The sequence below is a fragment of the Novosphingobium sp. MD-1 genome, from assembly GCF_001014975.1.
GTDB lineage: Bacteria > Pseudomonadota > Alphaproteobacteria > Sphingomonadales > Sphingomonadaceae > Novosphingobium.
In genome coordinates, this window is the sequence record NZ_BBXA01000027.1 from 56731 (window position 1) to 250095 (window position 193365).

At 65.3% G+C, this 193365-nt stretch carries 179 protein-coding genes, 2 tRNA genes, 1 pseudogene and 1 CRISPR repeat array (1 of these 183 only partly in view); of the genes and pseudogenes, 76 read left to right on the forward strand and 106 right to left on the reverse strand.

Annotated features, from left to right (window positions below; all coding sequences use genetic code 11):
* The 13 genes from gmd to NMD1_RS10105 all read right to left on the reverse strand — a co-directional run.
* Nucleotides 1–129, reverse strand: the 5' portion of a protein-coding gene (gene gmd, locus NMD1_RS10045) for a GDP-mannose 4,6-dehydratase (RefSeq protein WP_125954640.1). It extends 906 nt beyond the left edge of the window; 129 of the gene's 1035 nt are visible here — the first part of the coding sequence; the start codon lies at nucleotides 127–129; its stop codon lies off the left edge, out of view.
* 1 nt (nucleotide 130) lies between these two features.
* Nucleotides 131–1369, reverse strand: coding sequence for a class I SAM-dependent methyltransferase (locus NMD1_RS10050; RefSeq protein ID WP_125954641.1), 1239 nt, complete (start codon nucleotides 1367–1369; stop codon nucleotides 131–133).
* 69 nt (nucleotides 1370–1438) lie between these two features.
* The gene (locus tag NMD1_RS10055; protein ID WP_125954642.1) at nucleotides 1439–4084 is read right to left on the reverse strand and encodes a glycosyltransferase; all 2646 of its coding nucleotides are present in this window, start codon (nucleotides 4082–4084) and stop codon (nucleotides 1439–1441) included.
* A 14-nt stretch (nucleotides 4085–4098) separates the two neighbouring features.
* On the reverse strand, nucleotides 4099–7134 hold the full coding sequence (locus NMD1_RS10060) for a DUF4214 domain-containing protein (protein ID WP_125954643.1): 3036 nt from the start codon (nucleotides 7132–7134) through the stop codon (nucleotides 4099–4101).
* Nucleotides 7135–7146: 12 nt separating this feature from the next.
* Complete coding sequence (locus tag NMD1_RS10065; protein ID WP_125954644.1) at nucleotides 7147–8919, reverse strand: hypothetical protein; 1773 nt, start codon at nucleotides 8917–8919, stop codon at nucleotides 7147–7149.
* 213 nt (nucleotides 8920–9132) lie between these two features.
* Nucleotides 9133–10359 (reverse strand): glycosyltransferase family 1 protein, encoded by a 1227-nt coding sequence (locus tag NMD1_RS10070; RefSeq protein WP_158453936.1) that lies wholly within the window; start codon nucleotides 10357–10359, stop codon nucleotides 9133–9135.
* Between the two features lie 29 nt (nucleotides 10360–10388).
* A complete protein-coding gene (locus tag NMD1_RS10075; RefSeq protein ID WP_125954646.1) occupies nucleotides 10389–11045 on the reverse strand; it encodes an ABC transporter ATP-binding protein in 657 nt (218 codons plus the stop codon).
* Nucleotides 11042–11839: an ABC transporter permease gene (locus tag NMD1_RS10080; protein ID WP_125954647.1), complete on the reverse strand. Its 798-nt coding sequence runs from the start codon at nucleotides 11837–11839 to the stop codon at nucleotides 11042–11044. Before NMD1_RS10080 ends, NMD1_RS10075 begins: the two co-directional genes overlap by 4 nt.
* Nucleotides 11839–12768: a hypothetical protein gene (locus NMD1_RS10085; RefSeq protein WP_233497512.1), complete on the reverse strand. Its 930-nt coding sequence runs from the start codon at nucleotides 12766–12768 to the stop codon at nucleotides 11839–11841. Before NMD1_RS10085 ends, NMD1_RS10080 begins: the two co-directional genes overlap by 1 nt.
* Before the next feature lie 576 nt (nucleotides 12769–13344).
* On the reverse strand, nucleotides 13345–14367 hold the full coding sequence (holA, locus tag NMD1_RS10090) for a DNA polymerase III subunit delta (protein ID WP_125954648.1): 1023 nt from the start codon (nucleotides 14365–14367) through the stop codon (nucleotides 13345–13347).
* Nucleotides 14368–14404: 37 nt separating this feature from the next.
* Nucleotides 14405–14920: an LPS assembly lipoprotein LptE gene (lptE, locus tag NMD1_RS10095; RefSeq protein ID WP_125954649.1), complete on the reverse strand. Its 516-nt coding sequence runs from the start codon at nucleotides 14918–14920 to the stop codon at nucleotides 14405–14407.
* Entirely contained in the window at nucleotides 14910–17468 is a 2559-nt protein-coding gene (gene leuS, locus NMD1_RS10100; protein ID WP_125954650.1) for a leucine--tRNA ligase, read from the reverse strand. Before leuS ends, lptE begins: the two co-directional genes overlap by 11 nt.
* A gap of 86 nt (nucleotides 17469–17554) precedes the next feature.
* Entirely contained in the window at nucleotides 17555–17965 is a 411-nt protein-coding gene (locus tag NMD1_RS10105) for a DUF3576 domain-containing protein (RefSeq protein WP_223806761.1), read from the reverse strand.
* A 425-nt stretch (nucleotides 17966–18390) separates the two neighbouring features.
* On the opposite strand from NMD1_RS10105, the gene NMD1_RS10110 reads away from it, so the two are divergent.
* The 4 genes from NMD1_RS10110 (at nucleotide 18391) to NMD1_RS10125 (ending at nucleotide 20713) form a co-directional block, all read left to right on the forward strand.
* Nucleotides 18391–19173: a hypothetical protein gene (locus NMD1_RS10110; RefSeq protein WP_233497513.1), complete on the forward strand. Its 783-nt coding sequence runs from the start codon at nucleotides 18391–18393 to the stop codon at nucleotides 19171–19173.
* 217 nt (nucleotides 19174–19390) lie between these two features.
* On the forward strand, nucleotides 19391–20113 hold the full coding sequence (gene phbB, locus NMD1_RS10115; protein WP_124810662.1) for an acetoacetyl-CoA reductase: 723 nt from the start codon (nucleotides 19391–19393) through the stop codon (nucleotides 20111–20113).
* 50 nt (nucleotides 20114–20163) lie between these two features.
* Nucleotides 20164–20415 (forward strand): ribbon-helix-helix domain-containing protein, encoded by a 252-nt coding sequence (locus tag NMD1_RS10120; RefSeq protein ID WP_124810672.1) that lies wholly within the window; start codon nucleotides 20164–20166, stop codon nucleotides 20413–20415.
* Entirely contained in the window at nucleotides 20405–20713 is a 309-nt protein-coding gene (locus NMD1_RS10125; protein WP_124810661.1) for a DUF1905 domain-containing protein, read from the forward strand. Before NMD1_RS10120 ends, NMD1_RS10125 begins: the two co-directional genes overlap by 11 nt.
* 10 nt (nucleotides 20714–20723) lie before the next feature.
* Here NMD1_RS10125 and murA read toward each other — a convergent pair whose 3' ends face one another.
* The 5 genes from murA to NMD1_RS10150 form a co-directional block, all read right to left on the reverse strand.
* Nucleotides 20724–22007 (reverse strand): UDP-N-acetylglucosamine 1-carboxyvinyltransferase, encoded by a 1284-nt coding sequence (gene murA / locus NMD1_RS10130; RefSeq protein WP_124810660.1) that lies wholly within the window; start codon nucleotides 22005–22007, stop codon nucleotides 20724–20726.
* Between the two features lie 100 nt (nucleotides 22008–22107).
* The gene (locus tag NMD1_RS10135; protein WP_125954651.1) at nucleotides 22108–23406 is read right to left on the reverse strand and encodes a cytochrome P450; all 1299 of its coding nucleotides are present in this window, start codon (nucleotides 23404–23406) and stop codon (nucleotides 22108–22110) included.
* Nucleotides 23407–23457: 51 nt separating this feature from the next.
* Entirely contained in the window at nucleotides 23458–25008 is a 1551-nt protein-coding gene (locus NMD1_RS10140; protein WP_125954652.1) for an acyl-CoA synthetase, read from the reverse strand.
* An 89-nt stretch (nucleotides 25009–25097) separates the two neighbouring features.
* Entirely contained in the window at nucleotides 25098–25568 is a 471-nt protein-coding gene (locus NMD1_RS10145) for a nuclear transport factor 2 family protein (RefSeq protein WP_124810657.1), read from the reverse strand.
* Nucleotides 25561–26199: a pyridoxamine 5'-phosphate oxidase family protein gene (locus tag NMD1_RS10150; protein ID WP_125954653.1), complete on the reverse strand. Its 639-nt coding sequence runs from the start codon at nucleotides 26197–26199 to the stop codon at nucleotides 25561–25563. The genes NMD1_RS10145 and NMD1_RS10150 overlap by 8 nt, the downstream gene beginning before the upstream one ends.
* Nucleotides 26200–26285: 86 nt before the next feature.
* On the opposite strand from NMD1_RS10150, the gene NMD1_RS21235 reads away from it, so the two are divergent.
* Nucleotides 26286–26450 carry a hypothetical protein gene (locus NMD1_RS21235; RefSeq protein ID WP_158453937.1) on the forward strand — a complete coding sequence of 55 codons (165 nt, stop codon included), beginning with the start codon at nucleotides 26286–26288 and terminating at the stop codon, nucleotides 26448–26450.
* Between the two features lie 15 nt (nucleotides 26451–26465).
* Here NMD1_RS21235 and NMD1_RS10155 read toward each other — a convergent pair whose 3' ends face one another.
* From NMD1_RS10155 to NMD1_RS10170, 4 genes are all read right to left on the reverse strand, one after another.
* Entirely contained in the window at nucleotides 26466–27170 is a 705-nt protein-coding gene (locus NMD1_RS10155) for a M23 family metallopeptidase (RefSeq protein ID WP_125954654.1), read from the reverse strand.
* Between the two features lie 193 nt (nucleotides 27171–27363).
* Nucleotides 27364–28161, reverse strand: coding sequence for a ferritin-like domain-containing protein (locus NMD1_RS10160; protein ID WP_125954655.1), 798 nt, complete (start codon nucleotides 28159–28161; stop codon nucleotides 27364–27366).
* The gene (locus NMD1_RS10165; protein WP_125954656.1) at nucleotides 28161–28634 is read right to left on the reverse strand and encodes a peroxiredoxin; all 474 of its coding nucleotides are present in this window, start codon (nucleotides 28632–28634) and stop codon (nucleotides 28161–28163) included. Before NMD1_RS10165 ends, NMD1_RS10160 begins: the two co-directional genes overlap by 1 nt.
* The gene (locus tag NMD1_RS10170) at nucleotides 28631–31339 is read right to left on the reverse strand and encodes a bifunctional [glutamine synthetase] adenylyltransferase/[glutamine synthetase]-adenylyl-L-tyrosine phosphorylase (RefSeq protein ID WP_125954657.1); all 2709 of its coding nucleotides are present in this window, start codon (nucleotides 31337–31339) and stop codon (nucleotides 28631–28633) included. Before NMD1_RS10170 ends, NMD1_RS10165 begins: the two co-directional genes overlap by 4 nt.
* 225 nt (nucleotides 31340–31564) lie before the next feature.
* On the opposite strand from NMD1_RS10170, the gene NMD1_RS10175 reads away from it, so the two are divergent.
* Both NMD1_RS10175 and NMD1_RS10180 read left to right on the forward strand, forming a co-directional pair.
* The gene (locus NMD1_RS10175) at nucleotides 31565–33202 is read left to right on the forward strand and encodes a M28 family metallopeptidase (protein ID WP_125954774.1); all 1638 of its coding nucleotides are present in this window, start codon (nucleotides 31565–31567) and stop codon (nucleotides 33200–33202) included.
* A 16-nt stretch (nucleotides 33203–33218) separates the two neighbouring features.
* Nucleotides 33219–34208 carry an agmatine deiminase family protein gene (locus NMD1_RS10180; RefSeq protein WP_125954658.1) on the forward strand — a complete coding sequence of 330 codons (990 nt, stop codon included), beginning with the start codon at nucleotides 33219–33221 and terminating at the stop codon, nucleotides 34206–34208.
* A gap of 9 nt (nucleotides 34209–34217) precedes the next feature.
* Here the strand turns inward: NMD1_RS10180 and NMD1_RS10185 are convergent, their stop codons facing one another.
* The 7 genes from NMD1_RS10185 to NMD1_RS21710 form a co-directional block, all read right to left on the reverse strand.
* Nucleotides 34218–35771 carry an MFS transporter gene (locus tag NMD1_RS10185; protein WP_125954659.1) on the reverse strand — a complete coding sequence of 518 codons (1554 nt, stop codon included), beginning with the start codon at nucleotides 35769–35771 and terminating at the stop codon, nucleotides 34218–34220.
* Entirely contained in the window at nucleotides 35758–36474 is a 717-nt protein-coding gene (gene queC / locus NMD1_RS10190) for a 7-cyano-7-deazaguanine synthase QueC (RefSeq protein WP_125954660.1), read from the reverse strand. Before queC ends, NMD1_RS10185 begins: the two co-directional genes overlap by 14 nt.
* Nucleotides 36475–36545: 71 nt before the next feature.
* Nucleotides 36546–36986, reverse strand: coding sequence for a hypothetical protein (locus tag NMD1_RS10195; protein WP_233497515.1), 441 nt, complete (start codon nucleotides 36984–36986; stop codon nucleotides 36546–36548).
* Between the two features lie 110 nt (nucleotides 36987–37096).
* Nucleotides 37097–38005: an Hsp33 family molecular chaperone HslO gene (locus NMD1_RS10200; protein WP_124810648.1), complete on the reverse strand. Its 909-nt coding sequence runs from the start codon at nucleotides 38003–38005 to the stop codon at nucleotides 37097–37099.
* A 21-nt stretch (nucleotides 38006–38026) separates the two neighbouring features.
* Complete coding sequence (gene argF / locus NMD1_RS10205; RefSeq protein WP_125954661.1) at nucleotides 38027–38953, reverse strand: ornithine carbamoyltransferase; 927 nt, start codon at nucleotides 38951–38953, stop codon at nucleotides 38027–38029.
* Nucleotides 38950–40143 (reverse strand): aspartate aminotransferase family protein, encoded by a 1194-nt coding sequence (locus tag NMD1_RS10210; RefSeq protein WP_125954662.1) that lies wholly within the window; start codon nucleotides 40141–40143, stop codon nucleotides 38950–38952. Before NMD1_RS10210 ends, argF begins: the two co-directional genes overlap by 4 nt.
* A 136-nt stretch (nucleotides 40144–40279) precedes the next feature.
* Nucleotides 40280–41053 (reverse strand): cold-shock protein, encoded by a 774-nt coding sequence (locus NMD1_RS21710; RefSeq protein ID WP_125954776.1) that lies wholly within the window; start codon nucleotides 41051–41053, stop codon nucleotides 40280–40282.
* A 384-nt stretch (nucleotides 41054–41437) separates the two neighbouring features.
* Here NMD1_RS21710 and NMD1_RS10220 point away from each other — a divergent pair, with 384 nt between their 5' ends.
* From NMD1_RS10220 to NMD1_RS10230, 3 genes are read left to right on the forward strand one after another with little or no spacing between them, the layout of a single operon-like run.
* Nucleotides 41438–41872: a TIGR01244 family sulfur transferase gene (locus NMD1_RS10220; RefSeq protein ID WP_125954663.1), complete on the forward strand. Its 435-nt coding sequence runs from the start codon at nucleotides 41438–41440 to the stop codon at nucleotides 41870–41872.
* Nucleotides 41873–41887: 15 nt separating this feature from the next.
* Complete coding sequence (locus NMD1_RS10225) at nucleotides 41888–42322, forward strand: hypothetical protein (protein WP_233497517.1); 435 nt, start codon at nucleotides 41888–41890, stop codon at nucleotides 42320–42322.
* A 4-nt stretch (nucleotides 42323–42326) separates the two neighbouring features.
* Nucleotides 42327–43250: a sterol desaturase family protein gene (locus NMD1_RS10230; protein WP_125954665.1), complete on the forward strand. Its 924-nt coding sequence runs from the start codon at nucleotides 42327–42329 to the stop codon at nucleotides 43248–43250.
* A gap of 194 nt (nucleotides 43251–43444) precedes the next feature.
* Here NMD1_RS10230 and NMD1_RS10235 read toward each other — a convergent pair whose 3' ends face one another.
* The gene (locus tag NMD1_RS10235; RefSeq protein ID WP_124810642.1) at nucleotides 43445–44056 is read right to left on the reverse strand and encodes a TetR/AcrR family transcriptional regulator; all 612 of its coding nucleotides are present in this window, start codon (nucleotides 44054–44056) and stop codon (nucleotides 43445–43447) included.
* Between the two features lie 195 nt (nucleotides 44057–44251).
* Between NMD1_RS10235 and NMD1_RS10240 the strand changes: the two genes are divergently transcribed.
* Nucleotides 44252–46585, forward strand: coding sequence for a TonB-dependent receptor (locus NMD1_RS10240; RefSeq protein WP_125954666.1), 2334 nt, complete (start codon nucleotides 44252–44254; stop codon nucleotides 46583–46585).
* Nucleotides 46586–46744: 159 nt separating this feature from the next.
* Here the strand turns inward: NMD1_RS10240 and wecC are convergent, their stop codons facing one another.
* Nucleotides 46745–48076 (reverse strand): UDP-N-acetyl-D-mannosamine dehydrogenase, encoded by a 1332-nt coding sequence (gene wecC / locus NMD1_RS10245; RefSeq protein WP_125954667.1) that lies wholly within the window; start codon nucleotides 48074–48076, stop codon nucleotides 46745–46747.
* Nucleotides 48057–49187, reverse strand: coding sequence for a non-hydrolyzing UDP-N-acetylglucosamine 2-epimerase (gene wecB / locus NMD1_RS10250; RefSeq protein WP_125954668.1), 1131 nt, complete (start codon nucleotides 49185–49187; stop codon nucleotides 48057–48059). The genes wecC and wecB overlap by 20 nt, the downstream gene beginning before the upstream one ends.
* Nucleotides 49188–49382: 195 nt before the next feature.
* Between wecB and NMD1_RS10255 the strand changes: the two genes are divergently transcribed.
* Both NMD1_RS10255 and NMD1_RS10260 read left to right on the forward strand, forming a co-directional pair.
* Nucleotides 49383–50699 carry a nucleotide sugar dehydrogenase gene (locus tag NMD1_RS10255; protein WP_125954777.1) on the forward strand — a complete coding sequence of 439 codons (1317 nt, stop codon included), beginning with the start codon at nucleotides 49383–49385 and terminating at the stop codon, nucleotides 50697–50699.
* Between the two features lie 100 nt (nucleotides 50700–50799).
* Nucleotides 50800–51798 (forward strand): GDP-mannose 4,6-dehydratase, encoded by a 999-nt coding sequence (locus NMD1_RS10260; RefSeq protein WP_125954669.1) that lies wholly within the window; start codon nucleotides 50800–50802, stop codon nucleotides 51796–51798.
* 24 nt (nucleotides 51799–51822) lie between these two features.
* On the opposite strand, the gene NMD1_RS10265 is transcribed toward NMD1_RS10260, so the two are convergent.
* From NMD1_RS10265 to NMD1_RS10355, 20 genes are all read right to left on the reverse strand, one after another.
* A complete protein-coding gene (locus tag NMD1_RS10265) occupies nucleotides 51823–52371 on the reverse strand; it encodes a superoxide dismutase family protein (RefSeq protein ID WP_125954670.1) in 549 nt (182 codons plus the stop codon).
* Between the two features lie 94 nt (nucleotides 52372–52465).
* Nucleotides 52466–53560, reverse strand: a complete 1095-nt coding sequence (locus tag NMD1_RS10270) for an OmpA family protein (RefSeq protein ID WP_125954671.1) — start codon at nucleotides 53558–53560, stop codon at nucleotides 52466–52468.
* 197 nt (nucleotides 53561–53757) lie between these two features.
* Nucleotides 53758–54210 (reverse strand): DUF2793 domain-containing protein, encoded by a 453-nt coding sequence (locus tag NMD1_RS10275; protein ID WP_125954672.1) that lies wholly within the window; start codon nucleotides 54208–54210, stop codon nucleotides 53758–53760.
* Between the two features lie 32 nt (nucleotides 54211–54242).
* On the reverse strand, nucleotides 54243–56450 hold the full coding sequence (locus tag NMD1_RS10280; RefSeq protein WP_125954673.1) for a phage tail protein: 2208 nt from the start codon (nucleotides 56448–56450) through the stop codon (nucleotides 54243–54245).
* A gap of 6 nt (nucleotides 56451–56456) precedes the next feature.
* Nucleotides 56457–56852, reverse strand: a complete 396-nt coding sequence (locus tag NMD1_RS10285) for a peptidoglycan endopeptidase (protein WP_125954674.1) — start codon at nucleotides 56850–56852, stop codon at nucleotides 56457–56459.
* Complete coding sequence (locus NMD1_RS10290; protein ID WP_125954675.1) at nucleotides 56849–57673, reverse strand: DUF2163 domain-containing protein; 825 nt, start codon at nucleotides 57671–57673, stop codon at nucleotides 56849–56851. The genes NMD1_RS10285 and NMD1_RS10290 overlap by 4 nt, the downstream gene beginning before the upstream one ends.
* A gap of 1 nt (nucleotide 57674) precedes the next feature.
* The gene (locus NMD1_RS10295; RefSeq protein ID WP_125954676.1) at nucleotides 57675–60041 is read right to left on the reverse strand and encodes a DUF2460 domain-containing protein; all 2367 of its coding nucleotides are present in this window, start codon (nucleotides 60039–60041) and stop codon (nucleotides 57675–57677) included.
* A 26-nt stretch (nucleotides 60042–60067) separates the two neighbouring features.
* The gene (locus tag NMD1_RS10300; RefSeq protein WP_125954677.1) at nucleotides 60068–60640 is read right to left on the reverse strand and encodes a tail tape measure protein; all 573 of its coding nucleotides are present in this window, start codon (nucleotides 60638–60640) and stop codon (nucleotides 60068–60070) included.
* Nucleotides 60633–60845 carry a phage tail assembly chaperone gene (locus NMD1_RS10305; protein WP_125954678.1) on the reverse strand — a complete coding sequence of 71 codons (213 nt, stop codon included), beginning with the start codon at nucleotides 60843–60845 and terminating at the stop codon, nucleotides 60633–60635. The genes NMD1_RS10300 and NMD1_RS10305 overlap by 8 nt, the downstream gene beginning before the upstream one ends.
* Nucleotides 60842–61171, reverse strand: coding sequence for a gene transfer agent family protein (locus NMD1_RS10310; RefSeq protein WP_233497518.1), 330 nt, complete (start codon nucleotides 61169–61171; stop codon nucleotides 60842–60844). Before NMD1_RS10310 ends, NMD1_RS10305 begins: the two co-directional genes overlap by 4 nt.
* A complete protein-coding gene (locus NMD1_RS10315) occupies nucleotides 61168–61575 on the reverse strand; it encodes a phage major tail protein, TP901-1 family (protein WP_125954679.1) in 408 nt (135 codons plus the stop codon). Before NMD1_RS10315 ends, NMD1_RS10310 begins: the two co-directional genes overlap by 4 nt.
* A gap of 25 nt (nucleotides 61576–61600) precedes the next feature.
* Nucleotides 61601–61996: a DUF3168 domain-containing protein gene (locus NMD1_RS10320; RefSeq protein ID WP_125954680.1), complete on the reverse strand. Its 396-nt coding sequence runs from the start codon at nucleotides 61994–61996 to the stop codon at nucleotides 61601–61603.
* Nucleotides 61997–61999: 3 nt separating this feature from the next.
* Nucleotides 62000–62158 carry a hypothetical protein gene (locus tag NMD1_RS21240; protein ID WP_158453938.1) on the reverse strand — a complete coding sequence of 53 codons (159 nt, stop codon included), beginning with the start codon at nucleotides 62156–62158 and terminating at the stop codon, nucleotides 62000–62002.
* Nucleotides 62155–62715 (reverse strand): hypothetical protein, encoded by a 561-nt coding sequence (locus tag NMD1_RS10325; protein WP_125954681.1) that lies wholly within the window; start codon nucleotides 62713–62715, stop codon nucleotides 62155–62157. Before NMD1_RS10325 ends, NMD1_RS21240 begins: the two co-directional genes overlap by 4 nt.
* Before the next feature lie 133 nt (nucleotides 62716–62848).
* Nucleotides 62849–64003: a phage major capsid protein gene (locus tag NMD1_RS10330; protein ID WP_125954682.1), complete on the reverse strand. Its 1155-nt coding sequence runs from the start codon at nucleotides 64001–64003 to the stop codon at nucleotides 62849–62851.
* A gap of 82 nt (nucleotides 64004–64085) precedes the next feature.
* Nucleotides 64086–64505: an HK97 family phage prohead protease gene (locus NMD1_RS10335; RefSeq protein ID WP_125954683.1), complete on the reverse strand. Its 420-nt coding sequence runs from the start codon at nucleotides 64503–64505 to the stop codon at nucleotides 64086–64088.
* Complete coding sequence (locus tag NMD1_RS10340) at nucleotides 64502–64810, reverse strand: DUF6127 family protein (RefSeq protein WP_125954684.1); 309 nt, start codon at nucleotides 64808–64810, stop codon at nucleotides 64502–64504. The genes NMD1_RS10335 and NMD1_RS10340 overlap by 4 nt, the downstream gene beginning before the upstream one ends.
* A complete protein-coding gene (locus NMD1_RS10345; RefSeq protein WP_125954685.1) occupies nucleotides 64807–65973 on the reverse strand; it encodes a phage portal protein in 1167 nt (388 codons plus the stop codon). The genes NMD1_RS10340 and NMD1_RS10345 overlap by 4 nt, the downstream gene beginning before the upstream one ends.
* 23 nt (nucleotides 65974–65996) lie before the next feature.
* Nucleotides 65997–67325 (reverse strand): DNA-packaging protein, encoded by a 1329-nt coding sequence (locus tag NMD1_RS10350; RefSeq protein ID WP_125954686.1) that lies wholly within the window; start codon nucleotides 67323–67325, stop codon nucleotides 65997–65999.
* Entirely contained in the window at nucleotides 67315–67830 is a 516-nt protein-coding gene (locus NMD1_RS10355) for a hypothetical protein (RefSeq protein WP_125954687.1), read from the reverse strand. The genes NMD1_RS10350 and NMD1_RS10355 overlap by 11 nt, the downstream gene beginning before the upstream one ends.
* Before the next feature lie 205 nt (nucleotides 67831–68035).
* On the opposite strand from NMD1_RS10355, the gene NMD1_RS10360 reads away from it, so the two are divergent.
* Both NMD1_RS10360 and NMD1_RS10365 read left to right on the forward strand, forming a co-directional pair.
* On the forward strand, nucleotides 68036–68686 hold the full coding sequence (locus NMD1_RS10360; protein ID WP_124810589.1) for a YqaA family protein: 651 nt from the start codon (nucleotides 68036–68038) through the stop codon (nucleotides 68684–68686).
* Nucleotides 68687–68810: 124 nt separating this feature from the next.
* Complete coding sequence (locus NMD1_RS10365) at nucleotides 68811–69080, forward strand: usg protein (protein WP_124810588.1); 270 nt, start codon at nucleotides 68811–68813, stop codon at nucleotides 69078–69080.
* 51 nt (nucleotides 69081–69131) lie between these two features.
* Here the strand turns inward: NMD1_RS10365 and NMD1_RS10370 are convergent, their stop codons facing one another.
* Nucleotides 69132–70331, reverse strand: a complete 1200-nt coding sequence (locus NMD1_RS10370; RefSeq protein WP_125954688.1) for an aminotransferase class I/II-fold pyridoxal phosphate-dependent enzyme — start codon at nucleotides 70329–70331, stop codon at nucleotides 69132–69134.
* 8 nt (nucleotides 70332–70339) lie between these two features.
* A complete protein-coding gene (locus tag NMD1_RS10375) occupies nucleotides 70340–70579 on the reverse strand; it encodes an acyl carrier protein (protein ID WP_124810586.1) in 240 nt (79 codons plus the stop codon).
* A gap of 130 nt (nucleotides 70580–70709) precedes the next feature.
* Between NMD1_RS10375 and NMD1_RS10380 the strand changes: the two genes are divergently transcribed.
* On the forward strand, nucleotides 70710–71357 hold the full coding sequence (locus tag NMD1_RS10380) for a Pycsar system effector family protein (protein WP_375600798.1): 648 nt from the start codon (nucleotides 70710–70712) through the stop codon (nucleotides 71355–71357).
* Between the two features lie 10 nt (nucleotides 71358–71367).
* Here the strand turns inward: NMD1_RS10380 and NMD1_RS10385 are convergent, their stop codons facing one another.
* On the reverse strand, nucleotides 71368–71730 hold the full coding sequence (locus NMD1_RS10385; RefSeq protein WP_125954689.1) for a response regulator: 363 nt from the start codon (nucleotides 71728–71730) through the stop codon (nucleotides 71368–71370).
* A gap of 75 nt (nucleotides 71731–71805) precedes the next feature.
* Here NMD1_RS10385 and NMD1_RS10390 point away from each other — a divergent pair, with 75 nt between their 5' ends.
* The 5 genes from NMD1_RS10390 to NMD1_RS10410 are packed head-to-tail and all read left to right on the forward strand — an operon-like array spanning nucleotide 71806 to nucleotide 75033.
* Nucleotides 71806–72072, forward strand: coding sequence for a DUF3572 domain-containing protein (locus NMD1_RS10390; RefSeq protein WP_371433174.1), 267 nt, complete (start codon nucleotides 71806–71808; stop codon nucleotides 72070–72072).
* Entirely contained in the window at nucleotides 72069–72698 is a 630-nt protein-coding gene (locus NMD1_RS10395; protein WP_125954690.1) for an HAD family hydrolase, read from the forward strand. The genes NMD1_RS10390 and NMD1_RS10395 overlap by 4 nt, the downstream gene beginning before the upstream one ends.
* Complete coding sequence (locus tag NMD1_RS10400) at nucleotides 72691–73158, forward strand: RidA family protein (protein ID WP_125954691.1); 468 nt, start codon at nucleotides 72691–72693, stop codon at nucleotides 73156–73158. Before NMD1_RS10395 ends, NMD1_RS10400 begins: the two co-directional genes overlap by 8 nt.
* A complete protein-coding gene (locus NMD1_RS10405; RefSeq protein ID WP_125954692.1) occupies nucleotides 73130–73906 on the forward strand; it encodes a glycerophosphodiester phosphodiesterase family protein in 777 nt (258 codons plus the stop codon). Before NMD1_RS10400 ends, NMD1_RS10405 begins: the two co-directional genes overlap by 29 nt.
* Nucleotides 73903–75033: a GNAT family N-acetyltransferase gene (locus NMD1_RS10410; RefSeq protein ID WP_125954693.1), complete on the forward strand. Its 1131-nt coding sequence runs from the start codon at nucleotides 73903–73905 to the stop codon at nucleotides 75031–75033. Before NMD1_RS10405 ends, NMD1_RS10410 begins: the two co-directional genes overlap by 4 nt.
* 42 nt (nucleotides 75034–75075) lie before the next feature.
* Here NMD1_RS10410 and NMD1_RS10415 read toward each other — a convergent pair whose 3' ends face one another.
* Nucleotides 75076–75429 carry a sel1 repeat family protein gene (locus NMD1_RS10415; RefSeq protein ID WP_124810579.1) on the reverse strand — a complete coding sequence of 118 codons (354 nt, stop codon included), beginning with the start codon at nucleotides 75427–75429 and terminating at the stop codon, nucleotides 75076–75078.
* Between the two features lie 305 nt (nucleotides 75430–75734).
* Between NMD1_RS10415 and dksA the strand changes: the two genes are divergently transcribed.
* From dksA to NMD1_RS10435, 4 genes are all read left to right on the forward strand, one after another.
* Nucleotides 75735–76193 carry an RNA polymerase-binding protein DksA gene (gene dksA / locus NMD1_RS10420; protein ID WP_124810578.1) on the forward strand — a complete coding sequence of 153 codons (459 nt, stop codon included), beginning with the start codon at nucleotides 75735–75737 and terminating at the stop codon, nucleotides 76191–76193.
* A gap of 196 nt (nucleotides 76194–76389) precedes the next feature.
* The gene (locus NMD1_RS10425) at nucleotides 76390–76758 is read left to right on the forward strand and encodes a PilZ domain-containing protein (protein ID WP_190287332.1); all 369 of its coding nucleotides are present in this window, start codon (nucleotides 76390–76392) and stop codon (nucleotides 76756–76758) included.
* Nucleotides 76759–76860: 102 nt separating this feature from the next.
* Entirely contained in the window at nucleotides 76861–78330 is a 1470-nt protein-coding gene (locus NMD1_RS10430; RefSeq protein WP_124810576.1) for an ABC transporter substrate-binding protein, read from the forward strand.
* A 5-nt stretch (nucleotides 78331–78335) separates the two neighbouring features.
* A complete protein-coding gene (locus NMD1_RS10435) occupies nucleotides 78336–78767 on the forward strand; it encodes a DUF4112 domain-containing protein (RefSeq protein ID WP_125954695.1) in 432 nt (143 codons plus the stop codon).
* A gap of 26 nt (nucleotides 78768–78793) precedes the next feature.
* On the opposite strand, the gene NMD1_RS10440 is transcribed toward NMD1_RS10435, so the two are convergent.
* Complete coding sequence (locus NMD1_RS10440; protein ID WP_125954696.1) at nucleotides 78794–78970, reverse strand: DUF1674 domain-containing protein; 177 nt, start codon at nucleotides 78968–78970, stop codon at nucleotides 78794–78796.
* A gap of 70 nt (nucleotides 78971–79040) precedes the next feature.
* Here NMD1_RS10440 and NMD1_RS10445 point away from each other — a divergent pair, with 70 nt between their 5' ends.
* Nucleotides 79041–80303, forward strand: coding sequence for an RsmB/NOP family class I SAM-dependent RNA methyltransferase (locus tag NMD1_RS10445; protein WP_125954697.1), 1263 nt, complete (start codon nucleotides 79041–79043; stop codon nucleotides 80301–80303).
* 3 nt (nucleotides 80304–80306) lie between these two features.
* On the opposite strand, the gene msrA is transcribed toward NMD1_RS10445, so the two are convergent.
* Entirely contained in the window at nucleotides 80307–80834 is a 528-nt protein-coding gene (msrA, locus tag NMD1_RS10450) for a peptide-methionine (S)-S-oxide reductase MsrA (RefSeq protein ID WP_125954698.1), read from the reverse strand.
* 112 nt (nucleotides 80835–80946) lie between these two features.
* On the opposite strand from msrA, the gene NMD1_RS10455 reads away from it, so the two are divergent.
* The 4 genes from NMD1_RS10455 to NMD1_RS10470 all read left to right on the forward strand — a co-directional run bounded on the left by NMD1_RS10455 (nucleotide 80947) and on the right by NMD1_RS10470 (nucleotide 83335).
* The gene (locus NMD1_RS10455; protein WP_125954699.1) at nucleotides 80947–81798 is read left to right on the forward strand and encodes a class I SAM-dependent methyltransferase; all 852 of its coding nucleotides are present in this window, start codon (nucleotides 80947–80949) and stop codon (nucleotides 81796–81798) included.
* Nucleotides 81799–81877: 79 nt separating this feature from the next.
* A complete protein-coding gene (gene aguB, locus NMD1_RS10460; protein WP_125954700.1) occupies nucleotides 81878–82729 on the forward strand; it encodes an N-carbamoylputrescine amidase in 852 nt (283 codons plus the stop codon).
* Entirely contained in the window at nucleotides 82726–83247 is a 522-nt protein-coding gene (folK, locus tag NMD1_RS10465; RefSeq protein ID WP_125954701.1) for a 2-amino-4-hydroxy-6-hydroxymethyldihydropteridine diphosphokinase, read from the forward strand. Before aguB ends, folK begins: the two co-directional genes overlap by 4 nt.
* Nucleotides 83248–83259: 12 nt before the next feature.
* Nucleotides 83260–83335 (forward strand) — tRNA-Lys (locus NMD1_RS10470).
* Between the two features lie 106 nt (nucleotides 83336–83441).
* On the opposite strand, the gene NMD1_RS10475 is transcribed toward NMD1_RS10470, so the two are convergent.
* Nucleotides 83442–84083: a hypothetical protein gene (locus NMD1_RS10475; RefSeq protein ID WP_125954702.1), complete on the reverse strand. Its 642-nt coding sequence runs from the start codon at nucleotides 84081–84083 to the stop codon at nucleotides 83442–83444.
* A gap of 233 nt (nucleotides 84084–84316) precedes the next feature.
* On the opposite strand from NMD1_RS10475, the gene NMD1_RS10480 reads away from it, so the two are divergent.
* The 7 genes from NMD1_RS10480 (at nucleotide 84317) to NMD1_RS10510 (ending at nucleotide 95857) form a co-directional block, all read left to right on the forward strand.
* Nucleotides 84317–84826 carry a hypothetical protein gene (locus NMD1_RS10480; RefSeq protein WP_125954703.1) on the forward strand — a complete coding sequence of 170 codons (510 nt, stop codon included), beginning with the start codon at nucleotides 84317–84319 and terminating at the stop codon, nucleotides 84824–84826.
* A 287-nt stretch (nucleotides 84827–85113) separates the two neighbouring features.
* Nucleotides 85114–86628 (forward strand): IS21 family transposase, encoded by a 1515-nt coding sequence (gene istA / locus NMD1_RS10485; RefSeq protein WP_125953070.1) that lies wholly within the window; start codon nucleotides 85114–85116, stop codon nucleotides 86626–86628.
* The gene (gene istB / locus NMD1_RS10490) at nucleotides 86615–87343 is read left to right on the forward strand and encodes an IS21-like element helper ATPase IstB (RefSeq protein WP_125953069.1); all 729 of its coding nucleotides are present in this window, start codon (nucleotides 86615–86617) and stop codon (nucleotides 87341–87343) included. Before istA ends, istB begins: the two co-directional genes overlap by 14 nt.
* Before the next feature lie 202 nt (nucleotides 87344–87545).
* Complete coding sequence (locus tag NMD1_RS10495) at nucleotides 87546–88451, forward strand: hypothetical protein (protein ID WP_125954704.1); 906 nt, start codon at nucleotides 87546–87548, stop codon at nucleotides 88449–88451.
* 314 nt (nucleotides 88452–88765) lie between these two features.
* On the forward strand, nucleotides 88766–89104 hold the full coding sequence (locus NMD1_RS10500; RefSeq protein WP_125954705.1) for a hypothetical protein: 339 nt from the start codon (nucleotides 88766–88768) through the stop codon (nucleotides 89102–89104).
* Between the two features lie 117 nt (nucleotides 89105–89221).
* Nucleotides 89222–95050 (forward strand): DUF3320 domain-containing protein, encoded by a 5829-nt coding sequence (locus NMD1_RS10505; protein WP_125954706.1) that lies wholly within the window; start codon nucleotides 89222–89224, stop codon nucleotides 95048–95050.
* Between the two features lie 231 nt (nucleotides 95051–95281).
* Nucleotides 95282–95857, forward strand: a complete 576-nt coding sequence (locus tag NMD1_RS10510; RefSeq protein WP_125954707.1) for a recombinase family protein — start codon at nucleotides 95282–95284, stop codon at nucleotides 95855–95857.
* Between the two features lie 6 nt (nucleotides 95858–95863).
* Nucleotides 95864–97947: a CRISPR direct-repeat array (repeat unit 36 nt; unit sequence GCCGTGGTTTCCCTACCGATTTGCCCATGGTAGGAC).
* Nucleotides 97948–98004: 57 nt separating this feature from the next.
* On the opposite strand, the gene cas2 is transcribed toward NMD1_RS10510, so the two are convergent.
* From cas2 to NMD1_RS10585, 16 genes and pseudogenes are all read right to left on the reverse strand, one after another.
* Entirely contained in the window at nucleotides 98005–98334 is a 330-nt protein-coding gene (gene cas2, locus NMD1_RS10515) for a CRISPR-associated endonuclease Cas2 (RefSeq protein WP_125954708.1), read from the reverse strand.
* Between the two features lie 2 nt (nucleotides 98335–98336).
* Nucleotides 98337–99239: a type II CRISPR-associated endonuclease Cas1 gene (gene cas1, locus NMD1_RS10520; protein ID WP_125954709.1), complete on the reverse strand. Its 903-nt coding sequence runs from the start codon at nucleotides 99237–99239 to the stop codon at nucleotides 98337–98339.
* Entirely contained in the window at nucleotides 99197–102373 is a 3177-nt protein-coding gene (gene cas9, locus NMD1_RS10525) for a type II CRISPR RNA-guided endonuclease Cas9 (RefSeq protein WP_125954710.1), read from the reverse strand. The genes cas1 and cas9 overlap by 43 nt, the downstream gene beginning before the upstream one ends.
* A gap of 224 nt (nucleotides 102374–102597) precedes the next feature.
* On the reverse strand, nucleotides 102598–102990 hold the full coding sequence (locus tag NMD1_RS10530; RefSeq protein ID WP_125954711.1) for a hypothetical protein: 393 nt from the start codon (nucleotides 102988–102990) through the stop codon (nucleotides 102598–102600).
* A 79-nt stretch (nucleotides 102991–103069) separates the two neighbouring features.
* A complete protein-coding gene (locus NMD1_RS10535) occupies nucleotides 103070–103555 on the reverse strand; it encodes a hypothetical protein (RefSeq protein WP_125954712.1) in 486 nt (161 codons plus the stop codon).
* Between the two features lie 21 nt (nucleotides 103556–103576).
* The gene (locus tag NMD1_RS10540) at nucleotides 103577–104827 is read right to left on the reverse strand and encodes a hypothetical protein (protein WP_125954713.1); all 1251 of its coding nucleotides are present in this window, start codon (nucleotides 104825–104827) and stop codon (nucleotides 103577–103579) included.
* A gap of 322 nt (nucleotides 104828–105149) precedes the next feature.
* Entirely contained in the window at nucleotides 105150–105503 is a 354-nt protein-coding gene (locus tag NMD1_RS10545) for a DUF3768 domain-containing protein (protein ID WP_125954714.1), read from the reverse strand.
* A 95-nt stretch (nucleotides 105504–105598) separates the two neighbouring features.
* Nucleotides 105599–106237, reverse strand: coding sequence for a hypothetical protein (locus NMD1_RS10550; RefSeq protein WP_125954715.1), 639 nt, complete (start codon nucleotides 106235–106237; stop codon nucleotides 105599–105601).
* 411 nt (nucleotides 106238–106648) lie between these two features.
* Entirely contained in the window at nucleotides 106649–107329 is a 681-nt protein-coding gene (locus NMD1_RS10555; protein WP_125954716.1) for a lysozyme inhibitor LprI family protein, read from the reverse strand.
* Between the two features lie 54 nt (nucleotides 107330–107383).
* Entirely contained in the window at nucleotides 107384–107554 is a 171-nt protein-coding gene (locus tag NMD1_RS21245; protein WP_158453939.1) for a hypothetical protein, read from the reverse strand.
* A 181-nt stretch (nucleotides 107555–107735) separates the two neighbouring features.
* Complete coding sequence (locus NMD1_RS10560) at nucleotides 107736–108977, reverse strand: site-specific integrase (protein WP_125954717.1); 1242 nt, start codon at nucleotides 108975–108977, stop codon at nucleotides 107736–107738.
* 313 nt (nucleotides 108978–109290) lie between these two features.
* Nucleotides 109291–110466 (reverse strand): acetyl-CoA C-acyltransferase, encoded by a 1176-nt coding sequence (locus NMD1_RS10565; RefSeq protein ID WP_125954718.1) that lies wholly within the window; start codon nucleotides 110464–110466, stop codon nucleotides 109291–109293.
* Complete coding sequence (locus tag NMD1_RS10570; RefSeq protein WP_125954719.1) at nucleotides 110459–112057, reverse strand: class I adenylate-forming enzyme family protein; 1599 nt, start codon at nucleotides 112055–112057, stop codon at nucleotides 110459–110461. The genes NMD1_RS10565 and NMD1_RS10570 overlap by 8 nt, the downstream gene beginning before the upstream one ends.
* Before the next feature lie 26 nt (nucleotides 112058–112083).
* Nucleotides 112084–113328: pseudogene (locus tag NMD1_RS10575) on the reverse strand (3-hydroxyacyl-CoA dehydrogenase NAD-binding domain-containing protein); the annotation flags it as partial.
* Nucleotides 113329–113380: 52 nt separating this feature from the next.
* Nucleotides 113381–114613, reverse strand: a complete 1233-nt coding sequence (locus tag NMD1_RS10580) for a serine hydrolase (protein ID WP_125954780.1) — start codon at nucleotides 114611–114613, stop codon at nucleotides 113381–113383.
* Nucleotides 114614–114630: 17 nt separating this feature from the next.
* Nucleotides 114631–115410, reverse strand: coding sequence for a thioesterase family protein (locus tag NMD1_RS10585; RefSeq protein ID WP_125954721.1), 780 nt, complete (start codon nucleotides 115408–115410; stop codon nucleotides 114631–114633).
* Nucleotides 115411–115735: 325 nt separating this feature from the next.
* Between NMD1_RS10585 and NMD1_RS10590 the strand changes: the two genes are divergently transcribed.
* Both NMD1_RS10590 and NMD1_RS10595 read left to right on the forward strand, forming a co-directional pair.
* On the forward strand, nucleotides 115736–117505 hold the full coding sequence (locus NMD1_RS10590; protein ID WP_125954722.1) for a class I adenylate-forming enzyme family protein: 1770 nt from the start codon (nucleotides 115736–115738) through the stop codon (nucleotides 117503–117505).
* Nucleotides 117506–117510: 5 nt separating this feature from the next.
* The gene (locus NMD1_RS10595) at nucleotides 117511–118764 is read left to right on the forward strand and encodes a TetR/AcrR family transcriptional regulator (RefSeq protein ID WP_125954723.1); all 1254 of its coding nucleotides are present in this window, start codon (nucleotides 117511–117513) and stop codon (nucleotides 118762–118764) included.
* On the opposite strand, the gene NMD1_RS10600 is transcribed toward NMD1_RS10595, so the two are convergent.
* On the reverse strand, nucleotides 118731–118916 hold the full coding sequence (locus tag NMD1_RS10600) for a hypothetical protein (RefSeq protein ID WP_125954724.1): 186 nt from the start codon (nucleotides 118914–118916) through the stop codon (nucleotides 118731–118733). The two genes, NMD1_RS10595 and NMD1_RS10600, sit on opposite strands and share 34 nt — an antisense overlap.
* A gap of 99 nt (nucleotides 118917–119015) precedes the next feature.
* Between NMD1_RS10600 and NMD1_RS10605 the strand changes: the two genes are divergently transcribed.
* The gene (locus NMD1_RS10605) at nucleotides 119016–120320 is read left to right on the forward strand and encodes a dicarboxylate/amino acid:cation symporter (RefSeq protein ID WP_124810562.1); all 1305 of its coding nucleotides are present in this window, start codon (nucleotides 119016–119018) and stop codon (nucleotides 120318–120320) included.
* A 6-nt stretch (nucleotides 120321–120326) separates the two neighbouring features.
* Here NMD1_RS10605 and NMD1_RS10610 read toward each other — a convergent pair whose 3' ends face one another.
* Both NMD1_RS10610 and NMD1_RS10615 read right to left on the reverse strand, forming a co-directional pair.
* Nucleotides 120327–121673, reverse strand: coding sequence for a C13 family peptidase (locus NMD1_RS10610; protein ID WP_125954725.1), 1347 nt, complete (start codon nucleotides 121671–121673; stop codon nucleotides 120327–120329).
* A 97-nt stretch (nucleotides 121674–121770) separates the two neighbouring features.
* The gene (locus NMD1_RS10615; RefSeq protein WP_124810560.1) at nucleotides 121771–123189 is read right to left on the reverse strand and encodes a short-chain fatty acyl-CoA regulator family protein; all 1419 of its coding nucleotides are present in this window, start codon (nucleotides 123187–123189) and stop codon (nucleotides 121771–121773) included.
* A 113-nt stretch (nucleotides 123190–123302) separates the two neighbouring features.
* On the opposite strand from NMD1_RS10615, the gene NMD1_RS10620 reads away from it, so the two are divergent.
* The 17 genes from NMD1_RS10620 (at nucleotide 123303) to NMD1_RS10700 (ending at nucleotide 144155) form a co-directional block, all read left to right on the forward strand.
* The gene (locus NMD1_RS10620) at nucleotides 123303–124829 is read left to right on the forward strand and encodes an acyl-CoA carboxylase subunit beta (RefSeq protein ID WP_125954726.1); all 1527 of its coding nucleotides are present in this window, start codon (nucleotides 123303–123305) and stop codon (nucleotides 124827–124829) included.
* 26 nt (nucleotides 124830–124855) lie between these two features.
* Complete coding sequence (locus NMD1_RS10625) at nucleotides 124856–126034, forward strand: acetyl-CoA C-acyltransferase family protein (protein WP_125954727.1); 1179 nt, start codon at nucleotides 124856–124858, stop codon at nucleotides 126032–126034.
* A 1-nt stretch (nucleotide 126035) separates the two neighbouring features.
* Nucleotides 126036–126473: a methylmalonyl-CoA epimerase gene (mce, locus tag NMD1_RS10630; RefSeq protein WP_125954728.1), complete on the forward strand. Its 438-nt coding sequence runs from the start codon at nucleotides 126036–126038 to the stop codon at nucleotides 126471–126473.
* A gap of 89 nt (nucleotides 126474–126562) precedes the next feature.
* A complete protein-coding gene (gene scpA, locus NMD1_RS10635; RefSeq protein ID WP_125954729.1) occupies nucleotides 126563–128698 on the forward strand; it encodes a methylmalonyl-CoA mutase in 2136 nt (711 codons plus the stop codon).
* A gap of 33 nt (nucleotides 128699–128731) precedes the next feature.
* Nucleotides 128732–130015 (forward strand): O-acetylhomoserine aminocarboxypropyltransferase, encoded by a 1284-nt coding sequence (locus tag NMD1_RS10640; protein WP_125954730.1) that lies wholly within the window; start codon nucleotides 128732–128734, stop codon nucleotides 130013–130015.
* Between the two features lie 32 nt (nucleotides 130016–130047).
* Complete coding sequence (locus NMD1_RS10645) at nucleotides 130048–132069, forward strand: acetyl/propionyl/methylcrotonyl-CoA carboxylase subunit alpha (RefSeq protein WP_124810554.1); 2022 nt, start codon at nucleotides 130048–130050, stop codon at nucleotides 132067–132069.
* 47 nt (nucleotides 132070–132116) lie between these two features.
* Nucleotides 132117–132863 carry an electron transfer flavoprotein subunit beta/FixA family protein gene (locus NMD1_RS10650; RefSeq protein WP_125953194.1) on the forward strand — a complete coding sequence of 249 codons (747 nt, stop codon included), beginning with the start codon at nucleotides 132117–132119 and terminating at the stop codon, nucleotides 132861–132863.
* Nucleotide 132864: 1 nt separating this feature from the next.
* Nucleotides 132865–133797, forward strand: coding sequence for an electron transfer flavoprotein subunit alpha/FixB family protein (locus NMD1_RS10655; RefSeq protein WP_125954731.1), 933 nt, complete (start codon nucleotides 132865–132867; stop codon nucleotides 133795–133797).
* A gap of 51 nt (nucleotides 133798–133848) precedes the next feature.
* The gene (gene sucC, locus NMD1_RS10660; protein ID WP_124811465.1) at nucleotides 133849–135048 is read left to right on the forward strand and encodes an ADP-forming succinate--CoA ligase subunit beta; all 1200 of its coding nucleotides are present in this window, start codon (nucleotides 133849–133851) and stop codon (nucleotides 135046–135048) included.
* A gap of 3 nt (nucleotides 135049–135051) precedes the next feature.
* Complete coding sequence (gene sucD / locus NMD1_RS10665; RefSeq protein WP_124811464.1) at nucleotides 135052–135933, forward strand: succinate--CoA ligase subunit alpha; 882 nt, start codon at nucleotides 135052–135054, stop codon at nucleotides 135931–135933.
* A 400-nt stretch (nucleotides 135934–136333) separates the two neighbouring features.
* Nucleotides 136334–137218, forward strand: coding sequence for a UTP--glucose-1-phosphate uridylyltransferase GalU (galU, locus tag NMD1_RS10670; protein ID WP_124811463.1), 885 nt, complete (start codon nucleotides 136334–136336; stop codon nucleotides 137216–137218).
* A 105-nt stretch (nucleotides 137219–137323) separates the two neighbouring features.
* A complete protein-coding gene (locus NMD1_RS10675; RefSeq protein ID WP_233497520.1) occupies nucleotides 137324–138205 on the forward strand; it encodes a glycosyltransferase family 2 protein in 882 nt (293 codons plus the stop codon).
* Nucleotides 138198–139025 (forward strand): ChbG/HpnK family deacetylase, encoded by an 828-nt coding sequence (locus tag NMD1_RS10680; RefSeq protein WP_158453940.1) that lies wholly within the window; start codon nucleotides 138198–138200, stop codon nucleotides 139023–139025. The genes NMD1_RS10675 and NMD1_RS10680 overlap by 8 nt, the downstream gene beginning before the upstream one ends.
* The gene (locus NMD1_RS10685; protein ID WP_255352095.1) at nucleotides 139022–139579 is read left to right on the forward strand and encodes an RNA polymerase sigma factor; all 558 of its coding nucleotides are present in this window, start codon (nucleotides 139022–139024) and stop codon (nucleotides 139577–139579) included. Before NMD1_RS10680 ends, NMD1_RS10685 begins: the two co-directional genes overlap by 4 nt.
* A complete protein-coding gene (locus NMD1_RS10690; RefSeq protein WP_158453941.1) occupies nucleotides 139569–140525 on the forward strand; it encodes a FecR domain-containing protein in 957 nt (318 codons plus the stop codon). Before NMD1_RS10685 ends, NMD1_RS10690 begins: the two co-directional genes overlap by 11 nt.
* A gap of 25 nt (nucleotides 140526–140550) precedes the next feature.
* On the forward strand, nucleotides 140551–142845 hold the full coding sequence (locus NMD1_RS10695) for a TonB-dependent receptor (RefSeq protein ID WP_158453942.1): 2295 nt from the start codon (nucleotides 140551–140553) through the stop codon (nucleotides 142843–142845).
* Between the two features lie 140 nt (nucleotides 142846–142985).
* A complete protein-coding gene (locus NMD1_RS10700) occupies nucleotides 142986–144155 on the forward strand; it encodes a hypothetical protein (protein ID WP_125954735.1) in 1170 nt (389 codons plus the stop codon).
* Between the two features lie 234 nt (nucleotides 144156–144389).
* Here NMD1_RS10700 and NMD1_RS10705 read toward each other — a convergent pair whose 3' ends face one another.
* Nucleotides 144390–145652 carry a Rieske 2Fe-2S domain-containing protein gene (locus NMD1_RS10705; protein WP_125954736.1) on the reverse strand — a complete coding sequence of 421 codons (1263 nt, stop codon included), beginning with the start codon at nucleotides 145650–145652 and terminating at the stop codon, nucleotides 144390–144392.
* 115 nt (nucleotides 145653–145767) lie between these two features.
* Here NMD1_RS10705 and NMD1_RS10710 point away from each other — a divergent pair, with 115 nt between their 5' ends.
* The 3 genes from NMD1_RS10710 (at nucleotide 145768) to leuC (ending at nucleotide 149507) form a co-directional block, all read left to right on the forward strand.
* On the forward strand, nucleotides 145768–146937 hold the full coding sequence (locus NMD1_RS10710; protein ID WP_125954737.1) for a Gfo/Idh/MocA family protein: 1170 nt from the start codon (nucleotides 145768–145770) through the stop codon (nucleotides 146935–146937).
* Nucleotides 146934–147926: an ABC transporter substrate-binding protein gene (locus NMD1_RS10715; protein ID WP_125954738.1), complete on the forward strand. Its 993-nt coding sequence runs from the start codon at nucleotides 146934–146936 to the stop codon at nucleotides 147924–147926. The genes NMD1_RS10710 and NMD1_RS10715 overlap by 4 nt, the downstream gene beginning before the upstream one ends.
* A gap of 168 nt (nucleotides 147927–148094) precedes the next feature.
* On the forward strand, nucleotides 148095–149507 hold the full coding sequence (gene leuC, locus NMD1_RS10720; RefSeq protein ID WP_125954739.1) for a 3-isopropylmalate dehydratase large subunit: 1413 nt from the start codon (nucleotides 148095–148097) through the stop codon (nucleotides 149505–149507).
* Between the two features lie 15 nt (nucleotides 149508–149522).
* Here leuC and leuD read toward each other — a convergent pair whose 3' ends face one another.
* Nucleotides 149523–150107 (reverse strand): 3-isopropylmalate dehydratase small subunit, encoded by a 585-nt coding sequence (gene leuD, locus NMD1_RS10725; protein ID WP_125954740.1) that lies wholly within the window; start codon nucleotides 150105–150107, stop codon nucleotides 149523–149525.
* A 175-nt stretch (nucleotides 150108–150282) separates the two neighbouring features.
* On the opposite strand from leuD, the gene NMD1_RS10730 reads away from it, so the two are divergent.
* Nucleotides 150283–150789, forward strand: coding sequence for a MarR family winged helix-turn-helix transcriptional regulator (locus NMD1_RS10730; protein ID WP_124807862.1), 507 nt, complete (start codon nucleotides 150283–150285; stop codon nucleotides 150787–150789).
* Nucleotides 150790–150801: 12 nt separating this feature from the next.
* Here NMD1_RS10730 and NMD1_RS10735 read toward each other — a convergent pair whose 3' ends face one another.
* The gene (locus NMD1_RS10735) at nucleotides 150802–151236 is read right to left on the reverse strand and encodes a MarR family winged helix-turn-helix transcriptional regulator (RefSeq protein ID WP_125954741.1); all 435 of its coding nucleotides are present in this window, start codon (nucleotides 151234–151236) and stop codon (nucleotides 150802–150804) included.
* 177 nt (nucleotides 151237–151413) lie between these two features.
* Here NMD1_RS10735 and NMD1_RS10740 point away from each other — a divergent pair, with 177 nt between their 5' ends.
* From NMD1_RS10740 to NMD1_RS10770, 7 genes are read left to right on the forward strand one after another with little or no spacing between them, the layout of a single operon-like run.
* Entirely contained in the window at nucleotides 151414–153048 is a 1635-nt protein-coding gene (locus tag NMD1_RS10740; protein ID WP_125954742.1) for a long-chain-fatty-acid--CoA ligase, read from the forward strand.
* 36 nt (nucleotides 153049–153084) lie between these two features.
* Nucleotides 153085–154212: an alpha/beta hydrolase gene (locus NMD1_RS10745; protein WP_125954743.1), complete on the forward strand. Its 1128-nt coding sequence runs from the start codon at nucleotides 153085–153087 to the stop codon at nucleotides 154210–154212.
* Nucleotides 154212–155198, forward strand: coding sequence for a phosphotransferase family protein (locus NMD1_RS10750; RefSeq protein ID WP_125954744.1), 987 nt, complete (start codon nucleotides 154212–154214; stop codon nucleotides 155196–155198). The genes NMD1_RS10745 and NMD1_RS10750 overlap by 1 nt, the downstream gene beginning before the upstream one ends.
* Complete coding sequence (gene eno / locus NMD1_RS10755; RefSeq protein ID WP_125954745.1) at nucleotides 155195–156493, forward strand: phosphopyruvate hydratase; 1299 nt, start codon at nucleotides 155195–155197, stop codon at nucleotides 156491–156493. Before NMD1_RS10750 ends, eno begins: the two co-directional genes overlap by 4 nt.
* Entirely contained in the window at nucleotides 156490–157410 is a 921-nt protein-coding gene (locus NMD1_RS10760; protein ID WP_125954746.1) for an NAD(P)-dependent oxidoreductase, read from the forward strand. Before eno ends, NMD1_RS10760 begins: the two co-directional genes overlap by 4 nt.
* Nucleotides 157410–158111, forward strand: a complete 702-nt coding sequence (locus NMD1_RS10765; protein ID WP_125954747.1) for an alpha/beta fold hydrolase — start codon at nucleotides 157410–157412, stop codon at nucleotides 158109–158111. Before NMD1_RS10760 ends, NMD1_RS10765 begins: the two co-directional genes overlap by 1 nt.
* A gap of 34 nt (nucleotides 158112–158145) precedes the next feature.
* Entirely contained in the window at nucleotides 158146–159711 is a 1566-nt protein-coding gene (locus tag NMD1_RS10770) for a long-chain-fatty-acid--CoA ligase (RefSeq protein ID WP_125954748.1), read from the forward strand.
* 164 nt (nucleotides 159712–159875) lie between these two features.
* Here NMD1_RS10770 and NMD1_RS10775 read toward each other — a convergent pair whose 3' ends face one another.
* From NMD1_RS10775 to NMD1_RS10805, 7 genes are read right to left on the reverse strand one after another with little or no spacing between them, the layout of a single operon-like run.
* Entirely contained in the window at nucleotides 159876–160469 is a 594-nt protein-coding gene (locus NMD1_RS10775) for a VOC family protein (protein WP_233497521.1), read from the reverse strand.
* A gap of 20 nt (nucleotides 160470–160489) precedes the next feature.
* On the reverse strand, nucleotides 160490–161107 hold the full coding sequence (locus NMD1_RS10780) for a glutathione S-transferase family protein (protein WP_125954749.1): 618 nt from the start codon (nucleotides 161105–161107) through the stop codon (nucleotides 160490–160492).
* A gap of 47 nt (nucleotides 161108–161154) precedes the next feature.
* Nucleotides 161155–162078 (reverse strand): SMP-30/gluconolactonase/LRE family protein, encoded by a 924-nt coding sequence (locus NMD1_RS10785; protein ID WP_125954750.1) that lies wholly within the window; start codon nucleotides 162076–162078, stop codon nucleotides 161155–161157.
* On the reverse strand, nucleotides 162075–162722 hold the full coding sequence (locus NMD1_RS10790; RefSeq protein ID WP_124807850.1) for a carboxymuconolactone decarboxylase family protein: 648 nt from the start codon (nucleotides 162720–162722) through the stop codon (nucleotides 162075–162077). Before NMD1_RS10790 ends, NMD1_RS10785 begins: the two co-directional genes overlap by 4 nt.
* A 13-nt stretch (nucleotides 162723–162735) precedes the next feature.
* Nucleotides 162736–163131 carry a nuclear transport factor 2 family protein gene (locus tag NMD1_RS10795; protein WP_125954751.1) on the reverse strand — a complete coding sequence of 132 codons (396 nt, stop codon included), beginning with the start codon at nucleotides 163129–163131 and terminating at the stop codon, nucleotides 162736–162738.
* On the reverse strand, nucleotides 163124–164029 hold the full coding sequence (locus tag NMD1_RS10800) for an SDR family oxidoreductase (protein ID WP_125954752.1): 906 nt from the start codon (nucleotides 164027–164029) through the stop codon (nucleotides 163124–163126). The genes NMD1_RS10795 and NMD1_RS10800 overlap by 8 nt, the downstream gene beginning before the upstream one ends.
* Nucleotides 164026–165327 carry an MFS transporter gene (locus NMD1_RS10805; protein WP_125954753.1) on the reverse strand — a complete coding sequence of 434 codons (1302 nt, stop codon included), beginning with the start codon at nucleotides 165325–165327 and terminating at the stop codon, nucleotides 164026–164028. The genes NMD1_RS10800 and NMD1_RS10805 overlap by 4 nt, the downstream gene beginning before the upstream one ends.
* Before the next feature lie 107 nt (nucleotides 165328–165434).
* Between NMD1_RS10805 and NMD1_RS10810 the strand changes: the two genes are divergently transcribed.
* Nucleotides 165435–166202, forward strand: a complete 768-nt coding sequence (locus NMD1_RS10810) for an SDR family NAD(P)-dependent oxidoreductase (protein WP_125954754.1) — start codon at nucleotides 165435–165437, stop codon at nucleotides 166200–166202.
* Nucleotides 166203–166240: 38 nt separating this feature from the next.
* Here the strand turns inward: NMD1_RS10810 and NMD1_RS10815 are convergent, their stop codons facing one another.
* Both NMD1_RS10815 and NMD1_RS10820 read right to left on the reverse strand, forming a co-directional pair.
* A complete protein-coding gene (locus NMD1_RS10815) occupies nucleotides 166241–166951 on the reverse strand; it encodes a glutathione binding-like protein (RefSeq protein WP_125954755.1) in 711 nt (236 codons plus the stop codon).
* Nucleotides 166952–167050: 99 nt separating this feature from the next.
* Complete coding sequence (locus tag NMD1_RS10820; RefSeq protein ID WP_125954756.1) at nucleotides 167051–169282, reverse strand: TonB-dependent receptor; 2232 nt, start codon at nucleotides 169280–169282, stop codon at nucleotides 167051–167053.
* Nucleotides 169283–169403: 121 nt separating this feature from the next.
* On the opposite strand from NMD1_RS10820, the gene NMD1_RS10825 reads away from it, so the two are divergent.
* Nucleotides 169404–169910: a DUF3237 domain-containing protein gene (locus tag NMD1_RS10825; protein ID WP_158453943.1), complete on the forward strand. Its 507-nt coding sequence runs from the start codon at nucleotides 169404–169406 to the stop codon at nucleotides 169908–169910.
* A gap of 18 nt (nucleotides 169911–169928) precedes the next feature.
* Here NMD1_RS10825 and NMD1_RS10830 read toward each other — a convergent pair whose 3' ends face one another.
* The 4 genes from NMD1_RS10830 to NMD1_RS10845 all read right to left on the reverse strand — a co-directional run bounded on the left by NMD1_RS10830 (nucleotide 169929) and on the right by NMD1_RS10845 (nucleotide 173667).
* Nucleotides 169929–171086 (reverse strand): CaiB/BaiF CoA-transferase family protein, encoded by a 1158-nt coding sequence (locus NMD1_RS10830; RefSeq protein ID WP_125954757.1) that lies wholly within the window; start codon nucleotides 171084–171086, stop codon nucleotides 169929–169931.
* Between the two features lie 292 nt (nucleotides 171087–171378).
* Complete coding sequence (locus tag NMD1_RS10835) at nucleotides 171379–172296, reverse strand: hydroxymethylglutaryl-CoA lyase (protein ID WP_125954758.1); 918 nt, start codon at nucleotides 172294–172296, stop codon at nucleotides 171379–171381.
* A 326-nt stretch (nucleotides 172297–172622) separates the two neighbouring features.
* Nucleotides 172623–172698 (reverse strand) — tRNA-Val (locus NMD1_RS10840).
* 78 nt (nucleotides 172699–172776) lie between these two features.
* Nucleotides 172777–173667, reverse strand: coding sequence for a LysR family transcriptional regulator (locus tag NMD1_RS10845; RefSeq protein ID WP_125954759.1), 891 nt, complete (start codon nucleotides 173665–173667; stop codon nucleotides 172777–172779).
* A 112-nt stretch (nucleotides 173668–173779) separates the two neighbouring features.
* Between NMD1_RS10845 and NMD1_RS10850 the strand changes: the two genes are divergently transcribed.
* Nucleotides 173780–174565, forward strand: coding sequence for an SDR family NAD(P)-dependent oxidoreductase (locus tag NMD1_RS10850; protein ID WP_125954782.1), 786 nt, complete (start codon nucleotides 173780–173782; stop codon nucleotides 174563–174565).
* A gap of 53 nt (nucleotides 174566–174618) precedes the next feature.
* Here NMD1_RS10850 and NMD1_RS10855 read toward each other — a convergent pair whose 3' ends face one another.
* The 10 genes from NMD1_RS10855 to NMD1_RS10900 form a co-directional block, all read right to left on the reverse strand.
* Entirely contained in the window at nucleotides 174619–175578 is a 960-nt protein-coding gene (locus NMD1_RS10855; protein WP_125954760.1) for a TauD/TfdA family dioxygenase, read from the reverse strand.
* Between the two features lie 34 nt (nucleotides 175579–175612).
* Nucleotides 175613–176986 (reverse strand): MFS transporter, encoded by a 1374-nt coding sequence (locus NMD1_RS10860; protein WP_124807837.1) that lies wholly within the window; start codon nucleotides 176984–176986, stop codon nucleotides 175613–175615.
* Nucleotides 176987–177003: 17 nt separating this feature from the next.
* A complete protein-coding gene (locus NMD1_RS10865) occupies nucleotides 177004–178359 on the reverse strand; it encodes an LLM class flavin-dependent oxidoreductase (RefSeq protein ID WP_233497522.1) in 1356 nt (451 codons plus the stop codon).
* Between the two features lie 2 nt (nucleotides 178360–178361).
* Entirely contained in the window at nucleotides 178362–180803 is a 2442-nt protein-coding gene (locus NMD1_RS10870) for a TonB-dependent receptor (RefSeq protein ID WP_125954761.1), read from the reverse strand.
* A gap of 477 nt (nucleotides 180804–181280) precedes the next feature.
* Nucleotides 181281–181904, reverse strand: a complete 624-nt coding sequence (locus tag NMD1_RS10875; RefSeq protein WP_125954762.1) for a riboflavin synthase — start codon at nucleotides 181902–181904, stop codon at nucleotides 181281–181283.
* 11 nt (nucleotides 181905–181915) lie between these two features.
* Entirely contained in the window at nucleotides 181916–182926 is a 1011-nt protein-coding gene (gene ribD / locus NMD1_RS10880; protein WP_233497525.1) for a bifunctional diaminohydroxyphosphoribosylaminopyrimidine deaminase/5-amino-6-(5-phosphoribosylamino)uracil reductase RibD, read from the reverse strand.
* Entirely contained in the window at nucleotides 182901–183359 is a 459-nt protein-coding gene (locus tag NMD1_RS10885) for a hypothetical protein (protein ID WP_124807834.1), read from the reverse strand. Before NMD1_RS10885 ends, ribD begins: the two co-directional genes overlap by 26 nt.
* 52 nt (nucleotides 183360–183411) lie before the next feature.
* Nucleotides 183412–184149, reverse strand: coding sequence for a M48 family metallopeptidase (locus NMD1_RS10890; protein ID WP_125954784.1), 738 nt, complete (start codon nucleotides 184147–184149; stop codon nucleotides 183412–183414).
* Nucleotides 184146–184604, reverse strand: a complete 459-nt coding sequence (locus NMD1_RS10895) for a YcgN family cysteine cluster protein (RefSeq protein WP_124807833.1) — start codon at nucleotides 184602–184604, stop codon at nucleotides 184146–184148. Before NMD1_RS10895 ends, NMD1_RS10890 begins: the two co-directional genes overlap by 4 nt.
* 1 nt (nucleotide 184605) lies before the next feature.
* On the reverse strand, nucleotides 184606–185214 hold the full coding sequence (locus NMD1_RS10900) for an SCO family protein (protein ID WP_125954763.1): 609 nt from the start codon (nucleotides 185212–185214) through the stop codon (nucleotides 184606–184608).
* A gap of 64 nt (nucleotides 185215–185278) precedes the next feature.
* On the opposite strand from NMD1_RS10900, the gene NMD1_RS10905 reads away from it, so the two are divergent.
* The 5 genes from NMD1_RS10905 to ssb all read left to right on the forward strand — a co-directional run bounded on the left by NMD1_RS10905 (nucleotide 185279) and on the right by ssb (nucleotide 189476).
* Nucleotides 185279–185920: an ankyrin repeat domain-containing protein gene (locus NMD1_RS10905; protein WP_223806444.1), complete on the forward strand. Its 642-nt coding sequence runs from the start codon at nucleotides 185279–185281 to the stop codon at nucleotides 185918–185920.
* Between the two features lie 13 nt (nucleotides 185921–185933).
* A complete protein-coding gene (locus NMD1_RS10910) occupies nucleotides 185934–186593 on the forward strand; it encodes a COQ9 family protein (protein WP_125954764.1) in 660 nt (219 codons plus the stop codon).
* A 92-nt stretch (nucleotides 186594–186685) separates the two neighbouring features.
* A complete protein-coding gene (locus tag NMD1_RS10915; RefSeq protein WP_206694687.1) occupies nucleotides 186686–186967 on the forward strand; it encodes a FeoA family protein in 282 nt (93 codons plus the stop codon).
* Nucleotides 186964–188820, forward strand: coding sequence for a ferrous iron transporter B (locus NMD1_RS10920; protein ID WP_125954765.1), 1857 nt, complete (start codon nucleotides 186964–186966; stop codon nucleotides 188818–188820). Before NMD1_RS10915 ends, NMD1_RS10920 begins: the two co-directional genes overlap by 4 nt.
* A gap of 95 nt (nucleotides 188821–188915) precedes the next feature.
* Nucleotides 188916–189476 (forward strand): single-stranded DNA-binding protein, encoded by a 561-nt coding sequence (gene ssb / locus NMD1_RS10925; RefSeq protein ID WP_125954766.1) that lies wholly within the window; start codon nucleotides 188916–188918, stop codon nucleotides 189474–189476.
* A gap of 34 nt (nucleotides 189477–189510) precedes the next feature.
* On the opposite strand, the gene NMD1_RS10930 is transcribed toward ssb, so the two are convergent.
* Both NMD1_RS10930 and NMD1_RS10935 read right to left on the reverse strand, forming a co-directional pair.
* Entirely contained in the window at nucleotides 189511–190254 is a 744-nt protein-coding gene (locus NMD1_RS10930) for a 7-carboxy-7-deazaguanine synthase QueE (RefSeq protein ID WP_125954785.1), read from the reverse strand.
* A gap of 108 nt (nucleotides 190255–190362) precedes the next feature.
* Nucleotides 190363–193332 carry a valine--tRNA ligase gene (locus NMD1_RS10935; RefSeq protein ID WP_125954767.1) on the reverse strand — a complete coding sequence of 990 codons (2970 nt, stop codon included), beginning with the start codon at nucleotides 193330–193332 and terminating at the stop codon, nucleotides 190363–190365.
* Between the last annotated feature and the right edge of the window lie 33 nt (nucleotides 193333–193365).

Here is a 193365-nt window from a genome sequence, read left to right on the forward strand (position 1 = left end):
CGTGCGCCAGAAGTTGGTGGATGCAGCGCGCCGATACGCACCATATACCTCGTACCCGTTGTTGAGCAGGAGCTTGGCGAGATACGCGCCGTCCTGTCCCGTCAACCCCGTGATAAGCGCTTTTTTCATTTTAGATAATCTCGATCTCGGGGAAGGGGAAGATGAACTTTCCGCCGTCATTCATGTACTGCTTTTCGCGGCGCAGGATCGAATCCTTGAAGTGCCAGGGCAGAACCAGGAAGTAATCGGGATCCATAGCTCGGGCTTCAGCTTCACTGATGATGGGGATGTGACTGCCCGGCGTCACGCGGCCGAACTTCTCCGGATTCACTTCCGCAATGGCAGGAATGTCTTCCTGGGTGAAGCCGCAGAACTGAAGGGCAACATTGCCCTTGGTCGATGCGCCATAACCTAGCACGTTCTTGCCGTCCGCGCGCAGCGAACGGATCAGCCGGGTCAGATCGTCGCGATGCCGGAACACGCGCTCCTCGAAATCCCGGTACGGCTTGGGCGTGTTGAGGCCCATCCGATCTTCCTGCTCGAGCAGCCAGTTGATCACTGCATCGTTGACGCGGACTGCCGTGTTCGACTTCTTGGCTGCCGTCACAGCGAAGCTGCCGCCGTTGACGTTATTCATGATGACATCGACGAGCTTGAGATCCGCCGCTTCGAGGATCAGCTTAACGACGCCCAGCGAGTAATATTCGAGGTGCTCGTGGCAGATCGTGTCATAGGAATTGAGTCGCAGCATCGACGGCATGTAGCTCTGCTCGAAGTGCCACAGACCGTCGCTCGCCAGCGACTGCTCTATCTGCCGGGCGAACGCGATGGGATCGTCCAGGTCGTAGAACATGGCGATCGAGGTGATCAGACGCGCCGACGCCGCACCAGTCTGCGCATAGGCAGCTGCCGAGAAGAAATCAGGAACGAGCTTGACATCATCCGGATAGTATTGCGCGAACTTCCGGCCGGTCGGATCGATGCCGACGCGATGGATACCCGAGATCGAGTAGGCCTTCAGCGTTGTGCAGTCGTTCGAGCCGATGTCGAGTACCGTATCGCCCGGCTTCAGGTCAACCAGACGCTCCAGATAGGCGACCTTGGAGGTGAGATGGTCCACCATCGACTGGTTAAGACCGGAGCGATACCCATAGTTGTCGCCGTACATCTCCGAAGATTCGTAGGTGTGGCGCAACTGCAGAAGCCCGCTGTCGGGGGCCCAAACGAGCTCAAGTGGCCCGCGCGTTACGCTTTCTTCCGCCGATCCGGGAAATACGCCGGTCAGTTCTTGGAGTCCGAGGTTCAGAACCGAAACCAAGTTCTCCGACTGGCTGACGCGACACCTTTCGATCGTCTTGTAAGAGTTCATGTGATTCTCCGTGGAAATTGCAGTCTCGCCCGCAGTCAGCTGGCAGGCAACCAGTTCGAAATTGCGGGGTCAGTGGATGGCGGGCGCCTTCACTCCCGAAACCCACTGCTTGATCGAGGCGGGTGCCGCAAGAGCAAGCCTCTCGTCCAGCGCAAAAGCCTTCCGAAAACACCATTGTGCGCGATTTAAATCTTCGGGCACATGGATGTTCGCCGTCTCGCTGCGATCGATCGAGATCGAGACGGCATCCTCGAACAGCGCATCGTGAACCTTGAGCCACGTCCAGACCTTCTCCTCGTCGACACCTGAATCCCGCGCCAGTTGTAGGACGAGTGGCATCAGCACGAGGTGCCAGCGCGGGCGATGCGCAGACCAACTGTTGTGCGCGTTTCCGACAATGCCCACCTCGGCAAACCAGCGCGCCGGGCAATAGGCGTAGCTGCCAAGCAGAAGCTTCGTCGTCGGCACACATTCCGTCAGGTCGCCGAACGGTATGCCGGTGAACGGATAGTCGAAACAGGCTGCCAAGACGTCAGCCCGGAAAACGAGCGGATAGATTGCGGTGAACATGTTATCATGCTCTTCTGCAATCTTGTTGATCGGGCGGACCCCGTCTCCACGCGGGTCGGGTGCAAGCCGTTGCATCTCCGCAAGAAATTGCGTCGCATGATCGGTCGGGGAAAACTGCATGCGATGATAGACGGCGAAATTGTGCACCATGAGCGGCAGGCCGGGCGTGCTGTCGATCGCCTCCAGCACCGCTTCGATGCGTCCCGGCACGATATAGTCATCATCGCCGGTAAGCCACACATAAGGCGCGAACAATCTGCCGCCACACACATGCAGATTGCCGAGCATGCCGACATTGTTGGGATTTTCCACAAGGCTGAAGCGGGGGTGATGCACGAACCGCTGCAGTCGATGGAAGCTGTCGTCTGTCGACGCATTGTCGACGACCACGCATCGTACCGACAAACCACGTGAATCGATCTGGTTGAGCAACCACTCGACGTTATGCTCGATAAAGCCGGCGCGATTGAAGGTGGACAGCACGATCGCGAGCTTTTCGGGCGGGTGCGGGATTTCTGACCAGAAGGCGCGCAGCATCGTGCATCGCATATCGGTTTTGTCGTGAAGCGCGAGCGCGCGGGCGCGCTGGCGAGTCATTGCAATCGCGCGTTCGACGGCTTCGGCACTCGCCGCCATGCCAAAAAACGCGCTGGGGGGCAGGATACGGCGAACCGATTCCCTCTCCGCGGCCTCTATGATTGTAGCTTCGGCTTCGGGATGCGCCGTCAGCAATACGTCCGCTGCCGCCACATCCTCAATATTCGCCCCATTCAGTTCACGGAAAAGAAGAAAGCTCGCGCGTTCGCCACTCTCGCGATCGGTCGATGCTGCCGCATCGGCGGCGTTATCGGTGATTTTCCAGGTAACGCCGTGCAGGTCCGTCGCCAGCGCGGTCGCGCTCGGCGCAGAACAATATTCGAGTGCGGCCGCACGGAACGCTTCTTCCGCCCGTTGCTGCGCCGCCGTCGCGTCGCGAAATGCGCCTAGCATCAATTCCACGTAATCGCTCCAGCTGAAGCGAGGGCGCTTGGCGATGTCGCGTTTTAAGTCCGCGATCAATTCCGGCTCGTTGAGCATCCGAAGGACGCCTTGAACCATTGCCTGATCGTCGAGCGTATCGACGGTCAGGCAGCCGCCCTCATTCGCGACCTCGGCCATCGCACCGAAGGACGCGGTCAAGCAGGGCACGCCGCGCTGGAGACTTTCGACGATCGGAAGACCATAGCCCTCATGTGCCGAGACGAAGGCGCTGAATGAGGCGCGTTCGTAGGCAGCCGCAACTTCCACCTCCGGGGCATATTGATGGTAATGGATGTTCGGGTTCCGCCTAATCTCCGCATGGAGCGCCATTGCGCAATCCGGGTGGAGCGAACCGAACAGGTCGATGGTCAGGTTCTCGAGTTCCGGGTGCCGGCGGCGCGCATCGTTGAGCGCCTTGAGCAGGCGTACCTGCTGCTTTCGCGGCTCGATGGTTCCTACCATCACCATGTGTGGGAGCGGTGCGCTAGAAGATACGGTCAGCGTTTGCCCCCAGGCTTCGCCTTCGCGATATTCGCCGAGCGGTGCCGGGATCACGCGCGCACGGATCGCGTCGAGCTGCTTGACGCTGAGCTCGGTCTCATCCGCGAGAAACTCCATCAGGCTCGCCGCGGAGAAGTGCGAAATCGGAAAGATGCGGTCGCACAGCGCAAGTTCGACCATATACTCCAAATGCGGCGGTCGACCCGCCGCATAGGCTGGCTCGACCGCGGGAATCAGATCGTAAAAGACAGCTGCGGAACGGATGCCTGCCTCCGCACACTGCGCGCGCATGGCCGCGAACTGCAGGGTGCCGCGATCCACGAAATAGAAGATTTCCGGGTTCAGCAACCACGCGGTTTCAGGGTTCTCGACGGTGTCGACGAACCGATAGCGCACGCGATGGCATGCGGGATGCGGTCCGATCGGTGGGTCGTCGCTGCGGAACAATGCCCGCAGGTCGCGCAGGTCGAGATCCCGCAGCTGCCCATCAAGGACGTCCCATTTCACTAGCCGCAGATTGCAGCGGCCGATCAGCGCCCTTGCAGCCTCCACCACCACCCGTTGGATGCCGGAACGGACGTCCTGCCGGACGGTGTGCCCGCAATAAAGGAGAACAGTCGGCATGTCGTTTTCAGTAGTCACTTCGCCACCTTGACAGCCCTCAGGGTTTCATCCTGCAGGTCGAGGCTTCGATTATGATAATAGTCTGACCAAATTTCATCGGACCAACGCGCCCGGAAAAGCGCATATTCCCGGTCCCTTCGCCGCAAGACAGATTCGTCCGTCAGTGTCTTCTTGATCGAGACAGACTCAAGATGGAAAAGGATCGACCGCGGGTCCAACACCAATTCGACGCCGCTGTAGAGCGCGCGAAGCGAGAGATCAACGTCCTGTAACATCGTCGCAAGCAGCGCATCGAACCCATTCAGATTATCGAAGGTTTCCCGCTTCATTAGCAGGCAGGCCCCCGTCAGGCTGCTCACCCGCCTCGGCGCCACCAGCTCGAACATCGGCGCATCATGCGGCGCGGTGAGGTGCCGGAAGCTGTGCCCGGCACAGTTGTTGAAGCCCAGGTACATGCCGCCATGCTGGATCGTCTGGTCCGGATACAGTAGCAAAGGGCCGACGATACGCGGACGTTCGTCATGAACCAGATCCATCATGCGATCGAGCCAATCCGTCCCGATCGGACTGATATCGTCATTGAGGAAGAGCAGATACTCACCCTCGGCGCTCTGCACGCCGAGATTGTTCTGCTCCGAGAAGTTGAACGGCTTATCGTAGACCAAAATTTTGCAACGAGCATCGCTACTGAGTTCGTCGAGATAGGTCTTCGAATAGTCCGACGACGTGTTGTTAGATACGATCACGACGTCCTTGATATGCGGCATCGTGAGCAGCAGGCTGACAAGCCCGCGTAGCAGATACCCACTATCCTTGGTACAAATGATGGCGCTGACGGTGCCCGGTGCAGCAGCTTCCGCATCCCCGGGAATCTGCAGATCGCGATGCAGCGCGACGCGGTGGGCGCGAAGAACTTCGTCCGTCAGGCTGCCATTGAGAATGAACGGAAACGGAAGATGCGCCTGCGCGTCGCGCCGATCGCCGATATGTGCGAGCGCGACCTGCGCAACATGGTAGGCGGAAGCCGCGGCCTTGTCGCGAACTGCGCGAAAGGCGGAAAGGGAAAGGAGGAAGCGCGACTGCATGTAGTCGGCGAACTTGAGATGAAGTGGGTCGATCCCATGGAAGGAGACAAGGAGCAGGTCGCCATTTTCTACGATCCCTTGGTCGGTGAGGATGAAGTCACGCGACCAGCCGCCGGTCTTGAGAAGCGTTTCGCCGAGACGAGGATCTATTTCATCCGACGCGTCCAGGAACAGAAGCAGATCGCCGTCGCTGGCTTTCGCTTCGATCGATGCGAAGTCGAGCGCTCCTACCCCGCGCTGCGCGGCACCCAGTTCGACGACATTGATGGTAAAGGCTGATGCTTGCCGCAGGCGTTCCAGGCTCTGCTGCAATCGTGCGGAGGCCGGGCCACCCGATACTACCACGAGCAATCCGCCAGCGCGCGCAGATGGCCGTTCGGTCGTCGCGGGCCAGAGCCGATCGAGGATTGCAGGCGCGTTTTGAGACCAGATGTGAAGTGGGACGCGTCGCCCGGCATCGAGCCTGATGCAGTCCATATCCTGGCCCAATGACGCGTCAGCGAGCGGATCCGGCAGGGGTGCCATTGCGGGACTGTCGACCAATCGCGTAGCCGCAGGGGCGGGCGCAACGGGGGGCGGCGCGGGAGAGATCATTGTCCGCGGGCGAGACTGGGTCATCTGGTCCAGCGCCGACAAAGCGCGCGCCACGCCATTTTCTACCGCACGCAGTCTGGTATGCTGGCTGTGATCCACACCACCCCACCATCGATTCCAGAGAGGAGGCGCGGAGAGCGCGCGGCGCACTCGAAAGGCTCGCAGTGCCCGCTTCATGCCCGGCACGGTGGCATCGATGAGTCGTCCCTCACCCGAGCGCGATAGATCCGCCAGCACACGCAGCCGGCTCTCACCCCCGCGCAATAACGCGACATAATGGCGGAGGCCTTCCCGATCCGCATCGCGGCGGAGCAACGTCCGATAGGCCAGGCGCACAAATTGTTCGTCGTGATAACCAAGTAAATCGTGGATCGTCATGAAATCGCTCTGCACTTGCTCGACGGGTGGTGCCGCCTCTTCCACCGAGGATGTTTCTGCCGTGGCTTCAGTGGCTACCCGTATCGGTCTGGCGGAGATCGCTGCAAGCGCTTCCTCTAGTCCCTGCAGTTCTGCTCCTGCTGCCCTGCCTTCGTCCGAGAAAGCAAGGTTCCCTAAGACGCTGATCCGGCTCATTCCACGGTCCAACGCATCGGAAAAGAATGCACGGCCCTCCGCATCCACCGGGCGGTTCAATAATCGCTCGTAGCTATATTCGAGGAACTTCTCAGGTTCGGCAGCGAGAAGGTCGCCAAGCGCGAGCTCCGGAACCGGCCTTTCCGCCAGTATCGGATCCTGGGCCAGCGCCTCGCGTGCCGCAAGCGCCCGCAATTGTTCTTCTTTAACCTCCGATAGCTGACCCGAGAGATCAGAAAGCCGACGTTCCAGCCGCTCGCTAGCAGCACCCAAATTGCGCAGTGCCAGCGAAACCTGTCTTGCCTGCGCAGATGCATCCGTCTCGTCGAACCGAATACCGAGCTGCGCCACGGCCGCCCCCAATGCGCGCTGGCCGGCATCGATTTCTCGCAACTGGCATCGTATCGCATCTACTGCCGACGGGTCGCTGATCTGGGCGCGAACCTGTCGCACCTCATCGGTCAAATGCGCAAGAACTACCTCCAGCTTGCCGAGGCTGCCACGCAAGCTTGCGACCTCGCTTCGAGCCTCCAAATCTTCAACAGACGGGAGGGCGCTCAAAGTGAGAGCGATGCCCGACAGGTCTCCGAGCAAATCGGCAATCTTGGCATGAATGGCATCAAGCGCGGCTTCGTTTCTGGTGGAGATCCCCCGCACATCCGAAAGTTTATCGTACAGCTCTGCGCGACGATTCTCTGCATCATCGGCAATGCGCTGTAACATTCCGGTAACCCAAGAATTTATTTGCTCCAGCTGAACAAGAAAAGTATCTCGTTCATCATAGATTGCTTTGGTCAATGCAACCTCCGGCTATTGTACGCCTGCCCAGATGAGCTTCGCCGAACTGTCGCGAAATGACGAGGATCTCACTTCTTCTGCGACATACACCTCAAAATTCTTGAGGCAGATACCTAATTCTCGCTTGTCCTCACTTTGATACAAAATTGAGGGGCTGGCAAGTTGCGTGAATGCAAATTTCACCGCGCAGCAAGGCGTTGCGGGTGCGACCGGGATGTCAATCTCCGCATGCGCGCCGGTAAAGGGGTTAAACATCACGTAGGCCACGACCTTCCCGTCGATGCTTACGGAAAGCGCCGGCGACCTCGGCAGGATTCCGTCCAGCACGGATATGCTCGCCCGCAGCCGAAGCCTTCCGCCGGCGGCAGCGCTGGCCGGGATGGGAGGGCGAACTACGGCCGCACGTGCGCTGCTCCAGACGTGTGTACCCTCGATTTCATGAAATCCCTCAAGATATTCCGATCCAATCGGCGTGCAGAGCGGAAGCCGCCACCCACTTCCGGGGGACGGCCAGCTCGGATGGCAGTCGATCCGAATATCTGGAAATGAGGCGATACCGGGCTGGGGGATGGAGTCTCTCGCTGAATCGAGATGGTGCCCGAAGACGTTCAATACCGACTCCGGCAATTTCGCTACTTTGCCCGGGAAAAGGCTTTTATGCGCGACCTCCACCGGGCTTCCACTCTGCAGGACCCCGTATCCCCATTTGTCCATCGTGAAGCGGATGAAGTCTGGGCCCAATGCAAAGGTGCTGGCCGGGTTGATGCGGGCGGCATATCCTAGCGCCAGATCCCAGAAGGGCTGTTCCAGAAGTTGATGGCCGACCGCGAAATAGCCCAGCTTATCGACCGCCGCGTCGCGGAAGCTCGACCGAGGGTCTCCGTGTAAAAAGGTTACATCGTGCCCCGCGGCCTCCGCCTCGACGCCTAACGAGGAGGATAAGGTCGCCACCTTGAGCTTTCGGTCATATTGAAAGAGGTGCGCGTAGCTGTTTCCGCGATTGACGATCACAGGTATCTCAATGCCGGCGGCCAAGATGCCTTTTAGGAATCCCTCGGTTGACCCGTAAGGATGGCGCTGGAAGTACAGGGCCTCTTTAGAGCCTGCTAGCTTCGAAAGCTCCGCTCCGAAGTCACTCCACCGTGCGAAGCCGTCACGCCGCAAGAGCGACGCATCTTTGTCGGTCTGGCCGATGACGAACAAATGTTCCGGAGCAACCCGTGCATGCGCTATATCGAGGTGCCCGAAAAGAGCGCGCAGTCGGGCGATCTGCGCCGGCAGGCCGAGTTCCACCGGATCTTCCGCAAGGGCGGTGGCAAGCTCGAAGACGTTGGTCGTCAGGCCGAAGATCTGGTCGGCCAAAAAGCGTAGCGGATGCTGGTACAGACTAACATAGCTGGTGCCACATCGATCGAAATGCTGCTTCATTCTCGCCGGTAACTCGAAGCCCACGACGAGATCATACGCCGTCAACCTGTCGAGCCAGCGCTGGAAACCATCCAACTCCACGCGGCCCATCGCTTCCACCCAAGCGGACTGGGGATCTTCGATATAGCGTTGCTGCAAGTCGGCATCATCACAAAGGGACGCGAGCAAGCCTTTGTCGCCGGACGGGTAGACAATGTCTAGCACCCCCCGGTCTTGTAGCGTGCTGCCAAGCAACCCAGCCAACCACCGGACGTTTGAAAACTGCGGCCCGCCCAGACTGCCGTTTTTCAGCTCCAACCGGAAGATGTTCGCCGTAAGTGCGATACGTCTAGTACCCAAAACCAGCCTTCCAATCACCGCAGGCCTACATAGCCGCCGCGCTTCCCGCACCGCCCGCTCGCGCCGAGCCTATCGCCCGACGCCGGTGAAAGCTGTAGAGGACCGCAGCGCCAACGCCAAGGCTACGAAAAGCAGCAGTTCGCCGCATTGGCCACTCCCGACAGCCGCCGCGGGGCCGGGGGCGCAAGGCCCCTGTAGGAAGTAGACGCTCCCTCTTGCCGAATATAGGTATCAGATCACGGGACGGTCCGAAGTTTCTCCCGCGTGAGACATGGACTGCCGCAAACGAAGAACGGCTGTGACCAGCGTCATGGCAGCGCGCTCCCAGCCATCGTCTTCGCTCGATTGCGATGCGGCCTTGTGAGACTTGCTCTGGGCGAGAATCTCTTTCCCAAGGGAGGTGGCTGAGTCGTCAGAGAAGAAGCGCATGAGCGGAGAGTCGAACTCGCGCAACACTGGCAGGTCGCGGGCCAACACGGCCTTGCCATGGGCCAAGGCTTCATGCACCGGAAGGCAATAGCCCTCATCGAACGAAGCGACCAATACCATTGCGCATTCTCGATATAGCATATCGAGAAATTCGTCGGAAACCATGGGCAGCCACAAGGCACCGTGACTCTCGAGGCTGAGCGCAGATAGCGATTCCTGCAGGGACTCCGTCTTCCAACCCGGCTTGCCGACGATGACCAGGTACGGCGCATAAGCAGGCGATCGGCTCCACAGCTGGTGATGCGCAGCCAGGGCCACCGCATGCCCCTTCCTCGGCTCGATCGTACCCACCATCAATACTGTCGACCGGGAGCGCAGGGCATCGATGATCTCGACCGCATTCTGCGGCATCCCGCAGGACGACATCGTGCCCTTGATGCTGCCGCCCAGCCTCAAGACCTCGCTGCGAATATGTCGCGCACGTCGCGGAAACGCCCGTTCAAGATAACCACGAAGATCGGCGCCTACCGTTTGCGAGATGGGCAGTACCAAATCGGCTTGATTTCCGATCACGCTCAGCCAGCGCCGGAATACCTTGCTTGTTCTGGCGTTGAACCAGTCTGGTCGCCGATAAGGCAGAAGATCGTATACGACGATCCCTACCACGGCACCTGCCCGTCGCCAGCGCCGCAATTGTCGACGATGGCGGAAAAGGAGATGTGCGCTGAGATCTAGGCCGACGAACGCATCCCCATCCCGAAGAGCCAATGGGCCACCGGCACCTTCATCGCACGGCACCTCCGGCAGATAGGGCGTGTTCACGATGCGGAATGCAGATCGCTTCGACGCCGCGACGGCAAAGATCTGCACCCCATGGTCGCCGACCGAGAGTTGCTCGCATATTGCGCGAACGACCCGCTGTATGCCGGTGCGTGCGTCCCCATGAATGATGGTTGAAACATCGAGGAAGATGCGCGTGATCGGTTGGCGCGAAGACGGCGGACGAGGCTCAGGGAGCAGCGCGCTCAACAACCGGGAAATCATCGTTAAAGCAACGCTCAGGCAGTTTGGCCACGGGCATAGAAATCCAGGGCTTCCCCGACATCTTCGAAATGCGTCAGTTTGCCGTCGATCAGCACCGAAGCGGAATCACAATGCTCCCGGACATAGCCCGTATCGTGCGACACGAAGATCTTGGCACGATCACCCCGCTTCTCGAAAAGCTCGACGTGACATTTTTGGTGGAATTTGGCGTCGCCGACGGCGACGACTTCGTCGATCAGGAAACAATCGAATTCAACGATCATCGAAATCGCGAAAGCCAGCCTTGCGCGCATACCGGACGAGTACGTCCGAACGGGCTCCTTGAGATACAAGCCTAGTTCGGAAAACTCCTCCACGAACTCAATCTTATCGGTAGCGTCGGTACCGTAGATGCGGCAAATGAAGCGCATATTGTCGAGCCCGGTCAACGAGCCCTGGAAGGCGCCGCCAAACGCTAGCGGCCAGGAAACGCTCATGCTGCGAGTGACGCTTCCAGAAGTTGGCATCTCGGCGCCGCTGATAATACGGATCAGCGTCGATTTACCGGCACCGTTTCGCCCCAGGATTCCTAGTTTCTGCCCGGGGGCGATGGTTGCGCATACGTCGCGCAAAACCTGCACGCGGCCTTTGCGGGTCACATACTCTTTGTGAATGTTGGATAGCCAGATCATTCGGGGGTGATCAGTCCACTGATTTTACGAATTTGGCTGAACGCCATGATGGTTAGGCCCGCACAAAAAAATGCCATGTATGCCATGTCATAATGTGCGACCATCTTGGAGCCGAAAAATCCTTCGCGCAGGTACTCGACGCCGTTCACCATTGGCAGGTACAAGGCAAGATTCTGCACGCTAGGTGGGAGGATATCGACCAAGAACGCCGCTCCGGACAGCGGAAACAGCAAATAGGCAAACGGATGCCAGAGCTTCTCGATCAGTTCGTACTCCTCCGAGAGTGCGCCGAGCAACATCGCGAGCGACATGCCGAACCAAGCGAGCATGAACCAGCCGCCGGTCACTTGAAGCACGTCCTCGGGCGGGTTCATCCAGTCGAGATACGAAAATACTAGGGTCAGGATGACAAATGAAATCGACGCGCCGGCGAACTCGAGGATGAGCCGTGCCAGCAAGATGTCGATGACGCGTACATTGCGGTGATACATCAACGCCATGTTGGGGGCGATCGCCGAAATGCAGCGACCCGGCATGTTACGCCAGAGTAGTACGCTCGAATAGCCGGTGATCGCAAAGGCGACGATCGGGAGATTGGATCCGTGCACTGATTTGGTCGCGGTCCACAATGCCGTGACCCCGAGGGTGAACAGCATAGGTTCAACGAACAGCCACAGAAACCCAATATTGTGCCGCCCGAACCGCGTCAGAATCTCCCGCATCAGCAATGCGTGAACGACCCGGCGCTGGATACGAAAAGAGCGTGCCAGAGAGGGCGGAAAGGGAGCGGACATCAGTCCTGGTGCTCCCGAATTCCCGCCAGCAGCATCGAGGCCACGCCCCATATGATCAGGCCCACGACCAGCGTCGCCAATATCCCGCGGAAGCGCCGCGGCTCGATCGCCTTGTCAGGCAAATTGGGCTCGACGATCCTTTCGACATAGGCCTGCTTACGCCGCGCTTCGTTCCGGGCCTCTTCGAGCGATGCCATCGCGCTAGCGAGATTTTTGTCGGAAAACTGCGCCTCGAGCGCCAGTCGCTGATACTCCGCCGCCGTCGACGAAAGCGACTTGCTGTTGCCTGCAACCTTGCCGAGTTGCTGATCAATTTCGCGCGACAACCCCTTTGCCCGCGTGGAAAGCACCTCGATCTGGGGATTCTGCGGCGTGTAGGCACGAAGCTGCAGCAGTTGATTATTGGTCTCGATCAGCGCATCCTGCAGCTTGGATATCATTTGCAGCTGAACCTGCGCCTGGCGCTCTGGATCGATGACGCCTTCGCGGTTTCGATATGCCGACAGGGCCGCCGCAGCATTGCGCGCCTTCTGTTTTGCATCATCCACCTCGGCCTGTGCGAAGCGAATGAGGTCCTGACGTCCGCGGATGTTCAACTGGTTGACCATCGCCTCGGCCATTTCCAGCAACTGCTCATTGAAGCGGCGTGCATCCTGCGGCGTGAACGCGCGAACCGTTAGTGTTGTGATCGAAGAGGTTGTGTCATGCTCTACGCTGACTTTCTTTTTGTAGTATTTATATAGATCTTCAAAAGAACTCCCCGTTACCGGCGAGTTAAACTTATCGAAAAACGATATTTGGCTTCTTGTATAAGCCGTTTGGAAAGTATCGCCCCTGTTGAGTGCCTTCAACGCGTCCCGCGATACCACATAGTCCTGCGCGACGAAAACCTCGTCTCCACCCCCGTTGAAACCGGTGGATTTCAGCAAGATCCCCAAACCGGTGGTCGTAGGCTTGTCCGGGCTCCGCACCACGAAACGCGATTCCGATATGTAAACGTCGGACGCAAAAATACCAAAGTATAGCACCGCTGCTATAAATGGTAAAAGAACCGTGAAATAGAAAAGAAGCCCAAAAGACTTGACCTTCTTTAACTCTGATCTAATCATCACACCTAAATCCGCGATTCGTTATGGTGCAGCTCCAAAGATTTTAAACGTATCCATGAAGCCAACGCTTTGGAAAGGGTCGGGGCAGGTTACGATCCTTTGGTTTGGCAGCTTAACTAGCATGCGGCTTTAGCGATGCCGACACATAACGTCCATAGCGTTTGAGAGATCGTCGTGCGGCACACACGCTCGAACGGAAATCAAGTCCGACATGTCCGGCGCCCTCGCGTCAGTGAAGCGTCCCGGGTTTTTCGGAGTCTCCTATCTGTGAGATGGAGTTGTGATGAGCGTTACGAGGAACAAGTTTTCGCCTGAGTATCGCGACCGCGCGGTATAAAAGGCGCTGACATCCGAACCCAATGGAGCAAAATGTCGCCCCATGATCGGGGTTACGATTCACCGCCCCGCCACCCGCGCAATCTCCGCCAGGCCCTGGGCCAGCGCCAGTTCGCTGTTCTGGCTGTCGCCCAGCAGGGTGCGGTGCAGGGCGAGCAGGCGGGCGAGGAGGCGTTCCAGCTTGCGGCCGCGCCAGCGGCGGAGCTGGTTGGCGAGGTCCTGGCGGTCGCGGAAGAACACGCGGCGCGAGGTCACTTCGTCTTCCATGAAGGCGCTCATGTCGCTGCGGTGGCCGAGCCGGCCGGCAAGGTCGGCGAGTTGCACCGCGCGCCGTTCGAAGGCGAGCAGCAGGCCGACCGGATTGAGCGCCATTTCGCGCATCCGCGCCAGTTCGCCGGGCAGGCGCGCGGTATCGCCGCCCAGCACGGCGTTGACCAGCGGCATGAAGCCATCGTCCTCGTTGACCGCGCCGATCGCGTCGAACGCGGCGGCGTCGGCGGTGCGCGGGGCCTGGGGGCTGGCGTCGAGGTAGAGTGCGAGCTTCTCGATCTCGCTGCGCGCCATGCGCGTGTCGAGCCCCGTACCGCGCGCGATGCGTTCGGCCAGTTCCCCGGTCAGGCGCACACCGGCGGCATCGGCCATGACACGCACGGCCTCGGTCACCGATTTGACGTCGGGCGGATGGAACATCGCCACCAGCGCATCGGGCCGGTCGCCCAGCAGCTTGGCCACGCGCGACTTGTCGGTGGCGGAACTGGCGACGATCAGCACCGGCCAGCCGTCCACCGGGCTGGCGAGCAGCGTTTCCACCGCGTCGTAGGCCTCGTCTCCGGCGGTCCGCACGTGAATCTGCCGTTTGTCGCCGAACAGCGAGACCGAACGCGCCTCGTCGGCCAGCTTCACCGGATCGCGCTTCAGCTCCGATCCAGAAATTTCGACCCGCTCCGCCTCGCCCAGCAATCCCGCGATCTTCTGCGCGGCATCGCCCGCGCCGGCTTCGTCGGGGCCGCAGAAATAGAACACGCGGCATTCGCGCGCGGCGCGGGCGGCGGTGCCGGCGAAGTTCTTCTGCGTGGCTTTCACGGCCGGCGGTCCGGTCCGGCGGCCCGCGCGGCGTGGATCATTGCGGCTTGCGCAGCTTGACCGCGACGCGGGTGACGATCTGGTCGGCCACTTCGCGCGAAAGGTTTTCGAGCGCGGTCTGTTCCGCCGCGATCACGGCGTATTCGCTGGAGACCACGTCCAGCCCGGCATCGGCGCCGGCGGTCGCGTCCAGCACGACATCGCCGCTGGCGAGATCGACCAGCTGGAAACGCGCGCGCAGCGTGCGCCGTTCGCGGGTGACGGTATCGTCGGAAAGGATGCCGAGGCCCTGCAGGCGCTCGTCCAGCCGCACGTCTAGCCGGTAGCGCGCGCCATCCTTGCCGCCCGCGCCCAGCCGGTCGACCAGCGCGTTGCGCACCAGCCAGCCGGACTGGCCCTGGATCGAGGGCACTTCCACCCCGCTCAGCGCCCGCGCCACGGTGCCGCTGCCGCCTCCGGCGTACATCGGGCTGAGCCCGCCGCACCCGGCAAGCAGTGCCGTCAGCAGCGCGCCGGCCAGCAGCCGGGGGAGGGGAGGCGTGTTACGCGACAAGGTTCACCAGCCGATCGGGCACCACGATCACCTTCTTCACTTCCGCCCCGTCCAGCGCACGCTGCACCTTGTCGCTGGCCAGGGCAAGGCGTTCCAGCTCCTCGCGCGCGGTGCCCTTGGGCACGGTCAGCGTATCGCGCAGCTTGCCCTTGACCTGCACCGCCACGGTCACCTCGTCATCGACCAGCAGCGCCGGATCGACGGCGGGCCAGGCCGCGTCGGCCACCAGCCCTTCGCCGAAGTGCGCGAAGGCTTCCTCGGCCAGGTGCGGCATCATCGGCGAAACCAGCAGCAGCAGCGCGCGGATCGCGGCGGAGCGGCTGGCCGAAGGCGCGGCCTTCTCGATCGCGCCGGTCAGCTCGTAGATGCGCGCCACGGCCTTGTTGAAGCCCAGCGCCTCGATGTCCTGCGCCACGGCCTGCACGGTCTGATGCGCCTTGCGGTCGATGGCCTTGTCCTCGCCGATGGCCGAAGCGTCGTATTGCGCGAACAGGCGCCACAGCCGCTGGACGAAGCGCGCGCAGCCCTCGATGCCGGCTTCCGACCACGGCAGGTCGCGCTCGGGCGGGCTGTCGGACAGCATGAACCAGCGAATCGCGTCGGCGCCGTACTGGCCGACGATCTCATCGGGATCGACGACGTTCTTCTTGGACTTCGACATCTTGATGACGCGGCCGATCTCCACCGGCGCGCCATCCGTCTTCAGTGTAGCACCATCTGCGGTCCGCTCGATTTCAGATGGAGAATAGTAGGATTCCAGGACGCTCTCGCCCTTGATAACCCCATTCTCATCCTTCTGAACTGAGTGCTTAGCGCGATAATATACTTCGTGCGTCACCATGCCCTGCGTGAACAGGCTGGCGAAAGGCTCCTTCACGTCCAGCTTGCCGATCCGGGACAGCGCGCGCGTCCAGAAGCGGGCATAGAGCAGGTGCAGGATCGCGTGCTCGATCCCGCCGATATACTGCTCCACCGGCATCCACTGGCGGATCTGTTCGGGATCGAACGGACGGTCGGCCGGCTGGCTGGCGAAGCGCAGGAAGTACCATGACGAATCGACGAAGGTATCGAGCGTGTCGGTCTCGCGCCGGGCGGGCTTGCCGCATTGCGGGCAATCGACATGCTTCCAGGTGGGATGGCGGACCAGCGGGTTGCCCGGCGTCTGGAAATCGACATCCTCGGGCAGCGTGACCGGCAGGTGCTTCTTGGGCACCGGCACCACGCCGCAGACTTCGCAATGGATGAACGGGATCGGCGTGCCCCAGTAGCGCTGGCGGCTGACGCCCCAGTCGCGCAGGCGCCACACCGTCTTGCCTTCCCCCCAGCCTTCGCTTTCGGCGCGGGCGATCACGGCCGCCTTGGCGTCGGCCACGGCCATGCCATCGAGGAAGCCGGAGTTCACCAGCAGCCCATCGCCGGCTTCGGCCTCGCCCGCGAAGGGCTTGCCGGCATCGGTCGCGTCCGCCGCGACCACGCGCAGGATCGGCAGGCCATACTTGGTGGCGAAATCGAAGTCGCGCTGGTCATGCCCCGGCACGGCCATGATCGCGCCGGCGCCGTAATCCATCAGCACGAAGTTCGCGATATAGACCGGCAGGTCCGCGCCCGTGAACGGGTGCTTCGCGGTGATGCCGGTATCGAAGCCCAGCTTTTCCGCCGTTTCCAGTTCGGCGGCGGTGGTGCCGCCCTGCTTGCACAGCGCGATGAACTCCTGCGCGGCGGTGCTGCCGGCGGCCACGGCCTGTGCTACCGGGTGATCGGCGGCGACCGCGACGAAGCTCGCGCCGAAGATCGTGTCCGGGCGCGTGGTATAGACGTCCAGCTTCTCGCCGCTGGAAAGCGTGAAGGCGAATTGCAGGCCCTGGCTCTTGCCGATCCAGTTTTCCTGCATCAGCCGGACCTTTTCCGGCCAGTTTTCCAGCGTGCCCAGGCCTTCCAGCAGTTCCTCGGCGAAATCGGTGATCTTGAGGAACCACTGGTTGAGCTTGCGCTTTTCCACCAGCGCGCCCGAACGCCAGCCACGCCCGTCGATTACCTGTTCGTTGGCCAGCACGGTCTGGTCGACCGGGTCCCAGTTGACCGCCGATTCCTTGCGATAGACCAAGCCGCCTTCGTAGAGATCGAGGAACAGGGCCTGTTCGTGGCCGTAGTATTCCGGCTCGCAGGTCGCGATCTCGCGGCTCCAGTCGAGCGCGAAGCCCAGGCGCTTCAACTGCGCCTTCATGTTGGCGATGTTGTCGCGCGTCCAGCCGCCGGGGTGGACGCCCTTTTCCATGGCGGCATTTTCGGCCGGCATCCCGAAGGCGTCCCAGCCCATCGGGTGCAGCACCTCGAAGCCCTTCATCCGCTTGTAGCGGGCCAGCACGTCGCCCATCGTGTAGTTGCGGACGTGGCCGATGTGGATGCGCCCCGAAGGATAGGGGAACATTTCCAGCACGTAGCTGCGCGGCTTGTTGCTCGCGTCGTCGGCGCGGAAGCTTTCGCGCTCGTCCCAGACGCGCTGCCAGCGGATATCGGCGGAAGAAGGATCGAAACGGTCTGCAGTCATGCCCGCTCCTCTAGGGAGCGCGGGGCGCACGTGCAAGGCGCTCTCTGCCGGCGGGAGAGCCCCGCCGGTGTTCTAATTTTGCCGCTTCAGCCCTTGATCGTCTGGCGGCGCAGGTCGCGCGCCTTGGTCAGGATCACGTCTTCCAGCTTCTGCACGGTGGCGGCTTGCACCGGCGCATCGACCCATTGGCCGTTTTGCGAAACCTGTCGGCTGGCGGCAACGCGCAGGGCATCGGCGCGCAGGTCCTGGTCGAGAATCGACACGGTAACCTTGACGCGTTCGCCGGGGTTCTTCGGGTTGGCGTACCAGTCGGTCACGATCACGCCGCCGTTGCTGTCGGTCTGCAGCATCGGCATGAACGACAGCGTTTCCAGGCTGGCGCGCCAGAGATAGGCGTTGACGCCGATCGTCGTAACCTTGCTGGCGGCAAGGTCCAGCTGGGGGCGCTGCTTCTTGTGACCGCAGGCGGACAGCCCGAGCGCCAGCGTGCCGAGCACGGCGCATGTGACAAGGACGCGACCGGACGCGAGGCGTTTGGCACGGCGGAATCCAGAGGCGCTGACGGTCACTACACTTCGTCCTTGCTGGCGGGAGGGAAGCGGCTGGCGCATCCTTCCGGTCCTGATATGAAGCGCGCTTGCGGCACGCCGGTCCGGGGCCTCTATCACCCCGGCGCCGCGGGCCGCAAGCGCGATGAAACAAGAGTCCACATAGCAGGCGCGCGGCGTGAACCGGTCCTGAATGTCGCGGGGGTTGTGGACATCGTGCAACAGCTTGCCAACAAGCGGTGCCGGACCCACATGGAGACTCGCCTTCGGGCCGTAATGGTTATAAGGACAAACAAAGAGATCGCCTTTGTCACGAGAATCACATATTCCGCGTCAAGGGAGGCTCTACAACAGGGCTGAGGGACTGTTTCGAGATGACTGGCAGGGTTGACGGCAAAGGCAAAAAGCGCGGCTTGCGCCGTATTTTGCGTGCGCCCCTGCTGATCGGCGCGGCGGCGTCCGCCGGTCTTCTGATCGCTCCCACTGTCAGCAGCGCTTTCGCGAGCCATTTCGATGCTTCGCCCGTCAGCCTTGCCGCGCGTGGCGGGATCGGCTCTTTCACGCCGGCCTCGATTGATCCGCGCCTTGCCGCGCAGATCACCGTGCGCGCGTTGTCGAATGGCAAGCTGTTCCGGTTCACGCCCGCTGGCACCGAAACGCGGCCGGACCGCGCGGTGACCGTGGCGGTTCGCGTGAACGACGATACTTCGCGCGTCGTATCCGTTCGTCAGGCGTTTGCCGCCGCCGCGACCACGCTAGGCGCGGCCACCGTGCGGATTGCGCCAACGGCCTATAACTTGGGCCTCGCGCGCGGCTATCAGAGCTTTGCGATCGATGGATCGCAACCGCGCGAAGCCGCGCGTCTGGAAATGCCCGATTTCCAGGCTTTCAAGCTGTCCGGTCCTGCACCGACGGCACCGGGCCGCCTTTCGCCGCGCCTGGAACTGGACCAGAAGGAACGTGCCGGGCGCGCGCCACGCACGCTTGAGAACCAGGGTGATTACCAGGTCGATCTGGGCGGCAGCTATCGCCTGACCGGCAATCTCAACGTCATGGCAGGCATCCGCTATTCGTCGGAGCGCGATCGCCTGCGTCCCCTCACGGATGGCAAGCAGGATAGCCAGGCTGTCTACGTCGGAACGCAGTTCCACTTCTGATTTCCCGACATCGCCGGTTTCTGCGCATCGGAGGCTTTCCGATGGTGCCGCGTTATTTGCACGTTTCTTCGCGCGTGCAGTATTGCTGGCAGCATTATGCCGCGATGCAGCAATATATCGCGCTGCAATAATTGGATTTTGATCCGTAAAGCGCTTGTAGCTCCGCGCCCATATCCTTACGCTTGATGGCGAGAGGGGCGATTACTGGAGTTTTGACATGGCGCGTGTTGCAATTGTTACCGGCGGTACTCGGGGTATTGGCGAGGCGATCAGTCTTGCACTCCGGGATCTCGGTTTTACGGTCGCCGCCAACTATGCCGGCAATGCCGAGAAGGCCAAGGCCTTCACCGACGCCACGGGCATCAAGGCCTATCGCTGGGATGTCGGTGATCATCAGGCCTGCCTTGACGGGTGCGCGCAAGTGGCCGCGGATTTCGGCTCTGTCGATGTCGTGGTGAACAACGCGGGCGTGACGCGCGACGGCGTGCTGCACAAGATGACGTTCGACGACTGGAACGAGGTCATGCGCATCAACCTGGGCGGGTGTTTCAACATGGCCAAGGCGACATTTCCGGGCATGCGCGACCGGGGATGGGGGCGCATCGTCAACATCGGTTCGATCAACGGGCAGGCCGGGCAGTATGGCCAGGTCAACTATGCCGCGGCCAAGTCCGGCATCCACGGCTTTACCAAGGCGCTGGCGCAGGAAGGCGCGAAATACGGCGTGACCGTGAACGCGATCGCGCCGGGCTACATCGATACCGACATGGTCGCGGCCGTGCCGCCGGCGGTGCTGGAAAAGATCGTAGCCAAGATTCCGGTCGGCCGGCTGGGCCATGCCTCCGAAATCGCGCGCGGCGTGGCGTTCCTCTGTTCGGAAGAGGCAGGCTTCGTCACCGGATCGACGCTGTCGATCAACGGCGGCCAGCATATGTACTGATCGCTGCACGGGCGGCTTTGCGGCCGCCCGTGGCGCTGGTAAAACAGGGCGTGGCTTCGCTCTACCATCCTCCCGTCAAGCGCTCGGTGGAAATCGCCGGGCACAAGACCTCGATCAGCCTGGAACCGCTGTTCTGGGAGATGCTTCGCGCCACAGCGGAGGCGGAAGCGCTGCCGATCAACGCGCTGGTGGCGCGCATCGATGCCGAACGCATCGCCAGCCCCACGCCGCCCGGCCTTGCCAGCGCCATCCGGCTGTGGCTGGTGGCGCGCGTGGGGATTGGCCTTGCGCATGACGGATAGGCGCGGTCCGCTGGTGCGCGTCGATTTCGAAGCGACCCTGATCGAATGGCGCGGCCCGGCGCCTTTCGTTTTCGCACCGATTGCCGATCATCATTATGGCGAGATCGCCCACGCGGCGCGTCAGGCGAGCTACGGCTGGGGCGTAGTGCCGGTGGCGGCCGTGATCGGGACCACGCGCTTCACCACATCGCTCTTTCCGCGCGACGGCGGTTATCTGCTGCCGGTGAAAGTGGCGGTGCAGCGCGCGGAACGCATTGGCCCGGGCGCGCGCGTTTCCGCGCGGATCGAGATCGGCTGAGGCGCCGCGCTCAGTCCCCGCCGACGCGTTCCACATCGGCGCCGAGCAGCGCGAACTTCTCTTCCAGCCGCTCGTAGCCGCGATCGAGGTGGTACAGCCGGTGTACCTGCGTTTCGCCTTCGGCGGCGAGGCCCGCGATCACGAGGCTCATAGAGGCACGCAGGTCGGTCGCCATCACTTCGGCGCCGGTCAGCTTGTCGACGCCGTGGACGATCGCGGTGCGGCCCTTGGTCTCGATGCGCGCGCCCATGCGGTTCAGTTCGGGAACGTGCATGTAGCGGTTTTCGAAGATCGTTTCCGTCAGCACGCTGGAGCCTTCGGCCAGGCACAGCATGGCCATCAGCTGCGCCTGCATGTCGGTGGCGAAGCCGGGGTAGGGGGCGGTGGAGATGGTCACGGGGCGCAGCGGGCCGTCGGCGGCCACGTGGATGCCGCCCTTGACCGGCTCCACCCGCACGCCCGCGTCGCGCAGCGCCTGCACGGTCGCTTCCATGTCCTCGATCCGGGCGCCGGCCAGCGTCACTTCGCCGCCGGTGATCGCAGCGGCGCAGGCATAGCTGCCCGCTTCGATCCGGTCCGGCATGACCATATAGGTCGCGCCGTGCAGGCGATCGACGCCGTGGATGGTGAGGTCGGACGTGCCGATGCCCTCGATCTGCGCGCCCATGGCGACGAGCAGGTTGCACAGGTCCACGATTTCCGGTTCGCGCGCGGCGTTGTGCAGCGTGCTTTTGCCCTTGGCGAGCACGGCCGCCATGACCGCGTTCTCGGTCGCGCCGACCGAGACCACGGGGAAGCTGTAACGCCCGCCGGGCAGGCCGCCATCGGGGGCGATGGCACGGACGTAGCCGGCGGCGAGTTCGATCTGCGCACCGAAGGCTTCGAGCGCCTTCAGGTGCAGGTCGATCGGGCGGTTGCCGATGGCGCAGCCGCCGGGCAGCGAAACGGTCGCCTCGCCGGCGCGGGCCAGCAGCGGGCCGAGCACGAGGATCGAGGCGCGCATCTTGCGCACGAGGTCATAGGGGGCGACCGTGGACGTCAGCCGCGTGGCCTGCAGCGTCATCACCCGACCGAAGTCTTCGGGCCGCGCACCGGCGATCGACGTCGACGTCCCGAACTGGTTCATCAGGTGCTGAAAGCCGTCGATATCGGCCAGGCGCGGCAGGTTGCGCAGGGTGACCGGCTCATCCGTCAGCAGCGCGCAAGGCAGCAGGGTCAGCGCCGCGTTCTTCGCGCCGGAGACCGGAACCGTACCCGAAAGGCGCTTGCCGCCGCGAATGATGATCTTGTCCATCGCGGTCGTTTAGCCGGTTTGCCATGGCGCGCAAGAGGACGCCGGCGCGAGGCCGGGCGTCCGCTTGCGAACCGTTGCCGTTGTGGCGGTTTCGGCCGGTTCAGGACGCCTTCCAGCGCAGCGGCAGCGCCTTCAGTCCGCCCACGAAGGTGGAACTTGCCCGGCGCGGTTCGCCAGCCAGTTCGATGCTGTCGAGTCGGTCCAGCAGGGTTTCGAACAGGATGCGCATTTCCAGCCGGGCAAGATGCAGGCCCAGGCACTGGTGCGCGCCCGCGCCGAAGGCGATATGGCGATTGGCCTGGCGCGAGGCATCGAACCGGCGCGGGTCCTCGAACCGTTCGGGATCGTGGTTCGCCGCGACGTAGTTGACCATCAGCCAGTCGCCCTTGGCGATGGCCTGCCCGCCCACTTCGGTATCTTCCGCCGCCGTGCGCATGAAGTGCTGGACGGGCGAGGTCCAGCGGATCGCTTCCTCGACGATGCCCGCCAGCAGGCCGCGATCGGCCTTCACCCGCGCGAACTGTTCCGGATCGCGCGCCAGCGCCAGCATTGCCCCCGCGGTGGAGGCCGATGTCGTATCGTGCCCCGCGCTGGCGGTGATGATGTAATAGCCGGCGGTGTCCCGGTCGCTCATCGGCTCGCCATCGATCACCGCGTTGGCGATCACGGTGGCGAGGTCGTCGGTCGGGTTGGCGCGGCGATGGCGGGCGAGTCCGGCGAAATAGCCTTCGAAATCCTTCACCGCGCCGGCCACGATCTGCGCGATCTGTTCGGGCGTCAGGTTCTTGAGGCCCGACTGGCTGAGGTCCTCGTCCTGTCCGCCGAACATCTGCTGGGTCAGCACCAGCATCCGCCCCTCGTCCTCCTCGGGCACGCCAAGGATCTGCATGACGACGTGCAGCGGATAGGGCGAGGACACCAGCTTGGTGAAATCCCCCTCGCTGCCATGCGCGAGCAGGCGATCGACCGTGGCGTTGGCGATCTTGCGGATCTCGCCCTCCAGCTTGACCAGGTTCTTGGGCATGAACCAGTCCTGCGTCAGCCGGCGCAGCTTGGGGTGCTTGGGCGCGTCGATCTGCACCAGCGATTCGACCAGATGCGGGCTGCCGCCGGTGATCTCCTTGATCAGGGCTTCGCTGGACTTCAGCCCGAACACGCTGGCGCGCGGGTGGTTGAGGAAGGTCGTGTTGGCCTTGCTGACCTTCATCGCGTCGTCGAAGCGGGTGAGCAGCCAGAACGGATCGTGCGAATCGTCCGGCGCCTCGATGCGCGCCACCGGCATGTTCGCGCGCAGCCAGTCGAACCGGTCGAGCAGCGGGTCCCACGCGGCATAGGCGTGCGGATCGATCACGGCGCGCGCATAGTCGGCGGGGGCTACGGGCGTGGTGGTGGAAGCCATAGGGCGGGTTCCTTGCTTTGTATCCGTCTGCGGGCGATCAGGCGCAGGTGTTCAGGCGGCGGGCGATTTCGCGGCTTCGGCGGTGGCGCGGTATTCGTCGCGCAGCAGCCGCTTGAACAGCTTGCCCGTGGGCTCGCGCGGAAGTTCCTCGCGGAAATCGATCGTGCGGGGCATCTTCACCCGCGAAAGCTGCGGGGCGAGCCATTCGGTCAGCTCGGCGGCCAGCTCCGGCCCCGCATCGGCCATGTTCGCGGGCTGGACCACGGCGATCACGCGTTCGCCCATGTCGGGATCGGGCGCGCCGATCACGGCGGCGTCGGCAACCTTGGGGTGATGCACCAGCAGGTTCTCGATCTCCTGCGGATAGATGTTCACGCCGCCCGAAATGATCATGAAGCTCTTGCGGTCGGTGAGGAACAGATAGCCTTCCTCGTCCTGGATGCCCACGTCGCCCAGGCTCGTCCAGCCATGCTTGTTGGTGGCGTCGCGCGTCTTGTCAGGATCGTTGTGATAGCTGAACACGCTGCCGCCTTCGAAGAAAACCTGTCCTTCGGTGCCGCGCGGCACCTCGTCGCCGTTCTCGTCGCAGACGCGGATCGTGCCCAGCAGCGCGCGTCCGACCGAGCCCGGCCGTTGCAACCATTCCTCGCTGGAAATGAACGTGAAGCCGTTGCCTTCGGTGCCGGCGTAGTATTCGCGCAGCACCGGCCCCCACCATTCGATCATCGCCTTCTTCACCGGCACGGGGCAGGGCGCGGCGGCGTGGATCGCGTTCTTGAGCGAGGACACATCGTAACGGGCGCGGACGTCTTCCGGCAGCTTGAGCATCCGGACGAAATGGGTCGGCACCCACTGGCTGTCGGTGACCTTGAGCGTCTGGATCAGCTCCAGCGCCTTTTCCGGATCGAATTTCTCCATGACGACGACGGTGCCGCCAAGGCGATGCACCGTCATCGACCAGCGCAACGGCGCGGCATGATAGAGCGGGGCAGGGGAGAGATAGACGGCGTCCGGCCCGATGCCGAACGCCTGCGAGGCGAGCGCCAGCAGCGAATTCGGCGCGCCGATTGCCGGGTCTTCCGGCAGCGGCACGCGCACGCCTTTGGGCTTGCCCGTGGTGCCGGAGGAATAGAGCATGTCACAGCCCGCGCGCTCGTCGGCGATGGGCGTGGCGGGCATGGCCGCGAACGCCGCTTCGGCGCTGAGATCGCCTTCTCCGCCGAACCGCAATTGGGGCAGGCCCGGATCAAGCGCGGCGACTTCATCGAGAACGGGGGCGAGATAGTCCGAACCGATCAGCAGCTTCGCCCCGCTGTCCTTGGCAATATAGGCGATTTCCGGCGCGGTGAGGCGGCTGGAGACCGCGACATAGACCAGTCCGGCCCGCTGGGCGCCCCAGGCGACGGAGAAGAAATCGGGATGGTTCTCCAGGCAGATCGCGATCGTATCGCCGATCTTCAGCCCGCGCGAGCGGAACAGTTGCGCCGCCCGGTTGCTGGCTTCGTCCAGCTCGCGATAGGTGATGGTCCGTCCGCTCCCGCCCATGATAACCGCCGGTCGATCGGGATTGGTCCGGGCATGGAACGTCGGATGGTATTGCATCGTATCGGCATCCTTCTTCGCGCGGAGTCTTCGGGGACTCCTTTGCGAAGCACTTTAAGCGATCGATTAAATTGCGCAATGGCTGACGATCAGAATCCGAACGCGGAAAGGTTCTCATAATCGTCGGGCCGCCGTCCTTGCGGCCAGTGGAAGCGCCTGTCGGCTTCGGCAATCGGCGTGTCGTTGATGCTGGCGATGCGCCGCCGCATCAGCCCATGTTCGTCGAACTCCCAGTTCTCGTTTCCGTAGGACCGGAACCATTGCCCCGCCTGGTCGCGCCATTCGTAAGCGAAGCGCACGGCGATCCGGTTTTCCCGAAAGGCCCATAGTTCCTTGATAAGCCGATAATCCTGCTCGCGCTGCCACTTGGCGGTCAGGAACGCCACAATGGCCGGGCGCCCTTGCAGGAAGGTGTCGCGGTTGCGCCAGAGACTGTCCGGCGTATAGGCCAGCGCCACCCGTGCGGGATCGCGGCTGTTCCAGGCGTCCTCCGCGAGCCGTACCTTGGTGATGGCGGTCTCTTCGGAGAACGGGGGCAGCGGAGGGCGGTGTTCAGTCATCGTGGTGTCCTTCCTGGGTGGCAATGCGGGCGCGGAGCGCCGCGTTTTCCGCTTCGAGCGTGGCAAGCTGATCGCGCAGCGGCTGGATGGCCAGTGCCACTTCGTGGTCGGTGTAGCGTGGCGTGATATGCTGCGGGCAGTTCCAGTCGAAGGCGCGCAGCCGCAGAACGAAAATCCGTTCCGGCTTCGCCTTGTCGCGCGGTTCGATCACTTTGGCTGTCAGTTCCGGATCGGCGTCGAGCGCCACCACCTCTGCGTGGGCATAGATTTTCATGCGCCGCCGACGGGGATAGTCCATGAGGATCAGGGCAACCCGGTCATCGGCCGACAGATTGCCCAGGCTGATGTACTGTCGGTTGCCGCGATAGTCCGCGAAGGCAAGCGTGCGATCGTCGATCATCCGCAGGAAGCCGGGTGCTCCGCCCCGGTGCTGAACATAGGGCCAGCCGGTTTCCGAGGTGCTGGCCATGTAGAAGCTGTCGCGCGCGGCGATGAAGGCGGCTTCCGCTTCGGTGAAGCGATCGAAACTGCGATCCGTGCGGATATCGGTCCACATGTCGGCGCTGCCCATGGCGCGCTGCGCCGCGCGCACACTGGGCGTGATCGCGATGTCGAGAAAGCCGTAAGCCATGGGAACCCCCGTTCGCCGGCCCTGTCGCCGGCGTTGGGAGTCGTTGTACGCTCCGGAAACCTCTTTGATAATCAGCCAGGAAAGGAATGTATTCTTCCGATTTATGGAAGAACATCCCGGTGGCCTCGGGTGTAACGCCGGCGGAGGGCTGTCAGAAGGAACAGGCTCAAGGCAAGGACGATACGAACGCCAAAGAAAAAGGCGACGTCACCGCCGCCTTTTTCCGCACCCTCTCCAAGATGCTTCTTTAAAACCGGGACGGCTTGTTATTCGGGTCCGCCGCGTCCTTCGGCCGGGTCGTTGGTGACAAGCAGGCCGCTCGCGGGCGTCTGCATGTAAGGCAGCGGGTTCACGGCTTCGCCGGCAACCCGAACTTCATAGTGCAGGTGCGGGCCGGTGGAACGGCCGGTCGAACCGACATAGCCGATCACGTCGCCCTTGTGGACGATCTGGCCTTCGGCAACGGCAATGCGCGACATGTGGCCATAGCGCGTTTCCATGTTGCCGCCATGTTCGAGCTGAACATAGAGGCCGTAACCGCTGAACCAGTCGGCGCGGCCGACGACGCCATCGGCGGTAGCATGGATCGGTGTGCCAGTGGGCGCGGGAAGATCGATGCCCTTGTGGGCGCGCAGACCGCCGAGAACCGGATGGACGCGCAGGCCAAAACCGCTGCTCATCGAGCGGCTGCTGGTGACCGGGATCAGCGAGGGGATGGAAACCGGGCCGGAGCGGCGCACGGGCGCTGCGGTCGACGAACCGGTATCGAGAGCCTGCCAGCTGGCGAAAAGCTGGTGAAATTCCTCGTCGCCGTTGTCCGAAGCGCCGGTCTTGGCGGCTTCCGCGGCGCGGAGCGGAGCGGCGATATCGGCGGCAGCGGCGCTGTTGGCAAGAGCCGGAGCGGCCGAGAAAGCGAAGGTTACGGCAGCGAGAGCACCGAAGACCGACTGGAAGGTTTTGTTTTGCGACATTACGACCCGAACAACCCTTTTATCCGATCCGCAGGAAGGCGTAGCGCCTCTGTCCGGATCACGATTTTCCCCAGTACAATTCTGCCCTCAGGCCGCAGACAGGCATTGCCCGCTGCCATCGGTTCTTGTGTCAGAGTTGGTCGGAAGCCCCCCCGCCATCTCGTGAAGCAAGGGGTAGAGGGGGGTGTTGCGGTTAGGCAACCCCTTCCAGGAAATCATACGATAAACCGGCTGATCGACGCGCCGAGTCGTTGAACGGTGGCTTAACAGTGCCGCGGAAATGCCGCGCAACCAGCGTTCGCCACAAGTCTGGCGGTGATTCATCCCGTTCTTCGCAGACTTGCGCGAAATGCGATGTGCCGAAGCGCACATGGCGAATTTCATCGGCCAGGATGCGGGACAGGATGCGCGCGCTGCGTTCATCGCCCGCGGCGGTGAAGCGTTCGATCGTCGTCGGCGTCACATCCAGCCCGCGCGCTTCCAGCACCATGGGCACCACGGCCAGGCGCGCGGCGATATCGTGCGCCGTCTCGCGCGCGGCGTCCCACAGGCCGTCGTGGGCGGGCATCGCGCCATAGAAGCTGCCCAGCGTGCGCAGCCGCCGGGCGAGCAGGGCGTGGTGCATCGCTTCGTCGGCGGCCACCGACAGCCAATCCGAGACAAACTGCGGACCCCGCTCCGCGCCGAACCGCCCGGCGGCGTCCAGCGCCAGATCGATCGCGACGAATTCGATATGCGCCAGCGCGTGGAGCAGGGCGATGCGGCCGCGTTCCGATCCGCCGCGTCCGCGCTTGGGCATGGCGTTGGGCGGCAGCAGGACGGGGGCAGCAGGCCGGGCCGGCATCTCGGGCATCGCGGCCTCGAAGCGGAACGCCAGCCGCCCCGCCGCCCAGTCGCGGGCCACGGCCCGGGTGGCCATGACCTTGGCGTCGGGCGCGGCGGTCAGCATGGCCGCGCGGATCGCGGCGGCAACGCTCGGGCGATCGGCCATCAGAGCGCCTTGGCGGCGGCGAGCACCTCCTCGGCGTGTCCCTTGACCTTCACCTTGTTCCAGACCCGCGCGATCCGGCCGTCCACACCGACCAGGTAGGTCGTGCGCTCCATGCCCATGTAGGTGCGGCCGTACATCGACTTTTCGGTCCAGATTCCCAGGGCATCGGAGAGGCCGCCTTCCTCGGCATCGGAGGCGAGCGGCGCGGCGAGGCCGTGCTTCTCGATGAACTTCGCGTGCTTCTTGGGCGGGTCCTTGCTCACGCCCAGCAGCGCCACGCCGGTGGCGTCGAATTCGCCGGCCAGCGCGGAGAAATCCTTGTTCTCGGTGGTGCAGCCGGGGGTATCGTCCTTGGGGTAGAAGAACAGCACCAGCTTGCGGCCCGCGAAATCGGACGTGCGCACCGTGCCGCCATCGGGCGTGGTCAGGGCCATGTCAGGCAGGGCATCGCCCGGGCCGGGTCTCTCGCTCATTCCTCGATCTCCAGTTCTTCGTCGAACATCTGCTGCCACGCGGCGGCGATGCGCTGCCGCGCCTGCCGCACTGCGTCAAGCAGCGCGTTCCAGTCACCGCCGCCACTTTCCAGGCAGCAAGCGTTGGCGACGATACAGCGGCTCGCCTCGGGCGGGAACATGCCATCGGGGGCGACCAGCCGCACCACGATCAGCAGGCGCACCAGCAGATCATAGGCCGCGCGCAGATCGGGGGGCAGCAGGCCGGCGGCGGAAAGCGCCTCGATCGCGCGGCCCAGATCCGGGTCCAGCCCCGCGTGCTCGCGCAGTTGCAGATAGTGGACGATGAACTCCAGGTCGACCAGCCCGCCACGCGCCAGCTTGACGTCGAGCGGCCCCTTGGGCGGCTTGTGCTTCGCCATCTCGCCCCGCATGTGCAGCACGTCCTCGCGCAGCTTTGCGGCATCGCGCGGGGCGTGCAGCACCGTGTCGATGATCGCGTGCAGTTCCGCCCGGTCGTCTGCGGTGCCGAACAGCGGGCGGGCGCGGCACAGCGCCATGTGTTCCCAGGTCCAGGCGTCTTCGCGCTGGTAGCGCTCGAAGCTGTCGAGGCTGACCGCGATTGGCCCCTGCGCGCCCGACGGCCGCAGCCGCGTATCGACTTCGTAGAGCGCGCCCGCCGCCGTCGGCACGGAGAGCGCGGCGATGACCCGCTGCGCCAGCCGGTTGTAGTACAACGTGCCGCCCAGCGGCCGCCTTCCGTCGCTTTCGCGCATGTGGTCGCCGCTGAACAGGAACACCAGGTCCAGGTCCGAGGCGTGCGTCAGCGCGGCGCCGCCCAGCCGGCCAAGGCCGAGGATCACCAGCCGGCTGTCCGGAACCGCGCCATGATTCGTCGTGAATTCGCTGACGGCGGCCGCGCCCAGCACCTCGATCGCGGCTTCGGCCACGCGCGAGAGCGCGGCGGCCACCTCCAGCGGATCGTGCTGCCCTTCGATCAGTTGCACGCCCAGCGCGAAGCGCAGCTCGCTGACCTTCACGCGCACCGCGTCGAGCAGGCGCTGGTAATCGTCGCCCGCCTCGCCGCGCGCCAGCTCGGCCATGATCTTCTCCACGCTGCCGGGCAGGTCGAAGGCGGAGCGGTCGATCAGCGTATCGAGCAGGTCACTGCGCCGCGCGAGTTCGTCGGCCAGCGTCGGCGCATGGGCCAGGATGCGCATGACCACCGCCAGCAGCCCGGGGCGCGCTTCGAGCAGGCGGAACACGTTGATCGCCGATGGCAGGCCGCCCAGCAATTGCTCCCAGCGCAGCAGGGCGCGTTCCGGATCGGGCGCTTCGGCCAGCGCGCGCAGCAGCTGCGGGCGCAGCCGGGCATAGGCGTTGCGCGCTTCGGCGCCGCGCAGGGCGCGGAACTGGCCGCCTTCCCACCCTTCGATGCGGGTGGCCAGCGCTTCGGCATCGGCAAAGCCCAGTTGTTCCAGCTCGCCCACCAGCGGCCGGGCTTCGACCGCGACCGCGCCGGTCGGGGCATAGATGCGGATCAGCGCGTCGAACCGGGTGCCGACCGCTTCCGAAATCGCGGCCAATTCATTGACCAGCGCCTTGCCGTCCGGCAGTCCGTCGAGGCGGGCCACGCTGTCGAGCGCGGCGGCATCGGTCGGCAGGCTGTGGATCTGCTGGTCGGCCACCATCTGCAGGCGATGCTCCAGCACGCGCAGGCGGTCATAGCTGTCGCCGAGCACGCGGGCATCGCTGGCATCGATGATGCCGGCCTGCGCCAGCGCGTCGAGCGAGGCGCGGGTGCCGCGCAGGCGCAAGGACGGATTGCGCCCTCCATGGATCAACTGGTGCGTCTGGGCGAAGAATTCCACCTCGCGAATGCCCCCGCGCCCGCGCTTCAGGTCATAACCGGGGCCGATCGCCTGCCCGCCGGCGTAGTGATCGCGGATGCGGGTGGTCAGGCGGCCGATCTCGGCGATCGCGCCGAAATCGAGGCTGCGGCGCCAGACGAAGGGGCGGATCGTGTCGAGGAAGGCCTGCCCCGCGGCGACATCGCCGGCGGCGGCGCGCGCGCGGATGAAGGCGGCGCGTTCCCACGCCAGCGCGCTCGATTCGTAATGCGTGATCGCGGCTTCGAAGGGCAGGGCGAGCGGGCTGACTTCCGACGCTGGGCGCAGGCGCAAGTCGATCCGGAACACATAGCCATCGGCGTTCACGGTGGAGAGGATTTCGACGATCGCCCGCGCCACGCGTTGCGCGGCTTCGCCCGGCTCGTCGCGATCGCGGCGGGGCAGGGTGAGCGGATCGTAGAGCAGGATGGGATCGATGTCGGACGAATAGTTGAGTTCGCCCGCGCCGTGCTTGCCCAGCGCGATCGCGGAAAAGCCGCGCGGCTCGGCATCGGGCGCACGGCGCCGGATCGCGGCCGCGATGGCGGCGTCCAGCGCGCGGTCGGCAAACGAGGAAAGCTCGCCCACCACCCGCTCCAGCGGCAGGGCGCCGGCAAGATCGCCGATCCCCAGCGCCAGCGCCAGCGCTAGCCGCTCGCGCCGGAGCGCGACCCCGGTATCGTCGATGCCCTCGCCCATGGCCGTGGCGGCGGCTATGGCATCCTCGATCCGGCCGGCGGCGAGCAGGGCTTCGATGTCCGGCAAGCGGTCCAGCGCGCGGCACAGGAACGGGGCATGATCGCGTGCGCGCCCGATCGCATCTTGCCAGTCCGTCATCGTCTCTGCGCCCCCTCGTCGCGGTGTCTCCCCGCGATGCCCCGTGATGGCGACGCGATCAAGCGAGCGCGTGCCTTGCGCGCCTTTCCGCGCTCTGCCAAGGTCCGCGCATTACGCGCCGGAGGGGCTCTGGCGCAGGATCGATTTTCGAAAGGTTGCTCAATGACATATCGCAAGGTTCGCGGTTCGTCCGCGCGATTTGCGGCGCGCTTCGCCGGCTGTGTGATGGCCTCCGTTCTGGTTGCTTCCGCCGCGATGGCCGCCCCCGCGCCCAAGGTGCCGCCGGTCGACCAGACGCTGATGCGCGACATGGTGAAGACGCTGGCGTCCGACGCGCTGGAAGGGCGCGGCCCCAGCACCGCCGTCGAGCCCAAGGTGCTCGATGCGATCATCGCGCGCTTCAAGCAGGCGGGCCTGCAACCCGGCAACAAGGGCGGCTGGCTGCAGGATGTGCCCACGGTGGAAGTCACCGCAAGCAACGTCAGCCCGCTGGTGGTGACGGGGGCCGCGCAGCCGCTGACGTTCACGCGCGGCAAGGATTTCGTCGCCGGCAGCTACCGCATCACCCCGAAGACCGACGTGCGCGACAGCGAACTGGTGTTCGTGGGCTATGGCGTCAACGCGCCGGAGCTGGGCTGGAACGATTATGCTGGCGTTGACGTGAAGGGAAAGACGGTGGTCATCCTCGTCAACGATCCCGACTATGAAACCGCGACCGAGGAGGGGCCGTTCAAGGGGCGCCGGATGACCTATTATGGCCGCTGGACCTACAAGTTCGAGGAAGCGGCCGGGCAGGGCGCGAAAGCGGCGCTGATCGTCCACGATACCTTCCCCGCCGCCTATGGCTGGAACGTGGTGGAATCGAGCTGGGCCGGCGCGCAGTATTTCGTCCAGACGCCGAACGACGGCATGGACCAGACCGAAGCCAACGGCTGGGTGCAGAAGCCGGTGGCCGAAGCGATCTTCGCGGCGGCCGGCCAGAACCTTGCGCAGCTCACCGCCGCCGCCAAGCAGAAGGGCTTCAAGGCGGTTCCGCTGGGGCTCAAGGTCAGTTTCTCGTTCGACAACGCGATCCGCCGGTCGGTTTCGCACAACGTGATCGGCATCCTGCCCGGCAAGACGCGCCCGGATGAATACGTGCTCTATACCGCGCACTGGGACCACCTTGGCCATTGCCAGGCCGATGCCAAGGGGGACGACATCTGCAACGGCGCGGTCGACAACGCCACTGGCGTGGCTGCCCTGGCGGCGCTCGTCAAGATGAACCGGGCGGCGGGGCCGGCGCAGCGCAGCGAAGTGTTCCTGGCGGTGACGCTGGAGGAATCCGGCCTGCTTGGATCGGAATACTACGCGCGCAACCCGATCTATCCGCTGGCGAAGACGGTGGGCGGCGTGAACATGGATGCGCTGTCCCCCTATGGCCCGACGCGCGACGTGCAGGTGACGGGTGGCGACAAGTCCGAACTGACCGCGATCCTCCAGCGCGTGGAACGCGAGATGGGTCTGGTCGAAACGCCCGAGGATCACGCTGAGCGCGGCCACTATTACCGTTCGGACCACTTCAGCATGGCCAAGCGCGGCGTGCCGATGTTCGCGGTGGGCCGGGGCACCGACCTTGTCGTCGGCGGCAAGGCCGCAGGCGATGCCGCGTCGGAGGACTACACCAACAACCGTTATCACCAGCCCAGCGACGAATATTCGGATAGCTGGGACTTTTCCGGCATGGCGCAGGAAGTGGAACTCTACTACCGGCTCGGCCGCGCGCTGGCCGACAGCACGGTCTGGCCGAACTGGCATCCGGGCGATGAATTCCGGGCCATTCGGGATCGGAGCCTGGCCGAAGCGGGCGTGAAGACGAAGTAACGGGACAAGACGGACGATGAGCGGGAATGAAATGCGGATGCCGCCGGAATGGCATCCGCAGGACTGGCTGTGGATCGGCTTTCCGCATCTGGCGGAAGAATGGTCCGGCGTGATCGATACGGCGCAGGCGCAGATCGCCGCCTTCGCCAGCGCGGTCGCGGAAAGCGGCCAGGAAGTGCGCCTCATCGTCCGCGACGAAGCCAACGCCGCGCGCGCGCGGCAGCTCGTCAGCGGCTCTGTGCGGCTGGAACAGCGCGTCTATGGCGATGTCTGGCTGCGCGATACCGGGCCGCTGGTGGTGCGCGATGCGGCGGGGAACCGCCGGGCGCGGCTGTTCGGCTTCAACGGCTGGGGCGGCAAGTACCTGATGGACGGAGACACGCTGATCGGCGCGGATCTGGCCGAAAGCGCGGGGCTGGCCGCCGATCGTTGCGACTGGATTCTCGAAGGCGGTGCGCTGGATGGGGACGGCACCGGGCTGGTCGCCACCACGGGGCAATGCCTGCTCAATCCCAATCGCAATCCGCATCTCTCGCAGGCCGATCTCGAAAGGCGGCTGGCGCGCGATCTCGGGTTTGACCGGGTGCTGTGGCTGGGCGATGGCCTGATCAACGATCATACCGACGGGCACGTCGACAATCTCGGCCGTTTCGTCGCGCCCAACCGCATCGCCCTGCCGCGCGCGACCGGGGCGGACGATCCCAACGCCGCGATCTATGCCGATGCCGCGGCGCGCGCGCGGGCGATGGGCGTGGAGGTGGCCGAAGTGCCGTCTCCCGGCCGGATCGAATGGGACGGCATGGTCCAGCCGGCAAGCTACATGAACTTCGTCGTCACGACGAAGCTGGTGGTCGTTCCGGTCTTCGGTTCGCCCCATGACGACGTAGGCGTGGCCGCCATCTCCGCGCTGTTTCCGGGGCGCGATACCGTGGGGCTGATGGCCGATGCCGTGCTGGCGGGGGGCGGCGGCTTCCACTGTTCCAGCCAGCAGATGCCGTCCGCCTGAAGCGTTCTCCTACCCTTCGCCCTGGTGCTGGCGGTTCAACGCCCGCCATGCGATGAACAGCGCGGCGAAGGCGATCGGAACCACGGCCAGCACCCCCACCAGCCCGACCTTGAGGCTGCCGAAATCGGTCGACAGGCGGCCGGCGGCGTAGGGGCCGAGCGCCAGCCCCAGCATCGTCGCGCCGAGCAGGAACGCCGCCGTCGCCGTGGCGCGTACCTGTGGCGGCACGATGTTGACGATCGTCCCCGAAGCCCCGCCCAGCGCGGCGCTCAGCAGGAACCAGGTGGGGAAGACCATGGCATAGAACACCGCCTTGCTGTCGGTGGTCAGCATCACGGCATAGGGCAGCAGACCGGCCGCCAGCCCGCCGATGACCACCAGCACGCGCCGCGCGTTGTCATGGCCCCGGCTCAGGCGGTCCGCCATCGCGCCACCGGCGATCACGCCCGCCGCGCCGCCTGCCGCCGCCAGCCCGCCGACCATGATCGCCACTTCGTCGGTGCTGGCGTGGAAGGTGCGGATCGCATAAAGCGGGCCGAACGCCGAATTGGCGTAGGATACGAAGCTGATCAGGCCGTACCCGATGGTCACGCCCAGCACCGAAGGCGATTTCCAGATCGCGGCGAAAGCGGCCGGGTCCTGCACCCGCAGGCTCGCCGCCCACGAGAAGATGGCATAGCTGCCCACGCCCAGCGCGATCCACTGCACCGGATCGCCCAGCAGCGCGGTGATGCCCGCCGCCAGCGCCGCGATGATCGCCGCGGCCGCGATGTTGGCCGTCAGCGCCCCGCCGCCCCGCCGCGCGGCGGCGATCAGGGTGAAGGGCGGCACGATCGTGCCAAGGTCCGCCAGGAACGCCTTGAACGGCGACCCTTCCGGCGGCGCGCGGCGGTGCGCCGGCGGATCGTAGCGGCCACGCGCCGGCTCGCGCAGGCTGTTGACCCATCCCGCCAGCAGCAGGCCCGGCAGGCCCACGGCCAGGAACGCGACCTGCCATCCCGCCAGCCCGAACGGATGTGCGCCCGGCGCGAAGCCGCTGTTCCAGGCATTGGCGATGGAACTGCCGATGAACAGCGAAACGCCGCCGCCCAGGTAGATGCCGGCGGAATAGATCGCGATCGCGGTGGCGCGGCGCCGCGGCGGGAAATAGTCGGACAGCAGCGAATAGGCGGACGGGCCGGCGGAAGCTTCGCCTACGCCCACCCCGATCCGGGCGAGGCCCAGTTGCGTGAAGTTGCGGGAAAGGCCGGATAGCGCGGTCATCGCCGACCACACGGCGAGGCCGATCGCCAGCAACCGGGTGCGCGTCCAGCGGTCCGCCAACTTGCCCAGCGGAATGCCGAACAGCGCATAGAACACGCCGAACGCCGTGCCATAGAGGAAGCCGAATTCGCTGTCGGAAATGCCCAGATCGCGCTTCAGGTCCACCGCAAGGATGGTCAGCAACTGGCGATCGATAAAGTTGAGTATATAAACAATGACCAGTACGCCCAGCGCGTACCAGCTATAGGGTTCGATCCGGGGGGCTTTTTCGCCTCTCGCCGGGGTTTCAGGATCCTCCATACCGCGTGCCGTCCTCCAGTCCCGCTTCGGCAAATCCCGCCTGTCGCAGGCGACAGCTGTCGCACAGGCCGCAGGCGGTCCCATCGGGCAGGGGATCGTAGCAGGACCAGCTTTCGCTCGTGTCCAGCCCGAGCCGCACGGCTTCGCGCGCGATCCCCGCCTTGGTCAGGTACTGGAGCGGCGCGTGGACGCGCACGGTGCCCCCTTCCGATCCGAACTTGGTGGCAATGCGCGCCAGTCCCTCGAACCCCGCCACGAATTCCGGGCGGCAATCCGGATAGCCGGAATAATCGAGCGCGTTGACGCCGATGAACAGGTCCTTGGATCCCGCCGCTTCGGCCCAGGCGAGCGCGAGCGAGAGAAACACGAGGTTGCGCGCGGGCACGTAAGTGACCGGGATGTCCGGCCCGACGCCGTCCTTGGGCACATCGATGGCGTCAGTCAGTGCCGAACCGCCGAACTGGCGCAGATCGAGCGGCAGCACGACGTGGCGGTCCACCCGGAGCCGGGCGGCGATCTTGCGCGCGGCGTCCAGTTCAATGCGGTGGCGCTGGTTGTAATCGATCGTCAGCGCCAGCACGCGGAAGCCCTGTTCCAGCGCCAACCCCGCGCAGACCATCGAATCCAGCCCGCCGGACAGCAGCACCACGGCCAGGGGAGCCGCACCGGCATTCTTCACTTGCACGTCAACGTGTTCGACCATCCCCTTGGGCTAGCGGGGCATAGCCGCGCTGGCAATGGCAAGCACGAACAGGACGGGGATGCGCGACAGGGTCAGCGCGGCGTGCAGCTGCCCACGCGGCGCGCTTCGGCCGAGTAGTCGAAAGGCAACCCTTGCGCGATGCCCTGCGTTTCGATCTGCGCCAGCCGCGCGTTCTCCATGCGGATGCGCGTGCGGCCATAGCCGTTGCCGGGGCAGGTGTATTGAATGGTGACGGCACTGGGCGTGTCCTCGATCACCACGCTGCGGCAGGCGGCGCCGGCGTGGCGCAGCTGGACCAGGTCGCGTCCGTTGTCGATGCACAGCGAACTGCGTGTGGTCGTGGTATCGCGTACGCGGACGTCCCATTGGCCGGCTTCGAAGCGATCGAGCATCAGCAGGCCCGAACGCTGCGCCAGCAGCGATGGCGCGGCGAAGGCCAGCGTCGCGATCCCGGCAAGGACCGCACCGCGCCCCAGGCGCGCAATGATTCGCTCGTTCCAGTTCATGGCCATTAACAATGACATCCCCACGTCCGTTGTCAGTGCGGGATTTCACAATATTTCATGACAAAAATAGGGCGGTCCGGACCAGATTCAATGGCCCGCGCCGGCGCGGCATGACCTCAATCCAGATCGATTGCGAAATCGCGCGAACAGAACGCGCAATCGACCACGATCACGCCATCTTCGTTGCGCATTTCGGCGCGCTCACTTTCGGGAAAGCGCGACAGTATCGATCGGTAGTGCTCGACGGTGCAGCGACAACCGCGTTCCAGCGCCGGTCCGCGTTCGACGCGCACTTCCCGCTCCTCGTGAAACAGGCGCCACGCGATGCTTTCCATGCTCAGCGCGGGATCGAGCAGCTCCTCGGCCTTCACGCTGCCGCCCATGGTCGCGATATGCTCCCATTGCGGATGGTCCAGCCTTGCATGCAGCCGCTCGCGGCCTTCCTCGCCTTCGGGCAGATGCTGCAGCAGCAGGCCGCCGCCGACGCAGCCCGTGGCATCGTGGCGCACGGCGGACCGGATCAGCGTGGGCACCTGCTCGGACTGGAGGAAATAAGCTTCGCAGGCTTCGGCCAGGCACGAACCTTCCAGCGGCACGATGCCTTGATAGCGCTGGTCGGTGGAGGGAAGATCGAAGGTCACCGCCAGATAGCCATCGCCGAACAGGGCGTGCAGCGTGGGGGCCGGCCCCAGCTCGTCCAGCCGCGCCTTGTCGAACCGCGCATAGCCGCGCAGCTCGCCACCCCGGTAATCGCAGACCAGCAGGTCGATCACGCCCTCCCGCGTCTGCGCCTGCATGGTCAGCTGGCCTTGCTCGTCCTTGAGCAGCGAGCCGAGCAGCGCGGTCAGCACCAGCGCTTCGGCCAGCAGATGCTTGACCGGTGCGGGATAGGCGTGCGCCGAAAGGATGCGGTCCAGCACCGGGCCAAGCCGCACGACCCGGCCGCGCGCGTCGCGATCGGGCACGGTGAACAGCAGCGTCCGGTCGAAGCCGGTTTCGCCATCGTGAATATCAGGAGCGCTCATCAGCCGTGTTCACCGTTGCCTTCAGATCTGGCCGAAAACCCAGCGCAGCACCGACTTCTGGGCATGGATGCGGTTCTCCGCTTCATCCCATACCACCGACCGCGCGCCGTCGATCACCGAATCGGTCACCTCTTCGCCGCGATGCGCGGGCAGGCAGTGCAGGAACAGGGCGTCCGCTTTCGCCTGCGCCATCAGCGCATCGTTGACCTGGTAGGGTGCCATGGCCTGCAGCTTGGCTTCGGCGTGCGCCTGCCCCATCGAAATCCAGGTGTCGGTCACCACCACATCCGCGCCGCGCGCGGCTTCGGCGGCGTCGCGGTGAAGCGAGACGCGCGCGCCGCCGGCCTGCGCGCGGGCTATGAACCCGGCGTCGGATTCATAGCCTTCGGGTACGCCGATGCGAACGTTGAACTTCATCAGCCCCGCCGCTTCGACGATCGAGTTGAGCACGTTGTTGCCATCGCCCAGCCAGGCGACTTCCAGGCCGGGCAGGGCCTTGCCGTGTTCGATCACGGTCAGCAGGTCTGCCATGATCTGGCAGGGGTGCGACAGGTCCGTCAGCCCGTTGATCACCGGCACGGTCGCGTGGTGCGCCAGTTCCTCGACCTTGGCGTGATCGTCGGTGCGCAGCATGATGGCGTCGGCCATGCGGCTCAGCACGCGCGCGGTATCGGCGATCGTCTCGCCCCGGCCAAGCTGGGTGGTACCGGCGTCGAGCACCAGTGCGCTGCCGCCAAGCTGGCGCATCGCCACGTCGAACGACACGCGCGTGCGGGTGGAGTTCTTCTCGAACACCATGGCCAGCACGTGCCCGGCGAGCGGGGCATCGCCATCGGCACGCCCCTTGGCGAAGCCCTTGCGCGCCGCCTTCCGGTCGATCGCGTCGTTGAGCATCGCGGCGAGGGCATCGCCGCCCGCGTCGGTCAGGTTCAGGAAATGCCGGGTCATGATGGCGTGGCCTCGACCTTGTAGCTCGCGGCGCCGGCCGAGAGCTTGTCCATGAATTCATCGATGTGCGAATCGTCGATCACCAGCGGTGGCAGCACGCGCAGGGTGTTGTCGCCGGCCGAAACCGTCAGCAGTTGGTGGTTGTCGCGCAGATGCGCCACGAACGCGCGCGGCTCGATCTTCATCTTGACGCCCAGCATCAGCCCGCGTCCGCGCACCAGTTCGAACAGATCCGGGTAGTTGCCGATGAACTGTTCCAGGCGGCCGCGCAGGCGTTCGCCGGTGGCGCGCACATTGGACAGGAATTCGGGGGTGGCGACGATGTCCAGCACCGCTTCGCCGGCGGCCATGGCCAGCGGATTGCCGCCATAGGTGCTGCCGTGCGTGCCGAAGACCATGCCGCGCGCGGCCTTTTCGGTGGCGAGGCAGGCGCCCATCGGGAATCCACCGCCGATGCCCTTGGCCGTCGCCATGATATCCGGTAGCACGCCATACTGTTCATAGGCATAAAGCGTGCCGGTGCGCGCCACGCCGCACTGCACCTCGTCGAACACCAGCATCAGGTCGTTTTCGTCGGACAGGTCGCGCAGGCCCTTGATGAACGCGTCGGAGCCATCGCGGATGCCGCCTTCGCCCTGGATCGGTTCGACCAGGAAGCCGGCCGTGTTGGGGCCGATCGCGGCTTTCGCGCCTTCCAGATCGTCGAACTCGACGTACTTGAAGCCGGGCAGCAGGGGCAGGAAGCCCTTGTGCATCTTGTCCTGATTCGACGCGCTGATCGTGGCCATCGTGCGGCCGTGGAATGCGTTCTTGAACGTGATCAGCTCGAACTTGTGATCGTCGCCGGCATGCTGGTGATAGGCGCGTGCGGTCTTGATCGCGCATTCCACCGCCTCGGCGCCCGAATTGGTGAAGAACACAGTATCGGCGAACGTCAGATCGACCAGCCGCTGCGCAAGATGCTCGCCCTGCGGGCTGCCATAGAGGTTCGACACGTGCATCAGCGTCGCCGCCTGCTGCTGGATCGCGCCGATCAGGTGCGCGTTCGAATGGCCGAGCAGGTTGACGGCGATGCCGCTGGCGAAATCGAGATAACGGGTGCCGTTCTCGTCAATGAGATGGCAGTGCTCCCCTCGCACAGGTCGCACGCCGCACCGGGGATAGACGGGCATGAGCGGTGTGATCGACATGGGCAGCTCCTGTTTCATTCACGCAAATCGGAAGACGGGAATCGCAAACGACAAATGGCGGCCGACTGGCCGCCATTTGCGCGCGTTTATTGTGTTGCAGGCCCCCGGTCAAATGCCGGGGGCGGTGCGGACCGGATCAATCCTGACGCGGCACCAGGTTGACCGCCGAGTACTTGCCTCGTCGATCGACCTCGAGATCGAATTCCAGCTTGTCGCCTTCATTCAACTCGCGCATGCCCGAACGCTCCACAGCGCTGATGTGCACGAACGCGTCCGGCTGGCCGTCATCACGCGTGATGAAGCCGAAGCCCTTCATCGCGTTGAAGAACTTGACCGTGCCGGTCGCCTTTTCGCCCGTCAGTTCGCGCTGCGGCGCGGCCGGCTTGGAGGCAACCTCGATCACGTCGCCGACGACCTGAAGGTCCGCCGCCGAAATCTTGCCGCCGCGATCGACCAGGTTGAATTCGAGTTCCTGACCTTCGGCCAGGCCTTCCAGCCCGGCGCGTTCAACCGCGCTGATGTGCACGAAAACGTCTTCGCCGCCTTCGTCGCGCTGGATGAAGCCAAAGCCCTTCTGGGCATTGAAGAACTTCACCTTGCCCTTGCCGGTGCCGACGACCTGCGCGGGCATGCCGCCGCCACGGGGGCCGCCGAAGCCGCCACCACCGCCGCCGCCACCGAAGCCGCCGCCACGGTTGCCACCGCCGCCGAATCCACCGCGATCACCGCCGCCGAAGCCGCCGCCACGGTTGCCGCCGCCGAATCCGCCGCGGTCACCACCGCCGAATCCGCCACGATCGTAACCGCCGCCGAAGCCGCCGCCACCGCCGCTGTAGGGATCGAAATTGTCTTCGCCGAATCCGTCGCGCTTATCCCGTCCGCGACCCCGCCGCCCTCTGTCAAAACCCATAAACTTCAATAGACCTTCGTTCCGCCCCTGCTTTCCCCGGCGCCGCGGGCCGGATGCGGAGACCGGCGGCACGACAAGGAATCCGCGCCGGACAAAAGGCCGACCTTCTTCATTGCACTCATCTCTATAGCGAAGAAAAAGCCATAGCGCGAATGGAATCGGCAAAAGAGACCGGATTTCCGGGAACTTTCGTTGATCCGCCGTTTCGGAGGCAATTTTTCCGATCCCGGAGGCGGTTGCGAATGCTTGCTCTTGGCCAGTGGTTTGGGCAGAAGCACTGTCAATTGCGTGCCGTTTCGGAGGGCGAGCCGGCGCGATCACCTGCACGAGTCCTGCCACGACCGGCATTCGCCGTCGTCAGCCTCAATCCGGGAGTAGGCACCGTTGTTCCGCAAGATCGATGATCGCACTTATGCCAGTCCGCAGATCACGGTGGCGGACGTGGCCGAGGCGAAAGCGCTGGGAATCGCCGTGATCATCAACAACCGTCCCGAGGACGAATCCGACGATCAGACGCCGGGTGCCGCGATCGAGGCAGCGGCGCGCGAGGCCGGGATCGCCTATCACGCGATCCCCGTGACGCACGCGGGCTTCGCCGCCTGGCAGGTGGAGGCGATGCGCAAGGCGCTGGACCAGGCGGGCGACCAGCCAGTGCTCGCCTACTGCCGATCCGGTACGCGCTCCACGCTGCTCTGGGCGCTGGCCGAGGCGGCGGCTGGCCGCAATCCGTCGCGGATCGCGGCGGGTGCGGCCGGCGCGGGGTATGACATCACGCCGGTTCGCGCGCAGGTCGATATGCTCGCGGCGCAGGCCGGCTGAGCCGGGACAGCGATCGTGAAAGTGGTGCAGGCGTTTCTTGCCCAACCCGGCGTGCTTCTCGTGCTCAAGACGCTGGCTTCCCTGGTCGGGGTGCTGTTCGTGGTGCAACTCGCGCGCTGGATGAATCTGGGCGGCGACGTGCGGATTCGCGACGAGGATCACGCGGGCGCGCTGGCCGACGAGGCGATGTGCGGCTTCGTGCCGGTGGCGGTCGGGCTCGACAAGGCGCGGATTGGCGCGCTGGTGCGCGATGCGCAGGGCAGGGTCATGCTGATTCGCCGCCATGGCAGCCACTTCGCCGCGCGCCTTCTGGAAAGCCACGCCGGCGTTCGGCTCGACCAGCAGTTCCTGACCGTTTCCACCGGGGACAGTCGTTTCGGCACGATCACGCTCAACCTTGGTCCCGATGCGCAGGCCTGGGCGGCAAGCCTCCGCCGGCTGGAAGGATAGGGCCATGACGCCGGACATCCATCCTTTCGATATCGTGACTTACGCGGTGCCGTTCTTCATCCTGGCGATGATCGCGGAAATGGCGTGGGCGCGCCGCCGCGCGCCGGAAGCCTATGAACCGCGCGATACCTGGACCTCGCTGGCGCTGGGGCTGGGCAGCACGGTTGCCGGCGCGCTGACCGCCGGGGTGGTCTATGCCGCCGCGATGTGGCTCTATCAGCATCGCGTGGCCACGGTGCCGTTCGCCTGGTGGGCCTGGATGGCGTGCTTCGTGCTCGACGATTTCAACTATTACTGGGCGCATCGCACCGGGCATCGCATCCGCTGGTTCTGGGCGAGCCACGTCAACCATCACTCGAGTCAGCACTACAACTTGTCCACCGCGCTGCGGCAGACATGGACCGGCTTCGTGGCGCTGTCGTTCGTGTTCCGCATCTGGCCGGCGCTGCTCGGCTTTCACCCGGCGATGCTGGTGACGGTCGGGGCCGTGAACCTGGTTTACCAGTTCTGGATTCACACCGAGGCGATCGGCCGGATGCCGCGCTGGTTCGAGGCAGTGTTCAACACGCCGTCGCATCACCGGGTCCACCATGCAACCAACCCGGTCTATCTCGATCGCAACTATGCCGGGGCGCTGATCGTTTGGGATCGCCTGTTCCGGACGTTCCAGCCCGAACTGGAGGACGAACGCATCCGCTACGGCATCGTCCGCCAGCTCGGCACGTTCGGCGTGATGTGGTCGGTGTTCCACGAGTGGGCGGGCATGTTGAAGGACTTCGCGGTTGCGCCGCTGCGCTACAAGCTGGCCTACCTCTTGCGCGAGCCGGGATGGAGCCATGATGGCAGCCGGGACACGTCCGCCCGCATCCGGGACCGCTGGCGCGAACGGCCGGACGGGGAACGGCCTAGGGCCGTGCGCTTGGATTGAGACCCCATGCGGCGTGGATAAATGCAGGAGCGAGTGGAGCGACCGAGAATGGGCGACAACCGTCAAGACCCCCTATAAGCCTCTCCATCTTCCCCCGTCATGCCAGCGTAGGCTGGCATCTCTGGCCTCAGGCAATCCGGCATGAGATCCCGGCCTTCGCCGGGATGACGGGATTTGATTTTGGGCGACGGGCTCTAGATTGAAAGCCCGTCGCGCAGCAGGTCCGCGGCCACCCCGGCGATGTCCTCCACCGGGCGGCTGGCGTCCCACACGCCGAAGCGCAGGCCCAGGAATACGTTCATGCCCATCAGCGCCCAGGCCCGCACTTCCTGATCGCCTGCGCGCAGCGTGCCCTGGGCGACGCCATCGTCCAGGCGCGCGGCGATGCGCTGTGCGGTGCCTTCGTAGTGCGCGCGGTAACTTTGCGGATCGGCGAACTCCGCCTCGTCGATGATGCGGTAGATTTCCTTGTGCTCGCGCGCGAAGCGCAGGAAGCCTTCCAGCGCCTCCCGCTCGCGCACCAGCCCAGTTGCTCCCGCGCTGACGGCCGCGGCCGCGGTGGTGGCGACACGGGCGGACATGTCGCGCACCAGCGCGGTGAAGATCGCGTCCTTCGAATCGAAATAGGTATAGAAGCTGCCGAGTGCCGTTCCCGCGCGGCGGGTGATCCCGCTGATCGAGGCTTCGTGGAAGCCGCGTTCGCCGAACTCGGCCGCCGCGGCATCGAGCAGGCGCCGCAGCGTTTCCCGTCCGCGCGCGGTACGCGGAGCCTTGCCGGGGCTCGCCTTTTCCGGATCTACCGACACCCTGCTCTCCCATCCGTGGCCGATCGTCCCTCCGATCGCCCGAGCCCGGTCCTTAGTGCCGGGGCTGTTGCGCTTTCGCCACGTCCTATCGATGGATTCGATCCGCCTCAAATGAAAAGTTGAAACATGGTTCAACTTTCAATATCGGTTCGGGCAGACGGGCCTTTCATCGGTCCGTGAGAGGGAGCCTGATCCATGAACCGTTTTCGCGTGCGCGCCCTTGCGGCCGCTACCACCGCGCTTGTTGCGCTGCCCGCCATGCCCGCTTTCGCGCAGGAAGCCGCTGCATCTGAAGCTTCGGCGAATGATTCGGGCGAAATCGTCGTCGTCGCCCGCAAGCGCGAGGAACGCCTGGTCGACGTGCCCATCGCCATCACCGCCCTGTCCACCGAAGGGCTGGAAAAGGCCGGCGCCAAGGATCTTTCCGGCGTTCAGGGCGCGATCCCCAACGTGAACATCGTGCAGGGGCGCGGCTCGGCCTCGTCCGCCAATTTCTACATCCGCGGCATCGGCCAGCCCGATGCGCTGCAGACCTTCGACCCTGCCGTCGGCGTCTATGTCGATGGCGTCTATCTCAGCCGCATCCAGGGCGCGCTGCTCAACCTGTTCGACGTGCAGCGCGTGGAAGTGCTGCGCGGGCCGCAGGGCTCGCTTTACGGCAAGAACACCATCGGTGGCGCGGTCAACGTGGTGTCGAAGAAGCCTGATCTGGACACGATCCGGGGCGAGGGCGCCTTCACTTATGGCCGCTTCAACGAAGTGACCGCCAAGGGCTATGTCACCGCGCCGCTGGTGACCGACAAGCTCGCGCTGTCGCTGGCCGGGGTCTATGACAAGCGCGACGGCATCGTCACCGATCCCGCCACCGGCAAGAAGTACAACGATCGCGACAACCTGTCGGGCCGCGCGATTCTGCGCGCCAAGCCGTCCGACCGGGTCGAGGTGCTGATCTCGGGCGACTACACCCGCCAGCGCAACGCGCTCACGCTGGGGCAGGCCACGGCCAACCTTATCGGCTTCAATTACAATTCCACGTTCACCAACGTCACGCCGTTCGTCATCGCCACGGCGCCGACGGGCCGATACAACTACACGGCATCCACCAGCTTCAAGAACGGCGAAGGCCAGCGGCTCGATCACTGGGGTCTTTCGGGCACGATCAATGTCGATCTGACCGACAACCTCCAGCTCACCTCGATCACCGCTTATCGCAAGCTGAAGACGAACTTCTACGTCGATATCGATGCCACGGCGGCGGAAGTGGGCGATGTGTTCGTGGGCACGCGCCAGCACCAGTTCAGCCAGGAACTGCAGCTCAAGCTGGATACCGAAAAGCTGAAGGGCGTGGTCGGGCTCTACTTCCTCGACGAACAGGTCAATTCGCACCAGGAAGCCTATGCCGACAGCTACCTCCAGTATGTCGGCACGCCGCTGAACTTCCTGCGCACGATCGATGACCGGCAGAACACCAAGAGCTATGCCGCGTTCGGCCAGCTGACCTACAACTTCACCGAGAAGCTCGCGCTGACGGCGGGCCTGCGCTACACGCACGAGAAGAAGAAGTACTTCCGCACCACGACGGCAACGACCACCAGCCCGGTGTTCCCGGCGATCCGCATCGTCAGCACGTTCGCGTTCCCCACCAGCCTGCCGGCGCCGTACAACACGCTCGACGAAGTCAGCTATGATGCGTGGACGCCATCGGCCACGCTCAGCTACAAGCCGACCACCAACACACTGGTCTATGCCTCGGCCAGCCGGGGCTTCAAGTCGGGCGGTTTCAACGGCCGCGTCAACAGCCTGGCCGACGTGACGCTGGCGGTGAACGGCACCACGCAGATCGTGCCGACGTTCAAGCCGGAAACGGTGTGGACCTATGAAGCCGGCGCCAAGGGCACGTTCCTGGACGGGCGCGTCTCGCTGTCGGCGGCGGCGTTCTATTCCGACTACAAGGACTTCCAGGCGCGCGTTGGCGGCGGCAACACCGGCATCAACGGCGGCAGCTTCCCCGTCATCAACGCCGGCAAGTTGCGCATCCAGGGCTTCGAGTTCGAAGCGGCGGTGCGCCCGTCTACACCGCTGACGCTGACCGCGTCGGTCGGCTATCTCGATGCCAAGTACAAGGAGTTCAACGACGGCCGTCGCGCGCCTTCGTTCAGCTGCAACCCCACCGGCACGAAGATCACCTGCAAGCCGGCCTTCGCGCCGCCGCTCACCATGCGCATCGGCGCGGACTACCGCATTCCGCTGGGCGAAGCCTCGCTTAGCTTCGGCGGTGATGTCCGTTTCGTCGATAAGCAGTACCTTTCGGTCGACAACCGTCCCGGCCTGACCGAGGACGGCTATCTGCTGGGCAATGTCTATGCCCAGCTCGATTACGACCGGTTCTACCTGCGCGGCATGGTCAAGAACGTGGGCAACGCGCTCTACAAGACCGACGGGCAGGAGTTCAGCTCGGTGGGCAACATCCAGACCGTGTACTACGGCGATCCGCGCACCTGGAATCTCACGCTCGGCGTGCGCTTCTGACGCACGCGATCCCCGGCGCCCCTTTCCCCCTCCTCTCCTCCCTCGGCGGAAGGGGCGCCAACGGTGCCGGTGGTTCGCCCGCAAGCTGGCCCATGCGCAAAGGCCGGAAGCAGGTGACCCTGCTTCCGGCCTTTCCTCTCGGGGAACTGTCGAGCGGTTCTAGCTGGCGAGGCGCAGCGATCCGGCTGCCGGCGCTTCCGCTACCGGCTGATCGGGCCAGATGCCGCGGGTATCATACACCGCCTTGCCGCTGCGTTCGGCCAGCGGCACCACGCGGAACACGTCGTGATCGACCAGCACGATCAGCACGCCGCAATCCTCCAGCGCGGTGTCGAGGTCGATCAGCGCGGCGCCGGTGTCGGTGAACTCGATCGGCAGGGCGGAGGCATAGGGTTCGACCACGCTGATGCGATCGCCGAACCGGCGCGCCAGCGTCGCCGCGACATAGCGCGCCGGGCTTTCGCGGAAATCGTCGATGTTGGCCTTGAAGGCGAGGCCGAGGCAGGCGACCTTCTCGCCCGGATGCGCTTCCAGCAGCGCGGTCGCCTTGGCGATCACGTGGTGCATCTTGCCGTCGTTCACTTCGCGCGCGGTGCGGATCAGCGGCGTCTGTTCGGGCGCGCCGTGGACGATGAACCACGGGTCCACCGCGATGCAGTGCCCGCCCACGCCCGGGCCGGGCTGCAGGATGTTGACGCGCGGATGGCGGTTGGCCAGCCGGATCACTTCCCACACGTCCAGCCCCATCTTGTCCGCCACCACCGACAGTTCGTTGGCGAAGGCGATGTTGACGTCGCGGTAGGCGTTCTCGACCAGCTTGGTCATTTCGGCCGAACGGGCATCGGTGGTCACGCAGGTGCCGCGTACGAAGCGCTTGTAGAAGGCCAGAGCCTTGCGCGCGCAGCGCGGGGTGATGCCACCGATCGAACGGTCGTTGTTGGTCAGTTCTTCCAGAATGCGGCCGGGAAGCACGCGTTCGGGGCAATAGGAGATCGAAACGTCGGGCGTTTCGCGCGTCAGGCCCGGAAATTTCAGGTCCGGGCGTAGGCCGGCCATCAGATCGCGCATCTTCTCGGTCGTGCCCACCGGAGAGGTGGATTCGAGGATGACGGCATCGCCCGCCTTCAGCACGGCGGCCACTTCGGTCGCCGCTGCCAGCACATAGGAGATGTCGGGCGTGTGGTGCTCGTCCTTCTCGAAGGGCGTGGGCACCGCGATCACGAAGACGTCGGCAGGCTCGATCCGCGTGGCAGCGCGCAGCAGGCCGCGCTGGACCACGCCATGCACCAGCCCGTCGAGATCGACTTCCTCGATATGGATTTCGCCGCGGTTGATCGTTTCGACCACGCGCTCCGACACGTCGAGGCCCAGCACCCGGCAGCCCGCGCGCGCGATGATCGCGGCGGTGGGAAGGCCGATATAGCCCAGTCCGACAACACAGACGTCCGGCTTCACTTCACCGGCTTTGAGGTTACCGGGCTGGTTCGACATGTCCCAAAAGCTCCACGATGCGGCGCGATGTCTGCCCATCCCCGAACGGGTTGTGGGCGCGCGCCATGGCCGAATAGGCAGCCTTATCGTCGAGCAGGGTGAAGATTTCGGAAACGATACGGTCCGCATCGGTTCCAACCAGCTTGGCCGTGCCGGCCGCCACGCCTTCGGGCCGTTCGGTCGTCTCGCGCATGACCAGCACCGGCTTGCCCAGCGCGGGCGCTTCCTCCTGCACGCCGCCGCTGTCGGTCAGCATGATCTCGCTGATCGCCAGCAGACGCGCGAAGTGCGGGTAGTCGAGCGGTTCGATCATGGCCACGTTGGCCAGGCCGGCCAGCGCCGCGTCCATCACCTTGCGCACATTGGGGTTGGGATGGACGGGGAAGATCAGCGCCACGTCCTCGCGCGCGGCGATGCGGCGGATCGCTTCGGCGATGTTTTCCAGGCCGCCGCCGAAGTTTTCGCGCCGGTGGCTGGTCACGCCGATGATCCGCTTGCCGGCAAAGCGTGCTTCCAGCTCGCCGAGGCCTGCCGCCAGCGCTGGTTCGGCGCCGATCCGCGCGGTGATCCACTGCAGCGCGTCGATCACGGTGTTGCCGGTCACATGGACCGTGTCGGCGGGGACGTTCTCGGCATGGAGCGCCGCGGCGGAGGTTTCCGTGGGGGCGAAATGGAGCGCCGCGATCGAACCGATGATCTTGCGGTTCACCTCTTCCGGCCAGGGATGGTAGATGTTGTGGCTGCGCAGTCCGGCCTCGATATGCGCCACCGGCAGTTTGCGGTAATAGGCTGCCAGCGCGCCGGCCATGGCCGTGGCGGTATCGCCCTGGACCACCACCCAGTCCGGCTGTTCGGCGTCCATCACCCGGCCCAGCCCGGTCAGCAGCGCGGCGGTCAGCCCGTCGAGCGTTTGGTCCGGGCGCATCAGGTCCAGATCGTGATCGGGCACGATCCCCGCGATTTCCAGCACCTGGTCCAGCATGCCCCGGTGCTGCGCCGAAACGCAGGTCACCACGCGAAAGCGCGCGTCCGCGCGCAGGGCGTGGATTACGGGAAACACCTTGATGGCTTCGGGGCGGGTGCCGAATACGACGAGGACGGTCTTGGTCATCGGCACGCTCTTACCACCCAGTCGTTAAACCCGTGTTATGGGGCCGTCGGTGCGGCAACCGTCTTGCGGTATGAATTGGCGCTGATCCGCCGGCAAATCGCGCCGGGCCATTAACTACGAAATAAGAGCCTTGGCCTAAAGCGGGCAAACAGCGGCGTGCGCGCCGCGCGAAGGAAAGGCTTGCCTGTGACTGCCATGTACCCGCCGATTGCCGCCACGCCACAGCCCCGGGCCGATGGTTCCGTCTCTGCGGCGACAAGGGTGACCGTGGTGGGGCTGGGCTATGTGGGGCTGCCGCTGGCGGTGGCGCTGGCGCGGCAGTTCTTCGTTACCGGCCTGGATATCGATCGCCGCCGCATCGCCGAACTTTCCGAAGGGCACGACCGCACGGGCGAGATCGAGGCCGGGCAGCTTTCGCTCTCGGGTCTCGGGGTCACCAGCGATGCGCAGGTCTGCCCGCCCAGCGACTTCTACATCGTGACCGTACCGACCCCCATCGACGCGGCGAATCGCCCGGACCTGCGCCTTGTCGAGGCCGCCTCGCGCACGGTCGGCGCGCTGCTGCCGGCCGCCGTGCAGGAAGGGCGCGCACCGGTGGTGGTGTTCGAAAGTACGGTCTATCCGGGGGTAACGGAGGAGATTTGCGGGCCATTGCTGGAAGAGGCGTCGGGGCTCGTCTGCGGCCGGGATTTCTTTCTCGGCTACAGCCCCGAACGGATCAATCCGGGCGATCGCGAACATACCATCGACCGGATCACCAAGGTGGTATCGGGGCAGACGCCCGAGGTGCTCGACCGGGTTGCCGATCTCTATGGCGCGATCACCAGCGGCGGCGTGTTCCGCGCCGCCTCGATCAAGGCGGCCGAAGCGGCCAAGGTGATCGAGAACGCCCAGCGCGACATCAACATCGCGTTCATGAACGAGATTGCGCAAATCTTCTCGAAAATGGATATCTCCGTGTGGGACGTGCTCGAAGCGGCGCGCACCAAGTGGAACTTCCTGCCGTTCACGCCCGGGCTCGTCGGCGGGCACTGCATCGGCGTTGACCCGTACTATCTCTCGCACCGGGCCGAGGCGCTGGGTCACGATCCGCAGGTCATCCTTGCCGGGCGCGGCGTCAACGATACCATGGCGCAATGGGTGGCGGACGAACTGCACGCCAAGCGCGGCGGGGCTGCTGGCAGCGTGCTGGTGCTGGGGCTGACCTTCAAGGAAAACGTGCCCGATCTGCGCAATTCCAAGGTCGCCGATGTCGTGCACGCCCTGGCTGGCATGGGGCACGCGGTCACGGTGCATGATCCGATGGCCGATGCCGGCGAGGCGCGGCACGAATACGGGCTGGACCTCTCCGCTGATGCGCTGGAACGGACTTACGATCTTGTCCTCCTCGCCGTGCCGCATCAGGCCTATCTGGCCATGGGCGAAGATGCCATCGCGGCGCTCGTTGCGCCCGGAGGCACGCTGGCGGATCTCAAGGGCATTCTGAACGGCAAGGCGGACTGGAAGCTCTGACCGTGCGGAACGCGGCAGACTTTGCCTGTTCGCCAGCGTTGTCCCCAACCTGTTTTGACTGACATATGGATCGGCCCCGGCTTGGGGTCTGGAGAACACGATGCGCGTACTGGTTACCGGCGTTGCCGGCTTCATCGGCTTTTCGCTGACGCAGAAACTGCTCGCTCGCGGCGATACGGTCATCGGGATCGATTGCGTGAACGATTACTACGACCTGCGGCTCAAGGAAGCACGACTGGCGCGGCTCAAGGAACTGGGCGGGAATCGTTTCACGTTCCTGAAGGCGGATTTCGCGGACATGGCAGGGGTGACCATCGCCCTGGATGGCCTGGAGTTCGAACGGATCGTCCATCTCGGCGCGCAGGCCGGGGTGCGTTACTCGATCGAGAACCCGCACGCCTATGTGCAGTCAAACCTCGTCGGCCATCTCAACTTGCTGGAAATCGGCCGCCACCGTGGGGTCGAGCATATGGTCTATGCCAGCTCCAGTTCGGTCTACGGCGGCAATGAGAAGCTGCCGTTCTCGGTCGATGATCGCGTCGATCATCCGCTGTCGCTCTACGCCGCCACCAAGAAGGCGGACGAGTTGATGAGCGAGACTTACGCGCATCTCTATCGCCTGCCGCTCACGGGCTTGCGCTTCTTCACGGTCTATGGCCCGTGGGGGCGCCCGGACATGATGATGTGGATCTTCACGCGCAAGATTCTCGCCGGCGAACCGATTCCGGTGTTCAACCATGGCGATATGTACCGCGATTTCACGTATATCGACGATATCATCGCCGGCGTCATGGCGTGCCTCGACAACCCGCCGCCCGATGATGGCGCGCCCAAGGCTGGGGGCAGCCTCAAGCCTCACCGGCTCTACAACATCGGCAACCACCGCTCGGAACACCTGATGAAGGTGGTCGAGATTCTGGAGGCGGAATGCGGCCGCAAGGCGCAGGTCGAACTGCTACCGATGCAGCCGGGCGACGTTCGCCAGAGTTTTGCCGACATCGACGCTATCGCGAACGACCTGGGATACCAGCCCACCACCAGCATCGACGTTGGCGTGCCGAACTTCGTCGCGTGGTACAAGCAGTACCACGGCCTCTGAAGGTGCGCCTCTAGGGTCCTGACCCTAGGGGTGTGCGAATACGCCGCAGGCGATGCGGCCGCCGCTGTTGCCGCTGGGGTCGGTCTTGTAGTCGTCCGGCCCCGCGTGGATGACGATGGCGGTGCCGTCCGGGTCGAACACGCGGGCATCGAAATCGGCGCGCGCCACGCTGACCGGCACGGTCAGTTCGCCGGTGCCGTCGTCCTTCACGATCAGGTTGGGCAGATCGCCGAGATGGGGGCCGGCGGGGTTTTCGGTGCCATGCTGATGCCCGGCCGGATTGAGATGACCGCCAGCGGTCGTGAAGCCGGGGGCTTCGCAACGCCCTGTCGTATGCAGGTGGGCGCCATGTGCGCCGGCCGGTAGGCCCGATGCGGTCAGATGCAACAGGATATGATCGCCGCTGGTCACCAGTTCCGCACGCCCCGCGGGATGACCGTCCGCGGTCGCCAGCGGCGCGGTTGCAAGAACCGTGGATGTAGCCGCCTGTCCTGTCGTAGCGCAGGCGGTCAGCGCTATCAGCGAAACGGCGGTCAATGACAGCGGCGTAAGGGAACGAGTCAAGCGGATCATCTCTGGCCTCCTCGGCATGGTGCCTTGTCAGCCATAACGAAAAAGGGGCCGGATTGCTCCGACCCCTCGTTCGATTTCGGCAAAAAGCCTGAAATTACATGCCCGAACCCGGACCGTAGGTGATTTCCACGCGACGGTTCTGGAGTTCACGGACGCCGTCCGCGGTCGGAACGCGCGGGTTGGCTTCACCGAAGGCCTGGCTGGTGATCGAACCATCCGGGATACCGTGCGAGGTGAGGTACGCACGGACCGAGGTGTTACGACGAGCCGAGAGGCCGAGGTTGTACTTCGGCGTGCCCGAACGGTCGGTGTAACCGGCCAGCATGATCGGCACGCTGTTGCAGTTGCCATACGCGGTGATCGCGTTGTCGAGGATGGTCGCTGCTTCCGGCGTGATGTCCGACTTATCCCAGTCGAAGAACACGATGTACGGACCCTTGTTGCACACGGCCACCGGCGGAGGCGGCGGAGGCGGCGGGGGAGGCGGCGGCGGGGGCGGCGGCGGCGGCGGGGGCGGCGGCGGAGCAACCGGTTCTGCGCCACCGAAGTTGTAAGCCAGCGTCGCCATCAGCGAGTGCGAACGGAAGCGCGTGCGCACGTTGGCGCCAGCGTTGTTCACCAGATCGTTGTGGTCCTGGTTGTAGAAGCGATACTTCAGACCCACGTCGACGTGCTTGCTGATCGGCGCGCGGATACCCGCGAGAGCCTGCCAGGCGAAGCCGGTGTCCGAATCGACAACGTTCACCGAGGTCGGGCCGGTCACGGGCGTGATCACCGCGTTCTTGACGCGGCCAACGCCAACACCGCCGCCGACGAAGCCCTGCAGGCCGTCATCGGGACCGAAGTCGAGCAGGCCGTTGGCCATGAAGCTCAGCGCGCTGGCGCCGCCACCCAGCTGGGCGTCGTTGTAGTTCTGGGTCGAGCTGCGATAGCCCTTTTCCTCGGCGCGACGATAGCTGGCTTCGGCTTCGAGGCGGAACGGACCGAAGTCGTAGCCGACGATACCGCCGAAGTCGTAGCCGGCCTTGGTGTCCAGCGTGCCGTCGTTGTTCTTGCCGGTGAAATTGTAGATGTCTTCCACAATCATGGCACCCGCGTCACCCTCGACGTACCAGGACTTATCCCGGGCGAGAGCTGGCGTAGCCAGGGCGCTCGACGCCATGGCCAGGCCTAGGACCAGTTTCCGCATTATTGATTCCCCTTTTAGCGATAATCTTGCCACGTCGTGGCGGTTGTCTACCGGTTCTCAAGTGCTCATGCAAGCGGGCACGCTTGCCAGGTGTTGCGAAAATACAACGCTGTTGCGCTGCGCATCTTCGTAAACCGCGGCAGAAATACCCTCATGTTCCGCCGAAATGATTAAAGCGGGCGTTTGTTCCCGCGATTTCAGCGGAGCAAACCGCAATCCCGCAAACTTTGAACCAGATCGGCGATGAAGGCGCGCGCTTCCACGTCGATCGTGCTGCCGCCCGTGGGCAGCGCCGGTGGGTCGAACCCGCCCCATATGTCCGCAAACAGGCGGAAGCATCGCTGTTCGCGATCGAACACCCGCATGCCTTCGCGCGGAGGAAGAAAGCGCCAGCCGCCTTCGCTCCAGATCGCAAGACTATGGTCATGCCCGCCGAAAGCGTCCGTTGCATCCGTCGCCACGAGCCAAACCTGTCCGTTTTCCGGCGTTTCCGGCGGCGTCGCGGTTTCTCCCTCAACCGCCGTGTGCGCCAGGGCGTCCAGCAGGAGCAGGCTTTCGTTGACCGTCACTTCCTTCTGCGCCTGCCCCGCATGGAGCAGCGGCAGGTTAAATCGAGCCGTTTTGGACGCGAAATTTGTCGGGTCGGTCATGGTCGTGCTCCGATCGTAAAGGAAAGGGCGTTTCAGTCCGGCAGGAAAATGGTGAGCGGCCGGGAGAGCGAGGCGCGCCCGCTCTGGCGGATATGGAATTGGCGTGGCGCGTCGGTGGCAAGGAGCGACTCGGCCTGCGCGGTCGAGAGGTCCAGCATGGCGACACCCGTTTCCCACCGCACCGCCGGTGTCGCCGCATCGCCGTAACTTATGGTCCAGCGTTCCTCGTCCTCGTTCAGCGGTACGTCGACTGTCTCGGGCCACCCCCATGCGCCGCGCGCGCGCCTCACCCATGTCAGGGTGATGCCGCCCGTTCCGCTTTGCCGCACCGCGCCGTGAACCGGCGCAAGCGGGCGGCAGGTCGTTCCGGCGCCCGCGATCGGCGCGCTGACGGCCGCCTCGTCGCCTGATCCGATGGCTGCGATGCTTGCGCTGGTGGCGTCGCCGACGATCCTTGGGTCAAGCGTGATGATGCGGTCGTCGAGCAGGACAAAGTCCTCCCCCACCGCGTGCGTGTCGATCGCCCATTCGCTCCCGCCGCGTCCGCGCAGCAGGCCCGATAGGCGCCACAGTGCTCCACCCAGCGCCTCCGCGTGCATGAACTGCACGATTTCGGCGCCGATCAGCGCGCGGTTGGCGCCGTCGAGCAGGCCTGCCAGCGTTGCGTCGGCCAGTGCAAGATCGGCGGCGGCCAGGCGGACATCCACGGTCGAGCGCCGGTCCACCAGCAGCGGCGAGGCCGGGGGCAAAGCCGACTCGCCCCGTCCGACGATGGCGCGCTGCCGGCCGCTGCCGGCCAGCGGGCGCATGGCGTTTCCGGTCGCCGTGGCTGCGAACAACGCCGCGCCGCGCCAACCGGCGTTCGTGCCGGACACCCCGGCGAACAGCGCGGGCGTATTGCCATCCCCGATGCCGTCCCAGGGCAGTTCGAACGCCACCAGCCGCGTGGGCGCGGCTGGCAAGTCGATCGCGCCGAGGCTGCGCCCCGGATCGGTGGCCATCGCCCCGCTGCCTGTTCCGGCGCCCATGCGCAGCGCGACAAGATCGAGCATCACCCCGTCCTGCTGCCATTCCCACTGCTCGATCCGCCACAGGCCGGTTGCAACCGGCACGCGCACGATCGCGCCGGGGGTGGTCGCGGGGCCGATTTCGTTCACGCGATAACGCATGGTGTCGCGCGGGCGGCTCACCCGCTGGCTGGCCGCCTCCGCCAGCGATCGGGCCTGTGCGGCATCGATTGCCGCGGGCAGTTCGATCACCGCCAGCGTGCCCGCCTCGCTGCGCCCGATGCCACGTTGTAGGCCCGGTTGGTAGTCGCGCGCGGGGTCGTAATAGCGCACGCCGCACTGGCGTACAGTTGGCAGCGGTTCGCGCCGATGCGTCCATCCGTCGCCATTGGTATCGTCGGGGCTGCCATCGCCCGTCGCGGCCGGCTCGGGAAGCAGCGGGGCGGGCGGGTCCCCGATCGCGTCGGCCAGCCGGATGTCCAGAATGCCATCACGCGTCACGCAGGCGAGGGGGATCGCGTCGGACAGGGTGGCAAGGATGTCGCCGCACGTTCCCTGATCCACGCTGAAGCCGGACAATGTCGTGTCGATGGCGGCGTTCAGAGTCCCGGGCAGCAGCGCGGTGATGATCCGCGTCATGGTGCAGCCATCGCTGTCCGCCATGACCTCGAACGTGAGCGAGGGAATGCGGTTGCTGAAGTCGGCCAGTTCCAGGTCCTCGAACACCACATAGGCGGTGTGGCGGAAGGCCGGGCAGCGGTCGATTCCCTCGGCCTGCGCGATCAGCGGATCGACCGGCTGGTCACCGTGCCCCGCGTGGATGCGCATGGTGCCGCCCACCTTGAGGTCGCCCGCCGCCCCGCGCAGCAGGTTGCCGTCCGCCCACACGCGGCCGATCCCGCTGACCGGGCGGCTGGCGAGCGCCACCGCGAATGACGCGGTATAGCTGTAGCGCGTTGCGGTGGGGCGTCCCTTGCTGCCCTCGCGCGTCGCATGTTCCTGCAGGTCGGTCGCCCAGATCACGCTCCCGGCGGCGCGCATCGTGCCGAAGTGCAGCGGCAGCGGCGAGCCATAGCTCGATGTCTGGACTGCTAGGTCCTTCAGGCGCGGGCCTTCGATCTGGCGGGTGCCGATGATCGCCGCATCGATTTGGCGCCCGGCGAGGGCACCGATCGCGCCGCCCAGCGGCCCGCCGATCGCGGTGCCGGCGGCAGTCAGAAGTAGCGTTGCCATGATCGTTCAGGGCCTTTCGGACAGGACGCGCCATTCGCGCGCCACCGGCCAGGGAAGAGGACCGGGCAGGAAGGTTACCCGGCCCAGGCCGGCATGGGCGTGGACGAAGCCATCGGGCGCGGCCACCAGCAGGTGCGCCTGAACCGGGCTGACGCGCGCCAGCACCACGTCGCCATCGTCCGGCACGGGCACGAGGCTGCTGGCCCCCGCATGGGGAACCAGCGCGTCGACGGACAGGGCGCGCAGGCCGTAGCCGCCGGGCGGAACCGGATGGAAACCGGCGCAACGCATCGCCTCGGCCACAAGCCCCACACAATCCAGCCCCGTTGCCGGATCGCGCCCGTGCAGCCGGAACGGCGTGCCGATCAGGTTCAGCGCGGCGGCGGCCAGATCGGCGTTCATGCCGGGGGATAGCGCGTCAGCAGATCGTTGCCCGGCAGGAACGGCTCGCCCTGGAAATTCACCGCGTTGCCGAAACGGTCCGCGCAGGTCTGCAGCGTGTGGTCGCATCCTTCGCGTACCAGCAAGCGACCGCCTTCGGACATGGCGGTGAAAACCGGTTGGTCCAGCGTGATCCAGTCGTCATCGAGTGCGATGGCGTGCCGCCTCAACCCCGCGTTCGGCCCGTCGATCCAGCGCACGCCGCCGAACAGCAGGGCATCCGCAGGAACGGCGCAGGCAATCCGGATCGCGTCCCCCCCTTCCGCGGTTTCGATCAGCGTGGCGTCGTGCTCGAACCGCGCTGCGGAAAGCGTGCAGCCTTCCCCGCAGAATGCGGCGCGGCAGGTCGGCGCCGTTCTGGGCACCACATCGCGGTTGAGCTGGTCCTTCAGCGAAAGCAGTTCGGCGGAAAAGCCGGTGCTCTCCCGCCCGACCGTGCCGATCGCGCCGCTGTGCAGCGTTGTCGTTTCCAGCGTTTCCCAGTCCACCAGCCCCATGGCGATGCGCGCGCCGTCAAAGCGCCCGGCTGCGAGATCGGTCTCGCTGATGGCGTCGTGGCTCAGCGCGCCGGTGATTTCCGCGCTGTCGGCCTCGAACGTCGCCGTCCGGCGGATGGCGGACGGCACCATACCGGGCGCGGTGCGATGCGTCAGGCCGTCGAACGCCAGGTCGCGGTCGTGGCTGGTGAAGCCCAGCGTCACGCCGTCGGCGCGTTCGATGCGCCACCAGGTCGCCACCGTTTCCAGTGGGCCGGTGAACCAGGTGCGGGTGCTCCCGGCCATGTCAGGCGTCCTCGCGCAGTTCGATCAGCGGTACGCTCGGCGCTTCGCCGGCGGCAAAGGCTGCGCCGGAGATGTCGAGCCGGTCCTCCGCGAAGCGCACGGGCACATCGAACAGGAAGCCCGCGCGGATCGCCGCGCCTTCGGCCGGCGCTTCGGCAAACAGGATTACGCCCTTGTTCTCCAGCGACCACCCGCCTGCCGTGACGCCATCGATGCTTACGGTCACGCTGTCCGCGCGTGGCCGGGTCACGCGCCGCCGCTGCGCCTCGCTGCCTTCGCCATAATGCTTCGCCAGCGCGAAGCGCGCGGTCAGGCCGTCGCCTGTGCCGATCCGCTGGTCCAGCGGCGTTGGCGCGCCGGTCATCCCGCACGAGCTGTGGTCCGACGGATCGCGCAACCGGAAGCCGCGCGCCTGCCCGCGCCGGGCGCGGAAGAAACCGATCAGCGTGCCCAGCTCCGCCTCGGACCGCACGCCGGGGCCGACATCGAAGCGCAGCCGCGCATCGGACCACAAGCTGTTGCGCCGCTCGAAGCCCGATGCAGTGATCGTCACGCTGGTCGCGAATTCGGGCGTCACCGTGGCGTCACGGCCCAGCGCCAGCGGGAACAGCACGTCGTCGAAAGCCTGCATGGTCAGTTCCTCGCCTGAAAGCGTTTCCGGAAGCGGCACGGCGGGATCGGGCAGCCGCGTGAAGCCGTCGCGGCACACGTGCGGCAAGGCCCAGACGAAGCATTGCGCCACGCCCAGCGCCTGCGCCTCGCTCGCGGCGGCATCGATGCGCGGCCACTGGCGTTCCGCGCCGCCGGCATCGGGCACGAAGCCCGCAAGATAATGCTGCTGCGCGCGGGGATACCCCAACCGCGCTTCCGTCATGGCGCGGCCTTGCGTCCGCAAGGCTTCGGCGCCGGCGGTGACCCAGTCGTAGTCCTCGATCTGCAGCACGTCGAACGCGGGCGATGCCCAGCCCACGGGCAGGTTCGCGCGCCGCGCCTCGGGCATGGCGGGATCGAGCACGGCGGGCAGGAACGCGAGAAGATGGATCGTCGCGCCCGCGCTCCCGGCGGCCTCGCGCACGGCATCGGCAAGGTCCGCCGTTGATTGCGCCAGCAGCGCGCCGGCCGCGTCGAGCAGCGCTGTCTGCGCGGGCGATAGCGCGGCCGCCATGTCGGGAATGTCCACCGGATCGCCACCGAAAGCCGCGCGCGCAGCATCGTCGTACAGGCAGATGCGGCGATCCGGCGTGATCCACCACCACGGCTCGCCCACCTGGTATAGCACCGGCTGCCCGGCATCGCGCAGCAGGCCGGCCAGCGCCACCGCCACCTTGCGCGCCCAGGCCATCGCCGGGGCACTCGCCGGGGAAAGCAGCGCGGACGGCGGCGACCATCCGGTCCGCGCCGGCTCGCCATCGGCGGTGCGCTGCTGCCAGTCCGCCGGGCAATGCTGCGCCAGCACCTCGTAGGATTGCGAGAGGATCACGGCATGGCCGGCCGCTTTCGCCCGCGCCAGAAAGTCTCGGTGCCAGGCCTCGGCGGCGGCGTTGAGCGTCGGCAGATCCGGATCGACCACGAAGCCGCCCGTGCCGTCCGCCGCCAGCGCGAGGAAATGGCTCATCCCCACGTAGTGGTTGATGCTGCCCCGATAGCCGAGGCCCCGCACCGCGCGCAGCACGCGTGCCGGGGTCTGGTTATAGGCATCGTCGTATCCGGTCGCGATGGACAACCCGTGGGGGGGCATCATCACGTCGCCCACCGTCAGCATGGGCCTGTGCCCCTGGCAGCGGATTTCGGTCATTTCCACCCAGCCGTTCGCGGCGGCGGCGAACGGCGTTTCGTCACCCACGCCATAGCCCGGCGCCATCAGCGAGATGAACAGGCGGTCGATATCCGCCGGATGGACCGCATCGGCTTCCGCCGGCAGCAGGAATCCGCTGGCAAGATCGGAGAAGCGCAAGCTAATCCGCGCGTCGGTCGGGGTGCCCGAGGCATAGTTCCACAGCCGCACGTACCAGGTGCGCGGGCTTCCCGCCGCGTCGCGCCCCTCGATCGTCAGCGTCGGGCCGTTGAGTGCGTCGAGCGGCATCACGCCCGACGACTGCCAGCGGAACGCCAGCGTCAGCCGGCTGTAGTCGCGGCTGGTTTCGTAGGACAGCAGCGGATGATCCCACCGGTCCTCGCTTTCCCAGATCAGGCCGACCATGTCATCGGCCTTGTGGAACACCGCGTCCACGCGCAGCCCGTCGGGTGCGATCGTGGTGACGGCGGCCATCGCCGGGCGCGGGAAATCGACCGTCCAGAAGCGCGGGTCGAACCGCTGGATCGTGTCCGTCTGCTGCACCGTGCGGCGTTTGGCGAGCCAGAAGCTCATGTCTCGTGCTCCCGTGGCAGGCGGGGTCAATAGTCGGTCAGCGCGCGGCGCACCGCCTGCGCCACCTGGCGGCTGGACCGGCGCAGGCTTTCGGGATGGCTGCTCCCCGCCGGCGAGACCACGCGGATGGAGACGTTGACGTTGCGCCCGCCGTCGCCGCTGCCGGCATCGATGCGGCCGGCGGAGGTCGGCACGAACAGTTCCGGTCCGCGTTCCCCCACCACATAGCCGCGCCCCGGCGCCACCGGCCCGCCGGTCGCGCGGCCCGGCAGGCCGAACAGCGATCCGATCAGGCTGCCAAGGCCCAGGATGCCACCGCCCGCATCCGTTCCGCCCCCGCTTGCGATTGCTCCCACGCCGTTGCGCACCGCCTGCGTGGCGATATCGCCCACCACGTTCAGCGCGGTGCGGCGCAAGTCCTCGAAGCCCAGGCTGCCGCGCCGGATCGCGCCCAGCAACCCGCGTTCCAGCGTGTCCCCCGCGCGCGAGAAGCCGTCGACCAGCACGGAATCGAAGTTGCTGCGCATCTGGCCGATGTCGGCGGTGAAGCCGGCGGTGTTGGCGCGCACGTCGATTACCAGCGAATCCAGTTCATCCATCGCAATCGCGCTCCATCATGGCATTGAGTGTGGTGCGGTCGATGCCGTCGGCCTCGGCCGGCGCGAACGCCGCCAGCACCGTGCCAAGCTCCTCCGGCGTGGCCTTCCAGAACGTTTCCGGGGTCCAGCCCAGCAGCAGCGCGGCATGGCCGGAAAGCCGCGCTGCGCCAGGGCCGAAGCGTGCGTCGGCCGGATCGGCGCTCATGCCTTTCCGCGCAGGATCTGCACCAGCAGCGCGCGCAACGGCGCGGTGCAGGCGGCAAGGCCCTCGGCGCAGACCGCTTCGGCGAAGGCGTCACGCGCCAGGTCGTCGCGCCGCTTCCGGCAGTGCCAGAACAGCGCGATCATTTCGCCAAGGCGCAACTGCCCCGCGCCCGCCCGTTCGACCAGCGCGAACAGCGGCCCCAGTTCCTCCTCGGCCGCGGTAAGCGCGGCGAAGCTGGGGCGCAGCACGTGTTTCACCCCGCCCAGCACCAGCGCGGTTTCGCCGCGATGGGGATTGGCGGGATCGTTCATGCCAGAGCCGTTCATGCCGGCGCCACCGCGCCGGAACTTTCCAGCGTCATCGTGTAGTTGCGCTCGCCGTTGAAATCGCCCGAATAGTCGAGCCGCTGAACCAGGAAGCGGCCGTGCATCTTCTCGCCGCCCTCGAACGAAAGCTCGTAGTCGGCGATCGTGCCGGACAGGGCGTTGGCGCGGATCTGCGCTTCGGCCGTGCTGCCCAGGAAGATGCCGGCCGCGCTGACCGTGACCGAGCGCGTGCCCGCGCCGGACAGCAGTTCGCGCCAGCCGCCCGAATCCTTGCTGGTGACAACCACCGTTTCGCCGTTGATCGACATCTGCGTGGTGCGCAGGCCGGCCACGGTGTTGTAGGTCGGCGTCGGCGCCCCATCGCTGATCTTCAACAGGAAGGCGCTTCCCTTCTGGGCTGCCATGTCGGGTCTCCTTGGCAAAGATGGGTCAGGCGGCCAGCAGGCGTGCCCGGTATTCGAGGCGGAGCGCGCGCAAGGCTTCGCCACGCTGTTCGGCGCGGGCGCGCAGAAACAGCAGGCTTGCGATGCGGAAGCCGGCGGCGGACTGCTCGGCCGGCAGGCTCTCCACGCGCCGTTCGATCGCGGCGATCAGCCCGCTGTCCGCCAGCGGATCGTCGCCGCGATAGTTGAGTTCCAGCGCCACCCGCACCTCGCGTCCTGTGGCGTCCTTGGTGCTCCAGTCGGTGCTGGCGCTGGCGGTCAGCGCCAGCCAGGGCAGCGCCGCGCGCAGCGGTGCTTCCTCGACGATGGCATTGAGAGCGCTCGCCAGCGCCACGTCTGCCGCCAGCCAGGCCAGCAGCACCGCGCGAAAGGCCGTTTCCATGGCTTACTCCTGTCCGAACAGCGGCCACAGCAGGCGGGCTGAGCGCCAGCGCCGGGGCGATGCCCCCTGCGCGCGCTGCGCTGCGCGGGCCTGCGCGATCGCATCGGCCTTGCGCGTCAGCCGCGCGAGAAGGGCGGCGAAGTCTGCCTGTGCTGCGATCACGACAGGCGCATCCGCCGCCAGGGGCGCCACAGTGCGGCCACGGCGGCGGGCGGAGCGGCGGAGGGCGCCTTGCCGTCCTCCGCATCGTCGCGCGCGCGGTGATGATAGGCTGCCAGCCGGATCACGCCATGGCGCAGCGCGTCAGGCAGCGCGGTCCAGTCGGCGGCCAGCCCGGCGGTATAGCGCACCACCGCCCGCGCCGGATCGCCGGGCGCGCGCAGACGCACCGTGCCGGTGCCGTCCGCATCGATGTCGATGGCATAGGCCCCGGCCGCCAGCGTGGTGCGGGTTCCGTCCACCGCCAGCATCCACACGCCGGTGATGGCCTGAACGGGGCGGGTGGACAGCGCTTGCCGCGCGCCACAGGCGGGCACCGTGTCCTCGCACGTCGCCACCAGCGGCATCGTGCCGGTGAAGCCTTCGCACAGTTCCAGCGCGGTCATCAGAAGGGTGGTCAGCTCCGCGTCGTCGGTGCCGGTGGCAATGCCCAGCCACGCCTTCAGTTCGGAAAGCGCCGCCGGCGAAAGCACGGGCGGCGTGACGATGGCCCGCATCATGGCAATCTCCGGAAATGGTCGTCGGGAAGGGCGGAAGGGACGCCCGCGATCGGCAGGGGGGACCGATCGCGGGCGCCAGTGCCGGCGCGCCAGGGGAGGGGAAACGCGCCGGAAGCCATGCGGGTGCCCGCGATCAGGCGGTGATCTTCAGCAGCTTGATCGCGTCGCTGTCGAGCAGCTGCCCGCCCACGCGCTTGGTGGCGTAGAACTGGACGTAGGGCTTGTTGCTGTAGGGATCGCGCAGGATCGTGGTTTCGCGGCGTTCGGCGATCAGGTAGCCCGCCTGGAAGTTGCCGAAGGCGATCGGCAGCGCGCCGGCTGCCACGTCGGGCATGTCCTCCGCCTCGATCACCGGATAGCCCAGCAGGCGGTTGGGCTGCCCTTCGGCGATGCCGGGCTGCCACAGGAACGCGCCGTCGGCGCTCTTGAACTTGCGCACCGTGGCCATCGTGGTCGAATTCATCACCCAGACCGAACCCTGCCGCAGCGGGGCCTTCAGCGCGAAGATCATGTCGATCAGCTTGGCTTCGGGGCTGGTGTCGAAGCCCGCCGCCGCGCCCGAGCCGATGTGCTGGAGCGTGCCGAAGGTCCGCGCGGCATCGCCCGCGGTGCTCGTCGCGCCGGTCAGGAAGCCCTTGGGCTGGCTGGTGCCGCTGCCGTTGATGAAGGCCGCGCCTTCGGCCCGCGCGAACTCGGTCGCGATCTCGCCGGCCAGCCACTCCGCCACGTCGAACGCGGCATCATCGAGCATGGCCTGCGTGGCGGACGGGTTGGCATAGAGTTCGCCCCACGGCGGCGCGATCTCGGCCAGCTTGGGGCTGGCGGTCTCGGGCCGCGCGGCGGTTTCGGAAACCCAGCCCGATGCCGTGCCGCCGATCGAGATCAGCCGGCGGAACCCGCTGGTGCCGGTGCGCACGACCGACGCGATCGACCGGATCGGGCTGATTTCGGCGAGCCGCTTCGCCAGCACCTCGTCGATCTCGCGCGGCACGGCATAGCCGCCATCGGCCGCCACGCTCTGCGACAGCGATTTGAGTTCGCTTTCGCGGCCATGGCGCAGGTAGCCATCGACGAAGCCCTTCATCTCGGCGCCGGTGGGTGCGCCGCCGGCCAGCAGCGGGCGGATCGCGGCGCGGCCGACTTTGTCGAGCCGGCCCTTCACGTCCTCGATGTCGGTGCGGATGGTGGCGAGCGCCTCGTCCTGGGCGTCCTGGCGGGCGACGATGTCGAACGAGGCATCGAAGGCGTCGTTCTTGGTTTCGATGGGGGCGGGGGTTTCGCTGTTCATGGGGTCGAACGTCCTTTCGGCAAGAAAAGGCCGCCCGACGAGACGGCCCGAAGAAACGGGGTAAGGGAGGGAAGCGAGCGGCTCAGCCTGCCAGATGCACGCGCGCCGATGGCTGCATCGGGTGGGAGACGAGGCTGACTTCCAGGATGTCTACCGCGTGCAGCTCGCGCCCGTCCGGCGTGGCATGGCCCGCCGTCACGCGGTAGCCGAACGACAGGCCGTTCACGGCGCGGGTGGCGAGCGCCTGCGCCGGCAACCCGGCCGCCGCGTCGATCGTGCCAGTCACGCGCAACCCGCGCTCGTCCTCGATCGCGGCATCGATCCAGCCGATGCGGCGGTCCGGGCGGTGCTGCCAGTACACCGGCAGCCGCTCGCCACGCTCGGCGCGTTGCGTCAGGCTGCGGGCAAAGGCGCCATGCCGGATCACGTCGCCGCCGCTGTCGCGCCGGTCGAAGATCGCGGCATAGCCGGCAAAGCGCAGCGGCGCTTGCGCGGCGCTCACCGGATCATGTCCCACAGGCCCAGCCGCACCACGATCCCCACCAGCAGCAGCGCCAGCACGGCGCGGACGGCCCAGTCCACCACGGCCTGCCACGCGCTCGTCTTGGCATCGCGCCAGGCTTGCAGCAGTTGCCGCAGCTCGATCAGGTCGGCGTGGGCGGTCTCGTCGGCAAGGCCCATCCGCTCCAGCACGCGCGCCGCGCCCAGGTCGCAGGCTTCCTCCACCACCGCGCGCAGCGTCACCAGGTCCGATCCCTCCGCTTCCGCCTGCACGATCAGCCGCGCCAGCATCTCCTCGCGCATCACGGCTGCACCGGTGCGATGCCCAGCAACGCGCGCTTTTCGTCGGCGGAGAGGAAATCGGCGGCGTTCACTTGCGACCACAACCGCTCGCGATCCTCGGCCAGCGCCGGAATCCCGTCCACGTCGACCGCAAGGCTGGCATCCGCGAACCACGGCGCCAGCCCTTCGCCCAGCGCGTCCAGGATCTTGGCGGCCAGCGGCAACAGCGTCAGCCGCCACAGCGCGCGGTTGGCCTCGCGGTAGTTGGCATAGGTGCTGTCGCCCGGCAGGCCGATCAGCATCGGCGGCACGCCGAAGGCCAGCGCGATGTCGCGCGCGGCGGCGGCCTTCAGCGTGGCGAAGTCCATGTCCGCCGGGGTCAGCGCCATCGCCTGCCATTTCAGGCCGCCTTCCAGCAGCATCGGCCGCCCGGCGTTGGCCTGCCCGGAAAAGGCGCTCGCCAGCTCGGCGCGGATGCGCTCGAACTGGTCGGCCGAAAGCGCCGCGCCCGGCTCGCCCGGATCATAGACCAGCGCGCCCGATGGCCGCGCCGCGTTTTCCAGCAGCGCCCGGTTCCACCGCGCCGCCGCGTTGTGCAGCGCCACGGCCTCGTCCGCCGCTTCCAGGCAGCCGGCGCCATAGTGATCGTCGCCGGGATGGTAGCTGCGGATATGGATCAGGTTGGGCAGGCCCAGGTCGTCCACGGCGTCGATCGTCAGCGATCGTTCGCCCACCTTGTAGAGGAACGCCGCCGGCCAGCCCGTCGCGTCGGGTACGATCGTCACCCGCTCCGGGCGCAGCGCGAACAATTCGGCGGGGTTGCCTTCCGCGTCGCGCAGCACCTGCACATAGCCGTTGCCGTGCAGCAGCAACTGGCTGGCCAGCGTTTCCAGCAGCGCCTGCCCCGCGCTCGTAGCCGCGATCAGCACGGCCAGTTCGGGGTGCGAGGCGCGCACCGGGGCGCTGCCCACCCCTTCGGCCACCAGCCGCACCGCGCGCTGCGCCACCGGGTTGCGCAGATAGGCTTCACGGATCGCGGTCGGATAGTGGATCGGCGTCCGCGTGCCCGCCACGCCGCGCCCATCGAACGCCTCGACCCAGGGCGAGACGAAGCTGCGCCCCAAGGGCGCGCGCGGGGTCACCGGCTCACCCTTGAAGGCGGCCGCAAGCGATTGAAAGAAGGACATGAACGGCCTTTCTGTCGGAAGTGTCAGTCGAACCACACGCGCGGTTCGCCCGCGCGGCCCAGCATCAGTTCGGTCAGCGCCCACACGCAGGCGTCGGCCCGGTCGGGCGATCGCCCCGGCCCCTGGTAGGCGCCGCCCGGCATCAGCCCGCACAGCTCGTCCTCCAGCCGGGCGAACATCCCGGCATGGCGCACGCGTCCGGCTTCGTAGAGCGCGGCGACCGGCTCGGCGCGCGCCACCTTGCCCCGGCTGGCATGGACCAGCCGCAGCGGCAGCGTGGCATTGGCCGCGCGCAGCACCGCGCCCACCATGGCGCCGCCCTGGTTGGCTTCGGCCACCACCCGGTCCGCGCCCCATGCCCGCGCCGCATCGCGAACCGCACCGGCCCACCTTTCGGGGCTGGCCCGCTCGACCGTTGCATCGGCGAGCACGCGCGCGATCCGGTCTTCGCCCAGCCCGCAGACCACGATCCCGCAGGCATCGCCTTGCGCGCTGGCCGGCGGATCGACGCCCACGATCACCCGCGTCATCGCTGGCACCGCGCCATCACGGCACCGTTCCAGCAGCGCGCGCGTCCACAGCGCGCCGGGCAGGTCCTCGATCAGTTCCCCGTCCAGTTCCTGCCGGCCCAGCAGCGTGCCGCCGAATTCGCGTTCGACATCGGCGATGAACCGTGCGGGCAGATGCGCGATATTCTCCCGCGTGCCGCCGCGCGTCACCGCCACGTCGGCCTCGCTTCCCGCCTGCTCCAGCAGCCGGCGTACCAGCGGCACCGCGCGCGGGGTGGTGGTCGCCACGATGCGCGGAGACTCGCCCAGGCGCAGGCCCAGCAACAGGTTGTCCCAGCTGCGCCGGGCCTGCGCCTGTCCGTCATCCCATTTGGCGATCTCGTCGCACCAGGCATGGCTGTGCTGCGGGCCGCGCAGCGATTCCGGCTCGCCCGCCGAATAGAGCATCGCCTGCGCGCCGTTGGGCCAGATCACGCGCCGCAGCGAGGGTTCGAAGCGCGGGCGGCGGTGCGGCGGGCAGACCGCCATCACCCCGCTTTCGCCCTCGACCATCACCGCCCGCGCCTCGTGCAAGGAAGCGCCCACCAGCGCGATGCGGGCCTCGTGATCGGCTTCGGCGATCGTCCGCACCCATTCCGCGCCGGCACGGGTCTTGCCGAAGCCGCGCCCCGCCATCACCAGCCAGACGCGCCAGTCGCCCTCGGGCGGCAGTTGCGCGGCGCGCGCCCACAGCGGCCAGTTCCAGTGCCATTCGTCCCTTTCGCTCTGGTCGAAGGTCTCGCCGATGTCCGCGCTCAGCCCGCCATGATCCTCGCGCAGGAAATCCAGCCGATCAGCTGGCATCGCGCGGCCGTTCGGAAAGCGCCTTCGCGGCCAGCACGCGCTGACGCAGTTCCTCGACCTTGCGGTCGATCGAGGCGCGGATGTCGGCGGCGCTCACCTGGTCGCGGATGGCGCGCTGGCGCGCCGCGCTTTCGCGGTGGGCGGCCAGCAGGCGGAACGCGGTGGCGTTGTCGAACGACCGGGCCGCCCGTTTCGCGCCGGGGGGCGGCTTCACTTCGCCGGTGCGCAGCCGGTGCAGCAGTTCCATTTCCAGGTTGTCGTATCCCTCGCACAGCGCGATCTGCCACTGGCGGTTGAACTCGGCATCGTTGCGGCGGCGCTGGTAGGCGGCCGAGGTATCGATCTTGGCCTTGCGCGCGGCGGCGGCGACGTTGGATGTGTCGGCCAGCGCGGCCAGGAACGGCTTGACCCAGCGCGGCGGCGCGGGTCCACGTCGCGCGGACGTTTCGCCCGCACGCGCTTTTGCGGCACGCGTCAGCGACGCGCCCGGTGATCTGGCTGCCATGAAATATCCGTATCTGGGGAAGGTTTCGCACCGGTCGCGACGGGGGGCTGGCGACTCGGTCTTTCGCGATGTTCCTGTTATGTACTCATTCAGCGTCACGTTGTCAAGGCCGAACTGCGGGCCGGATATTCCGCCTATGGCACTTTGCCGCCCGCTGCCCTAAGCACCCGCGCGATACTCAGCCGCGTTAACGGATGCCTTGCCCATGCTTCGCCGCCTCTATGACTGGACCATGGCCAAGGCCGCGCATCCGCGCGCCGAATGGTGGCTTGCCCTGTTCGCGTTCGTCGAGGCCAGCTTCTTCCCGATCCCGCCGCATCCGCTGCTGGGGCTGATGTGCCTGGCCGAACCGAAGAAGGCGGTCCGCTTCGCCGCCATCACCGTGATCGCCTCGGTCATCGGCGGGATGCTGGGCTATGCGATCGGCCATTTCCTGTTCGCCAGCGTGGGGGAACAGCTGCTTTCGGCGCTGCACCTGACGCAGAGCTTCCCCTACGCCGCGTGCAAGCTGCGGGGCGAGGCGGGCTTTCTCGCGATCATCGCCAAGGGCGCCACGCCGATCCCGTTCAAGCTCATCACCATCACCGCCGGCTTCATCGGCATGCCGATCGGCAAGTTCCTGCTCGCCAGCCTGATCTCGCGCAGCATCGGCTTCATGATCGTGGGCGTGCTGTTCCGCCTGTTCGGCGCGCCGATCAAGGCGTGGATCGATCGCTACCTCGGCCTCGCCGTGGTCGGGTTCATCGCGCTGATCCTGGCCGGCTTCGTCGCCGCCGCGATGCTGGGCGGGCACGGGCAGAAGGGCGCCGACGAATGCAGCGGCGCCACGATGCAGTCGGTCACCGCCAGCGCCTGAGCCACGCGCGTTCCTGCTTGCTGCAATGCACAAAAAGGGCGGCGGACCCCGTTGACGGTCCGTTAACCATGAAGGAGCATGCTGCTTCCCGGTATTTCTTCACCAGCGAGGGGGAAGGAGGACTATGGAAGACAGCGACTTTCGGCTTCAGTTGGCCGGTTACGGGCTGGCCACCTGGCAGATCCATTACTACATGCCCGATCATCCCAGCCTGCTGCAGGAATTCGTCCTGCAGCGCTACGACGTCGCACCCCGGTTCCCGGAACTGAAACGGTTCCTCGATTTCTGGCGGCGCGATATCGAGGCGGTGATCCATTCGGTCCGCGTGGCGCACAACCACCTGATCCGCCCCAGCGAATGGCGGGCGGTGGACGGCGAGATCCGGCTGCACTGACGAAATGGCACCAACCGGCCGGCCGGAATATCCTCCGGCCAGCCATCACGGTCAGATGATTCCGGCTTTCTTGCCGGCGCGTTCGAACATGCCGATGATCGTCTGCACCTGTTCCGCCGTGTGCTCCGCGCACAGCGAACAGCGCAGCAGCGTCATCCCCGCGGGCGTCGCCGGCGGGCGGGCCAGGTTCACGTACAGCCCTTCGTGGAGCAGCGCTTCCCACATGCCCGCGCCGCGCTCCAGATCGGGCATGATGACCGAGATGATCGCGCTCTGCGGTTCCTCGGTGCCAAGCTGGAAGCCCCGGTCGCGCAGGCCCTTGTGCAGCGTGCGCGAATTTTCCCACAGGTGGGCGCGCTTGTTGCCCGCGTGCATCAGCTTGCGGATCGATGTCGCGGCGGTGTGGACCACGCTCGGCGGCAGGCTGGCGGTGAAGACATAGGGGCGGCAGACCAGCCGCAGGATCTCGAACTTGGGGTGGTTGGACACGCAAAAGCCGCCGACGGTGCCGACCGACTTGGAGAACGTGCCGATCACGAAGTCCACGTCGTCCAGTACGCCCTGCTCTTCGGCCACGCCGCGCCCGTTGGGGCCGATGAAGCCCATCGAATGCGCCTCGTCCACCAGCACCATCGCGCCATTTTCCTTGGCGATGGCGATCATTTCCTTCAGCGGCGCGATGTCGCCCAGCATCGAATAGACGCCTTCCAGCACCACCAGCTTGCCCGCGCCTTCGGGAATGCGCTTCAGGCGCTTTTCCATGGCCACGATGTCGTTGTGCTTGAACGGCACCACTTCGGCATCGCCCATCTTGCAGCCGTCCCAGATGGAGGCGTGGCTGTCGATATCGAGCACGATGTAGTCGCCCTTGCCGGCGACAGTGCTGATGATGCCCAGATTGGCCTGGTATCCGGTGGAGAACACCATGGCGTGCTCCATCCCGTAGAAGTCCTTGAGCGCGTCCTCCACGGCGCGGTGCCCGGCATAGGTGCCGTTCAGCACGCGGCTGCCGGTGGTGCCCGAACCGAAATCGTCCAGCGCCTGCTTGCCCGCCAGGATCACGTCGGGATCGAACGTCATGCCCATGTAGTTGTAGGTGCCCAGCAGGATCGTCTCGCGCCCGTTGCATACGGCCACGGTGGGCGAGAGCACGCGCTCCATCACCAGGTTGAACGGGTCTTCCACGCCACCGGCGAGAAGGGCGCGGCGCTGTTCGATCAGCGGGTCGAACTTGCTGAACAGATCGGTCATCGTGGGCGTCAGCCTTGCAGTTTGGTCACGGCGTCGATCAGCTGGCCGTAGGTTTCGATCTCGGCCTGCTGGTTCATGGTGATGATGATGTCGAATTCGTCCTCGATCGCCGCCACGAAATCCATCACCGTCAGGCTGTCCCATTCAAGGTCACCGGCAAAGGTCGTATCCTCGGCGATCGCGATGCCCTTCTTGTTGAACGGCTCGATCAGCTCGGCGATCCGGTTTGCGGTTGCGGCGCGGTCCATCGGTATTCTCCACTGTGGGGCAAGCCCCCTGCCAGACGATTGCGGCTGAAAAGCGGCCACGCGGTCCGCTTGTCAAGCCGGACCGTCCTGTGTCATCCCCAGCCGCGATGCCGCATCAAGGGGAAATGCGTTGAACCAGCCGTCGCCGTTGCCGCCGCCACCGTCATCGGGCGCTTCAGCGGAAACCGGGGATACGGTCGGAGCGCAGCCGGTCCGCGCCACGCCCTCGCCGCTCTCGCCGTCGGGTTTCTCCAACCACGCCATCCATCTCGTGCGCACCTCGCAGCAGATGAACCTCACGCTCAGCCAGATGGCCGATGCCAAGGCTTCGCTGCTGATGGGGGCCACCTTTCTGGTGTTCACCATCGCGGTCGGGCAGGCGAAAAGCGGAACGATGCCGTGGTCGCTGGGCGTGCTGGCAATGTCGGCGTTCATTTCCGCGATGTGCGCGGTGTTCGCGGTGCTGCCCTCGATCGGCGGGCCAGACCGAGGCAAGACGGGCAGGGGGCAGGCTGGCCCGTCGTCGCCCAACAAGCTGTTCTTCGGCTATTTCACCCACGTCGCGGAAGAGGAATGGATCGACAGCGTGCTCGATGAACTCCACGCCGATGAAACCGTGTTCCGCACGATGCTGCGCGACATCTACCAGAACGGCCAGGTGCTCCAGCGCAAGAAGTACCGCTTCCTCGGCTATGCCTACCGCGTGTTCATGGTCGGCCTGTGCCTGACGGTCGTGACGTTCGCGATCGAGCACCTGCGCGCCTACGTGCCCTCCTGACAGGGCCGGCTCACACCAGCTTGTTCACCGCCGCCATGAACGGGCCGATCGACACCGGCTTGGCCAGATAGCCTTCGGCACCGGCTTCGCGGATGCGTTCCTCGTCGCCCTTGCCGGCATAGGCGGTCACGGCCAGCACCGGGATCGTGCGCAGTTCGGCGTCGCCTTTCAGCGCCTCGATCAGTTCCAGGCCCGACACGTTGGGCAACTGGATGTCCATGATGACGAGGTTGGGGACGAACAGGCGGGTCCGCTCGATCGCCTCGCGCCCGTCGGCAACGGGTTCGACGGTGAAGCCGTTGGCCTTCAGCAGGTCGCAGAACAGCTTGCGATTGAGGTCGTTATCCTCGACAACCAGAATTCTTTTTGCCACTGAGCCCTCGGGTGCGAGCGCCGGAAGCCGGCTGCGCCGTTGACCCTCTATTGACCCGGAAAGGCCCTGACAATCATTCGTGAACCCGCCCCGGTTTCTGATGCGCGCACCGTGGCCTTGCAGGCGCTTGGCTGGGTGCTGGCGGATAGTGGCCGGGCCGACCGGTTCCTGGCGCTGACGGGGCTGACGCCCGAAGCCCTGCGCGCCGGCCTTGGCGATCCGGGCGTGCTGGGCGCGGTACTGGATTTTCTCGCCAACCATGAATCGGACCTTGTCGCGGCGGCGGAAGCACTCGACATTGCACCCGAAGCCCTTGCCGCCATCCGGGAGAAATTGAGATGAGCCGCCCGCTGATCATCAGCGATTGCGATGAAGTGCTGCTGCACATGGTCGCGCCCTACAAGGAATGGCTGGCCGAACGGCACGGCATCGATTTTGCCATGCAGAGCAACGATTTCGGCAAGGCCATGCGCTATGCCGATGGCGGGTATGTCGAACCGGCCGAAATCTGGCGCCTGCTCAACCTGTTCTTCGATACCGAGATGTACCGGCAGCAGCCGATCGCCGGCGCGGTGGAGGGCGTCAACGCGCTGGCGGAACATGCCGACGTGGTGATCCTCACCAACCTGGGCGACCACCGGCGCGAGGATCGCGCGCGGCAGTTGCGCGATGTGGGCATCCACGCGCGGGTCTTCACCAACACCGGACCCAAGGGGCCGGCGCTCAAGGCGATTCTCGATGAATACCGCCCGGAACGCGCGGTGTTCATCGACGATCTGCCGCAGCACCATGGATCGGTTGCCGAACTGGCACCCCATGTCACGCGGTTGCACTTGTGCGGAGAGCCGATGCTGGCCCCCCATATCGACTGCGCGCATCAGCAGGGGCACGCGCACGCCCGGATCGACGAATGGTCCGCCGCGCTGCCCTGGCTGTTGGCGCAAATTCATGGAGCGAATGATGACTGATGCCGTTGCCGCGAAGATTGCCGAACTGGGCTTCGCGCTTCCCCAGGCCGCCGCGCCGGTTGCGGCCTATGTGCCGACGGTCGAGGTCGGGGGGCTGCTGCACGTGTCGGGCCAGTTGCCGTTCGTCGATGGCAAGCTGGTGACCGGGCGGCTGGGCGAGGATGTCTCGCTCGAACAGGGCGTCGTCGCTGCGCAGGCCTGCGGTCTGATGCTGCTGGCGCAGGTCAAGGCGGCGCTGGGTTCGCTCGATCGCGTGGAGCGCGTCGTCAAGCTGGGCGCGTTCATCAACTCCGCCGGGACGTTCACCGATCAGCCGAAGGTCGCCAATGGCGCGTCGGAACTGATGGTCGCCGTGTTCGGAGACATTGGCCGCCACGCGCGCAGCGCCGTTGGCGTTCCTGTCCTGCCGCTGGGCGCGGCCGTGGAAGTCGATGCTGTATTTGCTGTTCGCCCTGCTTGACCGGTGGCTCGTCCCCGTTCCGCCAGCGGAACGGGTCGGCTGGCTGCGCGGGCGTGTCTATGCCCATCGTGGTCTGCACCGCGCGGGCGCGCCGGAAAACTCGCTCGCCGCCTTCGCGCTCGCCATCGAGCGCGGGCTGGGGATTGAATGCGATGTGCAGCGCACCAGCGATGGCCAGGCGATGGTGTTCCATGACTGGGACCTCGATCGCCTGACCGACGCTGCCGGCGCGATTATCGACCACAGTTCCACCCAGCTTGGCGCGATCGCGCTGAGCGGTGCCGAAGGGGAGCACATTCCTACCTTGCGCCAGATGCTCGATCTGGTCGCCGGGCGCGCGCCGCTGCTGATCGAGATAAAGTCGCGCCGCGATCTGCGCGTGGCGCCGTTGTGCCTGGCGGTGCGCCGGGTGCTGGAAGGCTATCGCGGCGATGTCGCGGTCATGAGCTTCGACCCGCGCGTGCCGGCGTGGTTCCGCCGCTATTCGCCGCACATCGTCCACGGCCTTGTCGTGACCGAGGAAGGGCGCCGCACCCTGTTCGCGCGCGCGCGGCGGCATCTGGCGCTGTGGCACGGCAAGCCGCAGTTCCTTGCCTACGACGTGCGCGATCTCCCCAGCCGTTTCGCCGCGCTCCAGCGCCGCCGGGGTCTGCCGGTGCTGACCTGGACGGTGCGCTCGCCCGAACTGGCGGAAAAGGCGTCTGCCCACGCCGACGCCCCGATTGCCGAGGGCGCCGGCCTGCCGTGAGCGTCACCGCGCGTATCCATCATTCCATCAGCGAGATCGCGGCCGAAGACTGGGATCGGCTGGCGGGCGGCGGCAATCCGTTCACCGCGCACACCTTCCTGTCGCTGCTGGAGGAATCGGGCAGCGTCGGCGGGCGCAGCGGATGGTCCCCGCTGCCGGTGGTGATCGAGGACGAGGCCGGCCGCCCGGCGGCGGCCCTGCCCGCCTATCTCAAGGCGCACAGCCAGGGCGAATACGTGTTCGATCACAGCTGGGCCGATGCCTGGCAGCGCGCGGGCGGCAGCTATTACCCCAAGCTTCAGATCAGCGTGCCGTTCACGCCCGCCACCGGGCCGCGCCTGTTGCTGGGGGACCGGCCCGACCTTGCGCCGTCGTTGCTGCGCGTGGCCGAGCGCCTGTGCGAAGGCAACGAACTGTCATCCGCCCACGCCACGTTCATCGAACCGGCCCAGTTGCCGCTGTTCGAGGAGGCGGGCTGGCTGTTGCGCTCCGACATCCAGTTCCATTGGGAAAACCGGGGCTATGCCTCGTTCGATGATTTCCTGGCCGCGCTGTCGTCGCGCAAGCGCAAGGACATCCGCAAGGAACGCGCGGCGGCGCAGCAGGGCGTGGAGATCCGGGCGCTGACCGGCGACGCGCTGCGGCCCGAACACTGGGATGCCTTCTGGCAGTTCTATCAGGATACCGGCGCGCGCAAGTGGGGGCGGCCCTATCTGACCCGGCAGGCGTTCGATCTGCTGGGCGATCGCATGGCCGATCGGGTGCTGCTGGTGCTGGCCTTCCTGGATGGGCAGGCCGTGGCCGGGGCGCTCAATTTCATCGGCGCGGACGCGCTCTACGGCCGGTACTGGGGCGCGATCGTCGACAGGCCGTTCCTGCATTTCGAGCTGTGCTACTATCAGGCGATCGACGCGGCGATCGCGCTGGGCCTCGGCAGGGTGGAGGCGGGGGCGCAGGGCCAGCACAAGCTGGCGCGTGGCTACGAGCCGGTGCGCACGTGGTCGGCCCACTACATCGTGGACCCGGGATTTCGGGCCGCCGTCGCCGATTTTCTCGAGCGGGAAAGGCAGGGTGTGGCGCAGGACCAGCTGACGCTGGGCGAGCATACGCCTTTCAGAAAAGGATAGCCGTCCGGCGCGTGCCGGCCGATAGACCAGGCAACAGGTCGATCAGGCGGCGCGGCGGCTGGAGGCGCGGATCCATTCGCGCGCACGGCGTTGCGCTTCGGCGATTTCGCGCGCGGTCATTTCCTCGGAGATGTCGGCGCGGCACTGCGCGGCATCGTCATGGCCACCCACGGCGGCAAGGTTGAACCACTTGTGCGCTTCGATCAGATCGCATTCCACTCCGTGGCTGCCCGTCGAAAAGGCCACGCCCAGGTCGAACAGTGCGTTGGTGTCCCCTTGCGCGGCGGCGGCCAGGCAGGTTGCCACCAGAAGGTCGGCGCCTTCGTGCAGACCGGCATTTTCGGCGTATGTCATGGCCGCGTCATCGGCGACCAGCTTGATCCAGGCTTGTCCCATTTACCAATACCCCCGGTTGAAAACCAAGTTATCCGGGCCTTTCACGGGTCCCGGCGTGTCAGACAGTCACCAAGTTTGCTCAACAAATGGTTAACGCCGGGGTGGGGCGGCTCCGGAAAACCCGCCAAAACGGCGATTTCTGACGCTTTGGCGTTCCGCCGGGCTTCAACTTCCTTGTGCCATCACCCGCATGGAATGGCTTGTGCCGGTTCCGGGCGGCTCCTATAGGGCGCCACAAACCGGGAACGCGCGATGCGTCGCGGCGATTGCCGGTCGGGTCGGAAGGCGTTTATCTGGAGGGCCGGATGGCTGGCGTTTTGAGTGACGAGATTGACGTTCTGGCCAAGGCTCGCCGGGCCATGCCGGGTGATTACGTTCCCAGTGATGACGAACCCTATATGGGCGAGGCGCAGCTCGATTATTTCCGCCGCCTTCTGCTCGAATGGAAGAAATCGATCCTGTCCGCGTCGGCTGGCACGCTTTCCGCATTGCAGGACGGACCGTTGCGCGAACCCGATCTCAACGATCGCGCCTCGAGCGAAACCGACTGGGGCATCGAACTGCGCACGCGTGATCGCCAGCGCAAGCTGATCGCCAAGATCGATTCCGCGATGCGCCGGATCGACGAAGGCGAATACGGTTTCTGCGAGGTGACCGGAGAGCCGATCGGCCTGGGCCGTCTGATCGCCCGCCCGATCGCGACGATGACCGTCGAAGCGCAGGAAGCGCATGAACGCCGGGAAAAAATCTCGCGCGATATGTGAGTCAAACCTTTCCGCCCCGGACCATGCGGACTGTCCGGAAATGGCACGTTTGCTTGGTTAATCGGGGTGCGTTTAACGATTTCTTTGCCACATCCGTATAGGACGTGGAGAGGGAATCATGCGATTTGTCCAAGGTGCCGGCTCGGAATCCATTGCGGAGCATTTTCGGCGGTTTGCAGGAGTGGTCGGTTTCGCCGTGACAGAGCTTGAGCATCGTCAGATCGGGCGCGACAGCCTGTTCCTTATGGCGGATCTGCGTCTTGATGGCGTGGATGGCGAACACAAGGTCAAGGTCCGCAACCTTTCGGCTGGCGGGATGATGGCCGAAGGCAACGTCCGCGTGGTTGTCGGGAAACGGCTGGAAGTGAACCTGCGCAATCTGGGCTGGGTCGAAGGCGTCGTCGCCTGGATTCAGGAAAACCGCTTCGGCATCGCCTTCATCGAGGACATCGATCCCAAGGTGGTGCGCGCCACCGCCTCAGGGCCCACGGCGGACGAACTGACTCCCCGCTTCGTGCGACCGCCGCTGCCGACGCATGAGCGCGGCCGGATGCGCAAGATCTGAGTGGTATCGGCGTCCCGCGCCATTTGGCGTTCTCCGCCATGCGCACATTTCTCGGCTTTGACCGCTGACCACCTGATTGCCTTCTGCTAGGTCGGTATTGAAATGCCGCGTCTTTCCCGCCTTGCCCTGGCCATTGCCCTTGCCGCTTCGGCATCGGGGTGCGGCTGGCGCGGTGACGGTGCGCTCCAACTCGGCCTGGTGGGCGATTCGGATGCGTTCAAGGCGCAAGGCGTGCGGCTTTCTCCCGCCGGGCAGACATTGCGCGCCGCCACGGTGGAAGGGCTGGTGGGGTTTGACGCCGAAGGGCGGGTGGTGCCGGGGCTGGCCGATCGCTGGATCGTGACCGACGATGGCCAGAGCTATATCTTCCGCCTGCGCGACGGCACCTGGCCCGGTGGCGCCAGAATCGATGCCGAAGATGTCGCCGCTTCGCTGCGGCGCGCGCTGGCCGCCCTGCGCGGATCGCCACTGGGCCTCGACCTTGCCTCGATCGACGAGATCCGGGTGATGACCGATCGCGTGATCGAGGTTGATTTGCAAAGCCCGCTGCCCGATCTGCTGACCTTGTTGGCGCAGCCCGAACTCGGCCTTCCCCATGCGCGACAGGGCGGCGGCCCTATGGCGATGCAGCGCACCCCGCAGGGCGCGGTGCTGTCGCTTATCCCGCCCGGCAAGCGCGGGCTGCCGGCGCAGGAGGATTTCGCCCGCCGCGCTCGCTCCGTAATCGTCGAAGTAGCGCCCGCCGAAAAGGCGGTGGCCCGCTTCAACGACGGCTATATCGACGTTCTGCTGGGCGGCCGGATCGATTCCCTGCCGCTGGCGGGCGTCGGCGGACTGGTCCGCGGCAACGTGCAGATAGACCCCGTCAGCGGCCTGTTCGGATTGATGGTCGAAAACGCGCAGGGCTATCTGGGCGAGGCGGCCAATCGCGAGGCGCTGGCCATGGCGATCGATCGCGATGCGTTGCTGGGCGCGTTCAATGTCAGCGGCTGGTCGGGGACCACGCGGATCGTGGCCCCGGAAACGCCCGGCGATCTGGGTACCATCGGCGAACGCTGGGCCGGAATGGGGATCGAGCAGCGCCGGGCGGCGGCGGCGGAACGCGTGGCGCGCTGGAAGGCGGCGGGCAACCCGCTGCCGGTGCTGCGCATCGCCATCGGCGGCGGTCCCGGTTCGCAGGTCGTTTTTGACCGGTTGCGCGCGGATTTCGCCGCCATCGGCCTTCAGGTGCAGCGGGTGGACGAAACCGCGCCGGCCGACTTGCGCCTGATCGATTCCGTCGCCCGCTATGGTCGCGCCACGTGGTTCCTGAACCAGTTGGCGTGCGCCGCACGGCGGCCGGTGTGCAGCCCGGCGGGCGATGCCCGGCTGGATGACGCGCGCGCCGCGAAAGATCCGCAGCAGCGCGCCGCCCTGCTGGCGGAGGCCGAAGCGGAAATAACCGCCGTCAACGGCTATATTCCCATCGCCCGTCCGCTGCGCTGGTCATTGGTGCGCAGCCGCGTGACGGGCTTCGCGCCCAACCCCTGGGGATGGCATCCCTTGCCGCCGCTGGCCCTGCTTCCCAAATAGGGGGCATGGCACAGGTATTCCGATCCCGCGCCCGTCCCGTGCGGATGGGCATCGAACTGCCCGGCACCGGTCGTGATCCGGCGTCAGTGCGCCAGCGCATCGAACTGATGGAGCACGTGCTTGAACGCAGCTTCGTGATCCCCGGCATCAATCGGCCGGTGGGCCTCGATGCGCTGGCCGGCCTGATCCCGGTGGTGGGGGATTTCGTGACGGCGGCGATGGGGGCGTGGATCGTGTGGGAAGCCCGCAATCTGGGCCTGCCCAAATGGAAGCTGTTGCGGATGGGCGCCAATGTCGCGTTCGACGCGCTGCTGGGCGCGGTGCCGGTTGCCGGCGACGCCTTCGATTTCCTGTTCCGCTCGAACACGCGCAACCTGCGCATCATCCGCAAGCATCTCGACCGCCATCATCCGCAGACGCGGATCATCGAAGGCTGATCGCGTCAGTAGTCAGACGTCAGCGATCAGAAATCGATCGCGATTCCGTTCTTTTCCCAGTCGCCGAAGCGCGTGGGATCGAGCCCGTCGGGGTCGTCCGTCGGAACGGCCGCTTTCGGTTCCGGCACGGGCGGATTGGTCCAGTAGTCGGGCGGCGTGAAACCGGCCGGTCGCTTGGTCGCGCGGGGGGGGGGCTTGTCCATGCGCTCCATATCGACCTTCCCGGCGCCGAGTTCAATTGCCAAGCGCGGCCGGACGCGCGATAGGCGCGCGATGTCGCGTCCCCCCGTTCAAGACGATACGCCCGGCCTGCCGGTTCGCCGCGCCGCCCTGCGCCTGCTCGATGCCGTGCTGCGCCGGGGCGATCCGCTGGACCAGATCGCCCCCCCTGTCCTGCGCGGGATAGAGCGTGGGGACGATCGCGCGCTGGTTATGGCGATCACGCAGGAAACGCTGCGCTGGATGGAGGACCTCGACCGCCTGATCGATGGGGCCACGCGCCAGCGCTTGCCGGACGACTCCAAGGCGCGCACCGTGCTGCGGCTGATGCTCGCGCAGGCCCTGCGGTTGGAGCTTCCACCCCATGCCGTGGTGGCCACCGGCCTGCCGCTGCTGGCGGGTGGGCCGCGCCGGCTGGCCCATGGCGTGTTCTCGGCGGTGATCCGCGGTCCGGCAAAGCTGCCCGCGGCGCCAACTCTGCCCGCGCTGGTGGACGAACGCTGGCAAGCCGCCTGGCACAGCCGAGTGGGAGCGATCGCCACGGGCCTGGCCGATCCGCCGCCGATCGACCTGACCCTGCGCGATCCGGATGCCACCGCCGAGTGGGCCGAGCGGCTGGGCGGCGTCTCGCTGATGGCCGGCCATGTTCGCCTGCCGCGCGCGGGCGCGGTGGAAGCGCTGCCGGGGTTCGGCGAAGGCGCGTGGTGGGTGCAGGACCTTGCCGCCACCGTGCCGGCAAGGCTGCTGGGGCAGGGGGCCGGGCGGCGCGCGCTCGATCTCTGCGCCGCGCCGGGCGGCAAGACCATGCAACTCGCGGCTGCCGGCTGGCAGGTGACCGCGCTCGACAAATCGGCCCGCCGGCTTGATCGTCTGCGTGAAAACCTGAAGCGCACCGGCCTGGAGGCACAGGTCGTTGCGGCCGACGCGCACGCCTGGCAGCCGGAGGAACCGTTTGACGCGATCCTGCTCGATGCGCCCTGTACCGCCACCGGTACCTGCCGTCGGCATCCCGATGTGCTGCACCGCTTGCCGGCAATCGAGGAACTGGCCGTGCTTCAGCGCTCGATGCTCGCGCGCGCGGCAGAATGGCTGCGCCCCGGTGGCGTGCTGGTCTATGCGGTCTGTTCGCTGGAGCCGGAGGAGGGCGAGGCGCAGGCCCGCGCCTTCACCGCGCTGGCGCCCGATCCCATCGCTGCCGAGGAGCTTCCCGCCGGCATCGCGCCGACGCCGGAAGGCTGGTTGCGCAGCGATCCGGGGATGCTGGCCGATGCGGGCGGCATCGATGGCTTCTTCGCCGCCCGCTGGCGCAAGCTCTGAAGCTTACGCCTTGACCTTGTTGGCGAAGCTCTTGCGCAGCTTCATCAGCTTGGGCGGGATCACGGCCAGGCAATAGGGATTGCGCTGCCCTTCGCCTTCCCAGTATTCCTGGTGGTAGTCCTCGGCCGGATACCATTCCGCCGGCCCTTCTATCGTGGTCACGATCGGCTCCGCGCGATCGGCTTGTGCACGGGCGATGCCGGCTTCGGTTTCGGCTTGCTGCTCCTCGTCCAGCGGGAACACGGCGGAGCGGTACTGCGTGCCGATGTCGTTGCCCTGCCGGTTGAGCTGCGTCGGATCGTGCGTGGCGAAGAAGATATCGAGCAATTGCCCGTAGGAAATCGCATCGGGATCGAACGTCACCCGGATGGCTTCGGCATGGCCGGTGTTGCCCGAACAGACCTGCTTGTAGGTCGGGTTCGGCGTCACCCCGCCGATATAGCCGCTTTCCACGTTGCTGACGCCGATCACGTCCCGAAATACCGCTTCAGTGCACCAGAAACACCCGCCTGCGAAAATGGCCTGGGCCATCGCTTGTCCTTTCCTGTTTGTATGCAGGCTAGATAGGAAGGCGACCGGCGCTTGTCATCGCTTCCCACTCGGCTACCTTGCGCGCGATCCCAACCGAGAGAGGAATTTGCGCGTGCGCACTGTCCTGACAGCCCTTGCCGCCAGCCTGACCATGGCGGTCGCCGGCCTGGTTCCCCAGACCTCCGTCCAGGCCGAAACGCTGGCCCCCGCCGCAACATCGCCGGCAATGGCGACGGTGCTGGCCGATCCGCGCCGCGATGGTGACCGTGCCCGCGATATCTGGCGTCACCCCGCCGAAACGCTGGGCTTCTTCCGCGTGCAGCCGGGCATGACGGTGGTGGACTACCTGCCGTCGGGCGGATGGTACACGCGCGTCCTGGTGCCCTACCTCGGGCCGCAGGGCCAGTATATTGGCCTCAATCCCGGTGTCGCCAACGCGCCCGAACGGACGAAGCAGGCCTTCGGCAACCTCGGCGCGACCTTCCCGGCGAAGGCGGCGCAGTGGACCGGCGTCCCCGCCGAGCGCATCCTGGCCTTCAATACCGACAGCCTGCCCGCCGATCTCGACGGCAAGGTCGATCGCGCGCTGATCTTCCGCGAAGTGCACAACATGTGGCGCGGGGGCTGGCTCTATCCCGATCTGCTGGCGATCCGCCGCCTGCTCAAGCCCGACGGGCTGCTTGGCATCGTCCAGCATCGCGCCCGGCCCGATGCCCCGGCCTCCTACACCGATGGCAGCAAGGGCTATCTGCGCGAAAAGGACGTGATCGCCATGGTCGAGGCGCACGGTTTCGAACTCGTCGGCAAGAGCGAGATCAACGCCAACCCCAAGGACCCGGCGAATCACCCCGCCGGCGTCTGGTCGCTTCCGCCCACTTTCTCGCAAGGGGATGCCGATCGCATGCGCTTTGCCGGCGTGGGGGAAAGCGACCGGATGACGCTGCTGTTCCGCAAGCGGCCCTGACCCCAGGTCCTGACCGTGGCGGCGCTTTGTCACAGTCTTGCCGTTGAATTGCAGGGCCGGGGGCAATAAGTCCCCGGCCATGAGCAAGATCACCGTCGCCGCCCTGCAACTCGCCCTCAACGCCGGCGAAGCGCAGAACATCGCCGCTGTCGCCGCGCTGGTGGAACAGGCCGCCGCGCGCGGGGCGCAGGTCGTCCTGCCGCCGGAACTGTTCGCCGGCCCCTATTTCTGCACGACGGAGGACGAAGCCCGCTTCGCGCTGGCCTATCCGCTCGACCAGGACCCTTCGGTGCGCGCGATGCGCCAGCTGGCGAAAGCGCTGGGCATCGCCATCCCCACCTCGTTCTTCGAGCGCGATGGCCATCATTACTACAACACGCTGGCGATGATCGGCCCCGGCGGGGAGATCATGGGCATCTACCGCAAGAGCCACATTCCCGACGGTCCGGGATACGAAGAGAAGTTCTATTTCCGCCCCGGCAACACCGGCTTCAAAGTGTGGGACGTGTTCGGCACGCGCATCGGCGTGGGCGTGTGCTGGGACCAGTGGTATCCCGAATGCGCGCGCGCGATGGCGCTGATGGGGGCGGAACTCCTGTTCTACCCCACCGCGATCGGCTCGGAACCCTATGATGCCAGCTTCGATACCAGCCGCATCTGGCGCCGGGCCATGCTGGGCCACGCCGCGTCGAACTGCATGCCGGTGATCGCCGCCAACCGCATCGGCAGCGAAGAGAACGAACAGCGGTTCTACGGGCACAGCTTCATCAGCAATCAGTGGGGCGATTTCCTCGCCGAATACGGGGCGGAGGAAACCGGTGTGCTGGTGGCGGACATCGATCTGGCCGAAGCCGCGAAGCACCGCGCCGGCATGGGCTTCTTCCGCGATCGCCGCCCGCAGCTTTACGCGCGGCTGGCGCAGGACGTGTGACCGCTTCGCCGCCGCAGCGTTACTTGGTCGCGCTGGGCTCCAACGTCCGCCACGCGCGGCATGGCGCCCCGGCCGCCGTTCTGCGCGCCGCGGTGCGCGCGCTCGCGGCGCAGGGGCTGGCAGTGGAGGCGGTTTCGCCCACGATTGCCAGCGCTCCGCTCGGGCCTTCGCACCGGCGCTATGCCAACGCGGCGGCGATCGTGGCTGGCGATCTGATGCCTCCCGCGCTGCTGCGGCTGCTCCAGCAGATCGAGCTCGATTTCGGCCGCGTGCGACGCGGCCAGCGCTGGCGAGCGCGCACGCTCGATCTCGATGTGATCCTGTGGAGCGGGGGTGTCTGGCGGCAGGCGCCGGGCGCCACCCCCGCTCTGCGCGTTCCGCACCCGGAATACCGCAAGCGGACGTTCGTCCTCACCCCGGCCGCCGCCATCGCCCCCGGCTGGCGCGATCCCGAAACCGGCTTGCGCATAAAACACCACAACGCCCGCTTGACCCGCCGCACCCCGCGCCCTAGGTGACCGGCCTTGGTCGGGCCCTTAGCTCAGTCGGTAGAGCAACTGACTTTTAATCAGTAGGTCGCTGGTTCGAATCCAGCAGGGCTCACCATTTAAAATCAATAGCTTGCTGGAGGGCGTGGTCAGCTGCGCAAAGTCGATAGCAACCACATGGCAACCACGCGGCAAGGCATCTCCGGGTACTCCAGGGTAAATGGTTAGCGCTTAGGAAGCGCCCTTTTTGCCTTTGTGGCCTTACTCTTGGGATGGCTAAATCCAGGCTCAAGTTCGTCACAATGCAGCCTTGATTTGATTCGTGTCATGCCGACATATCGCCAAAACGCGTTGAAGTACTTTGATGTCACACCATGCTTGTAGGCGTATGCCATTGCGTCGCCAAGATCAGCGCGCCGCTGCCGATCTGAGAGAAGCTTAGGCATTGCTAACTTCGGAGGGCTGTTTGCATTCGCGATGGCTCTCCCCACCGGTTTCATTGCCGGCAAAGCGTGCATCAAAAGCAGGCCCTGCTTAAAGGGTTGACGTGCGATGCTCGGCCCCCGTTTGTGCTTCCCATCCAAGTCCTTCAGCAACCGGGTTATGACTCGAGGTGTCTTCTCAATCACTCGTTTGAGATAGAGGTAGGTGGTCCTCCGCATCCAATCATCCGGATCTTCGATAGGAATCTGGCGTTTGTCATTGACGCGCTTTTTCTCCCCAACCCGCTTTAACCATTCCCGAAGCAGGCGCTGGCCGTCCCGAATGAACTTCCGTTCAGCAGCGATAGCCTTATTCGCTTTAGCCAACGCGGGCGTCGGGCGCGTGCCGTTGCCTTTCGTAACGAGTTTTGCCGGTTGTGTCATAATGTCCTCTCGATAGAGGACATTAATTCTCGTTACAATATGTCCTCTTGGAGGCGGACAATCCAGACTTCGCAGATTTATGTCCTTATATGATAGGACATAAAGAGATAAAATAATATCGTTATATTATATATATTTAGACCTAAAATCACAAAGACGAAAACCCATTCGGTAAACAATATCCGGAGCCCCGCGCGGGGCTCCGCTTTTGTAGCAACAGAATGGAGTTGAGTATGAAATCGAAGTTTGCACCAGCCAAGAATGTTGAAGCATTCCGGACTGCCCGTAGGAAGCGCAATGCTGCTGCAAAGCGGCGTGCGGAGAATCGCAAGATATCGGCCGAGCGGAAGGCAAAGCCTGATATCGTAGCTGCATTTGATGGCAAAGCGAATCTGCAGGCTGCCAGCCGGACAAAACATTCCGCTGCGGAACGGATCGAAACGGTCATGCAAAGTAAGGCCGATTGCCGAAAGGAGCTCACCAGGCTGTATGCGTTGGTAGCCAAGCTGACCGCATCGGTTGAGAGCGAAACGCCAAGGCCGCATTACGTTGACGAAAAGGCCCTTGCCGCCATGTGGGGGGTGTCGGTGAAGTTCCTTCGAAATTTGCGTTCCAAAGGTGATGGACCGATGGTGACCTACTTTGGAAGAAATGTTCGGTATCGACTGAAGGATGCTCGGGCATATGCAGCCGAGAATGCCTTCGCCAGCCGCACTGCAAGGCAACACGCGATCAAGGTGTAAACTCGGCGCATCATCGGAGGGGGCCAATGCCCCCTCCGAATTGGTCGACACATGCAATATACGCAGGTGGGCAGCCTAAAGGGGCCAACTTCCTAGGTCTGACGCTCTCCAGAGCTTTGCTGATGCTCTGGAGCTACACCTGCATTGGCGGGATTTTTCAAAATGCGGAAATACCTGTGGATCGGCGTGCAAAAAGGACCCCGTTAGCGGGGTGATCGGCGTCTAAAAGGGACCCCTCATTTCGATAGCTTACACAGCCGCGTGGAAGTTCATGCGGCGAGATCGGGATGTTGGTTTTGGAGACAGTGGTTCGTATCCGGCGTGAGTATGCCGGCGGGAAGGCGATCAAGGCGATCGCGCGTGATCTGCATGTGTCGCGGAAGGTAATCCGCAAGGCGATCCGGGCGCCGGAAGGCGCATTTGATTATCGGCGCAAGGTTCAGCCGCTGCCGCGGATCGGTCCGTTTCAGGATCGGCTGGATGTGCTGCTGGAAGAGAACGAGTTACGGGGCCGACGTGACCGGCTTCGGATGACCCGTATCCACGACCTTCTGGTGCGTGAGGGTTTCGAGGGCTCTTACGATGCCGTGCGCCGCTATGCGGCACGGTGGAAGATCGAGCGGCGCAGGGATGTCGGAGACGGGACGACTGCCTTTATTCCGATGCTGTTCCAGCCCGGCGAGGCCTACCAGTTCGACTGGAGCCACGAGGATGTCGAGATCGCCGGCAAGCCGATGCGGGTAAAGGTCGCGCACATGCGGCTGTGCGCATCGCGGGCTGTGTATGTCCGGGCCTATCCACGCGAGACCCAGGAGATGCTGTTCGACGCGCATGCGCGCGGCTTTGCCTTCTTCGGCGGCGTGCCCCGGCGCGGCATCTACGATAATATGAAGACGGCGGTGACGAGCGTGTTCACCGGCAAGGACCGGGTGTTCAACCGGCGGTTCCTGATCATGGCCAACCATTATATGGTCGAGCCCACGGCCTGCTCGCCGGCGGCGGGATGGGAGAAGGGTCAGGTCGAGAACCAGGTGCAGACGATCCGAGGGCGCTTCTTCCAGCCCCGTCTGCGGTTCGCCAGCCTCGAGGAGCTCAATGGCTGGCTGGAAGCTGAGTGCCGACGCTGGGCCGAACGGCAGGCCCATCCTGAGCAGGGCGACCAGACCGTGGCGCAGATGCTGGAGATCGAACGTCCTGCATTACAGTCGATGCTGGGGCCGTTCGACGGCTTCAACGAGAGCGAGCACGGCGTGTCGGGCACCTGCCTGATCAGCTACGATCGCAACCGTTACTCGGTCCTCTCGACAGTGGCGCGGCGCACTGTGCAGGTTCGGGCCTATGCCGACCGTATTGTCGTGCGATGCGGCGATGAGGTCGTCGCTGAGCATCCCCGCTTCTTCGGGCGGAACCGCACCATCTATGATCCCTGGCACTATCTGCCGGTGCTGGCCCGCAAGCCCGGCGCTTTACGCAACGGAGCACCCTTCCAGGACTGGGAACTGCCGCCGGCGCTCGCCCGATTGCGACGCAAGCTGGGTAACGGCGATGATGCCGATCGGCGGTTCGTGCGCGTGCTGGCGGCCGTGCTGACCGATGGCCTGGAACTCGTCGAAGCCGCCGTGCGGGAGGCACTGGCAACCGGCACGGCGAGCGACGACTTGATCCTCAATATCCTGGCACGGCGCCGCGAACCGCCGCGACCGCTGACGATCGTCACGTCGGAGGACAATGCCCTGCGGCATCCGCCGATCGCCGACTGTGCCCGTTACGACCAACTGAGGAACTTTCATGCAGCGGCATGACATGATCGACGCGATGCGCGGGCTCGGACTCAAAGGGATGGCCGGCGCGTTCGATGAGACCGTCACCACAGGGCTTCAGCGCCAGCGCACGACGATGGAGATACTGACCGATCTGCTGCGTGCGGAGGCAACGCACCGCCACGCCGCCTCGATCCGATACCGGATGGCGGCCGCCAAGCTGCCGGTGGTGAAGGACATTGATGCTTTCCACTTCGAGGGGACGCCGATCAACGAGGGGCTGGTCCGTTCGCTGCACGGCGGGGCGTTCCTCCCCGCACGGCGCAATGTCGTCCTGGTCGGTGGCACCGGCACCGGCAAGACCCATCTGGCCATCGCCATCACCGCCAATGTCGTCCGCGCTGGAGCGCGGGGGCGTTACTTCAACACCGTTGATCTGGTGACCCGCCTCGAAGAGGAAGCCCGGATCGGCAAAAGCGGCGCGCTTGCCGCCCAGCTCTCTCGCCTCGACCTCGTCGTGCTCGATGAGCTTGGCTATCTTCCCTTCGCCCGTTCAGGCGGGCAGTTGCTGTTCCATCTGGTCAGCAAACTTTACGAGCAAACCAGCGTCATCATCACGACCAACCTGGCGTTCGGAGAATGGCCGACGGTGTTCGGCGACCCCAAGATGACCACCGCTCTCCTCGATCGCGTCACCCATCATTGCGACATCATCGAGACCGGCAATGACAGCTGGCGCTTCAAGAACCGAAACTGATCCCTGCCGCACGCAGGATTAAGGTGCCTTGCGCTGCGCGCGCCTCCGGTCGGGCTCCGCCCTCCCTACGCCGCGCGCAGCGCAAGGCGCGTTCCTCGACCGTCCTGCCATCGTTGAGAGGGGGTCCCTTTTGCGCGCCGATCGGGGGTCCCTTTTGGACGCCGATTGACAGAAATACCCAAAGAGGTCTCCCCGGGACACTTTGCATCACCAGCAGCAGAAGGCAGAAGCATTCCTTAACCGTGTCCTTCATGGGGTGGAACTTATCAAACCACCTTTGCTCGGGCGTCGAAAGTTGCATGCTCTGCTAGGTGTCAATGAATGCCGTGCCGATTTGCGTCTGTGCGATGTATCGGCAAGAAAGAAGAGTGCCGAAATACTCTTCGACGTCGTCGGCGGTTTGAGGGCTAGATTTGATAGCTCTGGCGTCCAGTTCCGCCATATCACGTTTATCGATGATATCGGCATAACGTCCGACCGCTATCCGCTCCTGAGATTTTGTGCTCTGAAGCGCAAGGTGGACAAGGCCATTCGAACTCTGGGTTTGTCAGCGCTTGTCTTCATCGAGATACAGCCTCTCTTGAACTACCCTGCACTTGGTGAAGGGCGCACGCTGATGTTGCATGCTCACGCTCTATGTTGGGGCTCGACATCTCGCCGGGCTTACAGGTCCGCGAAGAGGGCGCTCAACCAATCAAGATCTTGGCAAAATAAGTTCGGGGCCGAACCTGTGAAAGATCGTCACCTGAGAAAATTTGACGATGTCCTTCGAATCGCCTGCTATGTGGCAAAGCTTCCGCACGACGGAAAAATTCGTGTACCCGTCGGCGAGGACAAGTGGCGCTTCCGTCCGACATTGCAGGGCTATCCCAATCGGTTGGCGCTCAGGATCGCCGAAGGCCTCTCGCACTATTCCATTTTCGACGCTGTTTTTAGTGTAGGAGAGGGAAGGTTTTATCGGCTGGATTGGAAGCGGCAGTTAGTCGATTGGCACCAAAAGAGATTGCTTCGCTATGGGAAAGGTCGCCGCTTTGACCTAGCCGATTTTTGGCAGCGAAGGCATAGGAGTGGCCGTTTTGGCTACGACAAGCCGTTCAGCGTGGATTAGTTGCTAAGCGCAGTATGTCCGTGATGGGCGATACACGATGATACTCTGTGTTTCGCCCATCAAGCTTGAGAGTTCTGGAGTGTTTACTGAAGCTGATAACGAAGGACTCTGACTTACTCCAGCCGTCTGGCGCGACAGGGAAGGGCACCTTGGTTGCCGTCGTTCAACGTAGATTTGAAGCGGTTCGATAGCGGTCATTTGAAGTGGGATGCCTTTGCAGTGGAGATCGCGCCGGTCGGAGACACGGGTGTGGCAATACCGACATCACCCGTTATGAGGCGGCTACCACAAGCTCAGGCAATTCAGGCAGACCAATGGCCCGCAAACATTCGAAGCACGGCCCTTATGAGGACCTCCATCAGGACGAAGAGGCTCCCGAGGCCGTGGTGCTCTGCTGGCTCTGTGGCCGACCGACCGGCAAGACCATTGTCTGGCACCACCCCGTGCCCAAGAGCCGGGGTGGGCGCGATGTGGTTCCCATGCACCCCATTTGCCAGCAGACGCTGATCACCAATTTCACCAATTCCGAACTGCAGCGCCACGGCATGGAAGTAGAGGGTCTGCTCGCCAACCCGGCCGTGCGCAAATTCGTCGATTGGGTAGCGAATAAGGACCCCGATTTCACGTCCACCATCGCCAAGAAGAAGCGCTGATCCGGCTGCGCTTTCGGCATCCGCCACAAAAGCGGCTGTAACGAGGTCATTTCGCGATGCTGATAGCCCTTTACTTACGCCTTCATTCGAATGACCAGTAGAACGAAGGGGTAAGAAATGACGTTATCGATCGAGGCAACCATTTCCGGCAAAGTCGGCTTTGCCTCGCATCAGAACTCGGCGCCAGTCATCCGGGATCTCATCATCCGCAACGGGGGCGACAGGCCAGTTGACGGATGCCGCGTGATCTTGCGCGCGGACCCACCTTTTCTGGCCGAAAAGACCTGGCGCATCGATCGAGTTTCCGCGCTGGATGAGATCGTCATTTCAGATCGCGACGTCCATCTCAACGGCACCCTGCTGTCGGGGCTTACCGAGGCGATGACTGCCTCCGTGATTCTTACACTGCTGGACTCCGCCGATCATGAACTTGCATCGGCCCGCCAGCCGTTGGAACTTCTTGCTCATAACGAGTGGGGCGGCGTGGGTGAAATGGCCGACCTAATCCCGGCGTTCGTCATGCCGAATGATCCCGCTGTTGACCAAATTCTCAAAGCAGCGTCCGACTGCCTGCGGCGAACCGGCAAACCCGATACGATCGATGGGTATCAAAGTCGGGAGCGGACCCGGGTGTGGCAGCTAGCCGCCGCGATATGGTCGGCGGTGGCGGGACTTCGGCTGTCCTATGCCCTGCCGCCAGCCAGCTTCGAACGCAGCGGGCAGAAGATCAGAACGCCGTCCCAGATTCTGGACGGCCGGATGGCCACCTGCCTCGACACGACCCTGCTTTTCGCTGCCGCTCTGGAGCAGGCAAGCCTTAATCCCCTGGTGATCCTCACCAAGGGCCACGCCTTCGTCGGCGTGTGGCTTCAGCCGACCGAGTTCAGCTCGCTCATCATTGATGAAGCGGCGGCAATTAGACGGCGGTTCGACCTCGATGAACTTATCGTCTTCGAAACGACGCTCATCACCCAGGATCACCCGCCCAGTTTCTCACAGGCTATCGCCGCTGGCCACGGGAAGCTCAACGAAAGGTTAGATGAAGAATTCGAGATGGCGGTCGATGTCCGCCGCGCCCGGATGCAGAAAATCCGGCCGCTGGGCGTTGCCCTAACGCCGAAGGAACCGACGGAGCGGGCCATATCGGTGGCGGAAGCGGTCGAAGAAGCTCCCTCCCTTCCGTCATTTGACTCTGACGTCGTGGAGGAGGTTGTCACGCCCGGCGGCCGGGTGCGCCAATGGCAACGCAAACTGCTTAACCTGACGACTGCGAACCGGCTTCTGCATCTCTCCGATACTGCAAAAGCTGTGCGTCTCTTTTGCCCTGATTGCGGCAGGCTGGAAGACCTGCTCGCCGCAGGCAAGAAGGTCCGCATCCGTCCCATGCCCGATCTCGATACCGGCGACCGCGACGAGGAACTCTACAATCAGCAAAATACCTCCAGCCTACGGCGGGAGGTCGCGGCGGAGGCGCTGGACCGGAATGAGGTGCTGGCGCTCATCCCTAGGGACAAGCTGGATGGCCAGCTTGTCGACCTCTACCGCAAGGCCAATTCCGATATTGAGGAGGGCGGCGCCAACACGCTTTTCCTCGCGATCGGCTTCCTCAAATGGAAGAAGTCAGACAAGGAAACGAAGGTCTACAGGGCACCGTTGATTCTCTTGCCGGTCAAGCTGGAACGCAAAAGCGCCCTTTCCGGCGTGGTAATGGTCCAGCACGAGGATGAACCCAGATTCAACCTCACTCTGCTGGAGTTGCTCCGGCAGGATTTCGAGCTGACCATTCCCGAACTCGAGGGGGAGCTTCCGCGCGATCACTCCGGCATCGATGTCGCCCGGATTTGGCGCTCCGTGCGCCATGCGGTCAAGGAAATGCCGGGCTTCGAGGTCGTAGAGGACGTGGCGCTGGGAACCTTCTCCTTCGCCAAATACCTCATGTGGAAAGACCTCGTGGATCGCGAGGCACTGCTGCGCGAAAGTCCGTTGGTACGGCATCTCATAGATCGGGATGGCGCGGTGAATCTCGATCAGGGCGGATTGCCGCGTGTCGAGGATCTGGACCGGGATATCACGCCGGCCGAGCTGTTCACCCCTCTGCCGGCCGACAGCTCCCAGATACGGGCCGTGATCGCCTCGGCGCGCGGCCATAATTTCGTGCTGGACGGACCTCCGGGCACCGGCAAGTCGCAGACCATCGCCAACATGATCGCACACAATCTGGCACTTGGCCGGCGCGTTCTGTTCGTTGCGGAAAAGAAGGCGGCGCTGGATGTCGTCCACCGGCGCCTGACGGACAAGGGGCTGGCGCCATTCTGCCTCGAACTGCACTCCGCCAAGGCCACCAAATCGGCTGTCCTGAGGCAGCTCGGCACAGCTTGGGATACTCGCGATGAAATGTCGGCGGCCGTTTGGGACATGCGCGCGGGTCAGGCGAAATCGCTTAGGGACCAACTGAACGAAACCGTCGCCCTGCTCCACCGGCAGGACTACAACGGCTACACCATCCATCAGGCGATCGGCCGCGTCGTCCGCGACGGCAAGGAATACACGCCTAAATTCAACTTCCCGCCCACAGCCCGCCATTCGAAAGCGGACATGGATGCGATGCGCGATGTCGCGCGGCGTCTGGGCATTGCCTATCAGGCCGTGAGCGACCTTCCGGTCGAACTGGATGGCGTAACCCATGCCGATTGGACCAACGGCTGGCAGGAACAGATCGTCGCGTCCGCCCGCGCGCTGCCGGCCGTCCTCGACGATTTCGAGGAGGCGGTGGCGGGGCTGGCAAAAGCCAGTCAGCTTCCGACTAATGGAGACAGCCGGCAGGATGGCAAACGGCTGATGGTGCTGGCCAATGCGTGCTTGGCCGCGCACGGGCACGATCTGCGTTTCGCGTTCAGTCCCGACATGGCCGAGAAGGTCGAGGCGGCTCGAAAGGGAATCGATTTCGTCGAGGCATACCTCGCGGAGGAGCGCGCGCTGAGCGCCAGCTATGCTTCCGAGGTGGCGAGGCGGCTCGATCTCGAGGGACTGCGGGAGGCCTGGACGCAGGCTGGCACGAAGTTCTGGTTCCTCTCGGCGCTGGCGAAGCGCAAGGTGGCGCGGGGCCTTGCCCAGGCTGGCGGCGCGACTGGCAAGGTCGATCCGGAAAGCGACCTGCCACATCTGACCGCAATGCATGATCTGCTGGAACGGATCGAGGCGCTGGCCGGAAAGGCCGCGGCGGTACCCGGATGGCACGGACTGGCCACCAAGAGGGAGGATGTCGAGGTCGCGATCCAGCGGGGCGAACAACTTCGCCATTCGCTTGCCGCCGAGGCCTACGGGGCAGATGATCTGATAGCCCTGCGGGGCGCTGTGGCCCGCTTGGTCGTGGACGCCAATGAACTTCTTGGACCTGACGGCGCCATTGATCGAGCGGCGAAACGCCTTGATCGGGCAACGGCCGAGATGGCCGAGGCTGTGGAAGCGTTCGACCGCCTGAGCCGTGCGGAAAGCGAAGCAGGTCTGGCGGAGCTTCGTGCCCGCGCCTCTGTAGTTGTCGCGCAAGAGCGGCGCTTGCGGGACTGGGCGAACTGGCAACGTGTCGTCGAGGAAGCGATCCGGCTCGACCTGTCGCCACTGGTGGAGGGACTCGAAAACGAGGACTTCGCGGTTGCCGACGCTGTGCGCGAGTTCGAGACCGGCTATGCCAGATGGTTCGCGTTCCATCGCATGGACGCGGAACCCCTGCTGCGGAACTTCATGCCGGGCGAGCATGCCGACCGCATAGAACGCTTCCGCGACATCGATGACCGCATGAGCGAACTGGCTTCGCAGTATATCCGGGCAAAGATCTGCGGGTCGATCCCGGACAAGGAGGGTGTCGGCAAGAACAGCGGCTATGGCGTCCTGCGCCACCAGCTTCAGCTTCAGCGCCCAAGCAAGCCGATCCGGCAGTTGGCGAGCGACATGGGCGACGCGTTCACGCGCCTTGCCCCGTGCATGCTGATGAGCCCTCTGTCGATCGCGCAATATCTGCCGCCGGATCAGGCGTTGTTCGACATCGTGATCTTCGACGAGGCGTCGCAGATTACCCCCTGGGACGCCATTGGCGCCATGGCGCGAGGCAAGCAGGTCATCATCGCCGGCGATCCGCGTCAGATGCCGCCCAGCAACAATTTCGAGCGGCAGGGCAACTCGGTTAGCGATGACGACGATACCGAGGAGGACATGGAGAGCATCCTCGACGAGTGCCTTGGCGCCGGGGTGCCCCAGATCAACCTCGACTGGCACTATCGCAGCCGGCACGAGAGCCTGATCACCTTTTCCAACGTCCGCTATTACGAGAACCGTCTGGTCACTTTCCCCGCCCCCGACACTAGGCCGAGTGCCGTCAAGTGGCGCCGCGTCGACGGCGTTTTCGCCAAGGGCAAGGAGCGCACCAATGGAGTCGAGGCCCAGGCGATCGTCGACGAGGCCGTGCGCCTGCTGCGCGATCCCGCCTTTGTCGACGAGCGGGGAAAAAAGCTGAGCCTTGGCATCATCACCATGAACATCCAGCAGATGAAGCTGGTGGAAGACCTGCTCGACAAGGCCCGAAGCAGATATCCGGCCATCGAGAAACACTTCAATCCGGATGCCACTCTGGAACCGGTGTGCGTCCGCAATCTGGAGACCGCGCAGGGCGACGAGCGTGATGTCATCCTGCTGGGCGTCAGCTTCGGCCCCACCGAACCCGGCGGGAAGACCATGTCGATGAACTTCGGCAAACTGAACCCCAACGGCGGCTGGCGGCGGCTCAACGTGGCGGTCACCCGGGCGCGGCGCGAGATGCAGGTGTTCACCTCGTTCGACCCCGGCATGATCGATCTGACCCGCACCAATGCCGACGGCGTGCGCGATCTCAAGGCGTTCGTCGAGTTCGCCCATCGCGGCAAGGACGCTATCGCGTCGGCTGACCGGGGATCACAGGGCGGTTATGACTCGCCTTTCGAGGAAGCGGTGGGCCAAGATCTGCAGCGACGGGGCTGGCAGGTGGTTCCACAAGTGGGCGTCTCGAAGTTCCGCATCGATCTCGGCATCGTCCATCCCGACTGGCCGGGTGATTTCCTGGTCGGCGTCGAATGCGATGGCGCGGCTTACCATAGTGCCGCGACGGCCCGTGATCGTGACAAGGTGCGCGCGGCCATCCTGGAAGGATTGGGCTGGAAGCTGCTGCGCATCTGGTCGACCGAGTGGTGGTTCAACCGCGAGCGGGCCGCGGATCAGCTGCATCAGGCCCTGCTTCATGCACTGGAAGAAGACCGCAAGGCCAGAGCCGAGGCCGCCGAAACGGAAGCGGCTCAGGAAGATGCGGAGTCCGAAGACGCGGCAGGAGATGCGCGCGATGACTTCACTCAAGACGAGGAAGCCGTTGTTTACGCGAAGCAGGCTACGGTCGACGACCTCCTGCCCATGGCGTTTCCGTCGGCATCAGGCTCGGAACCCGGGGTATTCAGGTTTACCGATTTCGGTGAACTGACCAGCCTTATCGACGCTGCCACCTTCTATGAGCCCAGCTACTATCCGACCTTGCGCAAGCTGGTCGCTCGAGTTGTTGAAGCCGAAGGCCCCATCGCCGAAAGCCAACTGGTGAACCGGATTGCCAGAGCTCATGGCTTCCAGCGCTCCGGGAGCCGGATTCACAACAGGGTGATGCACCTTGCGCGCCAGCAACATCACGTGGCGTCGGACGGTGGTCGCGAGGCATTCATATGGAACAGCGTGAAGGCGCTGGCCATGGGGGTGACCGCCCGGTTCCCCGCCAGCGAGGATCACATCAGGCAGATAGAGGATGTTGCTCTCATTGAACTACGCGCGACGGGTTGCGATGATCCCGTTGAGATCGCTCGCATGTTCGGGATACGCAGACTCAGTGCATCCGCGCGAGCGAGGATTGAGGCAGCAATTGGTCACAAACTGACTTAGGCCTGCGCCAGCACGAAAGGCAGATTGTGGCCTTCTGCGTTTCCAAATCCGCCGTTTCGGAATGACCGCAGCAGTTGCCATTGAATCGAAGCGGTGAGCCATCAAGGGCGTGAATTCATGTATTGAAAACGAGCATTTTCAATACAGGGAAGTGCGCCGTTTCGAAAAGTAGCTTGCTCCTAATTTCGATACAATACATAATTCGAGACACATTTTCAATACAGGTGTGTCATGTCGCGCGTATTTGCATATTGCCGTGTCAGCACGGTTGAACAAACCCACGAAAACCAGGTTCTCGAAATTCAGGCTGCGGGTTTCCAACTCGAGCCGAGACACATCGTCGCTGAAACGGTTTCGGGCTCGACACCAGCCATGGAGCGGGAGGGCTTTCGCAAGCTAATCGTTCGGCTCGACTGGCATGACGTGTTGGTCGTGACCAAGCTCGATCGTCTGGGGCGCAATGCGATGGATGTTCGCGCCACGGTCGAGAAGCTCGCTGAAATGCGTGTCCGCGTTCACTGCTTGGCATTGGGCGGCGTGGACCTGACGAGCCCCGCCGGCAAAATGACCATGGCGGTGATCGCCGCTGTGGCTGAGTTCGAGCGTGACCTCTTGGTCGAACGAACCCAAGCGGGCTTGTCGCGCGCGAAGGCGCAAGGGAAGAAACTGGGTCGTCCTAGCGCTTTGACGGTTGAGCAGCAGCAAGCGGTCCGCAGGCGGCGCAAAGAGGGGGCATCGCTTGGCGAACTCGCCAAGGCATTCGGGGTTAGCCGTTCCGCAATTCAGCGTGTTGAACAGGCGCAATGAGTGAGCCCCGGATGATGGTATGCTCTTGGTTCATGGTAGGACGTTGTTGTGCTTCTTGTCGCTCTCGATGATGCCGTGGTTTCCCTTACCGATTTGCCCATGGTAGGACATGAGACGCAGGTGTGTGCGCTTATGGTGCGCCGTGGTTTCCCTACCGATTTGCCCATGGTAGGACAGGATGGCAGACTTACGGCCCCCGGTGGTGGCCGTGGTTTCCCTACCGATTTGCCCATGGTAGGACTCCGCGATCGACACCAGCACCGGCGGCACGGCCGTGGTTTCCCTACCGATTTGCCCATGGTAGGACGCGGACCGTCGCACCGCTGGGTGCCCCGGAGCCGTGGTTTCCCTACCGATTTGCCCATGGTAGGACTTGTCGTTGTTCCGGCCGGGGCGAATGCGCGCCGTGGTTTCCCTACCGATTTGCCCATGGTAGGACGGCACCCGGTTCCGGATGCCCACGAACGTTGCCGTGGTTTCCCTACCGATTTGCCCATGGTAGGACCCCAGCTCGCGCTAGCGCCCCACCCAAACCGCCGTGGTTTCCCTACCGATTTGCCCATGGTAGGACAACGACAAGTCGCAGGACTGCATCTTCTGCGCCGTGGTTTCCCTACCGATTTGCCCATGGTAGGACCGCCGGGTGTCCAGCATGGCCTGCGCGCAGGCCGTGGTTTCCCTACCGATTTGCCCATGGTAGGACATCTTCGGGATTGGATGGACCGTGTAGGCGGCCGTGGTTTCCCTACCGATTTGCCCATGGTAGGACGCCTGTGCATTGGCCTCGGCCGCCTTGGCGGCCGTGGTTTCCCTACCGATTTGCCCATGGTAGGACTCGGCGCGGACTACATCGATGACGCCGGCCGCCGTGGTTTCCCTACCGATTTGCCCATGGTAGGACCAGCCGCACGTCGATCAGCGAACGCTTCCAGCCGTGGTTTCCCTACCGATTTGCCCATGGTAGGACTCCCGCTCCTTGGTCAGCCGCTCGTTTTCCGCCGTGGTTTCCCTACCGATTTGCCCATGGTAGGACGATCGCGATCAACCGGCTTGGCGCGGAACTGCCGTGGTTTCCCTACCGATTTGCCCATGGTAGGACAAGGCACGCTGCACGCCAGCGGCCAGATCGGCCGTGGTTTCCCTACCGATTTGCCCATGGTAGGACCCGGTCGCCATGCAACGCGCTTGCGGTGCGCCGTGGTTTCCCTACCGATTTGCCCATGGTAGGACAAATCTTCGATATCATGGATACTGTTAAGAGCCGTGGTTTCCCTACCGATTTGCCCATGGTAGGACGCATCTCGACCGGCTGAACATCAGCAACGGGGCCGTGGTTTCCCTACCGATTTGCCCATGGTAGGACGCATCTCGACCGGCTGAACATCAGCAACGGGGCCGTGGTTTCCCTACCGATTTGCCCATGGTAGGACGCGCTGTTCGTCAACGCCGCGCGGCTGATCGCCGTGGTTTCCCTACCGATTTGCCCATGGTAGGACTGAACAGATCGTCCTTGGCCAGCTCGGGCTGCCGTGGTTTCCCTACCGATTTGCCCATGGTAGGACTCTCAATCACGGCATAGAGCGTCGGATATTGCCGTGGTTTCCCTACCGATTTGCCCATGGTAGGACACCGCCTCGCCGCGCAGCGCGCGTACCACGGCCGTGGTTTCCCTACCGATTTGCCCATGGTAGGACCTAAGCGCCGCTCGCTATCGCAAGGGTTAAGCCGTGGTTTCCCTACCGATTTGCCCATGGTAGGACCATACCCGCCAGCCGCATACTTAAATCGAAGCCGTGGTTTCCCTACCGATTTGCCCATGGTAGGACTCGCACTGTTCTGCCATAACCTCGCCGGCAGCCGTGGTTTCCCTACCGATTTGCCCATGGTAGGACCCACCTCGTGTCGCACTGTTCCATCGGCATGCCGTGGTTTCCCTACCGATTTGCCCATGGTAGGACGGCTGGCGGGCGAAGGCGGCGAACCGCTGGGCCGTGGTTTCCCTACCGATTTGCCCATGGTAGGACGTCGAACGATGCCACCACCGCACCGGCCACGCCGTGGTTTCCCTACCGATTTGCCCATGGTAGGACTGCTCGACGGTAACGGATTGGTTCTGCTGTGATTTTCGTGGAAATACTCCACCGAAATCACAGCAGAACCATCTGGGATGGCCCGACTTGTTCAGTTTTTGCCGCGGTCCCTAACATCAATTCCATTCTGCCATACTGCTTGTCCGTAACCTGGAGCGTCCTCACGCTGCCTTCCTTGGGCAGGCTGCTTCGCACCCGGCGGATATGCTTATCCACAGCATCTTGCCCCCGGCAGACCCTCGCGTAAACCGAAAGTTGCAGCATCATGTAGCCGTCCTTCTTGAGGAACTGGCGAAATTGGCTGGCTCGCCGTCTCTGCGGTTTTGTTTTCACCGGCAGGTCGAAGAATACCATCAACCACATGAAGCGTACCTCGTCGGCCTCCATGCTTAGTTGCGCCGGGCCAGCGGAAGCGCCGGTGTGTTTAGCGGTGTGGCGTTGCCGGCTTCGATCGATCTGACCAGGCTGGCGGCGACCGCCTCTGTTGCTGCAAGAATCGTCAAGCGCTCTTCGCCGATCGAGGTGTTCTCGCTCAGGATGCCCGCCATATGGCGGCGATCCTCGACGTCCATCTCGTCGCGTTCTTCGGCGGTTACCCGTGCACGGGCCATTCGATCGACGACCGGTCGGAATGGTTCAATGAGATCATCGACAAGATTGAATGGGTTTGTTCTGGATCTGTGATGAATGCCGAAGGCGGGAAGCAAGCCGGATGCAGCGCAGGACCGTGCAAGAGCGGCGCGGACCACAGCATATCCGTAATTCAGCAGGCCATTTCGCCGGTCTTCGTCATGGCGCCGGAATCCTTCGAAAAGGCGCTGCCAATAGGCACGGGCAGCCTGGGCCTCCAGGTTGTCAGGATCGCCCGAGCCAACCCGTCCCGCCATGGCGGACAGAGCGGTTGCATGATCACTTCCAATTCCGCGCAGGACGGCGGCTTGGTTTTCAATCTTGGCGGAAACGAGCTTTTGCCACAGCCGCTTTTTCAGCGGCTGGCTCATCCCGATCTGAGCGTGGGCGATGGCGGCTTGCGCATGATGCTGGTGGAATGACATGAGCATTCCAGCCGGATGGTGTTTCGCGTCTGGCACCACCATCGCAACACCGTTTTCCGCCAAGGCGCTTAGCAGGGAGCCGCTTACGGAGACTTGCGGAGTATCGAGAATTATCCAGGCGATGTCTTCGACCGGGAAGGTGAGCACCTCATCGCTATCTTCAGGATCGACAACGATCTGACGGCTGCGATGCGTCAGTCTGGCGGGATTGGAGATGTGCAGACCACGCCATGCCATGTGCGGACCTCGGATTTCACTTCGGAACGCACGCCGAAGCGATCCACATTATATTTCGAAAATCTTTTTAGGGTCTTTACACCCGAGCTCTTTTCAACTGGCTTGAGTGTATGGTGCTCATAGATCTTCAGAGCTGCCACAGATCGATCAAACGACACCACGTATCCAGCAACCACCCGACCGTCCCGCTTCTCGATCTCAACATAGCTTCGATTATAAATGCTCATCTTGAAGATATGATCGGAAGTAAGAGACTTCTCTTGGCCGTCCGTCGTCATGAAGGCTGCCGGAGGAGTCTTGCTATGAACCTCATGTGGGTAAATCGGCACTAGGTAGAATTCGTCCTCTCCCTTCTTGTTTGGCAAGGTGAACACATCGATTCGAACAAATTCCCCTCGGTCAGCGACGCCACCGCGAACGCCCACGGCTGGCTTCTTCTCTGTAGCGAGGCGGACCTTTAGAATGGGGTGACGTGGTGCGTCGGGCTCTTTCGAAACGGGTAGCCCAAGTGGAGGATTTTCCACGGGACGCCCCCTTTCGATCCAGTTTTCGATTGCCTCTGCGACCGCGAGGTTGCGTTCACGATCCTTCAGCATTGAAAGTTGCTTCAAAGCCTTGGCCTTGGAAAACTTACCCTTTTCCATGCCAAGGTCGATCACAGCCTTCCGTTCATAGACGATAAGCGCGCCATCGCGCTCCTTAACTTGGCGGATGGTTGCGGCGTGACCCTCGCCGCGCGCACGTCTCCGTTCCGGCCTTGCGACAAAAACACTGTCATATGCTTCCTTGACCTCCCGGCGGAAGCTGGCGGCATCGCCCCATGGCGGATCAACCTGGCGTAGCGGGCGGGCAAGGCCTTTCTGTTCCCATTCCTGATAGGACCGGGTGAGCCGCTGCACTTCCCATTCTCCGATCGCAGCAACGACGAGTGCATCGAGAGCGTGGTGGCGGGCATCCTCGACGCGCTTGCCGTCAACCTTTTTCAGGGACTCGACGCCCCACGCATGGCGCAGGGCTGAGGTCAGCCCGCCCGGCCGCGTGAACACTCGGCGGTTGCCGCCTTTTTCCTGCCGGTCACCTTCCGGGTAGAAAAGCTTCACTGCTTCGGCGAGCAGGCGCGATGCATAACGAGTGTCATTCAGGTTGCGTGTGCGGAAGCGTTCTTCCGCCTCCTTCGCGTTCTTGAGGACGTAGTTGCGCTTCTTCGCGCCCCGGAACGCGGTGTTCCCTTCGATCCGGGCTAGAAAGGTATTCCAGGCATCCTCGCCTTGCGATGACATGATCCATTCGAAGGGTGTTTGCCCCTTCTTCTCCTGATTTGCCCGCGCAGTGCAGAGCACCTTGTTGGAGTAGCTGTCATCCCCGAACCGCGACCATGGAAGGATATGGTCGACCTGATGGCTGTTGTCGGTTGCAATGATCGCCGTCGCTGGAATCGCTTTGTCCGTGTATGGGCAGCGCCCGGCCTGTTCCTTCCATAGACGGTAACGCAGCAACGTATCGCCGTTCACGTCCTCAATGCCCAGCAGCTCGCGGACTTCATCGCGCTGGCGTTCGCGCTCTGCCGTATTCTTGTCGATGCCGCGCTTGATCTCGTTGCGCTTTTCAAGGCTGTTGCCGACATCGCGCGCTATCTCGATGTGCACAGCATCGGGCAAACCCCAGCGATTGCGCATCGCCCAAAGCTGCTTCAGCCCTTCAGTGAGGGATTTTCGCGCGACGGGATTGGCTATTTCGTCGCCCATCGATTTGACCAGCGCATTGAACCCCGCCTTGTCCGCTACCTGCTCGCGCTTCGACCAGCGGGACGCCGCATGGTCATATCCGACGGCCTCGCAAGCCTGATCGTAACGCAGCCCCGCTTCGAGGTGCGGGATCAGTGCGCGCGCCGCCTTTGCGGAGATATGACCCGCCCCCTTGAACCGCGAAAATGCAGCAAGGTCTTCCAGCAGCGCGTCCACCGCTGCGGCGCGAAGGCCGAGCTTGCGCAATTCCTCGCCAATCTTGTCAGCCGTTTCGTGAAAGCTGATGATATGAGCGATCTGGTCAAGCTGCTCCGGCTTGTCCTGTAATTCCACCCAGAGCACTTCGCCAAGCGCGTCGCGCAGCTTCCTGGTACCGTGCATCGCCTCGCCGGTGCGCGCTGCGATGTCTTGCGCTTCTTCCTCCGGCTTGAATGCGGTGAATCGCTGATCCGCTGGCAACCCGATCCGCTTGCGCACCTCCTTGACAGAGAGCTTGGCCGTTTTGCCCAGATCGCCCGTCGCCAGTCTGACCTCCTCAGGCGTGAGCGGGCGCTCACCCTCCGGCGTAGTAATGCGCAAGTTCACCAGCTTGCCGAGCAGGCGGAACTTTTCGAAAGACGGGGCAAATCTGGCGGCGCGCTTCTCCTTGGGCTCGAACTGGCACATGCCGACCAGCTTTTCGCTGTCCTGCATTTCCAACTGGCGAAAAGCGATGGCAGTGAACTCAGCTTCAAGGGCGGTTGAAGCCGTATCATTGCCCAAGCGACGCTGCGCTTCGAACAACTTTCCGACCTCATGGATCAGATCATCACGGCTTTGGGTGCGGTCAAACAGTCCATCGCGATTGCGCTTGCGATCACGGAAATCTGCATCGCGGCCAAACATCTCGCCAACGGTTCGATAGCGGCCGAGCCGCTCGCGGGTCGCCTCCAGCGCCCTGAGCATCTTCTGATCGTCGCCGGCGGTATTCGCCTCCTTGCCCTTTCTGGCCGATTTGAACCCACGTCGCTTGGCGATGTGCCCCAGGGCAACGGCGAATTCGGCGGGGGAAAGTGGCTTGTCCAGCCCTCGCGCGCGCAGTTCCCACGGATCAAGTCCGGCGCGCTTCAGAGCATCCGGTTCGTTGCCAGCCAGCAATCCGCGCTGGGTAAACAGGCGGCGGATTTCTGCCATCCGCTGCGCGCGACGACGGATGACCCGGCGCAGCAGGCGGTTGCCGCGTCTGACCTGGTTGGTGGGCGTCCGTTCCTTGTCGGTTTCGGGAACATCGAACATCCATGATCCCATGGCGACAATCTCGCCGGATGAATCACCGGAGGTGGGATGGCGCAGCGCGGCCCACCCACAAGATGCAATGCCCAGATCGATACCAAACACGAGGCCGTTCATTACTTTCCCCTTTCTTTCGAAAGAAGCGCCTTGACCCGGCAAGGTCAATCGGCAATCGTGATTGCGGCAAATCGGTAGGGAAGCCACGGTAACAGAGCTTCACTGTGAAGGATCATCCCGAAGGGGAAATTCCTTGTTGGAGCACTGATACAGAGGCTTCTGTATTCACAAGACCCTCCCTGGGTTACCGGGGAGGGTTTTGTTGTTGGAGAGCGAAGTAGCAGTCACATCTCCCAGGTGTCGCCGTTGCTTTGAGCTTTGCCTGACGCGATGTTTCTTTGCCGGTATCGATGATACGCGACTTCGCCAGCAAGGATGATGATGCCGCAGCTGACCGGCCCCATCACCGAACGCACGTGGCGCGATACCATCGGGGGCAAGGCAAGGCCATCCACGAGCACTTCGATGGCGATGATGAAAACGGCAACAGCCAAAATCTTCCATGCCGGGGGGCTTGTGACCATGGCGTGCAAGTCCGGTCCAAGGAGACCTTCGCGCGCCCATCGGGCCAGTAGAAGAGGTATGGCCAAGATTAGGGTCAATCGTGCGGTGTCCGGACTATGCATCTGTATGCTGGCGATGCTTGCGATCAACAAGGCAAGGATAGCATATGGCATCGCTCTTTCTCCTGCGTTCGTGCGCCATGGGGGACAAGGGCGCAGCTTTGCGCGTTGGCATCACACCCGTTGCCCGGCATCACTGCCTTTTGCCTTCGATGCGCCGCTGGTTCTCCGCCAGGATGTCGGCGTAGGGCCTGCCATTGATCTTGAAGCGCCCGATCAATTCGCGGCTGGTCATGCCGGTGCCCTCGAGCGAGTCCGGGAGATCCTCGAGGCTGACCTGATAGCCTTCGCCCGTGCCGGTGATGCGGAAGTAGAAGCGATCCATCGTGACGCTGTAGGCCCGGCCGTCGCGGCCGACCTTGATCAGGTTGTACGACGCCGCGCACACGACAAAGTTTGCCCCCGTCACGGCGGGGTGTGGCACGCCCAGATCGCCATACTGCCCATCGCTGCCGATGATGACGCGGGCGAAGGGATAGTTCTGCGACCACGCGCCGACCAGATCGGCGGCCACCTTGCGCATGCGGCTGTCGAGACAAAGGTCCGCGGCCTTGGCGGGACTGATGGCGCTGGCCGGCTGTAGCCCTGCGGCGAGAACGGCCAAGGTGCTCAAGAGCATCGGCATGTCCTCCAGCGCCAGTCAGTTGCTATGCGGCGCATAGAGGTCGTCCTCGGTCGGCTCGGCAGGACGGGGCGTCGGCCGCCCCATCGGTCCGGAGTTGGCTGGCTGCTGTGGCGCCTGAGGCTGCAACTGGGGGCGCTGGCTTCGGACGGCATTCACCGGGCCTTCAAGAATCTGCCCGGTGAGAAGCGGTTGATCCTTGACGAAGACCATGACGTCACCGCTTTGATCGGCGGTTGGGCGCAACGTGAACTCGATCGACGTGGCATCGCTGTCCCCGTAGTCGAGCTTTCCAATGCATCTGATCTCGTGAATGTCATCGCGTATGTCATCCATCGTCACTTGCGTGATCACGGTCGTGGCCATGCGCTCGGCCTTCCTCAATTCGGCGGGCGTCAAGCCGAACGGTTCTGGCCGCAGCCCATCGGGCAGGAGGATGTTCCGAACCGTCTCGATTATTCCGGAGTCGGCACAGGCCCGGCTATCGCCATCCATGACCAGTTGAGAAACGGCTGGTGGAACCTCGGCCGGGCTGAACGCCGCCTCGCTGGCTTCACCGCTGGCTTCTCCCGTTGCGGCCGAAGAGGCTTGCTCACCCGCATCTGGCGTGGCCCCTTCATTGCGTGAACACATTGCCAAGACCGCGATCACGATGACGGCGATCAGGATGATCTTGCCCGCCAAGGGCATGTCCTGCCACCATCCCCCAGTGGGAAGGCTGGCGATGGGGTCATGCGGTGGCGTGTCCTGCCGGGGAGCTTGCCTGTAGTACTCATAAGGGCCGGAAGAACCCGCGTTGCCGTATCCGCCGCCATGGGAAGACGAAAGGTCGTCGATCCGCTGGAGCGTGTTGCGCGTCGGCTCCGATCCGGAACGCTGCGCAGGGTGTGCCTGCGATACGCGATCCTGTCCCCGGTTGCGCTGTGCCGCCATTGCCAGTTGTTCGAGCGAAGGTGTGGCGATGGCATCGCGGATGGCATGGACGATCTGCTTGAACTGGTCCGCCTGCCCCTTGGCGAAGAACACGGTGTTGACATCGGATTCCGTTCCCGGATGTCGGGACGGGTTGCCGGCAAGCGTGAGGATCATCCGTCCCCGCGCCACCAAGCCGGCCGGATGGAATTCCACCGACTTGATGCTTGAGAGCGGAATGAACTGTTCCGACGCGGCCGCATCGAAGAGCATGCTGCCGCGTCGACGCGTGATCACCAGATGATGCTCGAACAGATCGACGGCGGCGTTGTGGCCATAGGCTCGGATCAGCACCATGACCGGCCTCCACCGTGATCATCGGCGTGGGGGAGGTCAGACCTGATGGCGAATGGACTGGATCGTGAACGATACCCCTGCTGCACACGTGCCTCCCTGTTCAACGGAGGCGCCGGGCAAAGCCGGGCGCTAGTAACCCCGAGCGAACCCAAGGCGTCGCCGCCTTTAGGCGAGCCCTGGACATGCGCGGACGACCGCCCGGCCGAAAAGCTCGACCGGCGTTCGCTGTTTGAGGTTACTAGGCCTCCCCCGTGGGACTGACCACAGGTAAGGGTGCTATGCGGCGAAGGCCGCGATTTTTCAAGATGGCGCCGGCCCATGGTCACAGGTCCATCGCGGTCATGACGGTAAGGACCCGTTGCGTTACCGCCTCGTCGGCCGGATCGGGCGAGCCGAATTCGAGATTGATGTCATAGGCGTCTATCTTCCAGAAGAAGCGCTCCCCGTTGAGCGTGACCTCGCCGAAGTCATGTTCGCCCCACGGGTCGTTGCCCGCCCTGAAATCGTCAAAGGCGCGGATCAGGCGCAGCAGCTCGGGCAATTCCCCGGCCGCCCGCACCGTCACCGTCCGGGTCAGGACATACTTCCCGCCGATCCCGGTCTTGCGCAGCCGGTCGTTCAGTTCCCGTATCCTGCGCGTCCTCGGATCGCGCGTCACATCCTCATGGCCAGCCATGATCAATATCCCTCTTGGCAAATAATGATGGGGAGACGCCGCGCGGCGGACGAGCCTCCATGAAGAAGACCGGTCCGCCGCGCGGCCCGCTATTCCTACTTGCGCTTGGCGGCGGCGCGGACCTGCTCGAGCAACGTGTCGAGCGCGGGCTTGGCGGCGATGGCCTGCGCCATGGCCTTGCCGAAGGGGGCCACGGTCGCGGTCAGGTCGTTCTGCTCGAACGCCTGCGCCAACTTCTCGGCGGGAATGTGGATGGGCACGAACAGCGCGAGGCTTTCCTCGTCCCGGGCAAACCCCTGCTGCCACAAGGCCGCCACCGCCTTGTCATCGCGGATGATCGCTTCGGCATATTCCTGCAGGCCCCTGCGGAACACCAGCTCGACGCACAGGAACGAGGGACCGGTCTTGGTCGCGGCGGCGATCCAGGTATGCTCGTTGCCTTCCTCGTCTGCCGAAATCTCCGACACCTGCAGCCACATGTCGCCGGTGCCGACGCCCCGGGTCATCTTCCAGTCCGGGCAGACCACTTGTGTCATCCAATCGTTCTCGATGACCTGCCACGGGTCCTTGGCGACCTTCTCGATCGCCAGCAGCCCCTCGGTCATCATTCGCTCGCTCAACGGTCCGGCGGCGTGGAAGAAGTCCGCTTCGATCTGGCCAATGGTGCGCACCACCCGGGCGGCCCATTCGTGATCCTGCCGATCGGCGGCCTTGGCGCGGTGTTCGTGGTCCATGTTTGTCAATCCCTTTGCAGAAGTGGAGGCCACCAAGGGGACCTCCTCCGGTGTGACACCGGTCTTGCAGCAGGGTGCGATGGTCGCGGGGAACATCCCCCGACGGCACGCACATTGACCCGGCCGGGACCATCCCGACCATCCCCTTCGTGGACCGCGTTTCGAGAATGCGCCAACCCCGGTTCATCCGGCGGCGACAATGGCTGGCGCTGCGCCATACTAGCGGAGGGGGCCGAAAATGTCAAAAATGGCCAGTTTGCTGGCGCTAAAAAGGATATTCTATTCAATAACTTATGGAAATTTCATTGCAAATATTGCCCTCTACCAAAGGCTATGCGTGAGGTCATGCATGCTCACTTTCCGTGCGCATATAACAGATGTGTCGTTTCGACGGGAGCGCGCAATCTGGGCTCAGTAGCCATTGTCGTTATCGTGATAGGTGAAGCGGCGAAGCTGTCCCGACCGTTCGTTGTTCATCCGCGTCTCACAATTTAGCCTCGCTGCTTCTCTCACGGATGGCTCTATTGATTGCGAAGCTGCTTCGATTTTGCAGTCTGCAGTCTTCCGCTTGATCCATGCGCGTTGGACGGGAAGGAGTTGATCACGTTGGTCGCTTGGGATGGCTCCCCAGATCGTGTTGATCGTCTGATTCGAAAGATCGAACTCCGCCTTGGCCTCACCGAGTGTGGCCTGCTTCTGCTCGGTCAACGCTGCTTGTTCCTGCTGTTCGGCGAGTTGGGCCTGCTGCTGCTCTTGTTGATGCGATTGCTGGATAGACCTGTAGCCGAGGTGTCCGCCCAAGATCGCGCTGATGAATGTGGGTGTCGCGTCAGCATTTTCGAGTTCGGAATAAACCTTCTGGCCATCATCGGTCGGCTGCACGTTGAAATCGATATCAATTTTAAATGCATTGGCTTCACGCTCAGCGCCGCTGTTGTCAGCCAATTCTGAGACTTTGTTCAGGCCTTGCATCTCTCGTGTTTTATCAGCATCCGTAATCATCGCGTCTGGAAAAACGACCTTCAATTTGCCGGTGCAGAATTTCTTCGTGCTGTTCGGATCTTCTTTCGATGTGCGCACATCCTCTATCACGAATTTGATCTGTTCGAGAGCTGCTCGAATTTTTGATTTTGAAATAATCGATCCCTAAATTCCTTCACTCTCAGAAGAAATCTTCTTTTCGATCTGCTCTTTAATGATCGATATCGTAGTCTCTTGGCCCGAGGAGGAGGTGCAGCCGAGTTTTTCGCCGAAGGCGCTGCCGCAACCCGACAGGCATGCGGTGGCAAACAAAAGCAGAGCAGCCGAACGAACCATTGTGTCCCCCGTTTGCAACGCACTCCCGTGCATTCGATTAATCGTTAGTAAATTATGGGGATGCGTCAATATTATGGGATGCCGTAAGGCAATTACCTGCCATTATGGATGTTAATTGCCCGCTGCCGCGACGGTCGCCAGATTCTTCGATAGCGTGTCTCCAAAAGGGGGGGCGTGATGCTTAAATGATCTCAATCACGTCCGAGGTCCTTTTTACCCGCACCTTCGCTTTGGCCCTCTTCTTTGCGGGAGTAAAAGCGGTTGAAATGAACGTCCCGATCTCGTTCGCGGCTTTGAGTGCTGGGTCGGAGTCGACGTGGGCATATCGCTGGGTGGTCTGGGCCTGCGAATGACCGAGGAGGCGGCCGATGACTGGCAGGGATGCGCCCTGCGAAACCGCGATGCTGGCGGCTGTGTGCCTCAAATCGTGCAGTCGCACTTCATTGATCTTTGCGTCCACGCATACCCGCTGCCAGGGCTTGCGCAGGTTGGCGAATGGCTTCTTGGGGTCCGAGGCCGAGGGAAAAACATAAAGTTTCCGACCGGATATGCTCTTCTGGCGCTTCAGCACGACTTTAGCCTGGTCGCTGAGGTAGACCGGCTTTGCCCCTGTCTTGCTATCGGGCAGGTTCAGCACGCCATGCTTGAGATCGACCCACTTCCACTGTGCGGTCAGTATCTCGTTCAGGCGCGCGCCCGTGAGCAGGAGGAGTTCGATCGCATTCCGGGCCGTCTGGGTTATCGTGCCGTCCGTTGAAAGCTTCGACAGCGATGCGCCAAGGCGCTTGAGTTCGGTCCCGGTCAGATACCGTGTACGTGACCGCTCCTCGAAACGGGCAACGTGCTTGCAAGGGTTGGTTCCTTGGGAGCGCCATTCCCATGCTTCAGCTAGCGACATCAATCTGGAGAGCAGGGCAAGTGCTCGGTTGGCGCGGTAGGGTGCGTCACGGTATCCTTTGTGGAACCGATCGATGTCGCTTCGGGCAAGGGTTTCGACCTTGGAGGTCCCGAACCGGGGGGCAATCAGGTCGTTCCAGATTGCCTTATAGTCGCGCTGGGTGAGTGGCTTCTTCCGGGGCAGTTCCTCTTTCTCGAATCGCGCCCATGCGTCATTGAGCCTTGGCGCGGCGCGCAGCAGGCTTCTTTTGCCTTGTGGGTCTCCGCCTCGCGTTATCTCTGCGTATGCCTGCCTTGCGAGGTCACGCGCTTGATCCAGCGTTAGCGCTCCGTAGGTGCCGATAGTGTACCATCGCTGCTTGGCGCTGCGTCCGCCGCCATCGGTGCGGTACTTCAGGATGAAACGCTTCTGACCACTGGGCAGAGCCTTGACGCCAAACCCGGGTACGGCCTCGTCCCAGAGGAAGACGGGAGCCGGGCCACCAGCCTCCAGCGCATCGATTTCACGTTTGGTTAGCTTGCTCATTGACGCACAAATAGCAACCACATAGCAACCACGCAACATGGCATATGGTGGCATTCAATGGCAAAGCGGCGTTGCCGTATGAATAGAAAAATTACGTAAAATCAGTAACTCCATGGTGGGGAGAGGTAAGCGGGGGCAAACCGCCGTAGTCCCAAAAAACTGACTTTTAATCAGTAGGTCGCTGGTTCGAATCCAGCAGGGCTCACCATTCCAGCATCGACGGTTTTGCACGCAGCGCCCCATCCGGACGGGGCGCCAACGCACCATATGCGCGCCGATCGGAGGGAGCGCGGCTGCGCCCCCTCCGCGTGGTTCACAGCACTTCGAACAGGCCGGCCGCGCCCATGCCGCCGCCGACGCACATCGTTACCACGACGTACTTGGCGCCCCGGCGCTTGCCTTCGATCAGGGCGTGCATGGTGCAACGCGCCCCGGTCATGCCATAGGGGTGGCCGATCGAGATCGAGCCGCCGTTGACGTTGAGCAGATCGTTGGGGATGCCCAGCTTGTCACGGCAGTACAGCACCTGCACGGCGAAGGCCTCGTTCAGTTCCCACAGGCCGATGTCGTCCATCTTGAGGCCGAAGCGGTTGAGCAGCTTGGGGATGGCGAAGACCGGGCCGATGCCCATCTCGTCCGGCTCGGTGCCGGCGACCGCCATGCCGACATAGCGGCCCAGCGGCGTCAGGCCCTTTTGCGCGGCCACGGCGGCTTCCATGATCACCACGGCGGCGGAACCGTCGGAAAGCTGGCTGGCGTTGCCGGCGGTGACGATGCCGCCTTCGATCACCGGCTTCAGCGCGGTCAGGTTTTCCAGCGTGGTCGAGGGCCGGTTGCCTTCGTCCTTGGCGAGGTGGACGTCCTGATAGGTGACTTCCCCGGTTTCCTTGTTGACCACGGCCATCGAGGCATCGGCGGCGACGATCTCGTCATCGAACTTGCCGGCCGCCTGCCCCGCAGCGGTGCGCTGCTGCGACTGGAGCGCGTACTCGTCGCAGGCTTCGCGGCCGATGCCATAGCGTTGGCCGACGATTTCCGCCGTCTGCAGCATCGGCATGTAGATTGCCTTGTGCATTTCCACCAGCGAACGGTCGGGCATGACGCGCATGTCCTTGGTCTGGACAAGGCTGATCGATTCCTGTCCGCCGGCGGCGACCACGTCCATGCGGTCGATGATGACCTGCTTGGAAGCGGTGGCGATGGTCATCAGGCCCGACGAGCACTGGCGGTCCATGCTCATGCCCGATGTGGTGACCGGCAGGCCGGCCCGCAGCGCGACCTGGCGGGCGATGTTGCCGGCCTGCGCGCCCTGTTGCAGCGCCGCGCCCCACACCACGTCATCGACTTCGCCCGGCTCGATCCCGGCGCGCGCGACGGCGGCCTGCAGCGAAAGCGCGCCCAGCGTGGCGCCGGGGGTGGCATTGAACGCGCCCTTGTAGGCGCGCCCGATCGGGGTGCGCGCGGCGGCGACGATAACGGCATCACGCATGGTCGTTCTCCTTGATGTTCCGGGTCATTGATGTGGCTTGGGCAATGGGATTTCCGCCGAAGCGGTCGCGCAGCTCGCGCTTGAGCACCTTGCCGATCGGGCTGCGCGGCAGTTCGTCGACCACCTCGATGGCGGCGATGCGCTGAGTCTTGCCGAGGCGGCTGTTGGCTTCGGCCAGGATCGCCTGCGGATCGGCGGCGGTATCGGCCAGCACGACCACCGCGAGCGGGGTTTCGCCCCACTTTTCGCTGGGCACGCCGACCACCGCTGCTTCGCGCACGGCGGGCTGGCGGGTCAGCTCCGCTTCGAGGTCGGTCGGGAAGATGTTGAAGCCGCCCGAAATGATCATGTCCTTGGCGCGGTCCATCAGGATCAGGAAGCCGTCCTCATCAAACTTGCCGATATCGCCGTGGCGGATGTAGCGGCGCCCTTCGCCGTCGAACCATTCGACTTCGCGCGTCTTCTCGTCCTGACCGTGGTAGCCGTTCATCATGATCGGGGAATGGCCGACGATTTCGCCGACTTCGCCCTGCGGCAGCTCGTTGCCGTCCTCGTCGATGATCTTGATGACATGGCCGGGGCTGGGCTGGCCGACGGTGTGGAGCTTGTCCGGGTGGAGGTGCGCCACCAGGATCGCCGTCGCGCCGCCTTCGGTCATGCCGTAGCCGTCGGTAAGGCCGCCGGGCCAGCGACGCAAGACATCGGCCTTGAGCCAGGCGGGGAAGGGCGCCGAGGTCGAGGACTTGAGCCGGTAGGACGACAGATCGAAGCGGTCGAAATCGGGCACTTCCATGATGCGGCGGTACTGCACCGGCACTAGCATGGCGTGCGTGACGCGTTCGCGCTGGGAGAGTTCGAGAAAGCCGCGCGCGTCAAACTTCTTCATCAGCACCACCTTGCCGCCCGCAGTGAGCGTGGGCAGGAAGCTGACCAGCGTGGTGTTGGAATAGAGCGGCGTGGAGCAGATCACGCAGGTATCGTCGTCATAGCCGCCGACGATCGTGCGCCGCGCGTATTCGTGGCGCATCTTGTGGCTTTGCACGATGCCCTTGGGTGATCCGGTGGTTCCCGACGAATAGATGATGTTGAACGGATCGCCGGGCGCGGGCAGGCGTTCCTCGGGCTGTGCGCCTTCCGCGGCAAGCCACCGCGAGAAGGGTTCCCCGGCGGCGCTGTCGTCCAGCGCGATGCGCCGGACGCCGGCGGGAAACGGCAACCCTGCCAGGCGGTCCGCCATCTCGGCATCGAGCAGCAGCACGCGGCTGCCACTGTCGGCCAGCATCGCCAGCACCGTTTCGGGCGCGGCGGTGGAGGTCAGCGGCGCGGCCACGGCGCCGGCGCGGATCGCGCCGAGGAAGGCAAGGCCCGTGCGCACCGAATTGAGCGCGGCAATGGCGACGGGTTCGTCCTTGCCCACGCCTTCGCGCTGGAGCGCGGCGGCGACGCGGTCGAGCAGCGCGTCCAGCTCCGCCCAGCTCACGCTGCTATGTTCGTCGGCAATGGCGGTGGCATCCCCCCTGCGCGCGGCGTGCGCGCGCAGGATGGTGGTGAGCGGCACGAACTCCGCTTCGGCGATGTCTTCGATCCGCAAGGCTTCTCTCCCGCCGCCGTGGTGGATCAGGCGTTGAACGTTTCGCCGGCGGCGGCCTTGCGCGCCAGCAGCGGTGCGACCGGCAGGCCGTACTTTTCCAGGCCGGCGGCGACCGTATCCAGCCCGATGTGGTCGGCCCAGAACATCGGGCCGCCGGTCCAGGCTGGCCAGCCATAGCCGTTCAGCCAGACCGTATCGATGTCCGACGCGCGCTGGGAAATGCCTTCCTCCAGGATAAGCGCACCTTCGCTGACCATCGGATAGAGCAGGCGTTCGCGGATCTCGTCCTTGCCGATCGTGCGCTGGGGCTTGCCTTCGCGCGCGGCCCATTCGGCGATGATCGTCTTCACTTCTTCCGACGGCGTGCGCTGACGGTTCTCGTCGTAATCGTAGAAGCCCTTCTTGGTCTTCTGGCCCCAGCGGCCGACCGCGCAGAGCGAATCCCGCAGCGTTTCGATGCGGTTGGGATCGCGGTGCCAGCCGATGTCGACGCCGGCGAGGTCCGACATCTGGTACGGTCCCATCGGGAAGCCGAATTCGAGCAGAGCCTCGTCCACTTCCCAGTAGTTCGCACCTTCCATGATCAGCGCGTGCGCCTGGGCCTGGCGCGGTGAGAGCATGCGGTTGCCGATGAAGCCGTGGCACACGCCCGAAACCACCGGCACCTTGCCGATCTTGACCGACAGAGCCATGACCGTGGCGAGCTGCTGCTTGCCGGTCTTCGCGCCACGCACCACTTCGAGCAGCTTCATCACGTTGGCGGGCGAGAAGAAGTGCATGCCCAGCACCGCTTCGGGACGCGACGTGGCGCCGGCGATTTCGTTGACGTCGAGATAGCTGGTGTTGCTGGCCAGGATCGCGCCGGGCTTGGCGATGCCGTCGATCCGGCCGAAGACCTCCTTCTTGACGTCCATGTTCTCATAGACCGCCTCGATGATGAGGTCGGCTTCGGCCAGCGCGCCGAAGTCCAGCGTCGGCGTGAGGCGGCCCATGGCCGCTTCGGCTAGCGCGGCGTCCATCTTGCCGCGCTTCACCGTGTTCTCGTAGTTCTTCCGCATCGTGGCCACACCGCGATCGAGCGCTTCCTGCGTCATTTCCACGATCGTCACGGGAATGCCGGCGGTCAGGAAGTTCATGGTGATGCCGCCGCCCATGGTGCCCGCGCCGATCACGCCTACGCGGTTTACGGGCAGCAGCGGGGTGTCGGCCGGAATGTCGTCAACGCGCGCGGCGGCGATGCGGGCCGCGTCGATGTGTTCCTTGGCGCCGGAAATGGGGTCGGACATGATGTACCTCTCCTGAGTATGGGGTCTGGTTGCGGGTTCAGGCGCGGCTTTGCGCCATCGCGCCGTAGATCAGGGTCTTGAGCTGCCGCCGGATCGGATAGGCGGAGGAGGGCAGAAGCTGCGTCATGAAGACCATGTGCAGCTTCTCCACGGGATCGATGAAGAAGGCGGTCGAGAAGATGCCGCCCCAGAAGAATTCGCCGGCGCTGCCGGGCACCAGCGCCTTGGCCGGATCGAGCAGTACGCCGAAGCCGAGCCCGAAGCCGGTGCCGGCGTTGTTCGCTTCGCTGAACAGCGAGGTGGAGACCTGGGTGAGATCGACGCCGCCCGGCAGGTAGTTGCGCGCCATCAGCTGCAGCGTCTTGGGCGAAACGATCCGCGCCCCATTCGCCGCGCCACCTCCGGTCAGCATCGCGCAGAAGCGGTGGTAGTCGGCCGTGGTGGACAGCAGGCCGCCACCGCCGCTTTCGAAGCGGGGTTCGCGGGTGAGATTGGTCTTCGCCGCTTCGTCGAGCAGTTCGGGCGGCTTGCCGGGCACGTAGTTCCAGGCGTCGGTCAGCCTGTCCTGCTTTTCGGGCGGGCAATGGAACGCGGTATCGACCATGCCCAGCGGTTCGAAAATCCGCGTGCGGAAGAATTCACCCAGGCTCAGGCCCGAAACGCGCGCCACGATCACGCCCAGCACATCGGTGGATACCGAATAATTCCAGCCGGTACCCGGCGCGTATTCCAGCGGGATCTTGGCGAGTTCGGTCACGAAATGGTCGTTGCCCGGCAGGCTGGCGTGCCCGTCCAGCTTGCCCTTGCGATAGGCGGCATCGACGTTCGTGCGGTTCTGGATGCCATAGGTGAGGCCCGACATATGCGTCAGCAGATCGACGATCCGCATCCCCGTGGCGGGCCTGCCCGGCACGAACGGCGCTTCGCCCCCGCCGCCCGCATAGACCGTCAGGTTCGCGAACTCCGGAACGAAGCGGGTGACAGGATCGTCAAGCGCGATCAGCCCTTCCTCGACCAGCATCATCAGCGCGATGGAGGTGACCGGCTTGGTCATCGAAGCGATGCGGAAGATGGCATCCTCGCGCAGCGGCGTTCCATCGGCACGGGCCTTGCCCAGCGTGGCGCGGAAGAACGGCAGGCCATCGCGCGCCACCAGGACGTCGGTTCCTGCCAGCTTGCCGGGGGCAAGGTAGCGTTCTTCGAGAAAGGCCGGGATGCGCGCGAGGCGGGCGGCGTCGAAACCGGCGTCTTCGGGGCGGATCAGGTCCATCGCTTGCTGGTTCTCCATCAGCCGAAAATGGCCACGCTTTGCAGGCCGCGCATCACTTCCACGCCATCGGCGTTCCACATGCGCAGGGTTTCGCTGCTGAAGCCGTCGGCCATGTAGTTGGACGCGGTTTCCAGCAGCCACCAACCGTCGCGCGTCTGCGGAGCGTCACCCAGCAGCGTCAGCGACCAGTTGATCGAACTGATCGGGCCGCGCCGTTCCATGGCCCGGACCGCGCCGGGCGGCAGGGCATCGCCGATGCCCACCAGTTCCGCGATGGGATCGAGACCCTTGCGATCGCGCAGGCGCACCCAGCGGCGGATGGCACCCGGTCGCGCCCCGCCCCGGGGTTCCGCGCGGCGCATTTCGAAATTGTGGATGAACTGCGGCGCATCGCCGGTCGCGGTTACGGGAGCGGCCTCTTCGACGGGGATGGTTTCGTCGGCTCGCATGGCAGGCACGCCGCCGTTGGTCGGCCGCGCGGCCCCGAACAGCCACAGCGCGCGCAGCACCGGCGCGCCTTCGCAGAACAGGTCGGTCGTCACCTGCGCCACGCTGCGCCCTTCGCGCAGGACGCCAACGCGCGCTTCCACATCGCTGCCGACCGGCGCGACGAAGCCGATTTGCGCGCCGCGTAGCGGTGGCAGGTCCGGTCGCTGCCTGCGCGCGGCCGCATAGGCGATCAGGGCGGATGCGCCGCCATACATCGTGCGTCCCTGCATCCAGCCGTCCGCGTCGGACAGGACCAGCCTGTCAGTGCCATCCGGCTGCAGCCGCGCGATCAGTGCGCCCATGCTCATGGCAGCAGGCTCATGCGGCGGAGGTTTCCAGGCTTGGTTTCATGATGACGCAATCTCTCCCGCGGGCACGTTAAGCCCGAATCCCATCCCGTGGCTAGTCCATACCGTCTTTTCAGAAAAGGGGATTCGCACGGTGATGCAGGCGGCATTTTCATGCAAAAAACAGATAATTTCATGCTTTACGTTACGGAATCCGGTGCTTCGCGCAGGCCATACCCTATTCATGAAAATTTGCTTCGACGGGTTGCCGGAACGGGGGTGGCGCAGATAGTCTGCGCGGCGAACGACAATCCGGGCAGGATGGCCCGATCGGGGCGGGATCACCATGACAGAGCAACGCCATGCCACCGACCATGCGGCCAGAGACGAACGCTTGCCCGCCATCCCCGCCGGCTGGCCGGCGATGTCGCTGGAGGAGGTGCGGGCGAAGCTTTGCGCTCCGGGCATGCCGTTCGAGATGGAGACGGTGACGATCCGGGGCGTGCGGACGCGCGTGTGGAAGAACGCCCTGCCGCATCTCGGCGCTCTGGCCGCCTTGGCCCGCCAGCACGGGGACAACACGTTCCTTGTGTATGGTACGGAGCGGGTTTCGTTCGATGCCTGGCATCGCGCGGTCGCCACGCTAGCCGCCCATCTGGCGGAACTGGGCGTGGGCAAGGGGGACCGCGTCGCGATGGCCATGCGCAACCTGCCCGAATGGACGGTGGCCTTGTTCGCCGCCACGGTTCTCGGCGCGATCGCGGTGCCGCTCAACGCCTGGTGGAAGGGCGACGAACTGGCCTTCGCTTTGTCGGATAGCGGTGCACATGTCCTGATCGCGGATGCCGAACGGTGGCAGCGCATCGCTCCCCATCGTGCGGACCTGCCGGGTCTGGCGCATGTGCTGGTGTGCCGCGCGGACAAGGACACCACGGCGCCGGAAGGCACCCGTTTGCTGGAGGACGTGATCGGCGGTCCCGATGGCTATGCGGCGCTTCCCGACCGTCCCTTGCCCGACGCCGGAATCGCTCCGGACGATCCTGCCACGATCTTCTACACCAGCGGCACCACCGGGCGGCCGAAAGGCGCGCTGGGCACGCACCGCAATCTCACCACCAACATCCTGTCCAGTGCCTTCAGCGGCGCGCAATCCGCGTTGCGCCGGGGCGAGATGCCGCCCGCGCCTCAGCCGCGCACCATCCTGATGGTGATCCCGCTGTTCCACGTCACCGCGTGCAGCGCCACGCTGATGGGTTCGCTGGCCAGCGGCAGCAAGCTGGTGCTGATGCACAAGTGGGATACGGTCGAGGCGTTCCGGCTGATCGAGCGCGAGAAGGTCACGGCCACCGGCGGCGTGCCCTTCATCGCCTGGCAACTGATCGAGCATCCCGACCGAGCGAAGTACGATCTCTCCTCGCTGGAAGCGATCGCCTATGGCGGCGCGCCATCCGCGCCGGAACTGGTGCAGGCGATCTGGCAGACCTTCGGCGCCTTGCCCGGCAACGGCTGGGGCATGACCGAGACGATGGCGACGCTGACGCACCATGCCGCGGAGGATTACATTAACCGTCCGTCGAGCTGCGGCCCGGCGGTCGCCGTCGCCGATATCGAGGTGCGTGCCGACGATGGCGTGACCGTGCTGCCGGCGGGCGAGATCGGCGAATTGTGGGCGCGCGGGCCGATGATCGTGGCGGGATACTGGAACCGGCCGGACGCGACCGCGCAGACGTTCGTCGACGGCTGGGTGCGTACCGGTGACCTTGCCCGGATCGACCAGGAAGGCTTCTGCACGATCGCCGATCGCGCCAAGGATGTGATCATCCGGGGCGGCGAGAACATCTATTCGATCGAGGTGGAGAACGTGCTCTACGAACACCCGGCGGTGACCGACGCGGCGCTGGTGGGCATGCCGCACCGCACGCTGGGCGAGGAACCGGCGGCGGTGGTTCACCTTGCGCCGGGCACGCAGGCGAGCGAGGAGGAACTGCGTGCCTTCGTGGCGGCGCGGCTGGCGGCGTTCAAGGTGCCGGTGCGCGTGGTGTTCAGCGCCGAGACGCTGCCGCGCAACGCCAACGGCAAGATCCTCAAGTCCGAACTGCGGCGGCACTTCGCCTGAACGGCATGGCAAGCGAGGCGCATCCCGACAACGACGCCGGGCGGTTCGAGCGCCGCCGCCGCGATATCGTGCGCGCGGCGACCGACCTCATCAACGAAAAGGGCGTGAAGGGCACCACGTTCAGCGAAGTGGCGGCGCGCGTCGGGCTCAACACCAGCAGCGTTGCCTACTACTTCGGGCGCAAGGAGAACCTTGTCCACGCGGTGTTCGAGGCCACGATCGACCGCCTGATCGCGCTGGCGCGGATCGCGGCGCAGGCGCCCACCCCGCGCGCACGGCTGGCCTGCTGGATCGACGGACACGTCGATCTGCGCGCGATGATCCGGCGGGGCGAGGAAGGGCGTATCGCCGTCCTGTCGGAAATGCGCACGCTGCCCGAAGCGCTGCACCGTCCGTTGCAGGAACGGTACATCGAACTGTTCCGCGTGGTGCGCGATCTGCTGCCGGCCGGGGCGGGGGAGCGCGATCATGCCGTGCGCACCGCACGGGCGCACATCCTGTTGCAGGTGATGTTCTGGCTGCCGGCGTGGACGCCGCTCTATTCCGAGCAGGATTTCCCGCGCCTCAAACAGCGGCTGCTGGCCGTGCTGGCGGACGGCATCGCGCCGCGCGATGCGGCATGGCAGCCGCAAACGCTCGGCGGCGGTGAGGCGCCATGGCGGACCCCACCGGCGGGGCTGCGCAATCCCCACGGCGAATTCCTGCGCATGGCCACGCTCACGATCAACCAGCGCGGGTACAAAGGCGCCTCGGTCCATCGCATCGCCAGCGGGCTGAACGTGACCAAGGGCAGCTTCTATCACCACAACGAGGCCAAGGACGATCTGGTGCTGGCCTGCTTCGAACACGGCAACGAACGGATCGCGGCGGTGCAGTTCGCCGCCGCCACGCTGCCGCGGAACGGCTGGGGGCGGATTTCGAGCGCGGTGGCCGAACTGGTGGCGTTGCAGCTTTCCGATCCCACGCCTCTGCTGCGCACCACGGCGTTGCAGGCCCTGCCGCAGGAGCGGCGCGGCGCGGTGCTGAACAGCGCGCAGCGCATCGCGCGGCGGTTCGCCGGGATGCTTTCGGACGGGATTGCGGACGGTTCGCTGCTGCCGGTCGATCCGCTGGTCGCCGCCGAAGTGCTGGCGGCGACGATCAATCCCGCCAACGAATTGCGGAGCTGGGCGGCGGGTTTCGACGATCCCGCGCAGGCGGTGGAATGCTATGCCGCCTGCTTTTGCTATGGCTTGCTGTCGGGCGTGGAAACCGTTTGACGCCAACGGCCTGGTTTGCGGTCCTGCGCATCCGGCGATCCGCCTTTGCCTTCGACCAGCGGATCGCGATCGAGATCAGGCCGGTGCAGCAGGCGCCAGATCATCAGAGCCATCAGGAAATGTGGCACAAGGACGGTGATCTTGTCGATCATGGCCCGCTTTTTACCGTGCCCGGGTTAACGCCGGGTATGCACGTTTTTGACGGTGCGATCGGATGACAAGCGGCGCGGACTGGGCAATGGTCCGTGCCCATGAAACTTCACGACGAAACGCTGGCCGATGCGCCCGCCGCGCCGCGCCGCTGGTATGGGCACCTCTATCTGCAAGTGCTGGTCGCGATCGCCGCCGGCGTGCTGATCGGCCATTTCGCGCCGGCCACGGGCGAAGCGCTGAAGCCGCTCGGCGATGCCTTCATCAAGCTGGTGAAGATGGTGATCGCCCCGGTGATCTTCCTGACGATCGTGACCGGTATTGCCGGGATGCGCGACCTTGCCTCGGTCGGCCGGGTGGCCGCCAAGGCGTTCGCCTATTTCCTGTTCTTCTCCACGCTGGCGTTGATCGTGGGGCTGATCGTGGGCAACATCGTGCGGCCGGGCGCGGGCCTGAATATCGATCCCGCCTCGCTCGATGCCGGCAAGGTCGCCGCCTACGCCGCCAAGGCGCACGAGGCGAGCGTGACCGGCTTCCTCATGGCGATGATCCCGGAAACCTTCCTGTCGTCGCTGAGCGAGGGCAACATCCTTCAAGTCCTCGTCGTGGCGATCCTGTTCGGCATCGCGCTCGCCACCACGGGCGCGCGGGGCGAGCGCGTGGTGGCGCTGCTGGAAGACGTGTCGGTCGCGTTCTTCCGGCTGGTGGCGATCGTGATGAAGGCGGCGCCCGTCGGCGCGTTCGGCGCGATGGCCTTCACCATCGGCAAGTATGGCATCGACAGCCTGGCGAACCTCTTCCACCTCGTGCTCACGTTCTATCTTACCTCGGCGCTGTTCGTGCTGGTGGTGCTGGGCGTTGTCGCGCGGCTGGCGGGCTTTTCGATCCTGCGGCTGATCGCCTATCTCAAGGAGGAACTGCTGCTGGTGCTGGGCACGTCCTCGTCGGAAAGCGCGCTGCCCGCGCTGATCGACAAGATGGAGCGCGCCGGCTGCCCCAAGGCGGTGGTCGGCCTGGTCGTGCCCACCGGCTACAGCTTCAACCTCGATGGCACCAACATCTACATGACGCTGGCGGCGCTGTTCATCGCGCAGGCCTGCAACGTGGAACTGACGCTGGGGCAACAGGTGCTGCTGCTCGGTGTCGCCATGCTTTCGTCCAAGGGCGCGGCGGGGGTGACCGGCGCCGGTTTCATCACGCTGGCGGCGACGTTGTCGATCGTGCCCTCATTGCCAGTGGCGGGCATGGCGCTGATCCTGGGCGTCGACCGCTTCATGTCCGAATGCCGCAGCCTGACCAACTTCATCGGCAACGCCGTGGCGACGGTGGTCGTCTCGCGCTGGGAGGGCAAGCTGGATGAAGCCGCGCTGCGGGAGGCGCTGGGGCGTGGTGGGCACGTGGATTGATCGACTCTAGCGATCGACAGCGACGCTGCTTGCTGCGGCCCATATTTCCCGCATCCGGTCGCCGACATAGGCTTGCGGCAGCGATGGCGTCGCTCCTTCCTTGGCCTCCTCTGCCGCCACGCGCTTCTTGAGATATTCGAATGCTTCCTGAAGCGACGCTCCGCCACGCAACGGTCCGCTGATGAATGCTTCGCCGAATACCGTGTATTGGCGGCGATCATCGCATCCGAACGAAGTTCGGTCGGCTGCGGCTGCGGTGATAACGATGGTATCGGGCGAAGCGAGTGGCTTGATCCATGTCCCCGCATAGCAGGCCGACACGATGACGATCCGCCGCCTAATGCCGGCTTCATCGAGCGATCTCGCCAGGCTTCGCGCCGATATTGGGATTAGTGGCTGGTAGTCGGGCAAATCCGTTCGCAGGGCCGCGTCGCGGCTGCCATGTCCTGCGAGATAGATGACTATGAGGTCACCATCGAGGTCGGTGCCCATGGTTGCCTGGCGGAGAAGCGTCGAAAAATTGGCGTTGGTTGCGAGTGGGACATGGGTCAGATCCAGCCTTGCGTTGGACAGCAACGCGCCGGGCGTACGTGGGCCGAACCTGCCGCGCAGCAGTGTAAGAGCCGCCTTCGCCTCTCGACCGAACAATTGCTGGCTGCCCCCGGCGGCAACCGCGACAACACGCACCGGCGGGTGTTCCATGTCTTGCGGGCGCAACGATATCGCTGTCGCCTCCACCAGTTCGGGCTGCATCGGCCACAGTATCTCGGGACTGACGGGGGCGGTATCCTCGATCTCGTTGCGCGCTTCCCTGAACTGTGGCGATAGCGGCATGAGATAACTGTCGAACGATGGCATCTCCATAGTGATGAAGCCCACCGTCGCGGCGAATATCAGGGCGATCACCGTGCCCCGGTGCGATCGGGATTGTCCCCAGCCTCTTCGCAGCAGCGTGATCGCCGCAGCGCCCGCCCATAGGCCAAGGCCGATGCGGCAAAGTTCTCCAGCTTGCGAATCGTCCCCCGTCAGCAGAGCGATGGTGAACCAGCCAACGGCCACCACGAGGCCCACGAGCATGAACGCGATCGCAAGCCGGATCGCATCGGTTCGCCGTCCGATAGCCCAAGCCGCGATCAGTGCGGTAAGGACAAGGCTCCCGCTGTAATGCAGGGCCAGGCTGGGCGGGATGTATTCGTCTCGCCGGATCATAACCGCATCGATCACGTTGATCACGGAGGTCGCGACCCACAGCAACGCCAGCAGGGCGGGGTTGCTGGGCAAATCGCCTAGGACGATACGTCGCAGCGCAAGAAAACGCAGGATAGCATGAGCGGTGCGAGGCACTGGGATCATGGCGAATTTCACCCTTCGCCGCGCATTTAAGGGCCAAGTCTTGATAACTCGTAATCCGGTCAAGTGTCGTGGCGGATTTGCCGGTGCTGGATTGCCGCTATTCCCCGATCCGGTAGGGCACCAGATCGCGCTGGCTGGGATCGACCATGATCGCCTTGTCGCTGGGGGGAAAGGCGCGCTGGTCGCACGTATCGCGCGGGCAGATGCGGCAAGAGGCGCCGATCCGCGCAACCGCCTCGTCGCGCTGGAGGTTGAGGCCGTCGGCATAGACGAACTCGCTGGCGAGCGCCGCTTCGCAGCCCAGTGCCACGGCATAGCGGCGCGGCGGGCGGTAGAAGCTGGCCGATGGCTTCACCAGCCCTTTGGCGATCGAGACATAGCGCACGCCATCGGGCATCTCGGCCACCTGCACGTGGATGCGGTCGGGGATCGCCACCGCCTCGTGCACGATCCACAGCGGGCAGGCGCCGCCGAACCGGCCGAACTGGAGGCGCGTGGCCGAATGGCGCTTGGTGATGTTGCCGGCCATGTCGACGCGGCAGAAGAACACCGGGATGCCGCGCGCCTGCGGGCGTTGCAGCGTGGACAGGCGGTGGCAGGTCTGTTCGAAGCTGGTGCCGAACACCTGGCGCAGCCGGTCCACGTCGTGCCGCAGCGCGCGCGCGGCGGTGCGGAACTGTTCGTAGGGCATCAGCAGCGCGCCGGCGGCGTAGTTGCCCAGACCCACGGTCAGCAGTTCCCGCGCGGCATCGCTGGCCAGCAACGTGTCCTCGACGATCGCGGCGATGTCCTGCTCCAGCGCCATGGCGGTCAACTGGTAGGCCATCTGGAACCGGCTGCTTTCGACCGGCTGGCTGGAATCGATCACCAGCCGCCGCTGTGCCGGATCGAACAGCCGCAAGGGGCCGCCCGGCCGGTAGTCGATGGTCACGCCGCGCGCCGCGAACCACGCTTCCATCCGGTCGATCGAGGGCGACGCCTGATCGGGCGCGAGTTCCCGCGCCAGGATTTCGGCATGGCGGTCGACCAGATCGACGTAGTTGTTGGCAAGGTGGAACCAGTCGCGCACTTCCTCCCACGGCAGGCGGCCACCGGTGATCCCCGCCGCCACGCTGTCCGATCCCAGCGCTTCGTCCAGCATTTCCAGCCGCTGCCGGTCGCGACGGTGGATGGCGTGCATCCGCACGAACTGTTCGGCGAAGGCGGGGAACTGTTCGGCCACGCGCTCGATCTGTTCGCTGGGCAACGCGGCGGGCAGCAGCGGATCGGCTACCGCCTGTCGCAGCGCATCGGCCAGCAGATCCTGCCGGTCCGGGGCAAGGTCTTCCCAGTCCACGGGAAATTGCGCGCGCAGCCGGTCGGCCAGCGCGGGGGTGAGGTGGCGCTCGTCGTTTTCAAGCTGGCACAGGTAGGAAGCGCTGATGCCCAGCGCGCGCGCCATCGCGGTCTGCAACAAACCGCGCCGCGTTCGCAATGTGCGCAGCTGGTTTCCGGCAAAGACGCGGCGTTTGCTCATCCTTTGGTCGATAATTTGCAAATTCGTGCTTTGCAAGTTTGCAACTTAACATTGGACTCTGCCGCTCCCTTGCGCCATCGCGGCCGATTATCAGGTCAGTTTGGGGCGAGGATATGTCTGCGAATATCGCCGAAATGGAAAAGCGTCGGGAAGCCGCACGGATGGGCGGCGGGCAGAGGCGCGTCGACGCGCAGCACGCCAAGGGCAAACTGACCGCGCGCGAAAGGCTCGAAGTGCTGCTGGACGAAGGCAGCTTCGAGGAAGTCGACATGTACGTCGAGCACAATTGCGTCGATTTCGGGATGCCGGACACGGTGATCCCCGGCGATGGTGTGGTCACGGGTTCGGGCACGATCAACGGCCGGCTGGTGTTCGTGTTCAGCCAGGACTTCACCGTGTTCGGCGGCGCGGTGTCCGAACGGCACGCCATGAAGATCTGCAAGATCATGGACATGGCGATGAAAGTCGGCGCGCCGGTGATCGGCCTCAACGATTCCGGCGGCGCGCGCATCCAGGAAGGCGTCGCCTCGCTGGGTGGCTATGCCGAAATCTTCCAGCGCAACGTGCTGGCTTCGGGCGTGGTGCCGCAGCTCAGCCTGATCATGGGGCCGTGCGCGGGCGGCGCGGTCTATTCCCCGGCGATGACCGACTTCATCTTCATGGTGAAGGACAGCTCGTACATGTTCGTAACCGGGCCGGACGTGGTCAAGACGGTGACGAACGAGATCGTCACGCAGGAGGAACTGGGCGGCGCGGTGACGCACACCACCAAGACTTCGGTGGCCGACCTCGCTTGCGAAAACGACATCGAAGCCCTGCTGCAGGCGCGCGAATTCTTCGATTTCCTGCCGCTGTCGAACAAGGAAGCGGTGCCGGAACGGCCGACGTCCGACCCTTACGACCGGCTGGAACACAGCCTCGACACGCTGATCCCGGCGTCCGCCGCGCAGCCCTATGACATGCACGAGGTGATCCGCAAGACGGTGGACGAGGGCGAATTCTTCGAAATCCAGCCCAGGCACGCCGCCAACATCATCTGTGGTTTCGGCCGGATCGAGGGCAAGACGGTGGGCGTGGTCGCCAACCAGCCGATGGTGCTGGCCGGCGTGCTCGACATCAATTCGTCGAAGAAGGCGGCGCGTTTCGTGCGCTTCTGCGATGCGTTCAACATCCCGATCCTGACGTTCGTCGACGTTCCGGGCTTCCTGCCGGGCACCAGCCAGGAGCACAACGGCATCATCAAGCACGGCGCCAAGCTGCTGTTCGCCTATGCCGAGGCGACCGTGCCCAAGATCACCGTGATCACCCGCAAGGCCTATGGCGGCGCCTACGACGTGATGGCCTCCAAGCACCTGCGCGGCGACCTCAACTACGCCTGGCCCACCGCCGAAATCGCGGTCATGGGCGCCAAGGGCGCGGTCGAGATCATCTTCCGCGGCCTTTCGACCGAGGAACAGGCGGTCAAGACCAAGGAATACGAGGACCGCTTCGCCAACCCGTTCGTGGCGGCCAGCAAGGGCTTCGTGGACGAGGTGATTCACCCGCACTCCACGCGCCGCCGCATCGCGCTGGGCCTGCGCAAGCTGCGCAACAAGGCGCTCGAGAACCCCTGGAAGAAGCACGACAACATTCCGCTGTAAGCGCGGATCTGGGCTGAGGACCGACCATGACCGACATCTTCATCGTTTCCGGCGCGCGCACGGCCATCGGCACGTTTGGCGGCAGTCTCGCCTCGTTCCGCCCGGCGGATCTGGGTACTATCGTGATCAAGGAGGCGATTGCCCGCGCGGGGCTGGCGCCGGACACGATCGAGAACGTGGTGATCGGCACGGTGGTGCCGACGCAGCCCAAGGATGCCTATGTCAGCCGTGTTGCGGCGGTGAACGCCGGCGTGCCGATCGAAAGTCCGGCGATGAACGTCAACCGTCTGTGCGGCTCGGGCCTGCAGGCGATCGTCTCGGCGGCGCAGGGCATCGCGCTGGGCGAGCACAGGATTGCCATCGGTGGCGGTGCGGAAGTGATGTCGAACGCGCCGCATATGGTGCTGACGGCGCGCAACGGGCAGAAGATGGGCGATCAGGTGATGATGGACGCCATGCTCGGCGCGCTCCACGATCCGTTCGAGAACATCCACATGGGCGTGACGGCGGAAAACGTGGCCGAACGCCACCAGATCACGCGCGAGGCGCAGGACGCGCTGGCGGTGGAAAGCCATAAGCGCGCGGCGGCGGCTACGGCGGCGGGCTACTTCAAGGAGCAGATCGTTCCGGTCGAAGTGAAGACGCGCAAGGGCGTGACCGTGTTCGATACGGACGAGCATTTCCGTGCCGATGCCAGTGTCGAGTCGATGGCCGCGCTGCGCCCGGTGTTCAAGAAGGATGGCACTGTCACCGCCGGCAATGCCAGCGGTATCAACGATGGTGCTGGCGCGGTCGTGCTGGCCAGCGGCGAGGCGGTCGAGGAACTGGGCCTCAAGCCGATGGCCCGGATTCTCGGCTGGGGCCACGCCGGCGTGGAACCGGGCGTGATGGGTCTTGGTCCGGTCAAGGCGGTGCCCGTGGCGCTGAAGCGCGCGGGGCTGACGCTCGACCAGATCGACGTGATCGAGAGCAACGAGGCGTTCGCGGCGCAGGCCTGTGGCGTGGCCAAGGAGCTGGGCTTCGATCCCGCCAAGACCAATCCCAACGGATCGGGCATCAGCCTGGGCCATCCGATCGGTGCCACCGGCGCGATCCTGACGGTCAAGACGATCTACGAACTGGCCCGCACCGGCGGGAAGTACGGCCTGATTACGATGTGCATCGGCGGCGGGCAGGGCATCGCCATGGTTGTGGAGCGCGTGTGACATGAAGCTGGGACGCCTGAACCACGTGGGCGTGGCAACGCCCGACATCGACGCCTCGATTGCGTTCTATCGCGACGTGATGGGGGCGACGGACATCACAGAGCCGTTCGTGCTGGAAAGCCAGCAGGTGCGCGTATGCTTCGTCAACACGCCGGGCGAGGACGGAACCGCCGGCACGCAGATCGAGCTGATCCAGCCGACCAGCCCGGACAGCGCGGTGGGCAAGTGGCTCGCCGCCAACCCGCTCGGCGGCCAGCACCACCTCTGCTACGAAGTGCCGGATATCCACGCGGCCAAGGCCTGGTTCGAAAGCAAGGGCAAGCGCGTGCTGGGCGAACCGCGCATCGGCGCCCACGGCACGCTGATCTTCTTCGTGCATCCCCGCGACATGGGCGGGCAACTGACCGAGATCATGGAAACGCCCAAGGGGGCGCACTGACCACACGCCGTTCGTGTCGAGCGAAGTCGAGACACGGGCGCGCAGGGTTCTCGACTTCGCTCGAACCGAACGGGCCTAGGGACAAGATCATGGTGAATATCGAAGACTGGCAGGCCGCTGCCGCCAAGGAAGTGAAGGGCAAGGACCTCACCTGGCAGACGCCGGAAGGCATTGCCGTGAAGCCGCTCTACACGGCCGAGGACGCGACCGTCGATCCGGGCCTGCCGGGCTTTGCCCCGTTCACGCGCGGCGTGCGCGCCAGCATGTATGCCGGCCGGCCCTGGACGATCCGGCAGTACGCCGGTTTCTCCACCGCCGAGGAATCGAACGCGTTCTATCGCCGCAATCTGGCCGCCGGGCAGAAGGGCCTGTCGGTCGCTTTCGACCTTGCGACCCATCGCGGCTATGACAGCGACCACCCCCGCGTGGTGGGCGACGTGGGCAAGGCGGGCGTCGCCATCGACAGCGTCGAGGACATGAAAATCCTGTTCGACGGCATCCCGCTCGATCAGATGTCGGTGTCGATGACCATGAACGGCGCGGTGATCCCGATCCTCGCCTTCTTCATCGTCGCGGGCGAGGAACAGGGCGTCGATCGCAAGCTGCTCGACGGGACCATCCAGAACGACATCCTCAAGGAGTTCATGGTCCGCAACACCTACATCTACCCGCCCGAGCCTTCGATGCGGATCATCTCGGACATCTTCGGCTACACCAGCCGCGAGATGCCGAAGTTCAATTCGATCTCGATCTCCGGCTATCACATGCAGGAAGCCGGCGCGACGCAGGTGCAGGAACTGGCCTTCACCATTGCCGACGGCATGGAATATGTGAAGTACGGCGTCGCCTCTGGCCTCGACATCGACAAGTTCGCCGGTCGCCTGTCGTTCTTCTTCGCCATCGGCATGAACTTCTTCATGGAAGTGGCCAAGCTGCGCGCCGCGCGCGTGCTGTGGCACCGGGTGATGACGCAACTGGGCGCGAAGGACGAACGCAGCAAGATGCTGCGCACCCACTGCCAGACCAGCGGTGTCTCTCTGCAGGAGCAGGACCCCTACAACAACGTCATCCGCACCACGATCGAGGCGATGGCCGCGATGCTGGGCGGCACGCAGTCGCTCCACACCAACGCGCTGGACGAAGCGATTGCGCTGCCCACCGACTTCTCCGCCCGCATTGCCCGGAACACGCAGATCGTGATCCAGGAAGAAACGGGGATGACCAAGGTGGTCGATCCGCTGGGCGGGTCGTACTACATCGAGGCGCTGACGCAGGAACTGGTCGACAAGGCCTGGGAGATCATCGAGCGCGTCGATAGCGAGGGCGGCATGGCCAAGGCGGTTGCCGCCGGCTGGCCCAAGGCGATGATCGAGGAAGCCGCCGCCGGCCGCCAGGCACGCGTTGACCGTGGTGAGGACGTGATCGTCGGCGTCAACAAGTATCGCCTTGCCAGCGAAGACCAGATCGAAACGCTCGAAGTCGACAACCACGCCGTGCGCGAAGCGCAGATCGCGCGGTTGAAGGCGGTGCGCGCCGGGCGTGACGAAACGCGGTGCCGGGCCGCGCTCAATGCGTTGACCGAAGGCGCGAAGACGGGCGGCAACCTGCTCGAACTCGCGGTGGAGGCCGCGCGCCACCGTGCGACGCTGGGCGAGATTTCGGACGCGATGGAAATCGTCTTCGGCCGCCATGGCACTGTGCCGACCCCGGTGAAGGGTATCTACGGCGCGGCCTATGCCGGCGACAGCCGCTACCGGCAGGTGCTCGACGGCGTCGAGGCCGTGACTCGCCGCCTGGGCCGCAAGCCCCGGATGCTCGTCGCCAAGATGGGCCAGGACGGGCACGATCGCGGCGCCAACGTGATCGCGTCGGCGTTCAGCGACATGGGCTTCGACGTGACCAGCGGTCCCCTGTTCCAGACCCCGCAGGAAGCCTGCGCGCTGGCGCTGGAAAAGGACGTCGACGCGGTGGGGGCATCGAGCCTTGCCGCCGGGCACAAGACGCTGATCCCCGAACTGATCGGGCACCTGAAGGCCGCCGGTCGGGCGGACATCAAGGTCGTCGCCGGGGGCGTGATCCCGCCGCAGGACTATGAATTCCTGCGTGAAGCGGGGGTGCAGGGCATCTACGGCCCCGGCTCCAACGTGGTGGAATGCGCGGCCGACATGCTGCGGCTGCTGGGCCACAACATGCCGCCGCAGGGTAGCGAGATCGAAGCGGCGTGATAGGGTCCTGTGCTCTATGCCAAGGAGGATGCCATGACGCAGAAGCTTGAGACGCTGACGGTCCATGCCGGGTGCGAGCCTGATCCGACCACCAAGGCGCGGATCACGCCGATCTACCAGACGGCGAGCTACGTGTTCGACAGTGCCGAACATGCGGCGAACCTCTTCGCCCTGGCCGAATTCGGCAATATCTACACCCGCATCATGAACCCCACCAATGCCGCGCTCGAAGCGAAGATCGCGGCGCTGGAAGGGGGCGTGGGCGCGCTGGGCGTGGCATCGGGCCATGCCGCGCAGTTCATCGTGTTCCACACCCTGATGGAGCCGGGCTGCGAGATCGTGGCCGCCAAGAAGCTCTACGGCGGCACGCTCAACCAGTTCGCGCACAGCTTCGCCAAGTTCGGCTGGAAGGCGGTGTTCGTCGATGCCGACGATCCAGCCGCCGTTGCCGCCGCGATCACCGACAAGACGCGCGGCGTGTTCATCGAAAGCCTCGCCAACCCCGGTGGCGTGGTGCAGGACATCGCGGCGATTGCCGACGTGGCCCATGCGGCGGGCGTGCCGCTGATCGTGGACAACACCATGGCCAGCCCGGCGCTGTGTCGCCCGATCGAACACGGCGCGGACATCGTCGTCCATTCCTGCACCAAGTTCCTCAACGGCCACGGCAATTCCATCGGCGGTCTGATCGTGGATTCGGGCAAGTTCGATTGGGCGGCCAGCGACAAGTTCCCCTCGCTCACCCAGCCCAACCCCAGCTACCACGGCGCAGTGCTGACCGAGGCGTTGAAGCCCGTCGGCCCGATCGCCTTCATCATCGGCTGCCGCGTGCTGGGCCTGCGTGATCTTGGCCCTGCCATGGCGCCTATGAATGCCTTCCTCACGCTGACCGGCATGGAAACGCTGGCCCTGCGCATGGAGCGGCATTGCGCCAATGCGCTGCACCTCGCGCAGTGGCTGCAGAACCATCCCAAGGTGGCGTGGGTGAGCTATGCGGGCCTGCCGGAAGACCCCTATCACCAGCTGGCCCGGCAATACCTCGGCGGCAAGGGCGGCGCGGTGTTCACCTTCGGGGTGAAGGGCGGGTACGAGGCGGGGGTGAAGCTGGTCCAGTCGGCCAAGCTGTTCAGCCACCTCGCCAACATCGGCGATACCCGCTCGCTCATCATCCACCCCGCCTCGACCACGCACAGCCAGCTGGGCGAGGAAGAACTGGTCGCCGCCGGCGCCGGGCCGGACACGGTGCGCGTCTCGGTGGGCATTGAACACATCGACGACATCGTGGCCGATTTGGCGCAGGCCCTCGAACAGGTCTGAATTACAGTAATTCCAGCGACGGAAAGATAGGCATGTTCAAAAAAATCCTCATCGCCAACCGCGGCGAAATCGCCTGCCGCGTCATCAAGACCGCGCGCCGGATGGGTATCCAGACGGTGGCCGTCTATTCGGATGCCGATGCGCGGGCGCCGTTCGTGCAGATGGCGGACGAGGCGGTGCATATCGGTCCGTCACCGGCCGCGCAGTCCTACCTGATCGCGGACAAGATCATTGCGGCGTGCAAGCAGACCGGCGCGGAAGCGGTGCATCCGGGCTATGGCTTCCTGTCCGAGCGCACCTCGTTCGCCGAGGCGCTGGCGGCGGAGAACATCGCGTTCATCGGCCCGCCGGTGGGCGCGATCGCCGCGATGGGCGACAAGATCGAATCCAAGAAGCTGGCCAAGCAGGCGGGCGTCAACGTCGTGCCCGGCTTCGTGGGCGAGATCGAGGATACCGAGCACGCGGTGCGCATCTCCGACGAGATCGGCTACCCGGTGATGATGAAGGCCTCGGCCGGCGGTGGCGGCAAGGGCATGCGCCTGGCCTACAGCGAGAAGGACGTGCGCGAGGGCTTCGAAAGCGTGAAGCGCGAGGGCCTCAATTCGTTCGGCGACGATCGCGTGTTCATCGAGAAGTTCATCCTCGATCCGCGCCACATCGAGATCCAGATCCTCGGCGACAAGCACGGCAACATCCTTTACCTCAACGAGCGGGAATGCTCGATCCAGCGCCGCCATCAGAAGGTGGTGGAGGAAGCGCCTTCGCCGTTCGTCACGCCCAGCATGCGCAAGGCGATGGGCGAACAGTGCGTCGCGCTGGCGCGCGCGGTGGGCTATTATTCGGCCGGCACCGTCGAACTGATCGTTTCGGGCGCGGACAAGACGGGCGAAAGCTTCTACTTCCTCGAAATGAACACCCGCCTGCAGGTGGAGCATCCCGTCACCGAAGCGATCACCGGCATCGATCTGGTCGAACAGATGATCCGCGTCGCCTATGGCGAGAAGCTGGCGATGACGCAGGACGACGTGAAGATCGACGGCTGGGCCATCGAGAACCGCGTCTATGCCGAAGACCCCTATCGCGGCTTCCTGCCCTCGACCGGACGCCTGGTCCGCTACAACCCGCCGCTGGCCGGCTGGACCGACGATGGCGAGGCCAACGGACGGCGCGGCGTCGATGGCGTGCGCGTGGACGACGGCGTCTATGAAGGCGGCGAAGTCTCGATGTTCTATGACCCGATGATCGCCAAGCTGATCACCTGGGGGCGGACGCGCGACGAGGCTGCGGACCGGCAGATCGCCGCGCTGGACGCCTTCGAGATCGAGGGGCTGGGCCACAACATCGATTTCGTCAGCGCGATCATGCAGCACCCGCGCTTCCGGTCGGGCGAGCTGACCACGGGCTTCATTGCCGAGGAGTATCCCGAAGGCTTCCACGGCGCGGCGACGTCGGATGCGCTGAAGCGCACGCTGGCGGGGCTGGCTGGCTTCCTCGCCACCGCACGGGCCGACCGCTCGCGTCAGATCGACGGCCAGTTGGGCGACGAACTCGATCCCCCTTCGGCGTGGGCGGTGAAGATCGCCGGTGAAACCCATGCGGTGGAAGTGGGCGGCGATACGATTACGGTCGACGGGGCCGAGATTGACCTCGCGCTCGAATACACGCCGGGCGATCGCATCATCCATGCCGAGGCCGATGGCGAGGCGCTGATCGTCAAGGTGGAGGCGAAGGCTTCGGGCCTGCGCCTGACCACGCGTGGCGCGATCCACGATGTCCAGGTCCTGCCCGGGCACATCGCACATCTGGCGCGGCACATGATCGAAAAGGTGCCGCCGGATATGTCCAAGTACCTCGTCTGCCCGATGCCGGGCCTGCTCGTGGCGCTGAACGTGGGCGAAGGCGATGCGGTGGAAGCGGGGCAGCCGCTCGCCGTGATCGAAGCGATGAAGATGGAAAACATCCTGCGTGCGGAAAAGGCTGGCAAGGTCAAGGCCGTCAATGCCAAGGCGGGCGACAGTCTGGCCGTGGACGCCATCATTCTGGAACTTGAATAAATCATCCGGGGCCGCGCCTGCCGCCCGTCGAAGAGAGGAAAGCTGCGATGAAAGCCCTGGTCTGCGTGAAGCGGGTGATTGATTACAACGTGAAGCCGCGAGTGAAGGGTGATGGGACGGGTGTTGATCTTGCGAACGTGAAGATGAGCATGAACCCGTTTGACGAGATAGCGGTTGAGGAAGCGATCCGCCTGAAGGAGAAGGGCGTGGTATCGGAGATCGTGGCGGTATCGGTGGGGCCTGCGAAGGCGCAGGAGACGCTGCGCACGGCCCTGGCGATGGGGGCGGACCGGGCGATCCTGGTGCAGTCGGACGACGAGGTGGAGCCGCTGGCGGTGGCGAAGATCGTCAAGGCGATCGCGGACGAGGAAGCGCCGGGTCTGATCATCACGGGCAAGCAGGCGATCGACGACGATTCGAACCAGGTGGGCCAGATGGTGGCGGCGCTGCTGGGCCGTCCGCAGGGCACCTTCGCCAACGAGGTGACGGTCGAGGGCGACGCCGTGGTGGTGAAGCGCGAGATCGACGGCGGTCTGGAGACGGTGCGCCTGGCGCTGCCGGCGGTGGTGACGACGGACCTGCGCCTGAACGAGCCGCGCTATGCCAGCCTGCCCAACATCATGAAGGCGAAGAGCAAGCCGCTCGCGAATAAGACGCCGGCGGATTACGGGGTGGACACGAGCCCGCGCCTGAAGACGCTGAAGGTATCGGAGCCGCCGGTGCGGTCGGCGGGGATCAAGGTGGCCGATGTGGACGCGCTGGTGGCCAAGCTCAAGGAACTGGGAGTAGCCTGAGATGACCAAGGCACTGGTATGGGTCGAACACGATGGTTCGGCGGTGAAGGATGCGACGCTGTCGGCGGTGAGCGCGGCGGCGCAGCTGGGCGAGGTGACGCTGCTGGTGGCGGGCGCGGGCGTGGACGGCGTGGCCCAGGCGGCGGCGCGGATCGCGGGCGTGGCCAAGGTGCTCACGGCCGATGACGCGAGCCTGGCCAACGCGCTGGCGGAGAACGTGGCGCCGCTGGTGGCGGGTCTGATGGCGGACTACGACGCGTTCGTGGCGCCGGCGACGACGACGGGCAAGAACGTGGCGCCGCGCGTGGCGGCGCTGCTCGACGTGATGCAGATCTCGGACATTCTCTCGGTGGAAGGGCCGAAGACGTTCACGCGGCCGATCTACGCGGGCAACGCCATTGCCACGGTGGAGAGCGGCGACGCCAAGCTGGTGATCACGGTGCGCGGCACGGCCTTTGCCAAGGCGGCGGCGGACGGCGGCAGCGCGGCCATCGAGGCGGTGGGCGGCGCGGCCGATGCCGGGACGAGCAGCTTCGTCGGTTCGGAGATCGCCAAGAGCGAGCGTCCCGAACTGACCTCGGCCAAGATCATCGTCTCGGGCGGGCGCGCGCTGAAGGACGCGGAGACGTTCGCGGCGACGATCGTGCCGCTGGCGGACAAGCTGGGCGCGGGCGTGGGCGCGAGCCGCGCGGCGGTGGACGCGGGCTATGTGCCCAACGACTACCAGGTGGGCCAGACCGGCAAGATCGTCGCCCCCGAAGTCTACATCGCCGTCGGCATCTCCGGCGCCATCCAGCACCTGGCCGGCATGAAGGATTCCAAGACCATCATCGCCATCAACAAGGACGAGGACGCCCCCATCTTCCAGGTCGCCGATATCGGCCTCGTGGGCGACCTCTTTTCCATCGTCCCGGAGTTGACGAGCAAGCTCTAAGGCCCGAGAGGGCTTCCGATTCGCAGTTTCCATTCCACCCCAGGAGGGATCATGAACGTCCACGAATACCAGGCCAAGGAGCTGTTGGCGAAGTTCGGAGTCGGCATTCCCGCCGGCATCGCCGCGCTCACGGTCGAAGAGGCCGTCGCTGCCGCCAAGCAGCTTCCCGGACCGCTGTATGTGGTCAAGGCGCAGATCCACGCCGGTGGTCGCGGCAAGGGCAAGTTCAAGGAACTGCCGGCCGATGCCAAGGGCGGTGTGCGCCTGGCCAAGAGCGTCGAGGAAGTCGAGGCTTTCGCCAAGGAAATGCTCGGCAACACGCTGGTGACCGTGCAGACCGGGGAAGCCGGCAAGCAGGTGAACCGCCTCTACGTGACCGATGGCGTGGACATCGCCAAGGAATACTACCTGTCGATGGTCGTCGACCGCGCCACCGGCCGTGTCGCCATGATCGTCTCGACCGAAGGTGGCATGGACATCGAGGAAGTCGCCCATTCGACCCCCGAGAAGATCGCCACGATCACCATCGATCCGGCGCAGGGCTTCATGCCGCACCACGGCCGCGCCGTGGGCTATGCGCTGAAGCTGACGGGCGACCTCAACAAGCAGGCCGCGAAGATCGCGCAGCAGCTTTACAACGCCTTCATGGCGCTGGACTGCGACATGCTCGAAATCAACCCGCTGGTGGAAACCAAGGACGGCAACCTGCTCGTCCTCGACACCAAGATGAGCTTTGATTCGAACGCGCTCTACCGTCACCCCGACGTTGTCGCGCTGCGCGACGAGACCGAGGAAGATCCGGCGGAAATCGAAGCCAGCAAGTACGACCTCGCCTACATCAAGCTCGATGGCAACATCGGCTGCATGGTGAACGGCGCGGGCCTTGCCATGGCGACGATGGACATCATCAAGCTGAACGGCGAGTTCCCGGCCAACTTCCTCGACGTGGGCGGCGGCGCCACCACGGAAAAGGTGACGGCGGCGTTCAAGATCATTCTCCGCGATCCCGCGGTGAAGGGCATCCTGGTGAACATCTTCGGCGGCATCATGAAGTGCGACATCATCGCCGACGGCATCGTGGCCGCAGCGAAGGAAGTGAACCTGCAGGTTCCGCTGGTCGTGCGCCTCGAAGGCACCAACGTGCAGCAGGGCAAGGACATCCTCGCCAACTCGGGTCTCCCCATCGTTCCCGCCAACGACCTTGGCGATGCCGCGCAGAAGATCGTGGCAGAAGTCCGGAAGGTTTCCTGAACCATGAGCATTCTCGTCAACAAGAACACCAAGGTCATCACCCAGGGGATGACCGGCAAGACCGGCGCGTTCCACACCCAGGCGGCGCTGGACTACGGCACGCAGATGGTTGCGGGCGTGACCCCGGGCAAGGGCGGCACCACCCACATCGGCCTGCCGCAGTATGATACCGTGGCCGAGGCGAAGGCCGCCACCGGCGCCACCGCTTCGTGCATCTATGTGCCGCCTCCGGGCGCGGCCGACGCCATTCTCGAGGCGATCGACGCGCAGATGGAACTGATCGTCTGCATCACCGAAGGCATCCCGGTGCTCGACATGGTGCGCGTGAAGCGCGCGCTTTCGGGCAGCAAGTCGCGCCTTATCGGCCCGAACTGCCCCGGCGTGCTGACGCCGGACGAATGCAAGATCGGCATCATGCCCGGCTCCATCTTCAAGAAGGGTTCGGTCGGCGTGGTCTCGCGCTCGGGCACGCTGACCTATGAGGCGGTGTTCCAGACCTCGAACATCGGCCTGGGCCAGACCACCGCGGTCGGCATCGGCGGTGACCCGGTCAACGGCACCAACTTCATCGATGTGCTGGAACTGTTCCTGGCGGACGAAGACACCAAGTCGATCATCATGATCGGCGAAATCGGCGGCGACGCCGAGGAGCAGGCCGCGCAGTTCCTGATCGACGAGGCCAAGAAGGGCCGCAAGAAGCCGATGGCCGGCTTCATCGCGGGCCGCTCGGCGCCTCCGGGACGCCGCATGGGCCACGCCGGCGCGATCGTGTCGGGCGGCAAGGGCGATGCGGAAAGCAAGATCGCGGCAATGGAAGCGGCGGGCATCCGCGTGTCCCCCTCGCCCAGCCTGCTGGGCGAAACGCTGGCCGAAGCGCTCAAGTAAGGCGCTCTATCCCTGGGGCTGGCGCAAGCCGGGCAGGGCGGGATTGCTATGGAAACGGGAAAGGGAGCCTTGCGGCTCCCTTTTTCGTTCCGGCGGGCGGTAACGCTATGTCAAAGCTTCTTCTGCGATAGGCGGCGAACGGAATATCGCAGCGCTTTCAGCCGGCTAAGAAAAGACGTTTCATTTTATTGCAATGCAACATTCGTTGTGCCTTATGTCACGGCCGTGTCGCATAAGCAGGGTGTAGCGGAGCCATTCCGCGTCTGGTGCCCCTGGTGGAACCGGCGGGCGCAAAGCCTTGGCGCAGCAAGCGCGGGGTGTACAAAAGAGTGCGGGTCGTATGGCAATGTCGGGCCAATTCCGGGTGATGCCCCGGCCATAACGCTATCGAGGAGTGAGCATGAAGGGTTCGACCGAACGCAAGCCGATCCGCAAGGCGGTGTTTCCCGTCGCGGGGCTGGGCACGCGGTTCTTGCCGGCGACCAAGGCGATCCCGAAGGAAATGCTGCCGATCATCGACCGGCCCCTGATCCAGTACGCGGTCGACGAGGCGCGCGAAGCTGGCATCGAGCAGATGATTTTCGTGACCGGGCGCGGCAAGACCTCGATCGTCGAGCACTTTGATACCGCGTTCGAACTCGAACGCACGATGGCCGATCGCGGCAAGAATCTCGAAGTGCTGGAACCCACGCGCATCCCGCCGGGCAATCTGGTCACGGTGCGGCAGCAGGTGCCGATGGGGCTGGGCCATGCGGTGTGGTGCGCGCGCGCGATCGTGGGCGACGAACCGTTCGCGATCTTCCTGCCCGATGAACTGATGATCGGCGCGCCGGGCTGCATGAAGCAGATGGTCGATGCCTATCATGAAGTGGGCGGCAACCTCATCAGCGTGCTGGAAGTGCCGGAAGAGGAAGTTTCGAGCTATGGCGTAATCGCGCCGGGCGCGCGCCAGGGCACGCTGACCGAGGTCAAGGGACTGGTCGAGAAACCGAAGCGCGAGGATGCGCCGTCGAACCTCATCATCTCGGGGCGCTATATCCTCCAGCCGGAAGTGATGCGCACGCTGGAAGGGCAGGAAAAGGGCGCGGGTGGCGAGATTCAGCTGACCGACGCCATGGCGGCCATGATCGGGCAACAACCGTTCCATGCCGTAACCTTCGCCGGCCGCCGCTTCGATTGCGGCAGCAAGACCGGCTTCGTCGAGGCCACGCTGGCGCTGTCGCTGGAACGGCCCGACATGGCGGACGAGGTGCGCGCCGTCGCCCGGAGGCTGCTGGGGCTTTGACCCCGGCCCCTTCGTTGTTGGCGCCCATCTGACCGAATTTTGAAAGCGCGGGAGGCGGGAATGGCCTCCCGCTGTCGTCTCATGCACGGACGGGGAGTTCTGTGCATGAGAGACGCGACGGGCATCACGGCAGGCATGAACGCATCGGGCGATCCCGCTGCGATGGGCGGCATTTCGCAAGGGCCGGGCGGCATCCACGCCTGGCACGCCGAGCGCTGGACCGTGATCGTGCCGTTCTTCAACGAACGCGCACATCTGCCATCCTGCATCGCCAGCCTGGCACGGCAGGACGTTCCGTTTCACCTGGTGCTGGTGGATAACGCCTCGACCGATGGCAGCGGGGCGGTGGCGCTGGCGGCGTGCGCGGCGGCGGGGGTATCGGCAGAATTGCTGGTCGAACAGGAGCCCGGCAAGGTTGCCGCGCTGCGGACCGGCCTCGCGGTGGCGGGCACCGAATTCGTCGCCACGTGCGATGCCGATACGCTCTATCCGCCCGACTATCTTGCGCGCGCCGCCAGTCTGCTGGACCGGGGCGCGGTCGCTGCTGTCGCGGCCACGCAACCGCCCGGCGCTTCGCGCTGGCAACGGCGGTTCGCGGGATGGAAGCTGGAGTTGACGTCGAAGCTGCTGCCGCAGCAGTGCCTGAACGGCGGCGCGGGGCAGGTGTTCCGCACGTCGGCACTGCGGGCGGTGGGCGGCTTCGACCCGCAGATCTGGAACTGGGTGCTGGAAGATCACGAGATCATGGCACGGATCGAGCAGCAGGGCCGCATCGCCTATCACCGGCACTTCGAATGCGCGCCGCTCGAGCGGTCCGGCTCCGGCCCGGCACCGGGATGGCGCTTCCACGAACGCATCCTGTACCATTGCTCGCGCGCGGCGAATCGCAAGGCGTTCTTCCACGCATACCTTGCCGCAAAGCTGCGCGCGCGTGCCCTCAGCAGTGAGAGGTTGAGACGCCATGAAAGCCAGCTGTCCCATGCCTGAGCGCTTCATCCTGTGCGCCGACGATTTCGCGCTCTCGCGCGGGATCAGCGAAACGATCGCCTCGCTGGCGGCATCGGGCAGCATCAACGCCGTCAGTTGCATGGTGCCCTTCGCGAACTGGGAGAAGGATGCACCCCTGCTGGTGGAGGCCGCGCGCGTGCGCGATCCGCGCCATGGGCCGCTGCACGTGGGGCTGCACCTTACGCTTTCCAGCGAGCGCCCGATCACGCGGATGTCCTGCACCGATGCCGATGGCCGCTTGCCGGGCGCGGATGCGCTGATGGTGATGGCGCACCGGCGCAAGCTGGACCTGACGGAATTCCGTGCGGAAATCGACGCGCAGATCGCGGCCTTCGTGGCCGTGCGGGGCGCGGCGCCGGATTTCGTCGACGCGCACCAGCATGTCCATGTCTATCCGGGCCTGCGCGAAGTGGTGGTCGATGCCGTGCTGGAACATGCGCCGCACGCCTGGGTGCGCAACCCCGGTGACCGGCTGGGGGCGATGAGCCGCCGGCCGTTCATCGACAAGGCGATCGGATCGAGCCTCCACGCGGCCGGTTTCCGCCGGCTGCTGTCCCGGCGCGGCGTGGCGAGCAACCGCAGCTTTGGCGGGCATTACGACTTCACCACCGACTATGCCGCGCTTTTGCCGCGCTTTTTTGCCGCGCCTTCGGATATGCATGTGGTCATGTGTCATCCCGGTGCCGGCCATCTCGATGGCGATACGATCGCGGACGCGCGCATTCGCGAAGCCAGCGTGCTGGCCGCCGCGGCGCTGCCCGAACGGCTGGCCCGGATAGAGCGGGTGGTGCCTCTGTGAGTGAAGCCGGGCTGGAGCGCGTATTCATGGAACAGCGTCCGATGATCCTGCGATTGCTGTCTGCCCGTCTCGGTAACCGGGACGAGGCGGAGGAGACCGCGCAGGAGCTTTGGCTGCGGCTTCAGGATGCGCGTCCCGGCCCGATTTCCGATCCGGCCGCCTACTTGTTCCGCATGGCCTGCAACCTGGCCACCGACCGCCGCATCGCCGCGGGCCGCCGCGGTGCGCGCGAAAAGGCGTGGCAGGCGGTGCAGCCCGAAAGCGGGGAGTATCCGGACGCCGAACGCGGTCTGATCGCGCGCGGCGAGTTGCAACGGGTCGGAAGCCTGCTGGATGCGATGCCCGAGCGGATGCGCGACGCGCTGGTGATGTTCCGCCTGGAACAAAGGCCGCAAAAGGCGATCGCGCAAGAGTTGGGGATGAGCCTGTCGGGTGTCGAGAAACTGCTGGGAAGGGCTTACCGCCAGTTGGTGGCCGGTCTTGCCGATCCCGTGATGGAACCTGCCGCGCAAGGGGAGCGCGGCCAGCATGAGGTTGATTGCCATGAGCGCTGAAACGCACGAGGCCCAGGGCGGGGCAATGGAGGCGGCGATTGCGTGGCATGTGCAGATGCCCGCGATGGACGCCGCGCGCTGGGCGGATCTGGTCGCCTGGCTGGAAGCCGCACCGGAGCATCAGGCCGCGTTCGACCGCGTGGCGGCGGCGGATCGGTTGCTGGCCGAAGCGCCGGTTCTGCGCCAACGGTCTGGCGAAAAGGTACCGGCGCCGCCGATGCGGGTGAGACGCGGATGGTGGCGCGCGGGCGCTGGAGTGGTGCTGGCGGCCTCGCTGGCCGGCGTGGCGCTATGGACGGTTTTGCCGCGTGATCGCCAGCCGACGACCTTCGCCACGGCCGCCGGCAAGATGCAGACCGTGCGCCTCGCTGAAGGCACCGCGATCGTGCTCAATGGCGATACGCGGCTGGCCCGGGGGGATGGTGAACGCTCTGTCCGGCTGGATGGTGGCGAAGCGCTGTTCGCGGTCCGCCATCGCGCCGATGCTCCTTTCACGGTGGAGGCGGGCCGCTACCGCATTGTCGATGTCGGAACCGTGTTCAACGTCCGGCGCGATGCCGGGCGGCTGATGGTTTCGGTCAGCGAAGGCAGCGTCATGGTCGATCCGGATGGCGCCCGCCTCGCCCTCCACGCTGGCGAGGGTTTGACGATCGACGAAGCAAGCGGTCTTGCCACGCGGTGGAAGGCGGCGTCGGTCGGTGGCTGGCGCAACGGCGAACTGGATTTCGATCGGGCGACGCTGGCCGATGTGGTTGCCGCCTTCCATCGCCGGAATGGAGCGGAAATCCGGCTGGAGGGCGGGTTGTCGGCCCTCCCGTTTACTGGCAATGTCAGGCTTTCGGGTGAGACAGCGCGCGACGTTGAACATCTCGCGCGTCTGGTCGGAGTTGATTGCCGTCGTGAAGGCGAAATCTGGGTGCTTTCGCCGTCCAAGGTTCGTAGCTAGCGCCCTGCTGGCGCTGGGCTGCTGCTTGCCGCTCACGCCGGTTTTCGCCGCCGATCGTGCCGCCATTTCCTTGCCGGCCGGATCGCTTTCCGTCGCCCTGCGTCACTTGGCCGAAAGCACCGGCAGCGAGATTGTTTCGGTCGATCCCGCGGTGGCGGCGGTGCGCGTGCCGGCGCTCAGGGTAGGGTCTGATCCCGCGCGCGCGTTGGCGCAACTGCTCAAGGGAACCGGCTATCGCGCGGTCAGGATCGGTGCGCGTGGTTTCCGGATCGAACGGGCGCCGCTTGCGCGCGTGCGTCCGCGCGCGGCGCCTGCCAGTTTCTCTCCCCCGGCCACGGTATTGCAGCCACCGATCGTGGTGGTGGGAGGCAAGTTTCCCACACCGATCATGCTCTATCCGGGAAGCGTGGGGCGGATGCCCGGCGAAGAAAGCTCCCGACTGGGCGACCCGTCCTCGCTGGACAGCATGGCGCGTGCGCAACCTATCCTGCAGACCACGGCTTTCGGGGAAGGGCGCAACAAGATCTTCATCCGTGGCATTGCCGACAGCAGCTTCAACAGTTGGACGCAGCCCACGACGAGCATCTACTTCGGCGACGCGCTGTTGGGCTTTGGTAGCCCCACGCCCAACCTCAAGCTGCATGATATCGCATCGGTGGAAGTGCTGGAGGGACCGCAAGGCACGCTCTATGGCTCCGGCTCGATTGGCGGCGTCATCCGCATCATGCCGAACGCGGTCGATCTCGATCGCTATGCGGGATCGGTCACGGGAGGTGTCAGTGTTTCCCCGGATGCCACCACGGGCTGGGATGGCTCGGCCATGCTCAACCTGCCCCTGCTCCGTTCGGAAGCGGGCGTGCGGCTGGTGGCCTACCGCGAACGGGATGGCGGCTACATCGATGTGCCGGGGCTGGGGCACAACCGCAACGTGGTCGATGTGGCGGGAGGGCGCGGCGCGCTGGCGGCCCGGCTGGGCGATGGCTTTCGCGTCGAGGCCAGCGGGCTGTACCAGCGCACCGATGCGCGGGATGCTCCTTATGCCGATGCATCCGGCGCGCTTTCGCATCGGGCGGCAATCGCGCAGCCCTATTCCAGCGAATTGGGGCTTGGCCGCCTCTATGTGGAATACAGCGCACCGAACGGGATGCGGCTGACATCCACCGCCAGCCTTGGGGCGCGGTCGGCGCTCGATACATTTGACGCCACCACCCCGGGCTCCCCCCGGCGCGCGTATCAGACACAGCGGTCGACCCGCACGTTTTCTTCGGAAACGCGCTTGTCGGGGCCGCTTGATCGGCCGGTTACGTGGGTGCTGGGGCTTGCCTATGAACGGGTGCGCGATGGCCAGTCGCGCTCGCTTGGTATGCCCGAGGCGCCGCCCGAACTGGACGAGCTGACCAATGTTACCCGCAGCGGATCGTTGTTCGGACAGGTGACCTTCCCCTTGCTGGGCGCGATCAAGGCGACGCTGGGCGCGCGTGCCACCACCGCGCGCACCGACAGCGAACCATCGCGCGGCGGCGTTTCCTCACCGATCAAGGGCAAAGGCGCCTCGCGTATCGACCCCACGGTGGCGCTGCTCTGGCCGGTCCTGCACGACCTTTCGCTTTTTGCCCGGTTTCAGACCAGCTACCGCAACGGCGGCGTTTCCGTGGCGCGCGGGGTCGGCAAGGTGTCGGAGTTCCAGGCAGATTCGATCGTGATGGGGGAGGTGGGGCTTCGCCGTTCGCGATCAGGGCCGACCGGGCTCTCGTTCTCCGCTGCGGCATCCTATGCCCGGTGGCAGAACGTCCTGGCCGAACTGGTGAGCGCGAAGGGGTTGCCCTATACCACCAACGTTGGCGACGCGAAGATCTTCGCGCTGGAAGCGACCGGAAACTGGGTGATCGTGCCGGGGCTGGAAGCGGAAAGCTCGGTGTTCTTCACCTCGAACCGCACGACTGGCGCGCTGCCCGCCCAGTCCGTCGGCCGCGACCGGCGGTTGCCGGATACGCCACCGTTTTCAGCCGCCGCCAGCCTGCGTTACGGCTGGAGACGTGGCATCACCACCTATCGGGCTGGATTCGACATGCGCTACGTCGGGCGATCGGTGCTCGGGCCGGGGGCCTTGTTCGATGTCTCGCAGGGCAATTATGCCGTGGCTGACCTCCATGCCGGGCTGCGCCGGGGGCCGGTCGATTTCTCCGTGGCGGCGACCAACCTCTTCAATACCCGCGCCAGCCGCTTCGCGCTGGGCAACCCCCTGCTGCTGTACAGGCGCGATCAGTCGGTGCCCGTGGAGCCGCTGACCGTGCGGTTCGGCGTGTCGGTGGCCTGGTAGGGGCGAAGCCGTGAAGGCGTTGGCTTTCGCGCCGTGCGGATTACCGCCATCGTGGCGCCATCTCCGGAAATTAACCGCAATTCTTCGCGGCTCCTCAATCGCTATTCCCCATGATTTCCCCGACACTTGGGGGATTTACCGTGCGCTCTACCATCGTGGCGGCGTGTGCCGCGTTCGCTGTTCTTCTGCCGGCCGCCGCCTCGGCGGAACCTGTGTTGCAGCCGATCCAGATCGGCGCGGAAACGCTGCGTTTCGACCAGGGCGTGCCGACGCTCGATCTGCAACGGCAGCAAGGCAGCGTCCAGATCCGGCCGCTGCCACTGGATCACGGCAGCCCGGCCTTCAGTGTCGCGGTGTTCAACGCTAGCCCGCGTTCGGCGAATTTCGGGATCGAGAACCTGACCGTGCAGGCCGGCGACAAGCCGGTCAGCGTATTCTCCGTCGACCAGCTTGTCAGAAAAGCGAAGTCCCGCGCGCGGTGGACGCAGATCGGCATCGCCATGCTGGGTGGAATCGCCGCCGGCGTGGCAGCGAGTCAGACCGATACTTATCACGGCTACATCCGCACGCCACGCGGGTCCTATGTCAGTTCCTACAGTGGCCCCAGCGCATTCGGGCAGCTTCAGGCAACTGCGCTCACCGCCGGCGCCGCGCATGGCATCGCGGCCGTACAATACAATCTGGACCGGACGCGTGATGTCCTGGGCGATTCGATCGTGCAGACCACCACGCTCTATCCCCAGCAGAGCTATGCCGGAAAGATCGTGCTCGAGAAGATTCCGCTGGATGAGCGGCCCGTGCGGATTTCCATCGTGGTGATGTGGAACGGCGAACAATATCCATTCGCTTTCCAGTTCGCCAAGGCGGGAACCGCTGCGCCCGTGTTCCATGCCGTCGATTCGGCACCTGCCCAAGCATCCGCAGAACCTTCCATGGCGGCGGCCGCCTACCCGGCCCGTCAGCCCCGGCCCGCACCCGCACCCGCAACGGGCGGCGCCCGTTCGCAGGACATCAACGCGTTAATCACCAAGACCGCTCTCTACATGGAACGCCCCACCGAATTGGATGACGGCACCGTCATTTCGGAATTTGCCGTATCCGGAAGCGAGCTGCGTCTGACGGCCGCGCTGCCAAAGGGCATGGCCGAATTTTCCGATGGCACCCGCATGTCCGCAAGCCGGGCCATCTGCGGACGCCGCGCGTTCGTTCCGCTGTTGCAAGGCGGCGCCACGATACGGGCGACCTATTCTGCCAGCAGCAAGCGGCGCGCCGAAGAAATCATCGTGACATCGAGCGATTGCGTCAGTTGAGGTGTCGGGGCGGGAATATGGTGGGCGGTGACGGGCTCGAACAAATTATTTAACATGCGGAAATAAAATCGTTTTTAGACAGCTGCTTTTGAGTGGGCCCCCACATCGGCCCACCCTAAAATTGTTGAAATGCGAAGGCGAAACAGAGGGCTCACATTTCCGCCGAGGCTGGCCAGCGGCCCAGATTTGTGGCCGTTGCTGATCTGATGCCGGCGCGCCGCGCCTTGACCTCGGTCAGGGCATGACGGGTTCGGGTGGCTGCGCAAGCCGCCAGTCGTTGCCATGCCGGACCATGCCTTCAAAGGTGAAGAGATCGCTGTTGCGATAGCCACGCGCGGGCGGTTCGGCATCGGCGTTCATGGCCAGGCCGAGCATGACCTTGCGGAATTCGAAGATGGCCCGGTCGCTCGATCCCAGCCTGTCGTGGCTGCGGTCAGCGATCGGCCCCATCGATTCCCACATCGCCATGTCCTGCGTGGGGATGCCCTTGATGCCGGTGAAATCCCCGGCCTTCATCGCCGCGCGATCCTGCAGGTAGCCGTTCTGCGCGTTCCGGAACTTGCGGAAGGTGACCGGATCGACGTCCACCCCGGGCACCGCGTCGCAGAACCGGCGCCAGTCTTCGGACGAGATGCCTTTCGTCTCGTGCCAGGCGATCCAGTAGAACATGCAGTTCACGTCATCGATCGGCACCAGCATCTGCGCCAGCTTGTAGCGGTCGGTCGGCGGGATCATCACGGTGAACGGCGCGACGAACAGCGTGGTGCGGACGTAGTCCTGCTGGTCGGGGTCGTGGATCGGCGTGCGGATCGCGGCATAGCGGAAGCCGAACGGCGCGCGCTCCACCTGCAGGCGTGGGGACTTGTCGGCCGAAGGGCGCAGCCACTGCCTGGCGGTGGCGGTCGATCCGCTGACGTCGGTTGCGGTCGGCATGTTGGAGGAATGCAGGCTGCTGCTGTGCGCGGAATCGATCGATCCTTCCAGCACTTGCGCCCAGTTGCATTCGGCGTGGATCTTCACGATGGCGATCCGGTCGTCCGGTGCCTTGGTCCACACCGGCGCGTCGAACGGCGCGGGGTTCTCCGGATCGCCCATCCAGGCCCAGACGAACCCGCCGGCCTCGCGCGCGGGATAGGCGCGTGTGCGTACCGCCGTGCGCAGGCGCGCATCGGCCGGCTCGGAAGCCATGTCGGTGACCTTGCCGTCCACGTCGAACTTCCAGCCGTGGTAGAGGCAGCGCAGCCCGCATTCCTCGTTGCGGCCATAGACCAGCGAGGCGCGCCGGTGCGGGCAGCGCTCGTCGAGCACGCCAATGCGCCCTTCGGTATCGCGGAACACCACCATGTCCTCGCCCAGCAGGCGGGCGCGGCGCGGGGTGCCGTCCGGCTCGGCCACTTCCTCGCTCATGCAGACCGGCATCCAGTGGCGGCGCATGACCTTGCCCATCGGCGCGTCGCCCTCGACGCGGCAGAGCAGGTCGTTCTGTTGTGGAGTCATGGCAATTCCCGGCAGGCATTGAGGCGCGCGGCGGCGCGAAAGGAGATATACTTTTAATACTAAGTAATTTGCAATTCAAGAGCGTGCCGGATATGATCCGCGCCGGGAGAGCGGCATGGGCTTGCGGGTGGCGGTGATAGGGTTGGGGCGCGGCGCGGTGTTGACCGTGCCAGCACTGGCCGCGCAGGCGCGGATCGAGCTGGTGGCCGGCTGCGATCCCGACCCGGCGGCGCGGGCGGGGTTTGCCGCTCGCCACGGCGTGCCAGCCTGCGAGACGGTCGAGGCGCTGCTGGCGAATGCCGATTTCGATGCCGCCTATATCGCCTCGCCGCACGAGTTCCACGCCGCGCATACCCTCGCGATGGCTGGTGCGGGAAAGCACGTGCTGGTGGAAAAGCCCATGGCGGTGACGCTGGCCGAAGCCGCGTTAATGATCCGCGCGGCCGAAACCGCCGGCACCATGCTGATGGTCGGGCCGAGCCATGGCTATGATCCCCCCGTGGAGGCGGCGGCGGCGCTGGTAGCGTCCGGCGCGGTGGGGGGCGTCAGGCTGATCCATGCCTTCAACTACACGGATTTTCTCTATCGTCCCCGGCGCCCGGCCGAGCTGGATACCGCGCGGGGCGGCGGCGTGATTCTCAGCCAGGCGACGCACCAGATCGACATGGTGCGGCGGATCGCGGCCAGCCCGGTCACGTCCGTGCGGGCGTGGACGGGCGGCTGGGACGCGCGCGCGACGGAGGGGGCGTTCACTGCGCTGCTGTTCTTCGCCAATGGCGCGGTCGCGAACCTGACCTATTCGGGCTATGCGCGGTATGACAGCGATGCGCTGGCCGGCTGGGTGGGCGAAATGGGCGGCGCGAAAAGCCCGGCGGCGCACGGGCAGGCGCGCGCGCTGCTGGCGGCGATCGACGAGCGGCAGGCCAAGGCTGCCCGCACGTTCGCGGCGGGCGCGGTATCGTCAGGCGCGTCGAAACATCACGAGCGGTTCGGCTCGGTGTTGATAACCTGCGAACAGGCCGACCTTGCCCTGACGCCATCAGGCCTCGACATCCACGCCGACGACGGCGTGCGCCGCGTGGCGGTTCCCTTGCCATCCATCCCGCGCGCCGGCGTGGCCGAAGCGTTCGCACACGCCGTGCTGGATGGCTGGCCGGTGCCGTTCGATGGCCGCTGGGGGCTGGAAAGCCTGGCGATATGCCACGCCATTCTCCTGTCCGCGCGCGAGGGCAGGGATGTCACGCCGTCCGAACTTTTTCCGAAAGTATCTGAAAGAACGTTATGAGCCGTCTATCGATCTCGCTCGCCTGCTGGAATTACGATCGTACCCAGGCGCTGGCCGACGGCACGATCCGCCCCGATGGTATCGATCTGAACATGCAGACGCTGGATGTGGAAGAGACGTTCTTCCGCATGCTGCGGCACCGCGAATTCGATGCGGCGGAAATGTCGCTCTCGTCCTATTGCGTGTCGCTCGCCCGGCCCGATCCGGGGTTCGTGGCGATCCCGGTGTTCCCGTCGCGCCTGTTCCGGCACAGTTGCATCTTCGTCTCGGCGAAAAGCGGGATCGAGCGCCCGGAGGACTTGGTGGGCAAGCGCATCGGCGTGCCGGAATACCAGATGACCGCGCCGGTGTGGATTCGCGGCATCCTGGCGGACGAGTACGGCGTCGATCCCGCCAGCGTCACCTATCACACCGGGGGCGAGGAGCAGCCGGGGCGCGACGAGAAGCTGAAGCTCGATCTGCCGGAGCGCTTCCATCTGCGGCCGATCGGTCCCGGCCAGACGCTGTCGCGGATGCTGGCCGATGGCGAGATCGACGCGCTGCACACCGCGCGCACGCCCAGCACGTTCTACAGCGAGCCGGACAAGGTCCGCCGCCTGTTTCCCGATTTCGTGCCGTTGGAGCAGGACTATTACCGCCGCACCGGCATTTTCCCGATCATGCACGTGATCGCGATCCGGCGGGACGTGTACGAAAAGAACCGCTGGATCGCGCGGTCGTTGCAAACGGCGTTCGAGGCGGCACAGGCGAAAGTCTATGAGGAACTGCTGGTCACCGCCTCGCTCAAGACGATGCTGCCCTGGCAGATCGCGGCGGTCGAGGAAGCGCTGGCCCTGCTGGGGCGCGACTGGTGGCCCTATGGCTTCAAGGCCAACCGTGCCGTGATCGATACGTTCCTGCGCTATCACCACGAACAGGGCCTTTCGCCGCGCCGGTTGCAGCCGGAGGACCTGTTTGCGGAGGAATGCTTCGAAGCCTTCCGGATATGAAAAGTCGTGCCCTCGTGTGGCGTCGTCATCCGAAACGGACTTGTCCCGGTTTGCCGGCATTCCTATAAAGTTAGTAATCGAAGTATTTTAGCCGTTCCATGCGGGCGTTTCGGGGAGCTTGCGTTTGCGTATTGGAATCAGGGCTATGCGGCGGATTGGTGACATCCGATGACCAGTGCGCGCACGCTCTATGACAAGATATGGGACGCGCACGCGGTTGCGGCGGACGACGGCGATACGCTGCTCTACGTCGATCTGCACCTGCTGCACGAGGTCACTTCGCCCCAGGCCTTTGCCGGATTGCGCCGGGAAGGGCGGGCGGTGCGCCGGCCGGAGCGGGCGCTGGCGCTGTCCGATCACAACGTGCCGACCGAAGGGCAGTCCGCCGGGGTTGCCGCCGTCACCGACGTGCAGGCGCGCGCGCAGCTTGCGGCGCTGGCGGAAAACGCGGGAAGGCATGGAATCGAGCAGTTCCCGATGGGCGATCCGCGCAACGGCATCGTCCATGTGGTTGCGCCCGAACAGGGCCGCTCGCAGCCTGGCATGACGATCGTCTGCGGAGACAGCCATACCTCCACGCACGGCGCGTTCGGCGCGCTGGCGTTCGGCATCGGGACGTCCGAGGTCGAGCACGTGCTGGCGACCCAGACCGTGCGCCAGCGCCGATCGCGCAACATGCGGATCACGATCGATGGCCGGCTTGCCCCTGATGTCCAGGCAAAGGACATGGTGCTGTTCCTGCTCTCGCGGCTGGGGGTGGACGCGGCGTCCGGCCATGTCATCGAATATGCTGGGCCGGCCGTGCGCGCGCTGTCGATGGAAGGGCGCATGACGCTGTGCAACCTCAGCATCGAGATGGGCGCCCGGGCCGGTCTGGTCGCGCCCGACGAGACGACGTTCGCCTATCTGCACGGGCGGCCGGCGGCTCCGACAGGCGCCACCTGGGACGCGGCGTTGGCGCGCTGGCGCGCCCTAGCGAGCGACGCGGAAGCGCGGTTCGATCGCGAGATACGGTTCGACGCGGCGGAGATCAGGCCGATGGTCAGCTGGGGCACCAACCCCGCGCAGACCGTGGCGGTCGATGGGCACGTGCCCGATCCGGCGGGAATGGGCTCGCCGGCGGACGCGGCGGCTGCTGCCCGCGCGCTGGCCTATATGGACCTCGCGCCGGGCCAGCCGATCCGGGGTCTGCGCCTGGACCGCGTGTTCATCGGCAGCTGCACCAACAGCCGGATCGAGGACTTGCGTATGGTCGCCGCGATCGTGCGCGGCCGCAAGGTTGCTCCGCATGTGCGGGCGATGGTCGTCCCCGGCTCCGGGCTGGTCAAGCGGCAGGCCGAGGCCGAAGGGCTGGACGCGATCCTGCGCGAAGCCGGCTTCGACTGGCGCGAACCGGGCTGCTCGATGTGCGTGGGCATGAACGCGGACCGGTTGCAGGCCGGCGAACGGTGCGGCGCCACCTCGAACCGCAATTTCGAGAACCGGCAGGGCAGGGGCGGCCGCACCCACCTGATGAGCCCGGCCACCGCCGCCGCCAGTGCCATTGCCGGCTGCATTACCGATCCCGCAAGCCTGTCGTAGCAGCGGGGGGCGGGGTCAGGCGCCCGCTTCGAACCGGGTGATCGCGCGTTCGTGCCGCAGCGTGCGGGCAATGTCGTCCAGCCCTTCCAGCAGGGTGCGGCGGTCGTCCGGATCGACGTCGAACGGGATTGTCTCGCCCGAGGCCAGCGTGATCCGCTGTTCGCCAAGATCGACGGTGACCGGCGCGAGTTGCGACAGCGCGATCTCTTCGCGCAGGCGTTCGCAGGTGCTTTCCGGCAGGCGGATCAGCAGCAGCCCGTTCTTGCGCGCGTTGCCGGCGAAGATATCGCCGAAGCTGGGAGCGATCACGCAGCGGATGCCGAAATCGGTAAGCGCCCAGACGGCATGTTCGCGCGAGGAGCCGCAGCCGAAGTTGCTGCCGCCGACGATGATGCGCGCCTTGCGCCCTTCGCCGCGGTTGAGGATGAAGTCCGGCCGCTCGGCACCGTCGGGGCTGTAGCGCAGCTCGCGGAACAGATGGGTGCCCAGCCCGGCCCGGTCGAGCGCCTTCATGTAGCGCGCCGGGATGATCATGTCGGTATCGAGGTTGGCGAGAGGCAGCGGGATGGCAACGGCGGTCAGCCGGTCGAACTTTTCCATGGAGCCTTCCAGATAATTAGTATGCTAATTATAAGGCGAGGCGCGCATTGTCCATGGATAATGCGGCAGTGAAGCATTGCGGCGGGATTCCTGCCCCCTTAAGGACAGGCGTTCGCCGGAGTGCGTGCAACCCTGCAGGCTTGGGCTTTCGGGTTTGGCGAAGAGGAAGACGGCATTGGCCAGGAAGAACCAGACCTATCGGTATCCCGCGGAACATTACACCGTGCCGGAAAACAGCATCGGCTATCTGGCGCGCATCGTGTTCCGTTCGTTTTCGCGCCTGCTCGAGCGCAAAACGTTGATGCACGATGTTTCGGCAGGTCAGTGGCGGTTCCTGCGCCAGCTGTGGCGTGAGGACGGCATCACCCAGCGCGAGTTGAGCGAGCGCGTGGGCATGCGTGAGCCGACCACGGTGGTGGCCTTGAAGGGGTTGGAGAAAGCCGGATTCATCACCCGCAAGAAGACCGCAGACGATCGCCGCAAGACCTTCATCCACCTGACGCCGCACGCCAAGGAACTGGAACTGATCCTCGCGCCGATGAACGCGGAAGTGCATGACGTGGCGACGCGCGGGATGACCGACGAGGAAGTGGAAACGCTGCGCGCGCTGATGCGCCGGGTGATCGACAATCTGGCCGAGGAAACCTCCAAGCTTTCGGTCCTGACGGACGTGAAGGCCTGACCCGCGCGGCGATCAGCCCCCGTTTGCGACGTTGCTTCCCCAATCGGCCTCAAGCGCGGCCAGCATGTTCTCGAACCGGTCCTGGCCCAGCGCGCCGGCAATCTGTTCGGAAAGCGCATCCATAGCCTGTTGCGCGTCCTGCCGCATACGCTTGCCGGTTTCGGTGAGCGACACGACCATGTGGCGGCGATCATCGGGATCGGGCTCCAGCGTGACGATGCCCAGATCGATCATCTGGCTCAGCGTGCGGTGAATCGCCTGCCGGGAAATGCCCAGGTTGCGGGCTATGTCGGAAGGGCGCACGATCCCGCTGACGATATTGGTCATGACCATCGATTGCGGGCGATTGACGTCTGGCCAGCCGCGTTCGTGAAGGCGCGCCTGAAGACCTTCATCGAGCCAGCAAAAGCGCTGGAACAGGGCGATGATAAGCTGGTTCGTGAGCATGGAGAGTGGTGGAAATCCCGATATTTCGCCACCTCGATGGCGCCGCCACGCTAGAAGAACGATTTCGTCGAGGCAAGGCGCGGCGCTGTTGCATTTGCAATGTCCTTAGGATACTAACTTTCTTGCGCGGCGGCTGATCGTCTTCGCGCGAACGATAGGGGGAGAGGTCGAGCCGGCATGGACGGGCTGATGCAGAATGTGCCGCTGACGGTGGATCGCATCATCGATCACGCGGCGGCCTGGCACGGCGCGCGCGAGGTGGTGTCGCGCGATGCCGATGGGCATGTCAGCCGATCCAGCTATGCCGCGATCCATGCTGATGCGCGCCGCGTGTCGAACGCGCTGGCAGCGGCCGGGATCGCGCCGGGCGATCGCATCGCGACGATGGGCTGGAACAGCGGCCGCCACCTTGCCGCCTGGTATGGTGCGGCCGGGATGGGGGTGGTCCTGCATACGCTCAATCCCCGGCTGTTCCTGGAACAGATCGCCTATATCGCCAACCATGCGGGCGACCGGCTGCTGATCGCCGATCCGTCCACCGCCGATCTGGTGGCGCAACTGCTGCCGCAGGTGCCGTCGATCGAGCGGGTGATCTTCTTCTGCGATGGCCCATCGTTGCCGCACACCGACTATCCGGCCATCGCCTTCGATGACTGGATCACGGACGAGCCGGCCGAATTCGCGTGGGGCGGGTTCGACGAAAACGCGGCCTGCGGCCTTTGCTACACCTCGGGCACCACCGGCAACCCCAAGGGCGTGCTCTATTCGCACCGGTCGAACTACCTTCACGCCCTGATGACGCTGCAGCGCGACGCGCTGGCGCTGTCAGCGCGCGATACCGTGTTGCTGGTGGTGCCGATGTACCACGCCAACGCCTGGGGCGTGGTCTATTCCGCCCCGGCCGTGGGGGCGAAGCTGGTCCTGCCCGGGCAGCGGATGGACGGCGAATCCATCTACAACCTGATCGAACAGGAAGGCGTGACCTATTCCGCCGCCGTGCCCACGGTATGGCAGATGCTGCTGCAATACGTGCAGGAGAACGGCAAGCGGTTCACCACGCTGGAACGCGTGACGATCGGCGGCTCGGCCTGCCCGGAATCGATCATCCGCACCTTCCGCGACGAATACGGCGTCGACGTGATCCAGGGCTGGGGCATGACCGAAACCTCCCCGCTCGGCACGGTTTCGGTGCCCAACGCCGTGGTCGCGGCGCAACCGGCGGACGAACAGATGGCCTACAAGCTCAAGCAGGGCCGCCTGCTGTGCGGGCTGGAGATGAAGCTGGTGGACGATGCCGGCGTCCGCCTGCCGCACGATGGCCGCACCCCGGGCCGACTGATGGTGAAGGGGCCGACGATCGCGTCCGCGTACTTCGGGGGCGAGGGCGGGGATGTGCTGGACGCGGAGGGCTTCTTCGACACCGGCGATGTCGCCACGATCGACGGCGAAGGCTACATGCACATCACCGATCGCGCCAAGGATGTGGTGAAATCCGGGGGCGAATGGATCAGTTCGATCGAGATCGAGAACATCGCCATGGGGCATCCGGCGGTCGCCAACGCGGCGGTGGTGGGCATCGCCCATCCCAAGTGGGACGAACGGCCCATCCTGCTGTGCCAGCTCCTGCCCGGTGCCCGCGCCGACGGGGACGATCTGCGCGCCTGGCTCGACGGGCGCATCGCGCGCTGGTGGATGCCGGACGATGTGCTGTTCGTGGACGAGATACCGCTCGGCCCCACTGGCAAGATCGACAAGAAGGCGATCCGCGCCGGCCTGACTGGCTATACCCTGCCGTTCGAGGTCACACGCTGAACGCGCTGCACAACACGACAACCGGGAGAGAAAACGATGGACCCCAACGGGATCGAGGGACTGGACGCTCACTTCATCGGCCTTGCATCGCCGACCGCCCCGCGCATCCAGGCGGGCGGGCATCCCTGCCAGGGCATCTACTGGACCGAGGCGGGCAAGCGGCCGAAGGTGGCGATCATCGCCACACACTACAACGTGGATTTCTCCGAGCACTACATCGCGCCCTATTTCGCGCGGCAGGGCTTCGGCTTCCTGGGCTGGAACACGCGCTATCGCGGGTTCGAGGATCAGTTCCTGCTGGAACATGCGGTGCTCGACATCGGCGTGGGGATGCGCTGGCTGAAGGAGGAGGCCGGGGTCGAGGCGATCGTCATCCTCGGCAATTCGGGCGGCGGTTCGCTGATGGGTGCCTATCAGGCCGAAGCCATCGCGCCGACCCTGACCGACCGGCTGCCCACGGCGGGGCAGGATGCGCTGGCGCGGCTGGTGAAGGGCGATCTCTACATCTCGTTCAACGCGCATCAGGGGCGCCCCGAAGTGCTGACCGACTGGATGGATGCCTCGGTGATCGACGAGAACGATCCTGTCGCCACCGATCCGGAACTCGATCCGTTCAATCCCGATAACGGGCAGCCCTATTCCGAGGAGTTCGTCGCGAAGTACCGGGCGGGCCAGCGCGCGCGCAACCAGCGGATCACGGACTGGGCCAAGGCGGAACTGGCGCGGCTCAACGCTGCCGGCATTCCTGACCGCATTTTCCCGATGTTCCGCTGCTGGGGCGATATCCGTTGCGTCGATCCCGCGCTCGATCCTTCCGAGCGCAAGCCCAACTGGTGTTACCGGGGCGATCCCGCTGTGGCCAACCGCACGCCCAGCATCGGCCGGGCGAACACGCTCAAGACGTGGCTCAACATGTGGAGCCTAGAAACCTCGCCCTGCCAGGGCGCGCCGCACCTTGCCAAGCACGATACGCCCGCGCTGGTGGTGCAGGGGCTGGCCGATACCGGGGTGTTCCCCAGCGATGCGCGCAAGATCTTCGATTTCCTGGGAAGCAAGGACAAGACGATCGAACTGATCCCGGGCGCGCACTATTTCGAGGATTCGATAGCCGAGCGCCAGAACGCGGCCGATCTCGTCGGCGCATGGATTCGCGAAAAGCTGTGATGGAACCGGCGGTCGCGAACATCGTCGACGGGTTGCAGGCCGCCGGGTTGATCGGAGGCGCTGAGACGCCGGTGTTCCAGCCGCTCGCCGGTGGCGTCTCGTGCGATGTGTGGAAGGTCGATACGCGGGACGGGCCGATAGTGGTCAAGCGGCCGCTGCCGCAATTGCGCGTGGCGGCCGAATGGCTTGCCCCGGTCGAGCGCGGGACGAGCGAGGTGCGCTGGCTGAAGCGGGCGGCGTCGGTCGATCCCCGGATCGTGCCCGAGGTTCTGGCGGAAATGCCTGCCGATCACGCCTTCGCCATGCGGTTCCTGCCGGATTGCCCGGTATGGAAGGACGAGCTTGTCGCTGGACGCGTGGATGCCGGGTTCGCGGCAGCGGTGGGGCACAGCATCGCCGCCGTCCACGCCGCGACTGCCAGCAGCGCCTCGGACCAGGCCATGTTCGCCACCGACGCCATGTTCCGCGCGCTGCGGATCGATCCGTTCCTGCTGCATGTCGCGGCGAAGGAGCCGGCGCTGGCCGGGCCGCTGGAAGCCATGGCCGCCGATCTTGCGGCCAGCAAGGTGGCGCTGGTCCATGGCGATGTCAGCCCCAAGAACATTCTGGTCGGGCCGGATGGACCGGTGTTCCTCGACGCGGAATGCGCCGTATTCGGCGATCCCGCGTTTGACCTGGCCTTTTGCGTCACGCACCTGCTGCTCAAGACCGTGTGGCGGGACGACGAGCGGATGCGGCAGGCGGCGGCCGCGCTGGTCGATGCCTATCACGCCGGCGTGAACTGGGAAGACCCCGCCGGTCTTGCGGCGCGGGTGGGGCGGCTGACGGCCGCGCTTTTGCTGGCGCGAGTCGAGGGCAAGTCGCCCGCTGCTTATCTCACTGACCCCAAACATATTGCCGCCGTGCGGGAACAGGCGAGGGCGCTGGTTGCCGCGCCCCGGCCCGTTGGCGCGCTGGTGGCCGACTGGAAAAGGACTGTTGCATGACTTCGCGTATCGTCTCCGTCACCGGTCGCCAGCTCTGGGATTCGCGCGGCCGCCCCACCGTGGAGGCGGAAGTCGCGCTCGCTTCGGGCGCGGTCGGCCGGGCGATCGCGCCCGCCGGAGCCTCGCGCGGGGCGCATGAGGCGATCGATCTGCGCGACGGTGGCAGCGCGTTCGGGGGCTTCGGCGTGAATCGCGCCGTTGCCGGAATCGGGGCCGAGATCGCGGGCGCCATGATCGGCATGGATGCGCGCGATCAGGCTGCGGTAGACCGCGTGCTGTGCGAACTGGACGGCACGCCGGCCAAGGCGCGGCTGGGCGCCAATGCCATCGTTGCGGTTTCGATGGCGGTGCTTCACGCGGCGGCGGCTGATGCGGGCGTGCCGCTGTGGCGCTACCTTGCGAACGGAAGCACGGTGCGCGTGCCCTTGCCGGAAATCCAGATCTTCGGTGGCGGCGCCCATGCCGGGAGGCGGACCGACGTGCAGGATTTCATGATCATGTGCCCCCGCGCCGGATCGTTCCGTCGCGCGCTGGAAATCACGGACGAGGTCTATCGCGCGGCGGGCCGGCTGATGGAGGCGAAAGGACCGCTGACGGGCGTAGCGGACGAAGGCGGCTGGTGGCCGAACTTCGCCTCGAACGAGGATGCGCTGGATACGCTGACGAAAGCGATCGAGGCCAGCGGTCATCGCGCCGGCGAAGACGTTTTCATCTCGCTCGATATTGCGGCCAACGAACTGGGCGACGCCTCCGGCTACACGCTGGCGCTCGACGACCGGCGGCTTTCGGGCGAGGAGATGGGCGCGCGCATCGTGGAATGGACCGGGCGCTATCCGATCCTTTCCGTGGAAGACCCCGCCGGGCAGGACGACTGGGCCACGATGGCCGCCGTGACTGCCGCGATCGGAGACAGGGTGCAGGTTATCGGCGATGACGTGCTGGTGACCAATGCCGACCGTGTCGCGCGGGCGGGAGAGGCGGGCGTGTGCAACGCGGCGCTGATCAAGGTGAACCAGGTAGGCACCGTGACGGAGGCGAAAGCGGCGCTGGACGCGGCGCAGGCGCGGGGCTGGGGCGCGCTCGTCTCCGCGCGGTCGGGCGAGACCGAGGACGTGACGATCGCGCACCTGGCGACGGGCTGGAATGCCGGGCAGCTCAAGGTCGGCAGCTTCACCCGGTCCGAACGCATGGCCAAGTGGAACGAGGTGCTGCGGATCGAGGAGGCGATGGGCGGCGATGCGGTTTTCGCCGGCGCGTCCGCTTTCGCCGCGCCGATCGCGGCGGCGCTCGCATGATTGTCCTGCACGCCCGGCCCAGCCCCGGCTTCCGCGCGGCGGTGGATGCGGTGTTCGGTGCCGGCGTGGTGGTGCACGTCGACGAGGCCGAGGCGCTGGATGGCGTGGCGGATGCCATCACCGTGCTGCTGCATGTGCTGACGCCGGTGACGCCGCCGTTCATCGCCTCCGCGCCGAAGCTGCGGCTGATCCAGAAACTGGGCGTGGGCGTGAACACCATCGCGCTCGATGCGGCGCGCGAGCAGGGCGTGGCGGTGTGCAACATGCCCGGCACCAACAGCCAGGCGGTGGCGGAAATGGCGCTGTCGCTGATGCTGGCGGTGCTACGCCGGACCTGCTTCTTCGACGCACGCACCCGCGCGGGGGAAGGGTGGACGGCCGACCCCGCGGAACTCGACAGCGTGGGCGAGATTGCCGGGCGCAAGGTGGGCCTCGCCGGTTTCGGCCATTCGGCGCAGCGGTTGGCACCGGTGCTGGCGGCCCTGGGGGCGGAGGTGGTTTATGCCGCGCGCACCCCGCGCGATGTGCCCTATGCCTTCTGGCCGCTGGAGCGGGTGATCGCGGAGTGCGACATCGTGTCGTTGCACATGCCGCTGACCGAGGAGACGCGCGGCGCGATCGATCCGCTGGCGATGAAGGCGGGGGCGGTGCTGGTGAACACCGCGCGCGGCGAACTGGTGGACGAGGCGCGGCTGGTGGAGGCGCTGCGTTCGGGCCATCTGCGCGGCGCGGGGCTGGACGTCTTCGCGCAGGAACCGGTCGCGCCCGATACTCCCCTGCTGGCGCTGCCGAACGTGGTGCTGGCGCCGCACATTGCCTGGCTGACGCCGGAAACGCTCGTGCGCTGCCTTGAGGTCGCCCGGGAAAACTGCCGTCGGCTCGCCACCGGCGAGGCCCTGCTGCACAAGGTGGCGTGATGCCGGTTCCCGTGGTTCTCATCACCGGCCAGTTGCTGACCGAGGCGGTCTGGCAACCGCTGCTGGAGGCATGGCCCGATCGCGCGGTGATCGTGGCGGACAATCGCCGCGACGATACGATAGAGGGCTTCGCGCAGCGGCTGCTTGATATGGCGCCGCCGCGGTTTGCGCTGGTCGCGCATGCAATGGGCGGCTTCGTCGCCTTCGAGGTCATGCGCCGCGCGCCGCAGCGGGTGGAGCGGCTGGCGCTGCTCGCCACGTTGGCTTCGGCCGATGGCCCCGCGCAGACCGCACGGCGGCAGGGCTATATCGACCTCGTGGAAAGCGGCCGCTTTGCCGATGTGGTCGAGGAACGTATCCCGATCCTGTTCCCGGAAGGCCGCCGCGACGACGCGCGGCTGCTTGGTATCGCTAGGCGGATGGCGGCCGATACCGGCGCGGAAACCTTCCTGCGCCAGCAGCGCGCGATCATGGCGCGGATCGATAGCCGGCCGCGCCTGCACGAGATCGCGGTGCCGACGCTGCTGGTGTGGGGCGATGGCGACGGGATTGCCAGCCGCGCGCAGCAGGACGAGATGCTGGCGGCAATCCCCGGGGCGAGGCTGGCGGTGGTGCCCGGCGCTGGGCACCTTGCCACGATCGAGGCGCCGGACGTGGTGGTGCCGCTGCTGACCGGCTTTCTTGACGGCACGGCTGGGTGATCGCAGACCGGATGCGAAACAAGGGGAGAGCGGAATGATCGATCTGGAAGCGATCCGGACGCTGGCGGATATTCCGACGGCGCAGGCGCGCCGGCGTGGCGAGGCCATCGCGGTGAAATTCGGCGAGCGGGAGACCAGCTATGCCGCGCTCGATGCCCGCTCCAACCGCATCGCCAATGCCCTGATCGCTTCGGGTATCCGCGCCGGCGACCGGGTGGCCGTGCTGACCCGGAACCACGATTCATGGTATCCCCTGTTCTTCGGTGTGGCCAAGGCACGGTCCTGTCTCGTGCCGGTCAACTGCCGTCTGGCGACGGCGGAGATCGCGTTCATTCTGGAAGACGCCGCGCCCCGCATCCTGTTCGTGGATGAGGATTTCTGCGATGCGGCGCGGGCCGCCATCGGCGATCTGGAAAACCCGCCCACCGTGGTGGCGCTTTACGGCGCGGGCGCTGGTCTGGTCGCGCTGGAAGAATGGCTTGGCGCGGCTACCGACAGCCGGCCGGGCGATGCGCCGCAGCTCAATGACGACGTGCTCCAGCTTTACACCAGCGGCACGACCGGGCGGCCCAAGGGCGTCGTGCTGGCCAACCGGAACTATCGCAGTTTCCTGGAGATGGCGGCGGAGGTCGACGGTTTCGCCTATGGCGAAGACGAGACGGTGATGATCGTCATGCCGCTGTTCCACGTCGCGGGCACCAACATCGGGTTATCCGGGCTGGCGCAGGGCGCGCGGCTGGTGCTGGTGCGCGATTTCGATGCGGCCGGGATCATCGGCCTGATGCAGCAGGAACGGGTGGCCCACGCCTTCCTGGCCCCGGCGATGATCCTGATGATGCTGCAGCGGCCGGAGGCGGCGGCGGCAGACTATGCGGCGCTGCGTACCATTGCCTATGGCGCGTCGCCCATCGCCGAGGACGTGCTGCGCCGCGCGCGCGCCACGTTCGGATGCGGTTTCGTGCAGTTCTACGGATCGACCGAATCGACCGGGGCCGGTTCCTGCCTCTCCCCGTCCGCGCACGATCTGCCGGGCAAGCTCACCTCGTGCGGGCGGCCGTGGCCCGGCATCGAGATGGCCATTCTCGACGCGGAAGGCCAGGCGCTGGCGGATGGCGAGATCGGTGAAATCGTGATCCGGGGCGGCATCGTGATGCAGCGCTACTGGAACCGCGAAAGCGCTTCGGCGGAAACGCTGGCGGGCGGCTGGCTGCATACCGGCGATGCCGGCTTCCGCGATGCCGATGGCTTCTATTTCGTGCACGACCGGATAAAGGACATGATCGTTTCGGGCGGCGAGAACGTCTATCCCGCCGAAGTGGAAAGCGCGATCATGGGTTGCCCCGGCGTGGCCGATGTGGCGGTGATCGGCGTGCCCGACGACAAGTGGGGCGAGGCGGTGAAAGCGCTGGTGGTTCCGGCGCCGGGTGCCGAGCCAGACCCCGCCGCGATCGTCGCCTGGGTGCGCGATCGCATCGCCGCCTACAAGGCGCCCAAGAGCATCGATTTCATCGCGGCGCTGCCGCGCAACCCTTCGGGCAAAGTGCTGCGGCGCGAGTTGCGCCAGCCGTTCTGGGAAGGCCGCGCCCGCGCCGTGGGGTAGCAAGGGCGATTGGCTTGAAAACTTGAGCGCGTGGAAGGCCCACCCCCAGCCCCTCCCGCAAGCGGGAGGGGAGAATATGGGGCAGCCCCTCCCGCATGCGGGAGGGGAGTGAGACTTGCGCCGCCTCGGGCGGCGTTAGTCGCAGCGGGGTGGGCTTCCTGCGCTCAGTTCACCGGCACCGGCGTCCGCCCCACGATCATGCCTTCGCGCTTGGTGCCATCGGCCTGCACCGGATCATGCGCCACGTCGCTTTCGTCGAGTTGCTTGGTCCAGGCCGCGAATTCGAGGCAGACGCCGTCGGGGTCGAAGAAATAGACCGAGCGGACGAAGACATCGTCGTGCATTTCCGCCGAGGCCTGCATTGGCGAATTGTCGTGGTTCAGGATCGGCGTCACTTCCACGCCCTTGGCGATCAGCCGCTGGTAGTATTCGTCGAACTTTTCCGCGCGCACGTTGAACGCGATGTGGTTCATCGATCCGTGCGCGGAAACGAAGCTGCCGCGCGTGGGCAGCGCCGCCGGGGCGGAAACGCCGGGCGCGGCTTCGGGCGCATCGGGGAACCAGAAGAAGGCCAGGCTATCGCCATTGCCGATATCGAAGAAGAAGTGCTGGCCCCGGCCCATCGGCAGGTCGATGGTCTTGGTAAGCGGCATCCCCAGCACGTCGCGGTAGAATTCCACCGTTCGCGCCATGTCCTTGCACACCAGGGCAAGGTGGTTGACGCCCATGAAATCGAATTCCGAATTGGTCGAGGCCATCATCCTTCTCCTTTGGTTTTCTAGCCGGCACTGGCGCTGGGGCGGGCTTTCACCCGTTCGTACCAGCGCAGGATATTGGCGTTGGCGGGATCGAGCGGCTGCCCCACCGACACGCCGAAATCGAGGAAAGCGAACAGCACGATATCGGCCAGCGTAAGCGTGTCGCCGGCGATGAAATCGCGGCCGGCGATCAGCGCGTCGAGCCATTTGACGCCGTCCTGCGCAAGGGCCTTCAGGCCGGCGGCGGCTTCGGGCAGCACGCGCATGCGGGGTTCGAAGAACGCCAGGCCCTCGGCATAGCGGAAGCCGTTGGTCAGCGGTTCGCAGATCTTCAGATCGACCCGGCGCGTCCACATGCGGGTATTGGCGCGTTCTTCCGCCGTGGCGCCGATCAGCACCGGATCGGGGAAGCGCTCTTCCAGATATTCGCAGATCGCGGTGATTTCGGCGATGGTCGTGCCGTTGTCGAGTTCCAGCGCGGGCGTCTGCCCCGCCGGATTGACGTCCGCGTTATAGGGCGCGCGCCGGTTCTCGCCCCCGCGCAGGTCCACCGCGACCGTGGGGATCTCGATGCCCTTTTCCGCCATGAACATCGTCACGACGCGGGGGTTGGGGCCAATGGAATTGTAGAACTTCATGGGCTTCCTCTCGTCCGAATATAAGCAATTAGCATTCTAAATGTCAACTATGTTGACGAATATGCCAGCCTCAGGCCCGATCGCGGCCAGCGGACGCGGATGAGCGTTCCACTGGTCGAGGCCGTGATGAAGGCATCGCGCAAGTCGGCGCCTCCAAAGGCGATGTTGGTTATGCCCACATCCGGCAAAGGGAGGAACTCGGAACCGCCATGCGTTCCAAATATGGTGATGCCGCCTTCGATCATCGTGCCCACGCAGATGCGGCCGTCCTGCTCGATCGCCATGCTGTCGAGCAGCCGGAAGGCTGGGGGTGTTCCCACGAAGCGGCCCGGTGCCCATTGCGGCGGCGGCGCGAGCACACCGGGGGTGATGATGTCCATCGCCCACACGCGCGCCGCCATCGTTTCGCTGACGTAAAGCGTGCGGCCATCCGGAGACAGGCCGATCCCGTTCGGCCCCATCATCTCGGCGCGCTGGCGGGTGATTCTCGATCCGTCCGCAAGCGCGTGATAGATCGCGCCGTGATCGCGGCCTGTCGGGCGAACCTGCCCGTGGTCGGTGAACCAGAAACCGCCGTGCGCATCGAAGACGATGTCGTTGGGGCCTTTCAGGGGCTCGCCTTCGAAACTGTCGTAAAGCGTGCTGACGTGCCCGGTGGCGAGGTTCACCTTCTGGATCGAGCCGCAGGCCCGCGCATGGGCGGCATGGCCGGGGAACAGCAGCGGTCCGGCCTCGGTCCATTCGAAACCGCCGTTGTTGCAGACATAGGCGGCGCCGTCCGGCCCGATGGCCAGGCCGTTGGGGCCGCCACCCAGCTCCGCGACCGTGGCGGCGTGGCCGTCCGGTGCGATCCGCGTCAGCGTGCCGCGCGCGATTTCCACCAGCAGCACCGAACCGTCGGCCATGGCCACCGGGCCTTCCGGAAAACGGAGGCCCGTGGCGACGGTTTCAGGTTCGCCGTAGGCGCTCATTCCCCGTTCGGACGTGGCGCGCTGAGGAAGTCCGCCGCGCTGAAGCCTTCGGGCGCGGCCACTTCCACGATGGGGTCTTCGCGCGCATCAAATTCCATGCGCAGCGCACGGGTGATCACCGCGTGCATGTCGTAAAGGCACGTAATGTATGTGAATTCGAAGATCTGCTCGTCGTCCCAGAAGGTCTTGAGCTTGGCGAACACTTCCAGCGGCACGCGCCCGCCTGCCTGGCTGAGGCAATCGGCATAGGCGAGCACGGCGCGCTCCTGCTCATCGTAGCAGTCCGCGACCGTCCAGAAGGCGATGGAGGCGATCTTCTCCTCGCTCACGCCCAGGCCGCGCAGCGATTTGCAATGCTGCGAGAACACGAACTGGCTGCCCTTGACCCATCCCGCGCGCGTCTGTCCCAGTTCGCGCAGAACCGGGTCGATCCTGCGGGAAGGGTGGCGATAGACAGCAAAGCCATCCACCGCGTGCTTGAAGATGTCCGGTGCCAGGGCATAGACCGTCCACCAGTCGCCCGGCGTGCCGGTGGCCGTGCCGGGTTCCGCAACGGGATCGCGATCGCCGAACAGGCGGTTGTAATAGGCGATGACGGTTTCGTCGGTCACTTCGGACCGGGGAACCTGGCGCAGCACGGGCATCGGGCTTCTCTCCTCAGGCGTTCGCGAACTTGCGGAAGGCGGCGACGTGGGCGGAATCGAAATATTCGTCCAGCCGGGTGATCTTGCCGTTTTCGACTTTGCACACGATGGCGCAGGGCAGGCGGACTTCGCCATCGTCGTGGGTGCGGCGGCCCTTCAGGACGTGCTGCTGCACGAAGCCGCCGGGAAAGGTCGTCAGCCGCCGTTCGGCATATTCGCGCTCCTTGATCCGCGCGACCATGCCGGTCAGCGTCTGCGCGGTCTGGTCGCGGGTGACGATCAGTTCGTCGGTATTGTGCCAGATTTCCGCGTCCGGCGTGAAGCTGTCGCGCATCGTCTCGATGTCGCCCGCCTCGATCGCGTCGAAAAAGCGTTGCGCCATGGCGCGGATGTCGTCCTGTTCAGCCATCGTTCTCTCCTGGTTTTCCGGCACCGAACATGCGGCCGCCGTTCGCGGCGATCAGGCCGTCTATATCGTCGCCCTTGTAAGCCGGATCGGCGGATTCGCCGAAGGCGGACAGCATGTCGCGCGTGACAAGTTCGGCCATCGCCTTCCATTCCGGATGCGTGAATATCCAGAACTCGTCCGCTTCCACCGCTCGGACCACGCGCTCCCCTATGCGATCGGGCGGCATGCCGCCGGCCAGCACCCCCTGCATCGCCTGGCTGGTCGCCGCGGCCTTGCCGACCTCGTCCACCGCCGGGCGCAGATCGCGCGTGGTCTCGACGATGCGCGTGGCCGCCATGCCGGGCATCAGCACCGAGATGCCGACGCAGCTTTCGGCCAGTTCGTTGCGCAGCGCCATGGCGATGCCGAGCGTGGCATACTTGGAGCTGATGTAGGCGACCGAGATCGGCGGAGGCACGATCGCCACCATCGACGCGGTGATGACGAGGTGGGATGCCTCGCCCGAAGCCTTCATTTCGCCCAGGAACGTCCGGCAGGCATAGAGATGCGCGTGCGCGTTGACGGCATAGTTCCAGCGCCAGACATCGGTATCGTATTGCTCGAACGGACCCGAGCCACCGCCCACGCCCGCGTTGCTGAACAGGATGCGCACCGGGCCAAAGGCGCGTGCCTTGTGGCCGGCTTCGGCCCAGCTTGCCTCGTCGGTAACGTCTAGCTGCAGGCCCATGGCGCGGGCGCCTGCGCGGGACAGCGCTTCGGCAGCGGCGGCAACGCGATCGGCATCGATGTCGGCCAGCACCACCGAGGCGCCCTTTGCCGCCAGCGCGCGGGCGGTCGCCAGCCCCAGACCGCTGGCGCCGCCGGTGATGAAGGCCGTCTTGCCGGCTATGCTGGTCATGCGCGGAAATCCCGTTCGAGGTGGCGTGTCATCGCCAGTTGGGCGAAGCCGGCGGCGAGCGCGAAGGGCAGCAGCGCCATGAGCGCCCAGCGCAAGCTGTCCGCGCCATGGAGCGCCTTCAGACCGTCGCTGGCGATACCGACGAACAGCGGGCCAAGGCCAAGGCCGACGATGTTGAACATCAGCATGAGCACGGCGGCGGCCGTCGCGCGGGCGCGGGGCGGGGCAAGGTTCTGCACCAGTGCCAGCGCGGGCGCGACATAGGCGGTGCAGGCCGCCATCGGCAGCAGCAGCAGCGCCAGCGAAACCTGCCAGCTTCCCGCCAGCAACGCGGCGGCGAAGCTGGGCACGGTGACAAGACTCGCCAGCGCCGGAACCAAGCCATAGGCGCGGGGCGAACGCCGCGCCGCCTGGCTGACGAGCCATCCGCCGCCGAGAATGCCGATGGCGAAAGTCACGCCGGCGGCCGGGGCGAACCATGTGGCCATGGCGGCAAGGGGCATGCCCTGCGTGCGCATCAGGAACGCGGGAATCCAGTTGAGCATGCCATAGCTGACGAAGGCCGCGAGACCGCTGCCGATCATCACCATCCGCAGCGATCGCCGGTGGACGAACAGCGCCAGCGTCTGGCGGACGGGCAGGGCGGTATCGGGCATGTCGCCCTCCGCTCCATCCATCCTGCCGCGTGCGGGTTCGGGGACGGTCCAGATCAGCAGCGGCGCCACCACGATGCCAACCAGGCCGATCAGCAGAAAGGCATTGCGCCAGCCGATATGCGCTGCCGCCCAGGCGCCGAACGCCGCACCCACGAACACGCCGAACGGTCCATTGCAAGTGAACAGGCCGATCGCCAGAGGGCGCCTGTCGGGCGGGTAGAGATCGGCGATGACCGACAGCGAGGGGGCGGTTCCGCCGGCCTCGCCCGATCCCACCCCGAACCGCATCAGCGCAAGCTGCCAGAAGTTGCCGACCAGGCCGCAGGCCGCGGTGAACGCGCTCCATACCACGCAGGCGATGCCGATCAGTTTCACGCGCTGCCAGCGGTCGGCGATCATCGCCACGGGAACGCCCATCGCGGCATAGAACAGGGCGAAGGCAAGCCCGGTCAGCAGCCCGAATTGCGTATCGGTGAAATGGAGATCGGCCCGGATCGGCTCGACCAGCACCGACAGCAGCTGCCGGTCGACGAAGTTCACCGTGCCGATCAGGAACAGCATGGCCAGCGCCGTATTCCGGCGCAGGGCGGAAGGCTGCCCCAGCGGCGCGGCGCGCGCATCAAGAGCGGCGGCTTTGGTCAATGGCTCTCCCCAGCGGGCCGAGATTCTTCTCTTGCGAAAATACTTAGATATGTAAGTTTAACTGTCAATACGCTTTACGGTAAGTGGAGCCACTTGGGAGAAAAGGCATGGAGATCAAAGGTAAGTCCGCCATTGTGACGGGTGCTGCCAGTGGCATTGGCCGGGCCACCGCGGTCCTGCTGGCGCAGCACGGAGTCGCGCATGTCGCGCTGGCCGATGTCAACGTGGCCGGGCTGGAGGAAACCGCGCGGCAGGTGCGCGCTCTGGGGACACAGGCCGGAGTCCACCGGCTCGATCTGGCCGACATGGCGGCCGTGGAGGCCTGGTTCCGGAACCATGGCGATGTCGATATCCTCCACAACAACGCCGGCGTGGTTTCGGGCGAGCCGCAGTTTCCGGAGGTCGACGTGGACCGGCTGCGCTGGATCGTCGATGTCAACCTGACCTCGCTGATCACGGCCACCCAGATCGTGGCGCAGGCCATGCGCGAGCGCGGCGGCGGGGTGATCGTCAACACGGTGTCGACGGTCGCATTGGGCACGGGCTTCTACGACGTGATGTACGCCACAACCAAGGCGGGCGTGCTGATGTTCACGACGGCCTGCGCCATGCTGAAAGACAGATGGAACGTGCGCGTGGCCGGGGTGCTGCCGGGGCTGACCGAGACGCCGATCCACGACACCACCGGAGCGAACGGGAAATCGGACTGGATGAAAGCGGTGCTCGCCAGCAACGAAAGCTGCCGACCGGAGGATATTGCCGAAGGCGTGATCGATCTGATCGCGGACGATGGTCTGCCGGGCGGGGACTGGGTGGCGATACGCCGGATCGACGGCCGCATCGAACGCGAATGGGCGCACGACCGGTCCGCTTAGCCGGCCCGCCTGACCGGCCCCACCAACCGGCCTTGGCGTCAGCGCGCGGGCGCGTTCAGCATGTTGCGGCCGAACAGGTTGGACCACTGCTCCTCGTTCAGCACCGGTCGTGCGCTGGAAAGGTTGGCGGGATTCTCCACGCTGGTTCCGGCGATGACACCGGGCCGGGCGGCGATCCGGCCGAACCAGTCCTGCACCGCCGGATAGTCTTCCAGCGCAAGCCCGATCGCCCGGACCGCGCGCGCCCAGGGCCAGGTGGCGATGTCCGCCACGGAATATTCGCCGGCCAGGTATTCGGCCTCGGCCAGCCGCCCGTTGAGCACGTGCAGCAGGCGGACCGTTTCGTTGCGATAGCGTTCGACCGGGTAGGTCTGCCCTTCGGGCGCATAGCGGATGAAGTGGTGCGCCTGCCCCTGCATCGGGCCGAAGCTGGCCATCTGCCACATCAACCATTGCTGCGCCTGGCTGCGCCGGCGCGGGTCGGCGGGGAGCAACTGGCCGCTCTTTTCGGCGAGATAGAGCAGGATGGCCCCGGATTCGAACACGGGCAGCGGCGCGCCTCCGCCGATCGGGTCATGATCGACGATCGCGGGCAACCGGCCGTTCGGGTTGATGCGGCGGAACTCGGGCGTCAGGTGATCGCCATCCAGCACGTTCATCCGGAGCAACTGGTGCGGCAGGCCCGTTTCGGCCAGCATGATCGATACCTTGTGCCCGTTGGGCGTGGGGGTGAAGTAGACCTCGATCATCAGGATGCCCTTTCTTGATGTGACGGGGGTTCTTGATGTGACAGGGGCCGCCGCGCCCCAAGGAGAAACGCGGCGGCCCCTGTCAGCTGTGCCGGATCGTCAGAACTTGATGCCAGCCTCGACCGCGATGTTCCGGGGCGGTTCGAGATAGAGGATAGCGCGCGGTACGGCGGTGATCGGCGCCGGCAGGTTGAACGCGCTGCCGGTGGTGAGCTGGTTGGTCAGGTTCTTGCCGACGAAGGCAATGTGCCAGCGGTTTTCCTGATCGGCCAGTTGCACGCGCAGGTCGAGCTTGGCGTAACCCTTTTGCACGCCGAAGATCGGGCTCTGGTTGTCGGAGTCGAAGTATTTGGAACGGCCCGCGACCACGCCGGTCACGTCGAGCCGGAGCGCATCGGACAGGTCGAAGCGGGCATGGGCGGTGACGCTGCCGGTGAACTTCGAGGAATAGGCCACCGGATACCCCTTGAGGTTGTTGGTGGTGGGGGTGCAGGTCGTCGGTTGCGATGCCAGGCAGGCCGCGCCCGGATAGTCATCGTACTTGATATCCTGATAGGCGGCCGACGCGTTGATATCGAAGTTGTCGATCGGGTAGAACGTGAACGATCCTTCCACGCCCTTCGACGTGGCACTGGCGGCGTTGCCGGTCAGGTAGCTGGACGTTGCCGGCTGATAGACCGAGACCTGCAGGTTCTTGAACTGCGTGTGGTAGAGCGAGACGTTCGCCACGACCTTGCCGTCCAGCATCGTCGATTTCACGCCAGCCTCGAAATTCTCCGAGCGTTCCGGCTTGAACTGGAAGGTGGCGTTGGTGGTGCCCAGCGTGTTTGACACGAATCCGCCGGACTTCGAGCCACGGCCCCAGGTGCCATAGACCATGACGTGCGGCGCCACATCGTACTGGACGGTGATCGACGGATCGACGTTGCCTTCGCTGCGCTTTCCGGCCGCGCTGGAGATCGGGCGGATGGCGAAAGGACCATAGACGAGCCTGGACGCGAAATCGGCGTCCTTGCTGACATGGGTATAGCGCAGGCTGCCAATCACGCGCAGCGCCTTGGTCACGTTCACCGTGCCCTGGCCGAAGACCGAGAACGAGTCCGCCTTCTGGTTGAAGCGGCTGTCGATCCGGCCGAAGTAGGGGCTGCCGAACAGGTTGGCGATGTTGAAGCCCTGCAACTGATCCAGCCGGTACGTCGAGTGGTCATAGTAGGCACCGACGATGAAATCGAGGAAGCGCCCGGTCGGCGAAAGCAGGCGCACTTCCTGCGAGACCTGATCGAAGCGTTCGGGGAAGCTGTTGTACACCGAATTGTTGGTGAACGCGCCGCCGCTGTTCGGGATCGTCTGGTCGAAGCCGTTGACGATGTTGGCCTTGAACCAGCTGTAGCCGGTGACCGAGGTCAGCGTGTAATCGCCGAGCTTGAGATTGCCGGTGCCCGAGATCATGACCGACTTGGTCTTGGTGCCTTCATCGCCCAGCGCCGAACGATCGAGGTAGCGCGTGAGATGGGGCGCCTGCGCGCTTGTTAGCGGGCTGGAAACGGTGATCCCGCCGATCACGTCGCGGTTGGCGTATTCGGCCTTCACCGTGTAGTCGAAATTGCTGCTCGGTTCCCACTTCAGCGTCAGGCGGGCGACCTGCTGCTTGATCTGCGGATCATCGTGGTTGGTCGCCAGGTTGCGGATATAGCCATCCTGGTTGATGAACTTGTAGGCAAGGCGCGCGCTGAGCGTGCTGGTGATCGGCCCGGACACGTAGCCCGAAACGTCAGGCCCCTTGAAATCGAAGTTGTAGCTGGCGGTCAGGCTCGTTTCGAAGTGGCTGGTCGGCCCGGCCGAAACCACGCTCACCGCGCCGGCGGCGGTGTTCTTGCCGAACAGCGCACCCTGCGGGCCGCGCAGCACTTCGACGCGGGCAAGGTCGAAGAACGGAGCCTGCGCCTGCCGCGAACGGCCGGCATAGACGCCATCGACATAGAGCGACACGGACTGGTCGAACGCGAAGTTGGCCGGCGGCGAACCGAAGCCGCGGATGTAGATCACGTCGTTGCCGGCCGTGGACTGCACGAACACGTTCGGCGTATAATTCATCACCGACTTGATGTCGTTGGAGTTGAATTCGGCCAGGCGCTGGCCGCTGACCACTTCCATGGAAATCGGCACGTCCTGCAGGTTTTGGGCGCGTTTCTGCGCCGTGACGATGATTTCCTTGGCGTCGGTCACGTCGCCCGAAGCGGTTCCCTCCGCTTCCGCCATCGCGGGCGTGGCGGCAGCGAGCATCGCCATCACGGCGACCCCAGAAAACAGGAACTGTTTTTGAGCCTTCATGTTCACCCTCTCCCATTGAGGTTGTTCCGATCCGTGTCGTCTGGACCGTGAATCTGATTGACCCTTAGCATACTAATGTTTTTATCGGTGTCCACCACATTTGAAAGAGAGGATTCGCGGCGTGACGCGGGAAACACAGACGGATGTTCGCGGAATTCTGGCCAGCAAACCGCTTTGCACGGCGGAGTTCGAGGTTGCCGGCGGGTTGATCGCGATCGGTGCTTCGCCGTTCGGCGATCAACGCATGGGCTATGTGACCGGGGGAAGATTCTTCGGTCCGCGAATCGCGGGAACGATCCTTCCGGGCGGCGGCAACTGGTCTCGCGCCGGACGCCTGGGAGAAGACGCGTCCGTCGGCACGTTCGATGCGCGCGCGGTATGGCGCACGGACGAGGATGAGCTGATCTACCTGACCTACACCGGGCGCAGCGTCATTCCCGATCCGGTGCGCGCCGCCTTCGCCGATCCGGCCGCGCCCGATGTCGATCCGGCGCGCTACTACCTGCGCATCGCCATGGTGTTCGAAACCGCGAGCAAGCGCTTGGAATGGCTGAACGGGGTGCTCGCGGTCGGCGTGGGGGAACGCACCGCCTTCGGGGTGCGGCACGTCATTCACGAAATCGGGTAGGAGGAAGCGACCGCCGCGTCAGGCTTCGCGGTCGAGCCAGCGCCGCAGGACGTCGGCGGTATCCTGGCCGACGGCGAGCGGTGCCGGGCGGCGAATGCTGCCGGGCGTGTCGGACAGCTTGGGGAACACGCCCTGCATGGTGACTTCGCCGAATTCGGCATCGTCCACTTTCACCAGCGCGTCACGCGCGGCAAAATGCGGGTCCGCCATCATGTCCTCGGCATCGTAAACGCGGCCGGCGGGCACCCCCGCCTCGATCATTCTCGCTTCCAGTTCCGCGATGGTCAGCGTTTTCGTCCATTCGCCGATCAGGCCATCGAGCTCTTCCTGCCGCGCGCCGCGCGCCCGGTGCGTGGCATAGCGTTCGTCGCTGGCCAGTTCGGGGCGGCCCATGGCGGCGGCCAGCCGGGCGAACACGCCATCCTGATTGGCGCCGATCAGATATTCCCCGTCGCGGCAGGGATAGACATTGGACGGCGCGATGCCGGGCAGCGCCGATCCGGTGCGCTGACGCTTGGTGCCGCTGACCGAATAGTCCGACACCGTCGATTCCATCACTTGCAGCACCGCTTCGTACAGCGCGGAATCGACGATCTGCCCTTGGCCGGTCTGGTTGCGGTGGTGCAGGGCGGCCAGTGCGCCCAGGCAGCCATAGGTGGCGGCCAGCGTATCGCCGATCGACACGCCCATGCGGGCGGGCGCGCGATCCGGATAACCGACGATCCCGCGCCAGCCGCCCATCGCCTCGCCAATGCCGCCGAAACCGGCGCGTGTCGAATAGGGGCCGGTCTGGCCATAACCCGAAACGCGCACGATGATCAGGCCCGGATTCGCCGCGCGCAGATCCGCGGGGGCGAGGTTCCATTTTTCCAGCGTGCCCGGCCGGAAGTTCTCGATCAGGATGTCCGCCCGCGCGATCAGGTCGCGGGCCAGATCCTGCCCCTCCGCCGATCTCAGGTCGGCGCCCACGGAATACTTGTTGCGGGCGATGACGCGCCACCAGCTCGGCTTGTCCCCCTGGCCCCAATGGCGCATCTGGTCACCGGTTTCGGGCGGTTCCAGCTTCACGATTTCGGCGCCCATATCGCCCAGCAACTGTCCGCAGAACGGCCCGGCGATGAGCTGGCCCATTTCGACCACCCGGATTCCCTCCAGTGCGCCAGCGCCGATGATCATGCTTATTCAATCCTTCCGTCCGATCCGACTGGTAGTGCAACCTGACCTGCGCTGAATATACTTAGAATGCTATGTATTTATCAACCGTTTTTTGAAGGCGTTCCGGTCCGTCCAGTTCTGACATGTGAAAGCGAGCGCCCCGCCATGATTGCTGCGGGAAAGCGCTGTTCCTGGGGGCAGGACGCATTGCTGGTGCGGTCGAGGCGTTCAAATGGCTAAGCCGAAAGCTGCTCGCGCAACGCGCCGCAACTACGGAATTTGTCTACGCCGCCTAGGAAGCAAGCAGGCCCCGTCAACCCTCGGCACATATCCCGGGAAAGGCCGGCGCCTGCGCGACCATGCTCGGCAGCTTGCGCCCCATCAACGTGGTAAGCCACGTGTTGGCCTCGACCATCTTCGCCAAATCCATGCCGGTGCGGATGCCCGCGCGCTCGAGCATGTAAATCACATCCTCGCTGGCCACGTTGCCCGCCGCGCCCGGCGCGAACGGGCAGCCACCCAGGCCGCCTAGCGCGGCGTCGACCACGCTGGCTCCCGCCTCGATCGCCGCCCAGACGTTGGCAAGCCCGGTCCCGCGTGTGTTGTGAAAATGCACGCGGACCGGCAAGGGCGCGATCGCCGCCGCCACCCGGCGGACGAGCCGTGCGACATGGGCCGGATCCGCCACGCCGATGGTATCGGCCAGCGCCACCTCGGCAGGGCTGGCTTCGGCCAGTGTGGCAGCCATGGCGACGACACGGTCCTCGGCGACCTCGCCTTCGAACGGGCAACCGAACGAGGCGGCGATGGTAACCTGTCCCTTGAGGCCCGCCGCCTGCGCCATGGTGACGATCGCGCGGGCGGCGTCCAGCGATTCCGCGCTGGTCTGCCCCTGGTTGGCGATGGCAAAGCGTTCCGAGGCGACGCAGACCGCGCCGAGTTCATGCAGTCGGCCGGTTGCGATGGCGCGCTCCGCCCCGCGCGCGTTGAGGACAAGGCCGATGTAACTGGCACCCTCCACTTGCGGTAGGCCGGCGCAGACCTCTTCGGCATCGGCCATCTGCGGCACCCGCTTGGGATTGACGAAACTGGTCACTTCTATCCGGCGCGCGCCGGCATGCAGGCTGCGGCGGATCAATTCGAGCTTGTCCGCGGTGGTGACGAGCGCCTTTTCGTTCTGCAGGCCGTCGCGCGGACCGACTTCGACAAAATCAATCGCTGCGGTTGTCACGCCTTTCTCCCAACTTGTCTCGGCAAGGCCGTCTTCCTGGCCTCCGCAATTGTCAAGGCGTCGGCCTCTTCGTTGTCAAGCGCGCGGCGGTGAAGCCATTTCCCAGTCCCGCCGAGGGCGCGGAACACGTCCACCTGTTCGTCGACATTCCGCCGCATGTCTCGGTCAGCGAGTTCGTCCAGCGGGCCTGACCTGCCCCCGGAAAGGCTCCCAAATGGGTGAGTTGTGGTGGCATCTGCGGAGACGCAGGGGACCTGGCAAGGCCGAGTGTAGCCCGAATTTGCTGGATTTTCAGGGATAGTGGGAGGCGCTGTGAAGCGTGGTCCTGGTGGGCGGTGACGGGCTCGAACCGCCGACCCTCTCGGTGTAAACGAGATGCTCTACCAACTGAGCTAACCGCCCTTCGCGGAAGCCGCGCTCATGCGCGGTTTGCCCGGGGTAGTCAATCCCGGTTGGAGCGCCCGGTTTGGCGGTTTGACCCTAAAGGCGGATACGCGTTTCGAGAAAATCGAGGAATGCGCGGATGCGTGCCGCCAGGCGATCGTGCCCGACGTGCAGCGCGTGGATGTCCTCGCCATCGCCGGGGTTGAAAGGGGTGAGCAGTTCGATCAGCCGGCCGGCCGCCAGATCGGCCGCGACATGGAAGCGGGCGAGCCGCGCGATGCCGCCGCCGGCCAAGGCCATCATGCGCACCACTTCGCCCGAGTTACCCAGAAACCGGCCATCCATGACCTGATGCGTGGTTACGCCGTCGGTCCGGAACGGCCAGGAATCGACCGAGCGGCGGAAGCTGAAACGCAGGCAGGTGTGATGCTCGAGGTCTGCGGGAACACGCGGAGTGCCGTGGCGCTCCAGATAGGCAGGGCCTGCCACCACGGCCATCGTACTGTGTCCCAGCTTTCGCGCGCGCAGCCCGGAATCGCGCAAGGGGCCAACCCGGATCGCGATGTCCGCGCGTTCGTCGACCAGATCGACCATCGCGTCGGTCAGCGCCAGATCGAGCGTTATCGCCGGGAAGGCTTGCTGGAATTCGGGTAGAACCGGGATCAGGCAATGCACACCGAACGGAACCGAGGCGTTGATCCGGAGGCGGCCCGAAGGGCTTTGCCCGGTGGCCGGAAAATCGCGCTCCAGCTCGTCGATTTCCTCCAGCAGCCCGGCCACGCGCACGCGATAGGCCTCGCCTTCGGGCGTCAGGGCGAGGGCGCGGGTGGTGCGCGCGATCAGTTGTACGCCCAGCCGCGCCTCAAGGCGCCCCAGCGCCCGGCTGACGGCAGACGGCGTAAGCCGCAGTTCCCGCGCCGCGCCGGCCAGGCTGCCCTGTCGCGCCACCGCGAGGAACGTTTCCATTTCGCCGAGACGGTTGTCCATGAAGCGATACTCATGAATTGAAATCAATTCTAAAATACATCAGTGATGTCTAATCACAAGTTGTTCAAGCGCCTATGTACCATGCAACAATCCCGTTTCATGGAGACGCATGATGGATCTTAACCTTGCCGGAAAGACGGCTCTCGTCACCGGTGCCACGGCGGGCATCGGCCTTGCCATTGCCGAAAGGCTTGCCGCCGAAGGCGTTGCGGTTGCGATCAGCGGCCGCGATTCCGCAAAGCTGGAGCGCGCGGTGCAGGCGATAGGCGCGAAGGGGAGCGCGCGGGGCGTGCTGGCCGACCCGGCGACGGCCGAAGGTGCGGCCGCGCTGATCGCGGCGGTTCCCGACGTCGATATCCTCGTCAACAATCTGGGGATCTACGAAGCCAAGCCCTTTGCCGCGATCAGCGATGCCGATTGGCATCACATTTTCGAGGTCAACGTGGTGAGTGGCGCGCGGCTGGCGCGGCACTATTTCCCGCAAATGCTGGCGCGGGGCACCGGGCGCGTGATCTTCGTGTCCAGCGAAAGCGCGCTGGCCACCCCGCAGGAAATGATTCACTACGGGATGACCAAGACGGCGCAGCTGGCGATCGCGCGCGGGCTGGCAGAGCAGACGCGCGGCACCGGCGTGACGGTGAATGCGATCCTGCCCGGACCGACGCGCTCTGAAGGGATCGTGGATTTCATCCGCTCGGTCGTGGACAACAAGGATGCGCCCGAAGCCGAACGCGAAGCCGAGTTCTTCGCCCGGTTCCGCCCGCTTTCGCTGATCCGGCGGCTGATCGAACCCGATGAGATCGCGGCGCAGGTCGCGGTGCTCGCCAGCCCGCTGGGCGCGATCACCAATGGCGCTGCCGTCCGCATGGAAGGCGGGATCATTCCAACGATCGCCTGAAGCGCATTCCCGTGCCGTCGAACGGATTCGCGGCACGGGAAGGCGGATTATCGTCAGACGGCTTCGTACTGCGTTGCCTTTTCCTTGCGGACGGTGCGGCTGTTGCGTCCGTCGATCGCTACCGGCACTTCGCCGGCGATCGTCGCACGGCGCAGCGTGCGGCGCTGGAGACCGAAATCGGCGACGGCCCGGTGCTGGGTGGACTGGTTATCCCAGAACGCCACATCGCCCGGCTGCCAGCGCCAGCGCACCACGTTTTCCGGCTTGGTGATGTGGTCCTGCAGGATCTGGAACAGGCGCTGCGAATCCGCCTGGTTCAGCCCGACAAAGCCTTTGACGAAATGGCCGAGCAGCAGGCTGCGCTGCCCTGACACCGGATGGACGCGGACCACCGGATGTTCGGTTTCATAAACGGTGGAGGCAAAGACGCTGCGGTGCTGCGCGATGCGCTCTCGCTGCACGCTGTCTTCGCTGCCGCGCGCGGGATTGCCCAGCGCCGCCGCATAGTCATAGAGATTGGTGTGCGTGGCCCACAGCGTATTGACCAGTTGGCGCAAGGGTTCGGGCAGGCCTTCGTAAGCGGTTTCGCCATTGGCCCACACGGTATCCCCGCCAGCCTCCGGAATGGTGATCGCGCGCAGGATCGATCCCTTGGGATAGGCGTCGACGAAGGTTACGTCGGTATGCCAGCTGGACGCGGCGTAGCCTTCCTTGCTGTCGAGTTCGAGCAGGTAGCGCGATCCTTCGGCCACGGGCACGGTGGGGTGCGCCACCGGATCGCCGAACAGCGCGGCGAAGGCCTCGTGCCGGGCATCGTCCAGTTCGTGCTGGTTGCGGAAGAACACGACCTTGTGGCGCACGACGGCATCCTTGATCGCCTGCACGGTGGCGGGATCGAGATCGCCGGACAGGGTCACGCCCCGGATTTCCGCGCCGATCGTGCCGGTGACGGGCACGATATCGAGCGGGGATTTGGGATCGCGGGCGTTGGTGTAGGTGGTGATGGCATTCATGATGCAGTCTCCTTGAAACAGGGGGCAGGAGGGATCATTCGGCGGGCACGAGGGAGGCGGCGCTGGTGCGGTCCCGCGCCTCGAGTTGTCGGCGAATTTCGGAGTGACGCTTCCCGTCGAGCGGGAAGCCAGCGACGAGCGCGGCCGACACTGCGTGAGCAATCGACGGACCGAGCGCGAAGACGAGCAGCAGGCCGTTCAGCGCCTGAGGGGTGTTGGCGGCGCTTTTGGGATCGAAGCCGAACCCCGCGACCAGCGGCAGGGCCAGGCCCACGGCCAGTGCGCTGCCCAGCTTTTCCGAGACGCTGAATACGGAGTAATAGAGACCGACGCGGTCCTCGCCGGTTTCGGCGCGATGCTTGTCGGCGATGTCCGCCACCATCGAGCGGAGCATGATGTTGCCCGATCCCTGCGCCAGCCCTTGCGCGAAGGCGAGGAACAGGACGAGGCCGAAGCGGTCGGGCGTGGTCAGCAACAGGCCGGCGTTGATGGCGGCCTGGACCAGTTCCGCCAGCACGGCCGTCCGATTTTTGCCGAGCCTGAGCGAGATGCGCAGCCAGATCGGGCCGGCCGCCATGCCGAAGATGTACTGGAACAGGAACAGCCCCGCCGCCCATTCCGGCCGTCGCAGATAGTAGGTTACGTAGAACACCAGCAGCACACCGCGGATGCCCTGTCCGGTGCGGACCGAGGCGTCGGACAGGATCACGCGGACCAGCAGGCTATTTCCGAACACCGCGCCCAGCGTCGTGCGCAGCGAAAACGGCGCCCGCGCCACCAGCTCCGCCGGGCGATCCGGTGCGGCGGTCAGCGTCAGCCACAGGCCAGGCAGGGCGGTGACGAGAACGAGCGCGCCGAACAGTGCCAACCGCATCCGTCCGTCGCCCTGGAACAGGCGGTCGCCCACGGCGGCGACGGCCAGCGTCACCACCAGCGCCACCGCGACCAGCACGGTGATGTAGGCGGTGATCCGCGTGCGCTGATGATAATCGCTGCTGAGTTCGCCCGACCACGCGAGCAATGGCGTCTGTACGGCGGATGTGCCGGCATAGAACAGGAGCAGGCCGGTTGCGAGCCAGACGATGCTGCCGCCGGGCGGCGGGAAGAACAGCAGGACGGCGCCCGCGGTGAAGGTCAGCCCACCCGCCGCGATCCATGTCCGCCGCCGGCCGAACCGCGCGCGGGTGTGGTCGCTCAACGTCCCGATCACCGGATCGAGCACCGAATTGATGATCTGGCCGGCCAGCATCAGCAGGCCCAGCGTGCCCAGCGACAAGCCGAAATCCTTGGCCATGATCGCCGGCAGATAGGCCACGACGGGTTGTGCCGCGGCGTAGATCGGCACGGCGATCGCGGCAAAGCGGATCAGGCGCCAAGCCGATGGAGCGGATTGCGGAGAGAGTGTCATGCCGGGCCGTCCCTGGTTCAGGCCGCCGCTTCGGTGACAGCGGTGGCGGGTCGCGCGGCGACGGCGGGTCGCGCCAGCCCCAGATGATCGCGCAGGGTCGTGCCTTCGTACTCGGTGCGGAACAGCCCGCGCCGGCGCAGCTCTGGCAGGACGAGATCAATGAAGTCGGTCAGCCCGTCGCGCAGCGTGGGCGCGAGGATGTTGAAACCGTCGGCGGCGCCTGCCTCGAACCATTCCTGCAGCGTGTCGGCGATGTCGGCGGGCGTGCCGACCAGCACGAGATGGCCGCGCGCCGCGCTGATCCGGCCGACCAGCTGGCGCACCGACAGGCCTTCGCGCAGCGCCAGATCGTAGAGCAGCCGCTGCCGGCTTTGCCAGCCTTCGGTGAAGGGTGGGGGAGGGGGCGGCGCATCCAGATCGACCTCGCTGAGGTCCCAGTCGAGGAACGTCTTGAACCCCTGCGCGGCGGCCTTGACGTCGACGAAGCGCTGGAGCGCGTCGAACTTGGCCTGCGCTTCCTCGCGCGTGGGGGCGACGTAGATGCTGGCACCGGGCATCACCAGCAGGCTGTCGCGGCTGCGCCCGGCGGCTTCGGCCTGGTCTTTCACCCCCTGCGCGAAGGCGACGGCCTCCTCCAGGGATTGCTGCGCGGTGAACACCACTTCGGCGGTAGCGGCGGCGAGCTTCTGTCCGTCGGCGGACGATCCCGCCTGCACGATCACGGGATGGCCCTGCACCGGCCGGCCCGATTGGAGCGGCCCGCGCACGCTGTAATAGGGGCCTTCGTGGTTCAGGAAGCGGACCTTGGCCGGATCGGAAAAGCGCCCGCTTTCCTTGTCCAGCACCAGCGGATCGTCGTCCCAGGTGTCCCACAGGCCCTTGACCACGCTGATATGCTCTGCCGCGCGGTCATAGCGTTCGGCGTGGGCAAGCTGATGCGACAGGCCGAAGTTGGCCGCTTCGGCATTGGTGCCCGACGTCACCAGATTCCAGCCCGCGCGGCCGCCGCTCAACTGGTCGAGCGCGGCGAACTTCCGCGCCACATGGTAGGGCGGCATGTAGGTGCTGGATACCGTGGCGATCAGGCCGATCCGGCTGGTATGCGTGGCCAGCGCGGCCAGCAGGGTCAGCGGTTCCCAGAAATAGACCGGCGGGGCGTAGCTGATCGCCTCGGCGGACCCGCCCAGCAGGCCCACGTTGTCGGCGAAGAACACAGCGTCGAATTTGGCGGCTTCCGCCTTCTGCGCGAGTTTGCGGTAGAACTCGAAGCGGAAGGCGTCGTGCGGATCGACATCGGGATGGCGCCAGGCGGCGACATGGTGCCCGATGCTGTAGAGGAATGCGCCGAGGCGCATTTGACGGGGTTCGGCCATGGTCAGAATTTCCCGGAAAGGGTCACGCCCCAGGTGCGGGGTTCGCCCAGGATGGTGATGATGGGGGTGTTGGCGCTGGCCGCGCCGAATGCCGCGGCGTAGCGCTTGTCGAACAGGTTCTTCGACCACAGCAGGATCGAATAGCGATCGTCCTCGGTCCGCAGCCCGATGCCGGCGTTGACCAGCGCATAGGCGTTCTGCCAGCCGTAGATCGAACGCGGATTGATCAACGCGGTGCGGCTGCGATAGCTGACCGTGGCGTAGCTCGTCAGCTTGAGGTTGCCGCCGATCGGCTGCTCGACGTTATAGCCGCCCTGCAGCACCCACTTGGGCGCGTTGGCGATCTGGTAGCCGGTGAGGCTGAGCGTCGAGGTCGCGCCGCCCAGCGCGGCCTGGAATTCCAGCGGCGCGGGCGCGTTCGCGTAGTTGAGGTACTTCGCGTCGTTATAGGCGCCGTTGAAGTTCAGGGTGAGGCCCGGAACCGGCGCGATCGTGGTTTCGAACTCCACCCCGCGCAGCCGCACCTTGCCCACGTTGGCAAGGTAGGAGCCGAGCGTGGGGCGCTGCGTATCGACCTGCGCGGCCTGATAACCCTTGATCGTGTTGTTGTAGAAATTGACGTTGAGCGTCAGCTTGCGGTCGAGCCAGGTGGTCTTGAAGCCGGCTTCGAAGTCGAGCGACTTTTCCGGCTGGGTGATGATGACCGACTGCGTGAGCGTGGAGGCGGTGGTGTTCGCCGCGCCCGATTTCTCGCCATAGCTGGCCGAGCCATAGAGCAGGATGTTGTCGCTGACCTTGAACGACGGGTTCACCAGCCAGGCGACAGAATTGCGCGTATTGGCCGCGCCCACGGAGAAAAGGCCGCCTTCCGCCGCCGTGGTGCCGCCAAGGCTGGCAAGAATGGTCGAGCGGGCTGTGTTCAAGGCGGGCAAGGGCAGGGTGGCGCCGCCGGTATAGGAACCGGTGACGTTCACCTGCTTGCGTTCGCGGGTGAAGCGCACGCCGCCGGTCAGCGAGAGGGCATCGGTCAGATGCAGCGTGGCCTGGCCGAACACCGCGCCGCTGTCGATCTTGAGCTTGCCGCGCTTACTGTAATCGATGCCGTTCAGGATCGCGGCGGGGGTGGCGTTGCTGCCGGTCAGGAACGCGGCCGCGCCGGAATAGAAGATCGTGCGGTAATCGCTGACCAGGTCTTCGTGCAGGTAATAGGCGCCAACCTGCCAGTCGAGCAGGCCGCCCTTGTTCGAGGCTAGCCGCAGTTCCTGCGAATACTGGTCGACACCGACGTCGTAGCCGGCGCGGAAGATCGGCAGCGGTGTCAGGTCGCTGTCGTTATAGGGGCGGAAATAGAGTTGCCGCCAGGCGCTGACCGAGGTCAGCGTCGCGCCGCCGAAGTCCCAGTTCAGCTCGTTCGAAATGCCGTTGGTGCGCGAGACCAGCCGCTGCTGCGAATTGAGATTGGCGTTCTTGGTGATGTCGAAGCTGGGCGTGTAGCCGAACAGCGTCTTCAGCTTGTTGGTCCAGCTTCCGGCACGGACGGATCGCACCGTACCATCGAGGTTCAGGTTGGCGTTCACGTCGGCAGAGGCCGGGTAGAAGTTGTTGTATTCGCGCGTTTCGTAGTGCTCGACGATCAGGCGGCTGCTGATGTTGCTGGCCGGCGTGAACAGCAACTGGCCGCGCACGGACCAGCGGCGGTTGTCGAGATACTTGGCCCCGTCATAGGCATTGCGGATCCAGCCGCCGCCCTGATCGGTGGCGAACGTGACGCGATAGGCCAGCTTGTCGGCGATGATCGGCCCGGTGGCATTGGCGCGCACCTGGAAGCGGTTGCGGCCACCATAAGTGGCGTTGATGTTGAGTTCGGGATCGAACTTGGGCTTGGCGGTGCGCACGATCACCGCGCCGATGGTGGTGTTCTTGCCGAGCAGCGTGCCCTGTGGCCCGCGCACGACCTCGACGCCTTCCAGATCGACGAAATCGAGCCAGCTGAAGCCGACGTGGGTGAAGAACACATTGTCCACGATCAGGCCGACGCCGCCTTCGGCGCCGTCGTTGTTGGCGTTGCCGCCCACGCCACGGATGTAGAGGCCCGAAACGCGCGTGTTCTGCTGGATCGCGCCGAAGTTGGGGACCTTCACCGTATAGTCCGCCACGCGGTCGAGATGCTGGGCGTTGAGTTCGCCGCCGGCGATCGAGGAGATGGCGAGCGGTACGTCCTGCAACCGCTCCTCGCGGTGGCGCGCGGTGACGATGATCTCGTTGCCGGCATCGGCGGCTTCCCCGTCCGGCGCGGCGGTGCTGTCCGCGGGCGCATCGGCACCCGGGGCATCGGCGGCGGTTGCCCAGGCAGGTGCGGCGGCGAGCGCGATGAGGCTGACCGAAGCTGTGGCAAGGGCGCGCGAAAGGCTTCCGCGAAGCGCGGACGAAATGAAATCGGACATAGTTGATCCCTGAAACCTGAAGATGGAAACGGGCGTGCCGCACGCATGCGTCCGGTGGACCGGAACGCGGGGCATGGTGACCGCGTCAGTTATAAAGCGACGGTTGTATGGTTGGTGAGGGGCGCAACCGGCCGGGCGATCCGGCTCCCTCCGCGCGCAGGGCGCGGCCGGACACGGCGGGTTACGTCAGATAAAGCTCATGGCACGCATCGTATCACCTCATCACTTGGCGTGAGGGAACACGATGCCTGGCGCTGTCGCCCCAGCATCGCGCGCTTTAGCGGTTGGTAACGCGGAGCAAGCTGCTTCCCGATCAAATGCCGCGGACCAGGACCCTCTGAAGACACGGCCGGCCTGGTCACCGGAACCCGTGAGGGATGAATGTCTACTTATTTGGTTGAGTCATAAGCGTCAAGCGCAAGCTTTGCTTTTGCGCCGGACAGACAGGCTTTAGCGCCGCCTTGACAGGTTCCGACCTCAGGCCGGCGCGGCAAGGCTCTGCATACGCTTGAGATAGCGCGCGAGCACGTCGATCTCGAGGTTAACCTTGTCGCCGGGGGCAAGGCGCCCAAGCGTGGTGACCTCGGCGGTGTGGGGGATGATGTTCAGCGCGAAGTGCGCCGTGCCATCGGGCTGGTCGGCCACTTCGTTGACGGTCAGCGACACCCCTTCCACCGTGATCGAGCCCTTCGGCGCGATGAACGGTGCGAGTTCCTTTGGTGCGGCGATGCCGATCCGGTGCGAGGCGCCTTCGGGGCAGATGCCCACGACTTCGCCCACCGCGTCGACATGCCCGGTCACGATATGCCCGCCAAGTTCGTCGCCCAGCTTCAGCGCGGGTTCCAGGTTGATCGGCCGGCCTGCCTGCCATTGCGCGGGCGCGGTGCGGGACACGGTTTCGCCCGAGACGTCCACCGCGAACCACGCTTCGCCGGCCACGCCGCCCTTGTCCACCACGGTCAGGCACACGCCCGAACAGGCGATCGAGGCACCGATCGCGATCTTCGCCGGGTCCATCGCGCAGGATACCGTCACGCGGTGGTCGCCGCGATCCTCGATGGCGATGATGTTGCCGATTTCGGTGACGATACCCGTGAACATGCGCGCGGCTTTCAGGCTGGAAGGGTGGGACGGAGACGGTGGTAGACGTCGAGCGTGTCGCTGCCAAGCTGGCGCCGTTCGGCCAGTTGCCAGCGGCCGTGCGCGTCGGGCAGCGCGGCCAGGCCGATATCGCCGATCGCCGCAAGCCCGGTGCCGATCACGATGGGCGCGCGGTAGAGCAGCATGCGGTCGACCATGTCGGCGGCCAGGAACGCGGCGGCGGCGCCGGCCCCGCCTTCGACGAACAGGTATTGCGCCACGCCAAAGGCATCCGGCGCGGCAATGTCGGCCACGGCGCGCCACCCGTCCGGCGCAGCGCCGCGCGTCAGCACCCAGCGTTCCGGGCTGCGATCCTCCAGGCCGGGCAGGCGCACGTCCAGCCGCGGCGCATCGGCGCGCAAGGTGCCGCCACCGGCGAGGATCGCATCGGCGCGGGCGCGTTCGGCATGGACATGTGCGCGCGCCTGCGCGCCGGTGATCCACTGGCTGGTCCCGTCCGCCAGCGCGATCCGCCCGTCGAGCGACGTGGCGAGCTTGAGCGTCACGTGCGGCCGGCCCAGCCGGCTACGGGTGAGGTAGCCTTCCAGAGATGTCCGCGCGGCCGGGGACGAGAGCAGGTCCACCGCGATGCCCGCCTGCCGCAGCGCGGCCATGCCGTTGCCGGCCGTGCGCGGATCGGGGTCTTCGCAACCGACGACCACGCGGGCGAGGCCCGAGGCCAGCACCAGCGAGGTGCATGATGGGCCGCGCGCGCTGGCGTGGGCGCAGGGTTCCAGCGTGACGTATAGCGTTGCGCCGCGCGCGGCGGTGCCGGCCTCCGCCAGCGCCATGGCCTCGGCATGGGGGCGACCTCCCGGCTGGGTCCAGCCGCGCCCGACCACGCGCCCGTCGCGCACGATCATCGCGCCGACGGCGGGGTTGGGGCGGCTTAACGGACGGCCGCGCGCGGCGATCGCCGCTGCCGCGTCCAGCCAGTCCTGGTCGGGCCGCTCAGCGTCAGGGCTGGGGGCTGGGCTGGGCACGATGCTGCTGGATGATCTTCTCGGCACGTTCCTGCTCGGCCTTCTTTTCGGCTTCGCGCTCTGCCTTGCCTTCCTGATACATCTTTTCCGTATCGATGCCCGTGGCCGCGCCGACGGCCTTGTACATCTGGCGGATGTTTTCGGCGTGGCGCTCCTCTTCCGCCTCTTCGGCGCGGGCCTTCTTCGTCGCGGCGATGTTGCCCGCGATGATCTCCTTGTCGGAACGGTCCGCGCGCCAGCTTTCGAAGTAGAGCACCTTCGGCGGACGGGGCAGGCCGCGCCCTTCCTGCTGGACCATCAGGTAGAATATTCCGCCCGTCACGCAGGCGGCCAGCAACAGGCCGCGCGTGCGGTATTCGCTGGGCGCGCCCATGATCTGCCACAGATCCATGATCGCGCGCCGGGGCGAGACGTTTCGGAAGAAGTCCTTCATCGCCGCCTAGATAGGCGGTGGCCGCCGATTCCGCCAGTGCCCTGCGCCAGGATCAGCCGAACGCGCGGTAGAGCCCGCGTCCTTCGCGCTTCAGCCAATGGTTCGCCTCGGCGATGCTCCCTTCGAACAGGCGATCGAGTTCGGCGTGGAAGGCCGGGCTGTGGTCGAAGTGGCGCAGATGCGCGACCTCGTGCGCCACGACCGACCGCCGGACGAAATCGGGGGCCATGACCAGCCGCCAGTTGATCCGGATCGATCCGTCGGCGGCGCAGCTGCCCCAGCGCCGTTGCGCGCGCGACAGGGCGAGGCGCGGCACCGGGTGGCCTCCGCGCGCGCAGTAATGCGCCAGATCGTCGGCAAGCAGGGCAAGCGCTTCGCGTTCCAGCCAGCGGCGCAGCCGGCTTTCCAGCCCCTCGCGCGGGCCGCCGAGGATGATCGCGTCTTCCCCGATGGATGGCCTGCGGGGGGCCGTTGCATGCCAGTCTAGCCGACGCGCCACGCCCCGGAACGGCACCGGCGCGCCAGGTTCGAGCGTCTGCTGCGCGGGCAGGCGCGCCAGTTGTTGCGCCAGCCAGTCGGCGCGATCCCGCGCGAAGGCCTCGGCATCGCCGACGCGGCCCCAGGCGGGAATGGAAACGCGGATTTCGCTGCCGTCGGGCGAAAGGCGCAGCGTCATCCGTTTTGCCTGCCGCAGCCGCCGGATCACGAGCGGCAGATCCTGCCCGCCGATCCGCAGGGTGCGCGGCTTCACCACGCGCGGCGCGGCGGGGCGGCGCAGCCAGTCGATCATCCCCCCGACGCCTGCCATACCTCTTCCGGCACGATATGTTCTTCCAGCGGCCCCGCAAGCACCTCGCTGACGGCCTTGCCCACGACGGAGACGCCCGCGCGGTGAACCGCATCGCGATCGCCCGAAATCAGGTAATGCCATGCCGGCAGGGGCAGGCCATCGGCGCGCAGGCGATAGGCGCACGTCGCCGGCAGCCATGGCACTTCCGCCACGATGCGCGGGGTCAGCCGCAGGCAATCGGGCACCATCGCCTTGCGGTGGCGATAATCGGCGCAGCGCGCGGTCGAAAGGTCGAGCAGCCGGCAGGCGACGTTGGTGTGATAGACCGCGCCGGTGTCTTCGTCTTCCAGCTTGTGCAGGCAGCACTTGCCACAACCGTCGCACAGCGCTTCCCATTCGTCACGGGTCAGCGTTTCGACGGGTTTTTCCCAGAAGCGGTCGGCCAGCGCGGCCATGTCAGCGGACCCATTTCGCGAGGTCGGCGGCGACGGCCTTCCCGTCCTTCTCGCCGGGCAGCAGCGCGATCGGCTTGCCGTCGGGCGCCATCAGATAGACGCCGCGGCTGTGGTCCATCAGATAGGCATCGGGCGCGGTGCCGGGGCGCTTCTGATAATAGACGGCAAAAGCCTTGGCCGCTTGCGCGACTTGAGCCTCGCTGCCGGTCAGGCCTAGCAGTTCCGGGCCGAAATTGGCGGCGAACTGGCCGACGACCTGCGGCGTATCGCGCGCGGGGTCGATCGTCACGAAGATCGGCTGCACCTTCTTCGCCAGGTCGGCGTGATCCTTCGCGAACAGGTGATAGCCCTGCATCACGTGCTGGAGATCGAGCGGGCAGACATCCGGGCAGAAGCTGTAGCCGAAGTACACGATGCGGTACTTGCCCGCGAAATCGTTGAAGTGAACGGTCTTGCCGTCCTTGTCGACAAGCGTGAAATCGCCGCCGATCGCCGCGCCTTCCAGCGGCGGGGTTTCGGTGGGGGTGGAACTGCCGCACGCGGAAAGCGTGGCGGCCAGGGCGGTTAGCGCTGCAAGGAAGATCGGTCGGGCCATGGCGGGACGGTTCATGCTCTGCTAACACGGGTTCCGCAAGGGGCGAGTCCGGCAGGCTCGCAGCAGAAGGAACAGGGACGTGAACACGCGGCGGCACAACGGGCTTCGATCGGCTTTCGCGGGACTGGCGATGATCGCCGGGCTCGGGCTGGGTTTGGGTCTCGCCGCGCCCGCGCAAGCGCAGTTTTCGGAAAGCTACAAGTTCCTCGAAGCCGTGAAGAAGAAGGACGGCGAAAAGGTCCAGAATGCGCTGAACGAGCCCGGCACCCAGATCGTCAACACGCGCGACGTCACCTCCGGCGAATCCGCGCTGCACATCGTGACCGCCCGCCGCGATCTGACCTGGATGCAGTTCCTGGTCGCCAAGGGCGCCAATGTGAACGTCCGCGACGTGAAGGGCACCACGCCGCTGGTGATGGCGGTCGATCTGGGCTTTGCCGAAGGCGTGGATTTCCTCATCAAGAGCGGCGCGCGCGTCGATGAACCGAACAACACCGGCGAAACCCCGCTGATCAACGCGGTGCATCGCCGCGACATGGCGATCATCCGCATGTTGCTGAAGGCCGGCGCCAACCCGGAGCGACCGGACAATTCGGGCCGTTCCGCGCGGGATTATGCCGCGCTCGACGGCAAGAACAGCGCCGTGCTGGAAGAGATCGACAACGCCATGAAGGCCGCCAAGGCTGCCCCGCAGAAGCCCACCTACGGGCCTTCGTTCTGATCGGGCCGTGGCGATGACATCCGCTTCTGAATCGACGCTCGACGCTATCCGCCTGCAACTGGCGCCCCACGTGGCCGAAGCCGCCGTGTTCGATGGATGGGGCGAGGCCGCCGTGGCCAGCGCTGCCGATGCGGCCGGGGTGGACCCGGCGGTTGCGGCGTTCGCGTTCGGGGGCAAGCCCATGGCGATGATCGCGGCGTGGATCGCGCGCATCGATGCCGACATGGCCGAAGCCCTGCCGACCGCCCGGATCGGCAACCTGCCGATCCGCGAGCGCATCCGCACGCTGGTGCAGTTCCGGCTCGATGCGCTGGCCGGCCGCGAGGAAGCGCTCCGCCGTGCGCTGGCGATCATGGCCATGCCGCAGAACGTGCCCACGGCCATGAAGCTCGGCTGGCACAGCGCCGATGCGATGTGGCGGCTCGCCGGCGATACCGCGACGGACTACAACCACTATACCAAGCGCGCCACGCTGGCGGCGATCTATGCCGCCACGCTGGCCGTCCACGCCGAGGACAAGAGCGAGGGCCATGCCGATACGCGCGCGTTCCTCGATCGGCGGATCGAGGGCGTGATGCGTTTCGAGAAGGCCAAGGCCCGGCTGACCCGCCCGCGCGAGGAAACCTTCAGCGTGATGCGCCTGTTCGGCCGCCTGCGGTATCCCGCGCGATAAGAGCCACTTGACCGGCGTCAATGCGCGCGGTGGCAAGGTCGCGCCAGTGGAGCCATGCTAATTTCAGGCTCCTTATTGCGAATGCCTTGCAAATGCTTTCGGCCTATGGCAGCGCCGTGAGCGTGACACTCGACCAGATCCCACTTGGAACGCCCGCGCGAATCGATTCCGTCGATTGGGACTTGCTCGTGCCCGAAGAGGCGGAGCGGCTGCGCGCGCTGGGGCTGGATGCCGGGGCGCATGTGCGCCTCGCCTATCGCGGCGTATTTGTTTCGCGCGATCCGCTGGCGGTGGAGATCGGCCGGATGACGGTGGCGCTGCGGCGCGTGCATGCCCGGGCGATGCATGTCGAACTGATCGGAGCAACGGCATGAGCCGCAACGCCTGTGTCGCCGCGCTGGTCGGCAATCCCAACGCGGGCAAGAGCGCGCTGTTCAACGCGCTGACGGGCGCGCGCCAGAAGATCGCCAACTATCCGGGCGTCACCGTCGAGCGAAAGGCGGGGCGCCTGATCCTGCCCAGCGGCGAACCGATGGAACTGGTCGACCTGCCGGGCAGCTATGGCCTCAACGCCACCAGCCCCGACGAAGAGGTGACGCGCAAGGTCATCATGGGCGAACAGGTGGGGCAGGCCCAGCCGGACGTGCTGGTGATCGTGCTCGATGCCTCGAACCTCGAACAGCATCTGGTTTTCGCGCAGGAAGTGCTGGAGCTTGGCCGCCCGACCGTGGTTGCGCTCAACATGGTGGACCTTGCCGAGCGCGATGGGCTGACGCTCGATTCGGCCGCGCTCGAAACCGCGCTGGGCGTGCCGGTGATTCCCACCGTGGCGGTACGACGGCGGGGGCTGGCAGAACTGTCCGCCGCGATTGCGCAAGCGCGCGATCGCGTGTCTGGCGAAACCGCGCCGCGCGCCCACGTCACGCTGCCCGAACGGCGGCTGCTGGCGCACGAGATGGCGCATGGCGCGATCCTTTCGGAAACCGCCAAGCATCGCATTCACGCCCGGATGGACCGCGTGCTGCTGCACCCCTGGCTTGGTCCACCGATCCTGCTGGCGCTGCTGTTCGTGGTGTTCCAGGCGGTGTTCAGTTGGGCTACGCCCTTTGCCGACGTGCTCGACGCGGGCGTTTCGGGCATTGGCGATCTGGTCAAGACCGCGCTTCCGCCCTCGCTTGCGCGCGATCTGCTGACCGATGGCGTGATTGCGGGCGTGGGGGCCGTGATCGTGTTCCTGCCGCAGATCCTGATCCTGTTCTTCTTCATCCTGACGATGGAGGCGACCGGCTACATGGCCCGCGCCGCCTTCCTGATGGACCGGCTGATGGCCACGGTGGGCCTTTCGGGGCGCAGCTTCATCCCGCTGCTGTCGAGCTTCGCCTGCGCCATTCCGGGCATCATGGCCACGCGCAGCATCACCGATCCCAAGGACCGGCTGACCACGATCCTGATCGCCCCGCTGATGACCTGTTCGGCACGCCTGCCGGTCTATGCCGTGATCATCGCCGCGTTCATTCCCCACCGCACGGTCGGCCCCGGCTTCGGCCTGCAGGGGCTGGTGCTGTTCGGGCTCTATGTGTTCGGTGTGGTGGGGGCGATGGTGGTAGCGCTGGTGCTGCGCCGGTCGGTGACGAAGGGCGCGGCCAGCGGCTTCATCATGGAACTGCCCAAGTACCAGCTGCCCACGGTGAAGGATCTGGCGCTCGGCCTGTTCCAGCGCGCGTGGATCTTCCTGCGCCGCGCCGGCACGATGATCTTTACGGTCACGGTGGTGCTGTGGTTCCTGCTGAACTTCCCCCGCGCGGGCGAGGGGCAGAGCCAGGTGGACGCCTCTATCGCCGGGCACATCGCCAACGGGCTGGCCGTGGTGGTGGAACCGGTGGGCTTCAACCGCGATATCGCGCTGGCGATCATCCCCGCCATGGCCGCGCGCGAAGTGGCGGTCAGCTCGCTCGCCACGACCTATGCCGTGGACAACGCGAATGACGAGGATGCGCAGGCGAACGCGCTGGAGGATCAGCTCAAGGCGCACTGGACCCTGCCGACCGCGCTGGCGTTCCTGGCGTGGTTCGTGTTCGCGCCGCAGTGCATGTCGACGATCGCGGTTACCCGGCGCGAAACGAACGGGTGGAAATGGCCGGCATTCATGCTCGCCTACCTGTTCGGCCTGGCCTATCTGGCGGCGGGCGTGACCTTCTGGACGGCACGGGCCTTCGGGTTGGGGTAGTTTTGCCCCGCGTTGTGGAAAGGACGGGGGGCGGACTCGCCCTGCCGCCGCGCATTGGCTAGGCCAGCCTCCACATTCACACGGGACACGATTCGATGGCAGGCAGCGTCAACAAGGTCATTCTGGTCGGCAATCTGGGGGCTGACCCGGAAGTGCGCTCGTTCCAGAACGGCGGCAAGGTCTGCAACCTGCGCATCGCCACGTCGGAAACGTGGAAGGATCGCAATTCGGGCGAGCGGCAGGAACGCACCGAATGGCACAGCGTGGCGATCTTCTCCGAAGGTCTGGCGGGCGTGGCCGAACGGTTCCTGCGCAAGGGCAGCAAGGTCTATATCGAAGGCCAGCTCCGCACCCGCAAGTGGCAGGACCAGTCGGGCAATGACCGCTACAGCACCGAAGTCGTGCTGCAAGGCCCCGGCGCGGTGCTGACCATGCTGGATGGCGCGCCCGGTGCCGGTGGCGGTAGCGGTGGGGGCGGCGGCTTCGGCGGTGGCCAGCGCTCGGGCGGCGGCGGTGGCGGCTGGAACGAAGGCGGCAGCAGTGGCGGCTCCTCGCGCGGGGGCGGATCGTCCTCGGGCGGTGGCTGGAACCAGGGCGGCGGCGGATCGTCCGGCGGCGGCTTCTCCGACGATCTGGACGACGATATCCCGTTCTGACCTTCCGAACCTCCCCGCCGCCGGGGAGGTTTTGCTATGTGCCGCGGGTATCCCCGTAGAGGTGGATGTGCAGCCGGTCGGTGAAGCGCCAGCCGGCCTTCATCGCGGCTTCGGCCAGCCAGGCGGACCGTTCGCGCAAGGGGGCGCTGGCGGTGCCTTCGGGCATCACGAACAGGCGGTCCGACGGAATGGCGTAATGCGCCTGCAGCGCCGCGATCTCGTCCAGATCGTCGGGCGTGGCGACCACGAACTTGAAGAAGGCGCGCGGTTCGATGGCCCAGTGCGCCAGCCGTTCGGGCACCAGCGCCAGATCGGCCGGGTTGCCCGAATGGGCCAGCTTGGGGCTGACGTTGTACTGGTCCACCAGCGCGTCCAGCGTCTGCGTCGGGGGCACGCTGCCGTTGGTCTCGATCTCCACATGCAGGCGGGGCCGCGCTTCCTTCAGGATCGTCAGCAGGCGGATGAGGGCGGGGGCCTGCAACAGCGGTTCGCCGCCGGTCACCACCAGCCGGTCCTGCGGATGGGCCAGCAGGCGCAGCGCCACGTCGCGCTCGTCCAGCGTGATCTGGTTCTCGCCGCGCTCGAAGGCGATTGCGTCACGGTGCGGCCGGTTGTCGCCGGTGAAGCGCCAGGTGTAGGCGGTATCGCACCAGCGGCAGGCAAGATTGCAGCGCGACAGGCGCAGGAACACCGAAGGGCGGCCGATTGACGGCCCTTCGCCCTGCAACGAGGCGAAGATTTCCGGTTCGCCCGGCGTGGTGGTGGCAAGTGTCAGCATGGCGCGGGCCAACGGACGCAATTCAACCTCCGTTGGGTTCGAGCGAAGTCGAGAACCATCGCGCGGAGTGTCTCGGCTTTGCTCGACACGAACGGAGCAGGCATCACATCACCCCAGCCGCGCCAGCGCAGCAGCCAGCCGCTCGGCCTCGGCGCTGTGGTGCGCGTGATCGGCGCGGGCTTTCTCGACCGCCTCGGGCTTGGCCTTCTCGACGAAAGCCGGGTTGTTCAGCCGCCCTTCGAGCGATTTGGCTTCCTTCTGCGCGGCGGCGAGCGCCTTTTCGAGACGGGCCTTTTCGGCGGCGATGTCGATCACACCTTCCAGCGGGATGACGATGTTGGCATCGCCAGCACCGATCTGCATCGCGGCACCGGCTGGGGCCGATTCGAAGCGGATCGACGAAAGCCGCGCCAGCCGGTCGATCGCCGGGCCGTTCGCCTCGATGATCGCGCGCGTGGCCGCGCTGGGTTCGGGCAGATAGGCGTCCAGCTTGGCCCCGGGCGCGATGCCGAGCTCGTTCTTGGCGGTGCGCAAGGCGGAAACCAGCGCGATCAGCCATTCGACCTCACGCTTCGCCGCCGCATCGACCGCCGCCTTGGGCTGGGGCCAGGCCGCCACGATCAGCTCGCCGGCGCGCGCGCCCGTCTTGTTCCACAGCTCCTCGGTCACGAAGGGCATGAACGGGTGGAGCAGGACGAGGATCTGGTCGAGCACCCAGCCCGCGACGGCCCTGGTCTCGTCGTCGAACGATCCCTTGATCAGTTCGATGTACCAGTCGCAGAACGTGTCCCACACGAAGTGGTAGATCGCGTTGGCGGCGGCGTCGAAGCGCAGGTCGGCCATCGCCTTGTCGAGTTCGGCCACGGTGTCGACGACTTCGCCGATGATCCACTGGTTCACGGCAAGCTGCGGCGCGATGCCGGGGCCGGTGTGATCGCCGATGCCGCCGGTGATGCCATTGCTCTGGCAGAAACGCGCGGCGTTCCACAGCTTCGTGGCGAAGTTGCGATACCCCTCCACGCGCTTTTCATCCATCTTCACGTCGCGGCCCTGGCTTTCCATGGCACACATGAAAAAGCGCAGCGCGTCCGCGCCGTACTGGTCGATCAGGCCCAGCGGATCGACCACGTTGCCCTTGGACTTGGACATCTTCTGCCCGTCCGCCGCGCGGACCAGCCCATGCAGGTAAAGCCGCTTCCACGGCACTTCCTTCATGAAATGGAGGCCCTGCATCGCCATGCGCGCGTCCCAGAAGAACAGGATGTCGAAGCCCGAGACGAGCAGGTCGTTGGGGTAGTGCCGGGCGAGCAGGGAGTTCTTCCCAGCCCCTTTTGCCCCACTCCCGTTCGCATCGAGCGTAGTCGAGATGCCGTGCGCAGGTGTCTCGACTGCGCTCGACACGAACGGAGGTTGGGTTTGATCGTCTTCCGGCCAGCCGAGCGTGGCGAACGGCCACAGCGCGGAGGAGAACCAGGTGTCTAGGACGTCATCATCGCGAAAGAGAGCAATTTCATTTCGCTCTTCTTCCATAGCCTTTAGCTGAGCAGATATGGCAGCATCCGCGTTGGGATAGATCTTGATGTCATCCGGTTTGGCATAGGTTGAATAGAATTCTGCGGCTTTTGCTTTTGCTTCCGTTTCGTTTTCTGCAACGAAAACAGCCTCATCCTCTATTTCGGTCGACCAGCCAACTTGCTTGATATGGAGACCGATCCCTCCATCGGAGTTGCGGATAGGCCCATACCAAGCCGGAATCCGGTGCCCCCACCACAATTGCCGGCTCACGCACCACGGCTGGATGTTCTCCATCCAGTTGAAGAAGGTCTTTTCCCAGGTCTTGGGCACGATCTCGATCGCGCCGGAGCGCACGGCTTCCATCGGCGCCTTGGCGAGCGTTTCGGCATCGACGTACCACTGGTCGGTCAGCCAAGGTTCGATCACCACGCCGCCGCGATCGCCGAACGGTGTCTGGATCGTGCGCGGTTCGGCGTCGTGGAGGACTTCGTTGCCGTCCTTGTCCTTGGTCACGTGCGGGATCAGGAAGCCGGCCTCCTTCATCCGCTCGATCACCAGCTTGCGCGCGTCGAACCGGTCCAGCCCCACGAATTCGGCGGGCACCAGCCCGTCCGCCGTCTGCACCACCTTCGCTTCGGCATCGAACATGTTGAGCATGTCGCCCGCCTTGATGCCGGCGCGGCGGCCGACGTCGAAGTCGTTGAAATCGTGCCCCGGCGTGATCTTCACCGCGCCGCTGCCCAGTTCCGGGTCAGCGTGTTCGTCGGCCACCACCTTGAACCGGCGGCCGGTCAGCGGCTGGACGATGTCCTTGCCGATCACGCTCTTGTAGCGCGGATCGTCCGGATGGACCGCCACGGCCATGTCGGCCAGCATCGTTTCGGGGCGCGTGGTGGCAACCTCGATGTAATCCAGCCCGTCGTTGCGGGTCACGCCGTCGGCCAGCGGATACTTGAAGTGCCAGAACCCGCCCTGCACCTCGCGCGTTTCCACTTCGAGGTCGCTGATCGCGGTCTTGAGCTTGGGGTCCCAGTTCACCAGCCGCTTGTCGCGGTAGATTAGCCCCTGATTATAGAGGTCGACGAACACCTTCACCACGGCCTTGGTGAAATGCGGGTCCATGGTGAACTGCTCACGGCTCCAGTCCATCGAGCAGCCGAGGCGCCGCAACTGGCGGGTGATCGTGCCGCCGGATTCGGCCTTCCATTCCCACACCTTCTCCACGAACTGTTCGCGCGTGTAGTTGGTGCGCTTGTCCTGCCGCGCTTCCATCTGGCGTTCGACCACCATCTGCGTGGCGATGCCGGCATGGTCGGTGCCGACCACCCACAGCGCATCCTTGCCGCGCAGCCGCTCGTAGCGGATCACCACGTCCTGCAGCGTGTTGTCCAGCGCGTGGCCGATGTGGAGCGATCCCGTGACGTTCGGCGGCGGGTTTACGATCGTGAACGGCACCGCTTCGGGCCGTTCGGGGCGGAAAAGCCCGTTCGTTTCCCAATGGCTGTACCAGCGCGCCTCGATTTCGGCGGGCTCGAAGGTCTTGTCGAGAGTCTGTTCGGTCATGGCGGGCGCTTTGCCAGCCGTTCCGCCCGCCTG

Bases quoted from the DNA above. Each gene is read 5' to 3' on its own strand.
- NMD1_RS10860 (WP_124807837.1), bottom strand. From the start codon at position 176,986: ATGACACTCTCTCCGCAATCCGCTCCATCGGCTTGGCGCCTGATCCGC.
- NMD1_RS10160 (WP_125954655.1), bottom strand. From the start codon at position 28,161: ATGGCCGATCGCCCGAGCGTTGCCGCCGCGATCCGCGCGGCCATGCTG.
- NMD1_RS10140 (WP_125954652.1), bottom strand. From the start codon at position 25,008: ATGCAATACCATCCGACGTTCCATGCCCGGACCAATCCCGATCGACCG.
- NMD1_RS10600 (WP_125954724.1), bottom strand. From the start codon at position 118,916: ATGATCGACAAGATCACCGTCCTTGTGCCACATTTCCTGATGGCTCTG.
- leuC (WP_125954739.1), top strand. From the start codon at position 148,095: ATGACCAGTGCGCGCACGCTCTATGACAAGATATGGGACGCGCACGCG.
- phbB (WP_124810662.1), top strand. From the start codon at position 19,391: ATGGCGCGTGTTGCAATTGTTACCGGCGGTACTCGGGGTATTGGCGAG.
- NMD1_RS10370 (WP_125954688.1), bottom strand. From the start codon at position 70,331: ATGACCGATCTGTTCAGCAAGTTCGACCCGCTGATCGAACAGCGCCGC.
- NMD1_RS10595 (WP_125954723.1), top strand. From the start codon at position 117,511: ATGGCAAGCGAGGCGCATCCCGACAACGACGCCGGGCGGTTCGAGCGC.
- aguB (WP_125954700.1), top strand. From the start codon at position 81,878: ATGAGCAAGATCACCGTCGCCGCCCTGCAACTCGCCCTCAACGCCGGC.
- NMD1_RS10545 (WP_125954714.1), bottom strand. From the start codon at position 105,503: ATGGCTGGCCATGAGGATGTGACGCGCGATCCGAGGACGCGCAGGATA.
- NMD1_RS10770 (WP_125954748.1), top strand. From the start codon at position 158,146: ATGATCGATCTGGAAGCGATCCGGACGCTGGCGGATATTCCGACGGCG.
- NMD1_RS10505 (WP_125954706.1), top strand. From the start codon at position 89,222: ATGACGTTATCGATCGAGGCAACCATTTCCGGCAAAGTCGGCTTTGCC.
- NMD1_RS10165 (WP_125954656.1), bottom strand. From the start codon at position 28,634: ATGAGCGAGAGACCCGGCCCGGGCGATGCCCTGCCTGACATGGCCCTG.
- cas2 (WP_125954708.1), bottom strand. From the start codon at position 98,334: ATGGAGGCCGACGAGGTACGCTTCATGTGGTTGATGGTATTCTTCGAC.
- NMD1_RS10675 (WP_233497520.1), top strand. From the start codon at position 137,324: ATGAGAGACGCGACGGGCATCACGGCAGGCATGAACGCATCGGGCGAT.
- NMD1_RS10790 (WP_124807850.1), bottom strand. From the start codon at position 162,722: ATGCCCGTGCTGCGCCAGGTTCCCCGGTCCGAAGTGACCGACGAAACC.
- NMD1_RS10590 (WP_125954722.1), top strand. From the start codon at position 115,736: ATGACAGAGCAACGCCATGCCACCGACCATGCGGCCAGAGACGAACGC.
- NMD1_RS10800 (WP_125954752.1), bottom strand. From the start codon at position 164,029: ATGACCAGCATAGCCGGCAAGACGGCCTTCATCACCGGCGGCGCCAGC.
- NMD1_RS10865 (WP_233497522.1), bottom strand. From the start codon at position 178,359: ATGGCCGAACCCCGTCAAATGCGCCTCGGCGCATTCCTCTACAGCATC.
- NMD1_RS10110 (WP_233497513.1), top strand. From the start codon at position 18,391: ATGACTGGCAGGGTTGACGGCAAAGGCAAAAAGCGCGGCTTGCGCCGT.
- NMD1_RS10285 (WP_125954674.1), bottom strand. From the start codon at position 56,852: ATGAACGCCGATCTGGCCGCCGCCGCGCTGAACCTGATCGGCACGCCG.
- NMD1_RS10365 (WP_124810588.1), top strand. From the start codon at position 68,811: ATGGAAGACAGCGACTTTCGGCTTCAGTTGGCCGGTTACGGGCTGGCC.
- NMD1_RS10615 (WP_124810560.1), bottom strand. From the start codon at position 123,189: ATGAGCAAACGCCGCGTCTTTGCCGGAAACCAGCTGCGCACATTGCGA.
- NMD1_RS10430 (WP_124810576.1), top strand. From the start codon at position 76,861: ATGCCGCGTCTTTCCCGCCTTGCCCTGGCCATTGCCCTTGCCGCTTCG.
- NMD1_RS10325 (WP_125954681.1), bottom strand. From the start codon at position 62,715: ATGATGCGGGCCATCGTCACGCCGCCCGTGCTTTCGCCGGCGGCGCTT.
- NMD1_RS10815 (WP_125954755.1), bottom strand. From the start codon at position 166,951: ATGATCGAGGTCTACTTCACCCCCACGCCCAACGGGCACAAGGTATCG.
- NMD1_RS10745 (WP_125954743.1), top strand. From the start codon at position 153,085: ATGGACCCCAACGGGATCGAGGGACTGGACGCTCACTTCATCGGCCTT.
- ssb (WP_125954766.1), top strand. From the start codon at position 188,916: ATGGCAGGCAGCGTCAACAAGGTCATTCTGGTCGGCAATCTGGGGGCT.
- NMD1_RS10850 (WP_125954782.1), top strand. From the start codon at position 173,780: ATGGATCTTAACCTTGCCGGAAAGACGGCTCTCGTCACCGGTGCCACG.
- NMD1_RS10405 (WP_125954692.1), top strand. From the start codon at position 73,130: ATGCTGTATTTGCTGTTCGCCCTGCTTGACCGGTGGCTCGTCCCCGTT.
- NMD1_RS10655 (WP_125954731.1), top strand. From the start codon at position 132,865: ATGACCAAGGCACTGGTATGGGTCGAACACGATGGTTCGGCGGTGAAG.
- NMD1_RS10150 (WP_125954653.1), bottom strand. From the start codon at position 26,199: ATGGCTTACGGCTTTCTCGACATCGCGATCACGCCCAGTGTGCGCGCG.
- NMD1_RS10315 (WP_125954679.1), bottom strand. From the start codon at position 61,575: ATGGCAGCCCAGAAGGGAAGCGCCTTCCTGTTGAAGATCAGCGATGGG.
- NMD1_RS10360 (WP_124810589.1), top strand. From the start codon at position 68,036: ATGCTTCGCCGCCTCTATGACTGGACCATGGCCAAGGCCGCGCATCCG.
- sucD (WP_124811464.1), top strand. From the start codon at position 135,052: ATGAGCATTCTCGTCAACAAGAACACCAAGGTCATCACCCAGGGGATG.
- NMD1_RS10900 (WP_125954763.1), bottom strand. From the start codon at position 185,214: ATGAACCGTCCCGCCATGGCCCGACCGATCTTCCTTGCAGCGCTAACC.
- cas1 (WP_125954709.1), bottom strand. From the start codon at position 99,239: ATGGCATGGCGTGGTCTGCACATCTCCAATCCCGCCAGACTGACGCAT.
- NMD1_RS10780 (WP_125954749.1), bottom strand. From the start codon at position 161,107: ATGAAGTTCTACAATTCCATTGGCCCCAACCCCCGCGTCGTGACGATG.
- NMD1_RS10355 (WP_125954687.1), bottom strand. From the start codon at position 67,830: ATGGCAGCCAGATCACCGGGCGCGTCGCTGACGCGTGCCGCAAAAGCG.
- NMD1_RS10210 (WP_125954662.1), bottom strand. From the start codon at position 40,143: ATGTCGATCACACCGCTCATGCCCGTCTATCCCCGGTGCGGCGTGCGA.
- NMD1_RS10535 (WP_125954712.1), bottom strand. From the start codon at position 103,555: ATGCTCTTGAGCACCTTGGCCGTTCTCGCCGCAGGGCTACAGCCGGCC.
- NMD1_RS10055 (WP_125954642.1), bottom strand. From the start codon at position 4,084: ATGCCGACTGTTCTCCTTTATTGCGGGCACACCGTCCGGCAGGACGTC.
- NMD1_RS10875 (WP_125954762.1), bottom strand. From the start codon at position 181,904: ATGTTCACGGGTATCGTCACCGAAATCGGCAACATCATCGCCATCGAG.
- queC (WP_125954660.1), bottom strand. From the start codon at position 36,474: ATGGTCGAACACGTTGACGTGCAAGTGAAGAATGCCGGTGCGGCTCCC.
- NMD1_RS10740 (WP_125954742.1), top strand. From the start codon at position 151,414: ATGGACGGGCTGATGCAGAATGTGCCGCTGACGGTGGATCGCATCATC.
- NMD1_RS10475 (WP_125954702.1), bottom strand. From the start codon at position 84,083: ATGACACAACCGGCAAAACTCGTTACGAAAGGCAACGGCACGCGCCCG.
- NMD1_RS10290 (WP_125954675.1), bottom strand. From the start codon at position 57,673: ATGGCCGGGAGCACCCGCACCTGGTTCACCGGCCCACTGGAAACGGTG.
- NMD1_RS10890 (WP_125954784.1), bottom strand. From the start codon at position 184,149: ATGATCGACTGGCTGCGCCGCCCCGCCGCGCCGCGCGTGGTGAAGCCG.
- NMD1_RS10320 (WP_125954680.1), bottom strand. From the start codon at position 61,996: ATGGAAACGGCCTTTCGCGCGGTGCTGCTGGCCTGGCTGGCGGCAGAC.
- NMD1_RS10560 (WP_125954717.1), bottom strand. From the start codon at position 108,977: ATGAGCAAGCTAACCAAACGTGAAATCGATGCGCTGGAGGCTGGTGGC.
- NMD1_RS10510 (WP_125954707.1), top strand. From the start codon at position 95,282: ATGTCGCGCGTATTTGCATATTGCCGTGTCAGCACGGTTGAACAAACC.
- NMD1_RS10125 (WP_124810661.1), top strand. From the start codon at position 20,405: ATGACGGATAGGCGCGGTCCGCTGGTGCGCGTCGATTTCGAAGCGACC.
- NMD1_RS10270 (WP_125954671.1), bottom strand. From the start codon at position 53,560: ATGCGGAAACTGGTCCTAGGCCTGGCCATGGCGTCGAGCGCCCTGGCT.
- argF (WP_125954661.1), bottom strand. From the start codon at position 38,953: ATGACCCGGCATTTCCTGAACCTGACCGACGCGGGCGGCGATGCCCTC.
- NMD1_RS10775 (WP_233497521.1), bottom strand. From the start codon at position 160,469: ATGGCCTCGACCAATTCGGAATTCGATTTCATGGGCGTCAACCACCTT.
- NMD1_RS10690 (WP_158453941.1), top strand. From the start codon at position 139,569: ATGAGCGCTGAAACGCACGAGGCCCAGGGCGGGGCAATGGAGGCGGCG.
- NMD1_RS10830 (WP_125954757.1), bottom strand. From the start codon at position 171,086: ATGATCATCGGCGCTGGCGCACTGGAGGGAATCCGGGTGGTCGAAATG.
- galU (WP_124811463.1), top strand. From the start codon at position 136,334: ATGAAGGGTTCGACCGAACGCAAGCCGATCCGCAAGGCGGTGTTTCCC.
- NMD1_RS10585 (WP_125954721.1), bottom strand. From the start codon at position 115,410: ATGAGCATGGGCGCACTGATCGCGCGGCTGCAGCCGGATGGCACTGAC.
- NMD1_RS10845 (WP_125954759.1), bottom strand. From the start codon at position 173,667: ATGGACAACCGTCTCGGCGAAATGGAAACGTTCCTCGCGGTGGCGCGA.
- NMD1_RS10935 (WP_125954767.1), bottom strand. From the start codon at position 193,332: ATGACCGAACAGACTCTCGACAAGACCTTCGAGCCCGCCGAAATCGAG.
- NMD1_RS10910 (WP_125954764.1), top strand. From the start codon at position 185,934: ATGACATCCGCTTCTGAATCGACGCTCGACGCTATCCGCCTGCAACTG.
- NMD1_RS10855 (WP_125954760.1), bottom strand. From the start codon at position 175,578: ATGAATGCCATCACCACCTACACCAACGCCCGCGATCCCAAATCCCCG.
- NMD1_RS10260 (WP_125954669.1), top strand. From the start codon at position 50,800: ATGCGCGTACTGGTTACCGGCGTTGCCGGCTTCATCGGCTTTTCGCTG.
- NMD1_RS10345 (WP_125954685.1), bottom strand. From the start codon at position 65,973: ATGTCCTTCTTTCAATCGCTTGCGGCCGCCTTCAAGGGTGAGCCGGTG.
- NMD1_RS10445 (WP_125954697.1), top strand. From the start codon at position 79,041: ATGTCGCGTCCCCCCGTTCAAGACGATACGCCCGGCCTGCCGGTTCGC.
- NMD1_RS10295 (WP_125954676.1), bottom strand. From the start codon at position 60,041: ATGAGCTTCTGGCTCGCCAAACGCCGCACGGTGCAGCAGACGGACACG.
- NMD1_RS10075 (WP_125954646.1), bottom strand. From the start codon at position 11,045: ATGATCTGGCTATCCAACATTCACAAAGAGTATGTGACCCGCAAAGGC.
- NMD1_RS10155 (WP_125954654.1), bottom strand. From the start codon at position 27,170: ATGTCGCAAAACAAAACCTTCCAGTCGGTCTTCGGTGCTCTCGCTGCC.
- NMD1_RS10080 (WP_125954647.1), bottom strand. From the start codon at position 11,839: ATGTCCGCTCCCTTTCCGCCCTCTCTGGCACGCTCTTTTCGTATCCAG.
- NMD1_RS10930 (WP_125954785.1), bottom strand. From the start codon at position 190,254: ATGCTGACACTTGCCACCACCACGCCGGGCGAACCGGAAATCTTCGCC.
- NMD1_RS10680 (WP_158453940.1), top strand. From the start codon at position 138,198: ATGCCTGAGCGCTTCATCCTGTGCGCCGACGATTTCGCGCTCTCGCGC.
- eno (WP_125954745.1), top strand. From the start codon at position 155,195: ATGACTTCGCGTATCGTCTCCGTCACCGGTCGCCAGCTCTGGGATTCG.
- NMD1_RS10230 (WP_125954665.1), top strand. From the start codon at position 42,327: ATGACGCCGGACATCCATCCTTTCGATATCGTGACTTACGCGGTGCCG.
- NMD1_RS10530 (WP_125954711.1), bottom strand. From the start codon at position 102,990: ATGCCATATGCTATCCTTGCCTTGTTGATCGCAAGCATCGCCAGCATA.
- istA (WP_125953070.1), top strand. From the start codon at position 85,114: ATGTTGGTTTTGGAGACAGTGGTTCGTATCCGGCGTGAGTATGCCGGC.
- NMD1_RS10895 (WP_124807833.1), bottom strand. From the start codon at position 184,604: ATGGCCGCGCTGGCCGACCGCTTCTGGGAAAAACCCGTCGAAACGCTG.
- NMD1_RS10785 (WP_125954750.1), bottom strand. From the start codon at position 162,078: ATGAGCGCCTACGGCGAACCTGAAACCGTCGCCACGGGCCTCCGTTTT.
- NMD1_RS10580 (WP_125954780.1), bottom strand. From the start codon at position 114,613: ATGGACCTGATCCGCCCCGAAGACGCCGGTTTCGACGCCGCCCGCCTC.
- NMD1_RS10620 (WP_125954726.1), top strand. From the start codon at position 123,303: ATGTCTGCGAATATCGCCGAAATGGAAAAGCGTCGGGAAGCCGCACGG.
- NMD1_RS10760 (WP_125954746.1), top strand. From the start codon at position 156,490: ATGATTGTCCTGCACGCCCGGCCCAGCCCCGGCTTCCGCGCGGCGGTG.
- msrA (WP_125954698.1), bottom strand. From the start codon at position 80,834: ATGGCCCAGGCCATTTTCGCAGGCGGGTGTTTCTGGTGCACTGAAGCG.
- NMD1_RS10145 (WP_124810657.1), bottom strand. From the start codon at position 25,568: ATGACTGAACACCGCCCTCCGCTGCCCCCGTTCTCCGAAGAGACCGCC.
- NMD1_RS10765 (WP_125954747.1), top strand. From the start codon at position 157,410: ATGCCGGTTCCCGTGGTTCTCATCACCGGCCAGTTGCTGACCGAGGCG.
- NMD1_RS10610 (WP_125954725.1), bottom strand. From the start codon at position 121,673: ATGATCCCAGTGCCTCGCACCGCTCATGCTATCCTGCGTTTTCTTGCG.
- NMD1_RS10715 (WP_125954738.1), top strand. From the start codon at position 146,934: ATGAGCCGTCTATCGATCTCGCTCGCCTGCTGGAATTACGATCGTACC.
- NMD1_RS10480 (WP_125954703.1), top strand. From the start codon at position 84,317: ATGAAATCGAAGTTTGCACCAGCCAAGAATGTTGAAGCATTCCGGACT.
- NMD1_RS10175 (WP_125954774.1), top strand. From the start codon at position 31,565: ATGGCCTCCGTTCTGGTTGCTTCCGCCGCGATGGCCGCCCCCGCGCCC.
- cas9 (WP_125954710.1), bottom strand. From the start codon at position 102,373: ATGAACGGCCTCGTGTTTGGTATCGATCTGGGCATTGCATCTTGTGGG.
- NMD1_RS10625 (WP_125954727.1), top strand. From the start codon at position 124,856: ATGACCGACATCTTCATCGTTTCCGGCGCGCGCACGGCCATCGGCACG.
- NMD1_RS10400 (WP_125954691.1), top strand. From the start codon at position 72,691: ATGACTGATGCCGTTGCCGCGAAGATTGCCGAACTGGGCTTCGCGCTT.
- NMD1_RS10540 (WP_125954713.1), bottom strand. From the start codon at position 104,827: ATGGTGCTGATCCGAGCCTATGGCCACAACGCCGCCGTCGATCTGTTC.
- NMD1_RS10550 (WP_125954715.1), bottom strand. From the start codon at position 106,237: ATGGACCACGAACACCGCGCCAAGGCCGCCGATCGGCAGGATCACGAA.
- NMD1_RS10885 (WP_124807834.1), bottom strand. From the start codon at position 183,359: ATGAAGGACTTCTTCCGAAACGTCTCGCCCCGGCGCGCGATCATGGAT.
- NMD1_RS10605 (WP_124810562.1), top strand. From the start codon at position 119,016: ATGAAACTTCACGACGAAACGCTGGCCGATGCGCCCGCCGCGCCGCGC.
- NMD1_RS10300 (WP_125954677.1), bottom strand. From the start codon at position 60,640: ATGGATGAACTGGATTCGCTGGTAATCGACGTGCGCGCCAACACCGCC.
- NMD1_RS10920 (WP_125954765.1), top strand. From the start codon at position 186,964: ATGAGCCGCAACGCCTGTGTCGCCGCGCTGGTCGGCAATCCCAACGCG.
- murA (WP_124810660.1), bottom strand. From the start codon at position 22,007: ATGGACAAGATCATCATTCGCGGCGGCAAGCGCCTTTCGGGTACGGTT.
- mce (WP_125954728.1), top strand. From the start codon at position 126,036: ATGAAGCTGGGACGCCTGAACCACGTGGGCGTGGCAACGCCCGACATC.
- NMD1_RS21710 (WP_125954776.1), bottom strand. From the start codon at position 41,053: ATGGGTTTTGACAGAGGGCGGCGGGGTCGCGGACGGGATAAGCGCGAC.
- NMD1_RS10135 (WP_125954651.1), bottom strand. From the start codon at position 23,406: ATGGCTTCCACCACCACGCCCGTAGCCCCCGCCGACTATGCGCGCGCC.
- wecC (WP_125954667.1), bottom strand. From the start codon at position 48,076: ATGTCGAACCAGCCCGGTAACCTCAAAGCCGGTGAAGTGAAGCCGGAC.
- NMD1_RS21245 (WP_158453939.1), bottom strand. From the start codon at position 107,554: ATGGTTCGTTCGGCTGCTCTGCTTTTGTTTGCCACCGCATGCCTGTCG.
- NMD1_RS10255 (WP_125954777.1), top strand. From the start codon at position 49,383: ATGTACCCGCCGATTGCCGCCACGCCACAGCCCCGGGCCGATGGTTCC.
- NMD1_RS10640 (WP_125954730.1), top strand. From the start codon at position 128,732: ATGACGCAGAAGCTTGAGACGCTGACGGTCCATGCCGGGTGCGAGCCT.
- leuD (WP_125954740.1), bottom strand. From the start codon at position 150,107: ATGGAAAAGTTCGACCGGCTGACCGCCGTTGCCATCCCGCTGCCTCTC.
- NMD1_RS10305 (WP_125954678.1), bottom strand. From the start codon at position 60,845: ATGAGCGCCGATCCGGCCGACGCACGCTTCGGCCCTGGCGCAGCGCGG.
- NMD1_RS10350 (WP_125954686.1), bottom strand. From the start codon at position 67,325: ATGCCAGCTGATCGGCTGGATTTCCTGCGCGAGGATCATGGCGGGCTG.
- NMD1_RS10265 (WP_125954670.1), bottom strand. From the start codon at position 52,371: ATGATCCGCTTGACTCGTTCCCTTACGCCGCTGTCATTGACCGCCGTT.
- NMD1_RS10395 (WP_125954690.1), top strand. From the start codon at position 72,069: ATGAGCCGCCCGCTGATCATCAGCGATTGCGATGAAGTGCTGCTGCAC.
- NMD1_RS10750 (WP_125954744.1), top strand. From the start codon at position 154,212: ATGGAACCGGCGGTCGCGAACATCGTCGACGGGTTGCAGGCCGCCGGG.
- NMD1_RS10050 (WP_125954641.1), bottom strand. From the start codon at position 1,369: ATGAACTCTTACAAGACGATCGAAAGGTGTCGCGTCAGCCAGTCGGAG.
- NMD1_RS10170 (WP_125954657.1), bottom strand. From the start codon at position 31,339: ATGACGGACTGGCAAGATGCGATCGGGCGCGCACGCGATCATGCCCCG.
- NMD1_RS10705 (WP_125954736.1), bottom strand. From the start codon at position 145,652: ATGACTCCACAACAGAACGACCTGCTCTGCCGCGTCGAGGGCGACGCG.
- NMD1_RS10735 (WP_125954741.1), bottom strand. From the start codon at position 151,236: ATGCTCACGAACCAGCTTATCATCGCCCTGTTCCAGCGCTTTTGCTGG.
- NMD1_RS10435 (WP_125954695.1), top strand. From the start codon at position 78,336: ATGGCACAGGTATTCCGATCCCGCGCCCGTCCCGTGCGGATGGGCATC.
- NMD1_RS10870 (WP_125954761.1), bottom strand. From the start codon at position 180,803: ATGTCCGATTTCATTTCGTCCGCGCTTCGCGGAAGCCTTTCGCGCGCC.
- NMD1_RS10310 (WP_233497518.1), bottom strand. From the start codon at position 61,171: ATGAACGGCTCTGGCATGAACGATCCCGCCAATCCCCATCGCGGCGAA.
- NMD1_RS10500 (WP_125954705.1), top strand. From the start codon at position 88,766: ATGGCCCGCAAACATTCGAAGCACGGCCCTTATGAGGACCTCCATCAG.
- NMD1_RS10915 (WP_206694687.1), top strand. From the start codon at position 186,686: ATGCTTTCGGCCTATGGCAGCGCCGTGAGCGTGACACTCGACCAGATC.
- NMD1_RS10440 (WP_125954696.1), bottom strand. From the start codon at position 78,970: ATGGACAAGCCCCCCCCCCGCGCGACCAAGCGACCGGCCGGTTTCACG.
- wecB (WP_125954668.1), bottom strand. From the start codon at position 49,187: ATGACCAAGACCGTCCTCGTCGTATTCGGCACCCGCCCCGAAGCCATC.
- NMD1_RS10280 (WP_125954673.1), bottom strand. From the start codon at position 56,450: ATGGCAACGCTACTTCTGACTGCCGCCGGCACCGCGATCGGCGGGCCG.
- NMD1_RS10375 (WP_124810586.1), bottom strand. From the start codon at position 70,579: ATGGACCGCGCCGCAACCGCAAACCGGATCGCCGAGCTGATCGAGCCG.
- dksA (WP_124810578.1), top strand. From the start codon at position 75,735: ATGGCTGGCGTTTTGAGTGACGAGATTGACGTTCTGGCCAAGGCTCGC.
- NMD1_RS10195 (WP_233497515.1), bottom strand. From the start codon at position 36,986: ATGGCCATGAACTGGAACGAGCGAATCATTGCGCGCCTGGGGCGCGGT.
- scpA (WP_125954729.1), top strand. From the start codon at position 126,563: ATGGTGAATATCGAAGACTGGCAGGCCGCTGCCGCCAAGGAAGTGAAG.
- istB (WP_125953069.1), top strand. From the start codon at position 86,615: ATGCAGCGGCATGACATGATCGACGCGATGCGCGGGCTCGGACTCAAA.
- NMD1_RS10650 (WP_125953194.1), top strand. From the start codon at position 132,117: ATGAAAGCCCTGGTCTGCGTGAAGCGGGTGATTGATTACAACGTGAAG.
- NMD1_RS10330 (WP_125954682.1), bottom strand. From the start codon at position 64,003: ATGAACAGCGAAACCCCCGCCCCCATCGAAACCAAGAACGACGCCTTC.
- NMD1_RS10415 (WP_124810579.1), bottom strand. From the start codon at position 75,429: ATGGGACAAGCCTGGATCAAGCTGGTCGCCGATGACGCGGCCATGACA.
- NMD1_RS10275 (WP_125954672.1), bottom strand. From the start codon at position 54,210: ATGACCGACCCGACAAATTTCGCGTCCAAAACGGCTCGATTTAACCTG.
- leuS (WP_125954650.1), bottom strand. From the start codon at position 17,468: ATGACTGCAGACCGTTTCGATCCTTCTTCCGCCGATATCCGCTGGCAG.
- sucC (WP_124811465.1), top strand. From the start codon at position 133,849: ATGAACGTCCACGAATACCAGGCCAAGGAGCTGTTGGCGAAGTTCGGA.
- NMD1_RS10795 (WP_125954751.1), bottom strand. From the start codon at position 163,131: ATGGCTGAACAGGACGACATCCGCGCCATGGCGCAACGCTTTTTCGAC.
- NMD1_RS10810 (WP_125954754.1), top strand. From the start codon at position 165,435: ATGGAGATCAAAGGTAAGTCCGCCATTGTGACGGGTGCTGCCAGTGGC.
- NMD1_RS10645 (WP_124810554.1), top strand. From the start codon at position 130,048: ATGTTCAAAAAAATCCTCATCGCCAACCGCGGCGAAATCGCCTGCCGC.
- NMD1_RS10820 (WP_125954756.1), bottom strand. From the start codon at position 169,282: ATGAAGGCTCAAAAACAGTTCCTGTTTTCTGGGGTCGCCGTGATGGCG.
- NMD1_RS10200 (WP_124810648.1), bottom strand. From the start codon at position 38,005: ATGAGCGCTCCTGATATTCACGATGGCGAAACCGGCTTCGACCGGACG.
- NMD1_RS10240 (WP_125954666.1), top strand. From the start codon at position 44,252: ATGAACCGTTTTCGCGTGCGCGCCCTTGCGGCCGCTACCACCGCGCTT.
- NMD1_RS10710 (WP_125954737.1), top strand. From the start codon at position 145,768: ATGGGCTTGCGGGTGGCGGTGATAGGGTTGGGGCGCGGCGCGGTGTTG.
- NMD1_RS10185 (WP_125954659.1), bottom strand. From the start codon at position 35,771: ATGGAGGATCCTGAAACCCCGGCGAGAGGCGAAAAAGCCCCCCGGATC.
- NMD1_RS21235 (WP_158453937.1), top strand. From the start codon at position 26,286: ATGTATTCTTCCGATTTATGGAAGAACATCCCGGTGGCCTCGGGTGTA.
- NMD1_RS10565 (WP_125954718.1), bottom strand. From the start codon at position 110,466: ATGCGTGATGCCGTTATCGTCGCCGCCGCGCGCACCCCGATCGGGCGC.
- NMD1_RS10180 (WP_125954658.1), top strand. From the start codon at position 33,219: ATGAGCGGGAATGAAATGCGGATGCCGCCGGAATGGCATCCGCAGGAC.